Source organism: Nonomuraea sp. NPDC050790, from assembly GCF_044456745.1.
Lineage (GTDB): Bacteria > Actinomycetota > Actinomycetes > Streptosporangiales > Streptosporangiaceae > Nonomuraea.
This window is the reverse complement of sequence record NZ_JBITGF010000015.1, coordinates 1-194,633: the sequence shown is the minus strand read 5'-3', so window position 1 is coordinate 194,633 and position 194,633 is coordinate 1. Positions and strand designations below refer to the sequence as shown.

Sequence of the window (194,633 nt, the reverse complement as noted above, 5' to 3'; positions counted from 1 at the left end):
ACGCCGCGAACGCGCCCGGATCCGCAGTGAGAAAGGCATCCGCTGGGGCGGCCGGCCCCTCGCACCGGCAGTCTGAACCCCTCGCCCAACCCGGTGATCGTTTCCGGTCACAGCACTAGCCGGAGGCCGATCTCCGTCTCGATCCGGTGGTCGACGATGCGGTGAACGGCTCGGATCGATTGGCCGAGGAATCGGCTCATCAGGAAATCCTCTGGGGCGGGACCGACGGTGACCTGGCCGTATTCGTCCATGTCGTAGGAGTCGTGTGGTTGGTCGAGCGTCAGCTCGAGCGAGTCGTCGGGGGCGGTATGGAAGCGGACAGGGCCTAGATCACTCATGTGGAACCACATATGCACCAGTGAGGCGTGGTCGTTGCTGGGGTGGGTGTGCCAGGACACCGTCACCTGGAGCAGCCTTCGGCTGACAAGCTCATCAGCGGAGATCACGATGCCTATGGTGTCACGGTGGTTCGGACGTTTCCGCAGCGGACTCCAGCAGGTGGCGGGCGGCGTTGGCGTTGCGTATGGCGGTCTTGTCGTCGATGCCGAACACGGTGGCCAGATGCAGGGCTGACCGTACCCGGTTGAAGCGAACCGGCCGCGTCACCCGACCCGGCCGGTTCGCTTCGTACGCCGGCTTAACGCGGACCTCTCGCCTGCCGTGCCAGGTGACGGCTTTCACGGCGGTCTGCCTCGCTCGGTCGGCAGGGTGCGCACCTACCCGGAAGGGGTCGGCTAAAGCGGGCGTGACCTGGGCGGGTTTGGCGCGGGCGGGCCGGGTAGGGGCAGCCGACACCCACCCGAAGGAGGGCTCATGCCCACCGCACGAGAGATCATGACCCCGAACGCCGAATGCGTGGACGCCGGTGAGAGTCTCGTCGTCGCCGCTGAGAAGATGGCCAGGCTCGACGTCGGGTCGCTGCCCATCTGCGGCTCCGACAACCGCCTCAAGGGGATGCTCACCGATCGCGACATCGTGATCAAGGCCCTGGCTCAGGGCAAGGACCCCGCTTCCTGTACGGCCGGCGAGTTCGCCCAGGGCAAGCCGGTCACCATCGGCGCCGACGACGATGCCCGCGAGATTCTCCGCACGATGGCCGGACACCAGGTCCGCCGTCTGCCGGTGATCGACGGGCACGAGCTGATCGGCATGGTCGCGTTCGCCGACGTGGCCCGGGCGCTGCCCGACGCACCCGTCGGTGACCTGCTGGGCGCGGTGACCAACGACTGACGCCGCACGCGTGGCGGACGTCGGCTGAGGGGGAGAGACGCACGTCGTCGTCATAGGAGCCACCGGCAACGTCGGCACGAGCGTGATCTCGGCGCCCCTGGCCGACCACGCCGTCCTTTCCATCGTGGGCCAGGCCCGGCGCCTGCCCGGCTGGCAGCCGGACAAGACCACCTGGCGGGCGCTCGAGGGGGGAGGCGACGATCTGCGCCCGCATCTGGAAGGCGCGCAGACGCGGTCGTGCACCTCGCGTGGATGTTCCGGCCGGCACGCGACGCGTCGCCACGTGGAATTACCCTCGGCGGCCGGCGACGTCGTCCGGGAAGTCCTCGACGGCGTCAGGACCGGCGGGCCGGCCAGGGCGGACGAGTTCAGCACCCCGCCTCGGCAAGCACCCCGTTGACGGTCTGGTCGCCGGGAGCTTCGGGACAGGCGGCAGAGACGACGACACGAGGTCGGTGAGTGCGACGGACAGGACCACCGTGCTGGTCATGGACATGTTCAATCCCTACGACCACGAAGACGCCGAGCGTCTGACGGGCAGCGTGGAGAAGATCCTGCCGTCCTTGGCCAGGCTGGTCGACGAGGCGGCCGAGCGTCCTGAGGTCGAGATCATCTACGTCAACGACAACCATGGGGACTTTTCCGCAGGGCCGGCGGACCTTCGTCAGCGGGCGATCGAGGGGCGGCGGCCCGACCTGGTCGAGCCGCTGCCGGTGCCTGCCGGATGCGCCTTCCTTCCCAAGGTCCGGCACAGCGCGTTCTTCGGCACGCCGCTGGAGTACCTGCTGCGTCGCGAGGACATCGGGACGCTCGTGCTGGCCGGGCAGGTGACCGAGCAATGCGTGCTGTACACGGCCCTGGACGCCTACGTGCGCGAGTTCGCCGTCCGCGTGGCGGAAGACTGCGTGGCCCACATTCACGGCGATCTGGCCGAGGCGGCCATCCAGATGATGCACCGCAACATGAGCGCCACGGTCATGCCCGGTCACAGCGCTTTGGGGTCCTGATGCGCCCAACCGGCAGTTCCGCCGGAGCTCGAAGCGGCATGTTCCCGGCTTGCTGGTGCCTTGGGCGATCCAGACGGGGCGATCGTCGGACCCAGAAGGCGAGAGCCATCCCGGCGGTGCTCGTGTGCTCGCAGTCAGATGGCCTGACCTACGGGGGCGGTGTTCGCCCGCGAGCGGACCCGGACGCCCGAGCACCTGGTCCAGGGCGAGCATGCCGATGCCCAGTGCCAGGTGCATCCAGGTGCCGGCAGGGGTGACCGGCATGGAGTTGGCATGGCTCGGGGCTGATGAGCCGTGAGGCAGCCCGCACGGTGGTGAGACGTCGGCGGCTGCCGGCCTTGCTGCGGCGGCGGGCTGCTTCGCACGCGATCTCCAGCCGCTGGGGGAGTGTGGTGCGAAGCGGGCTGAGGAGGGCGGCCTCGTCGTGCGCACAGGTGGCCCCGACCGTGGACTGCGAAGGGGCCGGTCACTCACAAGAGGACCGTGCCGAGCCGTCGTCGTTATAAGCGGCGTGTCAGAGGTTTGTCACCAGGGCTGGCCATGGTTGCAGGCATCCGCGAACCGCCCGGTTCAGGCCCCGGGCGGTTCGCCAGAGCGAAAGGACTGCACCATGACCGACATCGCAGACATCGCGGACAAGGTTCAAGGGGTGCTTGACCGGTCGGTGGCCGAGCTGGGGGTGACCGGCATCATCGCGCATGTCCAGGACGAGAGTGAGACCTGGTTCGGCTCGGCTGGGGTGGCCGACCTCGAAACGGGGCAGCGCCGCGGACCGGCGGACCGGTTCCTGATCGGCAGCGGCGGCAAGGCCTTCACCTCCGCCACGATTTTGCAGCTCGCCGCCGAGGGCAATCTGAGCTTGGACGACCCGGTGGAGCGGTGGCTGCCCGGTGTCAGCAGGAACGGCAACGACGGCAGCAAGATCACGGTCAGGCAGCTGATCAACCACACCAGCGGCCTGTGGGTGACGGGCTTCGACGCCGACCTGGTGCGCTCGTTCCACACACGGGCGGGGTTCGCCCAGAACCGCCACCGCGTCTGGACGGTGGATGAACTGCTGGACTTCGCCCTGTCGCAGCCGCCCATCTTCGAGCCGGGCACGAATTTCGCCTACACCAACGGCGCCTACCATCTGGCCGGCGCGGTCATCGAGAAGGCTACGGGAAACGCCTACGAAGACGAGGTCGAGCGGACGGTCATCAAGCCGCTGGGGCTCAGCGGCACCTACGCCCGCCCGCTGGCCGAAGCGGGGATCCGCGCGCCGTACACCAAGACCTATTCGAGGATGTTCATCAGGGACGACGTCGATCCGGGCAGCCTGACCCAGGAAAACTGGGAGTCGACGCTGCAGGGGCCGGAGACCGACGCCGTCGACGTCACCGATTCCACCTCCTTCGGCTGGTCGGCGGGCAACGTCGTCTCGACCACTCCCGACCTGCTCCGCTTCACCGGCGCGATGATCTCGGGGTCGCTGCTGGCGCCCGCCTGGCATCGCGAGATGTGGACCACGAACCCCACCAGGAACTGGATCCCCCACACGCGCTACGGCACCGGCGTGTCGGAGTGGGAACTGGCCGACGGCACCACGCAGCGCGCCGTGGTCGGGATGTCCAACGGAGCCGCCACCATCACCATGGGCACTCCCGACGGGCGCCGGATGGTGTCCATGAACGTCAACTGCGATTGGGGCTGGCTCCCCGCCTTCAGCGCCATCATGGAGGCGGTGTTCGGCTCACCGTTCCTCCGCCAGCAGTAGCCGACGTCACGGCCAAGAGACCCCCGACACAGCGGTGATCGCCGACGCCCGGGCCGTCCAGCAGGCTCAGCAACTGAGCCCGCTGGACGGCCGCAACACCGGCCCGGCCAGAGAGCGCGGCCTGGTCGCGCTCTCACCGCCCAACACCGCCAGATGCGTCCTGCGCAGCTCCTCGGACAGGTCGATGCCCAATGTCCTCGGCGAGCGCCGGCACGGGCTGCCTGCGACGGCGCCGAACGCCCCGCGGTGCATCCGTCCCGGCGCCTGCCGATCGCCGAACGCCAACCGGCTCTCTGCCCCGGGCTGGATCCCGCCCGAGCTCGACGCCCCGGCAGGCCCCGTAACCCCAAGGCCTGATGGCCTCGCACAGCAGCGAGCCGTCACCGAGTGCCCCGTACCGATGACGGCGGTGACGGCTCTGCCATCCACGGTAGGCACAAAACTCGGCGGCAAACGCAACCCCGGACGCGAAGAAGAAGCGGTGCCGTCTCCCCGGTGGTGTGCACCCGCAAGCTGGCTTTACGAGCCGAACCTTGCCAGCGGCCGGCGTCGCCGCCCCGACGGCGGCAAGGCGGCGGCGTCGGCCAAGCACGGGCAGCCGGTGTGATCGGCCGGGTGATGCGCGGCCGCGCCCGGGCGCGGCCCGAGTCAGCTGCGGGGGGATACCGCTTCGGGGTCGATCAGGTCGGCTGCTGTCACGGCCTGGCCGAGGGTGGCGTGGATGTGCAGCATCTGGCAGACGCCGGTGAGCCACAGGATGCGGGTGACGCGCCGGTGCGGCGCGGCCAGATGCAGGCCGGCGCCGTGCTGGTCTTCGCGCTGGTGCAGGTCGATGAGCAGGCGCAGGCCGCCGCTGTCCAGGAAGGTCAGGTGGGTCAGGTCGAGCACCAGCGGCAGTCCGGGCTGCGGGTGCTCGCGTTCGAGGTAGGTGCTGAGGTCGGCGGTGTTGGTGGCGTCGAGCTCGCCGGTCACCTCGATCAGCGTGCCACCGACCAGGTGCCTGCTGGTCAGGTGCAACGGTGTCACGTTCGGCCTCGCCTCCAGCCAGGTCCTTTCGTCCGGGACGGCCTGCCTCGCACGTCCATCGGTTATGTCCCCCTATCAGCCATGATCGCGGCAGGCTCGGGTGGTGCTGCGGGGTGTCCTGGCTATCTCGACCGTAACCCCGGAAGGGTGTTACACGAAAGGCGTTTCGCGATAAATTGTGGGGTAATGAGTCCGATACCCGCCCGGCGATCGTCTGTCACCGGCGCGGGACGGAAGTGGGGGAGCGTTATGCTGTTCGGCCGCTCGGCGCCTCGCTGGACGTTCCTGACCCACCATGCCCGGGTGCTGCTGGAGATCGCCCGCAACCCCGAGGCCCGCCAGCGGGAGATCGCCGACTCCATCGGTATCACCGAACGCACCGTGCACGCGGTCGTGCACGACCTGCACGAGGCCGGCTACCTCACCCGCGAACGCGTCGGCCGCCGCAACCACTACACCCTCAACGCCGACCAGCACCTGCGCTACCCCACCGAAGCCGACCTGCCGGTGCGGCGCCTGATCGACATGTTCTCCGAACGCGACCTGCCCACCGGACCACCCCCGTCCTGACCACCCACATCGCCGCCGCGCGCGAGCCGAGTGCGCAAGCCGCAGGCCAGAGCGAGAAGGGTTCACGCGGGCCCCAACGCCGACGGCCCTCGCGGGCGGGTCAGGTTTGCCAGGCCCGCCCTGGGCAGCTGACCGCCATCGGGCGGCCACCTCGCGCAGGGCGCCCGTCACCTCAGGCGCCCGCCCGGCCCCTGGTGGCCGGGGCGCTGACCACCCTGTAGGGCGTGAAAACTCGCGCACGTGGGCTGAGCTGGGGTTTCACCAACCGAGCTATGCGGCTCGGCGGTACTCGTTTATCGCTCCTCCGAGTACCTTATGGCGTTCGATCCGGCCTTCCATCGGCACCACCACATGCTCATCGTGATCGGGTGGTCGCTGCCCACGACCCTGATGCGGTCGATGCGCGTTGTAGTGATCGATGTATTCGTTCAGCACCGAGCGCAGGTGAGGTTCGCCGTAGATCAGCACGCGGTCGGTGCACTCGGCTCGCACCGTCCGGATCCAGCGCTCGGCATAGCAGTTCGCCCTCGGTGTCCGCGGCGGACTCTTCAGTATCGTGATTCCCACGGCGGCGAACACCTCATCGAAGGCGGCGGTGAACTTGGCATTCCGATCGCGGATGAGGAAGCGGAACGACCCTGCCCGCCGGCCGAGATCCATCAGGAGATTGCGGGCCTGCTGAGCGGTCCACGCGCCGGTCGGGTGACTGGTCACGCCCAGGACGTGGACGTGTCGCGTGTGGACCTCCATCACGAACAACACGTACAAGCGCTTCAGCGAGATCGTGTCAACATGGAAGAAATCACAAGCCAGGAGCCCTTCGGCGTGCAACCGTAAGAAGGTCCGCCATGACGTGTCGAGATGCCGGGGCGCCGGTCTCAAGCGGCGCGAGCGCATGATGCGCCGCACGGTCGTCGCGCTGACCTGGAAGCCAAGCCGCACCACCTCGCCGTGCACCCGTCGATGCCCCACGCCGGGTTCTCCCGCGCCAGGCGGATAGTCAGCTCTCGAATCTCTGGAGTCGTTCCTGGACGCCCGGGCCGCTGCGAGTAGGTCCAGGCCCGTCGCAACAAGCGACGATGCCATGCCAGCAACGTTGCCGGAGTGACCAGTCGATGACCGCGCAGCACCTCCGGCAACGACCAGGCCAGCGCTGCGAGAACGGCCCGATCGGCCCAGTCCGGCTTCGGGCGTCCGACCTGCCGCTGCAGACCGCCACCTCATGGCGCAACACCATGATTTCTGCGTCCTTCGACGCCTGGCCGCGGCCCAGCAACATCAGCCAGCCGAACACCCGAAGCATGATCAGATAGATCAGGCGAATAGGCACAAGACGCGATCTTTCCTACGGGTACAAACCACGTCAAACCACAGGTAAGAGCCGTCGTGGTTGCTTTTTGACGCGGTACCGGGCGATTATCGCGCTCGACTCGTCGAGAATGTCGCCGGAAAGCGATATTTAATATTAGCACCCTGTCGTCTTCGACTTTTCGTAGCTTTCGTACTACCGCGGGCGGCGCGCTCAAGGTTAGCGCCGGCCGTCGACGCCGCCCTGCGATCAACGCGCGGTTCGCTGGCGTCCTCACCGAGGTCCAGACGACGGCCGTCGAGGCGATGGCCAAGCACGCCGCCGACGTCCTGGCAGTCGCGACGGGACCGGGCAAGACCGTGATGGCGTGCGCGCTGATTGCCCGTCACGCAGTGCCAACTGCGATTGCGGTCAACCGCGCCGACCTGTGACGCCTCTGCGGAACCCAAGCTGGACGTTAGTCAGGAATCCTGAAAGCAAGGCCGCCCTCATCCACATTGAAGCGATCGACGAAAGATCGTACAAACCCCCATGATTGAGTCGCGACAAACGGTGGCTCGAGGGCAGCTCTCGCGGCAAATTCCTCCAGATAGCCGACTGCGTCATCAAGACGGCCCGATACATGAGTAGCAATGGCGAGATGTGCTAGTTGGAACTGGTCGCACTTTGTTCTCGCCAAATTCTCAATGATCGAATCCAGTTCTCCCAGGGGCTGGAAAAATCGATCTCCGCACTCATCGATTGCCCTGGCGATCTCATCCGCAACGGTTGCGGCATCCATGTCATTCTCAACGAGCCATCCAGCGTATGGCTCGACATCTTGTTCGCCATGCTGGGCCATGAGATAGTGGAGATCTTTGCCTATAAGACATACGCCGACGCCGTCATCAAAAGGCAGGTTATGTAGTTCCGCCGAAAGGCGATCAACTTCCTTGTGTCTGACACCAAGCACTGGGGCAAGCGCTACTCCGTAGCTCCTCACCGCAATCTGCAAAGCGACTTGCTGTTCAATCTCCAACGTTCCCTGGCGGACGAAAACTGGTTGGTCGTCTTCGTCCGCCACAGCAAGCCATCCCTTGGGGGTCAGTCTATGCGTGAGCTCTTCGACGATCCTGGCCTCTAGGAGCAATCTGGGCATTTCCGTGTGTCTACCTCGACACGCATTGATATCTTGGAACCCTTCCGGACACCGTAGGCTGACAGCTTGCTGGTGTCAACCGCGACACCTCGTGGGCCATTTAGTTCCGGACACCCTCGTGCTTGATTTGGAGTAATCCTGGCACCTCGACCGGTTTCACCTCCACTGCAACCCAGTTCCCGTTCTTGTCTCTAGCCACGAAGTCCGCTCTAAATACCTCTCCCTTGCTATTCTTAAATCTAACCTCTTGAACGATATCGGTATAGCCTTCCTTGGTAAGTCGATCCTTTGTCGCCGCTTCGCCGAGGCGTCCGTGGCTGCGGCCACTGACTGGGCACTCGTCGTTGTGAACCAGGACTGGCGTTGTTCCGGCTTGCGCGTAGTAAGTGTGCTCGTTGGCGACGGTCAGATTATGGACTCGCTGGTTCTGTGTTGTCCATTTATCAACTGCGATGATCCGAACAGGAGCAGAGGCCGGGCTCGCCAGAATGGATAGCCCAGGGCGAAGTCGGCCAGCTTCTACCCAGTCCTTTTTGTCCAACGACCAGAAGGGGTGAGTTTCGGTCGCGATCAGAGCACCTGCCACCTCACCCTTGCTGCCGCCAGCAGCACTGGTGATCTGAACAAGATTCTTCGCCCCCTGGCTGAAGATCAGTGCTGTGACGGTTTGAGGAGAGGTCTGAACGCTCGCCGTGTCGGTAGCCAGAACTCTGTCACCAACCTTGATTTTTTCAATTGGCTTGGTCCGACCATTGGCCATGAGCACTTTGGTTCCGGGTACGAAGCTGCTGCAGGGTTTGCTGTTCGATCTGAAGGGTTTGATCGTGGGATTGGGTTGACGGATCTTCCCGAATCCGCCTCGCAGAGGAATGTTGATACCGGGTATCCCCGCGGCATCGGTCGCGCCGGGTAGCGTGTCCTGCGCGGTCCTATAATCAAGATCTCCTGCTTCCGCAGTGCGTCCCGGCGATTGCGTGCGTAGTTCGCATCTTGCCGTCGCTGCTCCCGAACGCGCTCGTAGTTTTGGTGGCGCTTGCGGTGGACTTTCTGCTCGGTCTTGGTCTTCTTCTTGCCGCTGGCGTGGTGGGTTTTGGCGAAGTTCTGGTTGGCGTTGGGGGTCTTCTTGTCGCGGGAGTAGCCGTAGCTTTTGTCGCTGCTGCCGCCGCCGGCGTCAACGCGGCGTCCGTCGGGGTCGGATTGGTCGATGGGGTTGCCTGCGGCGTAGGAGTAGGGGTTGGCCCATTCGGGGGTGCGGAGGTCGAGTTCTGGGTCGGTGGAGATGAATTTGGCGATGGCGGGGTCGTAGTAGCGGGCGCCGAGGTAGAGGAGGTCGGTGGTGGCGTCTTCGGTTTTGCCGAGGAAGCCGAGGTCGGTGAAGGGCAGGTCGTCGGTGCCGCGGCGTGTGCCGTACGGGAGGTAGCGTTCGCGGCTGACGTTGCCTGCTACCCCTGCCGGACGGGCACGAGCCGTATCCATGGGCTGCTGTTCCTGGCCGAACGCCGTCGCGTTCCCGCCCGCCGCCCGGCGATATCTGCCTGCACACCGGACGCGCCCGCCTCGGCTACGACCGCGCCCGCGTCCTACTCGACATGCACGCCGGACTGGACCTGCACCAGCTCCGCCGCTCCAGCGCAGTCACCTCGGCGAAGCCGAGATACAGCGTCATGATCATCGCTCTGCACTCATCCTCCTCGAAGGCCTATACCGCCGGACGGGGATCTCGGTCGATCGGCTCGCGATGCACCCACTCGACGAGATCGTCGGACGCGAGCGCCCGCACGCGCGCGGCGTACCGGGCGAGGTCGGCGTCGTCGAGGAGGTCGCGCCACTGGCCGCTCGTGCCGCGCCTGAAGAACGCGGCGGGATCGATCCAGTGCTCCGGACCGCCGGCGGGGACGGTCGTGTCGGCCCTGCTGCGCATCGACTCGAATGTCGCCGCCTGGACCAGGCTGGGCCATCGGTGCTCGTCGACGTCGATGCCCAGACGCGCGGCCATCTGCCGCATCTGTCCCTCCAGGTCGGCCTTTAGGTCGTCGTAGTGCAAGGACACGACGTCGAGATCGTCGGCGGCGTCCCGGAACGTCTGCAGGTGCTCCACAGTGCGCCGCAGCGACGACCCGGCCTGCGTCGACGGCGTCTCGTCGTCGACCCACTGCCAGAAGCGGTCCCGCTCGCCGTCGGGGCGCGGCCGCGGTGGCCGCAATGGTCCGAGCTCGATACCGTCGATCGCGGCGGCCCGTTCGCGTTGGCTGAGGAACGCGCCGATGTCGGTGTTGTCGATATGGTGGTCGATCGACAGCCCCACGTCGCGCGGGTCCCGCCCGACGCAGATGTAGGTGACCGCCGGATCGTTGGGTATCCCGTCGAGTGGCGTGTGGGTCTTGATGAACCGGCGGTGCGTCTGCGCTTTCAGGTCCGCGAACACGTCCGTGCGGGCGCGAGTCACCATGTCGATCCACGGCGAGAGCGTGTCCAACGGGAGCGGGAGCACCGGTTCCTGCAGGATGAGCAGGGCGCAGATCATCTGCGTCCACGTCGTCCCGCACTTGGGCGGGGTGCTGATGATGATGTCGCCGGGGCGGAGTTCGAAGCCGTCCCAGCGGTTGCTGTCGTACATACTCGACTCGTAGTGGCGCACGGCCGTCATCCTCGCAGCGGATCCGATCCCGGCAGGCCCAGACGATTCACCGCACGACATCCTGCCGAGGGCTCAAGACTGAGGTTTCGAAGGGTGTCGCGCAACAGTACGTAGCGCAGCGCCCGCCCATAATGTCCGGCCAAAGGCACTTCTCCTCCAATACCACCTGCACTGTCCTCGGCCTGATCATCGAGAGGCTGACCGGCCGCACACTGGCCACGGACCGCCTGTTCGGCCCGCTCGGGATGTCCAGGACGTACCTACCCGTCAAACCACCACAGGGCATCGTGGGACCGCACGGCCACGGCTACTACCCCGACACCAACGGCAAGCTGCGCGACGTGGACCAGTTCGACGCCAGCTTCGGCGGCGTCGTATCGACCGTGTACGGCGTGAGCGCCTTCAAGCGGGCGTTCACCCAGGGCAAGCCGCTGCCGCCGGAACTGCAGCGCGTGACGGGTACATCGTGGGCGGGACCACCGCCGGCTATCTCGCCATGACCTTCTACACCAGGGACGGCCGTCACCAGCCGGCCATGTCGGCCACGCTCAGCATCAAGGACGTCTCCCAGCCGGCCGAGGCGCTGTTCAAGGCCGTGGAGAGCGTCTTCTGTCCGTCGTCGATGCCCTCCAAGACCTTGACGCCGACGCCGTGCTGGAACAGGCCGACGACCTCGAAACCGATCACGACCATGCCCAATCTTCCCTTGGCCGGGGATGAGGCTCTGCCGCTCAGTGTGAGGCCGGCAGGCCGTAGCGGCTGAGGAACGTCGTGACCGCTTCCTCGCGCAGTTGGGCAAGCTCGCCGGCGTCGGCCGGTGCGGAGCGCGCTGCGAGTGTGAGGCGGTTGAGCGGGTCGCCGAGGACCAGCCAGGTGAACTGCTGCGCCGCCACGAGCGCGTCCCCCGCCTTGATCAGGCTCCGCGTCGTCAGGGTGGTCAGCGCGTCGGCGAGCAGGTGCGTGTTACGGGTCCAGCTGCGCTGGACGTAGTCGGCGGCGACGTCCGGGAACCGGGTGGACTCGGTGGCGACAAGCGATCGCATGCGCAGAACCGGTTCGCTCAGCACTCCCGCGTGCAGGACGTGCGCAAGGCGCAACAGGCCGGCATGGATGTCCGTGGACTCCGCCAACGCTTGCGTGTGTGGTCGCATGGCGTCGTAGCCGCGATCGACCCAGTCGCGAACGACCGCCGCGTACAGCCGCTCCTTCGACGGGTATTCGCGATAGAGGGTGTGTTTCGAGATCCGGGCACGGGCGGCCACCTGGTCCATCGTCGCGCCGGGATATCCCTGGGTGAGGAACACGTCGCGGGCGATCGCCAGCAGGTCCGCGCCGACGCTGCCTCCTGGGCGCCCGCGTGGCCGCCGCCCTGTCGCCTCTGTCGACATCCGTCCTCCTTAGTACTTGACGGTACTATAACCTGATAAATAAAGTACTACCAAGTACTGAAAGGGAGAACAAGATGCTCGCTCTGGGAATCGCCCTCGCCGCGGTCGTGGCCTTCGTCGCCAGTTCCCTCTACTACGCGCTGGCCACGCCGTTCGAGCAACGACGGCTGGGCGCCGCGGCGCTCGACCGCGGACGGCCGGTACCGTGGAAGGCGGCCGTTGAGATGCTGCGGACCGCACTTCTCGCCGGCGTGTTCGCCTGGATCGCGGCACAGGCGAACCTGCTGAGTCTGCCCTCGGCCATGCTGCTGGGCTTCGTCGCGTGGCTGGGCTTCCCGCTCATCCTGCTCACCGGCTCGGTGTTGTGGGAGCGCGTGCCGGTGGTCACCGCCGTACTGCACGCCGGAGACTGGCTCCTGAAGCTGCTGCTCATCGGGGCCGTGCTCGGCTTCCTGCACTGACGATGACGACTCGAAGCGGCATGGCATGAACGCCGACCCTACGAAGCCCGGAGCGCTCGTTCGTGGCCCTGGGCGACGACACCCATAACCCCCATCGCCTCCCCGCTGCGCCGCCCCGTCGGCAAGGCCGCCGGCGATACCGCGACCGTACGACTCGTCGAACGTCTGTGGCCAGCGGCTCGACCGCTGCCTGGGCGACGAACGGGGACAGGATCGGGAACTCGCCGCCGCCCAAAGGCGTCGCATCCGGTGGGGGACTTCCGGTGCCGGGCACGCCAGTCATGAAGATCATCGCTACGTCCGCCTTCTCGTTGTACGGCGGCTGCTGGAATCGGTCTCTGGGCGGCCGATCGTGTCCTGCCCCGCGAAGCGTTCGCCTGGCCTGTGGTCAGGCTCATCTGGTGCGTTTCTGGTGCGTTCACTTGTGCACGGGCACGCTCACCGGGCGGAGGATGAGGCTGTCCAGGGTCCATGCCACCTCGTCGGGATGCACGGCCAGTTCCAGGCTGGGCAGGCGCTGGACGAGAACGCCGAGGAACTCCTGTATCTCGGCCCTGGCCAGGTTGGCGCCGAGGCAGTAGTGGGCGCCGCGGCTGAAGGTGAAGTGGGGCTGGGCGGGGGAGCGGTCGAAGTTCAGGGTGTGGGGGGAGGGGAAGACGTCGGGGTCGAAGTTGCCGCCGGTGAAGGAGGCGATGACGCCGTCGCCCTTCTTCACCGTGCCTGAGGGCAGGTCCACGTCCTCCTTGGCCACGCGGATGAACAGGCTGTCGCCCAGATGCTCCAGGCGGAGCAGTTCCTCGGTCGCCTGCGGGATGAGGCCGGGGTCGGCGATCAGGCGGGTGTAGGCCTCGCGCTGGGTCAGCAGGCGCAGGGCGAAACGTGACAACGAGGCGCCGGTCGACTCGTGCCCGGCCAGGAACAGGCCCAGCGTCAAGCTGGTCATCTCCTCTTCGGTGAGGCGGTCCGACCCGTCGCGTGCCTCGATCATGGTGGTCATCAGGCCGCCTCCCGGCGCGTCGCGCTGGGCGGCGATGAGGGTCTCGCAGTAGGCGTAGAACTCCTCGCCCGCGTTGTACCTCTCCTGTTCGGGAAGGCCGGAGTTGGAGAGCATGGCATCCGACCAGCGGCGTACCCGCTGGGTATCGACGCTGGGCACGCCCATGACGTGGCAGATCATCTGCACGGGCAGATCGAAGGCGAAGTCCGGGACGAAGTCGAACTCGTCGGGCAGGTCGTCGATCAGCCTGTTGGCCAGCTCACGCATCCGCGGCCGCCAGCCGTTGACCTGCCGGATCGTGAAAGTGCCGGACAGCAGACGACGCAGGCGGCTGTGCTCGGGGGGGTCCATGGTGCTGAGGCTGCCGGGCGACTCGGTGATGGAGAAGCCGGGGAACACGCGGGGGGCGCCGGGGTAGCTCAGGTCGCGGCTGAAGCGTGGGTCGCTGAGGACGATCACGGCGTCCTCGTAGCGGCAGGCGAGGTAGACCGTGTCGCCGCTGGGTAGCCGGATCAGACCGAGCGGTTCTCGCTCCTGACGCTGCGCATAAAGGCCGGAAGGGGCACCTCGGGGGCCTGGGGGAAACGGGTACTTCTCAATTTCGATCATGGTGTGCAGAGTACGCGGGAATTTCCAGCCAGCCAGCCTTCTCATTTTCGTCTCGGGGCTCAAAATATGCGCTTCCACCAGCCGCGTTGTTAGAAATGCGGATTATGCTTGAGGGTAGAAAAATGCAAGCACTGTGCAGGTTATTCGCGTGGCGTGCACAGATTGCCCCGTTCCTGCCGGGTGCCGGAACCGCCCCGCAGCAGAGCTTCGTGAATTGCCGCGCGGGATCGGCGCCGAGTTCGTCGGCCAGCCGTACCCGGAAGCGCTCGAAAGCGCGGCCAGCGTCTCGCTGGGCCGCACACCCAGGGTCGGAGGCCAGGCACAGCCGGATCCCGCTGATCTCAGCTCCGTACGGGCACTAGAACGACGAACCTCCGAGCATGCCGCGATCGACCTGCTCCTGGCCGCCGCCCGGGACCCCGCGGCCGTACCCACCGATCAACTGAGTGGCGCGGTGGGAGACTGCCCGCAGCGAGCCGCTGAAGACCTCTGCCAGCAGCGGCGAAAGCATCATCACAGCAGAATGCGCCGCCAGCTCCGACGTAGCGCGTTCATAGTCGGGAAGTTCCTTTCGTCGATGCCGGCGCTAGACCGCTCTTCTCACGGACAACCGCCGATCGGCGGGACAGGTCCACGGTCGCAATCTCCCCACTGGGTGTCATATGCAAAGACTGTTTGCAAGGACTCTTTGCATTGCTGTAGGGTGACCGCATGCCAGACCAGCGGCGGGAAGAGATAACTGACGTCGAAGCGCTGAAACTGCTGGCCCATCCACTGCGTCAGCGGATCGAACGGGAACTGCGCAAGGGGCCGGTCACCTCCACCACGCTCGCCCGCGCCCTGGGCGAGAGCAGCGGGCTGGCCAGTTATCACCTGCGGCAGATGGCCAAGCACGGCTTCATCGAGGAAGTGCCTGAGCTCTCCCGCGGACGGCAACGTTGGTGGCGGCACGTGCCCGCGGACCGCAGAATCCCGGCCTACAGCAGGCAGAGCCCGAAGATGCGGGAGGCGGTCGAGGAGATGAACCGTCTTGATTTCGCCGACGAGCTTGAGCAGTTCAGCCGCTTCCAGCTCGAACGCGAGCATATGGGGGAATGGGCTGACGCCCTGGCCTGGTCACGGTCGACGATGCGGCTCACCGCCGACGAGCTCAACGAGTTCCTCGAGGAGTACGTGAAACTGCTCTATCGCTTCAAACGGCCAGCAGAGGAAACGCCGCCCGGCGCGCGCGTCGTGCTCGCCCGGCTACTGGCCTTCCCCGTAGCTGCTGACGAGGAGGAATAAACCTGGGCCGCCGGGTGCCAGCCCGGCGGCCCAGGACCGGAAAGTCGCACCACCACGCCCGCGAAGGGCGTGTCTCGACGTGCGCGCAACTCCCAGAGAAAGGAGAGCAGCTCATGCTGCTCCAACGCAAATGGCCGGCCCGGCTGCTGGTCCCGCTCAGCCTGGCCGCCACAGTGTTCGCCGGGCCCGCCGCGGCCGGCACCGGGACGGTGCACAGCCGCGATGTCACCTTCACCGGCGCCGGCGGCATCACCTTACGCGGAACGATCGTTGCTCCCCTTGGAGCGAAGGGTCCCAAGCCGGGCATCGTCATGGTGCACGGCGCCGGGCCGGTCAGCCGAGACGAGTATCGGGATGAGGCCGAGGCATACGCTAAGCGCGGCATCGTGACCTTGATCTACGACAAGCGCACCACGGGCTACTCCACTGTGCGGCGCGACTACGCGGTCCTCGCCGCCGACGCCCTCGCCGCGGTGAAGACGCTACGAGGCAGTCCGGAGGCCGACCCGAAGCGGGTCGGCATCTGGGGGCTGTCGGAAGGTGCCTGGGTCGCCCCGATGGCGGCCGCCCGTTCAACCGACGTCGCCTTCTTGATCGTTGCCGGAGCGATCGGCACCACACCTGCCAGACAGCAGGCATGGGCCTACGGTGAACGGCTCGACCACGCCGGTGTCCATGGCTCGCTCGTCATGTCCCTGCAGCAGCGCCTCATCCGCTTCGCCGTCGCCAGCGGCCTGTTCGGTGAGGCGGTTCACGATCCCGTCCGTAGCTGGGAACGCGTCCGCCAGCCGATCCTTGCCCTTTGGGGCGCCCTGGACCGGGAGGCGGTCCCCGCGGAGAGCGCGAAGATCATAGCCCGGGCCTTGGCCAGGGGCGGCAACACCCATCACACCATCCGCTTCGTCCCCGGGGCGCGCCACAACCTCAACGGCACTCGCGACGACGGCTTCGACCGGCCGGATCTCCTGCCTGCTACCTACGCCGAGCAGGAGACCGAGTGGATCGAGAGCCTGGCCGACGGCTCGCCCGCGGTCGAGGTCGCCAGCCCACCACGTCAGGGCCGGGCCAGCAGGCCGGTGGACGGTTCGCTCGCCTGGTACGAAGCGCCCTGGTGGCAGGCGGTCGCCTTGGTGTTCTTCCTGGCCGCCTGCCTTGGTTACCCGCTGACGGCCGTGGCCAGGCGGATACGCGGACGCCGCGGCGCGCCCGTGGCCGTCTGGCCCGCTCGGGTGTTCGTCGCCGTCGTCGGCGCCACGGTACTCGGCTTCCTCGCCTACTTCGGCGTCCTGATCGTCACCGGGGCGTCAGTGCTTGGGCCCGTCGTCCTCGGCCGCACGGTGCCGTGGCTTCTCCTTCAACTCCTCGCCGTGACCGCGGTCGCCGCCGGGCTTGCCACCGCCATCGCCGCCTGGCGGGGACGGCGCGACCTGGCCCCCGCTGGGCGAACACGGATGGTCATGGTGCTCGTGGCAGCGGCGACGTTCGTGCCATGGGCGGCGTACTGGGGACTGCTCACCCCCTAGATGGAGACCGGGATATGGCTCAGGCCGGGGATGTCTGGTGTCCGGCTGTGCATGGTCCTTGTCGGCAGTGGCCTGGCGGGACGCAGTTGAGCTGGAACGTTACGCTGCCCCGTTCCGTAGCCGGGACGCACGGGTGGTGCATGTGGAACTGTCCGGATCAATCTACCTTGAGGTCCAGTCTTTCCCAGTATGTGGCGCTCCTGCCTGTGCAGGGAGGTTGCATATCGGGATTCAGCGTCCAGTAACAGTGCCCATACTGAACCTCGGGTTGCGCGATTGCGGTGGTTCTGAAGGGAGTGCCGTGGTCGTCGACGGTGTGGACAGTGGGCTTCCGTCCTGGCTCGATCACAGTGATGTCGATGACCCACTCGATAGCGCTTGGGGATTGTGAGACGGACGCATCGATCGTGAATATCTCTTGTTCGCCGGGTGCAAGGGTCACGGTCTTCTCGTCGAAGTAGGCGTAGTCCGAGTTGTCGCGTACTGCTCGGGCTTCGGCCGACGCGTCGTCCAGGTACATGTGGAGCTGAATGTTGTCCTGGTTGCCACCGGAGCCTGGACGGAAGAGCGTTCCGGCGATGGGAGGCTGACGCTTGACGATGCGCGCGCGCATGCCGGTGATGTTCGCCTGGCGTCGGCCTTGGACCGTCAGTTTGACGTTGCTGGCACCCGCGCCCCAATAGCCGGGTCTTGTTGTGAGCCAGGATTCCAGGCCCTGGTTGTTCAGGGACCTTAGTTCTGCTGGAGAGAGGACCATCGGCTCTGCGAAGGCCACCTGGCCGAATTCGCCCAGCTCCACGATGGCGGATGTGGCAATGGCAGCCCCGTCTTCTCTGGGGGCAGTGGGGGTGGGCGGTAACTGCACCTGTGGGCAGTTGATGATGTTGCCATTGCCGACGGGCGCGCAGTCACCGTCGCCGATCCGGGTGAGGGGAGCAGGCGAGGACGCGGCTTGGCACGAGATGATCGCGATCGGGATCGCCACAAGAGCGCATACAGCACCCACCGCCTGCCATACGGAGGACCGAAATGTTTTTCGAATGAAGGAGCGTGCGTCGGGCATGATTCCCCTTCTCGGTTGAAGTCCATATTGCCCTGGAACGCTCCTAGTGGGGGAGGAATCAAGGACGATATACCTCCGCCTCTGCCGCAGGAGTGGCGGAGCCTGGCCGACTACGAACGGGTGCCCGGCCTCGCGATCGTCCGCTGACGAAGACAGTGCAGGGCAATCTTCAGGCCGTCCGTGGTCTGTGACGCGCGCCCAGACCATTTTCGCTGGCAAACGCGGCGGGTTAAGCCGTGCGGCCGATGCCGGAACGGCCGGCCGTGCCGCGAGCCGCTTGAGAAGCATGCTCGGCAACGGATCGGTGAAATGGAACCGGCGGTGGAGCGTCCCCATCGGTCGGACTTCCAGAACTTCACGGTGTCGCCGACGATCTGGAACTGGGGCTCTGGGCGCGGGAGGGACACCCCGCACGTACAGCGAAGACCCGCCCGGCTGTGCCTGCGGCCGGCTTCGGTCGTCTGACGGCCGGCAGCGGGAGGTGAGTCGGTACGGCGAGGGTGTCGGCCACCGTATCGCCCTCCGTCTGGGCCGGAGGAGGTGCTGTCCGTTCTGAGGTAGCGGCGGTAGGGCCAGTGCTTACGGTTGATCCGATGTAGGAGCCGTTTGCCTGCGCAATTTGTGATGAGTGGGCAAAAATGGCCTGTATAACTGATATATCCGATAATCACGCCAAGACCGCACAATCGTCCGAAGGCAATGCCTACGACATGATCGCCGAGGGCTACACGGCCAAGAACGAGACCAACCTCCTGAACGCTTACTGCGAGCGTCCCGCGATGCTGGAACTGGCGGGGAACATGACCGGCCGACGCCGCTGGCCGAGCTTCGACGCGTGCTGGAGCCTGGCGGCCGGCTTCTTGTCTCGGTCGAGCATCCTTTCGCCATCGCTCTGTGGCAGCACATGGCCGGGGAAAAGCCCGAGTACTTCAAGACCCGTATCCGGGTCGATGAATGGGCTATGGGTGGGCAAACCGCCCAGATGAGGTTCTGGGACCGGCCGTTGCATGCGATGACCGAGGCCTTCACCGCGGCTGGCTTTCGCATCAGCGTCATCAGCGAACCGCCGTTCGTGCCGGAAGCCCGCGAACTGTTCCCCGAGGTCCGCGAGATCACCGGCACGAGATTCCTGAGCTTCCTGTTCTTCGTTCTCGAAGCCGGCTAGGGGCCGATCCGTCCAGACACGCGAGCCGCTCCAGCTCGAAGGGCGCACCGCCTGGGCCAGAAATGACGGAATGTGATGGTGCATGGCGCGCGCGTACACCCCCTGCAAGCGCGGACGCGCGAGGGACCGTGCCGTGCACGGTCCGTGAGGCCCGGCTCGCCCACCGGGCCGGCGCAAGTCTGGGACAACCCCCGAGGTGGAGGAGTTCATCAGGATCGGGTGGCCGTTCAGGCCCTCCGCTCCCGAACAGGTCTCCAGCCGCCAGGTTCGTGATCGTTTCGGGGCGGTGAACGTGGCTGGTCGGGTGGGTTTCGGGTGCGAAGGGTTCCCGTCACCGGTGTCCGTAGGGCTTTACACGGATGTCTACGGTCGAAGGCCGGCCGTCGCGGGAGCGGCTGGGACGGCGGTGGTTCGAGGCCATGTCCAGGCGGAGCGCAGGACGAAGGCCAGGAGCAGCACCTCGATTCCGATGGAAAGGCCGTAGAAGGAGGCCCAGTCCCAGGACTCCCCTGCCGCGTTGACTACCGAGTAGGGGATGTAGAGCGATGCGACGACGAGGTTCGTGACGCGGTTCACCCGGGCGGGCAGCGTGATGGAGAGCATCACCATCAGGGCCGGGATCGTTACGGACGCGAGCATCATGGTCAGCAGGGTCGGGCTGACGTCGAACTCGAAGACGGCGCCGGCCAGGATGCCGTTGACGGTGCCTGGCTTGTAGAGGTGGAAGTAGTCGACGTAGATGTAGAGGAACATGAAGCTGGTCCACGCGGCGGCGAGCTTGGCCTGCACGGGGATCGGGGGGTTGTCGAGCGGGGTCGGCGATTTCGTGCGGATGGTCATCGGTTCTTCTTTCGAGAGGAGCGGTCCGTCCGCCGGTGTGGCGGCAGGTTTGGGCTTGCATACGCACGGGACGTACGGCACGCCGGTCATCACGAAGTAGTCGCCAGGATGTGCCGAGGCCGCGCCCACCTGGACGAGGACCGGGCGGCGGTAGCTCGACCTCGGACGATTCGAGCACCGAGGGCGGGCCGCATCGTCGCCGGCGTCAGGCGTGCTCCGGTATTCGATCGCCGTTCGGTTCCCACCGAAGCCTCCTCACGTCCATAGCCGTTTCGTACACCGTACTTCGTACGCCGTACTATGGTAGTACGCTGTACGATTGTCAAGCCTTACGAGAGCGAGGAGAGTCGTGTCCGCGAGGGAACGACGCCAGGTCGCGTCAGACGCGGGGCTGAGCAAGCAGCGGGTGGTGGTCGAGGCGGTCCGGCTCGCCGACCGCGAGGGAGTCGACGGGCTGAGCATGCGCCGGCTGGCCGGCGCGCTCGGCGCGGGCGCGATGTCGCTCTACTACTACGTGGCGAACAAGGAGGAGTTGCTGGACGCCATGATCGACATCGTTTTCGGCGAGATCGAGCTCCCGCCCGAAGGGGACGACTGGCAGTCAGCGATGCGCCGGCGGGCCGTATCGGCCCGGCAGGTTCTCGCACGCCACCCGTGGGCGATCGGCCTGATGGAGTCGCGGACATCGCCGGGGCCCGCGAACCTCCGCCACCGCGAAGCGGTTACCGCCTGCCTGCGGAGGGCCGGCTTCCCGGTCTTGATGGCGACGCACGCCAACTGGTTGCTCGACAGCTACGTCTACGGTTTCGCCTTGCAGGAAGCCAGCCTGCCGTTCGACGCCGCCGACAAGTTCGCGGACGTGACCGAGGACGTCTTCCTGCCCCAGCTTCCCCCGGACGAGTTCCCCTACCTCAACGAGTCCGCCGCGGCGCTCGCCGCCGCCGGCTACGACCCGGCGGAGGAGTTCATCTTCGGCCTCGACCTCGTCCTGGCCGCCCTTGAGCCCCTGAGAGCCGGAAACCGGTAGACGAGAAAGACCGGAACACGAAGGCCCGGGTAGGCGCGGCCCTGAATTCGGTCGGTTGGACGGGCGAGGACTAGCTCGCAGTGAGGGTGAAGTTCACTTTCCGACGAAACCCCGGGGCCGGCTTTTACGCGAGAAATCACGTGAAAACGGCTACGAAATCGACAGATGTCACTCTTGAGCCGGTCCCTCACACTGGCAGTCGTGAACGACCTTTGCCCGGAGCCGGGGTGGAACCCGGTCGCGCTCGCCCCGGTGCTCTCCCAGCTGGCCGGCGTTCTGGCCGGCTTCGTGTTCACCAGCATCGTGGTGATGCTCAGCCAGTCCTGGCCCAGACGCCGCAGGATCCCGGCCATCAGCCTGTTCGTCGCCGCGTTCGCCGCCCTGGCCCTCAACAGCTACCTGTTGGCCGTGATCGCCGGGGAGACGCCCAAGGGCGGCGCCTGCTATCGCATCTGGTCCGAGATGATGATCGCCAGCGGCCTGCTGGGCGTGGGCGCCGTCGCCCTCACCAGCGGCGTCGCCTGGCTCATCGCCGCCCACCTCGAACAGGACGACGGCGCCGAGGGTGCGGTTGACCTGGAGCGCCTGGCGCGTGCCGTCCTGCACGGCGTGGCGACGCTCGCGGTCCTGCTGTTGTCGACCACGAGCCTGGACTACCTCTACGTCGCCTTCGACACGCACCCCCCGGGCTGGCTCATCGCCACGGTGTACGCCTATCTCGCCACGGTTCTGGTGCTCATCGCGGTGATCCGTGGACGGCTTCGCCGTACCACCGCCGTTTCCGAGGAGATCGCCCGCCACTTGTCGAAGGGCACGTTCGGTACCGTCCGCTACGCCTTCGTGATCGCCGTCGCCCTCGGCTTGCTCCTGGCCTACGCCGACGTGTACTGGAACCCCACTCCCGCCTGGCTGGCCGTCGTCGTCGTCATTCTGGCGATGCCGGCAGCGGCCCCCGTGCTCCTCAGGCTGGTCTACGCCGTCCCGCGCCTTGGTTCCCGCGGTCCCGCGCCGCCTCCCAGGAACTCGTCCTCGCGCTGGGCGACGCTGATCGTGCTCGCCTGCGTGGTACGCCGCCTCCGCAGACCGGGGTCGGCGAAGTAGGGGCAGAGTCTTTCCAGGCGGCCAGGGCCTGGTCCGCCTGGCACCGGCACGACCGCCGGCGTGGCCGCCCGTGTCAGGAACTGCGGACGTACAGGTCCATGTGCGTGTAGTCGAAGGTGATGGCGAACCTCCTGAGGAAGTCGTGGCTGTAGTTGGCCATGACGTCGAATCCGAACTGGCGGGACTGGCCGGGTCCCGGGCCCATGGAGGGCGGTTCGGCGATGCCGGCCGCGTCGTGCCGGACGGTGCGGCCGAGGCTGATCCGGTCGGGTTCGATGGGGAAGCGGGTGCGCGTGTCGTCCGTGGGGTGGTCGTAGTCCACCTTGAGGCCCGCGCGTTCGGCGATCTCCACGGTCGTGCCGACGCCTGGGCCGAACCCGCCGGTGTCGAGGGTGACGATCCTCGGCCCGTAGTCGCGCAGGCTGCCCAGCGTGCAGGGGAAGTGGTCGCCGGCCAGCCACAGTGGCACCCGGTCGTATCCGCGCTTGCGTGCCTCGGCCCGGAAGGCGCCGGTGCCGTTGCCGCGCCGCAGCACCAGGCTCTTGCTCCGATAGTCCATGGTGGTCAGGAAGTGGTAGAAGAGCGTCGTGCCGATCGCGCCCGCCGGGCGCGTGCCGTCCGGCGGGCGGGGCATGTCCGGGGTGCCCTCGCCGGTCCATTGGATCGGGATGTTGCGCAGTTCGATGCCGCCCAGCCGCAGCGACTCCAGGACGCCCAGGTAGAGGGTGATGGAGTGGCTGCCGACGTGCGCCGTCAGCTCGGCCACCGCGCGAAGGCCCAGTTCCTCGGCCACTTCCTGGGTCAGGCCGGCGGTCGCGTAGGTGTCGATGAGGAAGAGCCTGGACCGCCCGCCGTTCACCGAAGCCTCGACGAACGGTAGCGGGTCGGTGGCATACCAGGGCAGCCGGGTGCCTTGCGCGCCGTGCACCTGCCAGGGGGTCCCGGTGAGGCTCGCGTACTGGTCGGCGAACGCCTCGTCACGCTTGCTGCCGGTGCCGCGCAGCAGGGGTATCGCGCGGGAGAGCCGGTCCTGGCGCACGTAGCACTCCGCGAGCCGCTGCTTCGCGGGGACGTCGTCCGGAGCCAGCCGGAGCGCCCGGCCCAGAAACCGCTCCGCGCTGTCGAACCGGTTGGACAGCAGCGCGATGTACCCGCGCTGCCCCAAGGCCCGGACATCGTCGGGATTTTCGCGCAGCAGCCGCGCGTAGGCGCGGTCGGCCTGGTCGAACTTCCCGGCTTTGAAGAGCTGGTCCGCGCTGGGGGCGGTCGCTGTGGCGGCCGCGGGTCCCAGAGGCGGCAGCACGGCTCCCGCCGTGACCGCCAGTCCCGCCGTCCGCAGAAATCCACGCCTGTCGTACGCCATCGCATGCCCCTCGCCGTCTGCCGGTGATGTGGCCGCCCTTTCTACCGACCGGCGCCGATGGGCAGGCGATGGCCGGACCATACGTGATCCATATGGCGTGACCGGGACAATGTCCGGATGCGGGTTCTGCTGGCCGAGGACGAGCGGCCCCTGGCCAAGTACATCGCGGCCGGGCTGCGCAAGCACGGCTTCGCCGTCGACGTGGCCTACGACGGCAGGGCCGCGCTGGACAAGTGCGCGGCCACGCCGTACGACGTGGTGGTTCTGGACCGGGACCTGCCACTGGTGCACGGCGACGCGGTGTGCAGGAAGCTGGCCGAGCAGGGCAGGGCGCGGATCCTCATGCTCACCGCCTCCGCCGAGGTCGCCGACCGGGTGGACGGGCTCGTTCTGGGCGCCGACGACTACCTCGGCAAGCCGTTCGCCTTCTCCGAGCTGATCGCCCGGGTCGGCGCGCTGGTCCGGCGCAGTTCCCCGGCCCGTCCGCCGGTGCTGCGCGCCGCCGATGTCGTCCTCGACCCGGCACGGCGCGGCGCCGAACGCGCCGGCCGGTCGCTGGCGTTGACTCCCAAGGAGTTCGGCGTGCTCGAACTGCTGTTGACCGCCGGCGGCGACGTGGTCAGCGCCGAGACGCTGCTGGACAAGGTGTGGGACGAGCACGCGGACCCGTTCACCAACGCGGTCCGGATCACCGTCGGCACGCTGCGCCGCAAGCTCGGCGATCCGCCGCTCGTCGAGACCGTGACCGGCGCCGGTTACCGGATCGGGGCATGACCGCCCGCTTCCGGCTCGCCGGTCTCTACACCCTCCTGGTCCTGGCGGCCGGCGTCGTCCTGACCGGGCTGACGTACTTCCTGATGAGCCGCAACCTGGGGCGCCGCCTGTCGCTCGACGTCGTCGGCACCTCCGCCGACCCCGGCTATGCCGCGATGGCGCGGCAACGGCTGTGGACGATCGCCGGGCGGTTGGAGGCGGCCACCTACGCCGAGTTCCTGAACCAGGCGTTGATCTCGCTCGCGGTGGTGACCGCGCTGGCCGCGGCCCTGGGCTGGTTCGTGGCCGGGCGGGTGCTCCGGCCGATCCGCACGATCTCGGCGACCGCCCGCCGCCTGTCCGCGGAGAACCTCTCCGAACGGGTGCCGGTCACCACGCCCGCCGACGAACTGGCCGTCCTGGCCCGCACCGTCAACGGGATGCTCGACCGTATCCAGACCGGGCTGGCCGAGCGCGACCGGGCCCTGGACAGCCAGCGGATGTTCACCGCCAACGCCGCCCACGAGCTACGCACGCCGCTGGCCACCATGCGTACCGCCATCGACGTCACCCTCGACGACCGGCCGGGCACGCCGGAGTTGCTCGCGATGACGCGGGATGTCAGCGCGGCCGTGGACCAGAGCCGGCGCATCCTCGACGGCCTGCTGACCCTGGCCGGCGCCCAGAGCGGCCGGATCATCGGACGCGACGTCGATCTCGCCGACATCGTCACCGGCGTTCTCGCCGGGGTCGCGGGGGAGGCCCGGGACATCGCGGTGCGGCGCGTGCTGCGGCCCGCCCGGATGACGGGCGATCCCGTGCTGCTGGAACGCATGGTCGGCAACCTGATCGACAACGCCGTCCACTACAACCACGCGGGCGGCCGGGTCGAGGTGGTCACCGGGGTCGAGGGCGGGCGACCGTTCGCGCGCGTCTCCAACACCGGCCCGCTGCTGACACAAGGCCAGGTGGAGCGCTGGCGGGAGCCGTTCGTGCGCGGGGAGGGCGTCCGGACGCGCGGTGACGCGGGCCTCGGCCTCGGCCTGTCCATCGTGTACGGCATCGCGGCCGCGCACGACGGTTCGATCTCCACCACGGCCCGCCCGGCAGGCGGCCTGGACGTCACCGTCCGCTTCCTTCCCCCCGGCCGGCTCGAACGGCAGGTCGATCAGGCGCGGGCGGCTTCCACACGCGAGCCGCCGTGTCAGCCCGGTAACGTCAACACATGATTTTCACGCAAGCCGAGCTCGACTACCTGGCCACGCAGCCCCTCGGACGGCTGGCCACCGTATCGCCCGCGGGCCAGGTCCAGAACAACCCCACCAACTTCTTCGTCGACGCCGAGGGCGGCGCGCTCGTGATCGGCGGGGGTGCGATGGGCGCGACGAAGAAGTTCCGCAATGTTCAGGAGGGCAGCACGGCGGCGTTCGTCGTGGACGATCTGGCCTCTACCGACCCGTGGACGCCGCGGGGCATCGAGATCCGGGGCACGGCGGTGGCGTTGACGGACCAGGAGCCGCCTCTGCCCGGCCTCTCCCGGGAGGTCATCAGGATCACACCGACCAAGATCACCTCATGGGGGCTGGACGGCGGGCGGGTCAGTCGTACGGTGTGATCACATGGGGCGGGCACCGTTCGAACTGTCCGGCCAGGCGCCCGCCCTCGCTCCGTGCGCGGCCCGCACCTTCTTATCTTTGGCCAAGGGGGCCCTGAAGGGGCGGGGTTCGAGAGGCGTGGCCAGCCAGTTGCGGGAGACTGCGTCGCCGAGACGTTCGGCTGCGACGGTGGCCGGCAGGTGGCCGGGCGCCGGGTTCAGCTGCCAGATGGCGAGGTTCAGCGCCGCCGCGTAACTCACCCACAGCAGGTACGGCACCAGCAACAGCGCTGCCACGCGGCGGATGCGAGCGAACAGCACGATGGTGGCGACGATCAGCAGGAGGAGCGCCGCGATGTCGGCGAAGGCCAGGCCGTACCGTCCCGCCGCGAAGAACAGCGGGGTCCAGGCGGCGTTCAACACCAACTGGGCCCCGTAGACGACGAAGGCCGCCGGGTCGCGGCGGGTGATCCAGGCGAGCCAGCCCGACACCGCGATCAGCACGTACAGGACGGTCCAGGCCGGGGCGAACAGCCACTGCGGCGGCGCCCACGCCGGCCGCCGCAGGGCCAGGTACTCGCTGCCGGCGTCCACCGCGGCGAGCGACCCGACGACGGCCACGAGCGCGACCACCAGGACGAACACCGGCAGGACGGCCCAGGTACGGAGCGGTTGGCTGACGACCATGCACCCTCCTCTGCCCTCGCGAACACAACTGACGCATCACCGTCACACCCCGGGGCCGGGGATGCGACGGTGGGCACGTGTGCGCGCACATCCGCCAACCGGCTCCCCACCGACCCGATCCGTGCCGCACACAGCGCGGGCATGCCGGTGGACGAACACAAGGCGGTGCCCTGGAGAGCTGGCTCGACAAAATAAAAATATCTCCATACGATTACTGATGTGCCGAGAGTCGCCGACCGTGCAGAGCGCCGTCGTCAGGTGGTGGACGCCACCCTGCGGGGTGATGGCTGCTCGGCGGGATGGGAGGGCTCACGATCGCCACAGAGCCGGGGGTCTCCGTGAGAATGACCCTGGTCGACCAGATGTTGCATGCCTCGTTTTTGAACAGTCGTTCATTAAAAGAGTCGGTCGACTGGCCCCTGCTCAACGGATTCGCCGCGCGTACCCCGGCGGGGGAGTGCCGTCACATTCACCTCGGAGAGGACATCATGATCGGGATCAATGTCTGCGCCGCGTCGCTGCCTACGGTGAGCCGATGGTGATCACGCGAGCCGTGGGCTCCGGCGGTCGGCACCGTGCTCGCCTCGCGTAGCGCGCGCTTCCGCGCGGGTGATCTGGTCCAGCACGTGTACGGCTTTCGCGACCACGTCCTGGCCGCGGAGGGCGACGCGTCGGTCACCAGGCTCGATCCGGGCCTGTTGCCCGGTCCCGAGTACCACCTCAACCAGGGCGCCACCGCCTGGCGCGGCATGGTGACGCTGGCCGGGGCCGGCCCGGGTGACACCGTGTTCGTGTCGGGCGCCACCACGGGGGTCGGCTCGGTGGCCGGGCAGATCGCCCGCTGCCGCGGCGCCGCGCGGGTGATCGGCAGCACAGGCAGCAAGGACAAGATCGGCTACCTGGTCGGCGAGCTGGGCTTCGACGCCGCCTTCGACTACCACGACGGCCCCGTCGCCGCCCGGCTGGCGGAGCTGGCGCCGGACGGCGTGGACGTCTTCTTCGACAACGTCGCGGGAGAGCAGTTCGAGGCCGCGCTGGCGCTGGCCGCGCCCGAGGCCCGCTTCGTGCTGTGCGGCCCAGTTGAACGGCAGGCACCGGGGCACGACCCTGGTCCGGCTGTGAAGCCGGCCGGGTCCGCGGTCTCCCAGGAGCAACGCCGGAGAAGTGATCAAACCGAAGGAGGACGACGATGAAACTGAACGGTGTCTACGCGGGCATCCCGGCCGTCGATCTGGCGGCCTCACAGCACTGGTACGAGCGGCTCACCGGATTGAGAGGCGACGCGGAATCGGCCCCTGACATGGTCATCTTCGAGGTCTCCGAAGACAACGGATTCGAACTCGATCGCGTCCAAGGCGTACCGGCCGGGACGGGTTGGGGGCTCCGGCTCGTGGTCGAGGACGTGGAACGTGAGCGCGCGAGCCTGATCGAGAACGGGTTCACTCCCAGCCCGATCGAATCCGTCCCCAGCCTCGTAGCCTTCTGTCATCTGCACGACCCTGACGGCAACCTGGTCACCGTGGTCCAGGAATTGAGCTAGCCCTTGGGCAACACCTGATCGTTCCGGCGGGCCGGCTCGTCTCAGCGGTGGGTCCGCCGAGCCCCTGGCTGCATGACCTGCTGGGCGCCGGCCACCCGATCCCGTGTGCCCTGCGGGACGCTGGGCTGCCGGGTCATCGCGGGTGAAGCTCGGTGCTCACCTCCACGAGGCCGGATAGTCGTGTCCCGGCAGCAGCCGGCCCAGCAGTACGCCGCCCACGATCACCGTCACGCTGGCGAGCACCACCGGATTGACCAGGTACATCGGCTCGGGAGCGGTGAGCCCCACGAGCGCCGCCGTGGCGCCCGCCGGTGGATGCGCCGCCCTGAGCAGCATCATCGGCGCCGTCGACAGGGCCGCGGCCACGGCGGCGGTCCACACGGATGGACCCGCGACCGCGGTGATGGCCAGAGCCAGCACCGTGGCGCTGAGGTGTCCCAGGATGATGCTGCGCGGCTGCGCGAACGGGGCCGCCGGGGCGAGCGCCACGATCCCGGCCGTCGCGGCGAACGGCAGTGCGAACAGCGCCAGCCCGGTGGCGCTGGTGACGGCGGCCAGCAGCAGCAGACCGGCCAGTGCCGCCGCGGTCGCCGTCGCCACGCTCTTGAGCGGGACCCGCGTGTTCACAGCGCACGCAGGAAGTCGCGGATCAGTGCGGCGCTCGTGGCCAGCTCGGTCGTGAGCGGGAAGTGGCCGGCGTCCAGGAGATGGATGCGGGCGTTCTTCACGTCACGGGCGAAGGCCGTCGCCCCGTCCGGGCCGAAGATCTCGTCGCCGCGCCCCCACACGGCCAGGAGCGGGGGCTGATGGGTGCGCAGGTAGTGCTGCCAGCCGGCGTAGCGCGGCGGGTTGGTGCCGTAGTCCAGGAAGAGGGCGAGCTGGATCTCCTGGTTGCCCGGCCGGTCGAGCAGCGCCTGGTCGAACGCCTCCTTGTCCGGGTTGACGAGGGACGGATCGGCGACGCCGTGGGTGTACTGCCAGTGGGTCGCCTGCCGGGTCAGCAGGGTGCGCAGGGCGTCGCCGTGCTCTGCCGACGGCTCTGCCCAGTAACGGCGCAGCGGCTCCCAGAACGGGGTCAGCCCCTCCTCGTAGGCGTTGCCGTTCTGGGTCACGATGCCGGTGATCCGCTCGGGATGGCGTACGGCGAGCCGGAAGCCGACAGGCGCGCCGTAGTCGTGCACGTAGATCGCGTAACGGTGTACCCCGAGGGAGTCGAGCAGCTTGTCCACCACGTCGGCGAGGTGGTCGAAGGTGTAGTCCCACTCCTGTGCCGACGGCGCCGAGCTGTGCCCGAAGCCCGGGTAGTCGGGGGCGATGAGGTGGAACTCGTCGGCCAGCTCCGTGATCAGTTCCTGGTAGGCGATCGACGAGGTCGGAAAGCCGTGCAACAGGACGAGGGTGGGCGCGGCGGGGTCGCCGGCCTCGCGGTAGAAGACATCCAACCCGTCGATCGACGCGGTGCGGTAACCCATTGCTAACTCCCTAAATTGGTTTTGCCGGTTAAGTGATAGCATGGCTCTTGCTAACCGGTCAAATCTGTTTGAGGGGTTAAACGGTGAGGATTCGGCCGCTGCGAGGGGAGCCCTTGGGTCTCGACCTGGTCGACACGGTCTGGATGGACCACGGGACTCTGGTCGACCAGTTCGACACGCCGGAGGGCGTGCGCGCCTGGCTCGACGATCACGGGCTCCCCGGCGGCGACGGGATGATCGGCCATCTGGTCGAGGCCCGTGCCGCCATGCGCGCGATGCTCGAAGGGCGGGGCCCCGGCGCGCTCAACGCCGTGCTCGCGCACGGCAGCAGGCGGCCGCTGATCGGCGAGGCCGGGCCGGACGAACTGCTCGTGCTGGACGATCCATCGTGGGAGGCGGCTTGGCTCGCCGCTGCCGACCTGGTGCGCGTACTGGCCGAACGTCCCGATCGGGTACGCCACTGCGGCAACCCGCGATGTGTGCTCTGGTTCCTGGACGTGAGCAAGAACGGCAGCCGCCGCTGGTGCTCCATGGAGGTCTGCGGCAACCGCGCCAAGGTCAACCGCTTCAACAGGAAGTCCGCGCACCCCTCCACGGGGTGACGGGACAGCCTCAGCGGTCACCGCCGCAAGCAGGCCTCTTGCCGATCTTCCGGAGAATGGGGGACGGCGAGGGCCGGAACCCCGGCCGCGCCCTCGACAGATGGACCGGGAAAGGCGGGATATTTCCGGGTGGCGGCGGAGACGTTAGGCTGCGGGGCGGCGAAGGGCGTCAGCGAAGCGAGAGGCGGGCGGTTGGCAGGGGAGGCCGCGGCGCTGCTGGTGCGGTTCGGACGCAGGTACGCCGCCGCCGTGAGACTGGTCACGCTGGTGCCGACCTGCGCCATCGCCCCGTTCAGGGCCTCGCCGGAACACCTGGTGAGCACCCTGGTCGTGGTGGGCGTCGCGGCGGTCTGGACCTGCGGGTTCGCGTGGTGGCTGCGGGCGGGGCGGGGCAACGTGCTGGTCGCCGTCGACGTGGCGGTCCTGCTGGGACTGTTCGGCACCATCTTCTGGACCGACGCCGTGGCGGACAAGAACACGGGCTGGTTACGACTGCTGGTCACCTTCGCCTGCGCGACCTACCAGTGGCACACCTCGCCGGTGGTGGGCGGGGTGGCCGCGATCGTCAGCGGCGGCGGGGCGGTGGGGCTGCTCGTGGCAGGCGGGGCGTTGGAGGTGGACGCGAGCCTGGCAACCGGGACATTGTGGGCGCTGTCGGCCGCCGTGCAAGCCAGAGCGGCCTGGATCTTCGTCACGCGTGCGGCGAAACGGGCCGACCTGATGGCGGCCGAGGCCCTGCGGGCGCGCGGGGAGGCGCTGCTGGCCGCGGCCGTGCGCGCCGAGGAACGCGAACAGGCCAATGCGCTGCACGACACCGCGGCGACGACCCTTCTGATGGTGAGCTTGGGACAGGTGCGTTCGGACGCCGCCTGGCTGGGCCCGCAGGCGCGGCGCGACCTGGGCAGGCTGCGTTCGGTGGGTGGGCGGGCGCCTGAGGAGGCCGATCTCGTCGAGCTGCTGCGTACCGATCTCGCCGCCACACAACTGACGGTGGACTTCGACGGCCCCGGACGGCTCCGCCTGCCGTACCACGTCGCCAGGGCGATCACCGACGCGGCGGGTGAGGCGCTCACCAACGTGCGCCGTCACTCGGGCACCACCCACGTGACCGTCCGGCTCAGCGGTGACGCGCGGGCGTTGCGCCTCGACGTCGCCGACCGGGGGAAGGGGTTCTCGGCGGATGACGTGCCCGGGACCCGTCGCGGCGTGCGCGAGTCCATTCGCGGCAGGATGGAGCGTGTCGGCGGCACGGTCACGATCACCTCGGCAACCGGAGAGGGGACCCGGGTCCGGCTCGAATGGCGGGACGCCGACGCCGCGGATGCGGCCCCCGTCGCAGACACCGTCGCGAACGACGCCGTCGAGGAGTCGGCGCGGGCGCGGCTGGGGCGCGGTCTGCGGGTCGCGACGCTGGTCGTCTCCATGACGGCGGTGTTCGGGATCGCGCTACCCACCCTCGTGAGTCACCTCGACACCTATGAGACGCCGCTCGCGCAGTTCGGCGCCTTCGCGGTGGTCGGCCTCGTGCTGATCGCGGAGGTGGTGCTGGTCGTGCGCGGGCGTTCGTGGGACCGGTTGCGCGGCCCGGTCATCGCGGCCGTGCTCGCCGCGTCCATGCTGTCGTACGTGAGCCTGCCGGACGGTCGCACGTCGACCGGCGAGGACTGGATGTTCGCCGCGGCCACCTGGGCGGGCCTCGTCGTGGTGCTGGAGCGTCCGCTGCGTGCCGCGGCGCTGTTCCTGACGGCGCACGGGGTCACCGCGCTGCTCCACCTGCTCCTGTTCGAGGGCGCCACGGCGGAATCGCTGGCCCGGTTCGCGACCGGGTCGGTGACGGTGATCGGCTTCCCGCTGTGCGTGGCGGTGGTGGCGACCGTACTGCGCAGCCTCGGCACGGCGGCGGTGGCCGCGCGCAGAGAGCTTGAGCAGGTACGCGTGGCGGAGGCCGTCGCCGCGGAGACACACAACCGCAGGCAGGAGCGCTTCGCCGAACTGTCGGTGACCACGGTGCCGCTGCTGGAGGGGCTCGCCGACGGTTCACTCCGCCCCGAGAGCCCGCCGGTCCAGCGGAGCTGCGCCATCGAGGCGGCTCGCATCCGCAGGCTGTTCGCCGAGTCCGACGACGCCGCCAACCCGCTGCTGCACGAGTTGCGCCACTGCGCCGACGTGGCCGACCGCAAGGGCGTCGTGGTGGAGCTGGACTCACGCGGCCAGTGGCCGACGCCGCCCGTGGCGGTCAGGCGGGATCTCACCGAGGCGGTCCTGGTCGTTCTCGCCACCGCGGCCACCCGGGCACGGGTCACGGTGGTGGGCAGCGCCGAGTTGGTGTCGGTCAGCGTGGTCGCCGACTGCGGCGGGATCGACGTTCCGGCCCCGGTCACGCCGGGTGTCCGCATCGAAGCGCTGACCAGCGACGACACGGTCTGGATGGAGGCCGGATGGCGGCCTGCGGGGCAGGGCGAGGAGCAGGTCGCCTCGTTGTTCGCGCTCACGGTGACGAGCTGACCGGTGTCGGTGAACCTCGCCGCCGTGACGTCGTCACGTTGCGCATTGACCTTTCCGTTCCGGTCGAGCAGTGCCAGACAGCCGTCGCTCACCACCGATCGCCGCCAGCGGCGGTCGGCGGTGACGCCGGCCTCCGCTTGAAGGTCACGGGACCAGATCTGCCGCCCGAGCGCGTCGACTCCCCGGATCGAGGTGTGCGGGTTCCCCCAGCGCCGCCGGTCAGGAACACCGGCGAAGCGCCTAGAGGTGCTTCGCAGCTGTGCGTGTTCCCTCTCTCGCGGTGAGTAGATCGGGAAGGACTCTGGGGATGCTCGGTTCGTTCCAGCTATGTGGTGCGAGATGGGGGAGAGGCCATGGCCTTGGCGGGCGTGAACGGGCTCGTGGTGCTCTTCCTCGCCCACGTCACCCGCTACCGGGCGGCGCCGCCGGCGGTTCAGGGCGCTTCGCGAAGCCGGGCGAAGTGGGCGTCGAGCGCGTGGTCGATCAACGCGGGGTCGAGGTCGTCCAGCTCGGCCTGGATGGACAATCCGTCGACCAGGGCCAGCAACGTCGCCGCCGCCACCCCGGGATCCACGCTCGGCCCGACCTCTCCGGCCGCCTGCGCGTGCCGTAGCGATTGCTCGAGTACGGCGCGGCTGGCCCGGTACTGGTCGCGGAGGATCCTGGCGATCTCGTGGTCCACGGCGGAATGGGCCAGGAAGGCCGTCCAGGCCGATTGTTCGATCCGCCGCTCGGGCGTCGACGGAACCAGTTCGGCGACCACCCGGCGCAGGACGTCGAGTACGGGACCGCCCGCCGCGGCCAGGTTCAGGATGCGGCCGCCGGTCTCCTCGGCCAGTTGCTCGATGGTGAAGCGGAGCATGCTCTCCTTCGAGCCGAAGTAGTGCTGCAACTGCCCGATCGACACTCCGGCGGCCGCCGCGACCTCGCGCAGGCTGGCGGCCTCAAGCCCTTGCTCGGCGATGACTCGCCAGAGCGCGCGGGCGACCAGGGTGCGGCGCTGCTGATGATCGACCTGCCTGGGCATGAGCCTCCTTCGTTGACGCCGGGAACGGTTTCAGTATACGCATATTAGTATGAGCATATTGGAACAAGGGGCGCATCCGGCCCGCCGCAAGGTGCTGGCGGCCGTTCTGGCACTGCCCGTGCTGTCGGCCTGCGGCCCCGCACAGACCACAGCCGAGGCGCCCGGTTTCGCCATCCGGGGCGTGCGCGTCTTCGACGGCCGGCACGTACTGCCCGCCGCGACCGTGCTCGTCACCGGCGCGGAGATCGCCGCCGTCGGGCCGCGCGTCCAGATCCCGGACGGCTACCAGGTCCGCGACGGCACCGGCCGGACCCTGCTGCCGGGACTGATCGACGCCCACTCCCACATGATGCCGAGCACCGACCCGCCGCGCTTCGGCGTGACCACCGAACTGGAGATGGGCACCCTGGCCGACCGGCGCGGCGACGTCCGCACCCAGCGAACCTCGACGGCCCCGACCGCCCGCGCCGACCTGTGGAGCGCCGGAACCTTGATCACCGTCCCCGGCGGACACGGCACCCAGGCCATGCCCGGCATCGCCACCCTCGGCCCGGACGACGACCCCGGCACCTTCGTCGACCAGCGGATCGCCGAGGGGGCCGACCACATCAAGATCGTGATCGAACACCGAGATCACGACGGATCGCCGATCCCCACCCTCACCCGCCAGCAAATCCGGGCGCTGGCCGCCGCCGCCGCGGACCGCGGCTTGCGCTCCGTGGCCCACGTCACCCGGACCCAGGACGCCCTGATCGCGCTACGCGCCGGAGTCAGCGGCCTGGCGCACGTCTGCGCCGACCGGCCGGCCGACCGGACGCTGATCAACGAGGCCCTGGACCGCGGCGCGTTCATGATCAGCACGTGCGCGGACGACCGCGATCGGGCACATCGGCGAGACGGCGCACGCAGCATCTACTCTGACCCGAGGATCGCTCCGCGGCTGTCCGGCTTCCAGCGGGCGATGCTTGAGCAGCCGTTCGAATCGCCGTGGCTCGACGACGCCTGGCTCGAACGGCACGCGGCCAACACCCGAACCCTGCACGCGGCCGGCGTACCGATCCTGGCCGGCACCGACGCGCCGATCCCCGGGCTGATCAACGGGGTGAGCCTGCTGGCCTGCCTGGAGGCCATGGTCCGCGGCGGCCTCGATCCCACCGCTGCCCTCGCCGCCGCGACAACGGTGCCGGCCGACACCTTCGGCCTGAAGGACCGTGGCCGGATCCGGCCCGGAAGCCGAGCCGACCTGGTCCTCGTCGAGGGCGACCCGACCCGGACCATCACCGACCTCCGCGCCATCGCCGCCGTCTGGAAGAACGGCCGGCCGATCACCCTCGCCGCCTGAGGCCCGGTGCCAGAGCCTGCTCAAGCGGGGCGTACGGCACAGCCCGGTCAGACGCGGCAATCGGCTTTCCTTCCGAGGACCGGCCGTCGCGACCATGCTGAGACGCCTGAGCCCCGTTTCCTGGGGTTCGCGCCGTCGAGCGGTAGCGCTATGTAACGATCCATGTGCGCATGCCGAAGTAAATGAAGCGAGGTACACACGCCGAGTTCGCAGGGCTTTCACGGCTCATGTCCCTGGATAAGCCGAGGCCCGGCCTCTTCTTTATTGGCGGCCCGGAGGGGATTGTCATTTGATGCAGATGGTGCCGGCCGTTGTCGGCCTTGTGGGTGTCGTGATCGGGGTGCTTGTCGGCGCCTGGCGGCAGTCACTGCTTCAGCAGGGCAACTGGTTGCGCGACGACCTGAGGCGCTGGCAGCAGGAGCGAAGGAGGTCGTACCTCAAGCTCGTCCATGCCGACGATGAACTCTACCGCTGCGTGATCCGGGAGTTGCGTGATCCGCCACCCGGGCAGCTGGTGACCGACAGTGGAATGATGGATCTCGGCGAAGTGATTCCGCCACTCGCCAAGAATGAACGGACTCGGCTGCTCCAGGCGTTCGACCGCGTCTGGCGCGCGAAACGTGAGATCGAGTTGCTCCATCTGACGGACGACGCGCTCTTGCTGGCTACTGACGGGCTCACATTTAAGGACGCCGAACTGGTGAGCCTCATGCTGTTCGACTTGACCCACCGTCCCGAAGACGCGCGAGAAACAACGCAACTGATTCGAGACGCGCTGAAGGCGCGGCGCGACTTGATCGACCAATTCATGCGGGAAGCACGGACGGCGCTGAACGTCCCACCGAACCGAACCGCTTGATTCGCTGTGGGTCACGCGAGCACACGATCGCCGGCCACCTGCTACCGCATCGTGCCCGAGAAGGTGAACGACTTCGGCGCCTGCTTCCGCTGCGGATAAGCGAATGCCGGACCCACAAGCGGCTGCGCGCGCGGGCTGCTTCAGACGGGCGCCACTCGTGGCGTCGGCCCGCTTTCCGCCCGGTCATATTTTTCCAAGACCTGCCATCGGCAGTGCTCGGATGATCGTGCGTGAAAGCGGCGGGGGAGCAGCAGAGCACTGCTACGAGTTTCTCCGCCGACAGGCCTCTCGGGACTGGAGATTCCACGTGCGAATGAAACGATCACTGTCACTGGTCGCAGCCCTCGCAGCGGCCATGGCCGCCTGCATCGCCGCTCCGCCACCGGCGTCGGCCAGGCCGGCGGACTGCGCCCTGTACGCCAACATCTTCACCAACTCCAACGGCTTACAAGGCCGCGCCGAGGTGATCTGCCCGAACCGCGAGGACTACCGGGTCGAGATCTATCTGCGGCGGATGGACGGGTGGCGCAACACGCCGGTCGCCTTCGCCGGCAAGGACCTCATCGAGCAGGGCTGGCAGATCCTGTCGACCTACGAGCCTTGCTCCGACGTCCAGACCGACAAGCAGTACTTCGCCCACGCCTATCTCCACGACGGCCGCTTCGGTTCGCCGATCGAGATCAGAGACGTCAAGAGCAACACCGTCTGGGGTCACTGCTAACATCCAAGATCCCTATCCCCGGTCAGGACGTACGGCCGGAATCCGTCGGGGAGGGGCTGCGGCCTCGGGTTCCGGCTCGGACACGCCCCGATCTTGCCCGCCGTTCAAGCACCACGCGACGAGTCCTGAAGCGGCACGGGGATCTCGGCTGAGCGGGCAGGTCGTACCATGAGGCCGTGCACGCCGTTCTTCGTTCCCTGTGGAATGAACCGCGTCCCCCCGATCCGCCCGCGCGGGTGCCGCGTGACTGGGTGCTCGTGGGCGTGCTCGTGCCGGTCGCGCTGCTCGAAGGGTTCCTCCGCCCCGACCTGCCCCACCGGGTCGTCGCCGTGACGCTCACCCTCGTCCTGCTGCCCACGCTGCTGTGGCGACGGACGCATCCGCTGCGGATGCTCCTGATCGTCTTCGCCGCCTCGGCGCTCTCGCCGCTGCTGACCGGTGGCGCGCCCTCGGAGGCGTACTCCCAGGCCTACCTGCTGATCCTCGTCTACGCGCTGGCCCGCTGGGGATCGGGGCGCGAGATCGCGATCGGACTGGCCGTCATGATCACGGCGATCGGGCTGTCGACCGCCTTCGGCCGCATGGAGCCTTCCGACGTGGTCGGCTCGTTCGCGGTGATGTCGGCGGCCACCACGCTCGGCATCGCGCTGCGCTACCGGGCCAGAGCCCGTTCGCGTGAGCTGGACCAGGTCAAGCTGCTCGAACGCGCCCAGCTCGCCCGCGACCTGCACGACACCGTGGCCCATCACGTCTCGGCCATGGCGATCCGCGCGCAGGCCGGGCTGGCCACCTCCGCGTCGCGGCCCGAGGCGGCGACCGACGCGCTGAAGGTGATCGAGGAGGAGGCGGCTCGGGCGCTGGCCGAGATGAACAACATGGTCCGCGTGCTGCGCCAGGACCAGCCGCCCGAACTGGCGCCCGGACGCGGGGTCGCCGATCTCGCGGAACTGGCCACGCGGGGCGCCGCCGTACCGGCTGTGAAGGTGAATCTTCCCGGCGACCTCGGTGAGCTGCCGACGTCGGTCGGGGCGGCGCTCTACCGGCTGGCGCAGGAGTCGGTCACCAACGCCCGGCGGCACGCGCGCCACGTCGGGCTGATCGAGGTGAGCGTCAGCGCCGAGGAGGACACCGTACGGCTGAGCGTGACCGACGACGGCTCACCCCCGGCCGCCCCCAGACCCGGCTCCGGCTACGGCATCCTCGGCATGATCGAACGTGCCGAGTTGCTCGGCGGCACCTGCCAGGCCGGTCCCGGCCCCGAGCGCGGCTGGACGGTCACCGCCGTCCTGCCCCGGGCGGGGAGGCTGTCGTGAGCGTGCGGGTGCTCGTCGCCGACGACCAGGAGATCGTCCGCACCGGCCTCACCATGATCCTCGACGCCCAGCCCGGCATCGAGGTCATCGGCCAGGCGGGCGACGGCAGGCGCGCGGTCGAGCTGGCCCGCCACCTGCGTCCCGACGTCTGCCTGTTCGACATCCGCATGCCCGTCCTCGACGGCATCCAGGCCACCCGTTCCCTGGCCGGGCCCGACGTCGCCGACCCGCTGGCCGTGGTCGTCATCACCACCTTCGACCTCGACGAGTACGTCTACGCCGCGCTGCGCGCCGGGGCCAAGGGCTTCCTGCTCAAGAACGCGGGGGCGGCCCTGCTCTCGCAGGCCGTCCACGCCGCCGCCGGCGGCGACGCGCTCATCGCGCCCAGCGTCACCGCGCGGCTGCTCGGCGCCTTCTCCCGCACCGGGCCCGCCTCTCCGCCCGTACAGCCGATCGAGACGCTGACCGAGCGGGAGGAGCAGATCTTGCTGACCGTGGCGCGCGGACGCACCAACGGCGAGATCGCCCAGGAGCTGCACATTTCGCTCAGCACGGTCAAGTCGCATATCGCCCGCCTCATGGCCAAGCTCGGCGCCCGCAACCGCGTCGAGATCGCCATGTGGGCCTACGAGACCAACCGCGTCTAGGACCTGCGGATGACCCACTCGGCGACCGCCAGATTGATCAGCCAGCCCGCGGCCATCAGCAACGCCTTGGGAAGTTGTCCAGGCGTGCCGACGACCAGAAACCACGGCAGCAGCGTGAACGCCTGCGTGCCCGCGCCCAGGCCGATCGCGTAGGCGCGCATCATCCAGGCCCGGTGGGCGGCGATGTCGCGGCGCCGGATCGCGAGCAGGCCGAGGGTCAGCGAGGCGGCCATGGCCGTACCGAAGATCACGCGAAAGACGCCCAGCAGCGCGCCGTCGGTCTCGGGCAGCGGGCTGAACAGCGTCATCCACATCCCGGCGAGCGCCGCCACCAGCCCCGCGGGCACCAGCACCCGGCCGGCGGCGCGATGCCAGCCGGGACGGCTGCGCCGCAGACCGGGCGCGAACTGGAAGGCGCCGACGACGGTGTAGACGGTCGCGCCCGCGATGTGCAGGCTCACCGGAAGCGGCGCGGCGAAGAAGCGCGCGTTGTCCGGCGTGATCGCCGCCCCCACGGACAGCTCGGTCATGCGGATCGCGCCCGCGACGATCGGAACGGCGCTGAGCGCCAGCAGCGCGGCCGGGATGGTACGACTCCTCATGCCATCGATCGTGCCGAGCCGAGCCGCGCCGGACATCGCGCCTGAGGCTCCCGTGGAGACGTCCTATCGGCGGCGAATCGGGCGTACTTTCGGCTGCTGAGCCGTTCCTGCCCTAGTCACGCGAACTCTCCTCGTCCCAGGCCGCTGCGGCGCGAACGGAACCGCGGTGTCCGCCGGCCGTGCCGTAATGGAGTGTTTCTGGAGCGTGATCGGGGTTGCCTCTGAGCTCAAGCCCGAGCACGTACCGAGATGGCGGGCTTCCCGATAATTTTCCAGTCTCTGGAAAGTTCCATGTGATGTATATTTTGCGCATGGAGGAATCGCGCCGCGACCGCAAGAAGCGGCTGACCAGGCAGCGGATCATCGCCACAGCGATGAAATTGTTCGCCGAGCAGGGGTATGAGCAGACCACGGTCGCGCAGATCGCCGTGGCGGCGGACGTCGACCCCAAGACGTTCTTCAACTACTTCCGCGCCAAGGACGAGACCGTCTTCGCCGACGCCGAGCACATCTTCGGCCTGCTGCTCGGCACGCTGGCGACGCCGCGGCCGCAGGAGGGTCCGGGCGAACTGCTTACCAGGGCGGTGCAGGAGTACGCCGCCCGGCGCCGCCCCGAGGTGCCGCGCAAGAGGTCCGAGGAGCTGTCGGCGGGGGTCCGCCTGATGATGACGACGCCGGCGCTGCAGGCCAAGGGGCTGTACCTGATGCTGGACCTGCAGCGGAGGATGGCCGGCGAACTGCTGAAGGCGTTCCCGGGCCAGTTGGATCCGATCACCGCCGCCGCGATGACCGGATCCCTGATCGGCGCCGTCCAGCAGGCGAGCCTGGCGAGTGTCGAGCTCGGCCGGTCGCAGGACGAGCTGTGGCGGGCCGCGGGGCACGGCCTCGACGTCGCCGCGCGCGGCCTGCTCTCGATCCGCGCCGGCGTCGCAGAAGAGAGCGAGCTGTCATGACGGAGAACGAACGGCGCCTCACCCGCGACGCGCGGCAGGCGCTGCGCGAGGGCGCCGAAGGGATCGCGCGGCGGCAACGGGCCCGCCTGGCCGAGGCCGTGGCCTACGCCCGCGCCCACTCCCCCTTCTACCGCGACCTCTACCGGGCGCTGCCCGACGACGTCGACGACCCGGCGCGGCTCCCGACCACCGGTAAGCAGGCGCTCATGGCGCGCTTCGACGACTGGGTCACCGACCCGGACGTGACGTTGGCCAAGGCCCGAAAGTTCGTCGCCGACCCCGTCCGGGTGGGCGAGCGCTTTCAGGGGCGGTACCTCGTGGCCACCACGTCCGGCACCAGCGGGCTGCGCGGCATCTTCCTGCAGGACGAGCGGAGCGTGGCCGTGGGCAACGCGGTCGGGCAGCGCGCCCGAGCCGGGCTGGGGGTCGGCGACCTCGTGCGCCTCATGCGCGGCGCTGGCCGCACCGCCATCGTCTCCGCGCCGCCCGGCCACTTCTCCACCGTCGCCGGGGCCGCTCGGTTCCGGCGCGACCACCCCCGGCTCGGCTGGATGCTGCGGGAGTTCTCCATCCACAAGCCGCTGCCGGACCTGGCCGCCGAGCTGAACCGGTACAACCCCAGCTCGCTCACCGGCTTCTCCAGCATGCTCGGGCTGCTGGCCGGCGAGCAGGAGGCCGGCCGCCTGCGCATCTACCCGGGACTGGTCATCGCCGGCGGTGAGGCGCTGACCGCGGAGAACCGCGCGCGGATCGCCGCCGCGTTCCACGCTCAGGTCCGCTCCGCCTACGCCGCCACCGAGTGCGGCTTCCTCGCCTACGGCTGCGCGCACAACTGGCTGCATGTCAACACCGACTGGGCGGTGCTGGAGCCGGTGGACGCCGACCACCGGCCCGTCCCTCCGGGACAGCCCTCGCACACCGTCCTGCTGAGCAATCTCGCCAACCGGGTCCAGCCGATCCTCCGCTACGACCTGGGCGACAACGTCCTGGTGCGACCCGACGCCTGCCCGTGCGGCAGCCCCCTGCCCGCCGTCCAGGTGCAGGGCCGCGCGGCGGAGATGCTCGAGTTCCCCGCCGCCGGCGGGCACATCAGCATTTCCCCCATGGCGTTCGGCACGCTGCTGGACCGCGTCCCCGGCATCGCGCAGTTCCAGGTCGTGCAGAGCGCTCCGGCCACGCTGCGGGTACGCCTGAAGCAGGCGGACGGCGCCGACCCCGATCACGTGTGGCGGACCGTGCGCGAGGAGATCTCGCGCCTGCTGGCCGAGCACGGAGCCGAGCACGTCACGCTGGAACGCGCCGAGGAGCCGCCGGAGCAGTCGGCCGGCGGCAAATTCCGCAGGATCATCCCTCTGGCCCGCTGACCGCGGCGCGGGGCCGGCTCCATCCCCGGATCACACCGACCTGACGCATCGGCCCGTAAGCGGCACGCTGCTGCCGGTCCTCATCGAGTGCGCAACGACCTCGGCGGTGCACGATCAGCAGTCGTCGGCCCTGTGGTGTCCGGTCCCGATCAGGCGGGGCGGTCCTGCCCTGCCCCGTCGAGTGCCTGCTGGCGGTGGTCGCGCGGGCTCATGCCGTAGACGGCGCGGAAGGCTCGGCTGAACTCGGCGCCGCTCTTGAAGCCCCAGCGTAGGCCGACCTCGCCGATCGCGCGCCCCCGCAAGCGGGGATCGGCGAGATCGGCACGGCACCGTTCGAGCCGGCGCCGCCGAATGGTTGCGCTGACGGTCTCGGGCCGCTCCTGGAAGAGCAGGTGCAGCGTGCGCACGGAGATGTGATGATGCGCCGCGATACCGGACGGGCCCAGCTCGGGGTCACCGAGGTGGTGATCGATGAAGGCGTCGATCCGCGCGGCCAGCGTTCGATAGCGGCTCTCGGCCGGCAAGTGGCGCTGCAGGCCGAGGCGGCCGGCGAGGTAGGCGGCGGCCAGATCGAGACCGATGGAGCCCAGCCGGGACAATTCCCCGGGATCGCAGCCCGCTGCGTGCTCTAGCAGGCTGCTCAGGTAGCCGGCCAGCAGCGCCCCGGTACCGGTGCGGGCGGGCAGCTTGTGCGCGAGTAATCGATCCACCTCGGCGCCGGGCAGGGGGAGCGCGTCACGCGGCAGGAACATGAGCGTCAGCCCAACGGGCCTGCCGGCATCGATGAACTCGGTGACATAAGGATGAGAACTGCCGAAGACGGAGAAGTCGCCGGCGTCCAGGAGGGTGTCGTTGCGCCGCTGCTCCAGCCCCACCGCACCCTCATTGACCAGGACGATTTGGTAGCCGTCCGGATCGTGGCGCCGGATGTGGGCCGGCGTACGCCGCCCCGCCAGCGGCGACGCGGTGTACTCGCTGATCCGCACGCCCGCCAGGTCGACCGAGTGCGCCCGGCCGTGGAAGTCGTCGGCGTGATCGCTGGACAGCGATGTAGGCATGACCTCGTGTCCGGTCATGTGTGTCCACCACAGCAGGCGATCCTTCTTCGGCACGGAATCGGTGGACACGGAGACCACCGGGCTCTGTTCGATCGTGCGGTGGATCCAGGAGGACTGGTAGGAGTGATCGCACATCACGTCTACGCTCTGGGGCACCCGTCCAAGGGTCCACAAGTCGGGCCCCGGCCGCAAGACATACTTCGGGGCCGATCACCTGGACGCCGGCGTGAGCGGCCGCCACCCCACGGAAAGACCTGCCGTGACACCATCTGCCTCGCTCGACGACTCCGGCAGCCCACGTCGTGAGCAAATCGAAGGCTTGTTGCCGCAGGTCAGTGGCATGTCCATGGGAAATTCTCCCTTGTCGCCGAGACCCAAAAGGCGGCGATGAATCGACTTGTCACGGTTCATCGGGCGTGTTTACGTTTGATCATGACATTCAGGAAATCCCGTCTGGCCGTGTTAGCCGTGCTCCCCGCTTTCGCGGGACTGGCGTTCTCCCCATCGCCCGCCCAAGCAGCCCAACCCGGTTACTCCTGCGCCACGCTGGAGGTGGACCCCAGCCCGCAGCAGCGTGTTTTCGCCACCGGCTGCACGCCGCTCAACGGAGCGCCGGACAACGGCCTGGTCAGGGAGGTCTTCATCTCCTGGCCCGGGGGCCGGATCCAATGCTTCACCGCGAGGGCGACGCGCGACGGGGCCTACGTGCGGGTCAGCGCCTCCCCGTGCGTATGAACGCCGCCGTCTAGGGGGTCAGCCGATCGGTGGGTTCGGGGGAGCCGGCCGGTGGAGCCGCGGTTCCAGGAGATCGGTCGATGTGCGGCCGGACGCGGTCCTGGGACGGTGGAGGCACCCGGTCATCAGGGCGCCGGCGGTGGAAGGACGGAGATGGGCCGATCAGAAGGCAACCGGGTCAGTCGTCGGGCACTGCTGGCCGGAGCGGGGGTGGTGGCCGGTGGCACGCTGGCGGCCGGAGTGGTCGTGCCGGCCGTCACGGCCGCCGAAGCTGAGGCGTTCGGGCCGGTGCGGATCCGGCCGGGCGACCCGCGCTACGACGGCCTGTTGCGCGGCAACAACTTCCGCTTCGCGGGCCGGCCGGAGGAGATCCGGGTGCTCGGCTCCACCGATCAGGTGGTGCGCGCGGTGAGCGAGGCGGCGCGCGCCGGGCGCCGGATCGCGGTGCGCAGCGGTGGCCACTGCTTCGAGAACTTCACCGCCGACCCGGCCGTGCGTACGCTGATCGACCTGTCCGGCATGGACGCGGTCGGCTACGACGCCGGCAGGAGGGCGTTCTCGGTGCAGCCGGGGGCCACACTCGGGCAGGTGTACCGGACGCTGTTCAAGGGGTGGGGCGTGACGATCCCCGGCGGCGGCTGTCCCGCGGTGGGCGCGGGCGGGCACATCGCGGGCGGCGGGTACGGCGCGCTGTCCCGCAGGTACGGCTCGGTGGTGGACCACCTCTACGGCGTGGAGGTCGTGGTCGCCGACCGGGACGGCACCGCCCGGACGGTGGTCGCCACCCGCGAGCCCGGCGACCCGCACCACGACCTGTGGTGGGCGCACACCGGCGGTGGCGGCGGCAACTTCGGGGTGGTCACCAGGTACTGGCTGCGCTCGCCGGGGACCGGCGGCGTCGATCCGGCCAAGCTGCTGCCGCCCTCGCCGGCGGGGATGCTCGAATGCGTCCTGGCCTGGTCCTGGGAGGGCATGACCGAGCGGGCGTTCACCCGGCTGATGCGCAACTTCGGCGCCTGGCACGAGGAGAACAGCGCACCCGGCTCCCGGCCGGCCGGCCTGTACGCGATCCTCCTGCTGTCGCACCGCGCCGCCGGGTACTTCTCGCTGGCCGTACAGATCGACGCGGGCCTGCCCGGCGCGGACGGGCTCGTGAGCGCGTTCGTGTCCGCGGTGACCGCCGGCACCGGCGTCCGGCCGGTCGCCGAGACCCGGCGGACGATGCCGTGGCTGCACAAGATGACCTGGCCCGGCACGGGCGAGGCCGGCGACGCGACCGCCCGCCGGTACAAGAACAAGGCCGCGTACCTGCGCCGGTCGCTGACCGGTGAGCAACTCGCCACCGTGTACCGCAACCTGACCGATCCGGCCGGGAGCGCGAGCAGCGGCATGCTGCTCATCGGCTACGGCGGCCAGGTGCGCGCGGTGGCGCCCGAGGCCACCGCGGTGGCGCAGCGCGACGTGGTCATGAAGGCCGTCTACTACACCACCTGGACCGACGCGGCGGAGGACGCGGCCCGCCTGTCCTGGTTGCGCGCCTTCTACCGCGAGGTGTACGCCGCGACCGGAGGCGTGCCGGTGCCGGGTGAGGTCAGCGACGGCTCGTACATCAACTACCCCGACGTCGACCTGGTCGACCCGAAGTGGAACACCTCCGGCGTACCGGGGCGGACGCTGTACTACAAGGACAACTACCCCCGGCTCCAGCGGGTAAAGGCGCGCTGGGACCCGCGCGGCCTCTTCCGGCACGCCTTGGGCGTCGAACCGCCCGCCTGACCCGTACGAAAGTACGGGCCGACCGGCTCTTTGTGCGCTGGGCGCCGGTACCCCGCTCCGGGTCGAATCGGTGGCATGTCCCTTTCCACCCGCGCACTTCTGCGCTGCGGCAGCCTCGGAGTACCCGCCTTCCTCGTCCTGTTCCACGCCGACATGCTGACCCGCCGCGGCTTCGACGTCTTCGTCCACGGCCCGAGCCAGCTCATGACCGGAGACCGGGGATGGCTGCAGATCGGCAACTTCGTCGTCACCGGGCTGCTGCTGATCGCCTTCGCCGCGGGGGTCCGCCGCAGCGTGCCCGCCTCACGCTGGGCGCCCAGGCTCGTCGCCGCGTACGGCGTCGCCATGATCTGCACGGGCGTCTTCGTCACCGACCCCCAGAAGGGCTACCCGCCCGGAACACCACAGAACGCCCTTCCCGGCGTCACCTTCCCCGCGAGCTGGCACGAACAGTTGCACACGCTGTCGGTCTTCGCGCTGTACCTCGCGGCGTGCGCCGCCTGCTGCGTGCTGGCCCGTCACTTCGCCCGGGAGCCCGGCGGGCGGGCCTGGGCGCTCGCCCTGCTCGGGTTCGCGGTGGCGGCGCCCGGCGTCCTGCTGACCGGCACGCTGATCATGCCGCACTCCTCGTTCGACTGGGTGCTGGCCCGCTTGGTCATCCCGCTCGGCTGGGGCTGGGCGTGGCTGGCGGCGCTCCGCCTGTCGAAAGCGCCGGACCGTCCTCGCGCGGGCTAGTCGGCCGAGCCGGGGTTTGGGCTTGCCCCCGTAAGGGGCCGCGCGTTCCTGTTGCCACAGGACGGGAACTTAGCGGCGAAACGGCCGCTATGGTCCTTCTGTGCAGCCTTTGACACCTTCAGACCCCCGGCAGATCGAGGACTACCTGCTGAGTGAGGTGCTCGGCCGCGGTGGCCAGGGGTCGGTGTACCTCGGTGAGGACTCGGTAGGTGGCAAGGTGGCGGTGAAACTGCTGCACACCTCCTTCGCGGGGGAATCCGACGCGTTGCGACGGTTCACCCGGGAGGCGGAGACCGCGCGGCGGGTGGCGCCGTTCTGCACCGCGCGGGTGCTGGCTGTGGGGGTGGCCGAGGCCAGGCCGTACATCGTGAGCGAGTTCGTCCCCGGCCCGTCGCTGGAGCAGTTGGTGCGCGAGCAGGGTGTACGGTCCGGCAGCGGCCTGGAGCGGCTCGCGGTCGCGACCCTGACCGCGCTGGCCGCCATTCACCACGCGGGAGTCGTACATCGGGACTTCAAGCCGAACAACGTGATCATGGGCCCCGAGGGGCCCGTGGTGATCGACTTCGGTATCTCGCGAGCGCTCGAACAGACCGCCACCAGCAGTGTCATGGGAACGCCCGCGTTCATGGCGCCGGAACAGTTCGCCGGTACGGCAGGCCCGGCGACGGACATGTTCAGCTGGGCCAGCACGATGATCTACGCGGCGACGGGCCGGATAGCGTTCCGCGGGGACACCATGCCGGCCGTGATGCACGCGATCCTCACCTCGGAGCCGGACCTGTCCGGCATGCCGGAAGGATTGCGGGCACTGGTGGCCCGCTGCCTGGCCAAGGACCCTCTGGTACGGCCCAGCGCGGAAGAACTGCTCGGGCAACTGACCGGGCGGGGCCTGCCCGCGACGGCGTGGATCGGGACGGCGCCTGCCGAGCGGCCTCACGGGATGGCCAGAACCCTGCTGTGGGACGGCGCGCCCAATCCGGGGCCCCATGCGCCAGGATCAGGCCCGCACGCGGCGAGCTCGTACGGCCTTCACCCGCAAAGCCCTCATGGACCAGGTCCGTATCCGCCGACCGCTCCCGGCCGGCGCATGCCGCGGAAGAGCGCGGCGAGCCTGCCGCTGGCGATCACGGCGCTGATCTGCATCGGACTGCTGACCCTGCCCCTGCTCGGGGAGGTTCTGGGCTGGGGCCCCGGGCGCGTCTTCGCCATGGGGGGCCTGGTCCTGTTCATGCCCGTCATCGGCCTCGCGCTGCGGCCGCACAACGTCGGCGCGATGATCACCACGATGCTGACGCTTCCGCTGGGTCTCGTCTTCCTGCTGTGGGCCACCGTGCTGGGCAGCGAGCACCACATGCCCGAGGTCCTGCTGGCTTTCGTGCCCGCGATCCTGGTGGGCCTGCTGGTCGCGGCGACCGCGCTGCTGACGTGGCGGCTGAGCGCGGTGGCGGCCGTGCTCGGGGCGCTCGGCGGCGCGCTGCTCTCCCTGGAAGTGGCCATCTACCTGCTCGTTGCGATCTCCAGCTTCGACCTCCCCACGGCTGTCGCCCAGATGCTCACGGCGCTGTCCCGACTGCTGATCATCGTGTGGCTGGGGGTGGTGGGCATTCAGTTGGTACGGCGAGCGGCGACGTAGCAGCCTGCCCTCGAACCTTTCCCGGGTGATCGGTTCGAGAATGGGCGCCGTCGGTCAGAAGCCCCGGGTGGGATGTTCCGGGAGCGAGTGAGCGTGCCGCCAGCCAGGCCGCGGCGTCCTCGCCCCGACCGGCGACCGCCGGCGTGCAGTCCGGCAGCAGGTCCCGTACGGCCTGCCGTACGGGACCCTCGCTCGTCAGCACGCTGCCGGCCAGCACCACGGGCGTGCCGGGAGCGTGCACCTCACGGAAGGTGCGCACCAGCAGGCCGGCCGCACGCTCGGCGATCCGCACCGCCGCCGGATCGCCCTCGCCGGCCGCCCGACTGACCAGCGGCGCCAGCTCGGCCAGCGCCAGCGGCGGGGCCGCCTGCACGGCCACCGCCACCATCTCCGGCGAGCGGACCCCGAGCTGCCCGAGTACCGCCGCGGTGAGCGGGCCCGGTGTCCCGCGGACGGCCGAGCGGGCCGCCTGCCGCCCGATCCAGAACCCCGAACCCTCGTCCCCGAGCTGCCAGCCGTGCCCGTCGGCCGTCGCCGCGATCTCGTGGTCAATAATTTTCGCCGCGATCGCCCCCGTGCCGGAGATCAGCACGGTTCCGGAGGCCGCGTGGGTGCCCGCGGCGAAGGCCACGACGACGTCCCCGACCACCCGGGGCGGCACGGGGAAGTACGCCGCCAGCCCCTCGGGCAGCCCCTCGATGCCCGCCAGCCCGATCACCGCGGCCCGGACGCGGCCAGGGCCCGCGGCCGCCAGCGCTTCCTCCACGGCTCGGCCCACCTGCCGGAAAGCCACCTGCGACGAGCCGGCCGCCGGGTTTCCGCACCCCGCCCGCCCTCGCCCCAGCACCTGACCGTCGAGCGTGGCGACGACCGCCCGCGACGACGTCCCTCCGGCGTCCACGCCGAGAACTAAGCTCATGTCAAGAATTATCGGCTCAAACCCTTGACGGCACCAGATGGTGAGCATAATTTTCACCCACAAGGAGGGCGACGTGGAACTACTGCCCCGGATCCGGGCCGAGCAGGGCGAGATGCCCGAGGCGCTACGCAAGGTCGCGGAGGTGATCCTGGACGACCCGGCGGAGACGGCCAGGATGACCATCGTGGACCTGGCCGAGCGCAGCGGCACGTCCACGGCCACGATCACCCGGTTCTGCCGGGCGCTGGGCTTCAGCGGCTACGCCGAACTCCGGGTCACGATCGCCAGCCAGACCGGCCGGGCCGCCCAGCAGCACTGGGACACCGACATCGGGCAGGAGATCCTGCCCGGCGACGGCCTGGACAAGGTGCTGGGCGTGGTCTCCAACAGCGACATCCGGCTGATCCAGGAGACCGCCGCCCAGCTCGACCTGGCCACGGTGGAGAAGGTGGCGAATGTCATCAAGAACGCCGGCCGGGTCCTGCTGTTCGGCGTCGCCAGCAGCGCGGCCGTCGCCGGTGAGATGGAGTACCGCCTCCAGCGCATCCGCATCCCCACCTGGAGCAGGTCGGACGCGCACAGCGCGCTGACCGACGCCGCGCTGCTGACCGACGGCGACGTGGCGATCGGCATCTCGCACAGCGGCCGGACCAGAGAGGTCATCGAGGTGCTGGCCGAGGCGGCCGGGCACGGCGCGATCACCGTGGCGGTCACCTCGCACCCGAGCTCGCCGCTGGCGGAGGTCGCCGAGCTGGTCCTCACGACGGCGGCGCGCGAGACGACCTTCCGCAGCGACGGTTTCGCCGCGATCCACTCCCAGCTGCTCGTGCTCGACGTGGTCTACGTCGCGCTCGCGCAGCGCACCTACGAGCGCACCAAGGAGGCGTTCGACCTGACGGTACGCGCCGTCGCCGGACACCGCCTAGACGGAGGGTGATGAATCCCGAACACTACGCACAGCACGTGGCCGACCTGGTCGCCACCATCCCGCGGACCCACGCCGGCGAGATCGGGCAAGCCGCCCGCCTCATCGGCAAATGTCTGGACAACGGGGGAGTGATCCAGGCCTTCGGCTCCGGCCACTCCGAAGCGGTCGCCATGGAGATCGCCGGCCGCGCCGGGGGCCTGGTCCCCACCAACCGGCTCGCCCTGCGCGACATCGTCCTGCACGGCGGGGCCGACCGCGCCGAACTCGACCGCTACGACCTCGAACGCGACCCCGCCGTGGCGCACCGCATCCTGGCCGCCGCCCCGATCGGGCAGCCCGACCTGTTCGTGGTCATCTCCAACTCCGGCGTCAACGGCGTCGTGGTGGAGCTGGCCCAGACCGTCAAGCAGCGCGGTCACGACCTGATCGTCATCACCTCCCTGGCCCACAGCACCGCCGTCCCCTCCCGCCACCCCTCGGGCGCCCGGCTGTGCGATCTGGCCGACGTGGTGCTCGACAACCTGGCGCCGTACGGCGACGCCGTACTCCCGCTTCCGGGCGGCGGCGCGACCGGCGCGGTCTCCACGATCACCTCGGCCCTGCTCGCCCAGCTCGTCGTCACGCACGTCGTGCGCGACCAGGTGGACGCGGGCAAGATCCCGCCGATCTACCTGTCGGCCAACGTGCCGGCGGGCGACGAGCACAACCTGCGCCTCGAAGCGCTCTACGCGGGCCGGATCCGCCGCGGCTCCTGAACCCCCGATGTGACCCCAGCACTTAGCCGAAAGCTGTCTTCGTCATGCCTGAAAACACCCCCACCCGCCGGGGATTCCTCGGCCTGCTCGCCCTCACCCCGGTCGTCGCCGCCTGCGCCACGGGCGGCGGCGCCCCCGCGGCCTCGGCCCCGGCCGCCGCCGGGCCCACCGGCGCCGCCAACCCGCTCGGCGTCGCCGCCAAGGACCCGCTCGACGTCGTCATCTTCAAGGGCGGCTTCGGCGACGACTGGGCGAAGTTCGCCGAGTCGCTCTACACTCAGCGCCATCCCGAGGCGAAGATCACGCACGCCGGCATCCAGGGCGTCGGCCAGGCCATGCAGCCGCGCATGGTGGCCGGCAACCCGCCGGACGTGATCGACAACTCCGGGGCGGGCGCGCTGGACGTCGCCTCGCTCGTCGCCGACAGGCAACTGCTGTCGCTGGAGAAGTTACTCGACGCGCCCTCCGCCGACGATCCGGCCGTCAAGGTGCGCGACACGCTGGTGCCGGGCATCGTCGAGGCGGGCAGCTTCGACGGCGTGCCGTACGTGCTCAACTACGCCTACACCGTGTGGGGCCTGTGGTACAGCTCGTCGCTGTTCGCCAAGCACGGCTGGACCTACCCGGCGACCTGGGCCGAGATGCTGACGCTCGGCGACGAGATCAAGAAGGCCGGCATCGCGCCCTGGACCTACCAGGGCAAGTTCCCCGAGTACATGAACGACCCGCTGCTCACCATGGTCGCCAAGGCCGGCGGCATGGAACAGGTCGCCGCCATCGACAACCTGGAGCCCGGCGCCTGGCGCACCGACAGCGTCAAGGGCGTGGCCGAGGCGTTCGCGGAACTGGCCGGGCGCGGACACATCATGAAGGGCTCCGAGGCGCTCTCGCACACCGAGGCGCAGACCGCCTGGTGCCAGGGCAAGGCGGCGTTCATCCCCTGCGGCTCCTGGCTGGAGGCCGAACAGGCCAAGGTCACCCCGTCCGGCTTCGACATGGTCGTCGGCCCCACGCCCCGGCTGTCGGAGGGCGACAAGCTGCCCGGCACCGCCATCCAGGCCGCGGGCAGCGAGCCGTTCATCGTCCCCGCCCAGGGCAGGAACCCGGCGGGCGGGCTGGAGTTCCTGCGCCTCATGCTGTCGAAGCCGAGCGCGGCCAACTTCGCCAAGACCGCCAGCGCGATGCCCGTCCGCCAGGGCGCGCTGGAGGGGCTCCAACTGTCGAGCGGGCTGAAGTCGGTGGGCGACCTGGTCGCCGCGGCGGGCAAGGACGCGCTGTCCTACCGCTTCCCCGGCTGGTACGCGCCGCTGGCGAAAGCCGTACACGACTCGACGGGAGAGCTGCTCAACGGCCGGGTCAGTGCCGCGCAGTGGACCGAGCGCGTGCAGAAGGCCGCCGACCAGGTGGCGGCGGACGCCTCGATCACCAAGTACAAGCGATGAGGCACCGCCGGCTGCCCTTCATCGCGGGATTCCTCGTCCTGCCGCTGACCCTCTACGCGGTGCTGGTGCTCTCCCCCTACGCGCAGGCGTTCTACCTGGCGCTGACCGACTGGCGCGGGGTCTCGGCGCGGGCGGAGTTCGTCGGGGCGGCCAACTTCGCCCGGCTGCTGCAGGACCCGCAGGTGCTGGCGGCGCTGAAGAACAACGCGATCATGCTGCTGGTGGTGCCGGTCGTCACCGTCGTGCTCGCGCTGTTCCTGGCCGCGGCGCTCAGCCTGGGCCGCCGGCGCGGCGCGCGGATCTACCGGGTCGTCTACTTCTTCCCGCAACTGCTGTCGGTCGCCGTCGTCGGCGTGCTGTTCCAGTTCGTCTTCACCCCGAACTCCGGGCTGCTCAACGGCGTGCTGAACCTGTTCGGCATCGAGGGACGCTCCTGGCTCGGCGACCCGTCGCTCGCGCTGTGGGCGGTCATGGCGGTGGTCGTGTGGAGCGCGGCGGGCTTCTACGTGGTGCTGTTCTGCGCCGCGATGGAGTCGATCCCGCGGGAGATCCTGGAGGCCGCCGCCATCGACGGCGCCTCCGCGCTCACCCGCCTGACTCGCGTCGTGCTGCCGCTGGTCTGGGAGAACGTCCAGGTCGCGTTCATCTACCTGGGCATGGCCGCCCTCGACGGCTTCGCGATCGTGCAGATCATGACCGTCGGGCCCGGCGGCCCCGACAACGCCACCGAGGTGCTCGGCCTGACCCTCTACCGCAACGCCTTCACCTACGGGAAGTTCGGCTACGCCTCCGCGCTCGGGGTCGCGCTGTTCTTCCTCACGCTCGCGCTGGCCGTGCTCGTGCTGCGCGGTTCGCGCCGCGAACGGGTGGAGATGGCATGACCCTCACTCATCGGGTACGGCGTCCGCGCCCGTTTGGCTCGATGCTGCACGTGGCGCTCGTCGGCTGGGGCGTCATCGTCACGCTGCCGCTGCTGTGGGCGGTGATGAGCTCGTTCAAGACCGACCGGGACATCCTGACCAGCCCGTGGAGCCTGCCGGACAGGCTGCACGCGGAGAACTGGGCCCGCGCCTGGACAGAAGCCTCCATTGGTCGATATTTCCTGAACTCGGCCGTGGTGGTGGGGAGCGCGCTGGTCCTCACCATGCTCTTCGGCGCGATGGTCGCCTACGTCCTGGCCCGCTACCGCTTCCCCGGCTCGCGGCTCATCTACTACCTGTTCGTCGCCGGGATGGCCTTCCCGCTGTTCCTCGCCCTCGTGCCGCTGTTCTTCGTGGTGCGCTCGCTGGGCCTGCTCGGCACGCCGCTCGGGCTGATCCTCGTCTACACCGCGTACGCGCTGCCGTTCACCGTCTTCTTCCTGACCTCCTTCTTCCGCACGCTGCCCACCTCGGTCGCCGAAGCCGCCTTCCTCGACGGCTGCTCGCATTCCGGCGTGTTCTTCCGGGTCATGCTGCCCATGGCCAAGCCCGGCCTCGTCAGCGTCGGCATCTTCAACTTCCTCGGCCTCTGGAACCAGTACCTGCTGCCGCTGGCGCTCAATCCGGAGGAGTCCGAGTTCGTCCTGGCGCAGGGGCTGGCCGTGCTGGCCGTACGGCAGGGCTACGCCAGCGACTGGAGCGGCCTGTTCGCCGGGCTCACGATCTCGATGCTGCCGGTGCTGGCCGCGTACGTGGTCTTCCAGCGCCGTATCACCTCCGGCCTGACCGCCGGAGCCGTCCGCTAGCACCAAGAGTGAGGAGAAACTCTCGTGATCAAGCACTTACTCGTGGCCACGGCCCTGCTGGGCGCCCTGGCCGTCCCCGCGCAGGCCACGGCCGCCCCGGCGGTGCGCCTGCAGTACTACACCACCGCGCCCCAGCCGGCCGCGCCCCAGGCGGAGCCGCTGTTCAACCTGGTCAACACCGGCACCATGGCGCTGCGGCTGCGTGACCTGAAGATCCGCTACTACTTCACCGGCTCGGGACCGCACGTCTTCGCCTGCTCGTGGGCCCGGGTCGGGTGCGCGCAGGTCACCGGGACGTTCGGCGACGGCTACCTGGAGGTGGGCTTCCGCGGCGGCACGCTGGGCGCGGGCGCCCAGACCCAGTTGGAGGTGCGCTTCCACCGGGCCGACTGGCAGTCGTTCAGCCAGAGTGACGACCACTCCTTCGGCGCGGTCTCGACCTACACCGACTGGCCCAAGGCCACCGTCCACCTGGGCGGCACGCTGGTGTGGGGGCAGCCGCCCTCGCCCGGCCCAGGACCCGGTCCGTCCGGCGTGCTGTTCGACGACTTCGCGTACACCAGTGCCGACGACCCGCTGATCGCGGCGCGCAACTGGACCGTCCGCACCAACCCCGGCGGGCCCGGCGTGCCCGGAGCCACCTGGCCCAAGGGGAACGTGACCTTCCCGACGGCCGACGGCGCCAAGGTGATGCAACTGAAGGCGACCAACGACGGGGTGAACGTCACGCAGTCGGAGATGCTGCACCAGCGCAAGTTCTTCGAGGGCACCTACGCGGCGCGGGTGAAGTTCAGCGACGCCCCCGTCACGGGCGCCGACGGCGACGAGAGCGTGCAGACGTTCTTCACCATCACCCCGCTCGACGCCCCGATGGACCCGGACTACGGCGAACTGGACTTCGAGTACCTGCCCAACGGCGGGTGGGGCCTGACCGGGCCGCTGATGTACATGACGAGCTGGGAGACCTACCAGCCCGACCCGTGGCTGGCCGACAACACCTCGACGTTCGTCAACTCCAGCCACGCCGGCTGGCACGACCTGGTCGTCCAGGTCTCCGGCGGCACGATCCGCTACTACCTCGACGGCCGGCTCGCCGCCGAGCACGGCGGCAAGTACTACCCCGAGACGCCCATGTCGATCAACTTCAACCACTGGTTCATCACCGCCGGCCAGAGCGGCGCCACGCGCACCTGGATCCAGCAGGTCGACTGGGTCTACCACAGCAAGAACGAGGTGGTCTCCCCGGCCGAGGTGAGCAGCCGCGTGGCCGGCTACCGCGCGGGCAACGTCACCTGGCAGGACACCATCTGACCGGAACCGGTTCCAACCGACGCCGTCGCCTGCGCACAGGCGACGGCGTCGCGGCCGAACTCGATCGCCGAGTTCCTGAACGTCCTGGAGCAGACCTTCCATCTGGTGGCGCCCTCGCTGCCCGGTTTCGGCTTCCCGCCCTTTCGCGACCCGGCTGACGAACGGCCGTGGAGCGCGTACCTGGGCCGAGTTGATGAGCAGACTCGGCCATCACCGTTACGGGGCTCACGGCAACGACGCCGGCGCCCTGTTCCCCGATCGTGCGGTGGGGGTGCACATCACCGGCGGTCTCGGCATGCCCACGGGTGACCCGGCCGAGCTCGCGGATCTGCCGGAAGAGGACCGGGCCAGTGTGGCGTGGGTGAGCGACGTGCTCAGCGGCGCGGGCAGCAGCGGCTACGCGCCCGGTCTGACCGCCCGGCCGCAGACGCTCGGCTTCGGCTGGTCCGATTCGCCCGTCGCCCAGCTCGCCTACCTCGTCGAGCGGTTCAAGGAGTTCGACAGACTGGCCACCGCCGCCGAACTGCACGAGCCGCTGCCACAGTGCCGCGTGCTCACCCTCACCGGGCTCGGTAAGCCGGGCAACCTACGACGCGGCGCCGAGGCTCGGATCTGGGGCTTCATGCTGAAGGACTCCCGGCCCCAGGACCTGGTGGCCGCCATCCGGAAGATCGCCGCCGGTGAGCACGTCGTCGATCAGCAACTCGCCCTCGTGGCGCTGGCTGCCCCGGGCACCCCGCTGACCGAGCGCGAAGCCGCCGTCCTGCGCCTGTCCGGCGGCGGGGCCACACCCAGACAGATCGCCCTGGATCTCCACTCCAGTTACGGCACCGTGCGCAACTATCTCGCCTCCGCGGTGACCAAGCTCAACGGACGTACTCGCATGGACGCCATCCGGATCGCCACAGAGGTTGGCTGGATCTAACCCCGCACCGTCCACCCGAGACCGCGGCCCGCCGACGGACCGCTCCCTGACCTGTTCGACCCCGTCCACCCGCTTTCGCTTCCAGCAGCGGGCGCGAAGCGACGCCCCGGCTCTCCTGGTACGGACCGTTGCCCAGCCGGGCGTTCGGCCCGTGTGCGCGGATGAGTTCGGCCAGGCGGATCAGGATGTGACTGGACAGCGGAATCGAGGCATGACAGGACAGCAGCGAGGCTCCCGGTTGAGGTATCGGATCTTGGTCGACCGCTACAGGGCATCTCTGCACAAGGCCATCAGTCTCTGGTGCGCACGACTTTGAACCTGTTGGAGGTAATCTCCCCACCTTCAGGAAACGTGCGCAAGTAGTCCTCCGAGGTGTCGTCCAACGTGCTGTGGTTCTTCAGGACCGCCGACAGGCGATTCGGCGGAACGTCTATGACGAACCAGTAGCGTGGATAATTCTTGGGAGCCTTGGAAAAGTCTTGGACATAGCGTCGACTTCCAACTTCCTCATGTATCCTCCGCACGGCATAGAAGTTCACATAATCCGATCCCGTCAGCTGGGAGAAGAACCAATAGGAGTGGCCTCGGGAAGGGGCTTGCAGTACTTCGATCTCTACTTCTACGGTCTTGCCTAGCCCTGGCTCGCCGTCAACGGAGTTCACCCGCACTATTTTGACGCGGTTTGCGACAGCAGTAGGCGGGGCGGTCCCAGCGTCAGGAGCCTGTCCGCTCACAGTGGCTCCCGGCATTGCGTCAGCAGGGGCAGTAGTCGTAGGACCAGGGCGGCTCCATGTGATGTCGAAGACATCTCGACCGAGTGCCAGAAATCCTATGAGCGCACTGATAATCGTACATACGGTTGTCAGGATCACGTGATCCTTGATCCATGCGGTGACACGTTGACGACGTGGAAGCGTGGGAGCGGTGGCGGGACTGTCCTCTTCGCTTAATTTGCGCTCGGGAACTTTGTTTTTGGCCATGATGTATCCCCATGTCACCCGTTACGCCTAAGGCACCCCACACTGCACGACTAAACGGAGAGGGTTCTACCCGATGGAACAAATCCGAATACCCAGGATAGGATTTCGCCACTTTTCGGTTACATCGTGGTAGAACTCCACAAACCGAGTAAGATTTGGGCTTTGTAAACAATTGATACACTACTTCTTATGACATAACCGGCAACGGATGCTCACCGTCGCCCGGGCTCCGGCAGCCAGAGGGCGCCGGCGCGAACCCTGAAGTTCGTCGCAGATCGGCCGACACAAGGGACATGGATGCCCTTCTGATGACCGGACGTTGCGTCCTCGGTCGTCCATCCGCCTTGAGATCCGGTACTGAATCTTCTGCGGCTGACCAGCGGCTTCATGGAGATGCCGTCGGCAGGGCCGGCTCGCCTGTCTCACCAGGACTTCCGATTCCCGCGCGAGCGCACGGGCGGTCGTCCGTACCGCCGCCCCGGGCCGCTACCTTGAGCAGTTCTGCCGCCATGCCGGCAGCCTGCGTCACAAGAGGGGCGGCCATCGTGCGAATGTGATCGTGAGCTGGGGGCTGCCGCCTCGTTCGGCCCGTGCGGCCCTGGGAGGCGAGGGCATTCGCCGCACCGGTGGCGGCTAGGTCCCTGGTGCTGGTGTGAGCTCGCCTCCTATGCCCGTCTCGTTGCCGTCCGGGTCGTGGAAGACCCATTTGCCAACGTTGCCGTGCTGCTCGGTGTCCACCGGTCGCAGTCCGCGCGCCGCGATCCGGTCCACCTCGGAGGCTGGATCGTCCACCCAGATCATGCCCACCGCGCCTCCGGCGCGTACCGTGTCCTGGATGATGTAGACGTACCGGTCCTCGGCCAGTTGCCACACCGCTTCGATGTCGTTCGGATAGAACGTCGGCTCCGTGCCGAGGAGCTTGGTGTACCACTCCACGGCACTCTTGTAGTCGCGTACGGCGATGCCGGCGAAGATCCCCACTGCCACGGTTGGCTCTCCTGTCTGCTGGAGCTGGAACGGCTCTTCAAGGAAGAGACTCCACGCCTCCGCGAAACTCATCGCGGCCGGCTACGTGGGCAGTGGCAGGACGGCGAGCACCGGGGAGGTGGGTTGCCGGGAGCCGCCCGCGGGTTCGACGGTGAGGCCGATCCGGTCCGCCGGGTTCACCGCGCCGGCCACCACATAGGAGTCGCGCCCCATCAGGCCGGCCGGGCGTACACCGCCGGGCCCCATCAGCCACACCTGGTAGTCGCGGGAGCGGGGGAGCGCCGGCATGTTCGCGGACGTCAGCACGATCTGGCCGCGCGAGGGGGAGTAGACCAGCCGGGCGTCCGCATCGCCCACCCGGGCCGAGGTGAGGCGGGCGTCGGGGGCGGCCAGCACGGCGGCCATGTCGCCGGCGCGCCGGTCGCTGTCGGCCAGTTCGGCGCCGGTCCGCACGAGCAGGGCGCCCAGCACGGCAGCCACCAGTACGCACGCCGCGGCCAGGAGCGCGGGGCCGGAGAGCCGGCGCCACCACGACCGGGTCGCGGCGACCCCGGGCACCAGCGGTGGCGACTGGCGGACCTGGCGGATCTCGCGCAGGACGCGCTGCCTGAGCTCGGCGGGCGGCGGGTGCGCCGCCGCGCTCGCCAGTTCGGCGGTCGCCTCCAGGAACCCGGCCACCTCGTCCGCGCACTCCTGGCATCGGCGCAGGTGCCGCTCGAAGTCCTTGCGCTCGGGCAGGTCCAGCGCGTCCAGCGCGTACGCGCCGGACAGGGTGTGCAGGGTCTCGTTCATACGCCCACTCCCAGGCAGTCACGCAGCCGGATCAGCCCGTCCCGCATCCGCGTCTTGATCGTGCCCAGCGGCGTCTCCAGCATGTGCGCGACCTCGGCGTAGGCGTAGCCGCCGTAGAACGCCATCGTCACCGACTGCCGCTGGAGGTCGGTCAGCCGGTTCAGGCAGCGCCGGATCCGCTCCCGGTCCAGCCGCTCCTCGACCTGCTCCACGACCACGTCGTAGTCGGCCGAGGCCGCGGCCATGCGGCCTGCCCGCGCGTCCCGGGTGGCGGCGGCCTGCGCGGAGCGCACCCGGTCCACCGCCTTGCGGTGCGTGATGGTCGCCATCCAGGCGATCGCCGAGCCCTTCCGCTCGTCGTAGCGGGCGGCCATGCGCCAGATCTCCAGCATCGCCTCCTGCGCCACCTCCTCGGCCTGGCTCGGGTCGCGGATGACGCGCAGCGCGGTGCCGTACACCATGGGGGAGACCTGGTCGTAGAGCCGGCCGAAGGCGTCCTCGTCACCGTGCGCGCTGCGCTTCAGCAAGCCGGCCAGCCCGGAACCGTCGTCGCTGTCACGCGGTGCGCGTCGGTGGCGGCTGCTGGGACCCACAAGTGACGCCTTTCGTCGATGCGCTCGTCTCTAGCTGGTATTCGGAGCGGAGGCCGCGCCGGTTTGGGCGGCGGCCGAAGATTCGACCAAGCCGCACCGGGCCTGTCTCCGAACACCTGTTGTGAGCGGACGTGAACGCGGTGTGTCGCGGGCGGGCCTCGCCGGACTGGCCGGCCTGACCGCCGCCCTGGCCGTGGGCGACGCGCTGGCTCTCCTGGTACGGCCGGCCGCCTCGCCCGTGCTGCTGGCCGGGAGCCTGCTCATCGACCTGGCGCCGGAGCCGGCCAAGGAGTTCGCCATCAGGACGTTCGGCGAGAACGACAAGGCGGCGCTGATCCTGGCCGTCATCGCCGTGCTGGTGCCGGTGGCGTTCCTGCTGGGCGTCGTGGCCGTCCACCGTCGCCTGCCCGCGTGTCTGGCGGCCGGTGGACTGGGCGTGGTCACGGCCGTGATCGGCGCCACCAGAGCCGCGGCGCAGCCGCTCGACGCGCTGCCGTCGCTGGCCGCGGGGCTGATCGGCGCGCTCTTCCTGGCGATGCTCGGATCGCGACGGGCCGGCGCCGTGCCGGCGGCCGGGCCGGACCGGCGGCGCGTTTTGGTGGCGGGGCTGGGGGTGGGCGCGGGCGCCGTGCTCGCGGACGTCGCGCTCCGGCTCGGCCTGCCGGAACCGGAGGCGGCGCCGGCCATTCCGCGGCCCGGCAGCCCCGCCCGCCCCCTCCCGCCCGGCGCCGACCTGAAACTGCCCGGCCTGTCCCCGTTCACCACCCCGAACGACCGCTTCTACCGCGTGGACACCGCCCTGGTCATCCCAAGAGTCGACGCCCAGGCGTGGCGGCTCAGGATTCACGGCACGCGGACGATCGAGCTGGGTTTCGACGAACTGCTCCGCCTCGGCCTCATCGAACGCGACATCACGCTGACCTGCGTCTCCAACGAGGTCGGCGGCCCCTACGCGGGCAACGCGCGCTGGGTCGGCGTACCCCTGGCAGCCCTGCTGGCCAGGGCCGGCGTACCCGCCGGGACCGACCAGTTGCTGAGCCGCTCACACGACGGCTGGACCGGCGGGACGCCGCTGGCCGCCGTCCTGGACGGGCGCGACGCGATGCTCGCCGTCGCGATGAACGGCACCCCGCTGCCGCCCGCGCACGGCTTCCCGGCCCGCCTGGTCGTGCCGGGCCTGTACGGGTTCGTCTCGGCCACGAAGTGGGTGACCGACCTGCGCCTGACCCGCTACACCGACGAGCGGGCGTACTGGACCCGGCGTGGCTGGGCCACCGACGCGCCGGTCAAGACGATGTCCAGGATCGAGCTGCCCGCCCCGTTCGCGCGGCTGCGCGCGGGCGCGGTCCAGGTCGCGGGCGTGGCCTGGGCCCAGCGCCGGGGGATCGCCGCCGTGGAGGTGCGCGCCGACGGCGGCGCCTGGCATCCGGTACGGCTGGCCGCCGTCCCCGGCGCCGACACCTGGCGGCAGTGGTCGTGGACCTGGCAGGCGGCCCCGGGCACCCACCGGCTGGAGGTACGGGCCACCGACGCGGCCGGCCGTACCCAGACAGAAAAGCGCGCCAACCCGTTCCCGTCGGGAGCGGACGGATGGCACTCCGTCGTGGTCACGGTCACGTGACCACGCTTTCACCGCACACAAGGAGAAACACTCATGAGGTACCTCGCCGTGACCGCCACCGCCGCGGCCGCGCTCGCCCTGACCGCCTGCAGCGGCTCCGAAGGCATGACCGCGCAGGAGTCCGCCGCACCGGAAACCAGCTCCGCGGCCCCGACCGTCAGCCCCGCGACCAGCGAGCCGTTCGGCGCCGCCTGCGCCGCCGTCCCCAAGGACGGTGAGGGCAGCTTCACCGGCATGGCCGACGACCCGGTCGCCACCGCCGCCTCCAACAACCCGGTGCTGTCCACGCTCGTCACCGCGGTCCAGAAGGCGGGCCTGGCCGACACCCTCAACTCGGCCGAGGCCATCACCGTCTTCGCGCCCACGAACGACGCCTTCGCCGCCATCCCCAAGGCGACGCTGGACAAGGTGCTGGCCGACAAGGAGACGCTCACCAAGATCCTGACCTACCACGTCGTCGCCGGGAAGAAGGCGCCTGCCGACCTGGGCGCGGCCGACCTGAAGACCCTGCAGGGCGGCACGCTGAGCGTGAAGGGGACGGGGGAGAGCTACACGGTCAACGACGCCGCGGTGGTCTGCGGCAACGTGCCCACCGGCAACGCGACCGTGTACATCATCGACAAGGTGCTGATGCCCAAGTAGGCCAAAGCCCGTCTGCTCCACCGAGCAGTCGAGCAGTAGCGCGCCGGCAGGTCGTCGCCATCCTCGACCGGGGCGGCGATCACCGGCGCGGCAGATTGACGTTGACTGGACGCAACGTCGCGTCTAGCCTAGCGCCATGACGAACTCTCTGCGGAACCCCGCGGTCCAGTCGGTGCTCCAACGGCTTCTCGCGGCCGCCGCGACAGACCCCGAGGACGGGCCGGCGCTTGCGGCCGACGCGACGGCGCTCCAGCGAGCCGAGGCGCTCCAGGACTTCTACCTGCCGATCTCCGCGAGAGGCGGTGAGTTGCTCTACGCCCTCGTACGGGCGGCCCGCCCCCAGACCGTGGTCGAGTTCGGCACCTCGTACGGCATCTCCACCCTCTACCTGGCGGCAGCGGTCCACGACAACGGCACCGGACACGTTCTGACCACGGAACTCAGCGAGCACAAGATCTCCGCCGCGCGGGCCAATCTCGCGCAGGCAGGTCTCGACGCGGTCGTGACGATCCGGCCCGGCGACGCCCGCGAGACGCTGACCGACGTGCCCGAGCCGATCGGCCTGGTCCTTCTCGACGGCTGGAAGGACCAGTGCCTGCCCGTGTTGCGGCTGATCGAGGACAAGCTCGCTCCCGGCGCGCTGGTCGTCGCCGACGACACCACCTTTCCGAGCATGGCCGCCTACCTCGACCATGTCCGAGACCCAGCCAATGGCTACGTCAGCGTGGCATTTCCGGTCGAGGACGGCATGGAGATCAGCTGCCGTGCGGCACAAGCCTGATCCAGGCGCCTGCCACTACGCTCCAGGGAAAGCCGTGTCCAGGAACGGGAGCCCGCATTGGCTGACGACGCGACCACCAGCCGTCGCCACCACGGCAATCGCCACGGCCGCAGCGAGCACGCCCGCGTCGCCGTCATGCAGGCGGCCGACGACCTTCTGCTGGAACGTGGCTTCGCCGCGCTGACCGTCGAGGGCATCGCGGCCGCGGCCGGCGTCGCCAAGCAGACGATCTACCGATGGTGGCCGTCGAAGACCGCGATCCTCTTCGACGCCTACGTCCTCGACGCCGCCGAACACTTCACCGACACCGACCACGGAGACCTGGGCCCGGATCTCCGCGATCGCCTGAGCCAGTTGGCCACGTTCCTCACCCGCCCCGACACCCACGCGGTTTTCTGCGCACTGGCCGGCCAGGCTCAGCACGACCCAGCCGTCGCCGCCCGCTTCCGAACCGACGTCATGGACCCGCAACGGGCCCGCGACCGGCAACCGCTCCAGCGCGCCCTCCAACGAGGCCACCTCGGCACCGGGTTCGACATCGAAGCCGCCCTCGACGAACTCACCGGCCCGATCTACTACCGCATCCTGCTGACGAACCAGAGCCTGCCCCGAACCTACACCGACCAACTCGTGACCCACCTGCTCGGCCGCCTGACCGACACCATCCATGTGACCGATCAGCGGGGCGTCCCGACGTAGCGGTCAAGCCTTCCGTACGAGGGGCAGGACGATGTCGTCGAGGATCTCTTCGATGACCTCGTCGGAGAGGGGTCGCAGCGTGGTGAGGGCCTCGTGGCGGAACAGGTCGAAGGCGAGTGCCCTGATCCGGGGAGTGAGGCCCTCGGCGTCCACCTCGCCGCGGTCGATCGCCCGCTGGAAGATGACGTCCGCGGCCGAGGGGCCGCCGGCGAGGACCTGCCGTCGAAGCTGGGCGGGGCTGGTCCGGGCCTCGTCGAAGTAGGCGCCGAGGGTGGCCGTCATCGCGGCGAGGAGATCGATGCGCGCCTCGTTGGCCGCCCGCATGCTCGCCAGAAGGTCACCGCGCAGCGTCCCGGTGTCCGGGGTCTCGACGGGCCGGGCGGAAGTGGCGTGCAAAAGAGCGGCCTCGACCAGGAGCTGCTTGTTCGCCCACCGCCGGTAGAGCACCGGAGTGCTCGTGCCGGCCCGGCGTGCCACGGCCTCCAGGGTGAAGCCGGCGTAACCGCGTTCGATGAGCTCCGCCCAAGCGGCCTCAAGCAGCTCCGCCTCCAACCGGGCGCCCCGCCGTCGTCGCGCGACGGTCTCCTCAAGATGCACGCACACATCTTACGGCCACGCCGTACAGTGGACTTAAGAAGCGATTCCACTTCTTAACAGAGGAACAGAAGGGGAGTAATGATGACGAACGAAGCGGTAACCGTCCTGATCGAGATCCACGCCAAGGACGGGCGGGAGCAGGAGGCACGTGAAGCGCTGATCCACGCCATCGAGACCTCGGTCAAGCCGGGCTTCCTCGGCGCGCAGATCTTCGCGCACGCAACGGACCCGGGCGCCTTCTACTCAATCCAAGAGTGGGAGAACGCCTCGGCCTTCCACGCGCACATGGCGGAAATGGCCCCCGGAATGCCGGAGGCGACCGCCATGCTCGCCGAGCCCCCCGCGACGACGGTGCTGCACCCCATCGACCGCTGAAGCCCGCCCCAGCCCAGCCGCCCCAAACAACCCCTCAAGCTGTACGGCTCCGCAGCACCCGAGGCCACCACGCCGGGCCAATCGGTGGATGACGGCGATTCGCGCTTGATCGCGCCCCTGGCCGCGCCGGTGACTGTCTGGCCGCTTTCGCGGAACCTGTCTGGATCCAGAGCTGTACGGAACTGCTCTGACGGGGTCATCAGGTCCTTATGGCGCCCTCGGTTTCGGGGGCGAGGCCGGCGACGGTCAGGTCGGTCAGTGCCGCGATGGCCTCGGTGGCGGTGGTCCGGCCCCGGTTCAGCTCGGCGGCCATCGACTCGGCCGCGCCCAGCGCGCCGACGCAGCGTAGCCGGAGGGCTTCCTGGGTGAGTCCGGAGTACGGGCGCAGTGCGGTGGTCATCAGGTCCGTGTAGGCGTCGAGGAGTTCGCGTTCGATCGCCTCCATCTCCTGGTTTCCCTTGAGGGCGGCTGAGATGGCGGTCCATTCCGGCATGTCGGTGGCGCAGGTGAAGTAGGCGGCGCTCAGCACGCGGGCGATCTCGCGGGGGTCGGCCGGGGCGTCGCGCAGGGCCTTCTCCGAGGCGGTCCGGTGTCGGTCGTCGAGTCGCCGGTAGAGCGCGATCAGCAGGCCGGGACGGGTGCCGAAGTGGTCGTAGACGATCGGCCTGCTCACTCCCGCGGCCTCCGCCAGGCTGAGCAGCGTCAGGTTGTCGGTGCCGTGGGCGCGCACGATCACCAGGGCGGTGTCGAGCAGTTGTTCCCGCCTGGCCGGCTTGGACAGGCGAGTCGATCCCGTGGTCATCGTCCTCCCTTGCGTTGCCTCCCAGCATAAGCTACAAAATGTAAGTTACAGAATGTAGGTTAGTGAGAGGACATCACCGTGGAGCACTCCGTACTGATCCTGGGCGGATCCGGACAGGCGGGCGCCGGGACCGCAGCCCTCCTGCGCCGGTGGTACCCGGAGCTGCCGATGACGATCGCGGGCCGGGATCTCGGCCGCGCCCAGCGGGTCGCCGACGAGCTCGGCGGCGCGACCGCCGTAACCATCGATCTGCGGCGCGGCGACCTCGGCCTTCAGCAGGGCGACGGCTACTCGGCCGTCGTGTCGATGGTGTGGGACAGCCATCTGAACGGCCTGCGTTTCGCACAGGATCGCGGCCTGCCGTACGTCAGCATCTCCAGTGGCCTGGTCGACATCGGGCCCGAGGTCGTCGCGGCCGGGCTGCGAGCCGGCGCGGCGCCGATCCTGCTGGCCAGCCACTGGTACGCGGGGCTCGTCGTCCTCGCGGTGCTCGGCCTGGCCGGGGAGTTCGGCCGGCTCGACACCATCGAGGTCAGCGGCGTGCTGGACGAGCAGGACAGCGGCGGGCCCGCGGCCGCGGAGGACATGGCACGCCTGCTGGCCGCCACCTCGGCGGGGCACGTCCGCCGCGACGGCGTCTTCAGCTGGGTCAGCGGTGCCGACGCGCAGCTCATGGTCACCAGCGTCGACGGGGCCGTGCTGCCGGGCCAGATCGTTCCCATTCTCGACGTGCCGAGCCTGGCCGTCGCGACGGGGGCGCCCAACGTCCGCTTCGCGTTCGCGGTCGGTGAGTCGGCGGGCAGGCGGCGCGGCGGGCCCGCGTCCACGGAGGTCAAGATCGATCTCGAAGGCGTGGACCGCTCGGGCGCACCGCTCAGGACGAGCCGCTACCTTCTCCACCCGGAGGGGCAGCGCCCCCTGACGGCGCTCGGCGTGGCGCTCGGCGTCGAGCGGCTGCTCGGCCTGCGCGGCGACCCCGTCCCGCCGGGCCTGCACACCCCCGAGGCGTTGATCGATCCTGGGTACGCGGCCGAGCGGATGGCGGAGATCGGCTCCACCTTCAGCACCGGGCACGGCGATCACTGACCTCGGCGGAGCCGGCAGGGGCTTACTACGCGAATGCCCTCTTGACGAAGGCGACCAGCTTCGCGGTCAGGCCGGCGCCGTCCTTCTCGCGAAGCATGTCGGTCCCGTGCGCGCCGCCCGGCGGGATCTCCAGGTGCTTGTCGGCCGCTCCTGAGGCTTTGAACAGGCCCCGGACCTCGGGTTCGAAGCCCGGGTCGCCGTGGTCGCCGGGTGAGAACGCGAAGAACGACGGCTGCCTGATCTGCTTGACGTCGCGCAGGCCGTTCAGTTTCGAGCCGCAGACGCGGGGAGAGGACATGACGATGAGTCCGGCCAGGGTGGGGAGTTTTCGGCCGGCGACGATGCTGGCCGTACCGCCGCAGGAGGCCCCGCCGAGGACGATCCTGGTCGCGCCGCGGCGGGTGACCTCCGCGATGGCGGCCTTGGCGTCCCGGTCAAGGTGGTCGTTGTCGCGGCTCCGGCCGGACGCGCCGTGGTTGCGGTACTCGACCACCACGACGTTGTAGCCGCCGTCGGCCAGGGTCTTGCCCAGGGCCAGCCACGAGCAGACGTTGTATCCCTGCTCGTGGGAGAGCACGACCCCGTTGGGGCCGCCGCCCATGGCGATGGCCGACAGCGGCACGCCGTCCGAGGTGCGCAGGCTCACCGTGCCGGCTCTCAGTTCCTTGGGTACGCACTTGTTGACCGGCAGCCCGTTGGGCGCCTTCACGGTGAACCCGGGCATCGACGGCTTGTACGACGGGGGACGTGACGGCGTCGCGGGCGTACCGTCGGCGGCGGGAGACGAGACCTGAGGCGCCGGCCCGGCCGCGCATCCCGCACCGAACAGCATCAGCACCGAGGTGAGAGCCGTCAGTGCGCCGGTTTCGATCCTGCCATCTCGCTTCATGGTGATGGAGGGTAGGGGAAGGTTGTCAGGATGGTGTCAGTCGTGCTCGTCGGCTAAGACGTGATCCGGCCGAGCAGGAACGCCGTGACCAGCTCCCGGTACTCGCCAGGCCGGTCGTGGGCGATGTCGTGACCGGAGCCGTCGATCGCGCGGAAGACGGCGTCCGGCAGTACGTCGGCGTACTCGCCGGCGACCTCGGGCGCCAGGTAGTCGCACGAGCCGCGCAGCACCAGCACCGGCACGGCCACCCGGCGCAACGCGGGCCGGGGGTCGGCGACCTGGGCGGCGTCGCGCGCGGTCATGGCGTTGGCCCAGAACCCGAACCCCGAGCCCGGCACTCTCAAGGGCCGGCCGGGGCAGCCCGCCCGCATGTCGAACTCGCTGACGAGCGACTCGAACTCGCCGTCCATCGCCTCATCCGGCAGCAGCGTGTACGCGGCGCGCGGCCCGGTGACCGCCGTGAGCAGATGTGCCGCCAGGAAACGCGGATGGCGGCCCAGCGTCTGGTTCTGGTCGCGCAGCCCGCCCTGCGTCATGTACCGGTTGTCCGGGAACGCGGGAGGCCACACGGGTCCTGGCGAGGCCACGACCGCGCGGGCCACCCGGTCCGGGTGCGCGGCCAGGTACGCGGCGGTGAGCTGGCCGCCCCAGGAGACGCCGGCCAGCACGACGCGGTCGGCGCCGATCGCGGCCCTGACGGCGTCCAGGTCGGCCACGTGCCGGGCGACCGTGTAGCCGCGGACATCGGGCAGGCGGCTGGACAGGCCCGCGCCCACCTGGTGGTAGGCGTACACGTCGAAGCCCGCGGCGGCGAGCGCGGGCGCCAGCGGCGAGGGCTGGGAGTCCGGCGCGCCCGGCCCGCCGTGCAGCAGGATCACCGGCGTGTCCTGGCGGGCGCCCTGCGCCGGGGTGCGCGTGTAGGCGATGCGCGAGCCGGTCGGCAGGTCCCAGAACCGCGTGCCAGACCCGCTCGGGATCGGGCGGTGGGCGGGCCCGCCGTACAGCAGGCCCGCGAGCGGGACCGCCACGACCACCAGCTCCAGTACGGCTACCGCGACCGGCAGCCGGCGGCCCACCCGCGGACCCGCCACCCGCCGCAGCGCCAACCGGCACAACCACCAGGCGACGCCCGCCGGCGCCAGTACTGCCACGGCGAGCGCCACATGCCGGTTGCCCGTCGCCGCGGAGGCCGCCCACAGAGCCCCGAGCCCAGCCACCAGCCCTGCCGGAACCGCGACGACGACGAGCAGCCCGGCCGCTGCCTTGGCTCGCAGGCTCGGTCGCCTGTCGCCGGCTAAGTGTTCGGGGCCACCGTCCGAATCGCTCATGTCACCTCAACGTGTGATCTTGGTGGTTTTCTCCGCCTGGCGCCCACCCGCCGCGCGGTCCCTGTCCGGGAGGGACACGAGCCGCGCCCACGACGGCAGGTTCGGGACTATCCGCTCTGAGCGCCCGGGACGGGCGCGGTGAACGATCTCGATCATCGCACCCGCGACACCTCTCATACCCGGAAAGGAGGAGTCACTCCTCGTCGACCTGCACGATGCCGCGGAGCTCTCCGACGACGCACTCAACGACGTCATCGGTGGCCGCCCGCCCATGACGCCGACCTGATCGTGGTCCTCGACGCCGGACACGTCCTGGAACGCGGCACACACGAGGAACTCATGGCGGCGAAGGGCAGATACGCCGAACTCGTCGCCGCCCAGGTAACCCCAGCGTGACCCGGAGACCCCGCACCAGGCGGGGACCGCGCCCCGGCGTGACCCGGGGATCCCCGCACCTGGTCGGCAAACGCGACCCGGCCGGGCACGAGGATCCTCGCGCCTGGCCGCCATCGCGAGTCGGGCGCCGGGTGGGCGGGACCGGTGTCCCGGGTAGGACGGGACACCGGCGGGACCCCGCTCCCGTGCTCGCGGGACGCGGTATGTGGCACTCTGGGCCCCGTGTCCGACCCCTGTGCCACCGGCCGTGACCAGAACGCACCAGATCGCGCCGGTGCCCCCGCAGGCTCAGTCCCGCCCGGCACCGCCGAGCCCGGCGCCGCCGTAGGGCCCGCCACCACGGCGGATACGGCGGGCGCGGCGGATACGGCGGGCGCAGAGCCCGCCACCTCCACCCGCTCCACCGAGGTTTCGGCGGCTGACCGGCGGCTGGCGGGCGGCGCGGTGGCGCTGGCCGCCACATCCGTCGTCGCCGCCGTGACCGCCTCCTGGATCGAGGTGGCGACCGGAACGGTGACCCGGCCGGAGCCGATCGACTGGGAGGTGTGGGCCTCGACGGTCCCCGGCGCTGCCCTGGCGATCGCCGGAGGCGTGCTCGCGGTACGCCTGCCACGCCACCTCATGACCTGGCTGCTGCTCGCCGGCGGACTGGTGGCCTGCGTGAACGGCCTGGCCGGCGCGTACGCCGTGCTGTCGGTCACCCGCCACGACGGCTCCCTCCCGCTGACCGCGGCCGCCGTCTACGCGGGGGCACGCCTGGGCCCCCTGCTGAACCTGGTGCCGCTGCTCGTGCTGCTGTTCTTCCCCGACGGGCGCCTGGTCTCCCCACGCTGGCGGTGGGCGGCCCAGGTCTCGCTCGTCGCCACCGGCCTGACGGTGCTGATCTTCCTGTTCGTGCCCTGGCGCATCGTGTCGCCGCACGACTACCTGCCCGGACTGGACGTGCCGATCCCGCTGATCCCCGACACGTTCTGGCACGCGGCCTACGCGGTGTCGCCGGCCCTCCTGCTCGCCGGCCTCCCCGTGCCGGTGGCGGCCTTCGCCTGGCGCTTCCGCGGGTCGTCGGGCGAGCGCCGGGCGCAGTTGCGCTGGATGCTGCTGGCCGCGTTGCTGAACGCGGCCCTGATGCTGGCCTCGGCCGTGCTGGACGGGATGCCGCAGGATCTCGGGTTCGTGCTGTGCCTGGTGGCGCTGGCCGCGGCGGTCCTGGTGGCGGTCAGCCGCTACCGGCTCTACGACATCGATCCCGTGCTCGGCTGGACCCTGCTGTACGGCGGGCTCGCGCTGGCCGTCGTCGCGATCGACGTCCCGATCTTCGCCGCTCTGGGCGCGGTCATCGGGGAACCGGTCGCCGCCGTGCTCGCGGCCGTCGCGGTGGGCGTGATCTACGCGCCGCTCCGGGAACGGGTGCGGCGATGGGTGAACCGGGTGCTGACCGGCCGGGCGGAGCCGTACGAGGTGGTCTCGGCGCTCGCCCGCCGCCTGGAGGAGTCCACGCGGCCGGAGGACCTGCTGCTGGAGGTCGCCAAGGCGGTGTCGGCGGCGTACCGGTCACCGTACGTGCGGGTCGAGCTTGACCGCGCCGACGGCAGGACCGTCGTGGTGGAGCACGGCACGCCCCGTGCGGGCGTCGTCGTGCTGCCGTTCGCCTACCGGGAGGCGCCGATCGGCCGGCTCGCCCTCGTGCCGCGCCCCGGCGCGCGGCTCGCCGAGGCCGCCCAGCGGCTCCTCGCCGACGTGGTACGGCAGGCCGCCGCCGCCGTACGGGCCACCGCGCTGACCGAGGAGCTCCAGCACAGCCGCGAACGCCTGGTCAACGGCGTGGCCGAGGAACGCCGCAGACTCCGCCGCGACCTGCACGACGGGCTGGGCCCCACCCTGGCCGCCGCCGCGCTGAAGGTGCAGGCGGCGCACAACCTGATGGCCCGCGACGCCGACGCCGCCCGTGCCGCGCTGGACCAGGTCAGCTCCGACCTCAGCGGCATGCTCGGCGACGTGCGGAGACTGGTGCACGACCTGCGTCCGCCGGCCCTGGACCAGTTCGGCCTCGCGGGTGCGATCCGCCACGAGGCGTCCCGGTTCCGCGACGGCAGGCTGGCCGTCCGGGTGGACGCCGAAGGGGATCTGACGGCGCTGCCGGCCGCGACCGAGGTGGCGGCGTACCGGATCGTCTGCGAGGCTCTGACCAACGTCGCCCGGCACGCGGGCGCGGCCGGATGCCATGTGCGCGTCGCCGTGGCCGGAAGCGAGCTGGAGGTCGAGGTGACCGACGACGGACGCGGCCTGCGCCCCGGCGCCGCGGTGGGCGTGGGCCTGCTCGGCATGCGGGAGCGCGCGGAGGAACTGGGCGGCAGGTGCGTCGTCGCGACCGCCGGTGACGGCGGCACCCGGGTCCACGCCGTCCTGCCCGCCACGGCGGTGGCGGCTCCGTGACGCCTCGCGTGCTGCTCGCCGACGATCACCCGGTCTACCGTGACGGGCTGCGGATGATGTTGCACTCCACCGGGGAGGCCGAGGTGGTGGGCACCGCGGCCGACGGCGAGCAGGCCGTCGCGGAGGCCGTACGGCTGCGCCCCCAGGTCGTCGTGATGGACCTGCGGATGCCCCGCCTGGACGGCGTGGAGGCCACCGCGAGGATCGTCGCCACCTGCCCCGACACGCACGTCCTGGTGCTCACGATGCACGAGGACGACGAGAGCGTCTTCGCCGCCATGCTCGCGGGAGCCCGCGGCTACCTGCTCAAGGGCGCCGACCAGACCGAGATCCTGCGCGCCATCACCGCGGTGGCCAGCGGCGAGGTGATCTTCGGCCCGGCCCTGGCCGAACGCGTGACGCGCTACTTCGCCCAGCTCGCCGCCGTCCGGCCGCCCCGCCAGGAGCCCTTCCAGCAGCTCACCGCCCGCGAGCGGGAGATCCTCGACCTGATCGCGGCCGGCCTGTCCAACCGGCAGATCGCCGAGCGCCTGTCGCTGTCGCCGAAGACCGTGCGCAACAACGTCTCCAACGTCTTCGCCAAGCTGCAGGTCGCCGACCGTGCCCAGGCCATCATCCAGGCTCGCGAGGCCGGCCTGGGCCAGTGACCGGCGCCCGTGTCGCCGGGCTCCCCGCTCGCGCACGTGCGCGACGGCCGGGATGTCCCGGTCCGTGCGGGACGGCGGTCCTCCGACGGTCCTGGCGGACCGGGTCGTGCGGGACGGCGGTCCCCCGGCGGGCCGGGCAGACCGGGGACCGCGCGCATGACCGTTCTCCCTGGGCGCCCGGGACGGGCCGGCGAGATTCTGCTTCCACCGGCCCGCACCGACCCAAGGGAGCCACATGTCCAGCCGCACCGTCCCCAGCAACGTCAACCCCGACGACCCCATCGCGCCCCCGCCACCCACCGACCCGGCACGCGCCCGGATCGCCGGCCTCCTTCTGGCCATCGGGTCCACCGCCTGGGCGATCGGCACCGTCATCGTCGGGGAGAAGATCCAGGAGGGCATCCAGACCCTCGACACCATCACCGGCATGCTGTTCGTCGTGGGCCTGTTCGCGTTCGTCCAGACGGTCCTGACCACGCGCGGCGCCGGAGACGGCTGGGCCCGCATCATCCCGGTCGGCCTGCTCGCGCTGCTGGCGGGGGCGTTCGTGCTCAACGCGCTGTCCTTCGGCTACGCCACCCACGGCGACTTCCCGCTGCCGCTGATGATCCTCGACGCCTGCTGGCCGCTCAGCCAGCTCGGCATGCTGGTCCTGGGCATCGTCATCGCGGCCCGCGGCCGGTACCGGGGCGCGCTGCGGTGGCTGCCGCTGCTCGCCGGGATGTGGTTCCCGGTGACCATGGTGGCCCAGATCTTCGGCGGCTCCACCGTCTCGGTGTACGTCAGCGCCGCGTGGCTGCTGGGCGCGCACGCCCATCTCGGCCTGCGCCTGGCCGCCCGCCGTACCCACTGATCGAAGGATCGCCATGTCAGCGGACGCGGTTGGTCTGGTAGGCCCAGATGGCGAGTTCGACCCGGTTCCGGACGCCGAGTTTCGTCATGAGGCCGGCGAGATGGAACTTGACCGTGCTCATGCTGATGTGCAGTTCCCGGGCGATCTCGGCGTTGGTCCTGCCTCGTGCTACCCGGCCGAGGACGTTCTCCTCGCGGTCCGTCAGCGCGTCGATGGGCTGCGCCGGTGCGGGGGGTGGGCCGGTGGTGGCGAAGGCGGCGAGGAGCCGGACGGTGACGGCCGGGTCGATGAGCGCGTCACCGTGCACGGCGGCGTGGATCGCCCGGAGCAACTGATCCGGTTCTGTCCCTTTGAGGAGGAAGCCGCGGGCGCCCGCTCTGAGGGCGCCGTAGATGTACTCGTCGGTGTCGAACGTGGTGATCACGACGACGGCGATCGGATCGTCCACATCCGGTCCGGCGACCAGGCGGGTGGCCTCGATGCCGTCCAGGACGGGCATGCGGATGTCGAACAGGCACACGTCGGGTCGCAGCCGGCGGGCGAGCGCGACCGCCTCGCGACCGTCGGCCGCCTGGCCCACCACCTCGACTCCAGGCTGGCTGTTGAGGATCGTGGTCAGTCCTGCCCGGACGATGCCCTGGTCGTCGGCGACGAGCACGCGAACGGTCATGGCGCGGCGATCCCTCGGGGGAGGACGGCCCGCACGCTCCAGCCGCGGTCCGGATTCGGCCCGGCCGTGAGCGTGCCGCCGAGCAGGGTGACGCGCTCGGTCATGCCGACCAGTCCGAAACCGGGCCGGTCGGCACCCGGCGCGGTGCGGGCGCCGTCGTCGCTGACCGTCAACCGCACCTCGGTGGCGTCGCCGTCCACCTCGACCTCGACGCGGGTCGCCTGCAGCGCGTGGCGGGTGGCGTTGGTGATCGACTCCTGGGCCACGCGGTACACGGCGCCTTCCACGGCCGGTGACAGGTTCGTCAGGTCGCCGCTCAGCCGCACGCCGACGCGCAGCGCGTCGGTGCTGCTGCTGACGAGGTGTTCGATGTCGGCGATACGGCGTTGCGGCGCCGTGGCCGGTTGCCGCCGGCGGTCGCGCAGCGCGCTGACCATCGTGCGCATCTCGGCGAGCGTCCGGGCCGCTTCGCGGTCGATGGTCTCCAGCGCCTCGGTCGCCCCGCTGAGCGAGGCCGATCGGGCGAGGAACAGTCCCGCCTGAGCCTGGATCGCGATCGCGGAGACGTGGTGGGCGACGGTGTCGTGCAGTTCCCTGGCCAACTGCTCCCGTTCCTGCAGTTTCGCCTGTTCGATCCGCTGCTCGCGGGCGGCCGCCCGGTAGCGGACGGACGCGCCGAGCGCCGCGGCGAGGAGCACCAGCGCGGACCCGGCGATCGTCTCGGCGATGCCGGGGAAGTCGACGCCGACGATGACCGCGATCGCGAGGGTCACGACCGCGAGCCCCATGACCGCGTCGCGGTCGCCACGCCACCGCAGGAGCGAGTAGACGAGCACCAGGACGGTCCAACCGCTGAGCAACGCCACGGGTTCGGCGCCCGCGACGAACGCGGCCACGTCCAGGGCCGCGAATCCGCCGAACGCGTACGCCACCGCCGCCAGCGGATGGGCCCGCCGGAGCAGGGTGGCGAGCGCGAGACCGCATCCGAAGACGACGGCGACCGGTCGCCAGGTCAGGTCCTGGCGTAACGCGCCTTCGAGGACGACTCCGGCCAGGACGATCGCGGCGAGTGCCCAGTCGCGCCGGTCATGCGGCGGCGCGTGCCGTACCGCATCCCACCACGATGTCGCTGCATTCGGCACGAAAGCCACAGTAGCCTCCGGGCGGTCGTGACGGACCGGCCGTAAGAACAGCCGTCAACCTGGCCTTTCGGCCAGGGAGAGCTCTGTCCGTACGGCTCGGGCGCCGGGCGGCTCGTCCTGCCCAGACTGGAGGCCGTTCGGCGTCATCGGGCCACCGGGAGGGGTACCAGCCATGATCAGGGAACTCACCGACACCAGGATCGACGTCAAGGTCGTGCTCTGCGGCCTCTGGGTCGCCACGCTGTTCGTGTTCGCGTACGTCGACATCTTCGGCTTCTTCCGTAAGGACGTGATCAACGGCGTGCTCGCCGGCAGGGTGTCGAGCACCGGCTTCACCATCGACCAGATGTTCCTCCTGCTCACGACCTGTTATGTCGTGGTTCCGGCGCTGATGGTCGTCGTCTCCCTGGTCGCCAGGGCCCGGGTCAACAGGCTCGCCAACATCGTCGTGAGCCTGTTCTACGTGGTGACGGCGGCGGTGACCATCGTCGGCGAGACCTGGATCTACTACATCGCCGGGATCGTCGTCATGACCCTGCTGATGCTCGCGATCACTCGAGTCGCCTGGACGTGGCCGAGAAGCTGAGCCGGTCAGGCCGGCATCGCCTTGGCGAGGACGGTCGTCGTGCCGTCCACGGACTCCGTGCGGTAGCCCTCCGCCTGGTAGAGGCGGAGGTTGTGCCGGCTCCTGGCACCGGTGGCCAGCACGATGCGACGGCAGTCCGCCGCGGCCGCGGCCTCGGCCTGACGCAGGAGCCAGCGCCCCACACCCAGGCCGCGAAGATCGGGGACGATGCCGAGCCGGCCCACGTGCCAGTCGTCGTCGACCCGCTGTGATCGCACCATGCCCAGAAGCCGGCCATCCCGCCACAGGCCCACGGCATCCCAGGTGGTCAACCAGTGGCGTACCTGCTCCAGCGACTCCTCCAGTGCGGGGATGGCGAGGGTGTCGTTGGCGGCGGCCTCATCCACCCAGCAGCAACGCTGGAGCACCAGGACCTCGGGGGCGTCTTGGGGGGTGAGCGCCCTGAGGTATGAGCCTGGGAGCGGCCCCGGCCGCGAGCCTCCGTGCGCCCGCTCTCGCATGGGGCGCAGTGCGTGGGAGAGACGGACGAGTTCGTCGAGGACGCCGGTGGCGACCGCGTCACGGCCGGGGTCCGGACGCAGCCGCCCGTTGTCCACCGTGTCGCCGATGCGCAGGGCGACCGTGGCGCCCAAGGGCACGAGCCGCAACGTGGTCACGACCTGCTTGGCATGCTGGACCGACCGGGTGCCGGCCGAGGTGTTGCCGTAGCTGACGAAGCCGATCGGCTTCCACGCCCACTCGCGGTTCAGGTAGTCCAGGGCGTTCTTGAACGAGGCCGGCATGCCGTAGTTGTACTCGGGGGTGACCGCGATGAAGCCGTCCGCCGCCTCCACCGTCGCGCTCCACCGCTTGGTGTGCTCGTGCCGGTAGACGCCCGATGCCGGGTGTTCCTCCTCATCCAGGAACGGCAGGCCGAGATCACGCAAGGCGACGGGAACCAGCTCCACGCCGAGTTCGGCGGCACGGGCGGCGAGCGTGTCGATCAGCCACCGTTCCACGATCGGGCCGAGCGCGCCGGGGCGGGTGCTGCACGTAAGGACCAGCACTCTTTTCATTTCCATGGAAACGAAAGTAGCTGCTATTTTGTTTACATGTCAACGAGTGACGAGACGGTGCGCTGGCTGGATGAGGACGAGGAGCGAGCCTGGCGTGCTCTCCGGCGCATGATGATCGCGATCCAGTCCAGGACCGCGCAGGACCTGGCCGCGATCGGCCTGTCCGAACCCGACTACGAAGTGCTCAGCACGTTGTCAGAGCGGCCCGGCCATGCCAGTACGCTGCACGAGCAGGCGGTCAAGATGGGCTGGTCGCGCAGCCGGCTGTCCCGCCACGCCACCCGCATGGAAGCCCGGGACCTGCTGCGTCGCGAGCCCGACCCGGACGACGGCCGGGGCTGCTACCTCGTCCTCACCGAGCACGGCCTGCGCACGCTCGACGACGCCGCCCCGGCCCACCTGGAGTCGGTCCGCCGCCACGTCATCGACCGGCTCTCGGCCGCCGACCTCGCCGCCCTGGAAGCCATCGCCGGCAAACTCGAGGACCCGGCGTAAGTCGCCTGTCACATCGAGGTGAACGCGTCGGCGGCCCACTGGGCGTAGGTGGAGGCGGGGCGGCCCGTGACGTCCTCGACCGTGGGCAGGACGCGGGCCACCTTGCCGTCTCTGGCCGCGAGCCCCTCGATGAGTTCCGTCACCGCGGGCGCGGGCATTCCGTGGTGCTCCAACTGCTCCTGGAACGCCTCGCGGGGGAGCTCCTCGAACCGGAGCGGGCGGCCGATCGTCTCGGCGATGATGCGGACCCGGTCGATCTGGGTCAGCGACTCGGGCCCGGTGAGTTCGTACGCCTGCCCGGTACGCGCGTCGAGCAGGGCACGGACGGCGACCGCGGCGATGTCCCGCGGGTCGACGGGTGCCAGGGCGGCGTTGCCGTACACCCCGCGGACGACCTCGCCATTGGCGATCTGGGGCGCCCAGGCCAGGTCGTTGGTCATGAACGCGTCCGGACGGACGAAGGTCCACACCAGCCCGGACGCCTCGACGGCCCGCTCCAGCCGCGCGTGCTGCTCGCCCACCCATCCGGGCACCGGGTAGGTGACGGCCGCCGAGGACAGCAGCACGACCTGCCGCAACCCGGCTTCCCTGGCCGCGTCGAGGAAACCTTCGACGGCGTTGAAGACGGGGAACAGAAACGCCCGGTCGATCCCGGACAAGGCGGCCGGCAGGGTCTCCGGTCGGCTGAGGTCGCCGTGCATGACCTCGACCTGGTCCGGGAACGTGTGGGCGCCCGGATTCCGGGTGATCACGCGTACCTTTTCTCCAGCGTCGAGCAGTTGGCCGACCACATGGGCGCCGACGTTTCCCGTACCACCTGTTACCAGCATCATGATTGATATCCCATTCGTTGTCCCGGATGAGGCGGCGAGCGTCAGCCCGCCGTCCAGAGCCGGAGTTTGTCGGGGTTGCGTACGCCCCAGATGTGCTTGATCTGGTCACCCGTGACCTCGAACGCGAGCACCGCCATGGTCACGCCGTCCACCTGGAGCACGAGGCCGGGTGTGCTGTTGACCGAGCGCTCCAGAATCGTCAGTCCCGCTGTACGGCCGGCGATGTCGATCAAGTAACGCGCGACCTGCTCACTGCCTTCGACCGGATGGAGCACGGCGCTGACCAGCCCGCCACCGTCGCCGATCGCAGTGACGTCGGGGTCGAGCAGGCCGATGAGGGCGTCGATGTCCTTGGCCTCCCAGGCCAGCTTGAACTCCCGGACGAGGCCGCCGAGCCGGGCCGCCGGAGCCGTGGACGCCTGTGCGGCGCGGATGCGCCTGCGGGCCGAGGTGGCCAGTTGGCGGCAGGCCGCCGGGCTTCGGCCGACGATCTCGGATATTTCCGTAAAGGAGTAGCGGAAGACGTCGTGCAGGATGAACGCGACGCGCTCGGCCGGTGTCATCGTTTCGAGCACGACGAGGAAGGCCATGTTGATCGACTCGTCCAGGGTGATCCGGTCGGCGGGGTCGCTGCCGGGCCGCCCGGTCGTCCACTCCGTACGGTCCGGTACCGGCTCCGGGATCCACTCGCCGACGTAACGCTCCCGCCGGGCCCGTGCCGAGCCGAGCAGGTCGAGGCAGATACGGCTGGCGACCGTCGTCAGCCAGCCCCCGGGGGAGTCGATGGCCTCCTGCTCCCGCGGGGACATGGCGTACCAGCGGGCGTAGGTCTCCTGCACGACGTCCTCGGCATCGGCCAGCGAACCGAGGAGCCGGTAGCCGAGGTTGATCAGCCGCCGTCGCTCGCTCATGATCGAACTCAGGGTCGGATCAAGCCCGCCGCCTGCCGCTTCGGCTGGGGTGCTCATGGTGTCCCGCTTTCCTCAGGTACGTCTGCTCGGCAGTACGACGAGACAGCCTCCAGAAATGTGAGGTCAGCGCCTCACCTCACATTTCGCCGCGATGTCTCGTCAGACCACCGAGACGAACAACGTGCCCACTTGGAGTGACCACAAATGTCCACCACGATCGCGCTCAGCGAGCTGACCGGCGACTACGTCCTCGACACCACCCACACGCGGATCGGCTTCGTCGCCCGGCACACGATGGCCTCAAGGGTGCGGGGCGAGTTCGAGAAGTTCGAGGGGAGCGCGCACCTGGACGGCGACGAGCCGGCGAGGTCCAGCGCCCGCCTTTCGATCCAGGCGAACAGCATCCAGACCCGCAACCAGCAACGCGACGAGCAGTTGAGCGGCAACTTCCTGAAAGCCGGCGACCACCCGACCATCGACTTCACCTCGACCGGGGTGAAGCAGACCGGCGAGTCCACCTTCAAGCTCGCCGGTGACCTGACCATGCGTGGCGTGACCAGGCCGGTTGTCGTGGACTTCGAGCTGGCGGGCGCCGAGAACGACCCGCGGGGCGATCTCCGGGTCACCTTCCGGGGCACGGTCACCGTCAGCCGCAGCGCCTGGGGCGTGAACTGGAACGCCGCGACCAGCATCCTGGTCGAGAAGAAGGTGACGCTGGAGTTCGACATCGCCGCGATCCGGCGGTCCTGAACGGCGATCCGCACCGGGATTGTCCGCGGAGGCGGGCAATCCCGGCGGGATCGGTCGAGCTCAGCTCTCCGGCGGGAACCAGGCCTGGAGCGTCTCCATGTTGATCGGCAGCGAGATGTGCTCGTGCGTGATCAACCACGCCCCGTTCGAGCGCCGACACGAGACGGTCGAACGCACCCAGATCGAGGTCTCGAGCCCGTTGGTGCGCTTTCCCGAATCCAGATGAAGCATGTGCGCGACCGCCACGTCGCCACTCGCCTCGACGCTCAGCTCGTGGGTCTCCAGGCTGATCGGACCGTCGTAGCCGCCGAACCACCGCACGAAGTTGCGACGGACCTCATCGGTTCCCGCGTACTGCAGAGGCGGAACCACGTCGAAGTAGACGATGTCGGAGGAGTAGTGGGACATGAGCCGGTCGATGTCCTTCACCTGGGCCGCCTCGACACGACTCTCCAGCAGAGCCCTGACCTCGGCATCGATCGATGTCATCGCATTCCCCATTCTGCGTTCATGGATGGTTTCAGCAGTACGACGACGTAGCCCACGGGAATGTGAGGCGCGACCGGCTCAGCTCCTGAAGGCTCCGACATGCTCGGCGGCCCAGGCGCCGAAGGTGAGCGCGGGACGGCCCAGCACCTGTTCCACCGTGTCCGTGGTGGGGCCCGGGTGCTTGGCGTAGTCGGCCAGCGAACCGAGCAGCCGCTCCGGGATCTCCGCCGGGAGGCCCTGGGCGAGCATCGCCTGCCGTACCCGCTCGGGGGGAAGCTCCTCGAAGGAGAGGTCCGTGCCGATGGCACGGCCGATGAGGCGGGCCTTGTCGCGCTGTGACAGCGCTTCGGGCCCCGTGAGCAGGTAGGTCTGTCCGTCGTGCCCGGAATTCACCAGCGCCTGTACGGCTACCGCCGCGATGTCCCGCTCGTGGATGGGTGAGGTGGCGGCGTCGGCGTACGCGCCACGGACCACGCCCGTCGCGCGGATCTGCGGAGCCCAGGCAAGGCTGTTGGCGTCGAAGTCCGCGCACCGAAGCAGCGTCCACCGCAGACCGGAGGCCGTCACCGCCTCCTCGGCCGCCTTGAACTCGTCGGCGAACCTGGGATCTCCCGCCGGATGGGCCACCGTCGCCGCCGACAGCAGCACCGCGCGCTCCACCCCGTTCCCGGCGGCCAGCGACAGCAGCTCCTTGAGGCCCTGCCCGGCCGCGCGCGGGCTGACGAGCAGCCCCTTCACCCCGCCCATCGTCTCCTTCACGGTGCCGGGGTGTGCCACGCGAACTCCTGACGGAAGGCCGGCCCGCCCGGGATCGCGGGTGACCGCGATCACCTCCTGGCCGTCCTCCAGCAGCAGGTCCAACGCGACCCGTCCGACAGTTCCCGTGGCTCCGGTTACCAGGATCATTTCGTTCCCCTTCCGAGGTGAGCATCCAACGCAGCCTGAGAGGAAAGCCGGCGGGCAGGTGTGACGCTTTCAGGGGGAATGTGGCCCACGTCTCACGAGAGACGGAGCAGTTTGTCCGGGTTGGTGACCACGTAGATGCCGCCGATCCGGTCGCCGCCGGGGAGCAGATCGACCACGAGCAGGAGGAAGGGCTTCTCGTCCACCATGACCACGGCCGCGGGCTCGCCGTTGACGTGGACGTCGCGAATGCCGACCGTCCCCGCGAGCGGTCTGGCGAACCCGTTGATGAGCAGGTCGGCGACCTTGTCCCGGCCGTGAACCGGTCGTGGGCCCGCGGCCCTGGCCTTGCCTCCGCCATCGGCCCACAGCGTCACCTCGGGCGCCAGGATCTCCAGGAACGCGTCGAGGTCGCCGCCGAGCCCGGCGGCCACGAACCGCTCGGTTACCGCGCGTTGCAGATCTGGATCGGGCCGGTGACGCGGTCGGCGCGCCTGCACATGCGTGCGGGCCCGATGGGCGATCTGGCGCACCGCCGCCGGATTACGCCCCACGATCTCCGCGATCTCCACATGGGAGTAGCCGAACACCTCGAACAGCACGAACACGGCACGCTCCATCGGATTGAGCGTCTCCAGCACGACCATCAACGCCATCGACACCGCCTCGGTCCGCACGGCGGCGTCCGCCGCGTCGTCGGCGGTGACAAGCGGCTCGGGCAGCCAGGGGCCGACATAGGTCTCCCGGCGCCTGCGGACGTCGGCCTGGCGGGCGAGAGCATGGTTCACCGCCACCCGCACGAGATAGCCGCGCACGTTCTCAACGGGCTCGCCGCCCTCGCTCCGATACCTGCCCGCCCACGAAACCCAGGTCTCCTGCAGCACGTCCTCGGTGTCGGCGACGCTGCCAAGCATGTTGTAGACGATCGAGAACACCAGCTCACGATGGTCGGCGAACACCCGCGTCGCCGGGCCGTGCTCATCACTCTGCCTCATACGGCCAAGGTGCCCTGATGGAAACCCACGTGCCAACCTGACCCCCAGCCGGCATGGCTTGCCGGCGTGGGCGTCGTTGGATTCCGCCGTAGGGAGAGTTTCGGTCAGAAAGCGGTGTTGGTGAAGCCGGTTCTGGCCACGATGTCGGCGTAGCCGTTGATGTCGAAGTCCTCGGTGTAGAAGTAGGTGAATCCGCCGGGTCCGGCGCTCACCGCGGTGGCGAACTGGTTGCCGACCGTGTTGGGGTTCATCCGTTCGGCGGGGAAGCGGCCGGTCGTGGAGCCGTTCGGGTTGAAGCCCTTGGCGTAGACCTCGTGGGAGCGGTCGTCGTTCCAGAGGTCGGACTCGGTCCAGCCGACGACGAAGCGCCCGGCCGGGTCCACCGCGATCGACGGCGATCCCTGTACGGCGCAGCGGGACAGGTCGCAGAGGGGCGGGTACTCCAGGTTGCCGTCGGCCTCCTGACCCAGGGTGTAGCGCCCGTTCTTGACCGGCATCTCGGCGAAGCGGCCGGCCAGGGAGGGGGTGAAGCCGCGGGTGCGTACTCTCCAGATGTTGTCGAGGTTGTCGCTCCAGGCCACGACGCTGTCGCCGGTGGCGGTGGTGGCGACCGCCGGGGCGAGGTGCTGGCCTGCGGCGTTGACGTTGATCCTGGTACGGCCGGCCACCACGGCCCCGGTGGTGCCGAGGCGCGTGCCGTACACGCTGGGGGCCTGTTGCCAGACGACGGTGGCGACGCCGGAGGCGTCCACCGCGACGTCGGGCCGGTTGCCCGGACTGACCTCGGCCGGGCCCCACAGCCGGGTGCCGGAGGAGGAGTGTCCGGCCGCGCGGACGGTGGCCGTCTCGCCGTCCTCCCACACCACGGTGTACGCGCCGGCGCCGGTGACCGCGATCCTGGGGCGGGTCTGGTCGCCGCGCCACTCCGGCTGGTTGACCCAGGTGGTGGCGCCGAGCTGGCCCGTGGCGGAGATCTTGCGCACGGCGATGTTGTGCTCGGTACGGCAGTCGCCGTTCTCGGCCCAGGCGACGTAGGCGTTGCCGGCGTCGTCGACCCCGGCCGAGGGCTGGATGTGTTCCCAGCCGGTGGCGCAGCCGACACCGCCCATGTCCACCCGGATCGGAGCCGTGACCGGCAGGCCGTGGCGGTAGATGCGCGCGGTGACCTGCCCGCCGCCCTCCCAGGCGAGCGCGGTGTAGCCGTTGCGTTCGGCCGAGGCCCTGGGGGTGCGCTGGTCGGCCGGGCCGTTGGCGGCCATCCGGAGGGCGGCGTCCGGATATGCGGCGGGTACGAGCTTGATGGCCTGCTCGTAGAGAAGATCCAGGTTGGCGGCATAGGCCGTGTAGATCGCGGGATCGTCGATGCGCAGGAAGGAGTCGTCGGCCCTGGCGAGGGAGCCCTGGTTGATGTTGTGCGAGCCGGTGTAGACGTACTTCTTGCCCCGCGCGTCGTCGACCAGCATGATCTTGGAATGGATCGTGGCCACGCCGCAGGTCCCGACGGGCTCGTGGCAGCCGCCGGGACGGAAGGTGTGGACGACGATGCCCGCCTTCGCCAGTTCCCTGGCCGCGGCCGTGGTCTGGTTGCCGTCGGGCACGAAGACCTGGACGGAGCAGCCAGCGTTCCTGCGGTTCACCAGGGACTTGAGGACCTCGTCGCGTTCGACGGAGAACTGCGACTGGGCGAGCCGGATCGAGCCCGGGCACGTGACCGCGTTGAGCTCAGCCACCACCGGGTCGTCGGCGCGCGGCATCATCCAGGCGGTGATCTTTCCGCTGCTGGAGGTGAAGGGAGCCGACCAGGTATAAACCTGCTGGGACCAGAGCTTGTCGAAGACACCGCGGTACCCGGCCGCCAGCCCCGCGTCGCCCGAGCTGACCAGCATGTTCTGGTGGGCGCCGAACTTGGCGTCGAGGTTCTGCGAGCTCTGCGCCACCACGTCGGTCCGGCCGTCGCTCAGCCTGCTGAAGACGGCGAACTTGTGGTGCATGACGTCCCGGCCGGCGGTGTTGCAGGCGTCCGCGCACAGGACCACGTGGCCGGGGCCGAGGTCGGTGGCGAGCTGGTCGAGCAGAGGGTGGTGCCCGGTCTTCTCCGCGACGACGCGGACGTCGACGTCGCGCTGCGCGGCCTGGACGAGCTTGTCCTTGATGACCGCCCGTTCGAGGACGAAGGTGGCCAGGCGGAGGGTGGAACCAGGCGCCGCCAGGTCGATCAGCTCGGTGAGCCTGGTCTCCAGCGAGCTGTCGGTGACGCCGGTGATGCTCGGTGCGGTGAAATGTGCCGTGAGGTGCGAGGAAGCTGCTGTCTCAGCCGGTACGGCCAGGCCGAGCAGCAGGACTAAACCGGGAAGGACGTTGATCATGTGACCTCTCCTTGCGCTGCCCCCCGAGGTGACATTTATAGTGGAGTCCACCATTAATACTCGTCAAGAGGGGACCAAGGCGGTGACCCGCGCTGTCGGCGGTGGAGACCTCCAGCGCCTGCGACGGCTCAACGCCCTGGCTGTCGTGTCCGCCCTGCGCGAGGCCGGCCCGCTCCCGCTCACCCGGCTCGCGGAGCGTACCGAGCTGGCCAGGGCGACGATCAAGGAAGTGATCCGCGACCTCGTCGCCGTCGGCTGGGTCGCGGAATCGGGTCCGCACACCGGCGGCGGCAAGGGCCGTCCCGCCCGCCACTACCGGTTCCGTGCCGAGAACGGCCGGGTGCTCGGCATCGACATAGGAGCGCACAAGGTCGCCGTCGCCGTGGCCGACCTCGACGGCGAGGTCCAGCACTTCCACCGCGAGCCGGTCACCCCCGAGCACACCAGGCGGGAGCGCCTGGACGCCGTCGACCGCGCCGTCGACGCCTGCCTGGCCGCAACCGGCACCGCGCCCGCCGAGGTCTGGGCCACCACCGCCGGCAGCACCGGCTACGTGGACGGCGAGGGCAACATCGTCGTCTCCCGGGCCATCCGCGACTGGTCCGGCACGCCCCTGGCCGACCACCTGGGCCGCCGCCTGGCCGGCACGGTCGTGGTGGAGAACGACAGCCGCCTCGCCGCCCTGGCCGAGTGCCGCCGCGGCGTCGCCCGCGACGTGCGCGACATCGTCTACCTGCACATCGGACGCCGCGCCGGCGCGGCAGTCGTCCTGGACGGCGTGCCGCTGCGCGGCTCCACGGGCGCGGCCGGCGAGATCGGCGTCCATCCGCTGTTCCACCTGGCCGACTCCACCGACCTGCTGGTCGCGGGAGACTCGGGCCGGGCCCTGTTCGACGCGGCCAGGCGCGGGGACGGCCAGGCGCTCAACGCGGTCCTGCGCTACGTCAAGGTGCTCGCGATGGCCACCGCGGCGATGACGCTCACCGTCGACCCCGAGGTGATCGTGCTCGGCGGCGGGTTCTCGCGCTCGGCCGACGTCCTGATGCCACCGCTCCGCGCCGAGCTGGAGGCGATGTGCCTGCGCACACCGGAGCTGCGCGCCTCGGCTCTCGGGGATGAGTGCGTGGCCCTGGGGGCCGTGTGCCATGCGGTGGAGCACCTGGACCAGCGGTTCTTCAACCCCGAAACCGGACCGTTGGCACCGCTTGGTTAATGGTGATCTCCACCATATTTGGGTCCGGTCCCGATGGAGGATCTCTGTACGCGATACTGTGTATGGTGTTAAGAGTTTCTGGTCGAGAGAGTGCGCCACGAAATCTCTCCCGCCGGAGAAAGGACAACCGATGATCGAAATCGCCCGCGCCACCGACCTGGGCGCGGCTCACCGCCGCGCCGTCGCCGAGATCTTCGTCGACGGTTTCGGCTCCGACTTCGCCTACTTCTCCAAGGATCCGAAGAAGCTCGCCGACGCGCTCCAGCACGCGCTCGTACTCGATGTCTTCCATGTGGCCCTGGCCGACGGCAGGCCCGCGGCGATCACCGCGTGCACCGACGGCAGGCAGCTCTCCTTCCGGCATGACAAACGCGAGCTGCGCCGACATCTCGGCTTCTACAAGGGAACCATCGCCGACATGGCCTTCAAGCGGGAGTTCTACACCCCGCTGCCCTACGCCAAGGACAGGATGGCCAGCCTCGAGTTCGTCGCCACCGGCTCGAAGTACCGGGGCCGGGGCGTGGCCACGGCCCTGCTGAAACACCTGCTCGGCCTGCCGCAGTACGACGAGTACGTGCTGGCCGAGATCTCCGACATCAACACCCCCGCGCTGCGACTGTACGAGAAGCTCGGCTTCCGCGAGTTCACGCGCGAGAAGGTCAACCACACCAAGCGGACCGGAATCAACTACTACATCTCCATGCGCCTGGTCCAAGCCTGACCCGCCCGCGTGGTCAGCCTTCAGGGCTTGGAGTGGCGGCTGCGGTAGGCGGCCGTCTTGGCGCGGGCGGTGCAGGCCGCGCCGCAGTAGCGTCGCGATCCGTTCTTGGTCAGGTCGATGTACACGGCTTCGCACTGGTGTGCCGCGCACTGTCCGAAGCGGCCGGGGCCGTAGCCGTCCACGATGAGGGCCAGCGCCGTGGCGAACTCCCCGCCGAGCGCCTCGACCGCGGTCTCGCCGGAGCCGTGGAAGTGCACGTGGAAGGGCTGGTTCACATCCTCGACCAGGTACGGCTGCGCGCCGTACCTGACGATCATGGCGTTGATGCGGGCGGCCTGGTCCGCCGGGCTCCCGGCCAGCAGCGCGCCACGGAGCTGCGCGGCCAGCGCGGCCAGCCGCTCGCCCGCGTCCGGGGTGGTGCGCACGCCCGTTCCCATGCGGTCGCCGAGCTGGGCGGCGAAGGCGGTCGCCAGTTCCTCGCCCGGCAGCGGGCGCACGGACGATCCGCCCCGCCACCGCGCCGTCGCCAGATTGACCAGCTCGGCGATCAGCGGAGCCTGCCGGGTGACGTTACAGGCTATTTCCACTTGACTAGTAACATCCTCTCCGGGTGTCATGGGCATAGTTCAGTTAGATGGTAACGGAGTCGCCATGCTCGCCCTCTACCGCCGCCTGCTCACCCACCCGGGCGTCCCCCGGCTGCTCGCCGCCGGACTCGTCGTCAAACTGGGCACGCCCGTGCTCAGCCTCGCCCTGCTGCTGGCCGCCATCGACCGGCTCGGCTCGTACACGGTCGCCGGGCTCGTCCTCACCGGTCACGCGCTCGCGCTGGCCGTGTGCGCGCCCCTGGGCGGTCGGCTCGCCGACCGGTACGGCCCGCGCCGCGCCCTGACCGGCTACCTGGTCACCCATGCCCTGTCCTACGGCCTCCTGCTCGTCGCGCCGCCCACCCTGATGATCGCCGCCGCCGTGCTCCTCGGCGCCACCACCCCGCCCGCCGCATCGGTGATCAGGGGCGCGTGGCCCCGGCTCGTCCCCGAGACGGCACTGCCCGCCGCCTACGCCGTCGACAACGCCGTCAACGAGTTGACGTTCATCGCCGGGCCCATGCTCGTGCCCGTCCTGACGCTGGCCGTACCGGCGCAGGGCGTCGTGGCGGGGGCGGGCGCCGCCGTACTGCTCGGCACCGCGCTGCTCCTGACCTCACCCGCGATCCGCGGCGTGGAACCCGCCCCGCCCGGCAGGTTCCGCCTGCTCGGGCCGCTCGCGCACCGGCCCACCCTCGTCCTGCTGACGATCGCCGCCACCGGCACCTTCGCCTTCGGCTGCCTGCGCATCGCGACCGTCGCCTCGGCCGGCGCCTTCGGATCGGCCGCCTCGGCCGGCGTCCTGATGGGCCTGCTGTCGGCCGGCGCACTCCTCGGCACTCTCGGGTACGGCGCGCGGGCCTGGCCGGTCTCCGCCCGGCGCCTCCTGGTCCTGTTCTCGCTCGTCGAGGCCGCGGTCCTGCTCGCCTCGGGCTGGGCACCCGGCTTCGTCACGCTCGCGGCGCTGGCCACGCTCGTCGGGCTGGTGACCGGGCCACGGGACGCGGTCGTGCCCGCGCTGCTCGCCGACCACGCCTCCGCCCACCACCGCACCGAGGTCTTCGCCTGGCTCAACACCTTCATGTGGGCCGGTTACGGACTGGGCACCGCGATCGCCGGCCGGCTCACCGACCAGGGCGACACCGGCACCGCGGCGTTCACCGCGGCCGCCGGCGCCGCCGTGGCGGGAGCGATCCTGGCGGCCGCGGCCGGCCGCTCCGCCCTGCGCGCGAAGGCGCCCGCGATCAAGACTGGCGACTGAGACCAGCGGCATCTCGATGCTGCCGTCGCAGCGTGTGGTCGCGGTCGCGCACCTGTGCGCTTCGGCCGGCGGGGTGGGCGCACGGGGCGACATCGGCAGCTAGCGGCCAGGCCGCACCACCCTTCACGCCCCTTGACCAGCTCACCGCCCGGGATAATCGGGTTCGTGCATGCTCTTCGCCGCCTTGCGGTTCCAGCTCGCATGGATCGCTGGCTCCGGGCCTTCCACCTGCTGTTCTACGCGTTCCTCGCCACCTCCTCCGCCCTTGCCGTACTGGTCGGGGCGGGTGCGCGGCCGGTGACGCTCATGCCGGCCCTCGTGATGGGCGTGTACTACTGGCTGCTCGTCCTGTGCCGCAGCGGTGATCTGGAGCGGCTGCACCCCATGGGCTGGCATTTCCTGGTGCTGCTGGGCCTGTACTTCCTGCTCGTGCGCGGGGAACCGGTCTACGAACTGCTGCAGTTCGGCATGTATCCGCTGGCATGGGTGATGCTGCCCAGGAAATGGGGGTACGCCGGGGCGTTCGGCCTGATCCTGACGTCCTTCCTGGCCAGCGGCCAGTTCGCGAGACTGCCCACGGATCCTCGCGTCCTGACCACGTTCCTCGCCAGCACCCTGCTCCTGCTGATCATGGGCTGGTTCGTCAACCACCTCGTCCAGAAGGGCGAGATGAGCGTCCTTCAGGAACGCGCCCGGCTGGCCAGAGAGATCCACGACACCCTCGCCCAGGGCCTCAGCGGCATCGTGGTCCAACTGGAGGCGGCCGAACAGGCCGTCGACGACCCCGCCGCGACCCGGCATCGCATCACCGTCGCCAAGCGACTGGCCCGCGAACACCTCGACGAGGCCCGCCGTTCGGTCGAAGCCCTCAGGCCCGAACCGCTGTGCCGCGCCACCATCGACGCGGCACTCCCCGACGTGGCGGCCCGCTGGGCCGTGACCAGCGGGGTGCCCACACCCGTCACGGTGCACGGCCACCCCCGCCCGCTGGAGGCCGAGCGGGAGGCCACGTTGCTGCGAGTCGCCCAGGAGGCCCTGGCCAACATAGCCAAGCACGCGCGGGCGAGGCAGGTGAGCATCACGTTGTCCTACACCGACGACGAGGTCATTCTCGACGTGGTCGACGACGGCGACGGCTTCGACACCACCGCCGCCCCCGGTCGTGGATACGGGCTGACCTGCATGCGTGAGCGTGCCGCCTCCGTCGGAGGCGCCCTCACCGTCGAGTCGGCCCGCGCCCAGGGGACGGTCGTGTCCGCGAGCATCCCCTACATGGTGCCGGGGAAGCCGGGGAGTACGAGGTGGAAGGAGCTTTGAGCCTTGTAGGTGGCGAGCTTCCTGGTCGTGCCGGTGTCGGCGTTCACCGTGTAGATCGTGAAGGGAACGTACGGCGGGTCGAGGGTTGACTCCGGCGCCTGGTCGTCGCGGTCTTTGCAGACCGCCGGCGTGGCCACGGCCGTGATCTCGCGGGGGCCGGTCCAACCGCGCAGGTAGACGCGGTTGGCCGCCATGGACAGGCCCCGCACGGGGACCCTGCGGAGGACGTTGCCGGTTTTCGGGTCGAGGTGGATGAGGTCGGGGCCGCTGGTGGGGCATCCGGTGGTGCCCGTGAACACGCTCTCCGCCGCGACCAGGCGGCCGTCGAGTCCGAGGGCGCCGACCAGGTAGGTCCCGGTGACGTTCACCGTGGTGGTGTTGCCTGCCGTGGAGGTCTGCCAGAGGCGGGTGATGGTGCGCAGGCGGGTCTTCGGCGCGTACTCGGCCAAGGTGATGGTGCCGCCGTCGGGGGACAGACCGATGGGGTTCCAGCCGTTGGGCAGCGGCCGGGCGATGCGTTCGCGCATGTCGAACACCATGGCCGGGTCCTTGAGCGGTGGTCGCTTGGTGAAGGCGAGGAAGCGGCCGTCGTCGGACAGCAGCAGATGGGCGATGCTGCCGAGCCAGTCGGTGGGCACCTTCGTCGGCGCGGTGTGCACGGATCCGGAGGCGAGGTCGCGGACCGCGAAGGTGCCGGCCTTGGTGTCGTAGTAGCCGATTTTGCGGCCGTCCCGGCTGATCGCGAGCGGGCTCTGCCGCAGTCCCGATGCGGAGCCGGTCAGGGCCTGCGCCACCCGGTAGGTCGTGCCGTCACGGGTGACCACCCGCCAGCCGCCGTTCACGCATCCCTCCGGCGGCTTGCCGACCTCTGGTCGGCAGAACGTCATGACGGCGTGGCTGAGCGGTCCCACTCCCTTCGCGGGCAGGTCGGTGACGGCTTTCGGGGCGAGGGCCGGGCTGCGTTGCGTGGGCAGCAGCCGTACCGCGGAGGTGACGCCGAGCGCGACGGCGACGACCGCGACCGCCGCGACGATCGAGGTCCTGGTACGCCGCTGCCGCCGCCGGATCCTGATGGTCTGTTCGGTCAGGTCCGCCTGGGGGGCGTTGTGGGCCACGTCGTTCAGGGCGTCTCGCAGCGAGGTCATCGGTGTGCTCCCTTCAGGTCGTCCAGTTCGTCCAGGTCGGCGAACTTCGGCGCCAGCGTCCGTAACCGGGCCAGCGCGTGGTGGGCCTGGCTCTTGACCGTGCCGAGCGAGCAGTTCAGCAGCTTGGCGGTCTCGTGCTCGGTGAGGTCCTCGTAGTAGCGCAGCACGATCACCGCCCGCTGTCTGGGTGGCAGTTGCGCGAGCGCGCGCAGCATGACGAGCCGCACGATGGTGGAATCCTCCGCGCTGTACGACCGGTCCGGCGGCACGGCGCTGGGCAGTTCGGTCACCCTGGCCAGTCGCCGCCGCCAGGAGATGTACTGGTTGACCATCGCCTTGCGGGCGTACGCGGACGGGCTGGTGAGCTTGGGCCAGCGGCCGAGCATCTTCAGAAGCACGCTCTGCAGCAGGTCCTCGGCGAGGTGGGGATCTCCCGTGAGCAGGTAGGCCGTGCGCATCAGCGACTGCTGATGGACGGCCATGAACTCGCGGAAGCTGTCATTGGGGTCCAAGATGACTCCTCTCGCCCATTACCGACGCCGGCGATCGGCAGAAGGTTGGGTCGCTCCGCCCCTCACGGAGTACGCCCCTGCGGCATTGGCAGGTGGGCTGCCAACGCCGCCGCCCGGCTCTCCCGCCTCGGCACAGTGGAAGACGAACAGCGGTGATCACCGGCAGCCCTGGCCGGCTCGCGGGTGATCACCTGTCTCGAACGTTGCGCTCTGTCCCCTCCACAGAAACGGATGTCTCCACGCAATGATCAAATGGCAATCCGCGATCGTCGCGTCCCTGCTGGCCGTACCCCTGACCGCCGTTCCGGCGGTCGCGTCAGCGGCCTCCGCCGACGGCGCCCGCGACACCGTCGAGCGGCGTCGGTTCGATCTCCAAGCGCACCGCGGTGGGATGGGGCTGGTGGTGGAGAACACCCTGGACGCCTTCGCCAACGCGCTGCGCGTCGGGGTTTCCACGCTCGAACTGGACATCCAGATCACCGAGGACGGCAAGGCGGTCGTCACCCACGACCGCCACCAGACAGGCCGGGCATGTGTGGACACCGGCCCCGCCGTCCCCGGCGACCCGGAGTATCCCTATGTCGGTAAGTTCGTTCACACGCTGTCCCTGGCGCAGATCAAGACACTGGACTGCGGTTCCAAGACGCAGCCCGACTTCCCCGGTCAGCGGCCCGCGCCCGGGGCCAGGATGCCGCTGCTGAGCGAGGTGTTCGACCTGGTCAAGAGCTTCGACGCCGACCGCGTCAAGCTGAACGTCGAGACTAAGGTCGAGGCCGGCGCGCCCAGTCAGACCGCGCCGCGCGAACAGTTCGTCCAGGCCGTCGTCAAGGAGGTCAGACGGGCACGCATCCTGGACCAGGTCACGATCCAGAGCTTCGACTGGGGAGCGCTGATGCGCATGCGCCAGGTCGAGCCGCGCCTGCCGCTGGTCGCATTGGACAACTACCACTTCCTCCAGATCGGCCAGCCGGGGGCCTCGCCGTGGCTGGGCGGCATCGACATCGACGACTTCGGCGGCGACCCGCTCAAGGCCATCGCCTCGTTCGGCGCCACGTCGTTCTCGCCGGTGCACGGCTACCCCGAGGACGGCACGGCCGACGACCCCGACTACCAGCCGTACGTCACCCGGAGCATGGTCGAGCGAGCACGCAGGCTCGGCATCAAGGTCATCCCCTGGTCGGTCAACGACCTGGCCACCATGAACAAGCTCATGGACGACGGCGTCCACGGGCTGATCACCGACTACCCGGACCGGCTGCGCGCGCTGATGGCGTCGCGTGGATTCGCGCTCCCGCGTCAGTACGACGGCCCCGCCCTCGGCTAACCGGCCCTGAACCCCGCGCCTTGGGCGAGCCGGCCGGTGCCGGCTCGCCCTGGTCCGAGGGCTAGAGCCAGCCCCGATCCTTGGCGGCCAGGACCGCCTGGACCCGGTTGGTCGCGTTGAGGCTTTCGAGCAGCGCCGCCACGTGCCGGCGGTACGTGCGCAGACCCATGCCGAGTTGGCGGGCGGCGACGTCGTCCTTGGTGGCGGTGGTCATCACCCGCAGGATGCGCATCTGGTCTTCGCAGAGCGCGGGTGGGCGGGCCGCGCCGAGGTCGGTGGCGTGGGTCCACACCCGTTCGAACAGATCCGCCAGCGTGGCCACCGCCCCCGGCTGCTGGATCATGAGGGCACCGGCGGCGCTGGCGTTCGGCACCGCCGGCACGAAGCCCACCCGACGGTCGATGATGATCATCTGTTGCACCGTCTCGTCGGTGACCCGGTGCCGGTCCCCGGCCTCGTGCAACTTCTGGCAGTACTCGGCGGCCACCGCATCCTCAAGAAGGGCTCGCGGCACGATGGTGCGCCAGCTCGCCCCGTTCTCCAGCCGCTGGATGAATCGCGGCAGCCGGTCACGGGGTACGCGCCGCCGTACCGGATGGACCGCGAGAACCTCGGCGGCCCGCGACGACAACGACCAGAGCAGTTCGTTGATCCGGCTCACATCGTCGATGCGCTCGATGCCATCGCCGGTGTCGCCGAAGCGCAGCTCGGGTGCGCTGTCCATCGGAGAGCTCACGTGCGGCCGTGGGTGAACGTCAACGGGGTTCCTCCTGCCTGCGTCCGCGTGGGGTGGGCAGCCGACAATCGGCAGCTCAGAAGCTACGCCCGCACGAGCCGGATGAGTCTTCCCTGAACGCACACCTTCTCGATGACGCGTGCAGACCCGGCCGGGCCGGCGGGCACATCCTGAGGACCGGGCCGGGACGGCCGACGATCCCGACACGCATGAGCCGACCCTCGCGCTGGCCCTGCACACGTTGTGTGTGGCCGAGGTGAACCTGGGCCGGCACGCGTATGCGCTGCTGAGCTACGCCGAGATCGTCAGTGCCACCGGCGCCGCGTAGGAGGCGGTCGCGCTCTACGAGTAAAAGGTGATGGTGAGCGTGCTTTGCGGCTCGCCGCGTACACGGGGGACCTGCGGGTCGTCTACGAGCAGTTGGCGGCAGGCGCCGATGTGAACGCCGCCGACGAGCGCGGCTGGACGGCGATACGACGACTGCGTCGCCATCGCGCGCATGCTGATCGACGCGGGCATCGACGTCGAGCGGAAAACCTCCCACGGCCAGACCCCGTTGTCGCACGCGGCCTCGCGAGGCACCACGGAGATCATCGAACATTGCGGCTTCACCCCGCTGCACGAAGCGGCGGAGCTCGCCGCGGGCGCGGTCATGCCTTCGGGCCGAGCCCGATGGCGGGCAGGATCGCCTGGTCGACGATGTCGCACAGGTCCGCGTCGCTCGGCGCGGACCCGGTGTCGATCAGGCGTTTGGTGACGAGGGCCTCACCGATGTCGGTCACCACGGGAGTGAGCAGTTCGGCGGGGAAGTGGCCTCGGTCGGCGTAATGCCGCAGCACGGTACGGGTGAACGTGCCGCCCTTGTCGGCGAAGACGCGTTCGAACAACGCCTGCGACATCAGCGCGGCGCCCTTCGGATCGGTGAGGATCGCGGCGACCGCGCGGCCCGCCGGGCTGAGCGACCAGTCGACCATGAGACGCAGGGCGCGGACAAGGTCGCCGCGCAGGTCGTCCGCGCCGGGAGCCGGTTCCTCGACGGGATGCTGGTGGTAGAGCGCGTCGAGGAGAACCTCGATCGGGTCCGACCAGCGCCGGTACAGGGTCGTGCGGGGCGTGGCCGCCCGCCGTGCGATGCCGTCCATGCTCAGCCGGCCGGCGCCGACCTCCACCACCTCCTCCATCGCGGCGTCGTGAATGGCCTTGATCAGTTCTTGGCCGCGTCGGCGCGGCCTGGCGCTGTGATCGCTCATCGCCGTCCCTTGCATAGCTACACGTCTGTAGCTTACTTTGTCCGTTAGCTACAGACGTGTATCTAATTCTGAGGAAGCTGAGGCCATGTCCATCACCTCTCCAGCCCCCACGGACGGGGCGACTCCCGTCGTCCACCGCGCGCTGGCGCCCGATCTGGCGCGCGGGCTGATGTTGCTGCTCATCGCGCTGGCGCATGCGCACATGTACCTGTCCGGCCACGAAACGGGCTTCCGCAGCTACGCCCTCGACGGGGGCCCGCTCGACCGGCTCGTCGCCGGTGTCCAGATCCTCCTGGTGGACGGACGGGCGCTGCCCATGTTCGCCGCGCTGTTCGGCTACGGCCTGGTCCAACTGGCCAACCGGCAACTGGCCGCCGGCAAGAGCTGGCCCCAGGCACGCAAGGTGCTGCGCCGCCGTAGCCTGTGGCTGCTGGCGTTCGGCTTCTGCCATGCGCTGCTGCTGTTCTTCGGTGACATCCTCGGGGCGTACGGGCTGGTCGGGCTCGCCCTGGTGGGGTTCATCCGGCGCGAGGACCGGCTCGTGATGCGGGCCGCGGTCGTCGGGCTCGTGCTGCACGTGGTGGTGATGTCCGCCTACGGCCTGCTCACCGTCTCGGCGCCGAAGGGTGACACGCCCGCCGCCCTGGCGGATCCGATCGGGGCGATCGTGATGCGCCTCATCGGGTGGTTCGCGATGACGCCCACGTACTTCGCCGCCGGCGTGATCCCGGCCTTCCTGTTCGGGATCTGGGCCGCCCGGCGCCGCGTGCTGGAGGACCCGCTCGCGCATCAGGCCGTTCTCTCCCGGACCGCCGTCGTGGGCACCGGGCTGGCGCTCGCCGGTGGGCTTCCGCTGACGTTGATCGACACCCGGCTCTGGGCGCCGTCGGACCTGGTTTCGGTGTCGGCGTACGCGCTGCACAGCGTGACGGGCATCGCCGGCGGGCTCGCGTACGCGGCGATCATCGGACTTCTCGCCGGACGGATGCGGCGCACGAATCCGGGGCCGGTCGTCCGAGCCCTCGCCGCCTGCGGTCAGTGGTCTCTGACCTGCTATCTCCTTCAGTCAGTGATCTTCGTGGCGGTGTTCGCGCCGTACGTGGGCGGGCTCGGCACACGCGTCGGCGACGCCGCGGCGTCCGGCGTCGCCGTGATCGCCTGGCTGGCCACCGTGGTCCTCGCCGCCCTGCTGGCGCCCGGTGGGCGAAGAGGCCCGGCCGAGGCGGCGTTGCGGCGGCTCACGTACGGTCGCCCCACTCCGTAACAGGCGTGCACTTCGGAATGGCAACATGCTGCCATTCTCCTTGCGCCTTTCGACGGGAGGCGATGCTTCTCTTGAAAACCAAGGTGAAGGCCATGTTCGCCACCCGGAAAGGTGTTTATTCCAGCGAGTTGCGCGCGGGTGAATTCGTTAATTACCTTCTGCCGCATGGAAAGGAGCGTTCCGCTGCAGACGATGCCGCCTTTGGTGCCGCGCATGCTCATCCGGGCCGGTGGGCTGGCCGGGTTGGATCAGACGGCGGTGGCCGGCATTCCCGGCCTTTCGTTGTCCGGGCACGACGGGATCCGGCTCCCGACCTCGTCGACGGTACGCGTCTGGGAGGAATGGTCGTCGCCGATCCGGGAGTGGGGCGGCGGGGCGCAGGTCCTGCGAGCGTGGCGCCTTGGCGCGTTCGGTGTGTGGGACTACCTGTTCGTCGCCGCCGAGACGCTCGCCCACGCCTTCGAGGCCGGAGGCCGCCACGCCGCCGCGATCAGCGACCCCGGCGACGGGCTGGAACCGGTCTGGGGCGAGGACGGCCTGACCGTCGGCTACCGCAGCGTCTCGGCCGAGCATCCGGAGTTCCCGCTCATCGCGGAGTTCGCGCTCGCGCTCCTGGTGGCGGAGGCGAGCGCGGGCGCGGGCAGGCGCGTGGTGCCGCTGCGGGTGTGCCTGCCGTCCTCGACGCCGCGCCGGCACGGCCACCTGGTGGAAGCGTTCGGCACACCGGACATCGACTTCCGGGCGGAGCTGCCGTCGATCACCTTCTCCACCGCGGATGTCAGCCGCCGCCTGCCCCGCGCCGACCCCGTGCTCGCGGCCATCCTGAGCGAGTACGCGAACGCCCAGGTCGCCGCCTCCCGCCCGATGATGTGCTGGCTGGATCGGCTGCGCGCGGAAGTGGACGCCGCCTTCGCCGAGGGCGGGCCGGATCTGGCCCGGACGGCGCATCGGCTGGGCATGAGCCCGCGTACCCTGCAGCGGCGGCTGAAGGGGGAGAGCACCAGTTGGCGGGACCTGGTGGAGCAGCGGCGGCACCAGAGGGCCGAGCTGCTGCTGCGGCAGCGGTCGTTGACCATGGAGTCGATCGCCGCCCGCGTCGGCTACACCGACGCCCGCACCCTCCGCCGCGCCCTGCACCGCTGGTACGGCCGCGGCGTCGTACCCAAGCCGTGAGACCCCCGATTCCGGGTGCTCTTTTGTGAAGAGGTCAGCTCGCCTGTGGCCGGGTGGCCTTGCCGTCCAGCCACAACGTGTCGGATTCGTCGCGATGCGAGCCCGAGGTGCCGACATGCTTCGCGTCGATCTGCGGTCCCTTCTTGATCACGTGTACCAAGGCCATGGCATGGCCGCGTCCAAGGTCATATTCCTCTTTCAGCCAGGTGATGATCGTGCCCGCCTTGACCGTCGGGTCATCGAAACTGCGCGCCTTCGCCAGGGAGATGAATTCGCGCGGAGTGAGTCCCGTCTTGTCTTCAATGGTGTCGAGGTACGCCTGAAATGACATTGCCACTCCTTGATTGGTGCTGTGCGGTCGTCAACCCGGTGTGGCGCCCGTTCATTCCATGGCGCTACCTGGGCCGGGCTTCAAGCGCCTGCCGGCGGAAGTCTTTCGGGCTGCTTCCATAGGCGGCGCGAAACGATCGGCCGAAGGCCGTGGCGCTGGGAAATCCCCATCGCGCCGCGATCAGGTGCACCGGCGTCACGGTGCAGCGAGCCAGGTCCTGGGCGCAGCGTTCCAGCCGCCGGCGCCTGATGGAGGCCGCCACGCTCTCACCCCGCCGCGCGAACAACGCGTGCAACCACCGGAGCGAGATGTGGTGGCGGGCCGCGATGGTCGACGGGGTCAGGTCGTGCGCGCCGAGGTTGTGGTCGATGAAGGTGTCGATACGGCGGAGCAGTTCTTGCTGACGCGTCATGACCGGAAGGCGGTGGCAGGCGTCCACCTGGCCGGCCAGCAGGACGGAAACCCAGTCGACCACCGTCGCGCGCAGGTGCTCCACCTCGTACGGCGAGCATTCGGCGGCCGGAAGCGCGAGCGTGTCCAGGAAGCGGGCCAGGAAGAACCCGATTCCCCGGTCCAGCGCGATGGGCCGGCCGAGCAAGGCGCCGACTCTGTCGGCCGGCAGGGGAATCGCCTCACGCGGCAGGCGGACGAGGGTCTGCGTGACCCCGCCGAGGGGAGTGGTCGACGTGAAAGGGGAGGACGTGTCGAACAGAAAGGCGTGCCCGGCTCGCGCCTCCGCGTGGTGCCGCTTCAACGACAGGCTCATGGAGCCGTGGCTCACCATCACCAGAGCCAACTGCTCCGGGTCGTCCCGTCTGATCATGGCCGGTGTACGCCACGCCCGATGCGCCCCGGTGGACCACCTCAGCACCTGCACGTCGTCCAGCACGATGCGGGAAAGCTCGGCTCGGAACGCCGCCCGGTCCTCGATCGCCAGCCTCACCGGCCAGGAGTCCAGGGCGGCCGCCTCGTGAAACCAGGCGACCGCGTGACTGCCTGAGATCGTGGTCGATTCATCGCCCATGTGGCCCCCCAGCCTTGGTGCGGCTATCGCCTGAACAGTCTCCGCAGATCGGCAGGCTCGGGGAATCCCCCTTTCGAAGGGCTTGCGTCAGAGCCGGTGCTCGCCCGCCAGGCTGTCGGCCTCCTCGATGTGGTCGGTGAGGCCGAGCGACTCCCAGCGCTGCAGGGCGATCGGGACATTGCCCTCCAGCCAGAGCCGGTCGTGGAAGGCGCCGAGATCGAACGTCGCGCCCTGCTGCCGATGGGCGGTCGCCAGGAGGTCGTGGACCTGCAGCTTGCCGATCTGGTAACTCAGTCCCTGACCCGGGTTGCCCGCGAAGAAGACCGCCTCTTCCCAGGCCGTGGCGCTGTCCATGGGCACGGACGTGGCCAGCACGTCGGCCGCCTGTTCCAGGGTGAGGTCGCCCAGCGCGAGCGCGATGTCCACCTCCACCCGCAGGGCCCGCAGCCGCATGGCGTTGGCCACGAAGACGGCGCTGTGCGGGGCCTGGTCGAACAACCCTGCCTGCAGCATGAGTTCCTCGTGGTAGAAGGCGATGCCCTCGTTGGCCGCCGAGTCGTAGTAGCGGCGCCGTACGGGATTGGGATGCCGCCACGACAACGCCATCTGCTGGGCGTGCACACCCTCGTGCGCGAGCTGGACGCGCGGATCGCGGGCGGCGGCCAGCTCGAAGTAGGGCAGATCGGGACGCGGCGGCTCGACGTACCTGATCGCGTCGGCGTCGGGCCGCGATTCGACGCCGATCTCGTGCGCCACGCCGAGCCACGTCAGCGGCGCCAGGTAGGCGGGCATTTCGGCGAACAGGTAGCGGCGCAGGGTGGCGGGCTGGCTCAGCAGTCCCGACTCCGTGTAGAAGGCGCGCAACCCCAGTTCGTCGGCCGCCGCCGTCTCGACCAGGGCCGCGACATCGGCGGGAAGAGCGGGAGCGGGCACGTCGCGGTGACGGTGACGGAGCGTCGTCTCCATCGCGACGGCTCGGTGCCATTCCTGCCGTCCCAGCGCGCGCATGTCCTGTGCCCTGTACGGCAGGAGCGCCACCCGGTGCAGGAAGAACGCCAGCCCCTCGGCGCCGACGGCGGCCTGGCCGGCGAACGCCGGGAGACCCTCGCGCAGCCAGGCGGCGAAGTCGTCCAGCGCGCGCACCGCCGCTTCGGTCCTGTCCGCGAGCCGCTCTCCGCCGGGCAGGAGGGGAGCCAGCGCGGACATCGCGGTGCGCAGGGATTCCCCCGCGTCGCCGAGCAGCGTGATCGCCGACTGGGCGAACGGCGCCGCCGCGTGGCCCGTCAGGTTCTCGCGGCCCTGGGCCAGCACCGACGGGACCTCGCCCAGCAGCCTGACGATCGTGTCCGCGCGGTCGGCGGTGAAGGGCGGCGGGGGCAGGAGCAGGTTGTAGACGCCCACGAGCGCCTGGTCGACGTAGAAGCAGGGATTGCGCTGCCATGACCGCAGCACGTCCAGCTCCCAGGTGACCCGGGCCAGCGCCGTACCCAGGAGTCTGGCGTCGATCCTGACCGCGACGGGCTCGCCGCTGAGGTCGAGCGCGCGCAACTCCGCGTCGTAGGCCCGCCAGGCGTCCCGCCTGGCGGCCACCGCGGACACCGACCAGTCCGGCGTCCAGGCGGGCGGACGCTCGACTCGCGGGATGTCGTCGGGCGTGTCCGGAGCCGCGGCGACCCGCCACCGCCAGAAGCGCTCCGCCAGATCTTCGAGTGCTCTTGCCGCCTCTGCCATCAGGCACCGACTCCCGGACTCACGTGAAAATGGCCTCTCCGAATCGAGGTTATCGGGCGGTTGGCGGGACTCCTCGGCAATTTTCCCGCCTTCAGGCGAGAAACCGGCGTCAGTGCCGTTCGCGCAGGTTCTCCGCGAGGATCCCGGCCGCGCGGCCCGTGGTGGCGGGGCCGGTGCTCCGCAGGCTGTGGTGGACGACCGTGACCACGACGTTCGCCAGGCGAAAGGCGAACTGCGAGCGGTACGGCCCGGCCGCCCCCACCGTCGAGTACTGGGTGAACATGTAGGAGGCGTCCCCGACCTTCGGCAGGGTGCGCAGCTTGGTGCCCGGTGTGCGCTTGGGCTCGTCCTTCATCGACTGGACCATCTGCGCGTGGTGGTCGCGGGCGAAGGCCAGCTTCGGGTAGCGATAGGTGGACACGCCCAGGTACGTGCCGTCCGGGCGTTGCCAGGCGCAGGAGCCGGTGTTCACGAACTGGCGCTTGGTCCCGGGCCCGATCAGGTCGCGGACCTCCTTGGCGCTGAGCAGTTCGCAGGGTTTGACCTCGCGGGTGAACAGCTTCGGGGATGGGGCCGAGGTCACCTTGCCCGCCGTACCCGCGGTGCCCGGCGGGCTGGTGGACGGGCCGTCGGTCGCGGTGGTGCCTGGAGGGTTCCGCGTCACGATCACCACCGCGGCCGCACCCGCCAGCACCACCGCCAGCCCCGCGCCCAGGACAATGGGTTTGGTACGGCTCCGCGGACGGACCCGGCGACCGGCCCTCGCGCCCCCGGTCACCGCATCAGGCATCCCGGTCCCGGGCCTTTCGGCTCCAGGTGGCCCCGCGCCGAGGGCGGTGGCGCCTTGGGCGAGGGTGGTCAGCCAGGTCGCGGCCTGTTCGGGTGGGCAGCGGCGGGCAGGGTCCTTCTCCAGGAGCGCGGCCAGCACCGGGGCGAGCGGCCCGGCCCTGCGCGCGAGCGGCGGCTCCTGCATGAGCACCGCCGCCATGGACGCGGCCGGGTTCTGGCGGGCGAACGGCGCCGTCCCCTCCACCGCGGCGAAGAGCGTGGCGCCCAGCGACCATAGGTCGGCGAGCGGGCCGTCGGCCTCGCCGCGCAGCCGCTCGGGCGCGATGTAGCCGGGCGAGCCGGTCAGCAGCCCGGTCTGGGTGAGCACGGCGTCACCGGCGACGCTGGCGATGCCGAAGTCGGTCAGCAGCACCCGCCCGTCGTCGGTCAGCATGACGTTGGCGGGCTTGACGTCCCGGTGCAGGATGCCCGAGGCGTGCGCGGCGCCGAGCGCCTCCAGCACGCGGGCGCCGATCGCGGCGACCTGGCGGGGCGGCAGCGGCCCCTGCTCGGCCACCACCCGGTCCAGCGAACGCCCGCGCACCAGCTCCATGACGATCCACGGCCGCCCGCCGTCCAGGACGACGTCGTGCACGGTGACGATCCCGGGGTGCGAACGCAGCCGTGCCGCCGCCCGCGCCTCGCGCAGCGTGCGTTCGGCCAGCCCGGTACGCTCGGCCGCGTCGAGGTCGGGCGGCAGCCGTACCTCCTTGACGGCGACCTCCTGGCGCAGCAGTTCGTCGAGCGCCAGCCAGACGATGCCCATGCCGCCCTGACCGAGCCTGGACAGCAGCCTGTAGCGGCCCGCCAGAAGCCCCGCTGATTCCGCCCCCGGCATGCTCGTCTCCCATCACCATGGAAAGTCCCGATATTAGGGACAAAGCGGGTGGAGCCGGGGAGTTTCGCTGATCCACGGGTTTCTTGTGGTTGCGCATCGGCCGGGTGAGCCGCGCCGTAACCAGCGAATTCCTTTTGTGAACGGCACCGCCGTACCCCGCCATGCCAGGGCAACAACCGGGCGGCGGTGTGCAACGTACGGCCGTACCGGCTCATCCCGCCACGGTCGTAGCGTGCGGTCCGTGCGGCGGCCGCTGGTGGCGTCGCCTCCGCGAACTCGAAGGACTCCGCCGATGAAACGCCTGTCACCCGCCCTGGCACTGTTCCTGCTCGCCCCGCTCATCGGCGAGTACCTGCTGGGCAACATCCCCCTGGACATCTGGGCGCTGGCCGCGTTCCCGCCGACGGCCCTGCTGTACGGCTGCGGCGCCGTGCTCGTCCGCGAGGTGGTCGCGCGGGCGGGCGGCGGCTGGGGGATGACGCTGCTGCTGGCCATCACCTACGGGGTCATCGAGGAGGCCCTGGTCACCCAGTCCCTCTTCAACCCGAACTACCTGGGGCTGGGCCTGGGGACATACGGCGAAGTTCCCGGACTCGGCATCAGCGTGCCGTGGTCGGTATACGTGCTGTCCATCCACTCCGTCTGGAGCATCTTCACCCCGATCGTGCTGGTCGAGACCCTCTACTCCGACCGGCGCGGCCCGTGGTTGCGGACGCGTGGCCTGATCTTCAACACGCTCGGGTACCTCGTGGGCGCCGGCATCCTGTTCTTCGCCATGTACTCCAACCCGGACAACGACGCCTTCCTGCTGTCGGCCGGGCAGCTCGTCGGCACCGTCGTGGTGGTGGCCGCCCTGATCGCCTTCGCGTTCGCCACGCGCGGGCGGCGCCGTACCGCGGAGACCGGACGCGAGGCGTGGCCGCCGGCGGCGCTGGGCGCATTCGCACTGGCCGCCGGGAGCGCGTTGTTCCTCCTGTTCGAGTTCGGCCCCGACCTGAAGACGATCTCCGAACCGGTCACCCTGGCCCTGCTGGCGGTGCTGGCGACCATGGTGCTCGCCGTCCTGCTCGTGAACACCCGCGCCGACGACTGGTCGCACCGCCACGTGTACGGCCTGGCCGCCGGCGCCGTCCTCGCCTACTGCTGGATCGGCTTCATGATCCAGATCACGCAGTACGGTTTCCACCTCGTCCCGACCGCCATCCAGATCCTCCTGGCGGCAGGCGCGATCTGCCTGGTCGTCGTCGCGGCACGGCGAAGCCGGACTATCGAATGACCTTCTCCGCCCCGCCGTCGACGATGTAGTCGACGCCGGTGATGTAGCCGGCCGCCGGTGAGCCGAGAAAGACGATCAGGTTGGCGATCTCCTGCGGAGTACCCCAGCGGCCCAGCGTCACGTTGGCCACGGCAGGCAGGTCGGTGAGGAACTTCTCGCTGTCGGCCTGCCCGCGGGCCGCGCTCAGCCGCGGGCCGTACTCCTCCCACAAAGGCGTCTTGATCAGCCCCGGGGAAACGGTGTTGACCCGGATCCCCCGAGGGCCGAGTTCGTCCGCGAGCCCCTTGCCGAAGTGGCTCAGGGCGGCCTTGGAACTGCCGTACCAGTTCGGCCCCGAGGTCGGCCATCGAGCGACGCCGGTCGAGACGTTGACGACGGCATGGCGCAGGAGGGGCTGAAGCGCTCGGGTGACGCGCACCGTGGCGTAGAAGTTGAGCTCGAAAGCCCTGAACCAGGTCTCGTCCTCGGTGTCGGCCAGCCCGGCGACCGGGAGCCCCGCCAGGCCGCCCACCCCGTTGACCAGCAGATCCACGCCGCCAAGTTCGGACTCGGCGGCCCGCCGCAGCTCCTCAACCCCCTGAGGAGTGGTCAGGTCGGCCTCCACGGTGGCGGCGCCGGTCTCCTTCAGCGCGGATGTCACGGTTTGGTCCGCGCCGAGAACCCGCGCGCCCTCGGCCACCAACGTCCGGACCACGGCGCCGGCGATACCCCCGCTCGCGGCGGTCACGACGGCGGTCTTTCCAGCCAGTTGCAGATTCATCTTCGTCCTTCCAGGAGCTTCAACGCTGTGTGGCGTCTCGCTTCCGAACGATAGGAAGGACCGGCGGCCCCGAAGGAGGGCCGAACCCGACACGAGCAGGACCGAACACGACACCGTAAAGCTGATTCACGGTTCGCCCCATGTGGCCTAATTCTCAAGACCCTGCTCTCAGAGAGTTCTTCACCGGCAGGCGGAGGAGCAGGCCGTTCCAGAGGTCGATTTGTTGGCGTCGATCCGTGTAGATGATCAAGGGCATGCGAAGATTCATCGCCCTCCTGGTAGGGCTCTTGACTTCTCTGCCCTTCGTCCACGCGGCATCCGCCACAACCTCCCCTGGCATTTTCTGGGCTCCATGCCCGGATAGCGTGGTCGTGGAGTGCGGAACGCTGGCCGTTCCCGTGAACTGGGCCAACCCACGCAAGGCCACCGACCGGTCCGCGCGGATAGGCGTGCTCGTGCTGGGTTCCGGCGGCCCCGGAGACTCCGGCGTCGACCTGGTGCTGCGTCCGCCTCAGAGCCTCAGCCCCGAGCTGCTGCGCCGGTTCGACATCGTCGCATTCGACCACCGAGGCACCAACCGCAGCAATCCCATCATGTGCTCCACGGAACTGGCGCTCCAGACCATGAAGGGGGAGCCGATCAAGAGCCAGACGGAGTTCGAGGCCCGCCTCGCACTGAATGAACGACTGCGTGCTGACTGCCGAACGCGCACGGGCCCGGTCTTCGACCATGCGGACTCCCGCAGCGCCGCCCGTGACCTGGAGGCTTTCCGCGCCGCGCTCGGCGAGCGGCAGATCTCCTTTCTGGGAGTCTCGTACGGCACGCTGCTCGGCCAGATGTACGCGGAGCTTTTCCCGAACCGGATCCGCGCGATGGCGCTGGACAGCGTCGCCGATTCGCCCGTTCGGTGTTCTACGAGCCAAGAGCCTGGCCGATGCTGTCGCAGGTCATCGACCAGCTCCACCGAACCGGCGCGTACCCGACACCGAGCCAGTCCCCTACCGAGGAGATCATGCCCTTCGCGATCCCGATCTTCTGTCAGGACTACCGCCTGCCCGTGCGTGACTACCCCGCATGGCGGGCTCACCTCCGCCGTCAGGCCGAGATAGCGCCTGACATGCGCTACAGCAGCATGGCAGTCACGCTGACCGCCCTCTGCATGGGTCAGCCGGAACCGGTCCAGAACCCGCAACGCCCGTTGAAGGTCAGCACCAAAACGCCGCTGCTGGCGGTCAATTCGCTGCACGATCCCGCCGCGGTCTACCCCTGGGCCGTCAACGTCACCCGCGAGCCGGCACCTACTACTTTCTCAGCGGAAACTGGGTGGTTGGCGGCTCGCGATACCTGAGCTTGCGGAGTCCGATGAAGCTGACGTTCAGGGTTCGAGCAGGGGTCGGTCACGTAATAGAGAACCCCCGGCCGTAAGGCCGAGGGTTCGCCTTTGGGCCGGCGCGGGAGCGTCACGAGGCCAGCTTGTAGCTGTGGACGACAGCACCGACGTACGTGTCTCCATCGCCCAACTCGACGCCCCCGTCCTTACAGCCCTGACTCATGTACAGCACGGCCACGCGGCCGGACTCGTTGCTGATCGCCGTGGCCCCGTCGGCGATGTCCACGCAGGTGCCGACCGGTTCGGATCGAATGATGATGATCTTCATTGTGTCGGGGGTGGCCGCGTGCGCGGGCGCCCCCGCGGTGGACATGGCAACCGCGGCGGTGGCCGCTGCGGCAAGAACTGCGCCAGCCCGAAGTCTCACAATGCTTGCCATCACAATGCCCGGCGGCATCACCAGCAGTGATCCTCCGATCGGACGCCGCTCCATCCCCCGTTGGAAGGATGCGGATCCGGGCGATATTGACGATGGTTGTACCGTCCGTGGCAGATCAGCATCTGGTCGTTGCGTTTTCCACTCGCCTTCTGCCCGAGCTTCCCCAGAAGGCTGCACCGCTCAGAAATCCTCCGCCGCGCCGTCTGTTCTGGTAGCCCCTCGCCACTCGCGGAAGGATTGACGACCATGACCGACGACGAGGCCGCGTTCATCGCGGCGGCCCGCTCGAACGACGCGGCGCCGTTCGCGCTCATCACCGAACGCTACCGGCGTGAGCTGCAGGTGCACTGCTACCGGATGCTCGCGAACTACGAGGACGCCCAGGACATGACGCAGGAGACGTTCCTGCGGGCGTGGAACAAGCGGGAGTCGTTCAAGGGCCACGCCACGCTGCGTACCTGGCTGTACCGGATCGCGACGAACGCCTGCCTGGACTTCCTGGACAAGCGCGTCGACCGCGTGCCCGTGCCCGCCGAGCTGCCGGGCGCGGGTTACCTGCAGCCGTACCCGGATCGGATGCTCCCGGAGGATCCGCAGGAATCGGTGGTGGCGCGGGAGACGATCGAGCTGGCGTTCATCGTCGCCGTGCAGCACCTGCCGCCGCGGCAGCGGGCGGTGTTCGTCCTTCGTGACGTCCTCGGGTGGCCGGCGTCGGACGCCGCCGGCGCCCTTGAGGTGACCGTCGCCTCGGTGACCAGCGCACTGCAGCGGGCCCGCGTGACGATACGCGAGCAGTTGCCCGACCGCCGCCTCGACTGGCGGAGCCCCGCCACGCACGAGCTGTCGGATGACGAGCGCGAGGTGGTGAGGGCGTACATGGACGCCCATGAGCGCAACGACCTCGACGGGCTGGCGGCCCTGCTCCGCGACGACCTGCGCTTCGCGATGCTGCCTGACCCCGGCACACTGGTCGTCACGGCCAAGGACGCGGTGGACGGCTGGGTCGCCGGCGGGCTCTTCCAGCGCGGCCGCGACGACTGGCGTTGCGTCGCCACGACGGTCAACCGCATGCCCGCCGCCGTGCTGTACCTGCGCGCCCCCGGCGACCCGGACTACCGGCTGTTCGCCATCGCGGTCCTGCGCGTCGTCGACGGGAAGATCGCCGAGCTCACCGGATTCGACGCCGGCGACAAACCATGGCTGGGCCTGCCCGCGACGTTGTGAGCGGTCATCGCCGCGTCCTATAGCGGGTCATCGTCACGCCCCCGGGAAACGTCCGCGTCTCGACCAGGTTCAGGTTCACCCAGTTGTCCAGCGCGGTGAAGAACGGCGTGCCGCCGCCCACCATGACCGGCACGGTGACCAGCACGTACTCGTCGATCAGCCCGGCCCGCATGGCCGCCCCGGCGAGCGTCGCGCCGCCGATGCTCATCGGGCCGCCGTCCTCGGCCTTGAGCCGGGTGATCTCGGCGACCGCGTCGCCGGTGACCAGGCGGGAGTTCCAGTCGACCTTGTCGATCGTCGAGGAGAACACCACCTTCGGCGTGTCCCGCCAGTTCCGGGCGAACTCGATCTCCGCCGGGGTGGCGTCGGGCCGCTGGTCGCCGTCCGGCCAGGAGGAGCTCATGGCCTCCCACAGCTTGCGTCCGTACAGCGTCAGCTCGTACGCCAGTTCCTGGTCGAGCCACCACTGGAACAGTTCGGCACTCGGCGAGGAGTCCGGTCCGTCCCCTCCACTCCAGCCGATGTCGTCACCGGTGGCGGCGGTGTAGCCGTCCAGGGTCACGTTCATGCCGAAGATCAGTTTCCGCATCGTGTCAGCCTCTCGTGAGTCGGTCTCGGACGTACAGACGGGCGCGGCGCGGAAAGCTAATCGGCGCGCAATCAACCGATCGGTGGATCGGCGAATCAGCCGCAGCCGGTCCACTCGGGGCCCACCGGTCGATCCCCGGAAAGCCCGGCGAAAACCATGCTTCTCCCATGGCAGTCATCGAAGTCACCGACCTCCGCAAGAGGTACGCGGGCCACCAGGCCCTCGACGGAGTCTCCTTCTCCGTGCACGAGGGTGAGATCTTCGGCATCCTCGGCCCGAACGGCGCGGGCAAGACCACCACCGTGGAGTGCGTGGAGGGTCTGAGAAAGCCCGACAGCGGGGAGATCAGGGTGCTGGGCCGGCAACCCGGCGAGGCCAAGGAGCGGATCGGCGTCCAGCTCCAGCACACCCACCTCCCGGAGAACATCAAGGTCTGGGAAGCGCTGGACCTCTACGCCTCCTTCTACAAGGACCCGCTCGACTGGCGGCGGATGCTCGACGACTGGGGTCTGGCCGACAAGCGGAACGCCAGGTTCGGCAAGCTGTCGGGCGGGCAGAAGCAACGGCTGTTCATCGCGCTCGCCCTCGTGGGCAGGCCGGAGGTGGCCTTCCTGGACGAGCTGACCACCGGGCTGGACCCGCAGGCCCGCCGTACCACGTGGGAGCTGATCAAGCGCGTGCGGGACAGCGGCGTGACCGTGGTGCTGGTCAGCCACTTCATGGACGAGGTCGAGGAGTTGTGCGACCGCGTGGCCGTGATCGACAAGGGCCGGGTGGTCGCGATGGACAGCCCGGCGGGGCTCGTGAACGACGAACACCAGATGCGCTTCACCGTCAAAGCGGGCGAACCCGAGCTGATCGGGCTGCCGGGCGTCACCGGGCTCACGCGGGACGGCAGCCGGATGGTCGTCACCGGGCGGGGAGACTTCGCCACGGCCGTGACCGCCCAACTGGCCAGGCAGCACATCCTGGTCAGCGACCTGCGCATCGACAAGCGCACCCTCGAAGACGCGTTCCGCAGCCTGACTGGAGGCACCCGATGAAGCTCGCCGCCGTCGAAGTGAAGTTGCTGGTCCGGGAGCCGGGGTCGATGTTCACGATCCTGATCCCGCTGTTCATCATGGTGATCTTCGGCGGTGTGGGCGACAGCGCGCTGCTGCCGATGGCGCTGACGATCTCGGTGGGGCTGGTGTCGCTCTACCTGCTGCCGACGACCCTGGCGACCTACCGGGAAAGGGGGATCCTGCGGCGTTTGTCCACCACGCCGGTACGGCCCGGCAGCCTGCTGGGCGTGCAACTGGGGCTGCAGTTCGTCCTGGCGGTGGTCGCGGCGGGGGTGCTGCTGGCGGTGGCGGGTGCGCTGCCGATGGTCTCGGCGGTGCTGGTGTTCGCGCTGGGGACGGCGGCGATGTTCGCGATCGGGCTGCTGATCGCGGCGCTCGCGCCGAACGGGCGCACGGCCAACGGCGTCGGCGTGCTGCTGTACTTCCCGATGGCCTACCTGGCCGGGCTCATCCAGCCGGTGTCGCAGATGCCCGCCCTGCTGGCCGAAATCGGACAATACACTCCCATGGGGGCGTTCCGTCAGGCGCTGCAGGATGCCTGGTCGGGAGCCGCGCCCGCACCCCTGCCGCTGGTGGTGATGGCCGCGTCCGCGCTGGTCGTCAGCATCGTCGCGGCGAAGCTCTTCCGCTGGGAGTAAGTGATGAACGCGCGGCTCGATCGCTGGGAGCGCCTGCTGGAGCACCAGATGGCGGCGGTGCCGTACGTGTTGCTCGCCGTCGCCACGGTGCTCGCCGGCGACCGGCCCTGGCTCCTGATCGGCGCCACGGTGTTGTGGCTCTGGCTGATGCCGCGTGGCCCGCTCTACGTCGCCGGCCTGATCCTCCTGATCGGCGCGCTCTGCACGTACGGGGTGTGGTTCGCCACCTTCTTCGGATTCGTCGGGTTCCTTCACTCCTGGCAGTACCTGAAGGGCCGATGGCGCTTCGCCGGCGTCACCGCCACCGCGGCGATCAGCGTCGCGACCTACGGCGGCGGCCCGCCGGAGCCGACCCCCGCCGGCATCCTGACCTTCCTCTTCTTCACCGCCGCGATCGTGGCGGCGGTGGCGCTGTTCAGCTTCGTCGGCGACATCACCGCCGAGCGCAGCGCCGAACGCAAGCGCATGGTGGCCCAGTTGGAAGAGGCGATGCGAGAGAACGCCGGCCTCCAGGCCCAGCTCCTGCAACAGGCACGCGAAGCCGGCGCACTGGACGAGCGCCAGCGCATGGCCGCCGAGATCCACGACACCCTCGCCCAGGGCCTGACCGGCATCATCACCCAGCTCCAGGCCGCCAAGCAGGCGGAGAACTGGACACGCAACGTCGACAACGCGGTACGGCTGGCGCGCGAAAGCCTGGCCGAGGCGCGGCGCTCGGTCCACGCGGTCGGCCCCGGCCAGTTGGAATCCGCGCCGCTGCCCGAGGCGCTCCAGGAGATCACCGCCCGCTTCAGCGAGCTGAACGGGATCCGGGCGGACTTCACCACCACTGGTACGGTCCGTCCCATGCATCCGGAAGTGGAGGAGACCTTGCTGCGTACGGCCCAGGAAGCCCTGGCCAACGTCGCCAAGCACGCCGGGGCGACCCGGGTGGGGCTGACCCTGTCGTACATGGAGGATGTGCTCACCCTCGACGTCCGTGACGACGGCATCGGCTTCGACCCCGCGCTGACCGCGTTCGGCCTGACCGCGATGCGCAAGCGGCTGGCCCGCCTGACCGGCACCCTGGAGATCGAGTCCGAGCACGGCAACGGCACCGCGATCTCCGCGGCCGTCCCGGCGGTGGCCAGATGATCAGGCTCCTGATCGCCGACGATCACCCCATCGTGCGCGACGGCATCCGCGGCATGTTCGCCGGAGACCCGGACTTCGAGGTGCTCGGCGAGGCCGGAGACGGCGCCCGCGCGGTCGAGCTCGCCAGGATGCTGGATCCGGACGTGATCCTGATGGACCTGCGCATGCCGAAGACGGACGGGGTCACCGCGATCAAGGAGTTGGTACGGCTCGGCGTCCGTGCCCGGGTCCTGGTGCTGACCACGTACGACACCGACAAGGACGTGCTGCCCGCGATCGAGGCGGGCGCCACCGGCTACCTGCTCAAGGACACCCAGCGCGACGACCTCATCCGAGCGGTCCGTACGGCGGCGCAGGGCGAGGCCGTGCTTTCCCCGTCGGTCGCCACGCGCCTGATGGGCCAGGTCCGAGCGCCCGCCGACCCGTTGAGCGCCCGCGAACTGGAGATCCTGGAACTCGTCGCCGCGGGGACCACCAACCGGGAGGTGGCGGCTCGGCTGTTCATCAGCGAGGCGACGGTCAAGACGCACCTGCTGCACATCTACGCCAAGCTCGAGGTGAACGACCGGGCCGCCGCCGTCGCCACCGCCATCCGGCGTGGCCTGCTCCAGTGATCACAAGCTGCCGGGGGCACCTGCCCCGGCCACGCCGGGCCGGGGCAGGTGCCGACATGGGTCAGTCCGCGCAGATGGCGTAGACGCTGATGCCGACGTCGTTGAAGCCGTCCTGGCGGCCCAGGCCGATCCAGCCGCGTCCGTCGGGGGTGGGGAACGAGCCGACGAGGATCGCCCGGTTGCCCTGGGCCTCGGCGCCGCCGCCGAGGACGCGCTTGCTGCCGGGGCAGAGCAGGGTGCGGCGCTGGAAGTTGGGGACATTGGCGTTGGGCAGTGTGACGAGCTGATAGCCCGGCGGCAGCGCCGCCTGCCGGGCCGCGGGCGGCTTGGCCTCGGTGCTGGCGGTGGCGGTGGTGGCCGCGCTCACGCACACTCCGGCCGCCAGGATGGCGAGCGGAAGGGCCAGGAGTTTCTTGGACAGCATGGCTTCTCCTTCGTGGAGTCCATGGCGGACACACTTCGCACACACTGGAGGAAGTGGCCACCGGGGGGGAGGACCTGTCACCCAGAGTGTTCTCATCCTCACGGTGTGCTGTCCATAGGCGTTCTGCTCAGCGGCCCGGGCGGTTGCGCGATAACCACCACCGACGTACACGCGCCCCCATCAAGGGTGAAGCCAACACCGGCATCCGCGCTCGGTGGCGCCCGGGAACCGACCAGCCCTCAGTCGACCGGAGCGTCGAGCCAGGAGCCCTTGAGCATGAGAGTACGGCCGCTGAACTCCGCCAGCGAGTTCCACGCAAGGATCCGCTCAGGAACGAGGCGGACATACACGAACATGTCCGGAGCGCTACGCGGATCAGTCGACACCCTCGCAAAGGCCTCAGCCGAGGCGGCATCGATCTCAGAAACGCCGACCAGCGCCGCACCCGCGTCGATCATGACCACGTCGGCGGTATCCCCGATCGCCAGCCGCGCCTTGGGCCTGCCCCGCAGATTCGAGACGGTACGGCTACGCCGAAACGTCCCGGTGGTCAGCGCCGCCCCATCCCAAACATAGGCAACCGGGATGAGATGCGCCCCGTGACCATCACTCCCAGTCGCCAGCCACATCTGAAACCCGCCGTTTAGCCGATCCAGGGTGTCGGCCCGCCGCCGTACCAGATCGCGTGGCGCGGGGAGGATCACTGAGGACATGTCCGCTCCTTCCTGAGAACTCACACCCTCGAGACGAACAGGCAAGGCACAGATTCGACACCACAGGTCAACAAGACCTAGACCGTTTCAGGGCCACGGCCGCCGAGCGGGGCCTGGTGCGGCGCTACATCCATACCAAGGACGCGCGGACCGTAACCACGTCCGGCACGCCCTGTCGGTACGACCGCCCGAGTGAGCCCTGCCGTCAGGAGTCGTACGCGGCCATGGACTCCACCTTCACCACCGGCCCCTGGACGCCCAGTTCCGCGGCGATCGCCGGGATCTCGGGATCGGTGAGGAACCCCTCGTAGTCCTCGGCCGACCAGTCGAACAGCGCCCACACCCGGCCCGGATCGTCGCGATCGCGAAAGACCCAGGAGCCCTTGCACCCGTGCTCCCTCCTCTTCTCGACGCCCCTGGTGGAGAACGTCCGCAGAAACTGATCGAAGTCGGCGACGTGGACGATGGTGAGGATCATGCCTTCTCCTAGGTGTACGACTCCGCCAATGCCTGCCCGCGAACAGGGGGTGTCAGTCCCGGAAGAACGAGGTCAGCATCGCCGCGACCGCCGCGGGGTCAGGCGCGTGCGACTGCCCGGCGAGCACCCGGCGTTCCGCGTGCGGGACGCTCGCGCGGATCGCCTCCGCGGCCCGGTCGAAGAAGTCGGACGGCAGCCCGCCCATACCCGCCTGCGCCTCCGGACTCACCCCGCTGGTGGCGACCAGCGCCGGACGCGTGATCTTCGCCAGCCGGTCGGCGGGCGGCCGGTAGTGGTTCACGGCCGCGGCGTCGTAGGCGAGCGTGTGCGCGAGGGGCAGCATAGGCGTCCAGTACGGCGAGGCCATCGCCCCCTCGATCTCCTCCTCCGAAGACCCCGCCAGCCGCATGAACAGCTCAAGGGCGTCGCCGAGCCGCCCAGCCGTCAACGCCGGCCCGAGCCGCTCCACGTAAGCGCTGGTCCGCCGGTAGACATCAGCGGAGACGGCGTAGGGAACGTCGTACACGGCGAACCGGGACACCGCGACGCCGGCCGCCGCGGCCTCCAGCACGAGTCCGCCGCCGGAGGACACTCCGTACAGGAACGCGGTCCCGCCCGCCTCGGCGATCAGGGCTTCGATGTCCTCGATCTCCCGTTCCAGGGTGTAGGGGCGGGTGTCGCCGCTGTCGCCCCGCCCGCGCCGGTCGTAGTTGTACACGGTGAAACGCGCGGACAGCTCCGCGGCCAGCGGCGCGTTGTTCCCCACGCCCTGCGCGCGGCTAGTGAGGGCACCGCCCACGAGGATCACGGCGGGGCCGCTTCCCGCGCGGTCGTAGGCGATCGGCGTGCCGTCCGCCGAGGTCACGATGTTCATGTCGACTCCTCTGGATTCGGGTAGAGACGAGGAGACCCCACCACGCTGAAACATCGCTAAAAGTCCTCTACCATGCCGACATGACCAGCCCCCGGGCGAGATGACGCTCGAAATCTGCCTGCTGGGACCGTTGCGCGTCGTGGTGGACGGCCGGGTGGTCACGTTGCCCGCGGGACGGCTGCCGGCGCTGCTGGCGGTGCTGGCGCTCTCGCCCGGCGTGCCGGTGTCGGTGGACAGGCTCGCGAGCGCGGTGTGGGGCGAGGAATCGGCCGTCGACGTCCGTACCAACCTGCAGACGAGCGTGAGCCGGCTGCGCCGCCTGCTCGGCGGCGAGCTGATCGAGACCCGAGACGGCGGGTACGCGCTGCTGGCCGAGCCCGACCAGGTGGACGCCGTCCGGTTCGTCCGGCTGCTCGACCGGGCGGCGACCGCCTCCGACCAGGCGGCCGAACACGATGACCTGGTGGCGGCCCTCCGGCTGTGGCGCGGCATGCCGTTCGCGAACATCTGGTCGGAATGGCTGGAACAGACGCAAGCCACCCGGCTCCAGGAGCGGTATCTCGCCGCGCTGGAGCGCCGCGTCGACCTGGAGGTGCCGCGGACCACCGACCTGACCGTCACCCTGGCCGAGCTGACCGAGCTGACCGGCCGGCATCCGCTGCGCGAGTCGCTGTGGGTACGCCTGCTCATCGTCCTGGAGCGGCTGGGCCGGCCGGCCGAGGCACTGGAGCGGTACGCGATGATGCGCGCCCGGCTGGCCGACGAGCTCGGCACGGAGCCGGGGCCCGAACTTCGGCGCGTGCACGCCGCGCTCCTGGCCGGAAGGTCCCCGGCCGGCCCGACGCGGGCGGCACGCCGTGTCGTCCCGCGCCAGCTTCCCGCCGACACCGAGGTCTTCGCCGGACGCGCGTCCGCGCTCGCGGAGCTGGACAGGCTGCTGGAACGGCGGAGCGGCACGGTCGTCTGCGCCGTCACCGGCGCCCCGGGCATCGGCAAGTCCACGCTCGCGCTCCACTGGGCGCACCAGGTGGCCCACCACTTTCCCGGCGGCCAGCTCTACGTCAACCTGCGCGGCTTCGACCCCTCCGGTACGCCGCTGGCGCCGGCGGACGCGCTGAGAGGATTCCTCGACGCGCTGGACGTTCCGCCGCAGGCCGTGCCCGCCGGGCCGCAGGCGCAGGCCGGCCTCTACCGCAGCATGCTCGCCGGCACGCGCACGCTGGTACTGCTGGACAACGCCCGCGACGCCGGTCAGGTCGTGCCGCTGCTGCCCGGCGCGCCCGGCTGCCTGGTGCTGGTGACCAGCCGCAACCGGCTCCCCGGACTGGTCACGGCCGGCGCCCGTCCGCTCGGGCTCGACCCGCTCGGTGAGGGCGAGGCCGAGCACCTGCTGATCCGCCGGCTCGGCGAGCAGCGCGTGCGCGCCGAGCGATCCGCGGCCAGGGAACTCGTCGGCAAGGCCGCCGGACTGCCCCTGGCCCTGGCGATCGTCGCCGCGCGCGCCGCCACCAACCCGCGGTTCTCGCTGGCCTCGGTGGCGGCCCAGCTCGGGGGCCTCGACGGGTTCGACGGGGGCGACCCGGCCAGCAGCGCGCGTACAGTGTTCTCCTGGTCTTGTCACGGACTCGGTGAACCGGCGGCGCGCCTGTTCCGGCTGCTCGGCCTGCATCCCGGCCCCGACATCACCCCTGGTGCCGCGGCGGCCGTCGCCGGCCTGCCCGCCGCCCGCGTACGACCGCTCCTCGCCGAGCTGACGCGGGCCCATCTGATCAACGAGCACGTTCCCGGCCGGTACGCCTTCCACGACCTGCTGCGCGCGTTCGCCCGCGAGCAGGCCGGCGAGCACGAGCCAGCCGAGGAGCGGCGGGCGGCCATCCGGCGGACACTCGACCACTACGTCCACACCGCGCACCGCGCCGACCATCTGCTGTTCCAGCACGGAGAAACCATCGCCCTCCCCGCACCGGCGCCGGGCGTCCAGGCCGAGGACCTGGGCGACGCCGACGAGGCCGTCGCCTGGTTCGGCGCCGAGCGGCACGTGCTCCTTGCGGCCATCGGCCAGGCGGCCACGCACGGGTTCGACCGCGAGGTGTGCCACCTGGCCTGGACGCTGGACGTCTTCCTGCACCGGCAGGGCCACTGGCACAGCAGGAACACCGCCCAGCACGCCGCGCTGGACGCCGCCCGGCGCCTCGGCGAGACGACGACCCTGTCCAGGGCCCATCGCCACCTCGGGTCCTCCTACACCGACCTCGGCCACCACGACGAGGCCCACCTGCACCTGCGCCAGGCCCTCGAACTCGCCGCCGACGCCGGGGACACGGCCGGTCAGGCGTGGACGCACTACTACCGCGACCTGCTGTACGGCCTCCAGGGCGGCCACGACCACGAAGCCCTGGCCGCCGCACAGGACGCCCTGCGCCTCTTCACGCAGATCCAGCACGAGTACGGCCAGGCGATCGCCCTCACCGACGTCGGCTGGTACCAGGGCAGGCTCGGCGACCACGGCCAGGCACTGGAGTCGTGCGAACAGGCCCTGACCATGCACCAAAGGCTCGGCAACCTCGCCTACCAGGCCCACACCTGGTCGTGTCTCGGGGAGATCCATCAGGACCGCGGCGACCGGGCCAAGGCGCTCGACTGCCGGCAACGGGCACTCGATCTCTTCGTACGGCTGCGCGACCGCTACGGCGAAGCCAGCACGCTCGCCGACATCGGCGACCTCCACCAGGCGGGCGGAGACCTCGCGGCGGCCCGCCGATCCTGGCAGGACGCACACGCCATCCTCAGCGAACTGGACCCGCCCGCCGCGGCCCGGATCCTCGAGCGCTTACACGCGTCGCGCCCCGTGTAACAGCGCTGTGAGCGCGCTGTCAGCGCCGGTCGGCATCGTCGGGAGCGTCAGGAACAGCTCTGCGAAAGGCACGACATGACAGGCAACGGGCACGAGAAGACCCAGCGGATTCTCGACCGGGCGGTGGCCGAACTCGGCATCCCCGGCATCGCCATCGAGGTCAGGAACGCCGACGGCTCCTGGTTCGGCACCGCCGGAGTGTCCGATCTCAGGACCGGAGCCCCGCGCGTGCCGGGGGAGTACCTGCCGATCGGCAGCGGCGCCAAGGGCATCACCGCCGCGGTACTGCTCACCCTGGAGGCCGAGGGCCGGGTGGACCTTGAGGACCCGGTGAACAAATGGCTGCCCGGCGTGCTGACCAACGGCTACGACGGCGACCGGATCACCATCAAGCACCTGCTCGGCAACACCAGCGGCCTGTTCGCCACCGGCCTCGCGCCGGCGCTGATCGCCAACTACGCCAGCCGGGCCAGGTTCGACGAGCACCGCTTCGACGAATGGACCCGTGACCAGCTGCTGGAGCTGGCGGTGTCCCAGCCGCCCGTCGGGCAGCCCGGTGAGCGCTTCCTGTACGCCAACGGCGGCTTCTACATCGCCAACGCGATCATCGAGAAGGTCACCGGCAACACCTATGCCGAGGAGATCGAGCGCGTGGTCATCCAGCCGCTCGGCCTGGCCAACACCTACGCGCGCAGCGGTGGTGACACCGGTTACCTGGGTCCGTCGCCGCGCGCGTACTCGACCCAGTTCTACAAGGACGGCGTGGACCCGGCGGACGTCACCACGGACAACTGGGAGTCGGCGTTCGAGGAGCCGGGGCTCGAACCCCTCGACGTCACCGAGTTCAACACCTCCTGGGAGACCGGGAACATCGTCTCGACCACCGGCGACGCCATCCGCCTCCTCAACGCCCTGGCCGGCGGCACCCTGCTGCCTTCTGGCCAGCACCGCAAGATGTGGACCACGGTCTCGACCGAGGGCGCCGGCTGGCTGCCGCACACCCGCTACGGCCTGGGCATGTTCGAGCTGGACAGGGCGGTGACCGGCGGCCTCACCATCCGCGGCATGGCCGGCAGCTACTGGGGCCACATGTTCTTCGCCCTGAGCAACCCGGACACCGGAACCGCCTTCGCCTTCCACACCAACACGGAGGCGAAGAGCTGGGACGTGCCCTTCACCATCGCCGAAGCGGAATTCGGCTTCACCCTGGGCGCGTAACCACGGGGGCACAGGCAGCCGGGCCCGTAGTTCACCCGGCTGCCTGTCATGCCCGCCCGTTATTCAGACCGGTCGCTCATGCCCGACGCAGTCCCGGCGCGACAGCACCCAGACCCGGACCCCATCCATGAGCCGAACTCGGAACCAGCCGCCGCTGTGCAGCCGGCTCATCCGTTCTCACCGAACTGCACGATCTGCTGCGAAGCCGTTTCCACGAACTCACGGAGAAGGTTGCGCGCCGCCTGGCCCCTTGCCGCACGGTCAGCTTCGTTGATGGCGTTCGGGATGTCCTCTGCCTCCGTCAACGCCCTGGCAGCCAGGTCGTTCAGGCGCTCGTCAGAGCTGAGAAGACGAAGCCGGAACATGGCCGCTGTCACTTTCGCCCGATCCTTGTAGGACTCATCCCGCATCCGGATGAACGCCTCACTTGTCGAGTCTTCCTGTTCAAGGTGCCACCGGTCGTTCTGCACTCTCCGGAAGTCGGTCAGCGCTTCGGCGAACGAGCTGTAGGCGGCCAGCCTCTCCTGCCACAACCGCTCGCCGCGGGCGGCCTGCCGATCTTGAGCCGACTTCCGAGCTTGGAACATGTGCGTGACGGCAGCGCCGAGCAGCGTGCCGACGACTGCGATGAGGGCCGCGACCGTGCTTTCCATCCCACCACTGCAGCACGACAGGGTCAAAGCGTCACCCGGGCCCGGCCGGCCGGAGCGCTCATGAGCGGCGGGAGTGGATAGACGCCCTTCGATCAGGTCCATGACACGGAGAGTGCTGCGCAGGAGGGTGCGGCCGGTGCGCCGCGAGCGGCGTCTCACCCACGGGTCCTGATGGAGGTGTCGCTGGAGCCGATCGCCGAGCGCGGGCTGGACGGCTTCAGCCTCGCGACACCGCGCTGCGTGCCGCCTGGGCGTTGGTGCACGGCCTGGCCGTTCTGCACACCGGGGGCATGCGCGCGGCCGGTGCTGGCGGGCGGGCTCGTCCGTCCGTGACGGCTGCGAACATACCGCCGCTATACCGCCGGTGTTTAGCATTCCTCGCGGTGCTCCTGATCACCGGACGAGCACCGCGAAGTTCTCGTTGACTGACAAGGATCGAATTCCATGCGGAAGCTCTCTCCCTCGAAGATGCTCGCCACCGTTGTCGGGGTCTCGGCGGCCCTCGCCGTACTGGCGCCCGCCACGACCGCCACGGCCTCCACCACCTCCTCCTTCAGCGCCTCTACGGCCGGCTGCAAGGAGAAGTGGAGCAAGCTGAACACCAAGGACGGCTTCGTCAGCTACGTCCTGAAGCTCTGCACCAACGGCTACGGCGAGGCGCGCGGCAGCGTGACGGACACCAAGAACGACACCTGGACGGCCGTGGTCGAGGTCTCCTTCAAGAAGAAGGACGGCGGCGAGATCTACGGCGAGTACAAGGAGGCCGGCCGGAACAAGGGCCACAAGACCTTCAAGTGGTCCATCTCCCGCACCAACCTCGACCGGATCACGATCCGGGCCAAGCGCTGCCTCCCGAGCACGATCGTGTGCAACAACACCTCGACCTACACGATCTACCCCTGACCAGGGCTTGATCGAGACCAGGCGGCGAGGGCATCCCGGCTCCCGATAAATGCTGACGTGGGCGCTGAACAGGGGCTTATCGGGCATGGGGCCGCCGCTGCCGGATCGGTAGCGGGAGCGCGCCACCGCCAGTGGCACCGACTGGGTCTCGCCGCCGGCTCACCCTCGCGCTTGCGGGCCGGGAGCGCGGTCAGGCGTGATCGGGCGATTCCTTCGGCGGGCGGATGGCCTTGGAGGCGAACCATTCGGCGGTCTGGTCCACCAGGTAGTAGAGCCGTGGCGGGATGTGCGGGAGGACCGGGGAGTGTCGCTGGCCGAGCAGGACGCACATCTGCGACGGCGGCAGGTTGATGTAGCGGGAGAGGTTCTCGTACCAGCGGGCGCTGTTGCGGGCCGCCTTCTGGGTGGATCGGATCGAGGGCATGCGTTGCCGTTCGTAGCGGGAGAGCGCGGTCTCGAGGTACGGCTCGCTGTGGAGCGCGTCGACCAGGAAGGCGGCGTCGCCGAGGGCGAGGGCGGTGCCCGCGCCGATGGAGTAGTGCGTGGTGTGCGCGGCGTCGCCGAGCAGGACGAGGTTGTCGCGGTGCCAGGTCCGGTTGGTCACGGTGGGGAAGTTCTGCCAGCGCGCCCGGCCGATCAGCGAGTGGCCTTCCAGGAGGTCGGCGAAGAGCTTCTCCAGGATGGCCAGGCCGTGCTCCTCGTTCGCCTGGTCGAGCCCGAGTCCCTTCCAGGTCGCGGGGGAGCACTCGACGACGCAAGTGCTGTGCTCCTTGCCGAACCCGTAGCCGTAGCACCAGATCCAGCCGTGGTCGGTGCGTACGAAGGCGAAGGTGAAGGCGTCGAAGATCTTGGTGGTGCCGAGCCAGGTGTACATGTTGCGGCCGACGGTGACCCTGGTGCCGAAGTGGTCGGCGTGGCGCTCGCGCAGCACGCTGGTGACTCCGTCGCAGGCGGCGACGAGGTCGGCGTCGGCGAGGTCGTCCTCCACGGTGATCTCGCGGTCGTACTCGATCCGCACGCCGAGGGAGCGGGCCCGCTCGGCGAGGATGGCGAGCAGTTCGCGGCGGCCGATGCCGTAGCCCTCGTCGGTCTGTTCCAGATTCACCTTCGGGTGGTCGTGGAGGTGTACGACCCAGTTGTCCCAGCGCACGGAGTTCTCGCTGATGGCGCTCGCGGACTCGGGGTCGGCGCCGTGGAGGCTGCGGAGTAGTTCGTCCCAGTACGTTACGCCCCAGCCGTAGGTCGATCCGGCCGGGTTGCGTTCGTAGACGGTGATCTCGTGGGACGGGTCCGCCCGCTTCATCAGGATCGAGAAGTACAGGCTGGCGGGCCCGCCGCCGACGCAGGCGACCTTCACAAGCACTCCCTGTGTGACACAATGTAGCTGATATGCCACAAAAGGTAACCGGGGTGCGATCTCCTCAAGCTGAGGGGCTGGTCATGAAACGACCAAGCTCGGGAGCTTGGCGAGGCCGCCGTTCCACGCGGGGCCGGAGGTGATCGCCTTCAGACGGCGGTCAGCGGCGCCGGGGTGGCGGGCAGTCGCCAGGCGCCGCCGCGGTCCTCCTTCGAGAAGCGCGCGACGAGATCCGGGACGCGCAGGAAGGTGGCCAGCCCCGTGACCGTCTGGAAGGCGGTGATCGCGCCCTGGGTCATCGGCATCCCCAGGCGCAGGAGGCGCGGGTTGACCTCGGCCTGGACCTCGTCGACGAAGGGGCGCAGGACGGTGTCGTAGTTCGCCAGCGCGGTCGGCAGGTCGTGCGGGCGCCGGTTGATCTCTCCGGCCAGGACGTAGGCGCCGACCAGGCCGGCGGAGACTCCCATGCCGCTGTAGGGGGAAGGGCAGTACGCGGCGTCGCCGGTCAGGGCCACGCGGTTCTCGGACCAGGTGCCGGTGCGTACCTGGAGGATCTCCTGGGAGTAGAAGAACGGGCTCGTCTTCATGCCAGCGACGAAGCGCTCGGTCTGCCATCCGGCGTCCCGGAAACGGTCGGCCCAGAACTGCTGCTGGCGCTCGACGGGCTCCCGGTGGATGGCGGAGGCTTGCTGGGATTCCTCCCGCAGCACGAAGTACACCTGGGTCTCGGCTGGGTTGTGGCTGCGGCGCATGATCTGGCGGCCGCCCGGGACCATGTAGGTGTCGCGGATGTCGCTGTCGGAGGCGATGCGCGGGACGAACCAGTACGCCATGTGGATGCCGACCCGCCAGTACGGGTCGGAGCCTTGGGGGAGGATGGCCTGCCGTACGCGTGAGCCCTGACCGTCCGCGCCGACCAGGAGGTCGAACTCGCCGGACGAGCCGTCGGAGAAGTGCGCGACGACCTTGTGCTCGTCCTGCTCGAAGCCGTCCACGCTCAGGCCGAAGACGTAGCTGGTGTCGTCCTTTGTCGCGTCGTGCAGGATGCGGACCAGGTCGCCGCGCATGATCTCGTACTCGGACGTGAGGCTCTGCCGTCCCCGGCCCGAGGTGTTGGCCATGATCGTGGCCCTCGCCCGGCCGCGGGAGTCGACGAACGCGACGCCCGCCTCGTCCACGAGTTCACGGCGGATGGCGTCGAGCAGCCCCATGCGCCGGGCCGCCTCGATGCCCTGGCCCCGCAGGTCGACCTGGGCTCCGGTGGCCCGGAGCGCCGGGAAGCGTTCGGCCACGGTCACCTGGTGGCCGCCCCGCGTCAGCCAGAAGGCCAGCGCCTGCCCGGCGATGCCGCCTCCGGCGACGAGGATCCGCAGCTTCATGGCCATCACCTCAAAATCTATCAGTGAATGATTCTCCTTTAGAGTCATCTATCAGCGATAGATTGTCAACGTGACCAAGATGAACCGCGACACCGTCATCGCCACGGCGCTCGACCTGCTCGACGAGGTCGGCCTCGACGCCGTCAGCACGAGGCGGCTGGCGAAGCGGCTGGGCGTCGAGCAGCCGTCGCTGTACTGGCACTTCCGTACCAAGAAGGACCTTCTGGACGCCATGGCGGAGGCCGCGATGGCCCCCCACGCCACCGCGCCGCTGCCCAGGGCGGGTGACGACTGGCGTGACTGGTTCCGCGAGAACACGCGCAGCTTCCGCCGTACGCTGCTGATGCGCCGCGACGGCGCGCGCCTGCACGCGGGCACCACCCCCACCGCGGACCTCGCCCGGCTCCGCCGCAAAATGGACTTCCTCCTCGCCTCCGGGGTGCCCGAGCGCGACGCCCAGATGGCGATGCTGGCCGCCGGCCGCTTCACCGTCGGCAGCGTCCTGGAAGAACAGGCCGACCTCGGCTCCGACCTGCCGGCCGACGTGCCGCTGATCGATCACGAGTCGGCGTTCGAGGCGGGGCTGACCCTCATCCTCGACGGCTTGGCCCGCCGCGTCGGGACCTGACTCTCTTGTGGTTACTGCGGAGCTGTAGGAGAGTGATGGCTGACGTGGCGTTTTTCAGTGACTGGGGAACCCGATGGCGAGCAAAGGGCCGAGCAACCTGTCCGACGAGGCGGACCTGAGGCGCGCCGACTCCCTGGCGCGGGAGATCTTCTCCGACGTCGCCAACAAGTGGGCCTTGCTGATCATCGAGGTGCTCGGCGAGCGCACCCTGCGTTTCAGCGAACTGCGCAACGAGGTCGAGGGCATCAGCCACAAGATGCTCACCCAGAACCTGCGCATGCTGGAACGCAACGGCCTGGCCGTGCGAAAGGTGCACCCCACGGTGCCGCCGAAGGTGGAATACACCCTCACCGAACCCGGCCAGGCCCTGCGCGCCACGGTGGACCTGCTGTGCGGCTGGACCCACGAGTACTTCACCCACATCGAATCAGCCCGCCGCAGCTTCAATACCTGACGGAAATGGGCATGTCTCATCGAGCCTCCGGGATGAGGTGCTCGATACCTCGCGAGGCGGGTGAAGGCGTTCGTCTACCGCGCTGGGTTGAGGTGCCGTAGGTTCTGTGATGGAGGCGGAAATCCACTCCCGGGTTGATGCTGCCGTCCGCCCATCTCCCTTAGCGTCGTGTTGCTCAATGAATTCGAGACACAGACGCCTGGAAGGGAGGAAGATGAAGAGCAAGTTCAGACCAATCGCCAAGATCGCATTGGCTGGTGCCATGACGCTGGGCAGCGTAACCGCGGTCAGCGCTGACGCGGTCGCGGCGGCCGGCGGCGGCGCGAGCACCATGGCACTTGTGCCCGTCAGCTGCAGCAACAATGCCGCGGCCCGGTTCAACCGGCAGGGATATCCTCCGGTGCACTGCTACCGGGGGAACGGCTCTCGTACGGTCAATCTCTTGTCGGTGACGTCCGTGCAGTCGCGCAGCACGGGTATCACGTTCTGGTTCAGATATCCGGGGGAGTCCAAGCTCCGGAGCGTGAACCTGAAAATCAACGAAACGGCTTACTTCACTCGTAATCCGATCACCGTAACCGTCATCAGCAGCCCGTAAATCTTATTCCTCGAGTTCGATCAGGTCTCATTCTTGGGTCCAGGTGAAGCCTGGATCCAAGAATGCTGATCCGCCTCATTCTCGCTGAACGTCGATCGGCTCGGCGGAGAGCGTGACCTCGACGGTGATATGCGGATTGTCCAGCCGCGGAAGCCGAAGGCCACGCTTGAACTGCTCGGCGTCGTCCGGCACCACCTTCGGCTGAACCGTCACCTTGACCTGGCCGGTCTCGTCATCTGGACGCGCCGTCATCGTGGCCACCTCGGGACGGGATCGGAGCCAGGAAACGACCGTGTCCTGGGCCTGCCGGAGCTCCGCGGCGGAGAACCCCTTACCTCCGATCAGGGTGACCTCCAGGGGGAGGGCCCTGGCCAGTTCGACCGCGCGAGGCGGGACGGGTCCCTTGAATCCGACGCGCAGCCCCGCCTGGCGGTCGACGTATCTGACGCCGGAGATCTCGTCGGGGAACTCGGCGGAGAGTTGGTCGATCACCCGGCTGTTGGACGACTGCGAGCCGAAGCGGTCGATGGCCTCCTCGTAGGTGATGCCTTCCGACTTGGCGAGGGTGCTGAGGTCGATCAGTTCTGCGTAGGGAATGCCGTCGATCGTCACGTCCGGGTCGGTCACCGAAGGGTCATAACCTTCGAAGTCCGTCGGCTTGGGCGAAGAGGTGGCGGCCATCCGCGTCGCGTACCGCCTGACGACCTCCTCCAGGGACCGGCCTGACGATGCCGCCTCTCGCTTGAGCCGTTCCAGAGTGGGTCGATGTGCTTTGGGCTGATCGGCCCGCGACAACACGATCGTCTCGGTCCCGGCCGCGGTGGGCACCGGACCCGCACCAGCCTGGCCGCAGGCGCACAGCGCCGTTACCACCGCGATGACGGTCAAACGCGATCGCTTCATACCAAACGGACGCGCCACCGGCCCGACGGGTTCAACCGGTACGGCGGTGCGCATCTCGGCCAGTCGGGCGGCGGGCAGGAGCCTGCCGGACATGAGGGCGGTGTGGAAGCGGGCCCAGTCCCGCGTGGTGGAGACCACGGCTCCGGCCATCCCGCCCCAGCCGGGGTTGTTGCCGGAGACGTTCACGTGCCCGCTGTGCCGCGCACCGGCGAAGTGCCGCGGCGCGGGCGGGACGCTCGGCGGCATGTGGGCGGCGTCGGGCTCGTGACCTCGGGCGTGGGAGCCGCGCCAGGGGGCGTCGGTGTAGTTGGTGTTGCTGTACGCCCACTACCTGCCCGGCGCGAACACCGGATCGTGCTTCACCCCCACGGCGAGCAGCTTCGCCGACGTCCAGCGCCGCCGGTCCTTGCCGAGGAACGCCGGCCGCAGCGCCGGGGTCTAGGTGTAGTCGAACAGGCCGGCCCCACCTGGGTGGGCTTTCCGGGATCGCCGACGCCGCTCGCAGGGGCCTTACGGCATGCGGAGGATGACCTTGCCGGTGGTGTGGCGGGTGGTCAGGGCGGTGAGGGCGGTCGCGGCCTGGTCGAGGGGGTACTCGGCGCCCACCAGGGGGCGGAGGCGTTCCGAGGTGGTCAGGGCGAGCAGGTCCTGGAGCGGCTCGGCGGCGCGGCTGCCGGGCAGGCGCAGGTGGGCGCCCAGCCAGTAGCCGCCGACGGTGATGTTGCGCTCGCTGAGGATCCTGGGGTCGATGGGGGCGGCGTCGGTCCCGCCGGACGCGCCGTAGGTGATCAGGCGGCCGAAGGGGGCCAGCGTACGGAGCGCGGCGTCGAAGACGGGGCCGCCGACGGCGTCGAGGATCACGTCGGCCGGGGCGCCGCCGTTGGCTTCGCGGACCCGCTCGGCGTAGCCGTCGGCCTCGCCGGGGATGGCGGCGTCGGCGCCGAGCCGGAGGACCAGGGCACGTTTGTCGGGGGTGGAGGCGGTGCCGATGACCCGTCCGGCGCCGAACTCCTTGGCCAACTGGATCGTCAGGTGGCCTACGCCTCCTGCCGCGGCGTTGACGACGACCGATTCGCCGGGGAGGACGCGCGCGGCCGTACGCAGGAGGTGCCAGGCGGTGAGGCCCTGGACCAGGAGGGCGAGCGCGGCGCCCGCGGGGAGGTCGTCGGGGATCTCGACCGGATCCTCCACCAGCGCCTTGGTGGCGAAGGCGCTGGCGGCGAAGGCGAGCATGCGGCGGCCGTCCCGGTCGCGGCCGACGACCTCGCCGCCCGGGATGAACGGGAGTCGCGGCGGCGAATAGACGCCGCGCAGGCGTAGGGCGTCGGCGAAGTTGAGGCCGGCGGCCTCGACGTCGAGGAGGGTCTGGCCGGGGCCCGGCGTGGGGTCGGGGAGGTCTGCGAGGGTCAGGACATCGGGCTCGCCGAGGCGTTCTGCGACCATTGCTCTCATGCCGTAGAGGCTAGGAGCCGCGTGCTTGCGCAGGTAGCGGGTGGGATTTATGCATGGCGCGGGATGTATGAGGATTTTTCATACGTTGTCGTCGTTGTGGATGATCTGAGTGTCGGCGAGCTGCGCGTGCTGGTCGCGGTCGACGGCGAAGGCAGCGTGTCGGCGGCGGGGGTACGGCTGGGCCTGACGCAGTCGGCGGTCTCGCATGCCCTGCGCGCGGCCGAGAAGAAGATGGGCGCCGTGCTCTTCCAGCGCGGACGGGGCGGCGCGCGGGCCACGTCCGCCGGTTCCGCCGCGGTCGGGCACGCGCGGCGCATCCTGCGGCTGATCGAGGTCATGAAGATCGACACCCGTACCGCCGCGCGGGGCGAGGTCACGGGCACGATCCGGGTGGCCGCCTTCCGCAGCGCGGCCTTCCACCTGCTGCCCAGGGTGCTGGTGCGGTTCGGGCGGCGGTATCCGAAGGTGACGGTGACCGTGCGGATCGTGCCCGACCTGGGGCGGGGGATCGCGGGGGAGGTGGCGGACGGGAGGGCCGACGTGGGGGTGGTCTCGCTGCCGGTGTACGTGGACGGGCTGGTGACGAAGGAGTTGTACGCGGAGCCGTACCTGCTGGCCTATCCGGAAGGGCACCCGGAGCCGCGGACGCTGCCCATGATCGACTGGCACGAGAACTGCGCGGAGGAGACCCGGCGCTGGCTGGCGCGTCAGGAGTGGATTCCGCCCGGCGACATCACCGTCGAGGACGACGGGGTGGTGATGTCGATGGTGGGGCATGGGCTTGGGGCGGCGATCGTGCCCAGGTTGTCCACGGTTGGCGCGCCCGCCAGGGTCGCGACGGTCGAGCTCGGGGACGGCGCGCCGCTGCGCCACGTGGGCTACGTGACCACGCCTGAGCTGGCCGGATCGGCGATCATCCGCGATCTGCTCAGTGAGTTGCGGGCGATCAAGGGCGTCGCCCGGTGATCATCGTCGTCCGCCGAACTCCCATGCGTGGACTTCGACGCTCGCGTACAGGTCCGGGGTCAGGACGGTGCGGGCCGTACCCGGATCCGGCGCCCTGACCAGGACCGCGGTGCCGAGCCAGGTGTCGCCGTCGTCGGACAGCAGCGGCCCGTAGGCGACCACATCGTCCTGCCGGTCTTGCGGCGGGACGAGGTCGGCCGGTTGTCCGGCGCCGAGCCCGAGAACCAGATAGCGGTCGCTGCCCTCGCGTCCGCCGGCGAAGTCCCACATGGTACGGCCCAGCACATTGCGCCAGCGGCGCAGCAGCACGTCCCGGTACACGCCCGCCTGGTAGTTGGGCTCGTCGAACGCGAACGCGCGGGCGGCGGCGGAGTCCGGCAGATCGACGATGTGCACGCTGCCGGTGGCGATGTCACGGTCGTCACCGTCCAGGGTGGGGCCGCGGGCGATCAGCTGGGCATCGAAGTGGTCCATGTAGGACCAGTGCTCCTCGATGAGCTTGTCGCGCAGGGCCCCGGAACCGGGGCGATCGCGGTGATAACAGAAGAATTCCATGCTGAGGGTGTCTATCACGAGATCACGGCACGTGCAGGTTTACGGATCAGCCGGGGCTGGGGCGTCGGGCGAAGGTGGGTGCGTGTTCGGGGCGGGGGCCGAAGCCTACGAATCGGGCGGGGAACATGCGCAGGCGCGGGAAGATCCGGGTGACGAAGAGCAGGAACGGCGGCGGCCCCGAGCGTTTGCCCGAGAACTGGGCCTCGAACATGACGCGCTGCAAAATCCGCTGGCCGGTCTGGACGATGACGGTCGGCCGGTATCGGCGTCGCTGCACGGCGGCCAGGTCGGCGACGGTGACGGCGCGCCGCCGGCGCAGCGGTTCGGCGAGGATGGCGGCGGCGGCCACGGCGTCCTGGATGGCGAGGTTGATGCCCACTCCTCCGGCGGGGGACATGGCGTGCGCGGCGTCGCCGATGAGCAGCAGCCCGTCCAGGTACCAGCGCCTCAGCCGGTTCAGCTTCACGTCGAGCATGAACACCTCGTCCATGCTCGCCAGGTGCTTCACCTCGTCGGCGAAGTCCGGGCGCAGGGCGGCGACGCGCTCGCGGAAACGTTCGATCCCCTCCGCGCGCAGCCGTGCGTCCGAGCCTTTGGCGGCGAAATAGGCGATCTGGTAGTAGTCGTCGCGGGCCAGGGAGATCATCGCCTCGGCGCCCCTGGCCACCGGCGTGACGCTGGCGGGCACGCTTCCGGCCTGGTCCGATCGGGGCAGCCGGAACCACCAGACGTCGAACGGCACCCGGAACTCCACCGGCGCCAGCCCCGTCTGCCGGCGCAGCGTGGAGTGCCGGCCGTCGCAGCCGACCGTCAGTTCCGCGTGGATTTCTCCGGTACGGCCGGCCGTGCCGTACCGGACACCGATCACCTTGCCCCCGGCGGTGACCAGCTCCGTCGCCTCGGTGTTCATGCGCAGCGAGAACCCCGGCTCCGCGCTCGCCGCCTCGGCCAGGAAGGAGAGCAGGTCCCATTGCGGCACCATGGCGATGTAGTTGTACGGCGGCGGCAGCGCCTCGAAGTCGCCCAGCGTCACCAGGCTGCCGTCCGGCGCGGGCAGCGAGAGGTTGCCCAGGCGGCTCTGCGGGAGGGCGCGGAAGCCCTGGCCGAGGCCGAGTTCGTCCATGAGGCGGACGGTGGCGGGATGCACGGTGTCCCCCCTGAAGTCGCGCAGGAAGTCGCCGTGCTTCTCCAGGACGGTGACCTTGATCCCCGCGCGGGCCAGCAGCAGGCCCAGCATCATGCCGGCCGGGCCGGCGCCGCATACCAGGACGTCGGTGCGTTCGATGGTCATGTCCTCTCCTTCAGTCCGTAGTGGACGAACAGGGCGATGACCGCCAGGCGCACGGCCACGTTCGCCCAGATGCCGGGGTGGACGCCGCGGGTGAACGCGTAGACCTCGACGCCGGCCGTACACGCGTGAAAGACGATCAAGGTCCACACGACGAGACGGGTCGCCTCGCGTTGGCGCAGGTCGCGGGCGGCGAAGGACAGGTAGCCCACGGCCAGTTCCGCGGCGGCCAGCAGGTAGCAGACCAGGTAGGCGTCCGCCGGGACACGCACGCCGACGGCGGCCGGAATCAGTCCGGGCGCCACGATGAGCACCACGCCCGCCGCGGCCGTGACCAGGCCGTGCAGCACGAGCAGGATGCGCAGGTTCACGACCCGATCACCCTCCCCAGCCGAGCCTGGGCCGATGCGCTGTCATTCAGGCGCGGGTACGGCTCCGCCGGCACCGGAACGCCGAGGAACGCGCACAACGGCTCCCAGCCCTCACCGGTCCGGTAGACCAGCAGCCGGTCGGCGGGCAGGGCCGCGGTGACCTCGGCCGTGTGCCGTTCGAACACCTCCACCGCCTGGTCGACCTCGGGCATCGGCTCGTCCAGCGTGCGGCCGAACGTCTCCCGCCACAGGTGCTCCAGCAACGGACGCAGGCCGGTGACCACGGGCTGGAACTCCGGCGGCGCGGCGTCGGCGTTGCGCAGCAGGGCGAAGACGGTCCTGCGCAGGCTCGCGTGCCAGGCGCGCGGGTCGCGGACGGTGAGGATGACCTTGGCCTGGGGGTAGGCGCCGGCGAGCGGACGCCAGAAGTGGGAGCTGGGCCAGTCCACGGCGGCGCGGTAGCCGTTCAGCACGGTGGGCCAGTCGAGAGGGCCGTGCACGGCGCGCAGCCATGCTGCCACCTGGTCGGGATGGGCGCGGATGTCCTGCATGTGGTGGCAGGGGGCGTGGCCGAGCCGTTCCAGCGCCGCCTTCAGTGACGTGGTCCCGGTGCGCGGCAGCCCCGCGCCGATCACCTCGATCATGTTCTCGCCTGCCTCTGGTGGGGGTGAATTCATCACACGATGAACCTCTATTGGAGACGATACACAGATGAGGTCCACATCGGAAGCGGTACCATCCTTGCCATGGACAAGTCCCTGGTCAACGCCGCCCTCGCCGCCGCGGAGCAGCACGGCAAGGACGTCGCCGAGGTCCCTCTGGGCGCGATCGCCGCCGCCGCGGGCATCTCCCGCAGCACCCTGCTCCGCCGGCTCGGCGGGTCACGGGCAAAGCTCGACGACGCGGTACGGCAGGCCGGCGTCGACCCCGGCGGCCGGCCACCCGTACGGGAACGGGCCCTGGAGGCGGCCGCCGTCCTGATCGCCCGCGACGGCCTCGGCCCGGTGACCCTGGAGGCGGTCGCAGCGGCCGCGAACTGCTCGCCGACCAGCCTGCACGCGGTGTTCGGCAGCCGCGACGGCCTGCTGGCGACCATGTTCGACCGGTACGTCCCCGTGCCCGATCTCGAAGCACTGGCCGCCGACCCGCCGGAACGGATCGAGGACATGGTGCACGCCGTCTACGCCGCGCTGGCCGAGGCGTTCGTACGCGAGCCGAGGGTGCTGCCGGCCATCTTCGGCGACCTGTTCACCCGCCCCGACGGCACGGCCGCCCGGATGCTGAAGGCGAACCTGCCCAGGATGTTCGCCAGCCTCGGATCCCTGCTGACCGCGCAGATCCAGTCGGGCCGCCTGCGCCCGCTCCCGCTGCCGCTCCTCATTCAGCTCATGGTCGGCCCGATGGCCGGCCACATGCTCCTCCGCCCGATCCTCCAGGACACGCTGGGCAGCATCCTCCCCCCGGTCGACGAAGCCGCCCAAACCTTCGCCGAAGCCTTCCTCCGCGCCACCGCCCCCGGTTGAGGAGCCCTAGGTGTGTGATCAGGTGGTGTCGCCTTGGTGGCTGCGGCGGGCGTCGCGGTCGAAGATGCCCAGGATCTCGCACGGCCCGCCGTCCGAGCCGATGGCGTGCGGCATCATCGTCGGGAACTCGGCGGCCTGGTTGGGTTCGAGGCGGAAGCGGCGGTGGCCCAGCATGAGGATCGCCGTGCCTGACAGGACGACCAGCCACTCCCGGCCCGGGTGGGCGCGCATGCGGGCGGGGTTGTCGGGCGGCGGCTCGGTCAGGCGCTGACGCATCACGGTCATGCCGGGGTCGCCCTTGATGGGCCAGCGCATCGAGCCGTGCGTGGCGTCGATCATCGGGCTGGTGACGACGTCGTCGATGGCGGTCTCGACCAACTGGTCGAGGGAGGTGTCGAGGGCGCGGGCCAGGGTGACGAGCTGGTCCAGGGCGAGGCGGCGCCGGCCGTTCTCGATGCGGCTCAGTGAGGACTGGCTCAGCCGGGCGCGGGTGGCCAGCTCCTCCAGCGACCAGCCCTGCGCGACCCGGAGGGCGCGGATGCGCTTGCGTACGAGGCTGTCCAGGTCCTCATCTTCTTGCTTCATAGGCAACATCCTATGCTCCAGGTGCAAGGCGAACCTATCGTCGCAGGTGAACGCCCGCTTCGAGAGGAATCCATGAGCACCCCCGACCCGCGCCAACTGCGCACCATCCTGATCGCCGTCTGTGTCGCGTTGATGGCGGTCATCGCCTCCGTGACCGGGTTGAACGTCGCCCAGCCCGACCTGTCCGTCGAGTTCGGCGCCTCCCAGACCACGATCCTGTGGATCATCAACGTCTACACCCTCACCCTGGCCGCGCTCCTGCTGCCGCTCGGCGCGATCGGTGATCGGCTGGGCCGTAAGCCCATGCTCGTCACGGGCTTGCTCGTCTTCGGTACGGCCGGCGCGCTCGCGGGCCTCGCCCCGTCGTCCGGCGTCATGATCGCCGCCCGGGTGCTGAGCGGCGTGGGCGCGGCGATGATCATGCCGATCACCCTCGCGGTGATCACCTCGACCTTCCCCGACGAGCAGCGCGGAAAGGCGATCGGCGTGTGGACCGGCGTCGCCGGAGGCGGCGGCATCATCGGCATGTTCCTGTCCGCCCTGCTCGTGGACGTGGCGAACTGGCGGTGGCTGTTCCTGCTGCCCGTCGTCCTGGTCGTCGTCTCGCTCGCCATGATGCGCTCCGTGCCCGACTCCCGCGAGCGCTCCGCGCACTCCTTCGACGCCATGGGCGCGCTGGCCTCGGTGGTCGCCGTCGTGGGCCTCATCTTCGTGCTGCAGGAGGGCCCCGAGCGCGGCTGGAGCGACCCGGTCACCCTGGCCGCGCTGGTCGCCGGCGTGGCCGCCCTGATCTTCTTCGTGGCCTGGGAACTGCGCCGAGGGGACGCGTCCCTCCTGGACGTGCGCCTCTTCCGCGAGCGCGCCCTGGCCGGCGGCTCCGTCACGCTGCTGGTGGTCTTCGGCGTCCAGGCGGGCGTCTTCGTGGTCCTCTTCCCCTTTCTGCAGGCCGTCCTCGGCTGGTCGGGACTGCTGTCCACGCTGGCGATGATGCCCATGGCCGTGCTGATGATGATGACCTCCGGCCTGGCGCACAAGCTGACCGCGCGCATCGGCGCCCGTTCGACCATGGCGGCGGGAATCGCGTTGTTCGGCGCGGGACTGGCGCTGATGGCCGGGATCGTCTCCGTCGAGGGCGGGTACCCGTCGATCCTGCCCGGCATGCTCTCCATGGGCATCGGCATGGGCCTGTCGATGACCCCCTCCACCGAGGCCATCACCGGTTCGCTGCCGCGGGACAAGCAGGGCGTCGCCTCCGCGCTCAACGACATCACCCGCGAGTTCGGCACCGCGCTCGGCGTGGCCCTGCTCGGCGCCCTCCTGGCTGGTGGTTACGGCGCCGCCGTACAGGACAGGCTCGACGGCATCCCGCAGGACGCGGCCGACGCCGCCCGCCAGGGCGTCGCCAACGCGATCGAGGCCGCGGGCACGGCCGGCCCGCACGCGCCGGCGCTGATCGACGCCGCCCGCCAGTCCTTCGTCGACGGCTGGCAGCAGGCCATGTGGGCGGGCGTGGTCGTCATGGGCATCCTGTTCGTGTACGCCGCCGTCCGCGGCCCGCGCCAACCGGCTCCCCAGGACCGTCACCCCCAGATGACCACCTGAGGAGTCCGGAGCCGAAGGGAATGTCGACCGGCACGTCCTCACCACGAACGCCGGGTTGTCCGGGAAAGGGCACCGATGCATCGGCCTGTCGAGAAAAATGCGCCCTCAGCGGCGGCAGCCGCGCGTACATGTGGAACCCCGACAGGAGGCCGGGTGACACCCAGCCCCTGCTACACGTTCTGGAGCGATCCCCACTGATCCCGCTCCCGGGAGTCGGGCAGACTGGCCGGGTGAGTGACCACGACCCTCCCGGCCCGCCCGTGACCAGCGCCTCCATCATCGTGCTGACGCTGGCGCGGCGGGTCGAGAACGAGCTGACCACCGCGCTCGCGCCGCTCGACCTGACGATCCGCCGGCTCGGGCTGCTGGGTCACATCGCTGGGCTGCCGGGGGCATCGTTCAGCGATCTGGCGCGGATGCAGGGGATCACCGTGCAGAGCGTGCACGCGGCGGTGAAGGCGCTGCAGGCGGCTGGACTGGTGCGCGACCACACCGCGCGGGCGGGCTCGGCCTCCACGATCGAGGTGACGGAGGAGGGCCGGGACCTGCTGCGGGCGGCCAGGAAGGCCGTGGCCGCGGCCGACGAGCGGATGTTCGGGCCGGACGCCGATCCGGTGCAGCGTCGGGTCGGCCAGGCCGTTCTCGCCGCCTTCCTCGCGGGAGACTGAGATCCACCCCGACCTTCAGGCCGGCTGAAGCATGCCCTAAGCTTCAGCCACCCTGAAGGTTGGAGGAGACGTGCTGGAACATGTCCTGCTGTCGGTGCACGTGCTGGGCGCCATCGTGTTCGTCGGCGGCTCGGCCGTGGCGACGAGCCTGTTTCCCCGATACGCGCCCGCCCCGGCAGGCGAGGAACGCAGCCGGTCGGTGGCCGTCGCGCTGCACCGCATCACCCGCGGGTACGCCGCCTTCGGCCTCGTCGTCCCCCTCGCCGGAATGATCCTGGCCGGAGTCCAGGGCCGGATGGGCGAGATCTGGATCATCGTGTCGATGGTCCTGACGGCCGTGGCGGCCCTGCTGCTCATCACCCAGATCTACCCCCGCCAGCGCGACGCCCTGGCCGGCCCCGCCGGCGGCGACCCGGCCGGGCTGCGCCGCCTGTCGATGCTCGCCGGCCTCTACAACCTGACCTGGGCGATCGTGGTGATCCTGATGATCGTACGGCCCGGCTCAGGCGCGGGGGAGTGAGCCGGATGCGGATCGCCAAGCCTGGCGGGGTCCACGCGGTGCTGCTACGGCTGAGGCAGCTTTCTGTCCGCCGGCCTGAGGTACCAGGACACCACCGTGAGGACCAGCAGGAAAATCGCCGGAATCCATTCGAGCCAGGCGCTGCCGGCGGCGACATGTGAGAACAGCGCTCCGGTGAGCAGGAAGAAGAGGCCCGCATAAGCCCATTCCTTGAAGAGCGGATACTTGGGGATCACGATCATCACCGCGCCCAGGAGTTTCCACGTGCCGAGGATCGTCAGAATGTAGACCGGATAGCCCAGCTCCACGATTCCCCAGGCGTACGGCGGCGCCACCGCCCCCTTGTTCTCTATGCGCAGCAATTGCTGAACGCCGGAACCGACCAGGCCCGATGCGAGTACCAGGGTGGCCAGCCAGTAGATGATTCTCCGCGTGCGACTCATATCGCATCGGCTCCTTCCGTGTCGCCGGCTCATCACGCTAGGGAGAGCCGCTCGGCACACGCTTCTCGATTCCTGATCGATGCGGATGAGGCCGCCACGAAGCGCCGGTTTGCGCGCACTGTCAAGAAAGCTTGCGCTGCATGGTAAAGACGTGCGCCGCAGGTCGTGAAGATACTGGGCTGGTCGGATCGCGTCCCTGACAAAGGAGAAGGGAAATGAAGCGAACCCTCAAACGATGGAGCGCGCTCGGTGCCGCCGCCTTATCGGTGGCGACGCTCACCGTCGCAGGCGGAGCCACGGCGGCACACGCGGACACCCGGTGCGCGTGGAGCTGGATCTGGATCAACGACAGCGGCGGCGGCGACCCCAAGACGCAGGCCCGCGGCCATTCCCACAGCTCCGGCAACCACTACATCGGCGGTTACTATCGCGACGCGGTCAGCGGGAGGTACCTGTGGGACTGGTGGGCGGACAACGACGGCGGATCCGACGGGGATACGGCGGATACCTACTTCAGTTCGCGGTGGTGTGGCCACGCGCCTTACTGATGACGGCGTTCCGGCCCTCTTCGAGCTGCTGCACGAGGCCCGGCCGGTGCTCCTGGACCTGACCGGCGGGGCGGCGGCCGGCCATCCCGGCTGGGCCACCGCACGATCGGTGCTGATCAGGCCGGACGGGCACGTCGGCTGGGCCTGCGACGTGCCCGGCGACACCCCGCCGGCTCAGCCGAGCGGGTCGGCCTCCTTCACGCGGTGCAGGTGGACCACGATGTCGTAGGCCCTGCCCAGGGCGAGCGGCTGGTTGAGCTGGTCGGGGACGTAGGTGGCCGGGACGGTGAAGGTGGGGCGGGCCGTGTCCAGCCACGCGCCGGTCGACGGGGTACGGCCGGCCCGGCGCAGATCGGCGTAGTAGTCGCGATGGCGCACCCGGTCCAGGACCGCCTCGTTGCTGCCTGGGACGGGGGCGCCGGTGTCGAAGACGCCGACCCGGCCGGTCTTGGGGTCGGTGGCCCGGAAGCGGCCGCTGTGGATGGTGGTGCCGATCGCCACGTAGGAGTCGCCGGCCAGGGAGCGCAGGTAGGCGCCCTGGGTTCTCGGGTACACCTGGGGCCAGGCCGAGACGTAGCCGATGTGCCCGTTGTGCGCGGCCGCCACCGTCTTGGTGCCGGTGTGGCGCTGCCACCACACGGTGTTGTCGGCCATGGCCTTGTCGCGGTGGAGGTGCAGGTTGGGCGCCAGCGCGTACATGGTGGCCATCTGGGAGATGACCCTGGCCTCCTGCGCCACGTACGGATCGGCTTTCTCCAGCAGCCGGTACGCCGCCTGCGCGTCCTCGGCCAGTTCCTTCGCCCGCTCGGCGGGCAGGGCGGCCATGGCGGCCATGCGCTCGCCCGTGCCGCCGGGCAGGGCCAGCAGGCCCGCGTAGCGGCGGCGCAGTTCCGGAACCAGCGCGGGCTCGTGCTTCCCGGCCCAGGCGAGCACGCGCCGGTACTGGTCCGGGTGGACGTCGCCGATGTCGAAGCCCATCACGCGCAGTTTGTTCCTGGCGGTGCGGTTGAACTCGCGCATCCACTCGTAGAGATCCACCCATTCCCGGGTACGCCAGGAGCCGTAGTCGTTCTCGAACTCCTCGGCCAGGATCGTGCGCAGATCCCCCTTGCCGGTGCGCACGTACTCGTCCAGCCGAACCCCCGCCGACCAGGTCGCCTCCAGCGCCAGCGTGGTGAAGCCCCGGGTCTCCGCCAGGTGCCGGAACATCCGGTGGCGCAGCGTGAACAACTCCTTCGAGCCGTGCGTGGCCTCGCCGATGCCCACGATGGTGGCGCCCCTGGTCATCGCGGACAACGCCCGCAGGTCGTGCGCGGGCCCGCCGGGCAGGGTGCTGCGCAGGACGTGGGCATTGCGCTCCAGGCTCGCCACCACCCGCGCCTCGCTCGGGCCGGCGACCGACGTGACCGCGGCGCGGTCGGCGGGGACGGCGAGCGCCGGGGTGGTCGCGATCGCCAGGCAGGCCGCCAGTGCCAGGGTGACCGGCACGGTACGACGCAGTGTGTTCTTCGCCAAGACAGATCCTTCGGGTTGGCGTTGGTGCAGTGGTCACCAACCTAGGGATCGGCCAGGACGACCTCGATCCCGCGCACTGGCCACTGGCCGGTGGTGCCAGCTACCCCACGGCGGGCAGGGTGAGGGCGGAGTGAGCGGGGCGGCCCTTGGGGGTGGGGATGGTGGTGAGGGCGCGGAGTCTGGTGTTGCGCTGCTCCAGAGCCTCGGGGGTGGTGGGGAAGAGGGTGGCGCCGCCCTCGCCGACCAGGTCCTGGTTCTGGGTGACGAACGGGCGGGTGTCGCGTTCGTAGGCGGCGAAGCCCTCGGCGTGGTCACCGGTCAGGGAGGCGGCCAGCATGTACGCGCCGACCAGCGCCAGGCTGGTCCCCTGCCCGGTGAGGAACGACGGCGCGTACGCCGCGTCGCCCACCAGCGCGACCCTGCCGCTGGACCAGCGCGGCATGCGGATCTGGCTCACCGCGTCGAAGAAAACGTCGTCCGCCGCACGCATGGCGGCCAGCATGCCGGGCACTTCCCAGCCCGCGTCGGCGAAGACCGTCGCGACCAGGTTCCGCTGGGCCTGCGGGTCGGGGAAGGCGTCGAACGGCGGTCGCGGGAGCACGAAGTTCAGGAAGGCGTGCACGTCGTCGCCGGCCCCGGCGGCGTAGACGGCCGCGGCCCTGCCCGGGGTGTTCCACATCATGGTCTCGTGGGCGAGCCCGAAGGTGTTGCGCATGGTGAACACCGCGAAGCAGTACCCGAGGTAGCGGTGGAAGCGCTCCTCCGGGCCGAACAGCATCTCCCGCGTGCGCGAGTGCGTGCCCTCCGCCCCGAACACCATGTCGAACGTACGGCTGCCGCCCCCGCGGAAGGTGACGTCGACGCCGTGGCCGGACTGGTCGAGCGTGTCGATCGCGTCGTCGAACAGGAACTCCACGTCGTCGCGGACCACGCTGTAGAGGGCCTCGGTCAGGTCGCCGCGCCGTACCTCGAGGTCGTGGCCCGCGACGCCGCCGGAGACGGAGTGCGGGTGGACCGAGGCGACCTGGCCGCCGTCCGCGTCGAGGAAGGTCAGCCGGCGCAGGTCGATGTGCGCCTCCCGCAGCCGGGGCAGGATGCCCATCCGCCTGACGACCTCCAGCGCGGTGCCGCGGACGTCGATGGGGTAGCCGCCGGCGCGCGGCGCGCCCGCCTTCTCGACGACCGTGACCGCGTAGCCGCGGCGGCTCAGCCAGTACGCCAGCGTGGGCCCGGCGATGCTGGCCCCCGATACCAGGACCTGGGTCATTCCTTGGCTCCTTTGCTCAAGGTGCGGACGACGAGCAGCGACAGCGCCGTGACGCAGCCGGCGATGACGAACCCGGCGACGAACGCCGCTTCGGCGGGGACGCCGGAGCCGGCGGGGGTCCACGCGGTGAGGAAGGCGCCGCTGACCTGCGCGCCCGCGGCGAAGCCGATCACGCGGGTCACCAGGACCAGGCTGGTGGCGGTGCCGGTGTCGCCGTGGTCGACGGAGGTGGCGGTCTTGACGACCATCGCGGTGATGCAGACGCCGCTGGCCAGGGCGATCAGCGCCTTGCCCACGGCCAGGTGCCAGACCTCGGAGTGGAAGAACGCCAGGGCGAGCAGCGTGGCCGCCATGACGCCGATCCCGGCGGTGACGACGGCGCCCGAGCCGAAGCGCCGGGAGGCGAACCCGCCGATCGGGCCGCTGATCGCCGCGGTTATGGCGCCGGGCAGCAGGTAGCGGCCGATGTCGGTGGGGGTGGCGGCGAAGCCGTACCCGTCGGCGGAGAGTGACAACAGTTGCGGGACCAGGAACATCGACACCGCGGTGCCCACGCAGACGGCGAAGGTGATCACATAGGAGCTCCAGATCGCGGGCTTCGCGAGCAGGCGCAGATCGACCATCGGGGCGGGGGAGCGGCGTTCGACGCGAACCCATCCGGCGACGAGGACGGCCAGGAGCACGACGAGCCCCGCGGCGGCGAGGGGGCGGCTGCCGATCTCGGGCGCCATCGAGAGCCCGAGCATGAGCGTCAGCAGGACGCCGCTGAGCAGGGCGAGGCCCGGCCAGTCGATCCTGGCGTCGGTGCGGGAGGGCGGATCGTCCGGCATCAGCCAGTGGACGAACAGGGTGGCCACGACGATCGCGAGCGTCGGGATCGCGAACATCCAGTGGCGGGACAGACCTTCGGCGATCGGGCCGGCGATCAGCGTGCCCAGCATGCCGCCGCCGATGAACAGCCCGCTGACCACGCCGATGGCCACCTGGGACTCGCCCAGGGGCAGGTATTTGCGTACCAGGATGACCGACAGCGGCATCATGCCGATCATCGCGCCCTGCAGTACCTGACCGAGCAGCAGGACCGGCATGTTCGGCGCCAGCGCCGACACCAGACCTCCGGCCGAGACCACCGCCATCAGCCGGATCAGGACCCACTTGCCGCCGTGGCGGTCGCCGAGATTGCCGGCGATCGGCGCGATGAGGGCGCCGGTGATGAGCATGGTGATGCTGAGCAGTGCGCCTTGGGAGGGGTTCATGGACAGCTCGCGCTGCAGGAGCGGGAGCGTGGGCGCCACCACCGATTCGAGGGTGCCGGTGACGGTCGCCAGCATGCCGAGAGCCACGACGGCGGACTTCCCGATGCGGATCGGGGGAGCGAGGGGTGTGGTCATGACCGGCCGTGTCCTTATCGCGCGTGGTGGGCGGCGTGATGGGCGGCGAGGACGTCGCCGCCGAAGTCGGTCTCCGGGTCCCGCCACGCGGCGTGCGCGTGGTTGACGCCGCGGTGGACGTTGGTCCATTCGACGAGCAGCCGCGGGCCCTGCAGGCGGTAGTAGTGCGGCTCGCCCGCGGTGGTGGAGCCGGCCCAGGCGAAGTGCACGGCGTCCAGCGCCGCCGGGTCGTCGTAGCGGGGCAGCGGTGACACCTCGTCGGCGACGCGGCCGAGGTAGGTGCCGAGCAGGGCGCGCAGCAGCTCTCGCTGGGCGGCGTCGAGTTCGGCGCCCGGCACGCCCCTGGGCGTGGGGGTGAGGGCGACCGCTCGCCGGTCCGCGCCGGTGAGGCCGGTGGCCGGGTTGCCGGCGCGGTCCGGGGTGTGGCCGCCGGGACGCCAGAGTTCGCGGCGCAGCACCACGCGGTCGCCGGCGCGGGCGCTGTTGCCGGCGACGATGTCGTCCGGGGCGCGCGCCAGCAGTACCGCGCGGGCGGCGGACTCCGGGCGCAGGGAGCGGACCAGCTCGCGGGCCAGGTCCTCGGCCGTGCCCAGCGGGCGCAGCGTCGCGCCGCCCAGCAGCGGCGAGGCGGCCGGGTCCGCGCCCAGGAAGCACGGCGTCGTGGCGGCCACGCGCCCGTCCACCACGAGGAAGTTGAGCGAGACGTGGTGGCCGCCGAACCGCCATCCCCACGGCCGCGTCCCGCCGGGCTCGCCGAAGACCCGCAGGTAGTACATGCCGGGATCGCGGGTACGCTCCCGTCCCCAGTTCACCGAGAAGCCCTCGACGCGGTCGAGCACGTTCTCCAGTCCGAGCACGGTGGCGACGGTGGTGTATCCGGCCTCCGACAGCCCGGCGGCGACCAGCCGCATCACCAGCCGGTGCTGGGCGGGGCGCTGCTCGTGGAAGGTGAGCCCGCCGTGGTCGGTGGGCGTGTAGAACCAGCGGGTGTGTTCGGTCTCGTCCGCGCCGGGCGCCTGCCAGGCCCCGATCGGGCGCTGCCCGGCGTCCAGGGAGTCCAGCCACGCCCCTGCCGCCTCCGCCATGCGCTCCGCGACCTGCCGGGCGGGGTCCGTCGTGCCGCTCACGCCGCCGTCACTCCGAGGAACTCGCGCACCCAGCGCGCGATCGGCTCCGCGAACTCCATCGTGATCGCGTGCCGCCCGCCCTCGATCGGGCGCAGCTCCGCGTGCGGGATCCGCTCCTCCATCAGCACCGCTCCGGCATAGGGCGCCAGCCGGTCCTCCGTGCCGTGCACGATCAGCGTGGGCGCGGCGATCTCGCCGAGACGGTCGCGGACCTCGTGCCGCCTGGCGACGTCGTGGCGGCGGGCGCTCTGCCCTGGATCGCGTACGGCCAGCGTCTGGGCGGCCCGCGCGGTGAGCTCCGCCTGACCGGCGGGCGTGACGAAGAAGTCGCCGACCGCGTTCTGCCGGTCGGCGTGGGACATGCCCAGCAGCTCGTCGACCGCTTCGACGCACATCGCGAAGCTCGGCGTGGTGGCGACCAGGACGAGGGAGGCGACCCGCTCCGGATGCCGCAGGGCGGCGTGCTGGGCGACCGCGCCGCCGAAGGAGGTGCCCAGCAGGTGAGCGTCCCGGAGCTCCAGCGCGTCCAGCAGGGCGACGAGGTCGTCGGCGAGATCCTCCAGCGTGTACGGCACAGGCGGATTCACCGTGATACCCGAATCGCGCTGGTCGTAGGAGATCGCCCGGATCCCGGCGCCGAGGTGCGCGCGCAGGGTGGCGAACTGGGTGCGGTCGCTCTCGCCGCTGTGGACGAGCACGAGCGGCACGCCACTGCCGTCGTCGATGTACCCGACGTCGAGCTCACCCGCCCGGATGGTGGAACGATGCGTGGCCACGGCTGGCCTCCTTCGCCCGAAGTGTACATAGACACTTATATGATTTGAGAGGAGCGTATCACTTCATCTTCTGTTTAGGCAGACCTGAAAACGATGAAGCCACCGGCCGGAGATCGGCACGGTGGCGGAAACTCGTCAGCGGGGGGCGTTCAGCCTGCCCGGGCCCATCCGCGCAGCGCGCCCCGGTAGGCCTCTTTCAGCCGGGTGACGATCTCCCTGCGGGACAGGGTCGTCTCCTGGAGCAGGTCCTGGATCTCCCGGGGGTCGTACATCAGGTTGTTGAGGAACAGCGCGTACTCGAGCATCTCGCCGGGCAGGCCGAGGTCGTCGAGGAGTCCCGTCACGGGCCTGTTCCACGCGTCCCGCTGGGCGGTGATGATCTCGTTGCCGTCGTGGAGGCGCTCCAGGTAACCGCGCCGGGAGCGGAGCTGCACCAGCGCGGGGCCGTGCTCGGCCAGCAGGTCCACCCACTTGTCCACGACGGCGTCGAACAGCGGCTGCCCCTGCGCGGCCGAGGTGACGCTGAAGTCGCGCAGCTCCTCGACGACACTGAGCACGTAGGCGGCGAGCACGTCCTCGACCGTGGAGTAGTAGCGGTAGGCGGTCGCCGGGCCGATCTCCGCGCGGGAGGCGACGGCCTGCATGGTGAGCTGGTCGGGCGCCTCCCTGGCCAGCTCGCCGACCGCCTCGAGCAGGCGCCGGCGGTTGCGGCGGGTGTCGCTGCGCAGTTTGCCCTCCCCACGTGCGGCGCCCTGCCGGTCGGTCACGGGACTCCTCCGCCCTCATCCAGGCGCAGGCGCAGGATATCCCGTCCGGGCGGCGGGTGACCTTGCGCGGTGCGCACGGCGTCGCCTCCGGGTGGGCGGTGATCTTGCGCGGTGCGCACGGCGTCCCCTCCGGGTGGGCGGTGATCTTGCGCGGTGCGCATGGCTTCCTCTCCGGGCGGCGGGTGACCTTGGGCGGTGCGCAGGAATGTGGCGCCGGCCAGGCGGGTCAGCCCGGTCCGCAGGTCGTCCTCGCCGGTCGCGAACGAGATCCGCACGTGTCCCTCGCCCGAGGGCCCGTACTCGGCGCCCGCCCTGACCAGGACCTTCCGCTCGGCCAGTTCGCGGACGACCCGCTCGGAGGGCAGATCGGCGTCGTAGCGGAGGAAGCCGTAGAACGCGCCCTCCGGCGGGACGAGGTGCAGGCCGGGGATGCCGGACAGGCCGGCCACCACGAGGTCGCGGCGCCGCCGGTAGCCGTCGAGCATGGCCTCGACGACGCCGTCCGGCAGGTCGAGGGCGGCCAGGGCCGCGTGCTGGACCACGGTGTTGAGCGATCCGGCGCAGGTCCGGTGGGCGTGCGCGGCCGCGTCCACGACCTCGCGGGGCCCGGCCAGGTAGCCCACCCGCCAGCCGGTCATCGCGTACGTCTTGGAGAACGTCTGCACGTACACCGTGCGCTCGCGCAGCGACTCGACCTCCAGGGCCGAGGTCAGGGTGTGTCCCGGGTAGACCAGCCGGTGGTACGCCTCGTCGCTGACCACCAGGACGCCGGTGCCGTCGAGGAGTTCGCCCAGTGCCTTGAGCTCCTGCCCGGTGTGGACGATGCCGGTCGGGTTCGACGGGTTGGAGAAGATCATCATCGCGGCGCCGGGGAGTGCGGCGGCCAGCGCGTCCAGGTCCCAGTGCAGGTCCGGGGCGAGCGGGACGAAATCCACGGTGCCACCGGCGAAGACCACCAGGTCGGCGTAGAGGGAGTAGGCGGGCTCGGGGATGACCACGCGGTCGCCCGGTCCGATCGTGGCGAGCACGACGGCCGCCAGCGCGGCGGTGGCGCCGTGGGTGACCACGACGTCGTCCGCGCTCCAGGGCCGGCCGGGGCGCGCGGGCAGCCTCGCGGCCAGCGCGGCGCGCAGTTCGGGCAGGCCCTTCTGGTCGGCGTAGTGGGTGTGTCCTTGGCGCAGGGCGGCCACGGCGGCCTCGACCACCGGTGGCGGGGTGGGGAAGCCCGGCTCGCCCATGGCGAGGGAGACGGTGCCGGGCGGAGCGGGAGCCAGGGGCGGGCGGCGCGAGTGGCGGCGCAACTCCTCAATCCGAAAGGCGGTCATCGCGCGGGCCCCGAATGGTCGGCTCGCGCGGCCTCAGGATGGTCGGGTCGGGCGGCGCCCGAATGGTCGGCTCGCGCGGCCTCAGGATGGTCGGGTCGGGCGGCCCCCGAATGGTCGGCTCGCGCGGCCTCAGGTTGGTCGGGTCGGGCGGCGCCCGTGTGGTCGGGTCGGGCGGCCTTCGGATGGTTGGGGCGGGCGGCGAGGATGCGCTGGCGGAGCGCCTCCTGGCGGTCGACTATTCCGCCGACCGTGTCCGCGACCTCCCTGACGCGCCGGTGCGGGACGACGACCACGCCGTCGGCGTCGCCCACGAGCACGTCGCCCGGCGCCACCACCACGCCGCCGACCGCCACGGGGACGCCGATGGCGCCCGGGCCCTCCTTGAAGGGGCCCGCGGGGGTGATCGCCCGCGCGTACACGGGAAGACCCAGCTCGGACAGTGCCTGGACGTCGCGGATGGCCCCGTCGACCACCGCGCCGACGATCCCGGCGTTGACCATGATCTCGCCGATGAGGCCGCCGATCAGCGCCCTGGTGATGTCCCCGTGCCCGTTGACGACCAGGACGTCCCCGGGGCGGGCCTCGTCGAGCGCCCGGTGGATGGCCAGGTTGTCGCCCGACCGCACGTCCACGGTCAGGGCGTTGCCCAGGAGCGCGGCGCGCTCGGTGAGCAGCCGGATGCCGCCGTCCATGACGGTCATCCGCTGCAGCGCGTCGCCGACGTCGGCGGCCGGCGCCTCGCCCAGGCGGCGCGCCTCCTCCGCCGTCACGCGTTCCCAGCTCGGCGCGATGAGCACGCTGTCCGTCGCCGCGACAATGAACACGATGGGCTCCATTCTTAAATGAGATGCTTCTCCCAGATAAGACGATCGTAACTCTTGAGACGCCTGCCTACAATGACTCGGATCCCCCGACCGAAAGGAACCAGCGTGTTCACCACCCGGCCCGAACTGGCGGGAAACTTCGGCATGGTCGCCAGCACCCACTGGCTGGCCTCCGCGACCGGCATGAGCGTGCTCGAACGGGGCGGCAACGCGTTCGACGCGGCGGTCACGGCCGGATTCGTGCTCCAGGTGGCGGAGCCGCACCTGAACGGGCCGGCCGGCGAGGTGCCGATCCTGCTCTGGGACGAGTCCGCGCGGAAGGTGTCGGTCGTCTGCGGACAGGGCGTCGCCCCGGGCGCGGCGACCATCGAGCGCCTCAACGGCCTCGGCGTCGAGGTCATGCCGGGCACCGGCCTGCTCGCCGCCACGGTGCCGGGGGCGTTCGGCGGCTGGATGCTCATGCTGGAGCGCTGGGGCACCTGGTCGGTCGCCGACGTACTGGAACCCGCCATCCACTACGCGGAGCACGGCGTACCCGCGCTGGACCGGATCCGCGCCACGATCGGGACGGTCGAGCGGCTGTTCACCGACGACTGGCCGACCTCCGCGGCGACCTGGCTGCCCGGCGGGAGGCCGCCCGCGCCCGGATCGCGGCTGACCAACCCGGTGCTCGCCGCCACCTACCGCCGCGTCGTCGCCGAGGCGGTCGGCGCCACCAGGGAGGCGCGGATCGCCGCCGCCCGCGACGCCTGGTACAAGGGCTTCGTCGCCGAGGCGATCGCCGACTTCAGCGCCACGACCGCCTGGCGGGACAGCTCGGGCGAGGTGCACGGCGGACTGCTCACCGGCGACGACCTCGCCGCGTGGTCGGCGACCGTGGAGGAGCCGCTGAGCTTCGACTACCACGGCCACACCGTGTGCAAGACCGGGCCGTGGGGCCAGGGGCCGGTGTTCCTGCAGCAGCTCGCGCTGCTGTCGGGCCACGACCTGACCGCGATGGGCCACCTGAGCGCCGATTACATCCACACGGTGATCGAGTGCGCCAAGCTGGCCTTCGCCGACCGCGAGGCCTGGTACGGCGACGCCGCCCACGTCCCCATGGCCGACCTGCTCGGCGACGCCTACAACGCCGGCCGCCGCGCCCTGGTCGGTCCGCGGGCCTCCTTCGACCTGCGCCCCGGCGCCCCGGGCGGCCGCGAACCCCGCCTGCCCGAGTACCCCGACCTCACGGACCTGCCCGGCGCCCGCGGCGTCGGCGAGCCGACGGTCGCCCCCGACGGACGGGTACGCGGCGACACCTGCCACCTCGACGTCGTCGACCGGCACGGCAACATGGTCTCCGCCACCCCGAGCGGCGGCTGGCTGCAGAGCTCCCCGACGATCCCGTCCCTGGGCTTCTGCCTGGGCACGCGGGCCCAGATGTTCTGGCTCCAGGAGGGGCTGCCCAACTCCCTGCGCCCGGGGATCAGGCCCCGTACCACGCTGTCCCCGTCGTTCGCGCTGCGCGAGGGCAGGCCGTGGATGGCCTTCGGCACGCCCGGCGGCGACCAGCAGGACCAGTGGAGCGTGAACTTCTTCCTCGCTCTCGTCCACGGCGGCGGGCTGAACCTCCAGGAGGCGATCGACGCCCCGATGTTCCACTCGGAGCACGTTCCCAGCTCCTTCTACCCGCGCGCCTCCCGCCCCGGCGTCCTGAGCCTGGAGGACAGGCTCGCCCCCGGGGTGGTCGCGGAGCTGCGCCGCCGCGGCCACGAGGTGGAACCCCAGGACCCGTGGTCGCTCGGCCGGCTCAGCGCGGTCGCCCGCGACGCCGCGTTCCTGCGCGCGGCGGCCAACCCTCGCGGCGCCCAGGGCTACGCCGCCGGCCGCTGACATCAAACGAACGAGGTCGGGGGCCGCGGGCGGGACAAGCCGGCGCCACATGTGCAGGATCGACCCCTATCCCGACTTCGTGCAGCGCCCGCTCGACCGCATGGGCCACAGGTCTTCTCCACGATGATCACGGACCACCTGGGCGAGGTCGACCTTCCGACGCTGCTCACCTCGGGCTGCCACAACGAGCTGACGCCGATGCGGGCCGAGGTCGTGCGCGACGGCATCCCGGGGTCGCGGTCGAGCACGACCAGGTCGGCCACGGTCGTCGACGGCGTGCCGGGGCTGCACGCCGGCCGCCGGCGAAGTGGGTCGAGGGCACCAACTCGGGCGGCGGGAATTGGCGCATGCTCCGGTGCGCGGCCCCGCCTGGCGGCTGATGATCGGTGACAGCACTCCGCGCCCGAATGGAACGTGATCATGTACATCGACCCGGCCTACGCCGATGCCGGCCTCGACGAGGTACGCCGCCTCGTCGCCGACTGGCCGTTCGCGACGGTCATCGCGGCCTCCCCTGACCTGCGCGTCGCCCACGTCCCCGTCCAGATGCGTCAGGACCCCGTCGGCCTGGACGAGCTCGTCGGCCACGTCTCGGCCGCCGACCCGATCGCCCGATCCCTGCGTTGCGGCGCCGAGGTCCTCGTCTGCTTCCTCGGCCCGGCCGTCTACGTCAGCCCCGGCTGGTACGCCGACAAGGGTCTGCCCACCTACAACTTCACCGCCGTGCACGTGCGCGGCACGGCCACGCCGCTCGACGACCCCGCGGCCGTCAGGGCCCACCTGATGTCGCTGGTCCAGGACCACGAACGCGGGCGCGCCGAGCCGTGGCGGGCCGACGGCTGGGCCAGGGCCCGCACCACCGAGCTGCTGGGCGGGCTGCAGGCGTTCACGGTGGCCATCGACTCCATCGAGGCGAAGGTGAAGATGAGCCAGAATCGAACCCCCGGCGACCGGGTCGGGGTCATGGACGCCCTTTCCGAGCGGGACGATCCAGGAGCGCGGACGAGCCTGTGGCTGATGAGCGAGCGGTTCGACCGTACCGGGCGGAACAGGAAGGAGGTCCACGACCGTGGAGGCGCGTGACGTCGTCGTGATCGATGGGCTCGGCGGCCTCCCGCGCCTTGGCCGCCGTCAGGCCACTCTGGCTTTCGTACGGCCCGCCGCGAAGGCGCATCGCTCAGGGCGATTGATCTGATCGTGAATCATCGCTTTTCCCGATGAACGGACTCGCCTAGCGTCGTGGGCATGACGATCCAAGCGGAAGAGCTGTCCAGTCCCCGTGGCACGCCCCTGACGGGTCTCACCTGGACGGACGTGCGGACGCGGGTGGCGGAGGCGGGCGACTACCTGCTCGCCACCACCGACCGGGACGGGCGCCCGCACGTGGTGCCGGTGCTGGCCGTGTGGGATGACGGGGCGGCCTGCTTCGTCACCTTCCGGGACTCCCGTAAGGCCCGCAACCTCGTGCGGAACGACGGCTGCGCGGTCACGGTGCCCGGCCAGGACGTGGACGTGGTCCTCGAAGGCGCCGCCCACCTCGTCCGGGACGTCGCCCGGCTGCGGCGGGTGGCGGGACTGTTTCCGGTCAAGTATCCGTGGTGGCATCCCTTCGTCCGGGACGGCGAGTTCCACGATCCGGGCGACACCGATCCCCGGCACGTGTACGCGATGGAGCCGGAGCGCGTGTTCGCCTTCGGCAAGGAGGACGGCTTCAGCGCCACCCGCTGGCGCTTCTCCGGCCGCACGGAACGGGAGGAAGCCCGATGACCACGATGACCGACCAGGAATGGCGTACCTTCGTCGCGGAGGGTACGCGGCTCGCGCACATCGCCCTCACCCGCGCCGACGGGCGGCCCCATGTCACCCCGGTCTGCTTCGTCCTCGACGGCGACGAGCTCGCCTTCCTGCTGTCGCCCGGGAGCGTCAAGGGCCGGAGCCTGGCACGTGACGGGCGCGTCGCGGTCTGCGTCAGCGACGACCGGCAGCCCTACAGCTTCGTCACCGTCGAAGGCGAGGCGCGGACCTCGGCCGAGCCGGCGCGGATCAAGCAGGTGGCCAGGGCCGTTGCCGGCCGTTACTACCCGGCTCAACCCGCCGAGGAGGTCGCCGCGTCATTCGTGCGGGAGGGGTTCACCGCGGTCCGCATCGGGATCACCAACGTCGTCGCCCGTTCCGGGCTCGGCTGAGGATCCTCCGCGTACGGCGGTGGCGGCCTCGTCGAACAGTGCTTCACCCACGCACTCTGGTACGAGCACCGCGTTGGGCAGCCAGGGCGCCGAGTTCCCAGGCGACGCCGACTTCGCCGCCCCCACCGAGGACATGGGTGCTCCCTGAGGGCCGTCCGTGTCCTGACCGCAGCCTGCCGCCTCCGTCATCGGCTAGCTTCTGTCAGATGACTGATCTTCGCGCTTGACGAGCAGCCGTTTGGTTGCCTAATGTGAAAGGCAGCTAGACGGCTGCCTGTTGGCCGTTGAAGTGGGGTACGGGACGAGCATGGACGAGGTGTTCAAGGCGCTGGCCGATCCGAGCCGGCGCGCGTTGCTCGACTCGCTGAACGCAAGCAACGGGCAGACGCTGCGCGAGCTGTGCGCCGGTCTCGACATGGCCCGGCAGTCCGTCAGCAAACACCTCGCGGTGCTGGAAGAGGCCGGGCTCGTCTCCACCGTACGGCGGGGCCGCGAGAAGCTGCACTTCCTCAACGCCGCGCCCGTCCACGAGATCGCCCACCGGTGGATCAGCCGCTACGACCAGGCGAGGGTCGAAGCCCTGGCGGACCTGAAACTCGCCCTTGAAGAGGCGCCGGCCTTCGTCTACACCACCTACATCCGCACCACCCCGCGCGAGCTCTGGCGGGCGCTCACCGACCCCGCCTTCACCCGCCGCTACTGGGCCACGGAGCTCACCACCGACTGGTCCGCCGGGTCGCCGATGACCTGGGACAACCACGGGGTGCTGATCAGCGATCCGGGGCAGGTCGTGCTGGCGGCGGAGCCGTACACGCGGCTCTCCTATACCTGGCACGCCATCACGCCTGAGCTCGCCAGGCGCTTCGGCTGGGACGACGAGCTGCGCGCCCGGCTGGCCGGCGAACCGCGCTCGAAGGTCACGTTCACCATCGAGGAGGCCGGGCGGGTGGTGAAGCTCACCGTGGTGCACGACGGGTTCGAGCCGGGTTCGCGCCTGGCCGAGATGGCCGGGCAGGGCTGGCCGGGCGTGGTGGCCAGCCTGAAGTCGCTCCTGGAGACCGGCGAACCGCTGCCCGACGACACCTGACCGGTGCTCACCGCCCGGCCGGCTCAGGCGGTGGGCCGGGTGCGGGCGATTCCCCACGCGACGAGAGCCGCGGCGACGACGGTGAGGGTGAGGCTCGCCAGGGTGACGGCGCCGTGGAACTCGCCGGTCTGCCGAGGGCTCCAGGGGGAGGTGGCGAGGTCGCCGGTGAAGACGACGGCGAGGACGGTGCCGGTGATCGCGATGCCGATGCCCGAGGTGACCTCGGAGGCGGTGTCGGCGAGCGCGGTCCCGATGGTGGTCCGGTCCCGGGGCAGGCCGCGGACCACGTTGAGCCCGGCGACGACGCCGACCACGCGCATCCCCGCCGCCACCAGCACGAGCGCGATCGCGACCCACAGGTAGCCGAACCGGCCGAGCAGGCCGTAGACGGCGAGGCCGGACACGACCGCGACGGAGCTGATCCACGCGGCCCGGTCCAGGCCGGCCTTCTGGACGAACGGGTTGACGAACGCGCTGCCCGCGATGAGGACGACGACCTGCGGCAGCATCCCGAGGGCCGCCAGCGCGGGCGGCCAGCCCCAGTCGAGCTGGAGCTGGAGCGTCACCAGGTAGGTGAGTCCGGCGGTGGCCAGCCCGGTCGCGGCCTTGTAGGCCAGTCCGCCGGAGACCAGAGGGAGGGCGAGGAGCTTCAGGTCGAGCAGCGGATGGACGGCCAGGCGCTCGCGCAGGACGAAGCCCGCCGCCGTCGCCGCGGCGGCTGCGGTGACCGCCCAGGGAATCCAGGAGCCCTGGTCGACGAACAGCGTCGGTGCGAGGAGGGCGAGCACGACCGTCGCCGTGCCGAGCAGCATTCCCGGGAGGTCGAGGGGGTCGCGGTGGAGGCCGTCCGGGTCGTCGGCGGCTATGCCGTACCGGACGCCGATGAGGGCGAGCACGGCGATCGGCGCGTTGGCCAGCAGCAGGACCTGCCAGGGGGCGATCGCCAGCACGAGGCCGCCCGCCGTCGGGCCGATCGCGAGCCCGGCCAGGCCGACGGTCGAGATGAGGGTGAGCGCGCGCACGCGCAGGGCGTCCTCGTCGAACAGCCGGAACGCCAGCGCCATCGAGCCCGGGGTCGTCATCGCCGCGGCCACGCCCATGGCGGCCCGGACCGCGATCAACTGCTCGGCGGTGGTGACCAGGGCGGTCGCCAGGCTCGCCACGCCGAGCAGGGCCAGCCCGGCCAGCATGATCCGCCGCCGGCCGAAGCGGTCGGCGACCGCGCCGAAGGCCAGCATCAGGCCGCCGAACACGACCGAGTAGGCGCCGGTCACCCATTGCAGCGCGGTGGTGGAGGCGTGGAGCTCGCGTCCGATGACGGGCAGGGCGATGTTCAGGATCGAGGTGTTGAGCATCTCGAACAGGAACACCGCCGACAGCCCCGCCAGCGCGACCCACGCCTCCCGAAGGGATCGGGGTTGGGCGACAATCTGGTTGAAGGACATGTCACTAAGGTAAGTCACTAAGTTAAGTGACACAAGTAAATGGGGAGGGCACGATGCCCAGGACCGGTGCGCGAGGCGGGCCGCAGACGCGCGCGAAGATCTCGGAGGTCGCGACCCGGATGTTCCTTGACAGCGGCTTCGACGCGGTCACGGTCACCGACGTCGCGCGGGAGGCCGGGGTGTCGGCGGTGACGGTGTTCAAGCACTTCCCGCGCAAGGAGGACCTCCTCCTGGACCGCCAGGACGACGCCGCCGACCTCCTCCGTTCCGCGATCCGCGACCGTGCCCCCGGCACCGGCGTCCTCCCGTCCCTGCGTGAGGTGGCCTACCGCGTCCTGGAGGACCGCCACGCCCTGTCCGGCCTGAGGGAGGGGTCGGCCCCCTTCTTCAGGACCGTCGCGGCCTCGCCCGCGCTGATCGCCCGCGCCAGGGAGATCGCCTCCGACCTCCAGCGGACGCTCGCCGACGAACTGGACCACGACCCGTCCTTCACCGGCGACGCCGCACTGCTGGCCGCCTTCTTCGTCGCCGGTTACACCGTCGTCCTGGTGGAGACGGCCCGCCGGCTGCTGGACGGAGACCCGCCCGACACCATCGCCCCCGACCATCGCACCCGCCTCGACCACCTGTTCACCGCCCTGACCACCGGCCTGGGCGCCCAGCCCTGATCAGGGTCGAGCCACCTGCCGAGGGCCATCCCGAGGCCGTGTCAGGATGGCCGCATGAGCGGAACGATCGTGGTGGAGGGTTCTGCCTTACGCAGGGCCCGCGTACGTGGGAGCGGTGCTTCTGGCGGGCGTCCTCGTGCTGGTCGCGGTCATGGCCGCGGCTCCCGCGCGGGACGAGCGCTTCGCCGGTTCCGCCGGGAGCATGGAAGCGCTCGCCCGCACGCTGGGGGAGGGCGACGACCTCGGGGAACGGGCCATCGGGAACCTGACGTTCGAGAAGGTCTTCCGCGCGGACGGCCGGGTCTACTTCCAGCAGGGGCGGGGGTGGCTGGGCGACCGCGCCTACGGGTACGTCTGGAGCCCCCGGGTGCCGCCGGCCGAGGCCGAGCATCTCGACGGTCCCTGGTACGCCTACGAGGCGGGCTGACTATTCGGGGAAAAACGGGCCGGCTGGAGAGCCGGCCCGATGGGTCAGGAGAAGACCACGGAACGGAGCTTCAGCCGATCCGAACCCCCGCCCGTGTGCGGCCTCAGCGTGAACCAGTCGCCCTCGCAGTCGGGCTCGGTGAAGACCGTGGCCGTGGACGAGGTCCGGTTGCGCGGCGAGTGGGCGGGCGCGCTCGCGCTGGGGTTGGCGACCTCGGGCAGCGTGATGCACTGCCCGCTCGGCGGGTCGTGGAGCATCCCGATCTGGGGCTGCCCGATGATGCCGACGTAGGTGTACTGGAACTCACCGTGGGCGGCGCTGGCGGGCGAGGCGAAGGCGGAGACGAGAGCGAACGTTCCGGCGATGGCGACAGCGGCTTGACGCAGGCGCACGATACACGACCTTTCGGAGCGGGGACGCGAACGGCAGACGACCTGCCGTTCGTCGCTCTACGCTTTCATGCGAACACGCTCCGCGCATATGGCCACGCGGTGAAGTTACCTTCTCTCCCCGGCACTCGTCATAAGGGCGAAACGACGAGTGAAAAGAGAGCGGAATGCTGACGACCATCATGTACGCGACGATCTACGTCACCGACCAGGACCGCGCCCTGGAGTTCTACACGCGCGGACTCGGCCTGGAGAAGCGGATCGACTACCCGGGCCCGGACGGACGCTTCCTCACCGTCGGCGTGCCCGGCAGCGAGGTGCAGATCCTCCTGTGGTCGTACCCGGACGCCGCGGGCCGGCCGGGTAAGCTGGGCCGGGACGGCGCGCCAGGCCCGCTGATCCTTGAGTCCGAGGATCTGCGGAGGGATTTCGAGAACATGCGCGGTCGTGGTGTCGTCTTCGAGGAGCCGGAGCCGGTGGACTACCCGTTCGGGGTACGCGCCGAGGCCACGGACCCGGACGGCAACCGGATCTCGCTCCGCCAGCAGCGCAAGCCCCGCCGGCCGTGAGCGCCCACCCGCCCGGCCTGGCCGAGGAGTTCGAGGCCCACCGCGGCCGGCTGCGCGCCCTCGCCCACCGCGTGCTGGGCTCGCACGCCGACGCCGAGGACGTGGTCCAGGAAGCCTGGATGCGTCTCGTACGTCAGGACGCGACCACCATCGCCAACCTGCCGGGCTGGCTGACCACGGTCGTCGGCCGCATCAGCCTGGACCACCTCAGATCCCGCCAGGCCCACCCCGAGACCGCATACGGGCACGAGTTCGCGGACCTCGTGGTGACGCCCGCCGACGAACCCGCCCCGGACGAGCAGGCGGCGCTCGCCGATTCGGTCGGCCTCGCCCTGCTCGTCGTGCTCGACACGCTCACGCCGAGCGAGCGGCTGGCGTTCGTCCTGCACGACCTGTTCGCGGTGCCGTTCCGCGAGATCGCGCAGATCCTCGGCAAGTCGGCCGACGCCACCAAGATGATCGCCAGCCGCGCCCGCCGCAAGGTCCAGGCGACGGACCGGCCGCTGGGACCGGGCCGCGAACACCAGGAGGTCGTCGGCGCCTTCGTCGCCGCCGCGCGCGGCGGTGACTTCGAGGCGCTCCTGCGTGTGCTCGACCCGGAGGTGAAGCTGACCGTGGACACCCCCGGCGGCGTGGTCGTCACGCTCGGCGCCACCGAGGTGGCCGCCGGCGCGCGCAGGTTCTCCGGGGAGATCGCCCGTCAACGGCCCGTGCTGGTCAACGGCATCCCCGGCCACATGTCCTGGCGCCCCGACGGAACCCCGCTGTCCGTCATCGCGTTCACCGTCACCGGAGCGCGGATCACCGGCATCCACATCGTCGTCGATCCGGCCAAGCTCGCCTCGATCGAGCTGGCCGCCCCGGCGTGAGCGCTGGCCTCAGCCGACCGGCAGGCCCTTGATCGGCAGCCCTCGGGTCAGCCCGGCGAGCAGGTCGCCGGGCATCCTCTGGGTCTGGGTCGCGCCCTCGTTGGGCGGCGTCGGCGCGGCTTGGGCGGGGGCGGCCAGGAACAGCCCGGCGGCGGCGGCGGAGATCAGGACCAGGTAGCGCATCGTGCTCCTTCTGAAGGTCGTCATGAACCCCTGCATCCTGGGCCACGGCCTGGACCGCCGCCATCCGCCTGGCTGGAGCTTGACCAACACCGGGCTCACGGCTGGGCGTCGAGCCACTCCTGGAAGGCGGGCCCGGCGAGCTTGGCGTGCGGTCCGGGCAGGAACGCGCCCTTGGCGGCGAGCTCGGCGTCCGGCATCCCGGCGCCGTCCACGGCGACGACCTCGACGCCCCGGCGGGCGCCGAGCAGCGCCGCGGCCTCCGCCATGGTCTGCGCGCGGGGTCCGGCGATCTCGGGGATCGGCGCTCCCGCGGCGGGCGCGCGGGGGTCGAGGGCCACTCCGACCAGCTCCTCGGCCACGGTACGGCCGGCCACGAGCTGCGTGGGCAGGGCGGGGACGTAGGCGACCTCGCCCTGCCGCCAGTCCAGAAGCTGCCCGACGAACTCGTGGAACTGCGCGGCCCGCAGGATGCGGACGGGGAGCGGGCCGGATAGCAGGAGTGCCTCGTGCTCCTTCTTGGCGGCGAGGAACCCGGCCGTGGCCGACTCGACGCCGATGATCGAGGCGACGGTGATCTGGGCGACCCCGGCCTTCTGCCCGTACTCGTGCAGGTTGCGGGCCGAGGCGCGGAAGAACTCGGTGGCCGCCTCCTGCTCGGAGGAGTGCCACGAGGCGACGTCGATGACGATGTCCACCCCGGTGAGCGCCTCGGCCAGGCCCTCGCCGGTGACGAGGTCCACGCCGGTGGCCCTCGACATCGGCACGACCTGGTGGCCGCGCTCGGTCAGGACGTCGACGACGTGGCGGCCCAGCCGTCCGGTCGCACCCGCCACCGCGACCTTGGCGGCGGCCGGGCTGTAGTTCTTGCCGGGCGGCCTGCCGGGGATCGGCTTGGCGATGAGCGCGGCGGGGGTGAAGAAGCCGATGTGGGCGATGGCCATGACGAGATGCCAGAGCGCCCGGTGGTCGTAGTGGGCCGCCGCTCTGGCGTACAGGTCGTCGGAGACGCGCTCGCCTGACGGGTTCGGGGTGAGGACGGCCTCCACGAGTTCCAGCGCGATCCGTTCCGCGGAGGTGAAGACGGTGGCGTCGTGCCAGGTGGCCACGGCGGTGATGCGCTCCTCCGTCTCTTCCAGCCTGCGCAGGTTGGCGGTCTCCCTGATGGTGAAGTACGTGCTGCCGAGGATCTGCCCGGCGCGTAGCTGCAGCAGGCCGATGGTGACCGGGGGGATCACGCCGTTGGCGATGATCTGGTGCAGCGGTACGGCTATCGCCGCCAGCTCGGGCAGGAACGGGACCGGGTCCGGCATGCGGGACTGTGCTGAGGTCATGCGGATTTTTCCTTACTCGTAGTGTTGTGTCCTGACGAGCAAGAGATCCCGCCGCCCCGCTTCCCGTGACAGCGGGACCTGTGTGACATAGACCACCGGTCACGGGTGTCACAGGGCGGTGGCGGGCGGGATCGTATGGACATGGCACCGGCACCTGGCAGCCGCACGGACGCGGCCACCGAAACGTTCGTCGCCCACCGCAACCTGCTGTTCACGCTCTCCTACGAGATCCTCGGCTCCGCGACCGACGCCGAGGACGTCCTCCAAGAGACGTGGATGCTGTGGGCGGGGGTCGACCTCGGCACGGTGCTGGACCGGCGGGCGTACCTGATCAGGATCGTCACCCGGCAGGCGCTGAAGCGGCTGCGCACGCTGGACCGGCGCAAGGAGACCTACGTCGGGCCGTGGCTGCCCGAGCCGCTGCTGACCGCGCCCGACGTGGCCGAGGACGTGGAGCTGGCCGACAGCGTCTCGATGGCGATGCTGCTGGTGCTGGAGACGCTGCAGCCGACCGAGCGGGCGGTGTTCGTGCTGCGCGAGGTCTTCGGCCTGGACTACGCCGAGATCGCCGAGGCGGTCGGCAAGACCCAGCCCGCGGTACGCCAGATCGCTCACCGGGCACGGACCCACGTCGCCGAGCGCCGGCCACGCGGCGCCGGCACCCCGGCCGAGCACCGGGCCGCGCTCCAGGCGTTCCAGCGCGCGGTCGAGACCGGCGACCTGCAGAGCCTGCTCGACGTCCTCGCGCCGGACGTCGTCGCCCTGAGCGACGGCGGCGGCGTCAGGCACGCCCTGCTGCGGCCCGTCGTGGGCGTGGACGACGTCGCCCGCCTCCTGGCCGTCGGATGGTGGCAGCGCGAGGCGGCGAGGTCGGTCGAGATCGTGCAGATCAACGGCTGGCCGGGGCTGCTCGTCCGGATCGACGGCGAGATCGACGGCGTGGTGGCCGTGCGGGTGGAGAACGGCTACGTCACCGGCGCCTACCACGTGCGCAACCCGGAAAAGCTCTCCCACATCGCCCGCGAGACCGCCGTGAGCCGCTGACGATCGGCCGTCGAAAGCGAATCCAAAGGGCCCGCCCCTACCGTGACCGGTCATGGTGAATCTCCCACGCAAGACCAAGGCCGTGCTCGTGATCTCAGCCGTCGCGGTCGGACTCCTGTCCTTCCCGTCAGGCGCGAGTGCGGGGCTGACGGCCAAGAAGGGGTGCGCGGCCGACCTGCCCTCCTTCTGCCTCAGCATCGACAGCGCCGGAATCAGGTACGGCCGCTACGAGAACCACAGGGGCAACAAGTCGTGGCTGGAGTTCTGGGTATCCGGAAACGGCGAGTACGCGCCCGTCCACTACCAGGCCATCCCCAAAACCGGCACGGCGAGCTGGGTCGGCGTCAGGACGAGCCCGACCAAGTACAACGTCTGCTACTACCTGGAGATGAGGCTGCGCGACTTCAGCACGGGCAAGCGGCGGACGTACTTCACCCCCTGCGTGCAACGCCCCAGGTAGGAGATGGCGCGCGCCGATCTTGATATCCGGCTTCGTCCGCTGCGTCCGCTGTATCGTCGATCACGCCCAGGGAGTGGTGACTCCAAGTAACCAATGGGAAGCCGAGAATGCCGCAATCCATGCTGGACGTGCCTGTCGGCACCATCGTCGCGACCATCCTGAACCCCAACTCACTCCCACCGGGCTGGCTCCCGTGCGACGGATCGCCGATCCCCGGCCAGTACTCGCAGCTCATCACCGCGCTCGGCAGCACCAACACGCCCAACCTCATCGGCCGGGTGCTGCTGGGCGCGGGTGACCTCACGGCGGCGACCCTGACCCAGAGCGACGGGCGCAACCCGGCCTTCGGGGCGATCGGCACCGCTCTGGAGATCACGGACACCGGGGGAGAGTGCCAGGTCGTGATCAGCATCCAGTCGATGCCGAGGCACAACCACCAGATCAACGGCGGAAACTTCGGGCTGCACAAGCAGAGTTTCGAGGGCGACAGCGGCAACGACATCCCCTACGAGACCAACCCCGACGGCTCCACGCTCACCGGCACCGACTACACCGGGGAGAACGCCCCGACCTGGATCGTCCAGCCCTACTACGCCGTGACGTACATGATCTGCGCGGGGACGGACTGACGCCCATGTTCAAAGCCGTCGATCCCTACACCTACACGCTGTCCACCCAGCTCTACGCGGGCAGCACGTGCGTCGGCCTGTTCACGGTCGGCTACCACGTGACCCACTACGACGACGTCCAGCTCGATTCTGGAACGATCCAAAGCGGTGTCGCGAGGAGCGGGGTGCGCAAGTACGCCCTGTCCGTCACCCAGCGCGTCATGGTCTACAACCCCAGCGGCCTGGCGATCAGCCCGCGGCTGCACGTCACCAGCTACGCCGACTACCCGGCTCTGCTGAACCTCCAGCTCGTCGCCTCGGGCGCGCAGGGCACGAAACTGCTGCTCACCGGCTACTCCCCGCAGACCGTGAACACCAAGGTGCAGACCTCGGGCATGGTCAGCGACAGTTCCGGCAGCACGTCGGGTAGCTCGGTCAGCCGTACGTCGGGCTCGACCACGGCGCAGTCCAACAGCTACGGCGCGTCGGTGGGCGTCAGCGGCGACGGCCCGAGCGTCGGCCTGTCCGCGGAGATGTCGAGCACGACGACGGCCGAGCGCTCGCACACCGCCACCAGCGAGTCGGGAACCAGCAGCGAACAGGAGGCGTCGTCCTCGGCCTTCATGAGCATCGAGGACTGGGGCGCCTACGCCCTGGTGAACCCGCTGACCACCGGCCCGGTGTGGACGTTCGGCCAGGAGTACCCGTGGGACGCGATCGCCTGCCGCATCTCCACCGGCGACGTCAATCCGGTCAACCAGGCCCAGGAAAAGGTCGTGGTGCCGAACGAGATGATGGTGCGGCTGTACGACGGCACCTCCCTTTATCCGCCCAGCCACCTGTCCATGTTCGGGATCGACTTCTCCGCCCACGCCCAGTGGATCGTGACGGTGGCCGACGCGGAATCCGACCAGGTCGCCCTGTCCCACGGGCTCGAGTACTTCACCGCCTCGCACTCCCTCGCCAACGGCGGCGTGACCGTCTATCTCGACACCACCCCGACCACCCTGTACCCGCCCAGCGGCGACGGCATCTCCACCACGATCGACCTGGGGGTGCTCGGCCTGGACCCGGTGGGCAGGGCCGAGGCCCCCGCGGTGGTCGGCTTCACCCCCTCGAAGTTCACCGTCGCGCCGGTCGCCGCGAGCGAGGGGACCCAGCCGACGGCGTTCAGCATCTTCTCCGACGCCAACACCCTGCTGGTGCGCGACACCACCGACTACCCGGACCCCTGCGCCGACGCCACGGGGTTCACCGCCGGCGAGACCGCGCTCACCGGCCTGCTGACGGGCACTAACACCAGCCTCACCCTCACCGTGCTCTTCAAGGTGGTGGACGTCGTCAGCGACTACACCCTGCACCTCAAGCACTGGAAGATCACCTCGACGGGAGTGGTGCTGACGATCGTGGTCAACGGCGACACCGGCAACAAGCTGGTGAAGTACGTCGACTCCGTCGAGGCCGAGGGCGGGGAGAACAACCTCCTGTCCATCGCCCTGCGTGACCGGAACTTCGCCTCGGTCGACTACACCGACCTGCTCACGATGGGGCTGAACTCGATCGCGATCACGGTGGACCCGATCGACGCCGGCGCCACCGCGGGGTACGCCCTGCGGGCGCTGTCCATCGAGCCGTCGTGAAGACCGTCCCCAAGGCCAAGAAGTCGCACAGCAAGCTCGGCCCGGTGTTCAAGGACATCGGGCGCAAGCTGGCGAAGGTGTCTACCAAGAAGAAGTCGGTGCTGCTCGCCACCTCGAAGGACTACAAGGCCGGCAAGGTCGACTCCCTGCTGTCCGAGGTGGCCAACAAGAAGATGTCGAGCGCCAAGTTCGGGACGGCGTACCGGGGGATCCAGCCCGAGCAGGACGAACTCGTCTCCACGGCCACGGTCCGCGACCTGATGACCGGAGCGACCAGCTCCGGCTCACTGTCGGCGGCGAAGCGGAAGGAGCTGGAGCACGCCTTCGAGCTGATGTCGAAGCTGCGCTTCCCCACCCGCTGGACCGGGTTCGCCACCAAAACCCAGGTGATGCAGCACCCGACCGCGGTGGGCACGGGCCTTTTCGGCGAGTCCAAGTCGACCATGAGCCTGCACAACCAACTGGACCTCAGCCGGCGCAACGAGGTGGCCGAGGCCATGACGGCCGAGTCCAAGGCGTCGGGGACCACGGCCGAGCGCATCGCCCTGGCCGGGATGCGCAGGGCGATCGAGTTCTCGCTCAACGAGTTCATCGCCCCCGCCACCGCGGCGGACGTCAAGCCCAGGGCCACGCTCTCCAAGAAGAGCCTGATCGAGCAGGTGCGGGCCAGGGAGGGGGTGAAGAAGATCCTGGTGGATGTCGGCGGGTCGCAGGAGTCGGGACCGGTGAACCTCTCGCGCACCTGGGCCACGCGCAAGGGCAAGCGCTCGGCGAGCCCGCCCCGGATGTAGGCGAAGCACGTCGGCGAATTCGGACTCGTGCTGGCTTGATAGCCTGAGCGCCGTTTCTGGCGGAGTGACCGGGGGTCGCGGTGAGTGCGGAAGAGGACTTCAGGCAGGTCGGGGCCGAGCTGGCCGACCTGGGGGTGCGGATCTCCAGGATGATGGGCAGTCCCGCGCTCAAGGACCAGGCGGGGAAGGTGTTCGCGAGCCTGTGGCACGACAGCGCGATGGTCTTCCGGCTGGTCAGGGACACCGCCGAGCATGCTGCCGCGCTTGAGCTGCCCGGGGCGTCGCTGTTCGACCCCTCGGGGCAGGGCAGGGAGATGAAGGACTGGGTGGTCGTGCCCCACTCCTCCGCCGGGCAGTGGACGGATCTGGCCGAGGTCGCGCTCAGCCGTCCTCGCTGACGGGCCCGGTCAGCCTGGCCAGGCGTCTGGTGAGCAGGATGATCTCCGGCCGGCTCGTGGTGAGGGACAGCGCGCGTTCGGCGGCGGCCACGGCCTCCTGGTCGCGGCCGAGGTCCTCCAGCAGCTCCGAGCGGAGGGCGTGCAGCAGGTGGTAGCCGTCGAGCCGGTCGGCGGTGTCCTCGATCTCGGCCAACGCGGCGGCGGGGCCGTACAGGAAGCGGGTGGCGACGGCGCGGGCGAGCACGACGACCGGCGACGGGGAGCGCTCCAGCAGCAGGTCGTAGAGCACCCGGATCTGCCGCCAGTCGGTGTCGGCGAGGCTGGGCGCCCGCGCGTGCAGCGCCGCGATGCTCGCCTGGATCTGGTACGCGCCGGGGCGGCGGGCGGCCAGCGCGCGATCCAGCCTGGCGACGGCCTGGTCGGCCAGGTCCTTGTCCCACCGGGTGCGGTCCTGGTCGGCCAGGCGGACCAGGGCGCCCTCGGCGTCGAAGCGCGCGGCGGCCCGTGCCTGGTGCAGTTCCATGAGCGCCACCAGCCCGGCGACCTCGGGCTCGGCCGGCATCAGCAGTTCCAGCGCGCGGCCAAGCCGTAGCGCCTCCTCGGCCAGGTCGGTACGGCCCTCGGGTCCTGGGCCGCTCAGATAGCCCTCGTTGAACACCAGGTAGACCACCGCCAGCACGGCGTCCAACCGGTCGGCGAGCTCGTCGGGACCCGGCAGCGTGAACGGCACCCGCCGCTCGCGCAGCCGCCGCTTCGCGCGCAGCAGCCGCTGCCCGATCGTCGGCACCGGCACCAGGAACCCGGCGGCGATCCGCTCCGCGCTCAGCCCGCAGACCGCGCGCAACGTGAGCGCCACCTGCTGGTCGACGGTGAGCACGGGATGGCAGCAGGCGAAGGCCAGTTCGAGCCGGCTGTCCTCGGGCGCGGGCCCGGTCGGCGTCCTGGCCAGCCGGGCCAGCTTCTCGTCTCCCGCCTTGGCCCGCCGCAGCCGGTCGACGGCCTTGCGCCAGGCCGTGGTGGCCAGCCAGCCTGCCGGGTTGGGCGGCAGCCGGTGCGGCCAGTGCTCCAGCGCCTCCACCATCGCGTCCTGGAGGACGTCCTCGGCGAGTTCGAGATCGCCCAGGCGGCGGGCGAGCGTCGCCAGGAGGCGGGCGCCCTCCTCCCGCCACACCCGTTCGACCGTCTCCGTCATACGCGATGCCTACCAGAGAATCCGGCGCGCTGTCGGATTCGCGGCGCCGCCGTTCGTAGGTTGGGTGAGCGGACGCGACGGGCGTCCGCCGGGAGGAGGACGTGCAGATGAAGTACGCCATGCTGGTCTGCGGTGACATGAGTGTGTGGGAGGCCAGGGTCGCGGCCGAGGCCGAGCGGGACGGGCAGGAGCTCGGCGCCTGGTTCGGCCGGTGGGGCGCGGCGGGCAAGCTCGCCGAGGGCGGGGCCGAGCTCCAGCACCCGCGCACCGCCAGGACGGTGCGGCCGGGCGCGAACGGGGAGCTGTCCGTGCACGACGGGCCGTACATGGAGCTGAAGGAGGTCGTCGGCGGCGTGGTCCTGCTGGAGGCGGACGACCTCGACGAGGCGATCTCCATCGCCGCGACCTGGCCAGGAGTGGTGAACGGCATCGCCACCGTCGAGGTCCGGCCACTCCAGCCGGCCGGTTAGACCCCGCCGCCGCGGGATAGGAGGGATGCGTACCGGATCGAGGGGAGAAGCATCATGGGTACCGAAGACAAGATCAACAACAAGGCGGAAGAGCTGGGCGGCAAGGTCAAGGAGGGCCTCGGCCGCGCCACCGACGACGAGCGCCTTGAGGCCGAGGGCCGGGCCGACCAGACGGAGAGCAAGCTCAAGCAGGCGGGCGAGAAGGTCAAGGACGCGGTGGAGAACGTCAAGGACGCCGTCAAGCGCAAGCACTGACGCGGTTACGCCGCCCCGGAGCTGAGCACGTGCGCGACGGGGCGGCGGGCCGCCGGGTATCCAGACGGCGCATCGCCGACGAGTCAACGTCCAGAGTCGATAGGCTGCGGCGCGGTCGAGCCGCCCATGCCGGTGACGCCGGGTGTGGGGGGTCGAGGCGCCGAACGACGGTGACACGGTCTGGATGGAGGCCCGATGGCGGACGAGATGATCACCGCGGTGATCGTCGATGATCACACGGCCATAAGCGCGGGCGTCCAGTCGTGGTGCGCCCAGTCGGTGCCGCCGATCACGCTCATCGACGCCGGGGACCGGCTCACCGATGTGTGGACGGGACCCGGCGCCCTCGCCGACGTGGTGATCTTCGATCTGGAGCTGGTGCCGCGCCGGCCGGACTTCGGCGAGCTGCGCCGGCTGGTCGACAGCGGCCGGCGGGTGATCGTGTACTCCCAGCACACCGAGGACACGATCGCGATGAAGTGCGTGGACCTGGGCGCGCTCGCCTACCTCACCAAGCGCGAGGGGCCCGAGCACCTGGTGCCCGCCATCCGGGCGGCCGCGCGGGGCGAGGCGTACACCGCGCCGTCGCTGTCCGGGGCGCTCGTCGCCGACGACGATCCGGGCCGGCCGCGCCTGTCCCAGCGGGAGACCGAGGTGCTGCGGGCGTGGTTCGTGTCGGCATCCAAGGACCTCGTCGCGGCGAAGCTCAACATCACCGTGAAGACCGTGGACACCTACATCGCGCGGGTCCGGGTGAAGTACGCCAACGTGGGGCGGGCCGCCCGTACCAAGAGCGAACTCGTCACCCGCGCCCTCGACGACGGGCTCATCACCCTCGCCGAGCTCAACGAGACGCCTCCTGTCACCTGAGTTGACTGCGGTTTACCATCGGGGGCAAACCGCCCCCCAGGGAGTGATCGCCGTGGCCTCTCAGCACCGCTACGCCCCTTCCCGCCGCAACTTACTCAGGTCCGGCCTCGTGCTGGGCGCCGCCACCAGCGTCGGAGCCGGATCCGCCGAGCCGCCCGGCGCGGAACCCGCCCGTGACAGCCGCGAGAAAAGCATGGTCGACGTGCCGTTCGAGGGCTTCGAGAAGGTCCGGGTCGGGCTCATCGGCCTCGGCAACCGCGGCGGCAGCCAGGACGTGCGCTTCGGCGCCGTCTCCACGGTCACCGCCGTCTGCGACATCCGCCCGGAACGCGTCACCAGGACCATCACCCGGATCATGCAGCAGGGCTTTCAGGACGTCGAGCCGGTCGGATACTCCGCGGGCGAGCAGGACTTCCTCAACCTCGTACGCCGCGACGACATCGACCTGATCTACGTCGCCACCCCGTGGGAGTGGCACTACCCCCAGGCCAGGGCGGCCATGGAGCACGGCAAGCACGTCGCCGTCGAGCTGCCGATCTCCCCGCACCTGGACGAGATCTGGAACCTGGTCCGCACCTCGGAGCGGACCCGCAAGCACTGCATGCTCCTGGAGAACGTCAACTACTTCCGGCCCGAGCTGCAGATGTTCAACATGGTCCAGGCGGGGCTGTTCGGCGACGTGCAGCACGGGTCCGGCGGGTACGTCCACGACCTGCGCTGGCCGTACCTGTTCGGCGGGGCCTATCACCCGGAGCACTGGCGGCGGCGCTGGCAGACCCGGATGAACGCCCTGCACTACCCGATGCACGGCCTGGGGCCGGTCTCGGCGGCCATGGGCATCAACCGCGGCGACCGCTTCGACGAACTGGTCGCCGTGGCCTCCCTGCCCAAGGCGCTGGCCCTGTTCAGGGAGGAGGACCCGAGGGTGCCGCCGGACCACCCGTCGTGGCAGGACAAGCCGTATATCTCCGGCGACCGGCACACCTGCTTCGTCACCACCGCCCGCGGCCGGTTCATCCGGGTCGAGCACGACGTCAACTCCCCGCACCCCTACACCAGGGAGACCACGCTCACCGGCACCAAGGGGTCGATCGAGCTCGACAACACCCGCGTCTACCTGGAGTCGCTCGGCCACACCGACCACGCGTGGCGGACCGGCGCCACCTACACCGGCATCCTGAAGCAGCACGACCACTGGCTGTGGCCCCTCCTGGAACGGCTGGCCGACCAGTACGGCGGGCACGGCGGCGGCGACTTCGTGTCCATCTTCCGCCTCGTCCAGCTCATGCGGCTCGGCATGACCCCCGACATCGACGTCTACGACTCGGCCGCGTGGTGCTCGGTGATCCCGCTCAGCCACGAGTCGCTGAAGACCGAACGGCTGCGCCCGGTCAAGGTGCCCGACTTCACCCGAGGCCACTGGAAGGACGCCCGGCCCACGTTCGGGCGCCCCCAGCCGGACGACCCCGCGCTCAGGGGGTGACGTCCCAGGTGACCGGCAGGCTCCTGACGCCGTAGACGTCGGCGCTCTCCGGCCGCAGCTCGACCTCGTCGGCCGGTACGGCCAGCCGTAGCGTGGGAAAGCGGTTGACCAGCGCGGGCAGGGCGACGCGCAGCTCCACGCGGGCCAGTTGCTGGCCCAGGCACTGGTGGACGCCGTGGCCGAAGGTCAGGTGGCCACCGTCCTGCCGGCGCAGGTCGAGCAGGTGAGGGTCGCTGAAGCGCGCGGGATCGCGGTTGGCGGTGTGGTAGGCGAGCAGGACCATCGAGCCTTCCTTGATGGTCTGCCCGCCCAGCTCCACGTCCTCCAGCGCGACCCGCATGCTGCCCTTGAAGACGGTCAGGTAGCGCAGCAGCTCCTCGATCGCCGAGTCGGCGAGCGAGGGGTCGGCGCGCAGCGCGGCCAACTGCGCCGGGTTCTGGAACAGGGCGAAGGTGCCGAGGGCCAGCATGTTCGCGGTGGTGTCGAACCCGGCCGAGAGCAGGATGAGGGCCATGCCCTTCAGCTCCTCGTCGGTCAGGTCGGTGTCGAGCAGGTCGCTGAGCACGTCGTCGGTCGGGTTGGCGCGCTTGGCGACGACCAGTTCCGCCAGGTACTGCTGGACCGCGGTGTAGGCGGCGATCAGCTCCTCGTCGGAGACCCCTCCGCCGAGGAACTTGTCGATGTTGTCCTGGAAGACGGCCCGGTCCGCGTACGGCACGCCGAGCAGCTCGCAGATGATCACCGACGGGATGGGCTTGGCGAAGGCGGTCACCAGGTCCGCCGTCGGACCGGCCTTCTCCATGGCGTCGAGGTGCTCGGCGGTCACCTGCTCCACCCTCTCGGTGAGCTGGCGCATCCGCCGTACCGTGAACTTGCCCACCAGCGGCTTGCGGTAGCGGCTGTGCTGCGGGTCGTCCATGAGGAGAAACTCGCCCGGCGGCGGCGGAGGGATCTCGAACCCGGCCAGGTCCATCTGCGGGTGGTGGCGCATGAGCTCCTTGCGGGAGCTGAACCGGCGGTCGGCCAGAACCGTCCTGATCAGGTCGAAGCCGGTGACCATCCAGCCCTGGTGCCCGTCGGGGAAGGGGAAGCTGCTGATCGGGCCGTGCTCGCGGGCCTCGATCAGCTCCTTGGGCGGGTCGAAGGGGCAGCCGGGCTGATGCTTGTTCGGCATCGTCGTGACGGTGTGGAGGGAGGTCATGGTGGGTCCCGTCTCTAGGCGATCTTGCGGCGGTAGGTGTTCATGGCGAAGCCGTAGGCGACGACGAGGATGCCGACGCACCAGGCGAGGGCGACCCAGATGTCGGTACCGACCGGCTGCTCGGCGAACAGGTTGCGGACGGCGTTGACGATGGAGGTCACCGGCTGGTTCTCGGCGAAGAAGCGCACCGGGCCGGGCATGGTGTCGGTCGGCACGAACGCCGAGCTGAGGAACGGCAGGAAGATGAGCGGGTAGGAGAACGCGCTCGCGCCGTCCGGGGTCTTGGCGGTGAGGCCGGGGATGACCGCGATCCACGTCAGCGCCAGCGTGAACAGGATCAGGATCCCGGCGACGCCCAGCCAGGCGCCCACGCCCGCGCTCGACCGGAAGCCCATGAGCAGGGCGACGAGCATGACGACCACGAGCGAGACCGCGTTGGCGACCAGCGAGGTCAGCACGTGCGCCCACAGCACGGACGAACGCGCGGTGGGCATCGACTGGAAGCGCTCGAAGATGCCGCTCTTGATGTCGGTGAACAGGCGGAAGGCGGTGTAGGCGATGCCCGAGGCGACCGTGATGAGCAGGATGCCGGGCAGCATGTAGTTCACGTACGAGACCGACCCGGTCTTGATCGCGCCGCCGAACACGTAGACGAACATCAGCATCATGCCGATCGGCATGATCGCGGTGGTGACGATGGTGTCGGCGCTGCGTGTGATGTGGCGCAGGGACCGGCCGAGCAGGACGCTGGTGTCGGCGAAGAAGTGCTTGGTCATCGTGGTTCCTTGGCGGTAAGGGTGAGGAAGACGTCCTCAAGGGTGGGCTGCTTCTCGACGTACTCGACCTTGGCCGGTGGCAGCAGGCTCTTGAGCTCGTCCAGGGTGCCGTTGACGATGATCCGGCCCTCGTGCAGGATCGCGATCCTGTCGGCGAGCTGTTCGGCCTCGTCCAGGTACTGCGTGGTGAGCAGCACCGTCGTGCCGTTGGCGGCGAGCTCCTTCACGGCCTCCCACACCTCCAGGCGCGCCTGGGGGTCGAGGCCGGTCGTGGGCTCGTCGAGGAAGATGACGGGCGGGTCGCCGATGAGGCTCATGGCGATGTCGAGGCGGCGGCGCATGCCGCCCGAGTAGGTCGACACCCTCCGGCCGCCCGCCTCGGTCAGCGCGAACCGGGCGAGCAGGCCGTCGGCGACCTCGCCCGGATTCCTGAGGTGGCGGAGCTTGGCGACCAGGACGAGGTTCTCCCGGCCGCTGAGGATCTCGTCCACCGCGGCGAACTGGCCGGTCAGGCTGATGGACTCGCGCACGTCCGCGGCCTGCGTCGCGACGTCGAAGCCCTGGACGCGGGCGGTGCCCCCGTCGGCCTTGAGCAGCGTGGCCAGGATTCTCACGGCGGTGGTCTTGCCGGCCCCGTTCGAGCCGAGCAGGGCGAAGATGCTGCCGGGCGCCACGTCGAAGTCGACGCCCCGCAGTACCTGCAAGTCCTTGTACGCCTTCGTCAGGCCCTGTACGCGGATCGCGGGTCCCTGGATCTGGTTGACGGTCATTCGGACATCCGTTCTCTCTTCGGTGGCGGTCCTTGGCGGAGCGCCCGGAGCCTCTGGGCGAGGAAACTCCAGGTCGTCCAGAACTCGTCGAGCTGCTCGCGGCCCTTGGCGCTCAGGGAGTAGACCTTGCGCGGCGGCCCTTTCCCGGACGGGACCTGCTCCGCGTCGACCAGGCCGCGCCGCTCGATCCTGACCAGCAGCGCGTAGACGGTGCCTTCCGCGAGTTCGGCGAAGCCCTGGTCGCGCAGCGAGGCGGTGATCTCGTAGCCGTAGGCGGGCCGGCCGGACAGGACCGCCAGGACGATGCCCTCCAGCGTGCCTTTGAGCATCTCCGTCGCCTGTTTGCTCACGGTGCACCCCCGTTCAGCTATTCGGTGTTGCTGACTACCGGTACAAAGTAACACCGACTACTGCTACATAGCAACACCGAATAGTGTGGGGGCATGTCAGGAGAAATCTCGCCCACCGGGAAGGCTGGGCTGCGGGCGTCCCATGCGGACCGGGACCGGGTCGTGGACGTGCTGCGCGTCGCGGCCGGGGACGGCCGGCTGAGCGCGGAGGAGCTGGACGAGCGGCTGGAAGCCGCCCTGTCGGCGCGGATGCTGAGCGAACTCGACGCGCTCACCGCCGACCTGCCCGCGACGGCGGGCGGGGTCGAGGCCAAGGACCTGGTCAGGATCGGGCAGGTGCACAGCGGCCCGGTCCAGCGCGTGGGGCGCTGGGTGGTGCCGCGCAGGATGGAGCTGGCGCTGACGTTCTGCGCCGTGACGCTCGACTTCACCGAGGCGGTGATCACGCACGACACCCTGCGGATCGACGTGCAGATGACCGGGAAGACCCTGAGGCTGGTCACGCGGCCCGGTGTCGTGGTCGACACCGACGGGCTGCAACTCATGCACGGGAAGGTCAGACACCGTCAGGACCCGGCGCGTCCTGGCGCGCCGGTCATCCTGCGGGTGGAGCTGGCCGGTCACAAGGTTCACGGCCGTGTGGTGGTGGGGCCGCCGCGCCGTACGCTCTCGCGATGGCTGCGGCGGCGGTCAGGATGAGGCGTGCAGGTCGCGCTCCGAGAACATGTCGATCAGCCGGCGTACCGGCAGGTCGGCCTCGGTGGGGTAGCGGAAGTGCTGGTCGGTGTTGAGCTTGTAGTGGTTGCGGCGGCCGATCCGCTCCCTGCTGAGGAAGCCGGCGTCGTGCAGATCTTTGATGATGGTCTGCACGGTACGCTCGGTGATGCCGATGCTGACCGCGACCTCGCGCACCCGCGCCTCGGGGTCACGGGCGATCTCCAGCAGCACGCGGGCGTGGTGGGTGAGGAAGGTCCAGCGGGGTGTGGCGGGGTCGGGCAGATCAGAGCTCACGATGCTTCCCCATGGTGGCGGACAGTGTTGGAATGGTGACGTTCACTCTAGTTTAGGGTGAAGAGGCTTTCATGTAACAGCTTTCCGGCGTAGTGTCGTCCATGAGCGGGCACTCCCGTCGCCTCGAACCTCTCGACGGCAGGGGCATGGCCGAGATTCTGTCGCCCGCTCGGCCGGACTTCCGGACCTGAAAACGAGGCCATCATGAACGCCCTCCTGCTGACGTATCGAAACCTGGAAGGGATCGCGCTGGTCGGCGTGGCCGGAGAACTCGACGCCACCAACGCCCACCAGCTCGCCACCTATATCCGCGGACAGCATCCCGACAGCGCCCTCCCGCTGGTGCTGGATTTGGCGGCGCTGACCTTCATGGACAGCTCCGGCCTGCACCTGCTCGTCGACCTGCACCACCGCGAGGAGGAGCACGGCGGCCGGCTTCACCTGGCCGCCCCTCACGAGCGCGTCATGCGCCTCCTGCGGATCACCGGCACTGATCTGGTGCTGCGCATCCACTCCTCGCTGCGCACGGCCGTGTCCGCGGCCCGCCTCACCACCATGGCCAGCTGACTTTCTCCGGGGTGATGTTTTTCCTCAGGTGATGTCGAACGGCGGCGCCCCCGTTCGTAGCCGAAGTAGAGGCAGGCGAACGGGCCGGGCCACCACACGAGGAGAACATCATGACCGCCACCTACACCTTCGACATCTTCACCAGCCTCGACGGCTTCGGCACCACCGGCGGCGACGCCGACTGGGGAGGCTACTGGGGCAAGCAGGGCCCCGAACTGCTCGACCGCCGGCTGTCCCTCTACCGCGAGGAGCAGCGGATGGTCATCGGCGCCACCACCTACCGCGACTTCGCGCAGATGCTGGCCGCGAGCACCGAGGAGTCCGAGATCCACGACCCCTGGGTCACCCGGATGCGGAACCTGCCGACGACGGTGGTGTCGTCCACGCTGGAAGGACCCCTCGACTGGCCGGACGCGACCGTAGCGGCCGGCGACGCCGTGGACGTCGTCAGCCGGCTCAAGCAGGAGTCGAAGGTGCCGCTGCGCTCGCACGGCAGCCTGTCGCTGAACCGGGCGCTGGTGGCCGCCGGCCTGGTCGACTTTCTCCAGGTGACGGTCTTCCCGGTGATCACCGGGAGGAGCGGGCAGAACCCGATCTTCCACGGCTGGCCGGACTTCGACCTTGAGCTGATCGAGAGCCGCACGCTCGACGGCCGCACCCAGGAGTTCGTCTACCGGCCCACCCTGCACCCCTGACACGTGCCGCCTCGCGGCTCGGCACGGGGCCGAGCCGGACGCGGGCCGAACGCCATTGCGCGCGGCGGCGTTCGCCATCGCCGCCGACGACAACGCCCGCCGCAACCCCACGACGGGGGCGGGCGGGTCGCCTTCGGGCAGGGGACGCCCCACGAGATCACGCTGAGCCGGGCGGCTTTCTCCACCGAGCCGGCCCTGTCCGGCGGCGTCCCCTTCCGGGAATGTCAGGAGCTCTCGTAGGGGATGATCTCGGCCAGGGCGGAGGCGCCGCCGATGCCGTAGTCGCTGCGGAGCCTGATGTAGCGGGCCGAGACGCCGTCGAGCGGGACGTCGTTGGCCGCGGTCATGCGGGCCCACTTCACCGCCCTGACGTCCCTGAACGTGGTTCCGTCGTCGCTGACCTGCACCATGCCCTCCAGGATGGTGCCGTTCATGTTCACCCGGAGTTTGGGCTGGAAGCGGACGGCCGACAGCTTCCTGACGCGGCCGAGGTCGACGGTGATGGTGTGCGGCTGCGGGGGGACCACGGGGTAGTCGGAGTGGAAGTCGGTGGTCAGGTTGCCGTCAACGGCCCTGGCCGGATCGCCGGCCCCCGGCTTGAACGTGCTGGCCGTGGCCTTGAGCTCGGCCGGCGGCACGCGGCGGCCCGCGGGCTCGGCGGGCCAGATCTCGCGGCCCTTGCCCGGCTCCTCGGTGACGGGGGTCCGGTCGGGTCCCCGTCCCTTGCCGCGGATCAGGATGTCGGTGATGACCGAGCCGTGGTCGGAGTAGAACGGGTACTGGCGGTTCAGCGGGGAGCTCTGGTGGCGCGGCAGCCGGTCGACGTCGGCGCGCGAGCCCAGGATGCGCACGTCCTTGCCGCGGGCGAAGACGTAGTCGATGCGGCCGGGGATGGCGCCCATGCCGTGGAACGGGCTCCAGGTGCGGCCGGGGTAGCGTCCGGCGTCGGGGTTGGCGTAGCGGAAGGTGTCCATGAAGCCGGCGTCGGTGTACTGCTTGGTGTACGGCCAGGGCAGCACGACCCCGCCGTGACCGGGGGCGTTGGCGAACTGCTCGCTCCAGTCCAGGTGCGACTGCGCGTTGAGGTCGCCGCCCATGAGCACGGGGGCGTCGTCGTCGCCGATGAAGGACGGGATGGCCTTCTCCAGGATGGCCCTGCCCATGGCCATGCGGCGGAGGTGGTCGCCCTCCAGGATCTGCTCGTTGGTCTTGGTGCGGGGCAGGCCGTGGGTGTTCTGCACCGCGGCGTCGTGCGTGTCCCCGTACGCCCAGCCGTCGTGCCAGGTCCACAGGCTGAAGGCGTGGACGTGCTTGCCGTTGGGCAGGCCGAGGCGGGCGCCGCCGAGGTTGAAGGAGCTGATGTCGGCGTCGGCGTAGCGCGGGTAGACCTTCTCGACCTTGAGCTTGGTGTACAGCCACAGGTTGTCGCCGTTGTGGCTGTTGTCCTGCGGCTGGGTGATCATCACGGCGGAGAACCGGTCGTGCTCCGGCCGTCCGGCGTTGAGGCCGTCGAGGATCTTCTGGGCGGAGCCGTACGCCTCGACCACGAAGAGGATGTCGGGGTTGACCTCGTTCATGTAGTCGATCATCTGGGCGAGGTTCTCGCCGGTGGTCTCCTTGCGGTCGAACGTGCCGCCGACGAAGAGGTTCCACGCCATCAGGCGGAGCGGGGTGCCCACGTGGTTCTTCGGCAGGGAGGTGACGGAGACGTCGACCGTGATCTTCTGCTCGGGGAGGGTGAAGGGGCGGCTGCGCACGCGCCCGTCACGGGTATAGAGGGTGTCTCGTGCCCATACCTGGTCACCGGTCCTGACGGTGGTGACGAACTCCTGGACGTGGTTCGGCCGGGCCTTTCCGGTGGCGACCACGGTGCACGTGCTGCCCGGACGGGTGCCGTCGCAGTCGAGCCGGTAGCCGGGGTGGTGTCCCCGGTCGGCGGTGGCGGTGGTGGGGGTGGCGAGCAGTCCGGCCAGGGCCACGGCGACGGCCAGGGGCGGGGTTAAGGCGCGCATAGGATACTCCACTATTGATGGACTCCAGAGGATCTGGCGTCAGACGCCACCCCTCATGCCGGAATCATCCCGTCAACTGGCTGGTTGTCGCAAGGCTTATCTATGGACTCCATAATAATGTCGATCGAAATACCGGGTGGTGCCCCCTTAACACCTGGTTCAGAAGTCTCTGGTCATGATCACCAGCGGACTCCAGCTCTCCAACCGGTTCCAGGACGCCGAGAAGTACCTGACCAGGGCCACGGAACTGGCCGCCATGCCCGCCGCGCTCGGCGACCCGCAGCCGTCAGGCGTCATCGGGACCACGACGGACTACGCCGGGTGGGCGCTCGTCCCGCGGCGGAAGAACCGGGAGAACCTGCGGGCGTTCGAGGCGGAGGCCAGGCGGTCCGGCGCGGAGAAGCCCTGACCCAATCCATGACTTTCCCTCACTTATCGCTGAGACAGCGCCGGGTACATCCATACCCGGATCAAGGGGGTGTGCAGGTGAGAGTGATCGTGGATCTCACGCGCTGCCAGGGGTACGGGCAGTGCGCTTTCATGGCGCCGGACGCGTTCACGATGCACGGCCAGGAAGCCCTCATGTACGACCCGGACCCGGACGCCGCCCAGCGCGAACGGATCCTCCAGGCCGCCGCGGCCTGCCCGGTCCAGGCCATCCACCTCGACCGGATGTCCACCCAGCACCGGACCAAGGACCCGGAGCTGAGCTACGCCACCTCGCACGGCGACGACGCGTTCAAGCGTGAGGGCCACATCGTCATCGTCGGCGCCTCGCTGGCCGGTGGACGGGCGGCGGGCGTCCTGCGGCGCGACGGCTTCACCGGCAGGCTGACGCTGATCGGCGACGAGCCCCACGAGCCCTACGACCGGCCGCCGCTGTCCAAGCAGGTGCTGGCCGGCACGATCGAGGTCGAGCACACCGCGCTGCCGCACCTGCGCGAGATCGAGGTCGACTTCCTGGCGGGCACCCCCGCGACCGGCCTCGACCTGGCCGCCAAGCAGGTACGGCTGGCCGACGGCAGGCAGATCGGCTTCGACAAGGTGCTGATCGCCACCGGCGTACGCGCCAGGCCGTGGCCGGACGAGCAGCAGGCGGCCCTGGCCGGAGTGCACGTGCTGCGCACGCTGGACGACGCGCTCCGGATCAGGGAACGGCTGGCCGAGGGCGTACGGCGGGTGCTGATCATCGGCGCCGGCTTCACCGGATCGGAGGTCGCCTCGGTCTGCCGCGAGCTGGGCCTGGAGGTGACCGTCGTCGAAGCCGGGCCGGCGCCGCTGGCCGGCGCGCTCGGCAAGGTGATCGGCGGCGTCGCGGCCGACATGCAGCGCGCGGCCGGAGTCGACCTGCGCTGCGGGGTCAGGGTCGAGGCGCTGGAAGGCGACGCGGACGGCCGGTTGACCGGCGCGACGCTGTCGGACGGCACCACGGTCGAGGCCGACGTGGCGGTGGTCGCGCTCGGCGCGGTCCGCAACGTCGAGTGGCTGGCCGGCTCCGGCCTGGCCGCCGGGCCCTGGGGAGTGGCCACCGACGCCGGCTGCCGCGCCGTCGACGTCAACGGACTGGTCACCGATGACGTGTTCGTCGCCGGTGACGTGGCCCGCTTCCCGCACCCGGTGTACCACTACCAGTTCATGGCGCTCGAACACTGGGGCAACGCCGTGGCCCAGGCCGAGATCGCCGCCCACAACATGCTCAGCGACCAGGCGCACCGGTGGCCGCACCTGTCGCTGCCGGTCTTCTGGTCCAACCAGTTCGGCGTCAACATCAAGTCGGTCGGGGTGCCGACGATCGCCGACGAGGTCGTGATCGCGCAGGGCTCGGTGGAGCAGCGCCGCTTCGTCGCCGTCTACGGCTACGGCGGCAGGATCACCGCCGCCGTCACCTTCGACCAGGCGATGTGGCTGGACTTCTACCGCGACCTCATCCAGCGGGCGGCGCCGTTCCCGCCCGACTTCCACATGGCGGGCAGGCCGGACGAACTGCGCCCCGTGCCCGCCGAGGGCCCGCCGAGGCTGACGCCCGCCGAGGGCGCGACCGTGGTGGTGACCGGCCACGACCCGGCCGAGCGCCGCGTCACGCTCGTCCGCCACCAGTGACCATGACCGAGACAGGGGACCCATCCGTGGAGCCGGCCCGCATCTACCAGCAGATCCACCAGTTCGCCAACCGGGCGAACCCCTACGGCCTGTACGCCGAGCTCCGCCAGACGCCCGTGGTGAAGCTGGAGAACGGCGCCTACGTCGTCAACACCTACGAGCACATCGTCGCGCTGCTGCACGACCCGCGCATCAGCTCCGACCAGCGCAACCTGGCCCACCCGCCGGCCACCGCGCCCCTGCCGCCCTCGTTCATCATCACCGACCCGCCCGAGCACGACCGGCTCAGGGGGCTGGCGATGCGCCACTTCGGGCCGCCGCACTCCCCGCTCGTGGTCGAGAACATGCGCGGCGAACTGCAGGAGCTGGTCAAGGAGCTGATCGACGGCATCGCCGACAGGAAGCAGGCCGACATCGTCGACGACGTGGCGTACCCCTTCCCCGTGACGGTCATCTGCCGCCTGCTCGGCGTGCCGCGCGAGGACGAGTCGAAGTTCCACGTCTGGGCGGACGAGGTCGTCGAGACCCTCGGCCCCGGCGAGGGCGACCAGGAGGAGCGGATCCAGCGCCGGCAGGCCGCCCAGCTCGCGCTCGCGGGCTACCTCGGTGAGCTGGCCCAGGCCCGCCGCGAGAACCCGCGCGACGACCTGCTGTCCGGCCTGGTCACCTACCACGGCCCCGAGGGATCGATGTCGGAGATCGAGGTGATGACCACCTCCGTGCTGCTGCTGATCGCCGGGCACGAGACCACGGTCAACCTGATCACCAACGGCATGCTGACCCTGCTGCGCAACCCCGGCCTGCTCTACCGGCTGCGCGAGGAGCCCGACCTGGTCATCGGCGCCGTCGAGGAACTGCTGCGCTTCGAGCCGCCGGTCCACTTCCTGCCCCAGCGCGTGGCGCTCGACGACATCACGGTCGCGGGCGTGACGATCCCGAAGGGGGCGAACATCATCCTCGCCCTCGCCTCGGGCAGCCGCGACCCCGAGCACGTGACCGACCCCGACCGCTTCGACCCGGACCGGCCCTACATCCAGCACCTCGGCTTCGGCGGCGGCATCCACATCTGCTTCGGCGCCCCGCTGGCCCGCCTGGAGGCCCAGGTCGCGCTCCGCCAGCTCGCCAAGCGCCTGGTGAACCCCCGCCTGGTCACCGACCCGCCGCCGTACCGCCCCAGCTCGACGCTGCGGGGCCCGCGCCACCTGCCCATCACGTACGACGGGGTGCTGCCCTACGAAGGTCCCTGATACTCGAAGGTGGGCCCGGCCGTGGCGCCGTCGCCGTCGGGCATCCGCATCAGGGCCTGGGCCTGGGACTTGAGCACGTACATGGCGCCCACCGCGTCGGCGAGCAGCTTCGGCTCGCCGTTGAACGCCCGCTCCAGCGACCGCAGGAGCCGGCAGTACGTGCGGTTGAAACCGTCCTGCGCGGTGCGGATCTCGCTTCCCGGGGCGTGGTCGGCGGGCCGGGGGTGGGGTCGCATCGGGGCCACGCCGCCGAAGTCCACCGGGATCGGCTTGCCGGTGGGCCCGGTCTCCGGGGTGTCGCCGCGCTGGTAGCGGCGGCCGTGCCTGAGCTCCAGGAAGCGGTAGTAGTGCGCGACCTCGTCGCCGTCGCCGTCCCAGACCTCGCCGGTGGAGGCGCCTTCGCCCTCCTCGACGATCTCGGCGAGCGCGCCCAGCGCGGACTCCAGGTCCTCGACCGCGAACAGCCATCCCTCGGTGTGGCTGAACCGGGTGCCGCTCACCTGCCTGGCCGGATCGCCGGTGAAGACCGCCTTCTCGCCGAGCTCCTCGCACAGGTGGCGCAGCCCCTGCTCGATCGCGGCGTAGAACTGGCCGATCGTCTCGTAGGCGTCGCCCTTCGGCGGCGCGCCGGGCGGGGCGGGCTGCTCCAGCCGTAGGAACATCTCCAGCGCCTCCTCGCCGAAGGGGAGCAGCGAGAGCGTCAGGGCGCCGTCGCCGTGCGGCAGCGTACGGGGGTGCGGGGGAAGCAGCCGCGGCGAGTCCAGCACCGGCCGGCCGCCGACCGCGTTGAGCAGGTTCGCCGCCAGCGCCAGGTGCAGCATCTCCTCGACGAAGACGCTGCTCACCACGTCCACGGCGGCGGGATTGCGCTCCTGGTCCAGCGAGTACAGGGCGCAGAGGTACGGCGGCAGCGTCGCGTGCTCCAGCTCGATGGCCCATTGCAGATGTTCACGGAGGCTTTCTAGGGTGTCGATCCGTGTCAGGAGAGGGTTCATCCCGGTCATACCTCGGTTGGTCGGTTCTTCGATCGCAGGCGGAGAAGGCGCGGCTGACCCCGTGGATCAGCCGCGCGGGCACGCCGGGCGGGTTCCTCAGGACGGGCGCGGAGCGCGGCGGTCCTGGCGCTGGGCGAGCTCCTCCTCATCGACGAGCGTGAGCATCGGCTTGCTCGGGTCGCACAACATCGTCACGGTGAACTTCACCGGGACGTCCTTGCGGTTGTTGCCGTCCTGGTAGTGGATGACGTCGCCGCCCGGCTCCCAGAACGCCTCACCGGCACGGACCACCCGCTCCGGCTCGCCCTCGACCTCCAGCAGCATCTCGCCCTCCAGCACGAGGCCGAACGCGGGCCCCGAGTGCCGGTGCGGCGGCGTGCCGGGGTCACTGGGCGGGTACTCGATCACCACGGTCATGGCGTGCGCGCCCGGCGGGATGAACGGCGGCTCGGCCTCCTGCAGCATGGTCAGCGCGGACTGCCAGGCGTTCGACCTCAGCTCGGATCCCATCGCGATCACCTCTCCCTTTCACTGCTCGTTCTCACTACGCGGTTGAACGGCTTCGCTACGTGTCGGCCGCTCAGCTCTTGTCGGCCGTTCAGCTTTGTCGGCTGATCAGCTCTTGTCGGCCGCTCAGCTCTTGTTGGTCGCGAGCCAGTCGCGGTACGTGATCGTGCCCAGCGTGGCGGCGCCGTCGTCCGGTACCAGCGTGCGCTCGCCCGGCACCGTGCCGTAGTACTGCGCCTGCGGGTCGGTGACCACCTCGCGCGGGTCGCCCCAGGCGGCCAGCGCCTGGCGGAAGAAGTCGTCCATCCGGTACTGGGTGGGCCCGGCGATCTGGCGGTGGCCGTTCAGTGGCGCGCTCACCGCGGCCTTGCCCACGGCCTGCGCCACGTCCTCGGCCGCAATCGGCTGGAACAGCACCGGCGGCATCCGCACCTTGCCGTCCACGGTGGCGGTGTCGGCGATGGCACGGGAGAACTCGAAGAACTGCGTCGCGTGGACCAGCGAGAACGGGTTCCCGGACTTCTCGATGAGCTGCTCCTGGGCGATCTTGGCAGCGAAGTAGCCGTTGTCCGGCATCCGCTCCGTCCCCACGATCGACAGCGCGACGTGGTGCCCGACACCGGCTTCCGCCTCCGCCTTCAGCAGGTTCGTCGTGGAGGTCTGGAAGAACTTCAGCACCGCGTCCCGCTCGAACGACGGCGAGTTCGACACGTCGACCACCACCTGGGCGCCCTTCAGCACCTCTGCCAGCCCCTCGCCGGTGAGCGTGTTGACACCGGTGTCCGGCGAGGCCGCCACCGCCTCGTGCCCGTGCTCCCCGAGCTTGGCCACGACCTTCGACCCGATCAGGCCGGTACCGCCGATAACCACGACCTTCATCACAAGCCCCTTCATCCGTCCTCCGGGGGCACCCCGTGTGTGTCCCCCTTCGCCAGCTAAGACAGGACAGGCCCCCGGGCTTGTGACAGCCGGTGCGAACTATTTGCCCGCGATCATGGAAGGTTTCCCAGCTCACGGAGCTCCGCGGCCACCTCGGCGGCCCGCTCGGCGTCGCCGCTCTCCTCCAGCAGCCGGATCGCCTCCTTCAGCTCCGCGCGGGCCTCCGCCGTACGGCCCGCGTGCCGCAGCGCGACGCCCAGATAGCGGTGGGTACGCCCCAGGGCCAGGGCGATCGGGTGGGCGCGCAGCTCGGGCAGCGCCTGCCGGTAGGCGTCGACGGCCTCATCCCAGCGTTCGAGCATGGCGTAGGCGAGGCCGAGATCGTGCAGGATGTTGCCGAGGCTGAAGCTGACGATGGCCGGTGCGCCGCCGTAGCCGGGGTCGCGGAGCCTGGCCAGCAGTTCCAGGCAGCGCTCCAAAGCCTCCTCCACCCGGCCGGCGCGCATCAGGGCGTGATGATGGCTCGCCGCGGCCTGGGGATATCCCTCCAGGTCCCCGGCCTGGTGCAGGAGATCGGTCGCGCGCCGGGTGTAGTCGAGCTGGCGTTCCAGGCTCTCGGGGGTGGCCAGCAGGGCCCAGCTCGCGTAGACCAGCGCCCAGCCCTGCTGGCGGGCGTCGCCGACTTCGTGGGCCAGGTCGAAGGCCCGCAGCGCGACCGCCTCCGCCTCCTCGCGGCGGCCCTCGGTCACGCACAGCGCCCAGGACAGGTAGTTGAGGTGCACCGCCTCCTGCAGCCGGTCGCCCATGGCACGGGCGGAGCCGGAGGACAGCTCGAACACCTCGCGCCAGTGACCCCACAGCAGCCACTGGTCGGAGAACCAGTGCATGGACTCGGCCACCTCGACCACCGTCGCGTGCTCGCCCTGGCGGGCCGCCGAGCGCAACGCCTCCAGCCAGGCGGTGCCCTCCAGCCGCAGCCAGTCGGCCGCCTCCTGCCGGTCGCCCAGGGCGACGGGGGAGCGCCAGCCGGGGGGCGGCGCGCCGTACCCCGGCTCGAACCAGCGGCCCGCCACGACCGCGACTTCCAGCAACCACGTCTCCATGCGCCGGCGGGCGGCCCGCTGGGCCTCGATCGCCTCCTCCTTGGCGAGCTGGGCGCGGGCGTACAGGCGGACCAGGTCGTGGAAGCGGTAGCGGGCGGGGTACGGCGACTGCAGCAGCCCCAGCTCGACCAGCTCCTCCAGCGCGTCCTCGGCGTCGTCCACGTCGAGCTGGGCGAGCACCGCGGCCAGCGGCACCCCGAAGCCGGGCGCCACGGCCAGCGCGAGCCAGCGGAACGTGCGCCGCGCGGTCGCCGACAACTGGTCGTACGACAGCGAGAACGCGGCGGCGACGTGCAGGTCCCCGGCCGCCAGCACGTCCAGGCGGCGCTCCTCGTCGCCGAGCCGCCCGGCGAGCTGCCTGATCGTCCAGCCCGGCCGGCTCTGCAGCCGGTTGCCCGCGATGCGCATGGCCAGCGGCAGGTGGCCGCACAGCCGGGCCAGTTCCGCGACCGCGCCCGACTCGGCCGCCGAGCGGGCCTCGCCCACGATGGCCCGCAGCAGCGCGGCCGCCTCGGCGTCGGCGAGCTGGCCGAGCGGGATCTGGCGCACGCCCTCCAGGCCCGCCAGCGGGCGGCGGCTGGTGATCAGCGTCATGCTCGGGCCGCCGCCGGGCAGCAGCGGGCGTACCTGGCTCTCGCCGGCGGCGTTGTCCAGCACGATGAGGCAGCGGCGCTCGTTGAGCATGGCCCGGTAGTGCCCGGCGCGCTCCTGCTCGTCGGCGGGGATGCGCCGCTCCGGCACGCCCAGCGCTCTCAGCAGCCTGGTCAGGCCGTTTCCGCTGGACAGCGGGACGGCGTCCATGCCGCGCAGGTCGAGGAAGAAGCGGCCGTCGGGGAACCTGTCGGCCAGTCGTCCCGCGGCGTGGACGGCCAGCGCGGACTTGCCCATGCCTGCCGTACCCCAGATGGTGGCGGTGACGGCGGGATCGGTGCTTTCGGCAAGTTCGCGCAGCAGGCCCAGTTCGTGCTCGCGGCCGGTGAAGTCGCCGATGCCCCGGGGCAGCTCGCAGGCGCCCGCGGTGGCGGGCGCGGGGCGCGGCCGGCCCGCGCGAGCGGCGGCGACGAGGGCCTCGTGATCGTCGGGCGAGAGCCGCAGCACCTCCGCCAGCGCGGCCACGGTACGGCGTTGCGGCCCCCGGCTGACCCCGCGCTCCATGTCGCCGATGGCCCGCACGCTCACCCCGGAGGCGTGCGAGAGTTCCTCGATCGTCAGCTCGGCCGCCTGGCGGTGGGCGCGCAGCAGCGTTCCGAAGGAGACCCCGTCGCTCAACCCCGTGCCTCCCGCGTTCCAGCGGAACGGCTATTTCTGCCTATAGTTCCGCCTCGTCCAGTTATCGCGCTGCTTGTTTCCATTGTCCTATGCATTCGACGTCGTCGAAGGACAGAGGGGGAGCCGTGAACTCCATCGCCGCGCCGGTGGCCGAGACCGTCATCCTGATGTGGCTGGCCGGTCGGGAACAGGAGGCCAGGGCGATGGCCGAGCACGCCCTGGCCGGCCACCGCGGCGAGCCGGGCCTGGAGACGCACCCCGCCCGCCTCCTCCTGGACGCCGGCCGCCTGGCCGAGGCCCGCGCGGCAGCGGAGGCGGACCCCGGCCCGGCCGCCCGTTATGTGCTCGGCCGGGTGGCGCTGTACACGGGAGACCGGCAGGCCGTGGCCCGCTTCGCCGCCGAGGGCCGCCGGATGACGCACGACCCCTCCGCCGCCAGGATCGGCGCCTGGATGCTCGCCCTCGCCGCGGACGATCCCTCGCGGGCCATGACCTTCGCCACGGCGGCGTCGGGATCGGATGGAACGCCGGTGGACGCGGCCGACGACGTGGCGTACGTCAGGATGGCCCTGCGCGCGGGCGAGCGCCCGGCCGCCGCGGACATGGCGCGCCTGGCCGGGCGGCGGGCCGCGCTCGACCCGGGCGCCCCGTTCCAGGCCGCCGTCGCGGCGCACGCCCGAGGGCTGCTCGGCGCCGACGCGGCGCTGCTCGCACGGGCCGCCGAACTGCTCGCGGACTGCTCCCGGCCGATCGCGCGCGCCTCCGCCCTGGAGGACGCCGGCCGCGCCCTCACCGCGACGGAACGGCAGGCCGCCGTCGGCCACCTGGACGCCGCGCTCAGTCTGTACGAGCAGGCCGGCGCCACCCGGGAAGCGGCCCGGGCGCGGCGGCGGCTGCGCGAGGCCGGGATCAGGCGCCGCGGCCGGGCCTCCGGCGCCACCCACGGCTGGGCCGGCCTGACCGCCGCCGAACTCCAGGTCGTCCGGCTGGTCGCCCGGGGCGCCACGAACCGGCAGGCGGCCGAACGGCTGTACCTGTCGCCGCACACCGTCAGCACCCACCTGCGCCACGCCTACACGAAGCTCGACGTCAACTCGCGCGTGGAGCTGACCCGGCTCGTCGTCGAACACGACGGCTGACGGCTCCATGGCCTACCTGCCCGTCGACCACGGCCGCACCCCGGTCGAGCTCTGCTACGAGGACTACGGCGACGGCCGTCCCATGGTCCTGCTCCACGACTGGCCCCTGTCCAGGCACATGTGGGCGGCACAACTGCCCGCGCTGGTCGAGGCCGGATACCCGCGTCGTCGCCTACGACCGCCGGGGGTTCGGCGACTCCTCCCGCCCCTGGGACGGCTACGGCGCGGGGCTGACCACGCCGGCCCGCGGCGACCTGCGCGTCCTGACCCGACGATCTCAGGTTTTCATGCGATGTCCGCGACCCGCCCTCGGCTGGAGAGTGGATACACAAACCTGATCGAAAGAGGTCGTCATGCATCATCGACCGTCCGTCCGGGGGCGCCGCCGGTCGTACCCGCTGACAACACCGAACCGAGCACCCGGGTGGCGACCATGAGCGTCAAACCGAGTTCACCGCTGAGCTGGACGGTCCTCGGGGCCTGCCTGGACGGTGACCCCGACCTGTTCTTCCCGCTGAGCTGGGAGCGTGAGCCCGACGCGGCCAGGCGCATCTGCCAGACCTGTCCGGTACGCCGGCCGTGCCTGGCCTGGGCCGTCGAGACCGGCGAACCGGACGGCATGTGGGGCGGCGCCACCCCAGCCGAACGCCGCCTCCTCCGCGCCGCCCGCGAACGACAGGCCGCGGCCTGAGCCTGAGGCCCATGCTGGGCGGCGCCGTTCGAGGGGGGCGGCGCCGCTCACGCCATGCGGGGCGCCCATTCGGGGGCGGCGCCGCTCACGCGGGGCGGCTGACGGCGTGGACCAGGCGGGTGGCGATCTGACCGGCGGCGAACAGGCGGGCGAAGCGCTCACCCTGCCGTGCGGCCAGCGCGTAGGCCGGATGGCCCTGGTGCCGGGTGGCCACGACGGCAGCCACCTGCTCGACCCGCCGCGCCCACGACAGCGGAGCGCCCTTCGGCTGGTCCACCTGCTCAAGAAGGTCGAACCCGGCCTCAGCCAGCAGCGCGGTCAGCTCGTCCTCGGTGGGGAAGAGGTTGCCGTCAGGCGCGAGCAGAGTCTGCGGCCTCCGGGCGACGACCACGGAAAGCCCCAGGGACGCACCCGGCTTCAGCACCCGGTGGATCTCCCCGAGCACCGCGGCCTTGTCCCGCACGGTACACAGCACCCCCAGGCACCACGCGGCGTCGACAGATCCGGCCCGCAGGGGAATCCGCCGCCCGTCAGCCGCGATCACCGGGAAACCGAACAGCCGCTGAGCCGCCCGCCGCGCCGTCGGCATGGGCTCCAGCAGAATGGGCCGCACCCCGAACCGCTCCGCCGCCCAGGCCGCCGGCCCGCCGACCCCGGCGCCCACGTCCAGCAGCCGCATCCCGGTGGCCAGCTCGCACGCCTCGGCCAGCCAGGCCAGGGCCGCCGGACTCGCGCTGCCCCGGCAGGCCGCCGGGATGGCATGCCGTACCCCGAGTTGCTCCACGGCGTCGGCGGTCCACCCGGCGACGTCATCGAACTCGGCCACCATCGCCGATGCCGTCACGATCCAACCCCCGCTCTGCCACGTACAGGTGCCAGCTACGACAAAACACCCCTCCCTACTTGTGACAGTAACCGGCCGGCCCACCCCGAAAACGCCCCCGGGTCAGGGGTTACTGGGAGACGCTGGTGGCGCTGCGGCGGGGGCCGGCGTAGCGCCACAGGAAGTTGAGCAGGACGCTGGCGCGGTTGCGGCCACCCAGCAGGTACATCAGGTGGACGAAGATCCAGATCAGCCAGGCGGGCAGCCCGCTCACGGTCAGGCCGTTGGGTAGCTGGAGCACCGCCTGGGCCTTGCCCACCGTGGCCATGATGCCTGGGTCGTCGTAGGAGAAGGGGCGGGCGGGTTCGCCGCGGAAGGCGGCGACGATCTGGTTGCCGACGTGCTCGCCCATCTGGATGGCGGGCTGGGCGAGCTGCGGCTGGGGGGTGGGCGGTCCTGACAGGTCGCCGGCCACGAAGATCTCGGGATGGCCGGGGACGTTCAGGGCCTCGGTGAGGGCGATGCGGCCGCCGTCGGACTGGGGGAGGCCCCAGTCTCCGACCTGGGCGGGGGCGGTCACGCCCAGGGCCCACACGGTCAGGTCGCTTGGCAGCCGGGTGCCGTCGTCGAGGACCACCGCGTCCGGCTCGACCGAGGCGACGGTGCAGCCCAGGCGTAGCTTCACGCCGCGTTTGCGGAGCGCGGCCGCGGCGGCGTCGCGCAGGCGGGGCTTGTAGGGCGACAGCACGTAGTCGAAGCGTTCCACCAGCGTCACGCTGGTCTGTCCTGGCTTGATCTCGGGGTGGGTCAAGGGCAGGGTACGGCGGCGCAGCTCGGCCAGCGTGCCGGCCGTCTCCACCCCGGTCGCGCCGCCCCCCACCACCACGACGTGCGTGCTCTTGCGGCGGCCCAGCGCGGTGTCCTCCAGGAGGCGTCCGAAGCGGTCGCGCAGGGCGGCCGCGTCACGCAGCGAGTAGATCGGCAGCGCGTTCTCCTGGGCGCCGTCGATGCCGAGCCAGTTGGTGGTGACGCCGGTGGCCAGCACGAGGTAGTCGTAGTCGAGCCCGGTGCCGTCCGCGAACTCCACCCGCCGCTCGTCCGGCAGGATCTTGGTCAGCACCGCCTGACGAGTCCGGACATTGGGCCACTTGGCGGCGAACGTGCGGATCGGGTAGGTCACGTCGGACGCGCCCAGCCCGGCCGTGGCGACCTGGTAGAGGAGGGGCTGGAAGGTCGCGTACGGGTTGCGGTCCACCAGCGTGACCAGGGCTCCGGCCTTGGCCAGCGTCTTCGTGGCGGCAAGTCCCGCGAACCCGGCACCCACGACCACGACCCGTGCTCTCCGCGCCATCGTCCGGTCCTTTCCCTCAGACAACAGTGACCACCACCATGATTGTCGGTGGTGGTCACCCACTTTGGACAGGAGGGCCCGATTTGGGCGGCTCAGGAGGCCAGGATGCGTGCCTTCTCCGCCGCGAACTCCGCCTCGGTGAGCAGCCCGTCGGCCTTCATCTGGCCCAGCTCGCGCAGGAGGCTCATCCGTTCCGTAGGGGAAACCGGCTGTCGCGGGGCCTGCCCGCTCGCCGCCTGAGCGGCCGCCTCCTGCTCCGCCGCGCGCCTCTCCTGCCTGCGCTGCACGCCGCCGCTCACCGCGGTCGCCGTACCGGTGATCACCGCGGTACGCGCCATCGCGCCGATGAGACCGGGCCTGCCCACTCGCCGCCTGAGCATCATTCGCCGTCCTCCAGATCCGCGAGCGCCTCCTGGACCACCTGCCGGGGAATGCGCTCCAGGATCGACACCTGGCTGCTGGAAGCCCGGAGGGCGGCCCCGAGCTGCGCCGCCCACGTGTTCTCCCAGACGACGACGAGCGCCGCCGTACCGGGGTCGAGGGAGTCGCCGAGCAGGCGGAGGTCCTCGTCGTTGAGGAGGTCGAGCTCCTCGTCGGCGAGGCCCGCGTAGTCGTCGGCGACGTCGGTGTCGGCGACCTCGACCGCGGAGACCGTCCCGTCGGCCGTCTTGCGGACGAAGCTGAGGTCGACCACCCGGACCGTGCCCTTTTCCTGGAGCTCCTGGATCGCGGACACCACGCCCGGGTCGAAGCGCTCCCCGCCGAACGTGATGACGGCGACATCCACCGGTCCCACCGACTCGGCCTTCATGACCGTGGCCATCAGCCCCCCTCTGCCGAAACCCTCTGCCGAAACCGCCGATTCTCCCGGCGAATCCCGACGAGCCCTGACGAGCTCTGACGAGTCCTGCCTTTCCGCGCCGGTCTTTTGCCGAACCCGCGCGGGAGGCAAACGTTCCCCATGGAGGGCCCGTTTCTTGCCTTCGTCGTGACGCTGACCTGGTGCGAACGCGGATAGGAGTCAGCGCATGACCGATGACCGGGCGCCATGAGAGCGGCGGCACTGCGGGACCGGCTGGTTCCGGCGGCGCAGCGGCGTACCTTGGAGGAACTCGCGGCCGACCTGGACCTGCGGGAGGGCGAGCGGGCGTCGCGGCTGTCGGCGTTCTGGACGATGCTCGTGCTGTCGTCGATCATCGCCGCCGCCGGGGTGATCTCCGACTCGACCGCCACCGTGATCGGCGCGATGATCATCGCACCGCTGTCCACGCCCATCATGGGCCTCGCGCTGGGGCTGGTGAAGCGGTCCAGGACCGGGGCGGCCTGGTTCGTGCTGGGCGGGGTGTGCGCGGTCGTCGGGATCGGGCTGCTGGCCTCGCTGGTCATGCCGGGCACCTTCGAACTGCTGGCCAACAGCCAGATCGCCGGGCGTACCTCGCCGGGGATCGCCGACCTGGTCGCCGCCGTCGCCACGGGGCTGGCGGGGGCCGTCGCGCTGGCCCGCCGCGACGTCGCGGCCGTGCTGCCGGGCGTGGCCATCGCGATCTCGCTCGTCCCGCCGCTCGTGGTGGTCGGCGTGTGCCTGGGACGCGGGGCGCCGTGGCTCGCGCTCGGGGCGCTGGTGCTGTTCCTGTCCAACATGTTGTCGCTGGTGATGGCGGGGACGTTCGTCTTCGCCGCCCTCGGATACACCGTGCCGCCCGCGCCCGCCCTCTCGCGCGGGCGCGCGGTCCTGGTGCTGGGCGGGCTCGGCGTGCTCGTCACCGCCGTGCTGGTCGGCAGCACCGTGGCGAACTACGTCTTCTCCCGGTGGGAGAGCCAGGTGAAGCAGGTCGCGGGCGCCTGGCTGGCCGGCGATCGGGACGCCTCCGTCACCGACGTGCAACTGCAGTCGGACACCTTCCGCATCGCCGTACGCACGCCCGGCGAGCTGCCGCCGGTCGCCGACCTGCTCGACCGCCTGCGCGGGGTGGTGCCGGACGGCATGCCCGTCGTCGTGCAGACCACCCAGGGCCGTCTGATCACCGTCGGGAAGGTCGGTTCTTGAGCTTGCCCGGGTACGCCATGATCAGCATGCGCTGGCCCTTCAGTTCACCCCCGGTTTTGAACAGGTCGTAGTGCACGCGGATCCGGTAGTACCCGGCCCGGCCGTCGAGCGCCAGGTCGGGCAACTCGGTGCCGAACATGTCGTCGCGCAGCACGATCTCGCCGGTGGGGCTCTCGTAACCGACCTCGATGACGCGGTCCCAGCCCTCGGTCTCGACCGGCGGGCGGCGGCGGTAGGTCTCCACGGTCACGCAGAGGCCGAAGTCGGGCTGGCTGAGGACCATCAGACGCCCGGGTAGGGACGCGACCAGGCCGTCCTTCTGTGCCCTGTCCAGCAGATCGTCGCCGCCCGTGTCCGCGCCGGTCGCAGTGGGCTCATAGGCCTCAAGGACTCCGTGGTCCGTCATCTGGGGTTCCTTCATGCGGACCACGAACCCCAGCGTGACCAGCGTGGCCGCCGCGGCCGGCAGTACCGCACGACGGGTGCGCGCGCCCGGTGCGAACGGATGCGGAACCTGAAGGAGCAGCGCGGCGGCGAGCAGCGCCGCGCTGTACCACAGCGGTGAGAAGGCCGCCGTCGTGGTGAGCGCGTGGACCACGCCCACCGCCGCGGCGACGCTCAGCGTCACCACAGTCAGACGTACGGCCCGCCGCGTCCGCCGCAGGACGGCGGCCAGGACCAGCAGCGCGGGCCCGCCGACACCCACGAACACGTCGATCGCGACCCAGATCTCCGCGTGATGGTCCGTCGAGCGGAGGAACTGTTCGGTGGCGCTCCCGGAGCCGCTCCAGCGATGGCCGCCCTGGGCGAGGTTGACCGCGGCGGGGACCAGCGGCAGCACGATCGCCACGACCGGCAGCGGCCACCGCCCAGCCGCCGGCCGCTCCGGCGGCGGCGCGGTCAGGCGCTCCGGGAAGGGCCCGGCCAGTTCGTGGGCGCTCCTGGCCTGCCACACCAGCCCGAAGACGCCGACCGCGGAGAGGAGCGAGAAGGTCATGAGCACATAGGGCACCTCATGCCCGAAGCCGCCTATGAAGAAGGAGAAACCTCTGGGCTGGAGAAGGGACACCACCTGCGCGATGATCCCGATCCGCACCGTCGCCGCGCTCCAGCGCGGGTCCTTGGCCTGCGCGACCAGGATCGACACCGCCCATGCCGCCCAGACGAGGCCGTAGGACCCGGCGAGGGTGAGGACCCGCGTCGCCGGCTCCAGGTCGAGAAGGTCCGCGACGCCGTAGCCGATGGTGACCAGCCCGGCGATCGTCCCCGCGACCAGCGAGAACAGCCGCAGCGGACGGGCGGCGGTGGCACGCAGCACCAGGAAGAACAGCCAGGCGAGCGCCATCTGCAGGACGCCGGAGACGATCTCCGACACCGACCAGTACCAGGTGGTGTCCCACATGCCGATCAGCGGGGCCGCGGCGAGGTCGGTCAGGCCGATGCCGGCGGTCAGGTACAGGGCCAGCCGCAGCAGTCCGACCTGCCTGCCCAGGTCGGTCGGCGCGCCGCGGACCCGCCCGCGCAGCACCTCCCACAGCGCCCAGGACTGGAGCGCCCCGACCAGGATCGCGGCGATCGCCAGCCCCCACGGGATGCCGAACGCGAAGTTGGAAAAGGAGGAGGAGCCGCGGGTGACGACCAGCCACAGGAGGTCGTTGCGGGGGTCGGCCAGCGCGATGGCCGCGAGCACCGTGATGGCGGCGAGGTAGCCGAGCGCGATCGGGGCCGCGATCCCGCCGAACCGGTGACGACGCATGGCCATTCCTCGGGACGCGAAGCCGACAAAGCGCCCCAACCTATCGAGCCGCCGCCAAAGTGATCAAGGCGTCAGCCGACGCCGACCGTCTGGCGCTCGGGCTCGACGACCGCGACGACGCGCACCTCGTCTCTGGGGTACGGCCGGCCGATGTACTTCTCCGAGATCCGGTCGATGATCTCCCAGGCGGCGTCGCCGTCGAGCCATTCGACCACCCGGCCGCGGACGATCACCGGCTGGAGCGGGTTCTCGGCCGGCGCCATGGACAGCGCCACCCTCGGGTCGCGGCGCAGGTTGCGCGCCTTGCGTGAGCCGGGGCCGGTGAGGAAGACGATCCGCTCGCCGTGGGTGGCTACCCAGAGCGGGACGGTGTGGGGTGCGCCGTCCGGCAGGACCGTGGCGAGGTGGGCTACGGAGTCGCTGTCGAAGGCGTGGCGTACGTCGGGGTTGAGCATCTTCTTCTCCTGGCGCTCGATCGGAGTTCCTTGAGGAGACTCTAACAGTTCCTTAAGGGAACTCCAATGGGTAGGCTGATGTCATGCAACGCACCAAGTTCGGGGATATGGCCTGCTCGATCGCGCGTACCCTCGATGTGATCGGCGAGCCGTGGTCACCGCTGATCCTGCGGGACGTGTGGGTGGGGTTCACCCGGTTCGAGCAGATCCAGGCCGACCTCGGGATCTCCCGCAAAGTGCTGACCGAGCGGCTCAACCACCTCGTCGACCACGGCGTCCTCGAACGCCGCCCCTACGACCAGCGCCCGCGCCACGAGTACCACCTCACGCCCAAGGGCGCCGAACTGGTCGACGTGCTCATGGTCATGGCCGGGTGGGGGGACAGGTGGCTCGCCGGCGAGGCGGGGCCGCCCGTGCTCTACCGCCACCACGCGTGCGGCGAGATCAGCCGGGTGGACCTGCGCTGCGCCCACTGCGGCGAGCCGATGCACGCCGGCGACGTCGATCCACTCCCGGGGCCGGGCGCTTCGACCGAACGATGAGTTCCCGGTCCGGGCGGGGTCTGCACTGTCCAGACGAGCGGAAGGAGCGGGTGGGGTGGACCTTTACAGCGTCGTGTGCGTGCGTGACCTGGAGACGTCGCGTTTGTGGTTCGAGGCGTTCTTCGGGCGGCCGGCGGACGAGATCATCGGCGAGGAACTGCTGTGGCAGGTCGGTGAGAACGCCTGGGTCGTGATCGACGACCGGCCGGTGCGGGCGGACCGGGTGGGCGGGACCATGATCACCTTGGGTGTGACCGACCTGGACGACATCCTGGCCCGGCTGGCCGCCCACGGAATCGACCACGACCCCGTGGAGACCTACGGCAACGGGGTCCGCCACGTGGACATCCTCGACCCCGACGGCAACAGCCTCTCCCTAGCCCAGGCCCCAGCCGACTAACCACCCTTCCCCACAACAGGTACGCCCCACCCGCCGACCCGCCTGGATACACGGCAGACCGGAGGCCCGGCGGCCCAGCGGGTCGGTTGGCTGGGGTGGGTGGAAAATGGTTGTTTATTCGGTTTCTTTGCGGTTGGTCGGAATTCTGTGCTTTGTGGGGCGGGTATGAACGGCCACATGCACTCTGCTGTGAGCGGTGCGCAGTTCATGCTGTCGGCCGGTGACTACACGGCCGTGGTGACCGAATCGGGCGCGGGGCTCCGTGTCCTGCGGCTGGACGGGGAGGATCTCGTCCTGACGTACGGCGCGCACGAGGTCGCCCCGGCCGCCTTCGGGCAACTGCTGATCCCGTGGCCCAACCGGATCGAGCGGGGCCGTTACACCTGGGAGGGGCAGGAGCTTCAGCTCGACCTGTCCGAGCCTGCCTACGACTGTGCGATCCACGGGCTGGTCCGCTGGCTGCCGTGGAGCCTGGAGAGTCAGACGCCGGAGGCGGTGGTGCTGACGTGCGGGTTGCTTGGGAGCCCTGGGTATCCGTTCCGGCTGGCGTTGCGGGTCGAGTACACGCTGGACGCGGGGGCGGGGCTCACCGTCCGGGTGACCGCGCTCAATGACGGGGAGGCGGCGGCGCCGTACGCTCATGGAGCCCACCCCTACCTGACCGTCGGCGAGCACATCGACGGCTGCACGGTCCAGGTGCCCGGCGCCAGGCATCTGCCCGTGGACGCGATGATGATTCCGCGCGGACCCGCGGAGCCCGTCGACGGCACCCCTTACGACCTGCGTGCCCCGCGCACGCTCGGCGACCTGCGGATCGACCGCGCCTTCACCGGCCTGGAGCGGGACGCGGACGGCCGCGCCTGGGTCCACCTCACCGGCACGTCCCGCGCGACCTCGCTGTGGTCGGACCGCGCGCACCCGTGGCTGGAGATCTACACCGCCGACTCCGTTCCCATCCAGGAACGCCGCACGGGGCTCGGGGTGGAGCCGATGACCTGCCCGCCGAACGCCTTCGTCAGCGGCACCGACGTCGTCGCCCTGGAGCCCGGCGACGTCTTCACCGGCTCATGGGGCATCACGGCCACCCAAAGATGATCATGGGGCCGGAGGCCGCGAGCGTCAGACGGCTGCTGACATCGCTCGCCGGATGTCCTTCTTGAGGCGGTCGCCGTCGTGGTTCAGGTGCCGGACGACCTGGCGGGCGCAGTGGGACAGGGAGCCGTCGAGCCGGAACGAGACGTCCTCGCTGGCCACGATCACCAGCCCGGACGTGTTCTCGTCGAGCGTCTCGCCGAGGTCCTTGAGGTCCGTCCGGCTCATGCCCGCCACCACGTGACCGGTGACGGCCCCGATGAGCGCGCCGCCGACCGCCCCGGCCAGCAGCCCGCCGCCGAGCGTGACCGCGGGGAACAACGCCACCACCGCGCCCACCGCGAGTCCGATGAGCAGCCCGGCGCCGCCCGCGTGCACGACCGGCTGCTCATGCCGCCGGACGATGCGCACCCGTCCGTCCTCGTCCTTGGTGATCACGGCCGCGTCGTAGCTCTCGGCGATGTTCCACTCGGCGTAGAGCTCCTTGGCCGCCTCATAGTCGGCCAGGGCGTCGCTCTCGTCCTGGTACGTGGCCGCGGTGATCGTGAGCTGAGAAACCGGCATGTCCTGCCCGTACCCGCCCGAGTCTCCCCAGAAGGTCAAATATCGGATGGCCTTCCGCTAGGTCCCCTTTGCCCGCCGCGGGGAAGTGAGGCCATGTGGTGCGCGAACCCTCGGACGGCGACGTCGATCGGGCGATGCGGTTGCTGCCACGGCTCGGCCAGGAGATGTTCACCGCGGGATCGGAGACCCGGGCGATCATCACCGCGCTCACCGCCGTCGCCGGCCGGCTGGGGCTGCGGGGCCTGGTGGTCGACCCCGTCGGCAGGTCGCTGTACCTGATGTACCGGCAGCCCCACAAGCCGCCCTACACCGTGCTGCGGGTGAACCCGGTGACCAGCGACCGGGACCTGTCGAAGCTGTGCGTCGTGTACCGGCTGGTGGAGGACCTGGTGCGCGGGCGGATCGACCCCGTGGACGGGCTCAAGGAGCTCGACCGCCGGATGAAGGCGCGCTTCCTCATCCCGTACTGGGCGCGGCTGCTGGGCGGGATGGTGCTGGCCATGGCCGTCTACCTTCAGGCGGACGGCCCCGCCGCGGGTCTGCCGGTGGCCGCCGGGATGCGGCTTCTGGTCGACTGGGGCGGCAGGTTGCTGTCGCGTACCAACTTGCAGGCCTTCTACGCCGTCGTCGGGCAGGCGATGATCATCGCTGGGTCGGGGGCGGCGGTCTTCCATGCCGGGGTCTCGCCCGCCTCGGTGACGGCGGCGGTGGCGGCCAACCTGGTCCTGTTGCTGCCCGTGCTCGCGGTGGTCTCGCTCACCGAGGACACCGTGTTCGGTTACCCGCTCACCGCCGCGTACCGGGCGGTGATCGTGATCAGGACGCTGTTCGCGCTGCTGGCCGGGATCGCGATCGTCAACTCCTTCGGCGCCGCCCGGCAGACGCTCGAACACGGGCTGGTCGACGTGGACTTCGCCCCGCTGCCGCCCGCGCTGATGCTGCTGGCCGCCGCGGTCGGGGCGAGCGGCAACGTCGTGATGGCCGGCGGCGGCGCGGGGCTGCTGCCGGTGGCGATCGGCGCGGGCATGCTGACCGCGGGGGTGAAGCGGTTCTGCCAGGACCTGCTGGCCATGCCCACGCCGATGGCGGTGCTGCTCGCCGCCGTCGCGCTCGGGTTCGCCGCCACGTGGATCGGCGGCAGGCGGCGGCTGCCGGCCACCGCGGTGATCATCCCGGGGGTCTCGGCGGCGCTGCTGCCCGGCTCCGCGGTCGCCTCGGCCATCCTGCGGCTCGGTCACGAGAGCGGCACGCTCGCCGCCCTCCAGGAGGTCCTGGTCACCACCGCGGCGATCGGGGTCGGGGTCGTGCTCGGGACGACCGTGGCGGGCCGTACCGCGACGTGACTGGAACGCGGCGGGACGGCGGTGGCGAGCCGTACCGCGACGTGACTAGGAGCGCAGCCAGTCGGTGATCAGCGCGGCGACGGCCTCGGGTCGTTCGGTCACCATGGTGTGGCCGGCCGCCAGTTCGGTGACCTGGATGTTGCCCGGCAGGCCGGCGAGGTCGCGGCGCACGCCCCGGCGGAAGGCCGCCATGAGCTCGCCGCCCATCATCCCCGGCGGATCCTGGGTGGGGATGACCACGAGGGCGGGGCAGGTCACCTCGCGCAGCAGCGGGATGGTGTCGCGGAACTCCGGCGTGTGGCGCACCGCCTCCAGCAGGTCCGCGCCGGGCCTGGCGTAGACCGCGCCGTCCCGCTCAACCAGGGCGCGGGCGGGGAACATGGGCCTGAGCTCGTCGGGCAGCGGCTGCCCCATGCTCGCGGCCTGCGCGTCGAACACCGCCCTGAGCTGGGCCAGCGCCTCCTCCCGCGCGGCCGGGTCCATGCCCGGGTAGTTGGCGGGGTCGTTCTCGGCAGACCGGAGCCCGTCGAGGTTGACGATCGCCGGGCACTCGGGATGACGCCTGGCCCACAGTACGGCGAGCATCCCGCCCAACGAGTGCCCCACGACCACCGGGTCGGCGAGGCCCAGGTGCTTGACCACGGCCTCGAGGTCGTCCAGGACGCTCTCCCACTCCCACGGGCCGTCGCCGGACCGGCCGTGGCCCCGCAGGTCGAGCGCGACCGTCCGGTGTCCGGGGCCGAGGTCCAGCGCGTCCCAGGCTTCGAGGGTGCCGCCGAGGCCGTGGAGCAGGAGGACGGGCCGGCCGTCCCCGCCCTGATCGCGCAGGGCGAGGGGTACGGCGTGGTCAGAGATGGTGACGTCGTGCGCCATGACGCTCCTGAGGTTGGTTGAGCCGTTCACGTACCGACTTCGTGGTGACCCCGCCGTCGGGGTGGCGGTCGAGTTTGGCGCGTTTCACGAGGTCGTGGACTCCCTGCCGGGTGATGCCGAGCATGGCCCCCGCGGTGGCGAATGGCACCGCCTCCTTGCCCGGATGGCCCGCCCGCCTGGCCACGACCCTGCCGAAGGCGGTGGCCCACCATGCGTCGGCCGGGTCGAACGGGCCGTCGGAGGGGAAGACGGCGGCTATGAGACGCGCCGCCGTACGGACGGCGAGGCCGTCGTCCGGGCCCATGAGCTGGGCGGCCCAGACTTCGGCCTCGATCTTCAACCGTTCCCTGACCGGGTCCACCTGGTCGGTGGACCCGAACAGGATCTCCAAGGGGTCGGTGATGCGCCGTTCGACCAGCGCGATCAGCTCACCGACCAGTTCCACGTGCTCACGCGTACTCACTTGACAAACGATAGCAAGTACTTGCTCACACGCGTCAAGTAGTTCAGAGGATCTTGTACGTGTGTCCCGCCCGGGTGTTGAAGGTCAGGGTCCTTTCCCCGGTGTCGGCGTCGGTGCCGTAGGTGACGGGCACGGGGCGGAAGCCGTCCAGGACGAGCACGCGGCGCTGGCCCCACGGGCTGGCGAAGGTGACCGGGCCGCCCTTCTCGCTGGTCACCTCGATGGGTCCGACCGGACGCCCGGCCTTGCGCGAGGCGGAGACCAGGAAGGCGCCCTTGGCCCGCAGGCGGGTGAACGAGCCGTCGCGGGTCGTGGGCCAGACGGGGAAGACGCGGATGGTGTTCTCGAAGCTCTGCAGGAACATCGAGTTGACCGTCTCGATCGAGCCCGAGGTCTCCTGGCCGCCGCCGAACTGGCGCACGGTCAGGTTCTTGCGCCACAGGTCGTTGATGACCGTGCTGAACTTGCCGATGAGGTCCTCGGCGTCCCACCCGGCGCGGGCGGCGATGGTGAACGTCTTCGGGAAGCCGTTGCCCGAGGAGCCGCGCGTGCCCGGCTTGAACGGGTCCACCCACTGCAGGGTGTTGCGGACGAGCTGGAGCATGGCAGGGTCGCCGCCGATGGCCAGGTTGTCGCTGGGGTGGACGACGCCCTCCAGGTTGATGGGCTGGTCGTTCTTGTTCAGCAGCGCGTTGCCCTTGATCGGGTTGTCGATCTTCTCAGCCAGGAAGATCACGTCCAGGCCGTCCATCTGGCCGGTCGGGTAGGGGGAGAGCTCGTCCAGGAACTTCTGCCAGACCGGCCGCAGCTCGGCGTCCACCCCGAGCTTCTCGCTGTAGGTGATCAGCGCGGTCAGCGTGCGCCGGATGTAGCCCAGGTCGTAGACCGGGTTGACGTCGTCGCCGCCCTCGTTGACGCCGGTGTGCAGGACGTCGTACTTGCCGTCGGGACCCTTCTCCGCGAAGTCCATCCAGAAGGCGCCGAGCTCCTTCAGGTAGGGGTAGGTGAACTCGCGGAACATCTTCTCGTCGCCGGTGTACTCGTAGTCCCAAAGGAACGGGATCGCCGAGAACGTGCCGTTGGACTGCTGGTCGCTGGGCAGCCTGCTGTGCCGCTTGGTGGGGGCGACCGGGGTCTCCGCGGGCGCGGGCCGCGTCTGGTTGAAGGGGGAGAAGGCGCGCCAGAAGGTCATGCCCTGGAAGCCCGCCTCGTGGGTGCGGTTGCGGGCGTACGGGACCTCTGCGCGGACCGTCGGATAGAACGGCCTGGCCAGCTCCGGACGGTTGGCCGAGTAGACGCCGTAGTACTGCGACTCGGTGTTGTAGTTCATGAAGTAGCGGTTGCCGAGGTTGGCCGAGTCGGTGGTGCGCCAGGGGGAGTAGGTGCCGGGCATGAAGAAGCCCTCGCGGCTGGCCGCGCCCATGGCGTACAGGGCGCCGTAGTAGTACTTGTTCAGCGTCGCGTCGCCGGTGTCCACGTACGACTTGAGCCAGAAGCGGCGCCACCACTCGCGGTGGTTCTGCTGGGCCCGCCACAGCGCGCGCTCGTCGACCGCGGCGATCCGGTCCTTCGACTTGGTGGCGAACTCGGCCAGCGGCGTGGGGTTGGCGTAGGAGCCGTTGCCGTGGACCGAGCTGACCAGCCGTACCGGGCGGCCCGGCTGCAGCGTGAACTCCAGGCGGGCGACGCTCGCCGACGGGGTGCTGGCCACGGCGGTCGTGCCGACGACCTTGGTGGCGACGGCCGCCTTGGACGCCCAGTCGGTCGACCCGTCCGCGCCCGTGGACCTGGTCGCCCAGACCTGGCCGTCGGCGGCCGTGCCCGCGGCGCCGCCGGGCAGGTTCACGTCGACCTGGAGCGGCACCGGCTGCTTGTCCGTGGACAGCTCGGTGACCAGCAGGTTCTCGCCGTCGGCGGTCCAGGTGCGGCTCTTGACGACCTGGTCGCCGACCGTCTGGGTGCCCTGCACCTCGGCGTTGAGGATGTCCTGGCGCTGGTGGTAGTTGGCGTCGGTGGAGGGGGAGGGGCTGATGACGTTCTCGCCGCCGCCGAACAACTGCAGGTCGCGAATGTAGGCCTTCTGGTTGGGATCGTCCGGGTTGCGGACCGCCGCCGTGATCGCCAGCCGGATGTGGCGGGCGGTGAAGGCGGGCACGGTCCTGTCGGTCAGCTCGGCCGTGTTGCCGGTGACCGTGTCCACGTCGGTCCAGGTGGCGCCGTCGTCGCTCTTCTGCAGCGCGAAGTTCTGGGTGTTCAGCTTCTGGAAGTTGTCGGCCCGGCCCTGGAAGCCGTTGTGGCGCAGCACCCAGCGGTCGATCGTGCGTACCTTGCCGAGGTCGAGCGTGACCCACTGCGGGTCGGTCGCCGAGGCGTTGGTCTGTGACACCCACCTGGTCTCGGGGGTGCCGTCGATCACGCAGGTGGCCGTGCACTCCAGGATGTCCTTCACCGCCGCACCGACGGGCGCCTTGCCGCCCTCGGCGACCGTGATCTTTCCGAGGTACGGCTGGCCGTTCGTCCGCCAGAAGTCGGACTTGCTCAGGTAGAAGGTGTGGGCCTGGTTACGGGCGTCGGAGGTGACGTGCAGGTCGCCGTTGCCCAGCAGCAGACCGGTGGTGTAGCCGGTGTTGAGCACGCTGTTCAGGTCCGGCGGCGCGGTGTAGGCGTCGGTGATGCCGGACAGGATGCGGCGTACATCGTTCCACTCGCGGAAGCCGGAGCCTGCCTGGTTCTGGTGCTGTGTCTCGACCTCGGCCTGGGCGGGCTGGGCGACGAGGCTGGTGGACAGTAAGGCGAGCATGAGGAGGGCGTTGCGGGGACGCATGTGGGGTGCTCCTTCTTTGCGGTGGTGCACGGGCCTGGCCCGGGGGTTCGGTCGGGCCAGGCCCGCGGTTCAGAGGGTGATGACGGTTCCGGTGAGGCGGGCTTGTTCGGCGGCGAAGACGATGCGGTGGCTGGTGAGGCTGTTGGTGATGTCGGACAGGATGA

General features: G+C 70.2%; 216 protein-coding genes and 1 pseudogene. 117 read left to right on the top strand and 100 right to left on the bottom strand.

The annotated features are described in order from the left end of the window. Positions 1-107: 107 nt before the first annotated feature. Both ACIBEJ_RS48270 and ACIBEJ_RS48265 read right to left on the bottom strand, forming a co-directional pair. Complete coding sequence (locus tag ACIBEJ_RS48270) at positions 108-446, bottom strand: hypothetical protein (protein WP_397189763.1); 339 nt, start codon at positions 444-446, stop codon at positions 108-110. Between the two features lie 13 nt (positions 447-459). Continuing rightward, a complete protein-coding gene (locus ACIBEJ_RS48265) occupies positions 460-681 on the bottom strand; it encodes a hypothetical protein (protein ID WP_397189762.1) in 222 nt (73 codons plus the stop codon). Between the two features lie 132 nt (positions 682-813). On the opposite strand from ACIBEJ_RS48265, the gene ACIBEJ_RS48260 reads away from it, so the two are divergent. From ACIBEJ_RS48260 to ACIBEJ_RS48240, 5 genes are all read left to right on the top strand, one after another. Further along, positions 814-1,230, top strand: a complete 417-nt coding sequence (locus ACIBEJ_RS48260; protein ID WP_397189761.1) for a CBS domain-containing protein — start codon at positions 814-816, stop codon at positions 1,228-1,230. Between the two features lie 82 nt (positions 1,231-1,312). Then, positions 1,313-1,630, top strand: a complete 318-nt coding sequence (locus ACIBEJ_RS48255) for a hypothetical protein (protein WP_397189760.1) — start codon at positions 1,313-1,315, stop codon at positions 1,628-1,630. A gap of 55 nt (positions 1,631-1,685) precedes the next feature. Continuing rightward, a complete protein-coding gene (locus ACIBEJ_RS48250; RefSeq protein WP_397189759.1) occupies positions 1,686-2,237 on the top strand; it encodes a cysteine hydrolase family protein in 552 nt (183 codons plus the stop codon). Between the two features lie 610 nt (positions 2,238-2,847). Next, a complete protein-coding gene (locus ACIBEJ_RS48245; RefSeq protein ID WP_397189758.1) occupies positions 2,848-3,993 on the top strand; it encodes a serine hydrolase domain-containing protein in 1,146 nt (381 codons plus the stop codon). Positions 3,994-4,027: 34 nt separating this feature from the next. Then, entirely contained in the window at positions 4,028-4,600 is a 573-nt protein-coding gene (locus ACIBEJ_RS48240) for a hypothetical protein (RefSeq protein ID WP_397189757.1), read from the top strand. Between the two features lie 41 nt (positions 4,601-4,641). Here ACIBEJ_RS48240 and ACIBEJ_RS48235 read toward each other — a convergent pair whose 3' ends face one another. Beyond that, complete coding sequence (locus ACIBEJ_RS48235) at positions 4,642-5,019, bottom strand: STAS domain-containing protein (RefSeq protein ID WP_397189756.1); 378 nt, start codon at positions 5,017-5,019, stop codon at positions 4,642-4,644. A 249-nt stretch (positions 5,020-5,268) separates the two neighbouring features. Here ACIBEJ_RS48235 and ACIBEJ_RS48230 point away from each other — a divergent pair, with 249 nt between their 5' ends. After that, complete coding sequence (locus ACIBEJ_RS48230; RefSeq protein ID WP_397189755.1) at positions 5,269-5,589, top strand: helix-turn-helix transcriptional regulator; 321 nt, start codon at positions 5,269-5,271, stop codon at positions 5,587-5,589. A 270-nt stretch (positions 5,590-5,859) separates the two neighbouring features. Here the strand turns inward: ACIBEJ_RS48230 and ACIBEJ_RS48225 are convergent, their stop codons facing one another. Further along, positions 5,860-6,546 (bottom strand): integrase core domain-containing protein, encoded by a 687-nt coding sequence (locus tag ACIBEJ_RS48225; protein ID WP_397189754.1) that lies wholly within the window; start codon positions 6,544-6,546, stop codon positions 5,860-5,862. Between the two features lie 657 nt (positions 6,547-7,203). Here ACIBEJ_RS48225 and ACIBEJ_RS48220 point away from each other — a divergent pair. Then, entirely contained in the window at positions 7,204-7,329 is a 126-nt protein-coding gene (locus ACIBEJ_RS48220; RefSeq protein WP_397189753.1) for a hypothetical protein, read from the top strand. Positions 7,330-7,355: 26 nt separating this feature from the next. Here ACIBEJ_RS48220 and ACIBEJ_RS48215 read toward each other — a convergent pair whose 3' ends face one another. The 4 genes from ACIBEJ_RS48215 to ACIBEJ_RS48200 all read right to left on the bottom strand — a co-directional run bounded on the left by ACIBEJ_RS48215 (position 7,356) and on the right by ACIBEJ_RS48200 (position 10,653). Then, positions 7,356-7,961 (bottom strand): hypothetical protein, encoded by a 606-nt coding sequence (locus ACIBEJ_RS48215; protein WP_397189752.1) that lies wholly within the window; start codon positions 7,959-7,961, stop codon positions 7,356-7,358. Positions 7,962-8,136: 175 nt separating this feature from the next. Then, positions 8,137-8,796, bottom strand: coding sequence for a polymorphic toxin-type HINT domain-containing protein (locus ACIBEJ_RS48210; RefSeq protein WP_397189751.1), 660 nt, complete (start codon positions 8,794-8,796; stop codon positions 8,137-8,139). Beyond that, positions 8,688-9,512, bottom strand: a complete 825-nt coding sequence (locus tag ACIBEJ_RS48205) for an RHS repeat-associated core domain-containing protein (RefSeq protein ID WP_397189750.1) — start codon at positions 9,510-9,512, stop codon at positions 8,688-8,690. The genes ACIBEJ_RS48210 and ACIBEJ_RS48205 overlap by 109 nt, the downstream gene beginning before the upstream one ends. Positions 9,513-9,735: 223 nt before the next feature. Next, on the bottom strand, positions 9,736-10,653 hold the full coding sequence (locus ACIBEJ_RS48200; protein WP_397189749.1) for a sulfotransferase domain-containing protein: 918 nt from the start codon (positions 10,651-10,653) through the stop codon (positions 9,736-9,738). A gap of 41 nt (positions 10,654-10,694) precedes the next feature. Between ACIBEJ_RS48200 and ACIBEJ_RS48195 the strand changes: the two genes are divergently transcribed. Next, complete coding sequence (locus tag ACIBEJ_RS48195) at positions 10,695-11,174, top strand: serine hydrolase domain-containing protein (RefSeq protein WP_397189766.1); 480 nt, start codon at positions 10,695-10,697, stop codon at positions 11,172-11,174. A 22-nt stretch (positions 11,175-11,196) separates the two neighbouring features. Here the strand turns inward: ACIBEJ_RS48195 and ACIBEJ_RS48190 are convergent, their stop codons facing one another. Both ACIBEJ_RS48190 and ACIBEJ_RS48185 read right to left on the bottom strand, forming a co-directional pair. Continuing rightward, positions 11,197-11,367, bottom strand: a complete 171-nt coding sequence (locus ACIBEJ_RS48190) for a hypothetical protein (RefSeq protein ID WP_397189748.1) — start codon at positions 11,365-11,367, stop codon at positions 11,197-11,199. Positions 11,368-11,405: 38 nt separating this feature from the next. Then, positions 11,406-12,062 carry a TetR/AcrR family transcriptional regulator gene (locus ACIBEJ_RS48185; protein WP_397189747.1) on the bottom strand — a complete coding sequence of 219 codons (657 nt, stop codon included), beginning with the start codon at positions 12,060-12,062 and terminating at the stop codon, positions 11,406-11,408. A gap of 74 nt (positions 12,063-12,136) precedes the next feature. Between ACIBEJ_RS48185 and ACIBEJ_RS48180 the strand changes: the two genes are divergently transcribed. Next, positions 12,137-12,523, top strand: coding sequence for a DUF1761 domain-containing protein (locus ACIBEJ_RS48180; RefSeq protein WP_397189746.1), 387 nt, complete (start codon positions 12,137-12,139; stop codon positions 12,521-12,523). A 418-nt stretch (positions 12,524-12,941) separates the two neighbouring features. On the opposite strand, the gene ACIBEJ_RS48175 is transcribed toward ACIBEJ_RS48180, so the two are convergent. Together ACIBEJ_RS48175 and ACIBEJ_RS48170 are read right to left on the bottom strand one after the other, a co-directional pair. Further along, entirely contained in the window at positions 12,942-14,129 is a 1,188-nt protein-coding gene (locus tag ACIBEJ_RS48175) for a cytochrome P450 (RefSeq protein WP_397189745.1), read from the bottom strand. A 358-nt stretch (positions 14,130-14,487) separates the two neighbouring features. Further along, the gene (locus tag ACIBEJ_RS48170; RefSeq protein WP_397189744.1) at positions 14,488-14,643 is read right to left on the bottom strand and encodes a hypothetical protein; all 156 of its coding nucleotides are present in this window, start codon (positions 14,641-14,643) and stop codon (positions 14,488-14,490) included. Between the two features lie 197 nt (positions 14,644-14,840). Between ACIBEJ_RS48170 and ACIBEJ_RS48165 the strand changes: the two genes are divergently transcribed. Both ACIBEJ_RS48165 and ACIBEJ_RS48160 read left to right on the top strand, forming a co-directional pair. Next, positions 14,841-15,413: an ArsR/SmtB family transcription factor gene (locus tag ACIBEJ_RS48165; protein ID WP_397189743.1), complete on the top strand. Its 573-nt coding sequence runs from the start codon at positions 14,841-14,843 to the stop codon at positions 15,411-15,413. A 113-nt stretch (positions 15,414-15,526) separates the two neighbouring features. Next, positions 15,527-16,936 carry an alpha/beta hydrolase family protein gene (locus ACIBEJ_RS48160; protein WP_397189742.1) on the top strand — a complete coding sequence of 470 codons (1,410 nt, stop codon included), beginning with the start codon at positions 15,527-15,529 and terminating at the stop codon, positions 16,934-16,936. 157 nt (positions 16,937-17,093) lie between these two features. Here ACIBEJ_RS48160 and ACIBEJ_RS48155 read toward each other — a convergent pair whose 3' ends face one another. Continuing rightward, positions 17,094-17,999: a hypothetical protein gene (locus tag ACIBEJ_RS48155; protein WP_397189741.1), complete on the bottom strand. Its 906-nt coding sequence runs from the start codon at positions 17,997-17,999 to the stop codon at positions 17,094-17,096. 835 nt (positions 18,000-18,834) lie between these two features. On the opposite strand from ACIBEJ_RS48155, the gene ACIBEJ_RS48150 reads away from it, so the two are divergent. Then, entirely contained in the window at positions 18,835-19,164 is a 330-nt protein-coding gene (locus tag ACIBEJ_RS48150) for a hypothetical protein (protein ID WP_397189740.1), read from the top strand. A 363-nt stretch (positions 19,165-19,527) separates the two neighbouring features. On the opposite strand, the gene ACIBEJ_RS48145 is transcribed toward ACIBEJ_RS48150, so the two are convergent. Continuing rightward, on the bottom strand, positions 19,528-20,004 hold the full coding sequence (locus ACIBEJ_RS48145) for a DUF6326 family protein (RefSeq protein ID WP_397189739.1): 477 nt from the start codon (positions 20,002-20,004) through the stop codon (positions 19,528-19,530). 349 nt (positions 20,005-20,353) lie between these two features. On the opposite strand from ACIBEJ_RS48145, the gene ACIBEJ_RS48140 reads away from it, so the two are divergent. Together ACIBEJ_RS48140 and ACIBEJ_RS48135 are read left to right on the top strand one after the other, a co-directional pair. After that, on the top strand, positions 20,354-21,031 hold the full coding sequence (locus ACIBEJ_RS48140) for a TetR/AcrR family transcriptional regulator C-terminal domain-containing protein (RefSeq protein ID WP_397189738.1): 678 nt from the start codon (positions 20,354-20,356) through the stop codon (positions 21,029-21,031). Positions 21,032-21,232: 201 nt separating this feature from the next. Continuing rightward, positions 21,233-22,132: a hypothetical protein gene (locus tag ACIBEJ_RS48135; protein WP_397189737.1), complete on the top strand. Its 900-nt coding sequence runs from the start codon at positions 21,233-21,235 to the stop codon at positions 22,130-22,132. A 73-nt stretch (positions 22,133-22,205) separates the two neighbouring features. Here the strand turns inward: ACIBEJ_RS48135 and ACIBEJ_RS48130 are convergent, their stop codons facing one another. Continuing rightward, entirely contained in the window at positions 22,206-23,495 is a 1,290-nt protein-coding gene (locus tag ACIBEJ_RS48130) for a tetratricopeptide repeat protein (RefSeq protein WP_397189736.1), read from the bottom strand. 117 nt (positions 23,496-23,612) lie between these two features. On the opposite strand from ACIBEJ_RS48130, the gene ACIBEJ_RS48125 reads away from it, so the two are divergent. The 3 genes from ACIBEJ_RS48125 to ACIBEJ_RS48115 are packed head-to-tail and all read left to right on the top strand — an operon-like array spanning position 23,613 to position 25,863. Beyond that, positions 23,613-24,269 carry a response regulator transcription factor gene (locus ACIBEJ_RS48125; protein WP_397189735.1) on the top strand — a complete coding sequence of 219 codons (657 nt, stop codon included), beginning with the start codon at positions 23,613-23,615 and terminating at the stop codon, positions 24,267-24,269. Next, the gene (locus ACIBEJ_RS48120) at positions 24,266-25,477 is read left to right on the top strand and encodes a sensor histidine kinase (protein WP_397189734.1); all 1,212 of its coding nucleotides are present in this window, start codon (positions 24,266-24,268) and stop codon (positions 25,475-25,477) included. Before ACIBEJ_RS48125 ends, ACIBEJ_RS48120 begins: the two co-directional genes overlap by 4 nt. Then, a complete protein-coding gene (locus tag ACIBEJ_RS48115) occupies positions 25,474-25,863 on the top strand; it encodes a PPOX class F420-dependent oxidoreductase (protein ID WP_397189733.1) in 390 nt (129 codons plus the stop codon). The genes ACIBEJ_RS48120 and ACIBEJ_RS48115 overlap by 4 nt, the downstream gene beginning before the upstream one ends. Here ACIBEJ_RS48115 and ACIBEJ_RS48110 read toward each other — a convergent pair whose 3' ends face one another. After that, entirely contained in the window at positions 25,864-26,529 is a 666-nt protein-coding gene (locus tag ACIBEJ_RS48110; RefSeq protein ID WP_397189732.1) for a TspO/MBR family protein, read from the bottom strand. A gap of 344 nt (positions 26,530-26,873) precedes the next feature. On the opposite strand from ACIBEJ_RS48110, the gene ACIBEJ_RS48105 reads away from it, so the two are divergent. The 3 genes from ACIBEJ_RS48105 to ACIBEJ_RS48095 are packed head-to-tail and all read left to right on the top strand — an operon-like array spanning position 26,874 to position 28,069. Continuing rightward, positions 26,874-27,071 carry a hypothetical protein gene (locus ACIBEJ_RS48105; protein WP_397189731.1) on the top strand — a complete coding sequence of 66 codons (198 nt, stop codon included), beginning with the start codon at positions 26,874-26,876 and terminating at the stop codon, positions 27,069-27,071. Between the two features lie 33 nt (positions 27,072-27,104). Beyond that, complete coding sequence (locus tag ACIBEJ_RS48100; protein WP_397189730.1) at positions 27,105-27,722, top strand: zinc-binding dehydrogenase; 618 nt, start codon at positions 27,105-27,107, stop codon at positions 27,720-27,722. Next, positions 27,719-28,069 carry a VOC family protein gene (locus ACIBEJ_RS48095; RefSeq protein ID WP_397189729.1) on the top strand — a complete coding sequence of 117 codons (351 nt, stop codon included), beginning with the start codon at positions 27,719-27,721 and terminating at the stop codon, positions 28,067-28,069. Before ACIBEJ_RS48100 ends, ACIBEJ_RS48095 begins: the two co-directional genes overlap by 4 nt. A 156-nt stretch (positions 28,070-28,225) precedes the next feature. On the opposite strand, the gene ACIBEJ_RS48090 is transcribed toward ACIBEJ_RS48095, so the two are convergent. After that, a complete protein-coding gene (locus tag ACIBEJ_RS48090; protein WP_397189728.1) occupies positions 28,226-28,696 on the bottom strand; it encodes an HPP family protein in 471 nt (156 codons plus the stop codon). After that, a complete protein-coding gene (locus ACIBEJ_RS48085) occupies positions 28,693-29,541 on the bottom strand; it encodes an alpha/beta fold hydrolase (protein WP_397189727.1) in 849 nt (282 codons plus the stop codon). The genes ACIBEJ_RS48090 and ACIBEJ_RS48085 overlap by 4 nt, the downstream gene beginning before the upstream one ends. A gap of 113 nt (positions 29,542-29,654) precedes the next feature. Here ACIBEJ_RS48085 and ACIBEJ_RS48080 point away from each other — a divergent pair, with 113 nt between their 5' ends. Together ACIBEJ_RS48080 and ACIBEJ_RS48075 are read left to right on the top strand one after the other, a co-directional pair. Then, on the top strand, positions 29,655-30,143 hold the full coding sequence (locus ACIBEJ_RS48080; protein WP_397189726.1) for a CGNR zinc finger domain-containing protein: 489 nt from the start codon (positions 29,655-29,657) through the stop codon (positions 30,141-30,143). Positions 30,144-30,335: 192 nt separating this feature from the next. Continuing rightward, the gene (locus ACIBEJ_RS48075) at positions 30,336-32,648 is read left to right on the top strand and encodes a sensor histidine kinase (protein ID WP_397189725.1); all 2,313 of its coding nucleotides are present in this window, start codon (positions 30,336-30,338) and stop codon (positions 32,646-32,648) included. Between the two features lie 433 nt (positions 32,649-33,081). On the opposite strand, the gene ACIBEJ_RS48070 is transcribed toward ACIBEJ_RS48075, so the two are convergent. After that, positions 33,082-33,675, bottom strand: coding sequence for a TetR/AcrR family transcriptional regulator (locus ACIBEJ_RS48070; RefSeq protein ID WP_397189724.1), 594 nt, complete (start codon positions 33,673-33,675; stop codon positions 33,082-33,084). Positions 33,676-33,724: 49 nt separating this feature from the next. On the opposite strand from ACIBEJ_RS48070, the gene ACIBEJ_RS48065 reads away from it, so the two are divergent. The 5 genes from ACIBEJ_RS48065 (at position 33,725) to ACIBEJ_RS48045 (ending at position 38,557) form a co-directional block, all read left to right on the top strand. Next, the gene (locus ACIBEJ_RS48065) at positions 33,725-35,017 is read left to right on the top strand and encodes an amidohydrolase family protein (RefSeq protein ID WP_397189723.1); all 1,293 of its coding nucleotides are present in this window, start codon (positions 33,725-33,727) and stop codon (positions 35,015-35,017) included. A gap of 292 nt (positions 35,018-35,309) precedes the next feature. Continuing rightward, positions 35,310-35,876, top strand: coding sequence for a hypothetical protein (locus ACIBEJ_RS48060; protein WP_397189722.1), 567 nt, complete (start codon positions 35,310-35,312; stop codon positions 35,874-35,876). 313 nt (positions 35,877-36,189) lie between these two features. Beyond that, positions 36,190-36,597, top strand: a complete 408-nt coding sequence (locus ACIBEJ_RS48055; RefSeq protein WP_397189721.1) for a hypothetical protein — start codon at positions 36,190-36,192, stop codon at positions 36,595-36,597. A 176-nt stretch (positions 36,598-36,773) separates the two neighbouring features. Further along, positions 36,774-37,910 (top strand): sensor histidine kinase, encoded by a 1,137-nt coding sequence (locus ACIBEJ_RS48050; RefSeq protein ID WP_397189720.1) that lies wholly within the window; start codon positions 36,774-36,776, stop codon positions 37,908-37,910. After that, positions 37,907-38,557, top strand: a complete 651-nt coding sequence (locus ACIBEJ_RS48045) for a response regulator (RefSeq protein WP_397189719.1) — start codon at positions 37,907-37,909, stop codon at positions 38,555-38,557. The genes ACIBEJ_RS48050 and ACIBEJ_RS48045 overlap by 4 nt, the downstream gene beginning before the upstream one ends. Here the strand turns inward: ACIBEJ_RS48045 and ACIBEJ_RS48040 are convergent. Then, positions 38,554-39,159: a DUF2306 domain-containing protein gene (locus ACIBEJ_RS48040; RefSeq protein ID WP_397189718.1), complete on the bottom strand. Its 606-nt coding sequence runs from the start codon at positions 39,157-39,159 to the stop codon at positions 38,554-38,556. The two genes, ACIBEJ_RS48045 and ACIBEJ_RS48040, sit on opposite strands and share 4 nt — an antisense overlap. A gap of 311 nt (positions 39,160-39,470) precedes the next feature. On the opposite strand from ACIBEJ_RS48040, the gene ACIBEJ_RS48035 reads away from it, so the two are divergent. After that, positions 39,471-40,112 carry a TetR/AcrR family transcriptional regulator gene (locus ACIBEJ_RS48035; RefSeq protein ID WP_397189717.1) on the top strand — a complete coding sequence of 214 codons (642 nt, stop codon included), beginning with the start codon at positions 39,471-39,473 and terminating at the stop codon, positions 40,110-40,112. Continuing rightward, the gene (locus tag ACIBEJ_RS48030; RefSeq protein WP_397189716.1) at positions 40,109-41,476 is read left to right on the top strand and encodes a phenylacetate--CoA ligase family protein; all 1,368 of its coding nucleotides are present in this window, start codon (positions 40,109-40,111) and stop codon (positions 41,474-41,476) included. Before ACIBEJ_RS48035 ends, ACIBEJ_RS48030 begins: the two co-directional genes overlap by 4 nt. Before the next feature lie 149 nt (positions 41,477-41,625). Here ACIBEJ_RS48030 and ACIBEJ_RS48025 read toward each other — a convergent pair whose 3' ends face one another. Then, positions 41,626-42,669, bottom strand: coding sequence for a helix-turn-helix domain-containing protein (locus ACIBEJ_RS48025; protein WP_397189715.1), 1,044 nt, complete (start codon positions 42,667-42,669; stop codon positions 41,626-41,628). A 324-nt stretch (positions 42,670-42,993) separates the two neighbouring features. Here ACIBEJ_RS48025 and ACIBEJ_RS48020 point away from each other — a divergent pair, with 324 nt between their 5' ends. The 4 genes from ACIBEJ_RS48020 (at position 42,994) to ACIBEJ_RS48005 (ending at position 47,413) form a co-directional block, all read left to right on the top strand. Then, a complete protein-coding gene (locus ACIBEJ_RS48020) occupies positions 42,994-43,269 on the top strand; it encodes a hypothetical protein (RefSeq protein ID WP_397189714.1) in 276 nt (91 codons plus the stop codon). A 153-nt stretch (positions 43,270-43,422) separates the two neighbouring features. Beyond that, a complete protein-coding gene (locus tag ACIBEJ_RS48015) occupies positions 43,423-45,045 on the top strand; it encodes an FAD-binding oxidoreductase (RefSeq protein ID WP_397189713.1) in 1,623 nt (540 codons plus the stop codon). A gap of 75 nt (positions 45,046-45,120) precedes the next feature. Then, positions 45,121-45,780, top strand: a complete 660-nt coding sequence (locus ACIBEJ_RS48010) for a DUF998 domain-containing protein (protein WP_397189712.1) — start codon at positions 45,121-45,123, stop codon at positions 45,778-45,780. 109 nt (positions 45,781-45,889) lie between these two features. Next, a complete protein-coding gene (locus tag ACIBEJ_RS48005) occupies positions 45,890-47,413 on the top strand; it encodes a protein kinase (protein ID WP_397189711.1) in 1,524 nt (507 codons plus the stop codon). Here ACIBEJ_RS48005 and ACIBEJ_RS48000 read toward each other — a convergent pair. Continuing rightward, complete coding sequence (locus ACIBEJ_RS48000; protein WP_397189710.1) at positions 47,358-48,332, bottom strand: N-acetylglucosamine kinase; 975 nt, start codon at positions 48,330-48,332, stop codon at positions 47,358-47,360. The two genes, ACIBEJ_RS48005 and ACIBEJ_RS48000, sit on opposite strands and share 56 nt — an antisense overlap. A gap of 73 nt (positions 48,333-48,405) precedes the next feature. Here ACIBEJ_RS48000 and ACIBEJ_RS47995 point away from each other — a divergent pair, with 73 nt between their 5' ends. From ACIBEJ_RS47995 to ACIBEJ_RS47965, 7 genes are all read left to right on the top strand, one after another. Beyond that, positions 48,406-49,269, top strand: a complete 864-nt coding sequence (locus ACIBEJ_RS47995) for a MurR/RpiR family transcriptional regulator (RefSeq protein ID WP_397189709.1) — start codon at positions 48,406-48,408, stop codon at positions 49,267-49,269. After that, complete coding sequence (locus ACIBEJ_RS47990; protein ID WP_397189708.1) at positions 49,269-50,015, top strand: sugar isomerase domain-containing protein; 747 nt, start codon at positions 49,269-49,271, stop codon at positions 50,013-50,015. Before ACIBEJ_RS47995 ends, ACIBEJ_RS47990 begins: the two co-directional genes overlap by 1 nt. Positions 50,016-50,059: 44 nt before the next feature. Further along, entirely contained in the window at positions 50,060-51,457 is a 1,398-nt protein-coding gene (gene ngcE / locus ACIBEJ_RS47985; protein ID WP_397189707.1) for an N-acetylglucosamine/diacetylchitobiose ABC transporter substrate-binding protein, read from the top strand. Continuing rightward, entirely contained in the window at positions 51,454-52,338 is an 885-nt protein-coding gene (locus ACIBEJ_RS47980) for a carbohydrate ABC transporter permease (RefSeq protein WP_397189706.1), read from the top strand. The genes ngcE and ACIBEJ_RS47980 overlap by 4 nt, the downstream gene beginning before the upstream one ends. Beyond that, positions 52,335-53,183, top strand: a complete 849-nt coding sequence (locus ACIBEJ_RS47975; protein WP_397189705.1) for a carbohydrate ABC transporter permease — start codon at positions 52,335-52,337, stop codon at positions 53,181-53,183. Before ACIBEJ_RS47980 ends, ACIBEJ_RS47975 begins: the two co-directional genes overlap by 4 nt. A 24-nt stretch (positions 53,184-53,207) precedes the next feature. Continuing rightward, positions 53,208-54,494 carry a cellulose binding domain-containing protein gene (locus tag ACIBEJ_RS47970; protein WP_397189704.1) on the top strand — a complete coding sequence of 429 codons (1,287 nt, stop codon included), beginning with the start codon at positions 53,208-53,210 and terminating at the stop codon, positions 54,492-54,494. 193 nt (positions 54,495-54,687) lie between these two features. Further along, entirely contained in the window at positions 54,688-55,419 is a 732-nt protein-coding gene (locus ACIBEJ_RS47965) for a DNA-binding response regulator (RefSeq protein WP_397189703.1), read from the top strand. 290 nt (positions 55,420-55,709) lie between these two features. Here the strand turns inward: ACIBEJ_RS47965 and ACIBEJ_RS47960 are convergent, their stop codons facing one another. The 4 genes from ACIBEJ_RS47960 to sigK all read right to left on the bottom strand — a co-directional run bounded on the left by ACIBEJ_RS47960 (position 55,710) and on the right by sigK (position 58,771). Continuing rightward, positions 55,710-56,399: a hypothetical protein gene (locus ACIBEJ_RS47960; RefSeq protein ID WP_397189702.1), complete on the bottom strand. Its 690-nt coding sequence runs from the start codon at positions 56,397-56,399 to the stop codon at positions 55,710-55,712. A 633-nt stretch (positions 56,400-57,032) separates the two neighbouring features. Then, positions 57,033-57,386 (bottom strand): VOC family protein, encoded by a 354-nt coding sequence (locus ACIBEJ_RS47955; RefSeq protein WP_397189701.1) that lies wholly within the window; start codon positions 57,384-57,386, stop codon positions 57,033-57,035. Positions 57,387-57,467: 81 nt separating this feature from the next. Beyond that, positions 57,468-58,178: an anti-sigma factor domain-containing protein gene (locus ACIBEJ_RS47950; RefSeq protein ID WP_397189700.1), complete on the bottom strand. Its 711-nt coding sequence runs from the start codon at positions 58,176-58,178 to the stop codon at positions 57,468-57,470. Further along, positions 58,175-58,771 (bottom strand): ECF RNA polymerase sigma factor SigK, encoded by a 597-nt coding sequence (gene sigK, locus ACIBEJ_RS47945; protein ID WP_397189699.1) that lies wholly within the window; start codon positions 58,769-58,771, stop codon positions 58,175-58,177. The genes ACIBEJ_RS47950 and sigK overlap by 4 nt, the downstream gene beginning before the upstream one ends. Before the next feature lie 121 nt (positions 58,772-58,892). Here sigK and ACIBEJ_RS47940 point away from each other — a divergent pair, with 121 nt between their 5' ends. From ACIBEJ_RS47940 to ACIBEJ_RS47925, 4 genes are all read left to right on the top strand, one after another. Continuing rightward, positions 58,893-60,392, top strand: a complete 1,500-nt coding sequence (locus tag ACIBEJ_RS47940) for a molybdopterin-dependent oxidoreductase (RefSeq protein WP_397189698.1) — start codon at positions 58,893-58,895, stop codon at positions 60,390-60,392. Between the two features lie 33 nt (positions 60,393-60,425). After that, positions 60,426-61,034, top strand: a complete 609-nt coding sequence (locus ACIBEJ_RS47935; RefSeq protein ID WP_397189697.1) for a fasciclin domain-containing protein — start codon at positions 60,426-60,428, stop codon at positions 61,032-61,034. A gap of 136 nt (positions 61,035-61,170) precedes the next feature. Continuing rightward, positions 61,171-61,815 (top strand): O-methyltransferase, encoded by a 645-nt coding sequence (locus ACIBEJ_RS47930; RefSeq protein ID WP_397189696.1) that lies wholly within the window; start codon positions 61,171-61,173, stop codon positions 61,813-61,815. Positions 61,816-61,872: 57 nt separating this feature from the next. After that, positions 61,873-62,514 carry a TetR/AcrR family transcriptional regulator gene (locus ACIBEJ_RS47925; protein ID WP_397189695.1) on the top strand — a complete coding sequence of 214 codons (642 nt, stop codon included), beginning with the start codon at positions 61,873-61,875 and terminating at the stop codon, positions 62,512-62,514. Between the two features lie 3 nt (positions 62,515-62,517). On the opposite strand, the gene ACIBEJ_RS47920 is transcribed toward ACIBEJ_RS47925, so the two are convergent. Beyond that, positions 62,518-63,111 carry a TetR/AcrR family transcriptional regulator gene (locus ACIBEJ_RS47920; RefSeq protein WP_397189694.1) on the bottom strand — a complete coding sequence of 198 codons (594 nt, stop codon included), beginning with the start codon at positions 63,109-63,111 and terminating at the stop codon, positions 62,518-62,520. 78 nt (positions 63,112-63,189) lie between these two features. On the opposite strand from ACIBEJ_RS47920, the gene ACIBEJ_RS47915 reads away from it, so the two are divergent. Further along, complete coding sequence (locus ACIBEJ_RS47915) at positions 63,190-63,486, top strand: putative quinol monooxygenase (RefSeq protein ID WP_397189693.1); 297 nt, start codon at positions 63,190-63,192, stop codon at positions 63,484-63,486. Positions 63,487-63,685: 199 nt separating this feature from the next. On the opposite strand, the gene ACIBEJ_RS47910 is transcribed toward ACIBEJ_RS47915, so the two are convergent. Beyond that, complete coding sequence (locus ACIBEJ_RS47910) at positions 63,686-64,288, bottom strand: TetR/AcrR family transcriptional regulator (protein ID WP_397189692.1); 603 nt, start codon at positions 64,286-64,288, stop codon at positions 63,686-63,688. A gap of 78 nt (positions 64,289-64,366) precedes the next feature. Here ACIBEJ_RS47910 and ACIBEJ_RS47905 point away from each other — a divergent pair, with 78 nt between their 5' ends. Further along, positions 64,367-65,374 carry a hypothetical protein gene (locus tag ACIBEJ_RS47905; RefSeq protein WP_397189691.1) on the top strand — a complete coding sequence of 336 codons (1,008 nt, stop codon included), beginning with the start codon at positions 64,367-64,369 and terminating at the stop codon, positions 65,372-65,374. A gap of 25 nt (positions 65,375-65,399) precedes the next feature. Here ACIBEJ_RS47905 and ACIBEJ_RS47900 read toward each other — a convergent pair whose 3' ends face one another. Together ACIBEJ_RS47900 and ACIBEJ_RS47895 are read right to left on the bottom strand one after the other, a co-directional pair. Further along, positions 65,400-66,263, bottom strand: a complete 864-nt coding sequence (locus ACIBEJ_RS47900) for an alpha/beta hydrolase (protein ID WP_397189690.1) — start codon at positions 66,261-66,263, stop codon at positions 65,400-65,402. A gap of 53 nt (positions 66,264-66,316) precedes the next feature. Continuing rightward, a complete protein-coding gene (locus tag ACIBEJ_RS47895; protein WP_397189689.1) occupies positions 66,317-67,591 on the bottom strand; it encodes an alpha/beta fold hydrolase in 1,275 nt (424 codons plus the stop codon). 618 nt (positions 67,592-68,209) lie between these two features. Here ACIBEJ_RS47895 and ACIBEJ_RS47890 point away from each other — a divergent pair. The 3 genes from ACIBEJ_RS47890 to ACIBEJ_RS47880 all read left to right on the top strand — a co-directional run bounded on the left by ACIBEJ_RS47890 (position 68,210) and on the right by ACIBEJ_RS47880 (position 71,920). Beyond that, positions 68,210-70,420, top strand: a complete 2,211-nt coding sequence (locus tag ACIBEJ_RS47890; RefSeq protein ID WP_397189688.1) for a sensor histidine kinase — start codon at positions 68,210-68,212, stop codon at positions 70,418-70,420. Continuing rightward, positions 70,417-71,067 (top strand): response regulator, encoded by a 651-nt coding sequence (locus ACIBEJ_RS47885; protein ID WP_397189687.1) that lies wholly within the window; start codon positions 70,417-70,419, stop codon positions 71,065-71,067. Before ACIBEJ_RS47890 ends, ACIBEJ_RS47885 begins: the two co-directional genes overlap by 4 nt. Positions 71,068-71,302: 235 nt before the next feature. After that, positions 71,303-71,920, top strand: a complete 618-nt coding sequence (locus tag ACIBEJ_RS47880; RefSeq protein WP_397189686.1) for a hypothetical protein — start codon at positions 71,303-71,305, stop codon at positions 71,918-71,920. Between the two features lie 16 nt (positions 71,921-71,936). On the opposite strand, the gene ACIBEJ_RS47875 is transcribed toward ACIBEJ_RS47880, so the two are convergent. Continuing rightward, a complete protein-coding gene (locus ACIBEJ_RS47875; protein ID WP_397189685.1) occupies positions 71,937-72,590 on the bottom strand; it encodes a response regulator in 654 nt (217 codons plus the stop codon). Then, positions 72,587-73,732 (bottom strand): sensor histidine kinase, encoded by a 1,146-nt coding sequence (locus ACIBEJ_RS47870; protein WP_397189684.1) that lies wholly within the window; start codon positions 73,730-73,732, stop codon positions 72,587-72,589. The genes ACIBEJ_RS47875 and ACIBEJ_RS47870 overlap by 4 nt, the downstream gene beginning before the upstream one ends. Positions 73,733-73,904: 172 nt before the next feature. Here ACIBEJ_RS47870 and ACIBEJ_RS47865 point away from each other — a divergent pair, with 172 nt between their 5' ends. Beyond that, positions 73,905-74,318, top strand: coding sequence for a DUF6326 family protein (locus tag ACIBEJ_RS47865; protein ID WP_397189683.1), 414 nt, complete (start codon positions 73,905-73,907; stop codon positions 74,316-74,318). Between the two features lie 5 nt (positions 74,319-74,323). On the opposite strand, the gene ACIBEJ_RS47860 is transcribed toward ACIBEJ_RS47865, so the two are convergent. Then, the gene (locus ACIBEJ_RS47860) at positions 74,324-75,379 is read right to left on the bottom strand and encodes a GNAT family N-acetyltransferase (RefSeq protein WP_397189682.1); all 1,056 of its coding nucleotides are present in this window, start codon (positions 75,377-75,379) and stop codon (positions 74,324-74,326) included. A gap of 30 nt (positions 75,380-75,409) precedes the next feature. On the opposite strand from ACIBEJ_RS47860, the gene ACIBEJ_RS47855 reads away from it, so the two are divergent. Then, positions 75,410-75,868 carry a MarR family winged helix-turn-helix transcriptional regulator gene (locus tag ACIBEJ_RS47855; RefSeq protein ID WP_397189681.1) on the top strand — a complete coding sequence of 153 codons (459 nt, stop codon included), beginning with the start codon at positions 75,410-75,412 and terminating at the stop codon, positions 75,866-75,868. A gap of 8 nt (positions 75,869-75,876) precedes the next feature. Here ACIBEJ_RS47855 and ACIBEJ_RS47850 read toward each other — a convergent pair whose 3' ends face one another. Together ACIBEJ_RS47850 and sigJ are read right to left on the bottom strand one after the other, a co-directional pair. Further along, the gene (locus tag ACIBEJ_RS47850) at positions 75,877-76,701 is read right to left on the bottom strand and encodes an NAD(P)H-binding protein (protein ID WP_397189680.1); all 825 of its coding nucleotides are present in this window, start codon (positions 76,699-76,701) and stop codon (positions 75,877-75,879) included. A 41-nt stretch (positions 76,702-76,742) separates the two neighbouring features. After that, a complete protein-coding gene (sigJ, locus tag ACIBEJ_RS47845; protein ID WP_397189679.1) occupies positions 76,743-77,612 on the bottom strand; it encodes an RNA polymerase sigma factor SigJ in 870 nt (289 codons plus the stop codon). A gap of 204 nt (positions 77,613-77,816) precedes the next feature. On the opposite strand from sigJ, the gene ACIBEJ_RS47840 reads away from it, so the two are divergent. After that, positions 77,817-78,362 carry a YceI family protein gene (locus tag ACIBEJ_RS47840; protein WP_397189678.1) on the top strand — a complete coding sequence of 182 codons (546 nt, stop codon included), beginning with the start codon at positions 77,817-77,819 and terminating at the stop codon, positions 78,360-78,362. 60 nt (positions 78,363-78,422) lie between these two features. Here the strand turns inward: ACIBEJ_RS47840 and ACIBEJ_RS47835 are convergent, their stop codons facing one another. From ACIBEJ_RS47835 to ACIBEJ_RS47820, 4 genes are all read right to left on the bottom strand, one after another. After that, on the bottom strand, positions 78,423-78,851 hold the full coding sequence (locus tag ACIBEJ_RS47835; RefSeq protein WP_397189677.1) for a YybH family protein: 429 nt from the start codon (positions 78,849-78,851) through the stop codon (positions 78,423-78,425). Between the two features lie 78 nt (positions 78,852-78,929). Continuing rightward, positions 78,930-79,757, bottom strand: a complete 828-nt coding sequence (locus ACIBEJ_RS47830) for an NAD(P)H-binding protein (RefSeq protein WP_397189676.1) — start codon at positions 79,755-79,757, stop codon at positions 78,930-78,932. Between the two features lie 92 nt (positions 79,758-79,849). Next, the gene (locus tag ACIBEJ_RS47825) at positions 79,850-80,749 is read right to left on the bottom strand and encodes a sigma-70 family RNA polymerase sigma factor (RefSeq protein WP_397189675.1); all 900 of its coding nucleotides are present in this window, start codon (positions 80,747-80,749) and stop codon (positions 79,850-79,852) included. A gap of 104 nt (positions 80,750-80,853) precedes the next feature. Continuing rightward, complete coding sequence (locus ACIBEJ_RS47820) at positions 80,854-83,115, bottom strand: phospholipase D-like domain-containing protein (RefSeq protein ID WP_397189674.1); 2,262 nt, start codon at positions 83,113-83,115, stop codon at positions 80,854-80,856. A gap of 82 nt (positions 83,116-83,197) precedes the next feature. On the opposite strand from ACIBEJ_RS47820, the gene ACIBEJ_RS47815 reads away from it, so the two are divergent. Continuing rightward, a complete protein-coding gene (locus ACIBEJ_RS47815) occupies positions 83,198-84,328 on the top strand; it encodes an ROK family protein (RefSeq protein WP_397189673.1) in 1,131 nt (376 codons plus the stop codon). Between the two features lie 130 nt (positions 84,329-84,458). Next, complete coding sequence (locus ACIBEJ_RS47810) at positions 84,459-85,049, top strand: GNAT family N-acetyltransferase (RefSeq protein WP_397189672.1); 591 nt, start codon at positions 84,459-84,461, stop codon at positions 85,047-85,049. Positions 85,050-85,069: 20 nt separating this feature from the next. On the opposite strand, the gene ACIBEJ_RS47805 is transcribed toward ACIBEJ_RS47810, so the two are convergent. Next, complete coding sequence (locus ACIBEJ_RS47805; RefSeq protein ID WP_397189671.1) at positions 85,070-85,636, bottom strand: CGNR zinc finger domain-containing protein; 567 nt, start codon at positions 85,634-85,636, stop codon at positions 85,070-85,072. 64 nt (positions 85,637-85,700) lie between these two features. On the opposite strand from ACIBEJ_RS47805, the gene ACIBEJ_RS47800 reads away from it, so the two are divergent. Together ACIBEJ_RS47800 and ACIBEJ_RS47795 are read left to right on the top strand one after the other, a co-directional pair. Further along, a complete protein-coding gene (locus ACIBEJ_RS47800; protein ID WP_397189670.1) occupies positions 85,701-86,897 on the top strand; it encodes an MFS transporter in 1,197 nt (398 codons plus the stop codon). 201 nt (positions 86,898-87,098) lie between these two features. Beyond that, entirely contained in the window at positions 87,099-88,214 is a 1,116-nt protein-coding gene (locus ACIBEJ_RS47795; protein WP_397189669.1) for a sensor histidine kinase, read from the top strand. Here ACIBEJ_RS47795 and ACIBEJ_RS47790 read toward each other — a convergent pair. Together ACIBEJ_RS47790 and ACIBEJ_RS47785 are read right to left on the bottom strand one after the other, a co-directional pair. Then, on the bottom strand, positions 88,166-89,359 hold the full coding sequence (locus ACIBEJ_RS47790) for a hypothetical protein (RefSeq protein ID WP_397189668.1): 1,194 nt from the start codon (positions 89,357-89,359) through the stop codon (positions 88,166-88,168). The two genes, ACIBEJ_RS47795 and ACIBEJ_RS47790, sit on opposite strands and share 49 nt — an antisense overlap. After that, positions 89,356-89,871 carry a SigE family RNA polymerase sigma factor gene (locus tag ACIBEJ_RS47785; RefSeq protein WP_397189667.1) on the bottom strand — a complete coding sequence of 172 codons (516 nt, stop codon included), beginning with the start codon at positions 89,869-89,871 and terminating at the stop codon, positions 89,356-89,358. Before ACIBEJ_RS47785 ends, ACIBEJ_RS47790 begins: the two co-directional genes overlap by 4 nt. Positions 89,872-90,115: 244 nt before the next feature. On the opposite strand from ACIBEJ_RS47785, the gene ACIBEJ_RS47780 reads away from it, so the two are divergent. Continuing rightward, entirely contained in the window at positions 90,116-91,195 is a 1,080-nt protein-coding gene (locus ACIBEJ_RS47780; RefSeq protein ID WP_397189666.1) for a glycerophosphodiester phosphodiesterase family protein, read from the top strand. Positions 91,196-91,256: 61 nt separating this feature from the next. Here ACIBEJ_RS47780 and ACIBEJ_RS47775 read toward each other — a convergent pair whose 3' ends face one another. Beyond that, positions 91,257-91,919 (bottom strand): hypothetical protein, encoded by a 663-nt coding sequence (locus ACIBEJ_RS47775; RefSeq protein WP_397189665.1) that lies wholly within the window; start codon positions 91,917-91,919, stop codon positions 91,257-91,259. 151 nt (positions 91,920-92,070) lie between these two features. Here ACIBEJ_RS47775 and ACIBEJ_RS47770 point away from each other — a divergent pair, with 151 nt between their 5' ends. Next, positions 92,071-92,259, top strand: coding sequence for a hypothetical protein (locus tag ACIBEJ_RS47770; protein ID WP_397189664.1), 189 nt, complete (start codon positions 92,071-92,073; stop codon positions 92,257-92,259). Positions 92,260-92,273: 14 nt separating this feature from the next. On the opposite strand, the gene ACIBEJ_RS47765 is transcribed toward ACIBEJ_RS47770, so the two are convergent. Then, positions 92,274-92,525 (bottom strand): hypothetical protein, encoded by a 252-nt coding sequence (locus ACIBEJ_RS47765; RefSeq protein ID WP_397189768.1) that lies wholly within the window; start codon positions 92,523-92,525, stop codon positions 92,274-92,276. Here ACIBEJ_RS47765 and ACIBEJ_RS47760 point away from each other — a divergent pair. Continuing rightward, complete coding sequence (locus ACIBEJ_RS47760; RefSeq protein ID WP_397189663.1) at positions 92,431-92,688, top strand: hypothetical protein; 258 nt, start codon at positions 92,431-92,433, stop codon at positions 92,686-92,688. The genes ACIBEJ_RS47765 and ACIBEJ_RS47760 overlap by 95 nt on opposite strands. Here ACIBEJ_RS47760 and ACIBEJ_RS47755 read toward each other — a convergent pair. After that, positions 92,582-93,181, bottom strand: a complete 600-nt coding sequence (locus ACIBEJ_RS47755) for a TetR/AcrR family transcriptional regulator (RefSeq protein ID WP_397189662.1) — start codon at positions 93,179-93,181, stop codon at positions 92,582-92,584. The genes ACIBEJ_RS47760 and ACIBEJ_RS47755 overlap by 107 nt on opposite strands. 85 nt (positions 93,182-93,266) lie before the next feature. Between ACIBEJ_RS47755 and ACIBEJ_RS47750 the strand changes: the two genes are divergently transcribed. Continuing rightward, on the top strand, positions 93,267-94,445 hold the full coding sequence (locus ACIBEJ_RS47750; protein WP_397189661.1) for a DUF418 domain-containing protein: 1,179 nt from the start codon (positions 93,267-93,269) through the stop codon (positions 94,443-94,445). A gap of 165 nt (positions 94,446-94,610) precedes the next feature. Next, positions 94,611-95,618, top strand: a complete 1,008-nt coding sequence (locus ACIBEJ_RS47745; protein ID WP_397189660.1) for an AraC family transcriptional regulator ligand-binding domain-containing protein — start codon at positions 94,611-94,613, stop codon at positions 95,616-95,618. Between the two features lie 34 nt (positions 95,619-95,652). Here ACIBEJ_RS47745 and ACIBEJ_RS47740 read toward each other — a convergent pair whose 3' ends face one another. From ACIBEJ_RS47740 to ACIBEJ_RS47725, 4 genes are all read right to left on the bottom strand, one after another. Then, entirely contained in the window at positions 95,653-95,949 is a 297-nt protein-coding gene (locus ACIBEJ_RS47740) for a DUF4287 domain-containing protein (RefSeq protein ID WP_397189659.1), read from the bottom strand. Positions 95,950-96,013: 64 nt separating this feature from the next. Beyond that, entirely contained in the window at positions 96,014-96,973 is a 960-nt protein-coding gene (locus ACIBEJ_RS47735; RefSeq protein WP_397189658.1) for a helix-turn-helix domain-containing protein, read from the bottom strand. A gap of 87 nt (positions 96,974-97,060) precedes the next feature. Then, positions 97,061-98,704, bottom strand: a complete 1,644-nt coding sequence (locus tag ACIBEJ_RS47730; RefSeq protein WP_397189657.1) for a DUF885 family protein — start codon at positions 98,702-98,704, stop codon at positions 97,061-97,063. A gap of 109 nt (positions 98,705-98,813) precedes the next feature. Beyond that, positions 98,814-100,370: a protein kinase gene (locus tag ACIBEJ_RS47725; protein WP_397189656.1), complete on the bottom strand. Its 1,557-nt coding sequence runs from the start codon at positions 100,368-100,370 to the stop codon at positions 98,814-98,816. A 292-nt stretch (positions 100,371-100,662) separates the two neighbouring features. Between ACIBEJ_RS47725 and ACIBEJ_RS47720 the strand changes: the two genes are divergently transcribed. Then, positions 100,663-101,646, top strand: a complete 984-nt coding sequence (locus tag ACIBEJ_RS47720) for a hypothetical protein (protein WP_397189655.1) — start codon at positions 100,663-100,665, stop codon at positions 101,644-101,646. Here the strand turns inward: ACIBEJ_RS47720 and ACIBEJ_RS47715 are convergent. Continuing rightward, complete coding sequence (locus ACIBEJ_RS47715; protein ID WP_397189654.1) at positions 101,636-102,406, bottom strand: SDR family NAD(P)-dependent oxidoreductase; 771 nt, start codon at positions 102,404-102,406, stop codon at positions 101,636-101,638. The genes ACIBEJ_RS47720 and ACIBEJ_RS47715 overlap by 11 nt on opposite strands. A gap of 242 nt (positions 102,407-102,648) precedes the next feature. Here ACIBEJ_RS47715 and ACIBEJ_RS47710 point away from each other — a divergent pair. Next, positions 102,649-103,284 (top strand): annotated as a pseudogene (locus ACIBEJ_RS47710) (alpha/beta fold hydrolase); the annotation flags it as partial. 56 nt (positions 103,285-103,340) lie between these two features. Beyond that, on the top strand, positions 103,341-103,754 hold the full coding sequence (locus ACIBEJ_RS47705; RefSeq protein ID WP_397189767.1) for a hypothetical protein: 414 nt from the start codon (positions 103,341-103,343) through the stop codon (positions 103,752-103,754). A 112-nt stretch (positions 103,755-103,866) separates the two neighbouring features. Here ACIBEJ_RS47705 and ACIBEJ_RS47700 read toward each other — a convergent pair whose 3' ends face one another. Beyond that, positions 103,867-104,064, bottom strand: coding sequence for a hypothetical protein (locus tag ACIBEJ_RS47700; protein WP_397189653.1), 198 nt, complete (start codon positions 104,062-104,064; stop codon positions 103,867-103,869). A 357-nt stretch (positions 104,065-104,421) separates the two neighbouring features. Between ACIBEJ_RS47700 and ACIBEJ_RS47695 the strand changes: the two genes are divergently transcribed. Next, positions 104,422-105,399, top strand: coding sequence for an RNA polymerase subunit sigma-70 (locus tag ACIBEJ_RS47695; RefSeq protein ID WP_397189652.1), 978 nt, complete (start codon positions 104,422-104,424; stop codon positions 105,397-105,399). 4 nt (positions 105,400-105,403) lie between these two features. Here ACIBEJ_RS47695 and ACIBEJ_RS47690 read toward each other — a convergent pair whose 3' ends face one another. Further along, positions 105,404-105,988: a dihydrofolate reductase family protein gene (locus ACIBEJ_RS47690; RefSeq protein ID WP_397189651.1), complete on the bottom strand. Its 585-nt coding sequence runs from the start codon at positions 105,986-105,988 to the stop codon at positions 105,404-105,406. 167 nt (positions 105,989-106,155) lie between these two features. On the opposite strand from ACIBEJ_RS47690, the gene ACIBEJ_RS47685 reads away from it, so the two are divergent. Genes ACIBEJ_RS47685 through ACIBEJ_RS47670 form a run of 4 tightly spaced genes read left to right on the top strand, consistent with a single transcriptional unit; the run spans position 106,156 to position 109,438 of the window. Then, positions 106,156-107,031 (top strand): ABC transporter ATP-binding protein, encoded by an 876-nt coding sequence (locus ACIBEJ_RS47685; protein WP_397189650.1) that lies wholly within the window; start codon positions 106,156-106,158, stop codon positions 107,029-107,031. Further along, complete coding sequence (locus tag ACIBEJ_RS47680; RefSeq protein ID WP_397189649.1) at positions 107,028-107,690, top strand: ABC transporter permease; 663 nt, start codon at positions 107,028-107,030, stop codon at positions 107,688-107,690. Before ACIBEJ_RS47685 ends, ACIBEJ_RS47680 begins: the two co-directional genes overlap by 4 nt. Positions 107,691-107,693: 3 nt before the next feature. Further along, positions 107,694-108,824 carry a sensor histidine kinase gene (locus tag ACIBEJ_RS47675; protein ID WP_397189648.1) on the top strand — a complete coding sequence of 377 codons (1,131 nt, stop codon included), beginning with the start codon at positions 107,694-107,696 and terminating at the stop codon, positions 108,822-108,824. Continuing rightward, entirely contained in the window at positions 108,821-109,438 is a 618-nt protein-coding gene (locus tag ACIBEJ_RS47670; protein ID WP_397189647.1) for a response regulator, read from the top strand. The genes ACIBEJ_RS47675 and ACIBEJ_RS47670 overlap by 4 nt, the downstream gene beginning before the upstream one ends. A 61-nt stretch (positions 109,439-109,499) precedes the next feature. Here the strand turns inward: ACIBEJ_RS47670 and ACIBEJ_RS47665 are convergent, their stop codons facing one another. From ACIBEJ_RS47665 to ACIBEJ_RS47650, 4 genes are all read right to left on the bottom strand, one after another. Then, positions 109,500-109,862 carry a hypothetical protein gene (locus ACIBEJ_RS47665; RefSeq protein ID WP_397189646.1) on the bottom strand — a complete coding sequence of 121 codons (363 nt, stop codon included), beginning with the start codon at positions 109,860-109,862 and terminating at the stop codon, positions 109,500-109,502. Positions 109,863-110,101: 239 nt separating this feature from the next. Next, the gene (locus ACIBEJ_RS47660) at positions 110,102-110,575 is read right to left on the bottom strand and encodes a pyridoxamine 5'-phosphate oxidase family protein (protein WP_397189645.1); all 474 of its coding nucleotides are present in this window, start codon (positions 110,573-110,575) and stop codon (positions 110,102-110,104) included. Positions 110,576-110,780: 205 nt separating this feature from the next. Then, complete coding sequence (locus tag ACIBEJ_RS47655; protein WP_397189644.1) at positions 110,781-111,053, bottom strand: hypothetical protein; 273 nt, start codon at positions 111,051-111,053, stop codon at positions 110,781-110,783. Positions 111,054-111,105: 52 nt separating this feature from the next. Next, on the bottom strand, positions 111,106-111,927 hold the full coding sequence (locus ACIBEJ_RS47650; protein ID WP_397189643.1) for an alpha/beta fold hydrolase: 822 nt from the start codon (positions 111,925-111,927) through the stop codon (positions 111,106-111,108). A 100-nt stretch (positions 111,928-112,027) separates the two neighbouring features. Here ACIBEJ_RS47650 and ACIBEJ_RS47645 point away from each other — a divergent pair, with 100 nt between their 5' ends. Both ACIBEJ_RS47645 and ACIBEJ_RS47640 read left to right on the top strand, forming a co-directional pair. After that, positions 112,028-114,781, top strand: coding sequence for a BTAD domain-containing putative transcriptional regulator (locus tag ACIBEJ_RS47645; RefSeq protein ID WP_397189642.1), 2,754 nt, complete (start codon positions 112,028-112,030; stop codon positions 114,779-114,781). A gap of 75 nt (positions 114,782-114,856) precedes the next feature. Further along, positions 114,857-115,999 (top strand): serine hydrolase domain-containing protein, encoded by a 1,143-nt coding sequence (locus ACIBEJ_RS47640; RefSeq protein WP_397189641.1) that lies wholly within the window; start codon positions 114,857-114,859, stop codon positions 115,997-115,999. Positions 116,000-116,166: 167 nt separating this feature from the next. Here the strand turns inward: ACIBEJ_RS47640 and ACIBEJ_RS47635 are convergent, their stop codons facing one another. Then, positions 116,167-116,754 carry a hypothetical protein gene (locus ACIBEJ_RS47635; protein ID WP_397189640.1) on the bottom strand — a complete coding sequence of 196 codons (588 nt, stop codon included), beginning with the start codon at positions 116,752-116,754 and terminating at the stop codon, positions 116,167-116,169. A 342-nt stretch (positions 116,755-117,096) separates the two neighbouring features. Between ACIBEJ_RS47635 and ACIBEJ_RS47630 the strand changes: the two genes are divergently transcribed. Beyond that, positions 117,097-117,555, top strand: coding sequence for a hypothetical protein (locus tag ACIBEJ_RS47630; protein ID WP_397189639.1), 459 nt, complete (start codon positions 117,097-117,099; stop codon positions 117,553-117,555). 190 nt (positions 117,556-117,745) lie between these two features. Here the strand turns inward: ACIBEJ_RS47630 and ACIBEJ_RS47625 are convergent, their stop codons facing one another. Next, on the bottom strand, positions 117,746-118,912 hold the full coding sequence (locus ACIBEJ_RS47625) for an FAD-dependent monooxygenase (protein WP_397189638.1): 1,167 nt from the start codon (positions 118,910-118,912) through the stop codon (positions 117,746-117,748). A gap of 149 nt (positions 118,913-119,061) precedes the next feature. Next, entirely contained in the window at positions 119,062-120,291 is a 1,230-nt protein-coding gene (locus ACIBEJ_RS47620; RefSeq protein WP_397189637.1) for an FAD-dependent monooxygenase, read from the bottom strand. A gap of 79 nt (positions 120,292-120,370) precedes the next feature. Between ACIBEJ_RS47620 and ACIBEJ_RS47615 the strand changes: the two genes are divergently transcribed. The 3 genes from ACIBEJ_RS47615 (at position 120,371) to ACIBEJ_RS47605 (ending at position 121,971) form a co-directional block, all read left to right on the top strand. Then, on the top strand, positions 120,371-120,919 hold the full coding sequence (locus ACIBEJ_RS47615; protein WP_397189765.1) for a TetR/AcrR family transcriptional regulator C-terminal domain-containing protein: 549 nt from the start codon (positions 120,371-120,373) through the stop codon (positions 120,917-120,919). A 73-nt stretch (positions 120,920-120,992) separates the two neighbouring features. Next, positions 120,993-121,373, top strand: a complete 381-nt coding sequence (locus ACIBEJ_RS47610; RefSeq protein ID WP_397189636.1) for a winged helix-turn-helix transcriptional regulator — start codon at positions 120,993-120,995, stop codon at positions 121,371-121,373. Positions 121,374-121,587: 214 nt separating this feature from the next. After that, a complete protein-coding gene (locus ACIBEJ_RS47605; RefSeq protein WP_397189635.1) occupies positions 121,588-121,971 on the top strand; it encodes a hypothetical protein in 384 nt (127 codons plus the stop codon). A 75-nt stretch (positions 121,972-122,046) separates the two neighbouring features. On the opposite strand, the gene ACIBEJ_RS47600 is transcribed toward ACIBEJ_RS47605, so the two are convergent. Continuing rightward, on the bottom strand, positions 122,047-122,967 hold the full coding sequence (locus ACIBEJ_RS47600; RefSeq protein WP_397189634.1) for a hypothetical protein: 921 nt from the start codon (positions 122,965-122,967) through the stop codon (positions 122,047-122,049). On the opposite strand from ACIBEJ_RS47600, the gene ACIBEJ_RS47595 reads away from it, so the two are divergent. Both ACIBEJ_RS47595 and ACIBEJ_RS47590 read left to right on the top strand, forming a co-directional pair. Then, on the top strand, positions 122,966-123,142 hold the full coding sequence (locus ACIBEJ_RS47595) for a hypothetical protein (protein ID WP_397189633.1): 177 nt from the start codon (positions 122,966-122,968) through the stop codon (positions 123,140-123,142). The two genes, ACIBEJ_RS47600 and ACIBEJ_RS47595, sit on opposite strands and share 2 nt — an antisense overlap. 42 nt (positions 123,143-123,184) lie before the next feature. After that, positions 123,185-123,316 carry a hypothetical protein gene (locus ACIBEJ_RS47590; protein ID WP_397189632.1) on the top strand — a complete coding sequence of 44 codons (132 nt, stop codon included), beginning with the start codon at positions 123,185-123,187 and terminating at the stop codon, positions 123,314-123,316. Between the two features lie 68 nt (positions 123,317-123,384). Here the strand turns inward: ACIBEJ_RS47590 and ACIBEJ_RS47585 are convergent, their stop codons facing one another. Further along, positions 123,385-124,326, bottom strand: a complete 942-nt coding sequence (locus ACIBEJ_RS47585) for a zinc-binding alcohol dehydrogenase family protein (protein ID WP_397189631.1) — start codon at positions 124,324-124,326, stop codon at positions 123,385-123,387. A gap of 96 nt (positions 124,327-124,422) precedes the next feature. On the opposite strand from ACIBEJ_RS47585, the gene ACIBEJ_RS47580 reads away from it, so the two are divergent. Beyond that, on the top strand, positions 124,423-125,292 hold the full coding sequence (locus tag ACIBEJ_RS47580) for a LysR family transcriptional regulator (protein ID WP_397189630.1): 870 nt from the start codon (positions 124,423-124,425) through the stop codon (positions 125,290-125,292). Here the strand turns inward: ACIBEJ_RS47580 and ACIBEJ_RS47575 are convergent, their stop codons facing one another. From ACIBEJ_RS47575 to ACIBEJ_RS47560, 4 genes are read right to left on the bottom strand one after another with little or no spacing between them, the layout of a single operon-like run. After that, positions 125,293-125,847 (bottom strand): YciI family protein, encoded by a 555-nt coding sequence (locus ACIBEJ_RS47575; protein ID WP_397189629.1) that lies wholly within the window; start codon positions 125,845-125,847, stop codon positions 125,293-125,295. It abuts the gene before it with no gap. Positions 125,848-125,893: 46 nt separating this feature from the next. Then, positions 125,894-127,138, bottom strand: coding sequence for an FAD-dependent oxidoreductase (locus ACIBEJ_RS47570; RefSeq protein ID WP_397189628.1), 1,245 nt, complete (start codon positions 127,136-127,138; stop codon positions 125,894-125,896). After that, the gene (locus tag ACIBEJ_RS47565) at positions 127,135-127,506 is read right to left on the bottom strand and encodes a hypothetical protein (RefSeq protein WP_397189627.1); all 372 of its coding nucleotides are present in this window, start codon (positions 127,504-127,506) and stop codon (positions 127,135-127,137) included. Before ACIBEJ_RS47565 ends, ACIBEJ_RS47570 begins: the two co-directional genes overlap by 4 nt. Further along, on the bottom strand, positions 127,503-128,150 hold the full coding sequence (locus ACIBEJ_RS47560; RefSeq protein WP_397189626.1) for a sulfotransferase family protein: 648 nt from the start codon (positions 128,148-128,150) through the stop codon (positions 127,503-127,505). The genes ACIBEJ_RS47565 and ACIBEJ_RS47560 overlap by 4 nt, the downstream gene beginning before the upstream one ends. A 102-nt stretch (positions 128,151-128,252) precedes the next feature. Here ACIBEJ_RS47560 and ACIBEJ_RS47555 point away from each other — a divergent pair, with 102 nt between their 5' ends. Next, positions 128,253-129,029 carry a TetR/AcrR family transcriptional regulator gene (locus ACIBEJ_RS47555; protein WP_397189625.1) on the top strand — a complete coding sequence of 259 codons (777 nt, stop codon included), beginning with the start codon at positions 128,253-128,255 and terminating at the stop codon, positions 129,027-129,029. Between the two features lie 18 nt (positions 129,030-129,047). Here ACIBEJ_RS47555 and ACIBEJ_RS47550 read toward each other — a convergent pair whose 3' ends face one another. Beyond that, positions 129,048-129,614 (bottom strand): helix-turn-helix domain-containing protein, encoded by a 567-nt coding sequence (locus tag ACIBEJ_RS47550; RefSeq protein WP_397189624.1) that lies wholly within the window; start codon positions 129,612-129,614, stop codon positions 129,048-129,050. Between the two features lie 72 nt (positions 129,615-129,686). Between ACIBEJ_RS47550 and ACIBEJ_RS47545 the strand changes: the two genes are divergently transcribed. From ACIBEJ_RS47545 to ACIBEJ_RS47535, 3 genes are all read left to right on the top strand, one after another. Continuing rightward, complete coding sequence (locus ACIBEJ_RS47545) at positions 129,687-131,216, top strand: MFS transporter (protein WP_397189623.1); 1,530 nt, start codon at positions 129,687-129,689, stop codon at positions 131,214-131,216. A 230-nt stretch (positions 131,217-131,446) separates the two neighbouring features. Then, positions 131,447-131,884: a MarR family winged helix-turn-helix transcriptional regulator gene (locus ACIBEJ_RS47540; protein ID WP_397189622.1), complete on the top strand. Its 438-nt coding sequence runs from the start codon at positions 131,447-131,449 to the stop codon at positions 131,882-131,884. A gap of 73 nt (positions 131,885-131,957) precedes the next feature. After that, positions 131,958-132,404 (top strand): hypothetical protein, encoded by a 447-nt coding sequence (locus ACIBEJ_RS47535; RefSeq protein ID WP_397189764.1) that lies wholly within the window; start codon positions 131,958-131,960, stop codon positions 132,402-132,404. 44 nt (positions 132,405-132,448) lie between these two features. On the opposite strand, the gene ACIBEJ_RS47530 is transcribed toward ACIBEJ_RS47535, so the two are convergent. Further along, positions 132,449-132,847: a DoxX family protein gene (locus tag ACIBEJ_RS47530; RefSeq protein WP_397189621.1), complete on the bottom strand. Its 399-nt coding sequence runs from the start codon at positions 132,845-132,847 to the stop codon at positions 132,449-132,451. A gap of 215 nt (positions 132,848-133,062) precedes the next feature. On the opposite strand from ACIBEJ_RS47530, the gene ACIBEJ_RS47525 reads away from it, so the two are divergent. Continuing rightward, on the top strand, positions 133,063-133,395 hold the full coding sequence (locus tag ACIBEJ_RS47525; RefSeq protein WP_397189620.1) for a hypothetical protein: 333 nt from the start codon (positions 133,063-133,065) through the stop codon (positions 133,393-133,395). Continuing rightward, positions 133,376-133,624: a hypothetical protein gene (locus ACIBEJ_RS47520; RefSeq protein ID WP_397189619.1), complete on the top strand. Its 249-nt coding sequence runs from the start codon at positions 133,376-133,378 to the stop codon at positions 133,622-133,624. The genes ACIBEJ_RS47525 and ACIBEJ_RS47520 overlap by 20 nt, the downstream gene beginning before the upstream one ends. Here the strand turns inward: ACIBEJ_RS47520 and ACIBEJ_RS47515 are convergent. The 8 genes from ACIBEJ_RS47515 to ACIBEJ_RS47480 form a co-directional block, all read right to left on the bottom strand. Then, positions 133,570-134,910, bottom strand: a complete 1,341-nt coding sequence (locus tag ACIBEJ_RS47515; RefSeq protein WP_397189618.1) for an erythromycin esterase family protein — start codon at positions 134,908-134,910, stop codon at positions 133,570-133,572. The genes ACIBEJ_RS47520 and ACIBEJ_RS47515 overlap by 55 nt on opposite strands. 100 nt (positions 134,911-135,010) lie before the next feature. Then, a complete protein-coding gene (locus ACIBEJ_RS47510) occupies positions 135,011-136,177 on the bottom strand; it encodes an FAD-dependent monooxygenase (RefSeq protein ID WP_397189617.1) in 1,167 nt (388 codons plus the stop codon). Next, a complete protein-coding gene (locus ACIBEJ_RS47505) occupies positions 136,174-137,568 on the bottom strand; it encodes an MFS transporter (RefSeq protein WP_397189616.1) in 1,395 nt (464 codons plus the stop codon). Before ACIBEJ_RS47505 ends, ACIBEJ_RS47510 begins: the two co-directional genes overlap by 4 nt. Before the next feature lie 14 nt (positions 137,569-137,582). Next, a complete protein-coding gene (locus ACIBEJ_RS47500; protein ID WP_397189615.1) occupies positions 137,583-138,695 on the bottom strand; it encodes a DUF3500 domain-containing protein in 1,113 nt (370 codons plus the stop codon). Beyond that, a complete protein-coding gene (locus ACIBEJ_RS47495) occupies positions 138,692-139,471 on the bottom strand; it encodes an alpha/beta fold hydrolase (protein WP_397189614.1) in 780 nt (259 codons plus the stop codon). Before ACIBEJ_RS47495 ends, ACIBEJ_RS47500 begins: the two co-directional genes overlap by 4 nt. Positions 139,472-139,620: 149 nt before the next feature. Further along, positions 139,621-140,238 carry a TetR/AcrR family transcriptional regulator gene (locus tag ACIBEJ_RS47490; protein WP_397189613.1) on the bottom strand — a complete coding sequence of 206 codons (618 nt, stop codon included), beginning with the start codon at positions 140,236-140,238 and terminating at the stop codon, positions 139,621-139,623. After that, a complete protein-coding gene (locus tag ACIBEJ_RS47485; protein ID WP_397189612.1) occupies positions 140,235-141,563 on the bottom strand; it encodes a pyridoxal phosphate-dependent aminotransferase in 1,329 nt (442 codons plus the stop codon). Before ACIBEJ_RS47485 ends, ACIBEJ_RS47490 begins: the two co-directional genes overlap by 4 nt. Further along, the gene (locus ACIBEJ_RS47480) at positions 141,560-142,387 is read right to left on the bottom strand and encodes a hypothetical protein (RefSeq protein WP_397189611.1); all 828 of its coding nucleotides are present in this window, start codon (positions 142,385-142,387) and stop codon (positions 141,560-141,562) included. The genes ACIBEJ_RS47485 and ACIBEJ_RS47480 overlap by 4 nt, the downstream gene beginning before the upstream one ends. Positions 142,388-142,459: 72 nt before the next feature. On the opposite strand from ACIBEJ_RS47480, the gene ACIBEJ_RS47475 reads away from it, so the two are divergent. From ACIBEJ_RS47475 to ACIBEJ_RS47450, 6 genes are all read left to right on the top strand, one after another. After that, the gene (locus tag ACIBEJ_RS47475) at positions 142,460-144,259 is read left to right on the top strand and encodes a gamma-glutamyltransferase family protein (protein ID WP_397189610.1); all 1,800 of its coding nucleotides are present in this window, start codon (positions 142,460-142,462) and stop codon (positions 144,257-144,259) included. Between the two features lie 123 nt (positions 144,260-144,382). Beyond that, positions 144,383-144,649 (top strand): hypothetical protein, encoded by a 267-nt coding sequence (locus ACIBEJ_RS47470; protein WP_397189609.1) that lies wholly within the window; start codon positions 144,383-144,385, stop codon positions 144,647-144,649. A gap of 30 nt (positions 144,650-144,679) precedes the next feature. After that, entirely contained in the window at positions 144,680-145,342 is a 663-nt protein-coding gene (locus ACIBEJ_RS47465) for an FMN-binding negative transcriptional regulator (protein WP_397189608.1), read from the top strand. Positions 145,343-145,504: 162 nt separating this feature from the next. Then, positions 145,505-146,026, top strand: coding sequence for a pyridoxamine 5'-phosphate oxidase family protein (locus ACIBEJ_RS47460; protein WP_397189607.1), 522 nt, complete (start codon positions 145,505-145,507; stop codon positions 146,024-146,026). Then, positions 146,023-146,445, top strand: coding sequence for a PPOX class F420-dependent oxidoreductase (locus ACIBEJ_RS47455; RefSeq protein WP_397189606.1), 423 nt, complete (start codon positions 146,023-146,025; stop codon positions 146,443-146,445). The genes ACIBEJ_RS47460 and ACIBEJ_RS47455 overlap by 4 nt, the downstream gene beginning before the upstream one ends. Positions 146,446-146,752: 307 nt before the next feature. Continuing rightward, positions 146,753-147,532, top strand: coding sequence for an ArsR/SmtB family transcription factor (locus tag ACIBEJ_RS47450; RefSeq protein ID WP_397189605.1), 780 nt, complete (start codon positions 146,753-146,755; stop codon positions 147,530-147,532). Positions 147,533-147,555: 23 nt separating this feature from the next. On the opposite strand, the gene ACIBEJ_RS47445 is transcribed toward ACIBEJ_RS47450, so the two are convergent. Continuing rightward, complete coding sequence (locus ACIBEJ_RS47445; RefSeq protein ID WP_397189604.1) at positions 147,556-148,977, bottom strand: MFS transporter; 1,422 nt, start codon at positions 148,975-148,977, stop codon at positions 147,556-147,558. Between the two features lie 53 nt (positions 148,978-149,030). Between ACIBEJ_RS47445 and ACIBEJ_RS47440 the strand changes: the two genes are divergently transcribed. Beyond that, complete coding sequence (locus ACIBEJ_RS47440; protein WP_397189603.1) at positions 149,031-149,645, top strand: TetR/AcrR family transcriptional regulator; 615 nt, start codon at positions 149,031-149,033, stop codon at positions 149,643-149,645. A gap of 106 nt (positions 149,646-149,751) precedes the next feature. Next, a complete protein-coding gene (locus tag ACIBEJ_RS47435) occupies positions 149,752-150,072 on the top strand; it encodes a hypothetical protein (RefSeq protein WP_397189602.1) in 321 nt (106 codons plus the stop codon). 44 nt (positions 150,073-150,116) lie between these two features. Here the strand turns inward: ACIBEJ_RS47435 and ACIBEJ_RS47430 are convergent, their stop codons facing one another. Further along, on the bottom strand, positions 150,117-150,464 hold the full coding sequence (locus ACIBEJ_RS47430; protein WP_397189601.1) for a hypothetical protein: 348 nt from the start codon (positions 150,462-150,464) through the stop codon (positions 150,117-150,119). Positions 150,465-150,628: 164 nt separating this feature from the next. On the opposite strand from ACIBEJ_RS47430, the gene ACIBEJ_RS47425 reads away from it, so the two are divergent. After that, positions 150,629-151,030, top strand: coding sequence for a VOC family protein (locus ACIBEJ_RS47425; RefSeq protein ID WP_397189600.1), 402 nt, complete (start codon positions 150,629-150,631; stop codon positions 151,028-151,030). Continuing rightward, a complete protein-coding gene (locus tag ACIBEJ_RS47420) occupies positions 151,027-151,899 on the top strand; it encodes a sigma-70 family RNA polymerase sigma factor (protein ID WP_397189599.1) in 873 nt (290 codons plus the stop codon). The genes ACIBEJ_RS47425 and ACIBEJ_RS47420 overlap by 4 nt, the downstream gene beginning before the upstream one ends. A 9-nt stretch (positions 151,900-151,908) precedes the next feature. Here ACIBEJ_RS47420 and ACIBEJ_RS47415 read toward each other — a convergent pair whose 3' ends face one another. Next, on the bottom strand, positions 151,909-152,106 hold the full coding sequence (locus ACIBEJ_RS47415; RefSeq protein WP_397189598.1) for a hypothetical protein: 198 nt from the start codon (positions 152,104-152,106) through the stop codon (positions 151,909-151,911). A gap of 71 nt (positions 152,107-152,177) precedes the next feature. Then, positions 152,178-153,413 (bottom strand): NAD(P)H-binding protein, encoded by a 1,236-nt coding sequence (locus ACIBEJ_RS47410; RefSeq protein WP_397189597.1) that lies wholly within the window; start codon positions 153,411-153,413, stop codon positions 152,178-152,180. A gap of 141 nt (positions 153,414-153,554) precedes the next feature. Between ACIBEJ_RS47410 and ACIBEJ_RS47405 the strand changes: the two genes are divergently transcribed. The 6 genes from ACIBEJ_RS47405 (at position 153,555) to ACIBEJ_RS47380 (ending at position 158,354) form a co-directional block, all read left to right on the top strand. Further along, positions 153,555-154,457: an RNA polymerase sigma-70 factor gene (locus tag ACIBEJ_RS47405; protein ID WP_397189596.1), complete on the top strand. Its 903-nt coding sequence runs from the start codon at positions 153,555-153,557 to the stop codon at positions 154,455-154,457. 52 nt (positions 154,458-154,509) lie between these two features. Beyond that, on the top strand, positions 154,510-154,917 hold the full coding sequence (locus ACIBEJ_RS47400; RefSeq protein WP_397189595.1) for a hypothetical protein: 408 nt from the start codon (positions 154,510-154,512) through the stop codon (positions 154,915-154,917). A gap of 119 nt (positions 154,918-155,036) precedes the next feature. Continuing rightward, positions 155,037-155,546 carry a tail fiber protein gene (locus ACIBEJ_RS47395; protein WP_397189594.1) on the top strand — a complete coding sequence of 170 codons (510 nt, stop codon included), beginning with the start codon at positions 155,037-155,039 and terminating at the stop codon, positions 155,544-155,546. 5 nt (positions 155,547-155,551) lie between these two features. Beyond that, positions 155,552-157,165 (top strand): hypothetical protein, encoded by a 1,614-nt coding sequence (locus tag ACIBEJ_RS47390; RefSeq protein WP_397189593.1) that lies wholly within the window; start codon positions 155,552-155,554, stop codon positions 157,163-157,165. Next, the gene (locus ACIBEJ_RS47385; protein WP_397189592.1) at positions 157,162-157,956 is read left to right on the top strand and encodes a hypothetical protein; all 795 of its coding nucleotides are present in this window, start codon (positions 157,162-157,164) and stop codon (positions 157,954-157,956) included. The genes ACIBEJ_RS47390 and ACIBEJ_RS47385 overlap by 4 nt, the downstream gene beginning before the upstream one ends. An 80-nt stretch (positions 157,957-158,036) precedes the next feature. Beyond that, positions 158,037-158,354 (top strand): hypothetical protein, encoded by a 318-nt coding sequence (locus ACIBEJ_RS47380; RefSeq protein ID WP_397189591.1) that lies wholly within the window; start codon positions 158,037-158,039, stop codon positions 158,352-158,354. On the opposite strand, the gene ACIBEJ_RS47375 is transcribed toward ACIBEJ_RS47380, so the two are convergent. Beyond that, positions 158,338-159,546, bottom strand: a complete 1,209-nt coding sequence (locus tag ACIBEJ_RS47375) for an RNA polymerase sigma factor (RefSeq protein WP_397189590.1) — start codon at positions 159,544-159,546, stop codon at positions 158,338-158,340. The two genes, ACIBEJ_RS47380 and ACIBEJ_RS47375, sit on opposite strands and share 17 nt — an antisense overlap. 107 nt (positions 159,547-159,653) lie before the next feature. Here ACIBEJ_RS47375 and ACIBEJ_RS47370 point away from each other — a divergent pair, with 107 nt between their 5' ends. The 4 genes from ACIBEJ_RS47370 to ACIBEJ_RS47355 all read left to right on the top strand — a co-directional run bounded on the left by ACIBEJ_RS47370 (position 159,654) and on the right by ACIBEJ_RS47355 (position 162,624). Further along, positions 159,654-160,016, top strand: coding sequence for a YciI family protein (locus ACIBEJ_RS47370; RefSeq protein ID WP_397189589.1), 363 nt, complete (start codon positions 159,654-159,656; stop codon positions 160,014-160,016). Positions 160,017-160,070: 54 nt separating this feature from the next. Then, the gene (locus tag ACIBEJ_RS47365; RefSeq protein WP_397189588.1) at positions 160,071-160,271 is read left to right on the top strand and encodes a CsbD family protein; all 201 of its coding nucleotides are present in this window, start codon (positions 160,071-160,073) and stop codon (positions 160,269-160,271) included. 195 nt (positions 160,272-160,466) lie between these two features. Beyond that, on the top strand, positions 160,467-161,141 hold the full coding sequence (locus ACIBEJ_RS47360; RefSeq protein WP_397189587.1) for a response regulator: 675 nt from the start codon (positions 160,467-160,469) through the stop codon (positions 161,139-161,141). Positions 161,142-161,193: 52 nt separating this feature from the next. After that, positions 161,194-162,624 (top strand): Gfo/Idh/MocA family protein, encoded by a 1,431-nt coding sequence (locus ACIBEJ_RS47355; RefSeq protein ID WP_397189586.1) that lies wholly within the window; start codon positions 161,194-161,196, stop codon positions 162,622-162,624. Here the strand turns inward: ACIBEJ_RS47355 and ACIBEJ_RS47350 are convergent. Genes ACIBEJ_RS47350 through ACIBEJ_RS47335 form a run of 4 tightly spaced genes read right to left on the bottom strand, consistent with a single transcriptional unit; the run spans position 162,614 to position 165,721 of the window. Then, entirely contained in the window at positions 162,614-163,825 is a 1,212-nt protein-coding gene (locus ACIBEJ_RS47350) for a cytochrome P450 (RefSeq protein WP_397189585.1), read from the bottom strand. The two genes, ACIBEJ_RS47355 and ACIBEJ_RS47350, sit on opposite strands and share 11 nt — an antisense overlap. A gap of 14 nt (positions 163,826-163,839) precedes the next feature. Beyond that, complete coding sequence (locus tag ACIBEJ_RS47345) at positions 163,840-164,601, bottom strand: ABC transporter permease (RefSeq protein ID WP_397189584.1); 762 nt, start codon at positions 164,599-164,601, stop codon at positions 163,840-163,842. Further along, positions 164,598-165,371 (bottom strand): ABC transporter ATP-binding protein, encoded by a 774-nt coding sequence (locus tag ACIBEJ_RS47340; RefSeq protein ID WP_397189583.1) that lies wholly within the window; start codon positions 165,369-165,371, stop codon positions 164,598-164,600. The genes ACIBEJ_RS47345 and ACIBEJ_RS47340 overlap by 4 nt, the downstream gene beginning before the upstream one ends. Continuing rightward, positions 165,368-165,721: a PadR family transcriptional regulator gene (locus tag ACIBEJ_RS47335; protein ID WP_397189582.1), complete on the bottom strand. Its 354-nt coding sequence runs from the start codon at positions 165,719-165,721 to the stop codon at positions 165,368-165,370. The genes ACIBEJ_RS47340 and ACIBEJ_RS47335 overlap by 4 nt, the downstream gene beginning before the upstream one ends. Positions 165,722-165,814: 93 nt before the next feature. On the opposite strand from ACIBEJ_RS47335, the gene ACIBEJ_RS47330 reads away from it, so the two are divergent. Then, complete coding sequence (locus tag ACIBEJ_RS47330) at positions 165,815-166,420, top strand: DUF1707 domain-containing protein (protein WP_397189581.1); 606 nt, start codon at positions 165,815-165,817, stop codon at positions 166,418-166,420. Here ACIBEJ_RS47330 and ACIBEJ_RS47325 read toward each other — a convergent pair. After that, the gene (locus tag ACIBEJ_RS47325; protein ID WP_397189580.1) at positions 166,412-166,732 is read right to left on the bottom strand and encodes a helix-turn-helix transcriptional regulator; all 321 of its coding nucleotides are present in this window, start codon (positions 166,730-166,732) and stop codon (positions 166,412-166,414) included. The two genes, ACIBEJ_RS47330 and ACIBEJ_RS47325, sit on opposite strands and share 9 nt — an antisense overlap. 204 nt (positions 166,733-166,936) lie before the next feature. Here ACIBEJ_RS47325 and ACIBEJ_RS47320 point away from each other — a divergent pair, with 204 nt between their 5' ends. Further along, complete coding sequence (locus ACIBEJ_RS47320) at positions 166,937-167,299, top strand: STAS domain-containing protein (RefSeq protein ID WP_397189579.1); 363 nt, start codon at positions 166,937-166,939, stop codon at positions 167,297-167,299. 110 nt (positions 167,300-167,409) lie between these two features. After that, complete coding sequence (locus tag ACIBEJ_RS47315; protein ID WP_397189578.1) at positions 167,410-167,994, top strand: dihydrofolate reductase family protein; 585 nt, start codon at positions 167,410-167,412, stop codon at positions 167,992-167,994. A gap of 224 nt (positions 167,995-168,218) precedes the next feature. On the opposite strand, the gene ACIBEJ_RS47310 is transcribed toward ACIBEJ_RS47315, so the two are convergent. Further along, complete coding sequence (locus ACIBEJ_RS47310) at positions 168,219-170,006, bottom strand: discoidin domain-containing protein (RefSeq protein ID WP_397189577.1); 1,788 nt, start codon at positions 170,004-170,006, stop codon at positions 168,219-168,221. A gap of 175 nt (positions 170,007-170,181) precedes the next feature. Between ACIBEJ_RS47310 and ACIBEJ_RS47305 the strand changes: the two genes are divergently transcribed. From ACIBEJ_RS47305 to ACIBEJ_RS47295, 3 genes are all read left to right on the top strand, one after another. Continuing rightward, positions 170,182-170,415, top strand: a complete 234-nt coding sequence (locus ACIBEJ_RS47305; protein ID WP_397189576.1) for a hypothetical protein — start codon at positions 170,182-170,184, stop codon at positions 170,413-170,415. 77 nt (positions 170,416-170,492) lie between these two features. Beyond that, the gene (locus ACIBEJ_RS47300; protein WP_397189575.1) at positions 170,493-172,106 is read left to right on the top strand and encodes an FAD-dependent oxidoreductase; all 1,614 of its coding nucleotides are present in this window, start codon (positions 170,493-170,495) and stop codon (positions 172,104-172,106) included. Positions 172,107-172,108: 2 nt separating this feature from the next. Continuing rightward, positions 172,109-173,353 (top strand): cytochrome P450, encoded by a 1,245-nt coding sequence (locus ACIBEJ_RS47295; protein ID WP_397189574.1) that lies wholly within the window; start codon positions 172,109-172,111, stop codon positions 173,351-173,353. On the opposite strand, the gene ACIBEJ_RS47290 is transcribed toward ACIBEJ_RS47295, so the two are convergent. The 4 genes from ACIBEJ_RS47290 to ACIBEJ_RS47275 form a co-directional block, all read right to left on the bottom strand. Further along, on the bottom strand, positions 173,338-174,348 hold the full coding sequence (locus ACIBEJ_RS47290) for a ferritin-like protein (protein WP_397189573.1): 1,011 nt from the start codon (positions 174,346-174,348) through the stop codon (positions 173,338-173,340). The two genes, ACIBEJ_RS47295 and ACIBEJ_RS47290, sit on opposite strands and share 16 nt — an antisense overlap. Before the next feature lie 96 nt (positions 174,349-174,444). After that, a complete protein-coding gene (locus ACIBEJ_RS47285; protein ID WP_397189572.1) occupies positions 174,445-174,858 on the bottom strand; it encodes a cupin domain-containing protein in 414 nt (137 codons plus the stop codon). A gap of 123 nt (positions 174,859-174,981) precedes the next feature. Further along, a complete protein-coding gene (locus ACIBEJ_RS47280) occupies positions 174,982-175,734 on the bottom strand; it encodes an SDR family oxidoreductase (protein ID WP_397189571.1) in 753 nt (250 codons plus the stop codon). Positions 175,735-175,847: 113 nt separating this feature from the next. Then, entirely contained in the window at positions 175,848-178,106 is a 2,259-nt protein-coding gene (locus ACIBEJ_RS47275) for an ATP-binding protein (RefSeq protein ID WP_397189570.1), read from the bottom strand. A 125-nt stretch (positions 178,107-178,231) separates the two neighbouring features. On the opposite strand from ACIBEJ_RS47275, the gene ACIBEJ_RS47270 reads away from it, so the two are divergent. Together ACIBEJ_RS47270 and ACIBEJ_RS47265 are read left to right on the top strand one after the other, a co-directional pair. Continuing rightward, entirely contained in the window at positions 178,232-179,245 is a 1,014-nt protein-coding gene (locus ACIBEJ_RS47270) for a LuxR C-terminal-related transcriptional regulator (protein ID WP_397189569.1), read from the top strand. 433 nt (positions 179,246-179,678) lie between these two features. Continuing rightward, a complete protein-coding gene (locus tag ACIBEJ_RS47265; RefSeq protein WP_397189568.1) occupies positions 179,679-179,936 on the top strand; it encodes a WhiB family transcriptional regulator in 258 nt (85 codons plus the stop codon). Between the two features lie 85 nt (positions 179,937-180,021). On the opposite strand, the gene ACIBEJ_RS47260 is transcribed toward ACIBEJ_RS47265, so the two are convergent. From ACIBEJ_RS47260 to ACIBEJ_RS47245, 4 genes are all read right to left on the bottom strand, one after another. Beyond that, positions 180,022-180,780 carry a class I SAM-dependent methyltransferase gene (locus tag ACIBEJ_RS47260; protein ID WP_397189567.1) on the bottom strand — a complete coding sequence of 253 codons (759 nt, stop codon included), beginning with the start codon at positions 180,778-180,780 and terminating at the stop codon, positions 180,022-180,024. Between the two features lie 109 nt (positions 180,781-180,889). After that, positions 180,890-182,110: an NAD(P)/FAD-dependent oxidoreductase gene (locus ACIBEJ_RS47255; RefSeq protein WP_397189566.1), complete on the bottom strand. Its 1,221-nt coding sequence runs from the start codon at positions 182,108-182,110 to the stop codon at positions 180,890-180,892. A 92-nt stretch (positions 182,111-182,202) separates the two neighbouring features. After that, on the bottom strand, positions 182,203-182,493 hold the full coding sequence (locus ACIBEJ_RS47250; RefSeq protein WP_397189565.1) for an SHOCT domain-containing protein: 291 nt from the start codon (positions 182,491-182,493) through the stop codon (positions 182,203-182,205). Further along, on the bottom strand, positions 182,490-182,933 hold the full coding sequence (locus ACIBEJ_RS47245; protein WP_397189564.1) for a DUF6325 family protein: 444 nt from the start codon (positions 182,931-182,933) through the stop codon (positions 182,490-182,492). Before ACIBEJ_RS47245 ends, ACIBEJ_RS47250 begins: the two co-directional genes overlap by 4 nt. 225 nt (positions 182,934-183,158) lie before the next feature. Between ACIBEJ_RS47245 and ACIBEJ_RS47240 the strand changes: the two genes are divergently transcribed. Further along, positions 183,159-184,157 (top strand): DUF389 domain-containing protein, encoded by a 999-nt coding sequence (locus ACIBEJ_RS47240; RefSeq protein ID WP_397189563.1) that lies wholly within the window; start codon positions 183,159-183,161, stop codon positions 184,155-184,157. On the opposite strand, the gene ACIBEJ_RS47235 is transcribed toward ACIBEJ_RS47240, so the two are convergent. Both ACIBEJ_RS47235 and ACIBEJ_RS47230 read right to left on the bottom strand, forming a co-directional pair. Beyond that, positions 184,132-185,913 carry a hypothetical protein gene (locus ACIBEJ_RS47235; RefSeq protein WP_397189562.1) on the bottom strand — a complete coding sequence of 594 codons (1,782 nt, stop codon included), beginning with the start codon at positions 185,911-185,913 and terminating at the stop codon, positions 184,132-184,134. The genes ACIBEJ_RS47240 and ACIBEJ_RS47235 overlap by 26 nt on opposite strands. 71 nt (positions 185,914-185,984) lie before the next feature. Further along, positions 185,985-186,368 carry a TIGR03618 family F420-dependent PPOX class oxidoreductase gene (locus ACIBEJ_RS47230; protein ID WP_397189561.1) on the bottom strand — a complete coding sequence of 128 codons (384 nt, stop codon included), beginning with the start codon at positions 186,366-186,368 and terminating at the stop codon, positions 185,985-185,987. 83 nt (positions 186,369-186,451) lie between these two features. Here ACIBEJ_RS47230 and ACIBEJ_RS47225 point away from each other — a divergent pair, with 83 nt between their 5' ends. The 3 genes from ACIBEJ_RS47225 (at position 186,452) to ACIBEJ_RS47215 (ending at position 188,405) form a co-directional block, all read left to right on the top strand. Then, on the top strand, positions 186,452-186,910 hold the full coding sequence (locus tag ACIBEJ_RS47225) for a winged helix-turn-helix transcriptional regulator (protein ID WP_397189560.1): 459 nt from the start codon (positions 186,452-186,454) through the stop codon (positions 186,908-186,910). Positions 186,911-186,965: 55 nt separating this feature from the next. After that, positions 186,966-187,310 carry a VOC family protein gene (locus tag ACIBEJ_RS47220; protein ID WP_397189559.1) on the top strand — a complete coding sequence of 115 codons (345 nt, stop codon included), beginning with the start codon at positions 186,966-186,968 and terminating at the stop codon, positions 187,308-187,310. Positions 187,311-187,487: 177 nt separating this feature from the next. After that, complete coding sequence (locus tag ACIBEJ_RS47215; RefSeq protein WP_397189558.1) at positions 187,488-188,405, top strand: aldose 1-epimerase family protein; 918 nt, start codon at positions 187,488-187,490, stop codon at positions 188,403-188,405. 24 nt (positions 188,406-188,429) lie between these two features. Here the strand turns inward: ACIBEJ_RS47215 and ACIBEJ_RS47210 are convergent, their stop codons facing one another. After that, entirely contained in the window at positions 188,430-189,005 is a 576-nt protein-coding gene (locus ACIBEJ_RS47210; RefSeq protein WP_397189557.1) for a DUF1269 domain-containing protein, read from the bottom strand. Positions 189,006-189,064: 59 nt separating this feature from the next. On the opposite strand from ACIBEJ_RS47210, the gene ACIBEJ_RS47205 reads away from it, so the two are divergent. Next, the gene (locus ACIBEJ_RS47205) at positions 189,065-190,309 is read left to right on the top strand and encodes a threonine/serine exporter family protein (RefSeq protein ID WP_397189556.1); all 1,245 of its coding nucleotides are present in this window, start codon (positions 189,065-189,067) and stop codon (positions 190,307-190,309) included. Between the two features lie 45 nt (positions 190,310-190,354). On the opposite strand, the gene ACIBEJ_RS47200 is transcribed toward ACIBEJ_RS47205, so the two are convergent. Genes ACIBEJ_RS47200 through ACIBEJ_RS47190 form a run of 3 tightly spaced genes read right to left on the bottom strand, consistent with a single transcriptional unit; the run spans position 190,355 to position 194,469 of the window. Continuing rightward, the gene (locus tag ACIBEJ_RS47200; protein WP_397189555.1) at positions 190,355-191,182 is read right to left on the bottom strand and encodes an alpha/beta fold hydrolase; all 828 of its coding nucleotides are present in this window, start codon (positions 191,180-191,182) and stop codon (positions 190,355-190,357) included. Further along, positions 191,157-191,645, bottom strand: a complete 489-nt coding sequence (locus tag ACIBEJ_RS47195; protein ID WP_397189554.1) for a hypothetical protein — start codon at positions 191,643-191,645, stop codon at positions 191,157-191,159. The genes ACIBEJ_RS47200 and ACIBEJ_RS47195 overlap by 26 nt, the downstream gene beginning before the upstream one ends. Before the next feature lie 43 nt (positions 191,646-191,688). Further along, a complete protein-coding gene (locus tag ACIBEJ_RS47190) occupies positions 191,689-194,469 on the bottom strand; it encodes a discoidin domain-containing protein (RefSeq protein ID WP_397189553.1) in 2,781 nt (926 codons plus the stop codon). Between the last annotated feature and the right edge of the window lie 164 nt (positions 194,470-194,633).

Coding starts and splice junctions, on each gene's coding strand:
- ACIBEJ_RS48260 (WP_397189761.1), top strand. CDS start 814: ATGCCCACCGCACGAGAGATCATGACCCCGAACGCCGAATGCGTGGAC.
- ACIBEJ_RS48245 (WP_397189758.1), top strand. CDS start 2,848: ATGACCGACATCGCAGACATCGCGGACAAGGTTCAAGGGGTGCTTGAC.
- ACIBEJ_RS48230 (WP_397189755.1), top strand. CDS start 5,269: ATGCTGTTCGGCCGCTCGGCGCCTCGCTGGACGTTCCTGACCCACCAT.
- ACIBEJ_RS48220 (WP_397189753.1), top strand. CDS start 7,204: ATGGCCAAGCACGCCGCCGACGTCCTGGCAGTCGCGACGGGACCGGGC.
- ACIBEJ_RS48210 (WP_397189751.1), bottom strand. CDS start 8,796: ATGGCCAATGGTCGGACCAAGCCAATTGAAAAAATCAAGGTTGGTGAC.
- ACIBEJ_RS48205 (WP_397189750.1), bottom strand. CDS start 9,512: ATGGATACGGCTCGTGCCCGTCCGGCAGGGGTAGCAGGCAACGTCAGC.
- ACIBEJ_RS48200 (WP_397189749.1), bottom strand. CDS start 10,653: ATGTACGACAGCAACCGCTGGGACGGCTTCGAACTCCGCCCCGGCGAC.
- ACIBEJ_RS48190 (WP_397189748.1), bottom strand. CDS start 11,367: ATGGTCGTGATCGGTTTCGAGGTCGTCGGCCTGTTCCAGCACGGCGTC.
- ACIBEJ_RS48185 (WP_397189747.1), bottom strand. CDS start 12,062: ATGTCGACAGAGGCGACAGGGCGGCGGCCACGCGGGCGCCCAGGAGGC.
- ACIBEJ_RS48180 (WP_397189746.1), top strand. CDS start 12,137: ATGCTCGCTCTGGGAATCGCCCTCGCCGCGGTCGTGGCCTTCGTCGCC.
- ACIBEJ_RS48175 (WP_397189745.1), bottom strand. CDS start 14,129: ATGATCGAAATTGAGAAGTACCCGTTTCCCCCAGGCCCCCGAGGTGCC.
- ACIBEJ_RS48170 (WP_397189744.1), bottom strand. CDS start 14,643: ATGATGCTTTCGCCGCTGCTGGCAGAGGTCTTCAGCGGCTCGCTGCGG.
- ACIBEJ_RS48165 (WP_397189743.1), top strand. CDS start 14,841: ATGCCAGACCAGCGGCGGGAAGAGATAACTGACGTCGAAGCGCTGAAA.
- ACIBEJ_RS48160 (WP_397189742.1), top strand. CDS start 15,527: ATGCTGCTCCAACGCAAATGGCCGGCCCGGCTGCTGGTCCCGCTCAGC.
- ACIBEJ_RS48155 (WP_397189741.1), bottom strand. CDS start 17,999: ATGCCCGACGCACGCTCCTTCATTCGAAAAACATTTCGGTCCTCCGTA.
- ACIBEJ_RS48145 (WP_397189739.1), bottom strand. CDS start 20,004: ATGACCATCCGCACGAAATCGCCGACCCCGCTCGACAACCCCCCGATC.
- ACIBEJ_RS48130 (WP_397189736.1), bottom strand. CDS start 23,495: ATGGCGTACGACAGGCGTGGATTTCTGCGGACGGCGGGACTGGCGGTC.
- ACIBEJ_RS48125 (WP_397189735.1), top strand. CDS start 23,613: ATGCGGGTTCTGCTGGCCGAGGACGAGCGGCCCCTGGCCAAGTACATC.
- ACIBEJ_RS48120 (WP_397189734.1), top strand. CDS start 24,266: ATGACCGCCCGCTTCCGGCTCGCCGGTCTCTACACCCTCCTGGTCCTG.
- ACIBEJ_RS48115 (WP_397189733.1), top strand. CDS start 25,474: ATGATTTTCACGCAAGCCGAGCTCGACTACCTGGCCACGCAGCCCCTC.
- ACIBEJ_RS48110 (WP_397189732.1), bottom strand. CDS start 26,529: ATGGTCGTCAGCCAACCGCTCCGTACCTGGGCCGTCCTGCCGGTGTTC.
- ACIBEJ_RS48105 (WP_397189731.1), top strand. CDS start 26,874: ATGACCCTGGTCGACCAGATGTTGCATGCCTCGTTTTTGAACAGTCGT.
- ACIBEJ_RS48095 (WP_397189729.1), top strand. CDS start 27,719: ATGAAACTGAACGGTGTCTACGCGGGCATCCCGGCCGTCGATCTGGCG.
- ACIBEJ_RS48085 (WP_397189727.1), bottom strand. CDS start 29,541: ATGGGTTACCGCACCGCGTCGATCGACGGGTTGGATGTCTTCTACCGC.
- ACIBEJ_RS48070 (WP_397189724.1), bottom strand. CDS start 33,675: ATGCCCAGGCAGGTCGATCATCAGCAGCGCCGCACCCTGGTCGCCCGC.
- ACIBEJ_RS48065 (WP_397189723.1), top strand. CDS start 33,725: ATGAGCATATTGGAACAAGGGGCGCATCCGGCCCGCCGCAAGGTGCTG.
- ACIBEJ_RS48060 (WP_397189722.1), top strand. CDS start 35,310: ATGCAGATGGTGCCGGCCGTTGTCGGCCTTGTGGGTGTCGTGATCGGG.
- ACIBEJ_RS48055 (WP_397189721.1), top strand. CDS start 36,190: ATGAAACGATCACTGTCACTGGTCGCAGCCCTCGCAGCGGCCATGGCC.
- ACIBEJ_RS48040 (WP_397189718.1), bottom strand. CDS start 39,159: ATGAGGAGTCGTACCATCCCGGCCGCGCTGCTGGCGCTCAGCGCCGTT.
- ACIBEJ_RS48035 (WP_397189717.1), top strand. CDS start 39,471: ATGGAGGAATCGCGCCGCGACCGCAAGAAGCGGCTGACCAGGCAGCGG.
- ACIBEJ_RS48030 (WP_397189716.1), top strand. CDS start 40,109: ATGACGGAGAACGAACGGCGCCTCACCCGCGACGCGCGGCAGGCGCTG.
- ACIBEJ_RS48025 (WP_397189715.1), bottom strand. CDS start 42,669: ATGTGCGATCACTCCTACCAGTCCTCCTGGATCCACCGCACGATCGAA.
- ACIBEJ_RS48015 (WP_397189713.1), top strand. CDS start 43,423: ATGGGCCGATCAGAAGGCAACCGGGTCAGTCGTCGGGCACTGCTGGCC.
- ACIBEJ_RS48010 (WP_397189712.1), top strand. CDS start 45,121: ATGTCCCTTTCCACCCGCGCACTTCTGCGCTGCGGCAGCCTCGGAGTA.
- ACIBEJ_RS48000 (WP_397189710.1), bottom strand. CDS start 48,332: ATGAGCTTAGTTCTCGGCGTGGACGCCGGAGGGACGTCGTCGCGGGCG.
- ACIBEJ_RS47990 (WP_397189708.1), top strand. CDS start 49,269: ATGAATCCCGAACACTACGCACAGCACGTGGCCGACCTGGTCGCCACC.
- ngcE (WP_397189707.1), top strand. CDS start 50,060: ATGCCTGAAAACACCCCCACCCGCCGGGGATTCCTCGGCCTGCTCGCC.
- ACIBEJ_RS47980 (WP_397189706.1), top strand. CDS start 51,454: ATGAGGCACCGCCGGCTGCCCTTCATCGCGGGATTCCTCGTCCTGCCG.
- ACIBEJ_RS47975 (WP_397189705.1), top strand. CDS start 52,335: ATGACCCTCACTCATCGGGTACGGCGTCCGCGCCCGTTTGGCTCGATG.
- ACIBEJ_RS47965 (WP_397189703.1), top strand. CDS start 54,688: ATGAGCAGACTCGGCCATCACCGTTACGGGGCTCACGGCAACGACGCC.
- ACIBEJ_RS47960 (WP_397189702.1), bottom strand. CDS start 56,399: ATGGCCAAAAACAAAGTTCCCGAGCGCAAATTAAGCGAAGAGGACAGT.
- ACIBEJ_RS47950 (WP_397189700.1), bottom strand. CDS start 58,178: ATGAACGAGACCCTGCACACCCTGTCCGGCGCGTACGCGCTGGACGCG.
- ACIBEJ_RS47935 (WP_397189697.1), top strand. CDS start 60,426: ATGAGGTACCTCGCCGTGACCGCCACCGCCGCGGCCGCGCTCGCCCTG.
- ACIBEJ_RS47930 (WP_397189696.1), top strand. CDS start 61,171: ATGACGAACTCTCTGCGGAACCCCGCGGTCCAGTCGGTGCTCCAACGG.
- ACIBEJ_RS47915 (WP_397189693.1), top strand. CDS start 63,190: ATGATGACGAACGAAGCGGTAACCGTCCTGATCGAGATCCACGCCAAG.
- ACIBEJ_RS47910 (WP_397189692.1), bottom strand. CDS start 64,288: ATGACCACGGGATCGACTCGCCTGTCCAAGCCGGCCAGGCGGGAACAA.
- ACIBEJ_RS47900 (WP_397189690.1), bottom strand. CDS start 66,263: ATGAAGCGAGATGGCAGGATCGAAACCGGCGCACTGACGGCTCTCACC.
- ACIBEJ_RS47895 (WP_397189689.1), bottom strand. CDS start 67,591: ATGAGCGATTCGGACGGTGGCCCCGAACACTTAGCCGGCGACAGGCGA.
- ACIBEJ_RS47880 (WP_397189686.1), top strand. CDS start 71,303: ATGTCCAGCCGCACCGTCCCCAGCAACGTCAACCCCGACGACCCCATC.
- ACIBEJ_RS47875 (WP_397189685.1), bottom strand. CDS start 72,590: ATGACCGTTCGCGTGCTCGTCGCCGACGACCAGGGCATCGTCCGGGCA.
- ACIBEJ_RS47865 (WP_397189683.1), top strand. CDS start 73,905: ATGATCAGGGAACTCACCGACACCAGGATCGACGTCAAGGTCGTGCTC.
- ACIBEJ_RS47860 (WP_397189682.1), bottom strand. CDS start 75,379: ATGGAAATGAAAAGAGTGCTGGTCCTTACGTGCAGCACCCGCCCCGGC.
- ACIBEJ_RS47855 (WP_397189681.1), top strand. CDS start 75,410: ATGTCAACGAGTGACGAGACGGTGCGCTGGCTGGATGAGGACGAGGAG.
- ACIBEJ_RS47850 (WP_397189680.1), bottom strand. CDS start 76,701: ATGATGCTGGTAACAGGTGGTACGGGAAACGTCGGCGCCCATGTGGTC.
- sigJ (WP_397189679.1), bottom strand. CDS start 77,612: ATGAGCGAGCGACGGCGGCTGATCAACCTCGGCTACCGGCTCCTCGGT.
- ACIBEJ_RS47840 (WP_397189678.1), top strand. CDS start 77,817: ATGTCCACCACGATCGCGCTCAGCGAGCTGACCGGCGACTACGTCCTC.
- ACIBEJ_RS47835 (WP_397189677.1), bottom strand. CDS start 78,851: ATGACATCGATCGATGCCGAGGTCAGGGCTCTGCTGGAGAGTCGTGTC.
- ACIBEJ_RS47830 (WP_397189676.1), bottom strand. CDS start 79,757: ATGATCCTGGTAACCGGAGCCACGGGAACTGTCGGACGGGTCGCGTTG.
- ACIBEJ_RS47825 (WP_397189675.1), bottom strand. CDS start 80,749: ATGAGGCAGAGTGATGAGCACGGCCCGGCGACGCGGGTGTTCGCCGAC.
- ACIBEJ_RS47820 (WP_397189674.1), bottom strand. CDS start 83,115: ATGATCAACGTCCTTCCCGGTTTAGTCCTGCTGCTCGGCCTGGCCGTA.
- ACIBEJ_RS47810 (WP_397189672.1), top strand. CDS start 84,459: ATGATCGAAATCGCCCGCGCCACCGACCTGGGCGCGGCTCACCGCCGC.
- ACIBEJ_RS47800 (WP_397189670.1), top strand. CDS start 85,701: ATGCTCGCCCTCTACCGCCGCCTGCTCACCCACCCGGGCGTCCCCCGG.
- ACIBEJ_RS47795 (WP_397189669.1), top strand. CDS start 87,099: ATGGATCGCTGGCTCCGGGCCTTCCACCTGCTGTTCTACGCGTTCCTC.
- ACIBEJ_RS47790 (WP_397189668.1), bottom strand. CDS start 89,359: ATGACCTCGCTGCGAGACGCCCTGAACGACGTGGCCCACAACGCCCCC.
- ACIBEJ_RS47780 (WP_397189666.1), top strand. CDS start 90,116: ATGATCAAATGGCAATCCGCGATCGTCGCGTCCCTGCTGGCCGTACCC.
- ACIBEJ_RS47775 (WP_397189665.1), bottom strand. CDS start 91,919: ATGGACAGCGCACCCGAGCTGCGCTTCGGCGACACCGGCGATGGCATC.
- ACIBEJ_RS47760 (WP_397189663.1), top strand. CDS start 92,431: ATGCTGATCGACGCGGGCATCGACGTCGAGCGGAAAACCTCCCACGGC.
- ACIBEJ_RS47765 (WP_397189768.1), bottom strand. CDS start 92,525: ATGATCTCCGTGGTGCCTCGCGAGGCCGCGTGCGACAACGGGGTCTGG.
- ACIBEJ_RS47755 (WP_397189662.1), bottom strand. CDS start 93,181: ATGAGCGATCACAGCGCCAGGCCGCGCCGACGCGGCCAAGAACTGATC.
- ACIBEJ_RS47750 (WP_397189661.1), top strand. CDS start 93,267: ATGTCCATCACCTCTCCAGCCCCCACGGACGGGGCGACTCCCGTCGTC.
- ACIBEJ_RS47745 (WP_397189660.1), top strand. CDS start 94,611: ATGGAAAGGAGCGTTCCGCTGCAGACGATGCCGCCTTTGGTGCCGCGC.
- ACIBEJ_RS47740 (WP_397189659.1), bottom strand. CDS start 95,949: ATGTCATTTCAGGCGTACCTCGACACCATTGAAGACAAGACGGGACTC.
- ACIBEJ_RS47735 (WP_397189658.1), bottom strand. CDS start 96,973: ATGGGCGATGAATCGACCACGATCTCAGGCAGTCACGCGGTCGCCTGG.
- ACIBEJ_RS47730 (WP_397189657.1), bottom strand. CDS start 98,704: ATGGCAGAGGCGGCAAGAGCACTCGAAGATCTGGCGGAGCGCTTCTGG.
- ACIBEJ_RS47725 (WP_397189656.1), bottom strand. CDS start 100,370: ATGCCGGGGGCGGAATCAGCGGGGCTTCTGGCGGGCCGCTACAGGCTG.
- ACIBEJ_RS47720 (WP_397189655.1), top strand. CDS start 100,663: ATGAAACGCCTGTCACCCGCCCTGGCACTGTTCCTGCTCGCCCCGCTC.
- ACIBEJ_RS47715 (WP_397189654.1), bottom strand. CDS start 102,406: ATGAATCTGCAACTGGCTGGAAAGACCGCCGTCGTGACCGCCGCGAGC.
- ACIBEJ_RS47705 (WP_397189767.1), top strand. CDS start 103,341: ATGCTGTCGCAGGTCATCGACCAGCTCCACCGAACCGGCGCGTACCCG.
- ACIBEJ_RS47700 (WP_397189653.1), bottom strand. CDS start 104,064: ATGAAGATCATCATCATTCGATCCGAACCGGTCGGCACCTGCGTGGAC.
- ACIBEJ_RS47695 (WP_397189652.1), top strand. CDS start 104,422: ATGACCGACGACGAGGCCGCGTTCATCGCGGCGGCCCGCTCGAACGAC.
- ACIBEJ_RS47690 (WP_397189651.1), bottom strand. CDS start 105,988: ATGCGGAAACTGATCTTCGGCATGAACGTGACCCTGGACGGCTACACC.
- ACIBEJ_RS47685 (WP_397189650.1), top strand. CDS start 106,156: ATGGCAGTCATCGAAGTCACCGACCTCCGCAAGAGGTACGCGGGCCAC.
- ACIBEJ_RS47680 (WP_397189649.1), top strand. CDS start 107,028: ATGAAGCTCGCCGCCGTCGAAGTGAAGTTGCTGGTCCGGGAGCCGGGG.
- ACIBEJ_RS47675 (WP_397189648.1), top strand. CDS start 107,694: ATGAACGCGCGGCTCGATCGCTGGGAGCGCCTGCTGGAGCACCAGATG.
- ACIBEJ_RS47670 (WP_397189647.1), top strand. CDS start 108,821: ATGATCAGGCTCCTGATCGCCGACGATCACCCCATCGTGCGCGACGGC.
- ACIBEJ_RS47665 (WP_397189646.1), bottom strand. CDS start 109,862: ATGCTGTCCAAGAAACTCCTGGCCCTTCCGCTCGCCATCCTGGCGGCC.
- ACIBEJ_RS47660 (WP_397189645.1), bottom strand. CDS start 110,575: ATGTCCTCAGTGATCCTCCCCGCGCCACGCGATCTGGTACGGCGGCGG.
- ACIBEJ_RS47655 (WP_397189644.1), bottom strand. CDS start 111,053: ATGATCCTCACCATCGTCCACGTCGCCGACTTCGATCAGTTTCTGCGG.
- ACIBEJ_RS47650 (WP_397189643.1), bottom strand. CDS start 111,927: ATGAACATCGTGACCTCGGCGGACGGCACGCCGATCGCCTACGACCGC.
- ACIBEJ_RS47645 (WP_397189642.1), top strand. CDS start 112,028: ATGACGCTCGAAATCTGCCTGCTGGGACCGTTGCGCGTCGTGGTGGAC.
- ACIBEJ_RS47640 (WP_397189641.1), top strand. CDS start 114,857: ATGACAGGCAACGGGCACGAGAAGACCCAGCGGATTCTCGACCGGGCG.
- ACIBEJ_RS47635 (WP_397189640.1), bottom strand. CDS start 116,754: ATGGACCTGATCGAAGGGCGTCTATCCACTCCCGCCGCTCATGAGCGC.
- ACIBEJ_RS47630 (WP_397189639.1), top strand. CDS start 117,097: ATGCGGAAGCTCTCTCCCTCGAAGATGCTCGCCACCGTTGTCGGGGTC.
- ACIBEJ_RS47620 (WP_397189637.1), bottom strand. CDS start 120,291: ATGAAGCTGCGGATCCTCGTCGCCGGAGGCGGCATCGCCGGGCAGGCG.
- ACIBEJ_RS47615 (WP_397189765.1), top strand. CDS start 120,371: ATGAACCGCGACACCGTCATCGCCACGGCGCTCGACCTGCTCGACGAG.
- ACIBEJ_RS47610 (WP_397189636.1), top strand. CDS start 120,993: ATGGCGAGCAAAGGGCCGAGCAACCTGTCCGACGAGGCGGACCTGAGG.
- ACIBEJ_RS47605 (WP_397189635.1), top strand. CDS start 121,588: ATGAAGAGCAAGTTCAGACCAATCGCCAAGATCGCATTGGCTGGTGCC.
- ACIBEJ_RS47595 (WP_397189633.1), top strand. CDS start 122,966: ATGAGGGCGGTGTGGAAGCGGGCCCAGTCCCGCGTGGTGGAGACCACG.
- ACIBEJ_RS47600 (WP_397189634.1), bottom strand. CDS start 122,967: ATGTCCGGCAGGCTCCTGCCCGCCGCCCGACTGGCCGAGATGCGCACC.
- ACIBEJ_RS47585 (WP_397189631.1), bottom strand. CDS start 124,326: ATGAGAGCAATGGTCGCAGAACGCCTCGGCGAGCCCGATGTCCTGACC.
- ACIBEJ_RS47575 (WP_397189629.1), bottom strand. CDS start 125,847: ATGGAATTCTTCTGTTATCACCGCGATCGCCCCGGTTCCGGGGCCCTG.
- ACIBEJ_RS47570 (WP_397189628.1), bottom strand. CDS start 127,138: ATGACCATCGAACGCACCGACGTCCTGGTATGCGGCGCCGGCCCGGCC.
- ACIBEJ_RS47560 (WP_397189626.1), bottom strand. CDS start 128,150: ATGATCGAGGTGATCGGCGCGGGGCTGCCGCGCACCGGGACCACGTCA.
- ACIBEJ_RS47555 (WP_397189625.1), top strand. CDS start 128,253: ATGGACAAGTCCCTGGTCAACGCCGCCCTCGCCGCCGCGGAGCAGCAC.
- ACIBEJ_RS47550 (WP_397189624.1), bottom strand. CDS start 129,614: ATGAAGCAAGAAGATGAGGACCTGGACAGCCTCGTACGCAAGCGCATC.
- ACIBEJ_RS47545 (WP_397189623.1), top strand. CDS start 129,687: ATGAGCACCCCCGACCCGCGCCAACTGCGCACCATCCTGATCGCCGTC.
- ACIBEJ_RS47530 (WP_397189621.1), bottom strand. CDS start 132,847: ATGAGTCGCACGCGGAGAATCATCTACTGGCTGGCCACCCTGGTACTC.
- ACIBEJ_RS47525 (WP_397189620.1), top strand. CDS start 133,063: ATGAAGCGAACCCTCAAACGATGGAGCGCGCTCGGTGCCGCCGCCTTA.
- ACIBEJ_RS47510 (WP_397189617.1), bottom strand. CDS start 136,177: ATGACCCAGGTCCTGGTATCGGGGGCCAGCATCGCCGGGCCCACGCTG.
- ACIBEJ_RS47505 (WP_397189616.1), bottom strand. CDS start 137,568: ATGACCACACCCCTCGCTCCCCCGATCCGCATCGGGAAGTCCGCCGTC.
- ACIBEJ_RS47485 (WP_397189612.1), bottom strand. CDS start 141,563: ATGACCGCCTTTCGGATTGAGGAGTTGCGCCGCCACTCGCGCCGCCCG.
- ACIBEJ_RS47475 (WP_397189610.1), top strand. CDS start 142,460: ATGACTCGGATCCCCCGACCGAAAGGAACCAGCGTGTTCACCACCCGG.
- ACIBEJ_RS47470 (WP_397189609.1), top strand. CDS start 144,383: ATGATCACGGACCACCTGGGCGAGGTCGACCTTCCGACGCTGCTCACC.
- ACIBEJ_RS47465 (WP_397189608.1), top strand. CDS start 144,680: ATGTACATCGACCCGGCCTACGCCGATGCCGGCCTCGACGAGGTACGC.
- ACIBEJ_RS47460 (WP_397189607.1), top strand. CDS start 145,505: ATGACGATCCAAGCGGAAGAGCTGTCCAGTCCCCGTGGCACGCCCCTG.
- ACIBEJ_RS47455 (WP_397189606.1), top strand. CDS start 146,023: ATGACCACGATGACCGACCAGGAATGGCGTACCTTCGTCGCGGAGGGT.
- ACIBEJ_RS47450 (WP_397189605.1), top strand. CDS start 146,753: ATGGACGAGGTGTTCAAGGCGCTGGCCGATCCGAGCCGGCGCGCGTTG.
- ACIBEJ_RS47445 (WP_397189604.1), bottom strand. CDS start 148,977: ATGTCCTTCAACCAGATTGTCGCCCAACCCCGATCCCTTCGGGAGGCG.
- ACIBEJ_RS47440 (WP_397189603.1), top strand. CDS start 149,031: ATGCCCAGGACCGGTGCGCGAGGCGGGCCGCAGACGCGCGCGAAGATC.
- ACIBEJ_RS47425 (WP_397189600.1), top strand. CDS start 150,629: ATGCTGACGACCATCATGTACGCGACGATCTACGTCACCGACCAGGAC.
- ACIBEJ_RS47415 (WP_397189598.1), bottom strand. CDS start 152,106: ATGACGACCTTCAGAAGGAGCACGATGCGCTACCTGGTCCTGATCTCC.
- ACIBEJ_RS47410 (WP_397189597.1), bottom strand. CDS start 153,413: ATGACCTCAGCACAGTCCCGCATGCCGGACCCGGTCCCGTTCCTGCCC.
- ACIBEJ_RS47405 (WP_397189596.1), top strand. CDS start 153,555: ATGGCACCGGCACCTGGCAGCCGCACGGACGCGGCCACCGAAACGTTC.
- ACIBEJ_RS47400 (WP_397189595.1), top strand. CDS start 154,510: ATGGTGAATCTCCCACGCAAGACCAAGGCCGTGCTCGTGATCTCAGCC.
- ACIBEJ_RS47395 (WP_397189594.1), top strand. CDS start 155,037: ATGCTGGACGTGCCTGTCGGCACCATCGTCGCGACCATCCTGAACCCC.
- ACIBEJ_RS47390 (WP_397189593.1), top strand. CDS start 155,552: ATGTTCAAAGCCGTCGATCCCTACACCTACACGCTGTCCACCCAGCTC.
- ACIBEJ_RS47375 (WP_397189590.1), bottom strand. CDS start 159,546: ATGACGGAGACGGTCGAACGGGTGTGGCGGGAGGAGGGCGCCCGCCTC.
- ACIBEJ_RS47370 (WP_397189589.1), top strand. CDS start 159,654: ATGAAGTACGCCATGCTGGTCTGCGGTGACATGAGTGTGTGGGAGGCC.
- ACIBEJ_RS47365 (WP_397189588.1), top strand. CDS start 160,071: ATGGGTACCGAAGACAAGATCAACAACAAGGCGGAAGAGCTGGGCGGC.
- ACIBEJ_RS47360 (WP_397189587.1), top strand. CDS start 160,467: ATGGCGGACGAGATGATCACCGCGGTGATCGTCGATGATCACACGGCC.
- ACIBEJ_RS47350 (WP_397189585.1), bottom strand. CDS start 163,825: ATGACCTCCCTCCACACCGTCACGACGATGCCGAACAAGCATCAGCCC.
- ACIBEJ_RS47345 (WP_397189584.1), bottom strand. CDS start 164,601: ATGACCAAGCACTTCTTCGCCGACACCAGCGTCCTGCTCGGCCGGTCC.
- ACIBEJ_RS47340 (WP_397189583.1), bottom strand. CDS start 165,371: ATGACCGTCAACCAGATCCAGGGACCCGCGATCCGCGTACAGGGCCTG.
- ACIBEJ_RS47330 (WP_397189581.1), top strand. CDS start 165,815: ATGTCAGGAGAAATCTCGCCCACCGGGAAGGCTGGGCTGCGGGCGTCC.
- ACIBEJ_RS47320 (WP_397189579.1), top strand. CDS start 166,937: ATGAACGCCCTCCTGCTGACGTATCGAAACCTGGAAGGGATCGCGCTG.
- ACIBEJ_RS47315 (WP_397189578.1), top strand. CDS start 167,410: ATGACCGCCACCTACACCTTCGACATCTTCACCAGCCTCGACGGCTTC.
- ACIBEJ_RS47310 (WP_397189577.1), bottom strand. CDS start 170,006: ATGCGCGCCTTAACCCCGCCCCTGGCCGTCGCCGTGGCCCTGGCCGGA.
- ACIBEJ_RS47305 (WP_397189576.1), top strand. CDS start 170,182: ATGATCACCAGCGGACTCCAGCTCTCCAACCGGTTCCAGGACGCCGAG.
- ACIBEJ_RS47295 (WP_397189574.1), top strand. CDS start 172,109: ATGACCGAGACAGGGGACCCATCCGTGGAGCCGGCCCGCATCTACCAG.
- ACIBEJ_RS47290 (WP_397189573.1), bottom strand. CDS start 174,348: ATGAACCCTCTCCTGACACGGATCGACACCCTAGAAAGCCTCCGTGAA.
- ACIBEJ_RS47285 (WP_397189572.1), bottom strand. CDS start 174,858: ATGGGATCCGAGCTGAGGTCGAACGCCTGGCAGTCCGCGCTGACCATG.
- ACIBEJ_RS47280 (WP_397189571.1), bottom strand. CDS start 175,734: ATGAAGGTCGTGGTTATCGGCGGTACCGGCCTGATCGGGTCGAAGGTC.
- ACIBEJ_RS47265 (WP_397189568.1), top strand. CDS start 179,679: ATGAGCGTCAAACCGAGTTCACCGCTGAGCTGGACGGTCCTCGGGGCC.
- ACIBEJ_RS47255 (WP_397189566.1), bottom strand. CDS start 182,110: ATGGCGCGGAGAGCACGGGTCGTGGTCGTGGGTGCCGGGTTCGCGGGA.
- ACIBEJ_RS47250 (WP_397189565.1), bottom strand. CDS start 182,493: ATGATGCTCAGGCGGCGAGTGGGCAGGCCCGGTCTCATCGGCGCGATG.
- ACIBEJ_RS47245 (WP_397189564.1), bottom strand. CDS start 182,933: ATGGCCACGGTCATGAAGGCCGAGTCGGTGGGACCGGTGGATGTCGCC.
- ACIBEJ_RS47240 (WP_397189563.1), top strand. CDS start 183,159: ATGAGAGCGGCGGCACTGCGGGACCGGCTGGTTCCGGCGGCGCAGCGG.
- ACIBEJ_RS47235 (WP_397189562.1), bottom strand. CDS start 185,913: ATGCGTCGTCACCGGTTCGGCGGGATCGCGGCCCCGATCGCGCTCGGC.
- ACIBEJ_RS47230 (WP_397189561.1), bottom strand. CDS start 186,368: ATGCTCAACCCCGACGTACGCCACGCCTTCGACAGCGACTCCGTAGCC.
- ACIBEJ_RS47225 (WP_397189560.1), top strand. CDS start 186,452: ATGCAACGCACCAAGTTCGGGGATATGGCCTGCTCGATCGCGCGTACC.
- ACIBEJ_RS47215 (WP_397189558.1), top strand. CDS start 187,488: ATGCACTCTGCTGTGAGCGGTGCGCAGTTCATGCTGTCGGCCGGTGAC.
- ACIBEJ_RS47200 (WP_397189555.1), bottom strand. CDS start 191,182: ATGGCGCACGACGTCACCATCTCTGACCACGCCGTACCCCTCGCCCTG.
- ACIBEJ_RS47190 (WP_397189553.1), bottom strand. CDS start 194,469: ATGCGTCCCCGCAACGCCCTCCTCATGCTCGCCTTACTGTCCACCAGC.